The 230,686-nt window shown below is 52.4% G+C and carries 233 protein-coding genes, 1 tRNA gene and 6 pseudogenes (2 of these 240 cut by a window edge); 161 read left to right on the top strand and 79 right to left on the bottom strand.

What is annotated here, in order from left to right; all coding sequences use genetic code 11:
- The 10 genes from miaB to rihA form a co-directional block, all read left to right on the top strand.
- A protein-coding gene (miaB, locus tag HV261_RS19020; protein ID WP_202039144.1) for a tRNA (N6-isopentenyl adenosine(37)-C2)-methylthiotransferase MiaB crosses the window boundary here: on the top strand, positions 1-865 show its 3' portion. 566 nt of this gene lie to the left of the window's left edge; the window shows 865 of its 1,431 coding nt (coding positions 567-1,431); the start codon falls outside the window, past its left edge; its stop codon occupies positions 863-865.
- A 206-nt stretch (positions 866-1,071) separates the two neighbouring features.
- The gene (locus HV261_RS19025) at positions 1,072-2,118 is read left to right on the top strand and encodes a PhoH family protein (protein ID WP_019076268.1); all 1,047 of its coding nucleotides are present in this window, start codon (positions 1,072-1,074) and stop codon (positions 2,116-2,118) included.
- Complete coding sequence (gene ybeY, locus HV261_RS19030) at positions 2,115-2,582, top strand: rRNA maturation RNase YbeY (RefSeq protein WP_202039145.1); 468 nt, start codon at positions 2,115-2,117, stop codon at positions 2,580-2,582. Before HV261_RS19025 ends, ybeY begins: the two co-directional genes overlap by 4 nt.
- A 117-nt stretch (positions 2,583-2,699) precedes the next feature.
- Positions 2,700-3,578: a CNNM family magnesium/cobalt transport protein CorC gene (gene corC / locus HV261_RS19035; RefSeq protein WP_006685515.1), complete on the top strand. Its 879-nt coding sequence runs from the start codon at positions 2,700-2,702 to the stop codon at positions 3,576-3,578.
- Between the two features lie 24 nt (positions 3,579-3,602).
- Positions 3,603-5,141: an apolipoprotein N-acyltransferase gene (gene lnt, locus HV261_RS19040; RefSeq protein WP_202039146.1), complete on the top strand. Its 1,539-nt coding sequence runs from the start codon at positions 3,603-3,605 to the stop codon at positions 5,139-5,141.
- A gap of 389 nt (positions 5,142-5,530) precedes the next feature.
- Positions 5,531-6,439 (top strand): amino acid ABC transporter substrate-binding protein, encoded by a 909-nt coding sequence (locus HV261_RS19045; protein WP_202039147.1) that lies wholly within the window; start codon positions 5,531-5,533, stop codon positions 6,437-6,439.
- Between the two features lie 162 nt (positions 6,440-6,601).
- A complete protein-coding gene (gltJ, locus tag HV261_RS19050; RefSeq protein WP_137384502.1) occupies positions 6,602-7,342 on the top strand; it encodes a glutamate/aspartate ABC transporter permease GltJ in 741 nt (246 codons plus the stop codon).
- Complete coding sequence (gene gltK, locus HV261_RS19055; RefSeq protein WP_202039148.1) at positions 7,342-8,016, top strand: glutamate/aspartate ABC transporter permease GltK; 675 nt, start codon at positions 7,342-7,344, stop codon at positions 8,014-8,016. Before gltJ ends, gltK begins: the two co-directional genes overlap by 1 nt.
- On the top strand, positions 8,016-8,741 hold the full coding sequence (gene gltL, locus HV261_RS19060) for a glutamate/aspartate ABC transporter ATP-binding protein GltL (protein ID WP_042309800.1): 726 nt from the start codon (positions 8,016-8,018) through the stop codon (positions 8,739-8,741). The genes gltK and gltL overlap by 1 nt, the downstream gene beginning before the upstream one ends.
- 116 nt (positions 8,742-8,857) lie before the next feature.
- Positions 8,858-9,793: a pyrimidine-specific ribonucleoside hydrolase RihA gene (gene rihA, locus HV261_RS19065; protein ID WP_202039149.1), complete on the top strand. Its 936-nt coding sequence runs from the start codon at positions 8,858-8,860 to the stop codon at positions 9,791-9,793.
- A gap of 106 nt (positions 9,794-9,899) precedes the next feature.
- On the opposite strand, the gene HV261_RS19070 is transcribed toward rihA, so the two are convergent.
- A complete protein-coding gene (locus HV261_RS19070; protein WP_096757892.1) occupies positions 9,900-10,382 on the bottom strand; it encodes a zinc ribbon-containing protein in 483 nt (160 codons plus the stop codon).
- A 235-nt stretch (positions 10,383-10,617) separates the two neighbouring features.
- Between HV261_RS19070 and leuS the strand changes: the two genes are divergently transcribed.
- Genes leuS through nadD form a run of 4 tightly spaced genes read left to right on the top strand, consistent with a single transcriptional unit; the run spans position 10,618 to position 15,482 of the window.
- Complete coding sequence (gene leuS, locus HV261_RS19075; RefSeq protein WP_202039150.1) at positions 10,618-13,200, top strand: leucine--tRNA ligase; 2,583 nt, start codon at positions 10,618-10,620, stop codon at positions 13,198-13,200.
- Between the two features lie 14 nt (positions 13,201-13,214).
- Positions 13,215-13,808, top strand: a complete 594-nt coding sequence (gene lptE / locus HV261_RS19080) for an LPS assembly lipoprotein LptE (protein WP_202039151.1) — start codon at positions 13,215-13,217, stop codon at positions 13,806-13,808.
- Positions 13,808-14,839, top strand: coding sequence for a DNA polymerase III subunit delta (gene holA / locus HV261_RS19085; RefSeq protein WP_202039152.1), 1,032 nt, complete (start codon positions 13,808-13,810; stop codon positions 14,837-14,839). Before lptE ends, holA begins: the two co-directional genes overlap by 1 nt.
- Before the next feature lies 1 nt (position 14,840).
- On the top strand, positions 14,841-15,482 hold the full coding sequence (gene nadD / locus HV261_RS19090; RefSeq protein WP_086523834.1) for a nicotinate-nucleotide adenylyltransferase: 642 nt from the start codon (positions 14,841-14,843) through the stop codon (positions 15,480-15,482).
- On the opposite strand, the gene cobD is transcribed toward nadD, so the two are convergent.
- Positions 15,457-16,551, bottom strand: coding sequence for a threonine-phosphate decarboxylase CobD (cobD, locus tag HV261_RS19095; protein ID WP_202039153.1), 1,095 nt, complete (start codon positions 16,549-16,551; stop codon positions 15,457-15,459). The two genes, nadD and cobD, sit on opposite strands and share 26 nt — an antisense overlap.
- Before the next feature lie 97 nt (positions 16,552-16,648).
- Here cobD and HV261_RS19100 point away from each other — a divergent pair, with 97 nt between their 5' ends.
- The 10 genes from HV261_RS19100 to lipA all read left to right on the top strand — a co-directional run bounded on the left by HV261_RS19100 (position 16,649) and on the right by lipA (position 26,112).
- Positions 16,649-17,260 carry an adenosylcobalamin/alpha-ribazole phosphatase gene (locus tag HV261_RS19100; protein ID WP_202039154.1) on the top strand — a complete coding sequence of 204 codons (612 nt, stop codon included), beginning with the start codon at positions 16,649-16,651 and terminating at the stop codon, positions 17,258-17,260.
- A gap of 254 nt (positions 17,261-17,514) precedes the next feature.
- Positions 17,515-17,832 (top strand): ribosome silencing factor, encoded by a 318-nt coding sequence (gene rsfS / locus HV261_RS19105; protein ID WP_003022728.1) that lies wholly within the window; start codon positions 17,515-17,517, stop codon positions 17,830-17,832.
- A 3-nt stretch (positions 17,833-17,835) separates the two neighbouring features.
- Complete coding sequence (gene rlmH / locus HV261_RS19110) at positions 17,836-18,303, top strand: 23S rRNA (pseudouridine(1915)-N(3))-methyltransferase RlmH (protein WP_003022725.1); 468 nt, start codon at positions 17,836-17,838, stop codon at positions 18,301-18,303.
- 30 nt (positions 18,304-18,333) lie between these two features.
- Positions 18,334-20,235 (top strand): peptidoglycan DD-transpeptidase MrdA, encoded by a 1,902-nt coding sequence (gene mrdA, locus HV261_RS19115; protein ID WP_202039155.1) that lies wholly within the window; start codon positions 18,334-18,336, stop codon positions 20,233-20,235.
- 2 nt (positions 20,236-20,237) lie between these two features.
- Entirely contained in the window at positions 20,238-21,350 is a 1,113-nt protein-coding gene (gene mrdB / locus HV261_RS19120) for a peptidoglycan glycosyltransferase MrdB (protein WP_003022718.1), read from the top strand.
- 10 nt (positions 21,351-21,360) lie between these two features.
- Positions 21,361-22,461 (top strand): endolytic peptidoglycan transglycosylase RlpA, encoded by a 1,101-nt coding sequence (gene rlpA / locus HV261_RS19125; RefSeq protein ID WP_202039156.1) that lies wholly within the window; start codon positions 21,361-21,363, stop codon positions 22,459-22,461.
- A 142-nt stretch (positions 22,462-22,603) separates the two neighbouring features.
- Positions 22,604-23,815, top strand: a complete 1,212-nt coding sequence (dacA, locus tag HV261_RS19130; protein ID WP_137384513.1) for a D-alanyl-D-alanine carboxypeptidase DacA — start codon at positions 22,604-22,606, stop codon at positions 23,813-23,815.
- Positions 23,816-23,921: 106 nt separating this feature from the next.
- On the top strand, positions 23,922-24,185 hold the full coding sequence (gene ybeD, locus HV261_RS19135; RefSeq protein ID WP_000850547.1) for a DUF493 family protein YbeD: 264 nt from the start codon (positions 23,922-23,924) through the stop codon (positions 24,183-24,185).
- Between the two features lie 113 nt (positions 24,186-24,298).
- The gene (gene lipB / locus HV261_RS19140) at positions 24,299-24,940 is read left to right on the top strand and encodes a lipoyl(octanoyl) transferase LipB (protein ID WP_202039157.1); all 642 of its coding nucleotides are present in this window, start codon (positions 24,299-24,301) and stop codon (positions 24,938-24,940) included.
- 206 nt (positions 24,941-25,146) lie between these two features.
- Positions 25,147-26,112, top strand: a complete 966-nt coding sequence (gene lipA / locus HV261_RS19145) for a lipoyl synthase (RefSeq protein ID WP_003022702.1) — start codon at positions 25,147-25,149, stop codon at positions 26,110-26,112.
- A 97-nt stretch (positions 26,113-26,209) separates the two neighbouring features.
- Here the strand turns inward: lipA and tatE are convergent, their stop codons facing one another.
- Both tatE and HV261_RS19155 read right to left on the bottom strand, forming a co-directional pair.
- Complete coding sequence (gene tatE / locus HV261_RS19150) at positions 26,210-26,413, bottom strand: twin-arginine translocase subunit TatE (protein WP_048212302.1); 204 nt, start codon at positions 26,411-26,413, stop codon at positions 26,210-26,212.
- Positions 26,414-26,541: 128 nt separating this feature from the next.
- Complete coding sequence (locus HV261_RS19155) at positions 26,542-27,330, bottom strand: deaminated glutathione amidase (protein ID WP_202039158.1); 789 nt, start codon at positions 27,328-27,330, stop codon at positions 26,542-26,544.
- A gap of 90 nt (positions 27,331-27,420) precedes the next feature.
- Here HV261_RS19155 and crcB point away from each other — a divergent pair, with 90 nt between their 5' ends.
- Positions 27,421-27,804 carry a fluoride efflux transporter CrcB gene (gene crcB, locus HV261_RS19160; RefSeq protein WP_043015566.1) on the top strand — a complete coding sequence of 128 codons (384 nt, stop codon included), beginning with the start codon at positions 27,421-27,423 and terminating at the stop codon, positions 27,802-27,804.
- A 51-nt stretch (positions 27,805-27,855) separates the two neighbouring features.
- On the opposite strand, the gene cspE is transcribed toward crcB, so the two are convergent.
- The gene (cspE, locus tag HV261_RS19165; RefSeq protein ID WP_000034825.1) at positions 27,856-28,065 is read right to left on the bottom strand and encodes a transcription antiterminator/RNA stability regulator CspE; all 210 of its coding nucleotides are present in this window, start codon (positions 28,063-28,065) and stop codon (positions 27,856-27,858) included.
- A gap of 189 nt (positions 28,066-28,254) precedes the next feature.
- Positions 28,255-28,818, bottom strand: a complete 564-nt coding sequence (gene pagP / locus HV261_RS19170; RefSeq protein ID WP_442781057.1) for a lipid IV(A) palmitoyltransferase PagP — start codon at positions 28,816-28,818, stop codon at positions 28,255-28,257.
- 458 nt (positions 28,819-29,276) lie between these two features.
- On the opposite strand from pagP, the gene dcuC reads away from it, so the two are divergent.
- Positions 29,277-30,662: an anaerobic C4-dicarboxylate transporter DcuC gene (gene dcuC, locus HV261_RS19175; RefSeq protein ID WP_202039159.1), complete on the top strand. Its 1,386-nt coding sequence runs from the start codon at positions 29,277-29,279 to the stop codon at positions 30,660-30,662.
- A gap of 121 nt (positions 30,663-30,783) precedes the next feature.
- On the opposite strand, the gene dpiA is transcribed toward dcuC, so the two are convergent.
- Both dpiA and dpiB read right to left on the bottom strand, forming a co-directional pair.
- The gene (dpiA, locus tag HV261_RS19180; protein ID WP_005120841.1) at positions 30,784-31,464 is read right to left on the bottom strand and encodes a two-component response regulator DpiA; all 681 of its coding nucleotides are present in this window, start codon (positions 31,462-31,464) and stop codon (positions 30,784-30,786) included.
- Entirely contained in the window at positions 31,433-33,094 is a 1,662-nt protein-coding gene (gene dpiB, locus HV261_RS19185) for a sensor histidine kinase DpiB (protein WP_202039160.1), read from the bottom strand. Before dpiB ends, dpiA begins: the two co-directional genes overlap by 32 nt.
- Positions 33,095-33,483: 389 nt before the next feature.
- Between dpiB and citC the strand changes: the two genes are divergently transcribed.
- From citC to rna, 8 genes are all read left to right on the top strand, one after another.
- Positions 33,484-34,560 (top strand): [citrate (pro-3S)-lyase] ligase, encoded by a 1,077-nt coding sequence (gene citC / locus HV261_RS19190; RefSeq protein ID WP_048212308.1) that lies wholly within the window; start codon positions 33,484-33,486, stop codon positions 34,558-34,560.
- On the top strand, positions 34,557-34,853 hold the full coding sequence (gene citD / locus HV261_RS19195) for a citrate lyase acyl carrier protein (RefSeq protein ID WP_005120843.1): 297 nt from the start codon (positions 34,557-34,559) through the stop codon (positions 34,851-34,853). Before citC ends, citD begins: the two co-directional genes overlap by 4 nt.
- The gene (locus tag HV261_RS19200; protein ID WP_137384520.1) at positions 34,850-35,758 is read left to right on the top strand and encodes an aldolase/citrate lyase family protein; all 909 of its coding nucleotides are present in this window, start codon (positions 34,850-34,852) and stop codon (positions 35,756-35,758) included. Before citD ends, HV261_RS19200 begins: the two co-directional genes overlap by 4 nt.
- Before the next feature lie 9 nt (positions 35,759-35,767).
- Positions 35,768-37,300 carry a citrate lyase subunit alpha gene (gene citF / locus HV261_RS19205; protein ID WP_040232565.1) on the top strand — a complete coding sequence of 511 codons (1,533 nt, stop codon included), beginning with the start codon at positions 35,768-35,770 and terminating at the stop codon, positions 37,298-37,300.
- Positions 37,301-37,303: 3 nt separating this feature from the next.
- Positions 37,304-37,858, top strand: a complete 555-nt coding sequence (citX, locus tag HV261_RS19210; protein ID WP_061067505.1) for a citrate lyase holo-[acyl-carrier protein] synthase — start codon at positions 37,304-37,306, stop codon at positions 37,856-37,858.
- Entirely contained in the window at positions 37,827-38,732 is a 906-nt protein-coding gene (citG, locus tag HV261_RS19215; protein WP_137384521.1) for a triphosphoribosyl-dephospho-CoA synthase CitG, read from the top strand. The genes citX and citG overlap by 32 nt, the downstream gene beginning before the upstream one ends.
- Before the next feature lie 25 nt (positions 38,733-38,757).
- Positions 38,758-40,221, top strand: coding sequence for a citrate/succinate antiporter CitT (gene citT, locus HV261_RS19220; protein WP_115600779.1), 1,464 nt, complete (start codon positions 38,758-38,760; stop codon positions 40,219-40,221).
- A 123-nt stretch (positions 40,222-40,344) separates the two neighbouring features.
- Positions 40,345-41,151, top strand: coding sequence for a ribonuclease I (gene rna / locus HV261_RS19225; RefSeq protein ID WP_202039161.1), 807 nt, complete (start codon positions 40,345-40,347; stop codon positions 41,149-41,151).
- A gap of 41 nt (positions 41,152-41,192) precedes the next feature.
- Here rna and HV261_RS19230 read toward each other — a convergent pair whose 3' ends face one another.
- Both HV261_RS19230 and HV261_RS19235 read right to left on the bottom strand, forming a co-directional pair.
- Complete coding sequence (locus tag HV261_RS19230) at positions 41,193-41,816, bottom strand: flavin reductase family protein (protein ID WP_202039162.1); 624 nt, start codon at positions 41,814-41,816, stop codon at positions 41,193-41,195.
- Between the two features lie 96 nt (positions 41,817-41,912).
- Positions 41,913-42,743, bottom strand: a complete 831-nt coding sequence (locus HV261_RS19235) for an alpha/beta fold hydrolase (protein WP_202039163.1) — start codon at positions 42,741-42,743, stop codon at positions 41,913-41,915.
- Positions 42,744-43,016: 273 nt separating this feature from the next.
- Between HV261_RS19235 and rnk the strand changes: the two genes are divergently transcribed.
- The gene (rnk, locus tag HV261_RS19240) at positions 43,017-43,427 is read left to right on the top strand and encodes a nucleoside diphosphate kinase regulator (RefSeq protein ID WP_005120853.1); all 411 of its coding nucleotides are present in this window, start codon (positions 43,017-43,019) and stop codon (positions 43,425-43,427) included.
- Between the two features lie 194 nt (positions 43,428-43,621).
- Complete coding sequence (uspG, locus tag HV261_RS19245; protein WP_005120854.1) at positions 43,622-44,050, top strand: universal stress protein UspG; 429 nt, start codon at positions 43,622-43,624, stop codon at positions 44,048-44,050.
- A gap of 41 nt (positions 44,051-44,091) precedes the next feature.
- Here the strand turns inward: uspG and HV261_RS19250 are convergent, their stop codons facing one another.
- The 4 genes from HV261_RS19250 to HV261_RS19265 all read right to left on the bottom strand — a co-directional run bounded on the left by HV261_RS19250 (position 44,092) and on the right by HV261_RS19265 (position 48,956).
- Positions 44,092-45,042, bottom strand: coding sequence for a helix-turn-helix domain-containing protein (locus HV261_RS19250; protein ID WP_202039164.1), 951 nt, complete (start codon positions 45,040-45,042; stop codon positions 44,092-44,094).
- A gap of 62 nt (positions 45,043-45,104) precedes the next feature.
- Positions 45,105-46,319 carry a CaiB/BaiF CoA transferase family protein gene (locus HV261_RS19255; protein ID WP_202039165.1) on the bottom strand — a complete coding sequence of 405 codons (1,215 nt, stop codon included), beginning with the start codon at positions 46,317-46,319 and terminating at the stop codon, positions 45,105-45,107.
- A gap of 32 nt (positions 46,320-46,351) precedes the next feature.
- Positions 46,352-47,665, bottom strand: coding sequence for an MFS transporter (locus HV261_RS19260; protein WP_202039166.1), 1,314 nt, complete (start codon positions 47,663-47,665; stop codon positions 46,352-46,354).
- 124 nt (positions 47,666-47,789) lie between these two features.
- Positions 47,790-48,956, bottom strand: a complete 1,167-nt coding sequence (locus HV261_RS19265; RefSeq protein WP_202039167.1) for an acyl-CoA dehydrogenase family protein — start codon at positions 48,954-48,956, stop codon at positions 47,790-47,792.
- Positions 48,957-49,363: 407 nt separating this feature from the next.
- On the opposite strand from HV261_RS19265, the gene HV261_RS19270 reads away from it, so the two are divergent.
- From HV261_RS19270 to HV261_RS19305, 8 genes are all read left to right on the top strand, one after another.
- On the top strand, positions 49,364-50,509 hold the full coding sequence (locus HV261_RS19270) for an acyl-CoA dehydrogenase (protein WP_202039168.1): 1,146 nt from the start codon (positions 49,364-49,366) through the stop codon (positions 50,507-50,509).
- Between the two features lie 11 nt (positions 50,510-50,520).
- Positions 50,521-51,285, top strand: a complete 765-nt coding sequence (locus HV261_RS19275) for an electron transfer flavoprotein (RefSeq protein ID WP_202039169.1) — start codon at positions 50,521-50,523, stop codon at positions 51,283-51,285.
- A gap of 20 nt (positions 51,286-51,305) precedes the next feature.
- Complete coding sequence (locus HV261_RS19280; RefSeq protein ID WP_202039170.1) at positions 51,306-52,262, top strand: FAD-binding protein; 957 nt, start codon at positions 51,306-51,308, stop codon at positions 52,260-52,262.
- 45 nt (positions 52,263-52,307) lie between these two features.
- Positions 52,308-53,600: an FAD-dependent oxidoreductase gene (locus tag HV261_RS19285; protein WP_202039171.1), complete on the top strand. Its 1,293-nt coding sequence runs from the start codon at positions 52,308-52,310 to the stop codon at positions 53,598-53,600.
- Positions 53,597-53,881, top strand: coding sequence for a ferredoxin family protein (locus HV261_RS19290; protein WP_202039172.1), 285 nt, complete (start codon positions 53,597-53,599; stop codon positions 53,879-53,881). Before HV261_RS19285 ends, HV261_RS19290 begins: the two co-directional genes overlap by 4 nt.
- Positions 53,882-53,949: 68 nt before the next feature.
- Positions 53,950-55,272 (top strand): MFS transporter, encoded by a 1,323-nt coding sequence (locus HV261_RS19295; protein WP_202039173.1) that lies wholly within the window; start codon positions 53,950-53,952, stop codon positions 55,270-55,272.
- 3 nt (positions 55,273-55,275) lie between these two features.
- The gene (fadK, locus tag HV261_RS19300; RefSeq protein ID WP_202039174.1) at positions 55,276-56,937 is read left to right on the top strand and encodes a medium-chain fatty-acid--CoA ligase; all 1,662 of its coding nucleotides are present in this window, start codon (positions 55,276-55,278) and stop codon (positions 56,935-56,937) included.
- A gap of 13 nt (positions 56,938-56,950) precedes the next feature.
- Positions 56,951-57,511 carry a desulfoferrodoxin family protein gene (locus tag HV261_RS19305; protein ID WP_202039175.1) on the top strand — a complete coding sequence of 187 codons (561 nt, stop codon included), beginning with the start codon at positions 56,951-56,953 and terminating at the stop codon, positions 57,509-57,511.
- Between the two features lie 102 nt (positions 57,512-57,613).
- On the opposite strand, the gene ahpF is transcribed toward HV261_RS19305, so the two are convergent.
- Positions 57,614-59,179: an alkyl hydroperoxide reductase subunit F gene (gene ahpF / locus HV261_RS19310; protein WP_137384526.1), complete on the bottom strand. Its 1,566-nt coding sequence runs from the start codon at positions 59,177-59,179 to the stop codon at positions 57,614-57,616.
- 240 nt (positions 59,180-59,419) lie between these two features.
- Positions 59,420-59,983, bottom strand: coding sequence for an alkyl hydroperoxide reductase subunit C (gene ahpC, locus HV261_RS19315; RefSeq protein ID WP_002894394.1), 564 nt, complete (start codon positions 59,981-59,983; stop codon positions 59,420-59,422).
- A 373-nt stretch (positions 59,984-60,356) separates the two neighbouring features.
- On the opposite strand from ahpC, the gene dsbG reads away from it, so the two are divergent.
- The 4 genes from dsbG to HV261_RS19335 all read left to right on the top strand — a co-directional run bounded on the left by dsbG (position 60,357) and on the right by HV261_RS19335 (position 64,218).
- Entirely contained in the window at positions 60,357-61,103 is a 747-nt protein-coding gene (gene dsbG / locus HV261_RS19320) for a thiol:disulfide interchange protein DsbG (protein ID WP_202039176.1), read from the top strand.
- A gap of 225 nt (positions 61,104-61,328) precedes the next feature.
- Complete coding sequence (gene citR / locus HV261_RS19325) at positions 61,329-62,252, top strand: DNA-binding transcriptional repressor CitR (RefSeq protein ID WP_202039177.1); 924 nt, start codon at positions 61,329-61,331, stop codon at positions 62,250-62,252.
- A 140-nt stretch (positions 62,253-62,392) separates the two neighbouring features.
- Positions 62,393-63,616: a phosphoadenosine phosphosulfate reductase gene (locus tag HV261_RS19330; protein WP_202039178.1), complete on the top strand. Its 1,224-nt coding sequence runs from the start codon at positions 62,393-62,395 to the stop codon at positions 63,614-63,616.
- Positions 63,601-64,218 (top strand): IbrB-like domain-containing protein, encoded by a 618-nt coding sequence (locus HV261_RS19335; protein WP_202039179.1) that lies wholly within the window; start codon positions 63,601-63,603, stop codon positions 64,216-64,218. Before HV261_RS19330 ends, HV261_RS19335 begins: the two co-directional genes overlap by 16 nt.
- Here HV261_RS19335 and HV261_RS19340 read toward each other — a convergent pair whose 3' ends face one another.
- Positions 64,219-65,379 (bottom strand): pyridoxal phosphate-dependent aminotransferase, encoded by a 1,161-nt coding sequence (locus tag HV261_RS19340; RefSeq protein WP_202039180.1) that lies wholly within the window; start codon positions 65,377-65,379, stop codon positions 64,219-64,221. It abuts the gene before it with no gap.
- 132 nt (positions 65,380-65,511) lie between these two features.
- On the opposite strand from HV261_RS19340, the gene HV261_RS19345 reads away from it, so the two are divergent.
- Entirely contained in the window at positions 65,512-66,600 is a 1,089-nt protein-coding gene (locus tag HV261_RS19345; RefSeq protein WP_202039181.1) for an oxidoreductase, read from the top strand.
- A gap of 98 nt (positions 66,601-66,698) precedes the next feature.
- On the opposite strand, the gene HV261_RS19350 is transcribed toward HV261_RS19345, so the two are convergent.
- The 7 genes from HV261_RS19350 to entC all read right to left on the bottom strand — a co-directional run bounded on the left by HV261_RS19350 (position 66,699) and on the right by entC (position 74,131).
- Entirely contained in the window at positions 66,699-66,896 is a 198-nt protein-coding gene (locus HV261_RS19350) for a YbdD/YjiX family protein (RefSeq protein ID WP_202039182.1), read from the bottom strand.
- Positions 66,897-66,958: 62 nt separating this feature from the next.
- Positions 66,959-69,064: a pyruvate/proton symporter CstA gene (cstA, locus tag HV261_RS19355; protein WP_202039183.1), complete on the bottom strand. Its 2,106-nt coding sequence runs from the start codon at positions 69,062-69,064 to the stop codon at positions 66,959-66,961.
- 184 nt (positions 69,065-69,248) lie between these two features.
- Positions 69,249-69,662: a proofreading thioesterase EntH gene (gene entH, locus HV261_RS19360; protein ID WP_137384535.1), complete on the bottom strand. Its 414-nt coding sequence runs from the start codon at positions 69,660-69,662 to the stop codon at positions 69,249-69,251.
- A gap of 2 nt (positions 69,663-69,664) precedes the next feature.
- On the bottom strand, positions 69,665-70,420 hold the full coding sequence (gene entA, locus HV261_RS19365; protein WP_202039184.1) for a 2,3-dihydro-2,3-dihydroxybenzoate dehydrogenase EntA: 756 nt from the start codon (positions 70,418-70,420) through the stop codon (positions 69,665-69,667).
- On the bottom strand, positions 70,417-71,277 hold the full coding sequence (locus HV261_RS19370; protein WP_202039185.1) for an isochorismatase: 861 nt from the start codon (positions 71,275-71,277) through the stop codon (positions 70,417-70,419). Before HV261_RS19370 ends, entA begins: the two co-directional genes overlap by 4 nt.
- 13 nt (positions 71,278-71,290) lie before the next feature.
- Positions 71,291-72,901, bottom strand: coding sequence for a (2,3-dihydroxybenzoyl)adenylate synthase EntE (gene entE, locus HV261_RS19375; RefSeq protein ID WP_202039186.1), 1,611 nt, complete (start codon positions 72,899-72,901; stop codon positions 71,291-71,293).
- 54 nt (positions 72,902-72,955) lie between these two features.
- Entirely contained in the window at positions 72,956-74,131 is a 1,176-nt protein-coding gene (gene entC, locus HV261_RS19380; protein WP_202039187.1) for an isochorismate synthase EntC, read from the bottom strand.
- A 188-nt stretch (positions 74,132-74,319) separates the two neighbouring features.
- Between entC and fepB the strand changes: the two genes are divergently transcribed.
- Complete coding sequence (fepB, locus tag HV261_RS19385; protein WP_137384540.1) at positions 74,320-75,276, top strand: Fe2+-enterobactin ABC transporter substrate-binding protein; 957 nt, start codon at positions 74,320-74,322, stop codon at positions 75,274-75,276.
- 61 nt (positions 75,277-75,337) lie between these two features.
- Here fepB and entS read toward each other — a convergent pair whose 3' ends face one another.
- Positions 75,338-76,573 (bottom strand): enterobactin transporter EntS, encoded by a 1,236-nt coding sequence (entS, locus tag HV261_RS19390; protein WP_202039188.1) that lies wholly within the window; start codon positions 76,571-76,573, stop codon positions 75,338-75,340.
- Between the two features lie 108 nt (positions 76,574-76,681).
- Here entS and fepD point away from each other — a divergent pair, with 108 nt between their 5' ends.
- The 3 genes from fepD to fepC are packed head-to-tail and all read left to right on the top strand — an operon-like array spanning position 76,682 to position 79,478.
- Positions 76,682-77,689, top strand: coding sequence for a Fe(3+)-siderophore ABC transporter permease (gene fepD / locus HV261_RS19395; protein WP_202039189.1), 1,008 nt, complete (start codon positions 76,682-76,684; stop codon positions 77,687-77,689).
- Positions 77,686-78,678, top strand: a complete 993-nt coding sequence (fepG, locus tag HV261_RS19400) for an iron-enterobactin ABC transporter permease (protein WP_202039190.1) — start codon at positions 77,686-77,688, stop codon at positions 78,676-78,678. The genes fepD and fepG overlap by 4 nt, the downstream gene beginning before the upstream one ends.
- Positions 78,675-79,478 (top strand): iron-enterobactin ABC transporter ATP-binding protein, encoded by an 804-nt coding sequence (gene fepC, locus HV261_RS19405; RefSeq protein WP_202039191.1) that lies wholly within the window; start codon positions 78,675-78,677, stop codon positions 79,476-79,478. Before fepG ends, fepC begins: the two co-directional genes overlap by 4 nt.
- Positions 79,479-79,511: 33 nt before the next feature.
- Here fepC and entF read toward each other — a convergent pair whose 3' ends face one another.
- From entF to fes, 3 genes are read right to left on the bottom strand one after another with little or no spacing between them, the layout of a single operon-like run.
- Entirely contained in the window at positions 79,512-83,402 is a 3,891-nt protein-coding gene (entF, locus tag HV261_RS19410; protein WP_202039192.1) for an enterobactin non-ribosomal peptide synthetase EntF, read from the bottom strand.
- Positions 83,399-83,617 (bottom strand): MbtH family protein, encoded by a 219-nt coding sequence (locus HV261_RS19415; RefSeq protein WP_137379192.1) that lies wholly within the window; start codon positions 83,615-83,617, stop codon positions 83,399-83,401. Before HV261_RS19415 ends, entF begins: the two co-directional genes overlap by 4 nt.
- 30 nt (positions 83,618-83,647) lie before the next feature.
- Complete coding sequence (gene fes, locus HV261_RS19420) at positions 83,648-84,865, bottom strand: enterochelin esterase (RefSeq protein ID WP_202039193.1); 1,218 nt, start codon at positions 84,863-84,865, stop codon at positions 83,648-83,650.
- 251 nt (positions 84,866-85,116) lie between these two features.
- On the opposite strand from fes, the gene HV261_RS19425 reads away from it, so the two are divergent.
- Positions 85,117-87,411: a TonB-dependent siderophore receptor gene (locus tag HV261_RS19425; protein ID WP_202039194.1), complete on the top strand. Its 2,295-nt coding sequence runs from the start codon at positions 85,117-85,119 to the stop codon at positions 87,409-87,411.
- Between the two features lie 50 nt (positions 87,412-87,461).
- Positions 87,462-88,139 carry an enterobactin synthase subunit EntD gene (gene entD / locus HV261_RS19430; protein ID WP_202039195.1) on the top strand — a complete coding sequence of 226 codons (678 nt, stop codon included), beginning with the start codon at positions 87,462-87,464 and terminating at the stop codon, positions 88,137-88,139.
- Positions 88,140-88,157: 18 nt separating this feature from the next.
- Here entD and HV261_RS19435 read toward each other — a convergent pair whose 3' ends face one another.
- Positions 88,158-88,862 carry a GNAT family N-acetyltransferase gene (locus tag HV261_RS19435; protein WP_202039196.1) on the bottom strand — a complete coding sequence of 235 codons (705 nt, stop codon included), beginning with the start codon at positions 88,860-88,862 and terminating at the stop codon, positions 88,158-88,160.
- A 144-nt stretch (positions 88,863-89,006) separates the two neighbouring features.
- Between HV261_RS19435 and HV261_RS19440 the strand changes: the two genes are divergently transcribed.
- Together HV261_RS19440 and HV261_RS19445 are read left to right on the top strand one after the other, a co-directional pair.
- A complete protein-coding gene (locus HV261_RS19440; RefSeq protein ID WP_202039197.1) occupies positions 89,007-90,125 on the top strand; it encodes a YbdK family carboxylate-amine ligase in 1,119 nt (372 codons plus the stop codon).
- A 66-nt stretch (positions 90,126-90,191) separates the two neighbouring features.
- A complete protein-coding gene (locus HV261_RS19445) occupies positions 90,192-90,440 on the top strand; it encodes a DUF1158 family protein (RefSeq protein ID WP_005122002.1) in 249 nt (82 codons plus the stop codon).
- Between the two features lie 22 nt (positions 90,441-90,462).
- Here the strand turns inward: HV261_RS19445 and HV261_RS19450 are convergent, their stop codons facing one another.
- Both HV261_RS19450 and HV261_RS19455 read right to left on the bottom strand, forming a co-directional pair.
- Complete coding sequence (locus HV261_RS19450; RefSeq protein ID WP_005122005.1) at positions 90,463-90,804, bottom strand: RamA family antibiotic efflux transcriptional regulator; 342 nt, start codon at positions 90,802-90,804, stop codon at positions 90,463-90,465.
- A gap of 17 nt (positions 90,805-90,821) precedes the next feature.
- Positions 90,822-91,934: an MBL fold metallo-hydrolase gene (locus tag HV261_RS19455; RefSeq protein ID WP_202039198.1), complete on the bottom strand. Its 1,113-nt coding sequence runs from the start codon at positions 91,932-91,934 to the stop codon at positions 90,822-90,824.
- A gap of 191 nt (positions 91,935-92,125) precedes the next feature.
- Between HV261_RS19455 and HV261_RS19460 the strand changes: the two genes are divergently transcribed.
- From HV261_RS19460 to HV261_RS19475, 4 genes are all read left to right on the top strand, one after another.
- Complete coding sequence (locus tag HV261_RS19460) at positions 92,126-92,707, top strand: TetR/AcrR family transcriptional regulator (RefSeq protein ID WP_137384551.1); 582 nt, start codon at positions 92,126-92,128, stop codon at positions 92,705-92,707.
- The gene (locus HV261_RS19465) at positions 92,707-93,075 is read left to right on the top strand and encodes an MmcQ/YjbR family DNA-binding protein (protein ID WP_048212349.1); all 369 of its coding nucleotides are present in this window, start codon (positions 92,707-92,709) and stop codon (positions 93,073-93,075) included. The genes HV261_RS19460 and HV261_RS19465 overlap by 1 nt, the downstream gene beginning before the upstream one ends.
- A gap of 119 nt (positions 93,076-93,194) precedes the next feature.
- Positions 93,195-93,848 carry an oxygen-insensitive NAD(P)H nitroreductase gene (gene nfsB, locus HV261_RS19470; protein ID WP_137384552.1) on the top strand — a complete coding sequence of 218 codons (654 nt, stop codon included), beginning with the start codon at positions 93,195-93,197 and terminating at the stop codon, positions 93,846-93,848.
- A 64-nt stretch (positions 93,849-93,912) separates the two neighbouring features.
- A complete protein-coding gene (locus HV261_RS19475; RefSeq protein ID WP_202039199.1) occupies positions 93,913-95,157 on the top strand; it encodes a mechanosensitive ion channel family protein in 1,245 nt (414 codons plus the stop codon).
- A gap of 54 nt (positions 95,158-95,211) precedes the next feature.
- On the opposite strand, the gene pheP is transcribed toward HV261_RS19475, so the two are convergent.
- The 3 genes from pheP to HV261_RS19490 form a co-directional block, all read right to left on the bottom strand.
- Positions 95,212-96,606 carry a phenylalanine transporter gene (gene pheP, locus HV261_RS19480; RefSeq protein ID WP_202039200.1) on the bottom strand — a complete coding sequence of 465 codons (1,395 nt, stop codon included), beginning with the start codon at positions 96,604-96,606 and terminating at the stop codon, positions 95,212-95,214.
- 126 nt (positions 96,607-96,732) lie between these two features.
- Entirely contained in the window at positions 96,733-98,931 is a 2,199-nt protein-coding gene (locus HV261_RS19485) for a TonB-dependent receptor (RefSeq protein WP_202039201.1), read from the bottom strand.
- Between the two features lie 59 nt (positions 98,932-98,990).
- Positions 98,991-100,073 carry a YncE family protein gene (locus tag HV261_RS19490; protein WP_202039202.1) on the bottom strand — a complete coding sequence of 361 codons (1,083 nt, stop codon included), beginning with the start codon at positions 100,071-100,073 and terminating at the stop codon, positions 98,991-98,993.
- Between the two features lie 300 nt (positions 100,074-100,373).
- Between HV261_RS19490 and HV261_RS19495 the strand changes: the two genes are divergently transcribed.
- The 3 genes from HV261_RS19495 (at position 100,374) to HV261_RS19505 (ending at position 112,399) form a co-directional block, all read left to right on the top strand.
- On the top strand, positions 100,374-101,549 hold the full coding sequence (locus HV261_RS19495) for a coiled-coil domain-containing protein (protein ID WP_202039203.1): 1,176 nt from the start codon (positions 100,374-100,376) through the stop codon (positions 101,547-101,549).
- A gap of 737 nt (positions 101,550-102,286) precedes the next feature.
- Entirely contained in the window at positions 102,287-102,865 is a 579-nt protein-coding gene (locus HV261_RS19500) for a helix-turn-helix transcriptional regulator (RefSeq protein ID WP_202039204.1), read from the top strand.
- Between the two features lie 195 nt (positions 102,866-103,060).
- Positions 103,061-112,399 carry an autotransporter outer membrane beta-barrel domain-containing protein gene (locus HV261_RS19505; protein ID WP_202039205.1) on the top strand — a complete coding sequence of 3,113 codons (9,339 nt, stop codon included), beginning with the start codon at positions 103,061-103,063 and terminating at the stop codon, positions 112,397-112,399.
- A gap of 114 nt (positions 112,400-112,513) precedes the next feature.
- On the opposite strand, the gene HV261_RS19510 is transcribed toward HV261_RS19505, so the two are convergent.
- The 6 genes from HV261_RS19510 to rclA all read right to left on the bottom strand — a co-directional run bounded on the left by HV261_RS19510 (position 112,514) and on the right by rclA (position 117,568).
- On the bottom strand, positions 112,514-113,281 hold the full coding sequence (locus HV261_RS19510; protein WP_137384560.1) for an EAL domain-containing protein: 768 nt from the start codon (positions 113,279-113,281) through the stop codon (positions 112,514-112,516).
- 102 nt (positions 113,282-113,383) lie between these two features.
- On the bottom strand, positions 113,384-113,971 hold the full coding sequence (locus tag HV261_RS19515) for a helix-turn-helix transcriptional regulator (protein ID WP_326929179.1): 588 nt from the start codon (positions 113,969-113,971) through the stop codon (positions 113,384-113,386).
- A gap of 15 nt (positions 113,972-113,986) precedes the next feature.
- Positions 113,987-114,682: a PilZ domain-containing protein gene (locus HV261_RS19520; protein WP_202039206.1), complete on the bottom strand. Its 696-nt coding sequence runs from the start codon at positions 114,680-114,682 to the stop codon at positions 113,987-113,989.
- A gap of 583 nt (positions 114,683-115,265) precedes the next feature.
- The gene (gene rclC, locus HV261_RS19525) at positions 115,266-115,826 is read right to left on the bottom strand and encodes a reactive chlorine resistance membrane protein RclC (protein WP_202039207.1); all 561 of its coding nucleotides are present in this window, start codon (positions 115,824-115,826) and stop codon (positions 115,266-115,268) included.
- Between the two features lie 10 nt (positions 115,827-115,836).
- Complete coding sequence (rclB, locus tag HV261_RS19530) at positions 115,837-116,073, bottom strand: reactive chlorine resistance periplasmic protein RclB (protein ID WP_202039724.1); 237 nt, start codon at positions 116,071-116,073, stop codon at positions 115,837-115,839.
- A 169-nt stretch (positions 116,074-116,242) separates the two neighbouring features.
- Positions 116,243-117,568 carry a reactive chlorine resistance oxidoreductase RclA gene (rclA, locus tag HV261_RS19535; protein ID WP_202039208.1) on the bottom strand — a complete coding sequence of 442 codons (1,326 nt, stop codon included), beginning with the start codon at positions 117,566-117,568 and terminating at the stop codon, positions 116,243-116,245.
- Positions 117,569-117,804: 236 nt separating this feature from the next.
- Between rclA and rclR the strand changes: the two genes are divergently transcribed.
- Positions 117,805-118,659, top strand: coding sequence for a reactive chlorine-specific transcriptional regulator RclR (rclR, locus tag HV261_RS19540; RefSeq protein ID WP_202039209.1), 855 nt, complete (start codon positions 117,805-117,807; stop codon positions 118,657-118,659).
- Between the two features lie 40 nt (positions 118,660-118,699).
- On the opposite strand, the gene HV261_RS19545 is transcribed toward rclR, so the two are convergent.
- The 4 genes from HV261_RS19545 to HV261_RS19560 all read right to left on the bottom strand — a co-directional run bounded on the left by HV261_RS19545 (position 118,700) and on the right by HV261_RS19560 (position 124,985).
- A complete protein-coding gene (locus HV261_RS19545; protein WP_202039210.1) occupies positions 118,700-121,843 on the bottom strand; it encodes a CusA/CzcA family heavy metal efflux RND transporter in 3,144 nt (1,047 codons plus the stop codon).
- A gap of 11 nt (positions 121,844-121,854) precedes the next feature.
- The gene (locus tag HV261_RS19550) at positions 121,855-123,147 is read right to left on the bottom strand and encodes an efflux RND transporter periplasmic adaptor subunit (protein WP_202039211.1); all 1,293 of its coding nucleotides are present in this window, start codon (positions 123,145-123,147) and stop codon (positions 121,855-121,857) included.
- A 77-nt stretch (positions 123,148-123,224) separates the two neighbouring features.
- On the bottom strand, positions 123,225-123,572 hold the full coding sequence (locus HV261_RS19555) for a cation efflux system protein CusF (RefSeq protein WP_202039212.1): 348 nt from the start codon (positions 123,570-123,572) through the stop codon (positions 123,225-123,227).
- A 30-nt stretch (positions 123,573-123,602) separates the two neighbouring features.
- Positions 123,603-124,985 carry an efflux transporter outer membrane subunit gene (locus HV261_RS19560; RefSeq protein WP_202039213.1) on the bottom strand — a complete coding sequence of 461 codons (1,383 nt, stop codon included), beginning with the start codon at positions 124,983-124,985 and terminating at the stop codon, positions 123,603-123,605.
- 182 nt (positions 124,986-125,167) lie between these two features.
- Between HV261_RS19560 and cusR the strand changes: the two genes are divergently transcribed.
- The 15 genes from cusR (at position 125,168) to HV261_RS19635 (ending at position 136,874) form a co-directional block, all read left to right on the top strand.
- Positions 125,168-125,851: a copper response regulator transcription factor CusR gene (gene cusR, locus HV261_RS19565; protein ID WP_040232623.1), complete on the top strand. Its 684-nt coding sequence runs from the start codon at positions 125,168-125,170 to the stop codon at positions 125,849-125,851.
- A complete protein-coding gene (locus tag HV261_RS19570; protein WP_202039214.1) occupies positions 125,841-127,292 on the top strand; it encodes a Cu(+)/Ag(+) sensor histidine kinase in 1,452 nt (483 codons plus the stop codon). The genes cusR and HV261_RS19570 overlap by 11 nt, the downstream gene beginning before the upstream one ends.
- Positions 127,293-127,435: 143 nt before the next feature.
- Positions 127,436-127,762: a PcoE/SilE family metal-binding protein gene (locus tag HV261_RS19575; RefSeq protein ID WP_202039725.1), complete on the top strand. Its 327-nt coding sequence runs from the start codon at positions 127,436-127,438 to the stop codon at positions 127,760-127,762.
- A 311-nt stretch (positions 127,763-128,073) separates the two neighbouring features.
- Entirely contained in the window at positions 128,074-128,580 is a 507-nt protein-coding gene (locus HV261_RS19580; RefSeq protein WP_202039215.1) for a hypothetical protein, read from the top strand.
- Positions 128,581-128,594: 14 nt separating this feature from the next.
- Positions 128,595-128,846, top strand: coding sequence for a hypothetical protein (locus HV261_RS19585; protein WP_202039216.1), 252 nt, complete (start codon positions 128,595-128,597; stop codon positions 128,844-128,846).
- A gap of 80 nt (positions 128,847-128,926) precedes the next feature.
- On the top strand, positions 128,927-129,730 hold the full coding sequence (locus HV261_RS19590; protein ID WP_202039217.1) for an MBL fold metallo-hydrolase: 804 nt from the start codon (positions 128,927-128,929) through the stop codon (positions 129,728-129,730).
- A 145-nt stretch (positions 129,731-129,875) separates the two neighbouring features.
- Positions 129,876-130,304 (top strand): universal stress protein UspF, encoded by a 429-nt coding sequence (uspF, locus tag HV261_RS19595; protein WP_202039218.1) that lies wholly within the window; start codon positions 129,876-129,878, stop codon positions 130,302-130,304.
- Positions 130,305-130,809: 505 nt separating this feature from the next.
- Complete coding sequence (locus HV261_RS19600; RefSeq protein WP_202039219.1) at positions 130,810-131,355, top strand: hypothetical protein; 546 nt, start codon at positions 130,810-130,812, stop codon at positions 131,353-131,355.
- The gene (locus tag HV261_RS19605; RefSeq protein WP_202039220.1) at positions 131,352-132,020 is read left to right on the top strand and encodes a hypothetical protein; all 669 of its coding nucleotides are present in this window, start codon (positions 131,352-131,354) and stop codon (positions 132,018-132,020) included. The genes HV261_RS19600 and HV261_RS19605 overlap by 4 nt, the downstream gene beginning before the upstream one ends.
- 774 nt (positions 132,021-132,794) lie before the next feature.
- Positions 132,795-134,102 carry a tyrosine-type recombinase/integrase gene (locus HV261_RS19610; RefSeq protein WP_049099574.1) on the top strand — a complete coding sequence of 436 codons (1,308 nt, stop codon included), beginning with the start codon at positions 132,795-132,797 and terminating at the stop codon, positions 134,100-134,102.
- A 257-nt stretch (positions 134,103-134,359) separates the two neighbouring features.
- A complete protein-coding gene (locus HV261_RS19615) occupies positions 134,360-134,674 on the top strand; it encodes a hypothetical protein (RefSeq protein ID WP_032180900.1) in 315 nt (104 codons plus the stop codon).
- A complete protein-coding gene (locus HV261_RS19620) occupies positions 134,671-134,892 on the top strand; it encodes a helix-turn-helix domain-containing protein (RefSeq protein WP_072004856.1) in 222 nt (73 codons plus the stop codon). Before HV261_RS19615 ends, HV261_RS19620 begins: the two co-directional genes overlap by 4 nt.
- Before the next feature lie 135 nt (positions 134,893-135,027).
- Entirely contained in the window at positions 135,028-135,792 is a 765-nt protein-coding gene (locus HV261_RS19625; RefSeq protein WP_112150072.1) for a YagM family protein, read from the top strand.
- An 82-nt stretch (positions 135,793-135,874) separates the two neighbouring features.
- Positions 135,875-136,051: a DNA-binding protein gene (locus HV261_RS19630; RefSeq protein WP_049099572.1), complete on the top strand. Its 177-nt coding sequence runs from the start codon at positions 135,875-135,877 to the stop codon at positions 136,049-136,051.
- Positions 136,052-136,253: 202 nt separating this feature from the next.
- Positions 136,254-136,874, top strand: a complete 621-nt coding sequence (locus tag HV261_RS19635; RefSeq protein ID WP_049099571.1) for an inovirus Gp2 family protein — start codon at positions 136,254-136,256, stop codon at positions 136,872-136,874.
- Between the two features lie 72 nt (positions 136,875-136,946).
- Here HV261_RS19635 and HV261_RS19640 read toward each other — a convergent pair whose 3' ends face one another.
- The 7 genes from HV261_RS19640 to HV261_RS19670 form a co-directional block, all read right to left on the bottom strand.
- Positions 136,947-137,441 (bottom strand): helix-turn-helix transcriptional regulator, encoded by a 495-nt coding sequence (locus HV261_RS19640; protein WP_049099570.1) that lies wholly within the window; start codon positions 137,439-137,441, stop codon positions 136,947-136,949.
- A 34-nt stretch (positions 137,442-137,475) separates the two neighbouring features.
- Positions 137,476-140,607 carry a type I restriction endonuclease subunit R gene (locus HV261_RS19645; protein WP_049099569.1) on the bottom strand — a complete coding sequence of 1,044 codons (3,132 nt, stop codon included), beginning with the start codon at positions 140,605-140,607 and terminating at the stop codon, positions 137,476-137,478.
- A complete protein-coding gene (locus HV261_RS19650; protein WP_202039221.1) occupies positions 140,607-141,794 on the bottom strand; it encodes a DUF4268 domain-containing protein in 1,188 nt (395 codons plus the stop codon). Before HV261_RS19650 ends, HV261_RS19645 begins: the two co-directional genes overlap by 1 nt.
- On the bottom strand, positions 141,787-143,145 hold the full coding sequence (locus HV261_RS19655) for a restriction endonuclease subunit S (protein ID WP_048785445.1): 1,359 nt from the start codon (positions 143,143-143,145) through the stop codon (positions 141,787-141,789). The genes HV261_RS19650 and HV261_RS19655 overlap by 8 nt, the downstream gene beginning before the upstream one ends.
- The gene (locus tag HV261_RS19660) at positions 143,135-144,844 is read right to left on the bottom strand and encodes a class I SAM-dependent DNA methyltransferase (RefSeq protein WP_048785447.1); all 1,710 of its coding nucleotides are present in this window, start codon (positions 144,842-144,844) and stop codon (positions 143,135-143,137) included. Before HV261_RS19660 ends, HV261_RS19655 begins: the two co-directional genes overlap by 11 nt.
- Before the next feature lie 268 nt (positions 144,845-145,112).
- Positions 145,113-145,574 carry a GNAT family N-acetyltransferase gene (locus tag HV261_RS19665; protein ID WP_019077728.1) on the bottom strand — a complete coding sequence of 154 codons (462 nt, stop codon included), beginning with the start codon at positions 145,572-145,574 and terminating at the stop codon, positions 145,113-145,115.
- A 62-nt stretch (positions 145,575-145,636) separates the two neighbouring features.
- Entirely contained in the window at positions 145,637-146,239 is a 603-nt protein-coding gene (locus HV261_RS19670) for a helix-turn-helix domain-containing protein (RefSeq protein WP_202039222.1), read from the bottom strand.
- 43 nt (positions 146,240-146,282) lie between these two features.
- Between HV261_RS19670 and HV261_RS19675 the strand changes: the two genes are divergently transcribed.
- Positions 146,283-146,978, top strand: a complete 696-nt coding sequence (locus tag HV261_RS19675; protein ID WP_019077727.1) for a B3/B4 domain-containing protein — start codon at positions 146,283-146,285, stop codon at positions 146,976-146,978.
- 20 nt (positions 146,979-146,998) lie between these two features.
- Positions 146,999-147,244 (top strand): annotated as a pseudogene (locus HV261_RS19680) (dihydrodipicolinate synthase family protein); the annotation flags it as partial.
- A gap of 137 nt (positions 147,245-147,381) precedes the next feature.
- Here the strand turns inward: HV261_RS19680 and HV261_RS19685 are convergent.
- A pseudogene (locus tag HV261_RS19685) lies at positions 147,382-147,972 on the bottom strand (IS5-like element ISKpn26 family transposase); the annotation flags it as partial.
- Positions 147,973-148,043: 71 nt separating this feature from the next.
- On the opposite strand from HV261_RS19685, the pseudogene HV261_RS19690 reads away from it, so the two are divergent.
- Both HV261_RS19690 and HV261_RS19695 read left to right on the top strand, forming a co-directional pair.
- Positions 148,044-148,301, top strand: a pseudogene (locus HV261_RS19690) (transposase); the annotation flags it as partial.
- A gap of 67 nt (positions 148,302-148,368) precedes the next feature.
- Positions 148,369-149,520 (top strand): IS30-like element IS30 family transposase, encoded by a 1,152-nt coding sequence (locus HV261_RS19695; protein ID WP_001254932.1) that lies wholly within the window; start codon positions 148,369-148,371, stop codon positions 149,518-149,520.
- Here the strand turns inward: HV261_RS19695 and HV261_RS28020 are convergent.
- Positions 149,471-149,758 (bottom strand): transposase, encoded by a 288-nt coding sequence (locus tag HV261_RS28020; protein WP_023326114.1) that lies wholly within the window; start codon positions 149,756-149,758, stop codon positions 149,471-149,473. The genes HV261_RS19695 and HV261_RS28020 overlap by 50 nt on opposite strands.
- Before the next feature lie 14 nt (positions 149,759-149,772).
- On the opposite strand from HV261_RS28020, the gene HV261_RS19705 reads away from it, so the two are divergent.
- From HV261_RS19705 to HV261_RS19775, 15 genes and pseudogenes are all read left to right on the top strand, one after another.
- Positions 149,773-150,036 (top strand): hypothetical protein, encoded by a 264-nt coding sequence (locus HV261_RS19705; protein ID WP_001295708.1) that lies wholly within the window; start codon positions 149,773-149,775, stop codon positions 150,034-150,036.
- A 228-nt stretch (positions 150,037-150,264) separates the two neighbouring features.
- On the top strand, positions 150,265-150,546 hold the full coding sequence (locus HV261_RS19710) for a helix-turn-helix domain-containing protein (protein ID WP_000643630.1): 282 nt from the start codon (positions 150,265-150,267) through the stop codon (positions 150,544-150,546).
- 34 nt (positions 150,547-150,580) lie between these two features.
- Positions 150,581-151,150 (top strand): small heat shock protein sHSP20, encoded by a 570-nt coding sequence (gene hsp20 / locus HV261_RS19715; protein ID WP_000350435.1) that lies wholly within the window; start codon positions 150,581-150,583, stop codon positions 151,148-151,150.
- Positions 151,151-151,255: 105 nt separating this feature from the next.
- On the top strand, positions 151,256-154,105 hold the full coding sequence (gene clpK / locus HV261_RS19720; RefSeq protein ID WP_016154561.1) for a heat shock survival AAA family ATPase ClpK: 2,850 nt from the start codon (positions 151,256-151,258) through the stop codon (positions 154,103-154,105).
- A pseudogene (locus tag HV261_RS28025) lies at positions 154,021-154,245 on the top strand (hypothetical protein); the annotation flags it as partial. The gene clpK and the pseudogene HV261_RS28025, both read left to right, overlap by 85 nt.
- 87 nt (positions 154,246-154,332) lie before the next feature.
- Positions 154,333-154,791, top strand: coding sequence for a small heat shock protein sHSP20-GI (gene hsp20-GI, locus HV261_RS19730; RefSeq protein WP_001275372.1), 459 nt, complete (start codon positions 154,333-154,335; stop codon positions 154,789-154,791).
- A gap of 22 nt (positions 154,792-154,813) precedes the next feature.
- A complete protein-coding gene (yfdX1, locus tag HV261_RS19735; protein WP_016154559.1) occupies positions 154,814-155,728 on the top strand; it encodes a heat resistance protein YfdX1 in 915 nt (304 codons plus the stop codon).
- 102 nt (positions 155,729-155,830) lie between these two features.
- Positions 155,831-156,718 carry a heat resistance protein YfdX2 gene (gene yfdX2, locus HV261_RS19740; RefSeq protein WP_016154558.1) on the top strand — a complete coding sequence of 296 codons (888 nt, stop codon included), beginning with the start codon at positions 155,831-155,833 and terminating at the stop codon, positions 156,716-156,718.
- A gap of 89 nt (positions 156,719-156,807) precedes the next feature.
- On the top strand, positions 156,808-157,419 hold the full coding sequence (gene hdeD-GI / locus HV261_RS19745; RefSeq protein WP_001090779.1) for a heat resistance membrane protein HdeD-GI: 612 nt from the start codon (positions 156,808-156,810) through the stop codon (positions 157,417-157,419).
- A 79-nt stretch (positions 157,420-157,498) separates the two neighbouring features.
- On the top strand, positions 157,499-158,644 hold the full coding sequence (locus HV261_RS19750) for an RNA polymerase sigma factor (protein WP_049100056.1): 1,146 nt from the start codon (positions 157,499-157,501) through the stop codon (positions 158,642-158,644).
- Entirely contained in the window at positions 158,634-159,074 is a 441-nt protein-coding gene (gene trx-GI, locus HV261_RS19755) for a heat resistance system thioredoxin Trx-GI (protein WP_202039223.1), read from the top strand. The genes HV261_RS19750 and trx-GI overlap by 11 nt, the downstream gene beginning before the upstream one ends.
- 3 nt (positions 159,075-159,077) lie before the next feature.
- A complete protein-coding gene (gene kefB-GI, locus HV261_RS19760) occupies positions 159,078-160,793 on the top strand; it encodes a heat resistance system K+/H+ antiporter KefB-GI (RefSeq protein WP_019077719.1) in 1,716 nt (571 codons plus the stop codon).
- Positions 160,790-161,287 carry a heat resistance protein PsiE-GI gene (gene psiE-GI / locus HV261_RS19765; RefSeq protein ID WP_016154556.1) on the top strand — a complete coding sequence of 166 codons (498 nt, stop codon included), beginning with the start codon at positions 160,790-160,792 and terminating at the stop codon, positions 161,285-161,287. Before kefB-GI ends, psiE-GI begins: the two co-directional genes overlap by 4 nt.
- Positions 161,265-162,230, top strand: a complete 966-nt coding sequence (locus HV261_RS19770; protein WP_016154555.1) for a zinc metalloprotease HtpX — start codon at positions 161,265-161,267, stop codon at positions 162,228-162,230. Before psiE-GI ends, HV261_RS19770 begins: the two co-directional genes overlap by 23 nt.
- A gap of 24 nt (positions 162,231-162,254) precedes the next feature.
- Positions 162,255-163,406: a S1C family serine protease gene (locus HV261_RS19775; protein WP_023326108.1), complete on the top strand. Its 1,152-nt coding sequence runs from the start codon at positions 162,255-162,257 to the stop codon at positions 163,404-163,406.
- Positions 163,407-163,630: 224 nt separating this feature from the next.
- Here HV261_RS19775 and HV261_RS19780 read toward each other — a convergent pair.
- Positions 163,631-164,206, bottom strand: a pseudogene (locus HV261_RS19780) (IS5 family transposase); the annotation flags it as partial.
- Between the two features lie 237 nt (positions 164,207-164,443).
- Positions 164,444-164,890 (bottom strand): annotated as a pseudogene (locus HV261_RS28030) (BrxR family helix-turn-helix transcriptional regulator); the annotation flags it as partial.
- A 431-nt stretch (positions 164,891-165,321) separates the two neighbouring features.
- Between HV261_RS28030 and HV261_RS19790 the strand changes: the two are divergent.
- The 13 genes from HV261_RS19790 to HV261_RS19850 all read left to right on the top strand — a co-directional run bounded on the left by HV261_RS19790 (position 165,322) and on the right by HV261_RS19850 (position 172,470).
- Positions 165,322-166,185, top strand: a complete 864-nt coding sequence (locus HV261_RS19790; RefSeq protein ID WP_016154552.1) for a GTPase family protein — start codon at positions 165,322-165,324, stop codon at positions 166,183-166,185.
- A 91-nt stretch (positions 166,186-166,276) separates the two neighbouring features.
- The gene (locus tag HV261_RS19795) at positions 166,277-167,098 is read left to right on the top strand and encodes a DUF932 domain-containing protein (protein WP_023326105.1); all 822 of its coding nucleotides are present in this window, start codon (positions 166,277-166,279) and stop codon (positions 167,096-167,098) included.
- A gap of 216 nt (positions 167,099-167,314) precedes the next feature.
- On the top strand, positions 167,315-168,016 hold the full coding sequence (locus HV261_RS19800) for a DeoR family transcriptional regulator (RefSeq protein WP_023326104.1): 702 nt from the start codon (positions 167,315-167,317) through the stop codon (positions 168,014-168,016).
- A gap of 40 nt (positions 168,017-168,056) precedes the next feature.
- Positions 168,057-168,293 carry a protein YpjK gene (ypjK, locus tag HV261_RS19805; protein ID WP_001144031.1) on the top strand — a complete coding sequence of 79 codons (237 nt, stop codon included), beginning with the start codon at positions 168,057-168,059 and terminating at the stop codon, positions 168,291-168,293.
- Positions 168,293-168,736: a YfjS/YafY family lipoprotein gene (locus HV261_RS19810; RefSeq protein WP_000824223.1), complete on the top strand. Its 444-nt coding sequence runs from the start codon at positions 168,293-168,295 to the stop codon at positions 168,734-168,736. The genes ypjK and HV261_RS19810 overlap by 1 nt, the downstream gene beginning before the upstream one ends.
- A gap of 22 nt (positions 168,737-168,758) precedes the next feature.
- Complete coding sequence (locus tag HV261_RS19815) at positions 168,759-169,226, top strand: YfjT/YkfB family phage-associated protein (protein WP_001547765.1); 468 nt, start codon at positions 168,759-168,761, stop codon at positions 169,224-169,226.
- A 76-nt stretch (positions 169,227-169,302) separates the two neighbouring features.
- A complete protein-coding gene (locus HV261_RS19820; RefSeq protein ID WP_000194654.1) occupies positions 169,303-169,542 on the top strand; it encodes a DUF905 domain-containing protein in 240 nt (79 codons plus the stop codon).
- A gap of 97 nt (positions 169,543-169,639) precedes the next feature.
- Positions 169,640-170,098: an antirestriction protein gene (locus HV261_RS19825; RefSeq protein ID WP_000211838.1), complete on the top strand. Its 459-nt coding sequence runs from the start codon at positions 169,640-169,642 to the stop codon at positions 170,096-170,098.
- Between the two features lie 15 nt (positions 170,099-170,113).
- Complete coding sequence (locus HV261_RS19830; RefSeq protein ID WP_000811693.1) at positions 170,114-170,590, top strand: JAB domain-containing protein; 477 nt, start codon at positions 170,114-170,116, stop codon at positions 170,588-170,590.
- A gap of 8 nt (positions 170,591-170,598) precedes the next feature.
- Positions 170,599-170,820: a DUF987 domain-containing protein gene (locus tag HV261_RS19835; RefSeq protein WP_023326102.1), complete on the top strand. Its 222-nt coding sequence runs from the start codon at positions 170,599-170,601 to the stop codon at positions 170,818-170,820.
- A gap of 18 nt (positions 170,821-170,838) precedes the next feature.
- Entirely contained in the window at positions 170,839-171,156 is a 318-nt protein-coding gene (locus HV261_RS19840) for a type IV toxin-antitoxin system YeeU family antitoxin (protein ID WP_023326101.1), read from the top strand.
- 20 nt (positions 171,157-171,176) lie between these two features.
- Complete coding sequence (locus HV261_RS19845; RefSeq protein WP_049100280.1) at positions 171,177-171,518, top strand: TA system toxin CbtA family protein; 342 nt, start codon at positions 171,177-171,179, stop codon at positions 171,516-171,518.
- 115 nt (positions 171,519-171,633) lie between these two features.
- Positions 171,634-172,470, top strand: coding sequence for a DUF4942 domain-containing protein (locus tag HV261_RS19850; RefSeq protein ID WP_049100278.1), 837 nt, complete (start codon positions 171,634-171,636; stop codon positions 172,468-172,470).
- Between the two features lie 102 nt (positions 172,471-172,572).
- Here HV261_RS19850 and HV261_RS19855 read toward each other — a convergent pair.
- Together HV261_RS19855 and HV261_RS19860 are read right to left on the bottom strand one after the other, a co-directional pair.
- A tRNA-Arg gene (locus tag HV261_RS19855) sits at positions 172,573-172,649 on the bottom strand.
- A 39-nt stretch (positions 172,650-172,688) separates the two neighbouring features.
- Positions 172,689-172,868: a hypothetical protein gene (locus HV261_RS19860; protein ID WP_202039224.1), complete on the bottom strand. Its 180-nt coding sequence runs from the start codon at positions 172,866-172,868 to the stop codon at positions 172,689-172,691.
- Positions 172,869-172,904: 36 nt separating this feature from the next.
- On the opposite strand from HV261_RS19860, the gene fimW reads away from it, so the two are divergent.
- From fimW to fimZ, 4 genes are all read left to right on the top strand, one after another.
- Positions 172,905-173,498: a fimbria biosynthesis transcriptional regulator FimW gene (fimW, locus tag HV261_RS19865; protein WP_202039225.1), complete on the top strand. Its 594-nt coding sequence runs from the start codon at positions 172,905-172,907 to the stop codon at positions 173,496-173,498.
- 167 nt (positions 173,499-173,665) lie between these two features.
- A complete protein-coding gene (locus HV261_RS19870; RefSeq protein ID WP_202039226.1) occupies positions 173,666-174,394 on the top strand; it encodes an EAL domain-containing protein in 729 nt (242 codons plus the stop codon).
- A gap of 23 nt (positions 174,395-174,417) precedes the next feature.
- Positions 174,418-175,140 carry a fimbria biosynthesis regulator FimY gene (fimY, locus tag HV261_RS19875; RefSeq protein WP_202039726.1) on the top strand — a complete coding sequence of 241 codons (723 nt, stop codon included), beginning with the start codon at positions 174,418-174,420 and terminating at the stop codon, positions 175,138-175,140.
- Positions 175,141-175,729: 589 nt separating this feature from the next.
- Positions 175,730-176,362 carry a fimbria biosynthesis transcriptional regulator FimZ gene (gene fimZ / locus HV261_RS19880; RefSeq protein ID WP_005122050.1) on the top strand — a complete coding sequence of 211 codons (633 nt, stop codon included), beginning with the start codon at positions 175,730-175,732 and terminating at the stop codon, positions 176,360-176,362.
- Positions 176,363-176,412: 50 nt separating this feature from the next.
- On the opposite strand, the gene sfmF is transcribed toward fimZ, so the two are convergent.
- The 6 genes from sfmF to fimA all read right to left on the bottom strand — a co-directional run bounded on the left by sfmF (position 176,413) and on the right by fimA (position 182,481).
- Positions 176,413-176,931 (bottom strand): fimbria assembly protein, encoded by a 519-nt coding sequence (gene sfmF / locus HV261_RS19885; protein WP_202039227.1) that lies wholly within the window; start codon positions 176,929-176,931, stop codon positions 176,413-176,415.
- Between the two features lie 10 nt (positions 176,932-176,941).
- On the bottom strand, positions 176,942-177,949 hold the full coding sequence (gene fimH / locus HV261_RS19890) for a type 1 fimbria D-mannose specific adhesin FimH (protein WP_137384701.1): 1,008 nt from the start codon (positions 177,947-177,949) through the stop codon (positions 176,942-176,944).
- Between the two features lie 4 nt (positions 177,950-177,953).
- Positions 177,954-180,575 carry a fimbrial biogenesis usher protein gene (locus HV261_RS19895; protein WP_202039228.1) on the bottom strand — a complete coding sequence of 874 codons (2,622 nt, stop codon included), beginning with the start codon at positions 180,573-180,575 and terminating at the stop codon, positions 177,954-177,956.
- A gap of 7 nt (positions 180,576-180,582) precedes the next feature.
- Positions 180,583-181,275 (bottom strand): type 1 fimbria chaperone FimC, encoded by a 693-nt coding sequence (fimC, locus tag HV261_RS19900; RefSeq protein ID WP_202039229.1) that lies wholly within the window; start codon positions 181,273-181,275, stop codon positions 180,583-180,585.
- Positions 181,276-181,316: 41 nt separating this feature from the next.
- Entirely contained in the window at positions 181,317-181,850 is a 534-nt protein-coding gene (gene fimI / locus HV261_RS19905) for a type 1 fimbrial protein subunit FimI (RefSeq protein WP_202039727.1), read from the bottom strand.
- Between the two features lie 76 nt (positions 181,851-181,926).
- Positions 181,927-182,481 (bottom strand): type 1 fimbrial major subunit FimA, encoded by a 555-nt coding sequence (fimA, locus tag HV261_RS19910; protein ID WP_005122056.1) that lies wholly within the window; start codon positions 182,479-182,481, stop codon positions 181,927-181,929.
- A 574-nt stretch (positions 182,482-183,055) separates the two neighbouring features.
- Between fimA and folD the strand changes: the two genes are divergently transcribed.
- From folD to HV261_RS19925, 3 genes are all read left to right on the top strand, one after another.
- Positions 183,056-183,922 carry a bifunctional methylenetetrahydrofolate dehydrogenase/methenyltetrahydrofolate cyclohydrolase FolD gene (gene folD / locus HV261_RS19915; RefSeq protein WP_137384577.1) on the top strand — a complete coding sequence of 289 codons (867 nt, stop codon included), beginning with the start codon at positions 183,056-183,058 and terminating at the stop codon, positions 183,920-183,922.
- A gap of 1 nt (position 183,923) precedes the next feature.
- Entirely contained in the window at positions 183,924-184,136 is a 213-nt protein-coding gene (gene ybcJ / locus HV261_RS19920; RefSeq protein ID WP_137384578.1) for a ribosome-associated protein YbcJ, read from the top strand.
- Positions 184,137-184,258: 122 nt separating this feature from the next.
- Positions 184,259-184,783, top strand: coding sequence for a metal-dependent hydrolase (locus HV261_RS19925; protein ID WP_202039230.1), 525 nt, complete (start codon positions 184,259-184,261; stop codon positions 184,781-184,783).
- 90 nt (positions 184,784-184,873) lie between these two features.
- On the opposite strand, the gene cysS is transcribed toward HV261_RS19925, so the two are convergent.
- Positions 184,874-186,259, bottom strand: a complete 1,386-nt coding sequence (gene cysS, locus HV261_RS19930) for a cysteine--tRNA ligase (RefSeq protein ID WP_202039231.1) — start codon at positions 186,257-186,259, stop codon at positions 184,874-184,876.
- A gap of 173 nt (positions 186,260-186,432) precedes the next feature.
- Here cysS and ppiB point away from each other — a divergent pair, with 173 nt between their 5' ends.
- From ppiB to mnmH, 5 genes are all read left to right on the top strand, one after another.
- Positions 186,433-186,927 (top strand): peptidylprolyl isomerase B, encoded by a 495-nt coding sequence (gene ppiB, locus HV261_RS19935; protein ID WP_003021875.1) that lies wholly within the window; start codon positions 186,433-186,435, stop codon positions 186,925-186,927.
- Between the two features lie 2 nt (positions 186,928-186,929).
- Positions 186,930-187,652 (top strand): UDP-2,3-diacylglucosamine diphosphatase, encoded by a 723-nt coding sequence (lpxH, locus tag HV261_RS19940; protein ID WP_202039232.1) that lies wholly within the window; start codon positions 186,930-186,932, stop codon positions 187,650-187,652.
- A 140-nt stretch (positions 187,653-187,792) separates the two neighbouring features.
- Positions 187,793-188,302: a 5-(carboxyamino)imidazole ribonucleotide mutase gene (gene purE / locus HV261_RS19945; protein WP_202039233.1), complete on the top strand. Its 510-nt coding sequence runs from the start codon at positions 187,793-187,795 to the stop codon at positions 188,300-188,302.
- A complete protein-coding gene (purK, locus tag HV261_RS19950; RefSeq protein WP_202039234.1) occupies positions 188,299-189,366 on the top strand; it encodes a 5-(carboxyamino)imidazole ribonucleotide synthase in 1,068 nt (355 codons plus the stop codon). Before purE ends, purK begins: the two co-directional genes overlap by 4 nt.
- Positions 189,367-189,462: 96 nt before the next feature.
- Positions 189,463-190,548: a tRNA 2-selenouridine(34) synthase MnmH gene (gene mnmH, locus HV261_RS19955; RefSeq protein ID WP_202039235.1), complete on the top strand. Its 1,086-nt coding sequence runs from the start codon at positions 189,463-189,465 to the stop codon at positions 190,546-190,548.
- Here mnmH and HV261_RS19960 read toward each other — a convergent pair whose 3' ends face one another.
- From HV261_RS19960 to ybbA, 6 genes are all read right to left on the bottom strand, one after another.
- Entirely contained in the window at positions 190,549-191,208 is a 660-nt protein-coding gene (locus HV261_RS19960) for a methionine ABC transporter permease (protein WP_005125237.1), read from the bottom strand.
- Entirely contained in the window at positions 191,201-192,217 is a 1,017-nt protein-coding gene (gene sfbB / locus HV261_RS19965) for a virulence-associated ABC transporter ATP-binding protein SfbB (protein WP_202039236.1), read from the bottom strand. The genes HV261_RS19960 and sfbB overlap by 8 nt, the downstream gene beginning before the upstream one ends.
- Positions 192,218-192,279: 62 nt before the next feature.
- The gene (locus tag HV261_RS19970) at positions 192,280-193,110 is read right to left on the bottom strand and encodes a MetQ/NlpA family ABC transporter substrate-binding protein (RefSeq protein ID WP_202039237.1); all 831 of its coding nucleotides are present in this window, start codon (positions 193,108-193,110) and stop codon (positions 192,280-192,282) included.
- A 261-nt stretch (positions 193,111-193,371) separates the two neighbouring features.
- On the bottom strand, positions 193,372-194,505 hold the full coding sequence (locus HV261_RS19975) for a porin (RefSeq protein WP_202039238.1): 1,134 nt from the start codon (positions 194,503-194,505) through the stop codon (positions 193,372-193,374).
- A gap of 186 nt (positions 194,506-194,691) precedes the next feature.
- Positions 194,692-197,106 carry a putative ABC transporter permease subunit YbbP gene (gene ybbP, locus HV261_RS19980; protein ID WP_202039239.1) on the bottom strand — a complete coding sequence of 805 codons (2,415 nt, stop codon included), beginning with the start codon at positions 197,104-197,106 and terminating at the stop codon, positions 194,692-194,694.
- Positions 197,103-197,789 (bottom strand): putative ABC transporter ATP-binding protein YbbA, encoded by a 687-nt coding sequence (gene ybbA / locus HV261_RS19985; RefSeq protein WP_202039240.1) that lies wholly within the window; start codon positions 197,787-197,789, stop codon positions 197,103-197,105. The genes ybbP and ybbA overlap by 4 nt, the downstream gene beginning before the upstream one ends.
- On the opposite strand from ybbA, the gene tesA reads away from it, so the two are divergent.
- The 3 genes from tesA to HV261_RS20000 all read left to right on the top strand — a co-directional run bounded on the left by tesA (position 197,760) and on the right by HV261_RS20000 (position 200,222).
- Positions 197,760-198,374, top strand: coding sequence for a multifunctional acyl-CoA thioesterase I/protease I/lysophospholipase L1 (gene tesA, locus HV261_RS19990; protein WP_202039728.1), 615 nt, complete (start codon positions 197,760-197,762; stop codon positions 198,372-198,374). The genes ybbA and tesA overlap by 30 nt on opposite strands.
- Before the next feature lie 163 nt (positions 198,375-198,537).
- Positions 198,538-199,308, top strand: coding sequence for an SDR family oxidoreductase (locus HV261_RS19995; RefSeq protein ID WP_137384589.1), 771 nt, complete (start codon positions 198,538-198,540; stop codon positions 199,306-199,308).
- A gap of 59 nt (positions 199,309-199,367) precedes the next feature.
- Positions 199,368-200,222 carry a co-chaperone YbbN gene (locus HV261_RS20000; protein ID WP_202039241.1) on the top strand — a complete coding sequence of 285 codons (855 nt, stop codon included), beginning with the start codon at positions 199,368-199,370 and terminating at the stop codon, positions 200,220-200,222.
- Positions 200,223-200,316: 94 nt separating this feature from the next.
- Here HV261_RS20000 and fetB read toward each other — a convergent pair whose 3' ends face one another.
- Together fetB and fetA are read right to left on the bottom strand one after the other, a co-directional pair.
- On the bottom strand, positions 200,317-201,096 hold the full coding sequence (fetB, locus tag HV261_RS20005) for an iron efflux ABC transporter permease subunit FetB (protein WP_202039242.1): 780 nt from the start codon (positions 201,094-201,096) through the stop codon (positions 200,317-200,319).
- Positions 201,089-201,760: an iron efflux ABC transporter ATP-binding subunit FetA gene (fetA, locus tag HV261_RS20010; protein ID WP_202039243.1), complete on the bottom strand. Its 672-nt coding sequence runs from the start codon at positions 201,758-201,760 to the stop codon at positions 201,089-201,091. Before fetA ends, fetB begins: the two co-directional genes overlap by 8 nt.
- A gap of 134 nt (positions 201,761-201,894) precedes the next feature.
- On the opposite strand from fetA, the gene HV261_RS20015 reads away from it, so the two are divergent.
- Genes HV261_RS20015 through HV261_RS20030 form a run of 4 tightly spaced genes read left to right on the top strand, consistent with a single transcriptional unit; the run spans position 201,895 to position 206,118 of the window.
- Positions 201,895-202,812 (top strand): SPFH domain-containing protein, encoded by a 918-nt coding sequence (locus HV261_RS20015; protein ID WP_005125227.1) that lies wholly within the window; start codon positions 201,895-201,897, stop codon positions 202,810-202,812.
- Positions 202,809-203,267, top strand: coding sequence for an NfeD family protein (locus tag HV261_RS20020; protein WP_202039244.1), 459 nt, complete (start codon positions 202,809-202,811; stop codon positions 203,265-203,267). Before HV261_RS20015 ends, HV261_RS20020 begins: the two co-directional genes overlap by 4 nt.
- 20 nt (positions 203,268-203,287) lie before the next feature.
- A complete protein-coding gene (locus HV261_RS20025) occupies positions 203,288-205,432 on the top strand; it encodes a PA5441 family protein (protein WP_202039245.1) in 2,145 nt (714 codons plus the stop codon).
- Positions 205,402-206,118 carry a DUF3142 domain-containing protein gene (locus tag HV261_RS20030; protein WP_202039246.1) on the top strand — a complete coding sequence of 239 codons (717 nt, stop codon included), beginning with the start codon at positions 205,402-205,404 and terminating at the stop codon, positions 206,116-206,118. Before HV261_RS20025 ends, HV261_RS20030 begins: the two co-directional genes overlap by 31 nt.
- Here the strand turns inward: HV261_RS20030 and cueR are convergent.
- From cueR to HV261_RS20045, 3 genes are all read right to left on the bottom strand, one after another.
- Positions 206,115-206,525, bottom strand: coding sequence for a Cu(I)-responsive transcriptional regulator (gene cueR, locus HV261_RS20035; protein ID WP_126318972.1), 411 nt, complete (start codon positions 206,523-206,525; stop codon positions 206,115-206,117). The genes HV261_RS20030 and cueR overlap by 4 nt on opposite strands.
- 87 nt (positions 206,526-206,612) lie before the next feature.
- Entirely contained in the window at positions 206,613-207,635 is a 1,023-nt protein-coding gene (locus HV261_RS20040) for a phage integrase (protein ID WP_003835817.1), read from the bottom strand.
- A 69-nt stretch (positions 207,636-207,704) separates the two neighbouring features.
- Positions 207,705-208,004 (bottom strand): helix-turn-helix transcriptional regulator, encoded by a 300-nt coding sequence (locus HV261_RS20045; protein WP_124021247.1) that lies wholly within the window; start codon positions 208,002-208,004, stop codon positions 207,705-207,707.
- Positions 208,005-208,252: 248 nt separating this feature from the next.
- Here HV261_RS20045 and HV261_RS20050 point away from each other — a divergent pair, with 248 nt between their 5' ends.
- The 9 genes from HV261_RS20050 (at position 208,253) to HV261_RS20090 (ending at position 211,484) form a co-directional block, all read left to right on the top strand.
- Positions 208,253-208,588 (top strand): hypothetical protein, encoded by a 336-nt coding sequence (locus HV261_RS20050; protein WP_003835821.1) that lies wholly within the window; start codon positions 208,253-208,255, stop codon positions 208,586-208,588.
- A gap of 13 nt (positions 208,589-208,601) precedes the next feature.
- On the top strand, positions 208,602-208,859 hold the full coding sequence (locus HV261_RS20055; protein WP_124021246.1) for a DUF4761 family protein: 258 nt from the start codon (positions 208,602-208,604) through the stop codon (positions 208,857-208,859).
- Positions 208,860-208,871: 12 nt separating this feature from the next.
- The gene (locus HV261_RS20060; RefSeq protein ID WP_124021245.1) at positions 208,872-209,051 is read left to right on the top strand and encodes a hypothetical protein; all 180 of its coding nucleotides are present in this window, start codon (positions 208,872-208,874) and stop codon (positions 209,049-209,051) included.
- A gap of 12 nt (positions 209,052-209,063) precedes the next feature.
- Positions 209,064-209,291, top strand: a complete 228-nt coding sequence (locus HV261_RS20065; protein WP_202039247.1) for a phage filamentation protein Fil family protein — start codon at positions 209,064-209,066, stop codon at positions 209,289-209,291.
- 15 nt (positions 209,292-209,306) lie between these two features.
- Positions 209,307-209,579, top strand: a complete 273-nt coding sequence (locus HV261_RS20070) for a hypothetical protein (RefSeq protein WP_101743133.1) — start codon at positions 209,307-209,309, stop codon at positions 209,577-209,579.
- Positions 209,580-209,648: 69 nt separating this feature from the next.
- Positions 209,649-209,873, top strand: a complete 225-nt coding sequence (locus tag HV261_RS20075; RefSeq protein ID WP_124021243.1) for a hypothetical protein — start codon at positions 209,649-209,651, stop codon at positions 209,871-209,873.
- The gene (locus tag HV261_RS20080) at positions 209,870-210,418 is read left to right on the top strand and encodes a 3'-5' exonuclease (protein WP_124021242.1); all 549 of its coding nucleotides are present in this window, start codon (positions 209,870-209,872) and stop codon (positions 210,416-210,418) included. The genes HV261_RS20075 and HV261_RS20080 overlap by 4 nt, the downstream gene beginning before the upstream one ends.
- A gap of 8 nt (positions 210,419-210,426) precedes the next feature.
- Positions 210,427-211,287, top strand: a complete 861-nt coding sequence (locus HV261_RS20085; protein ID WP_202039729.1) for a DNA adenine methylase — start codon at positions 210,427-210,429, stop codon at positions 211,285-211,287.
- The gene (locus tag HV261_RS20090; protein WP_202039248.1) at positions 211,287-211,484 is read left to right on the top strand and encodes a hypothetical protein; all 198 of its coding nucleotides are present in this window, start codon (positions 211,287-211,289) and stop codon (positions 211,482-211,484) included. Before HV261_RS20085 ends, HV261_RS20090 begins: the two co-directional genes overlap by 1 nt.
- Positions 211,485-211,546: 62 nt before the next feature.
- Here the strand turns inward: HV261_RS20090 and HV261_RS20095 are convergent, their stop codons facing one another.
- The gene (locus HV261_RS20095) at positions 211,547-211,945 is read right to left on the bottom strand and encodes a hypothetical protein (RefSeq protein ID WP_202039249.1); all 399 of its coding nucleotides are present in this window, start codon (positions 211,943-211,945) and stop codon (positions 211,547-211,549) included.
- Positions 211,946-211,985: 40 nt separating this feature from the next.
- Between HV261_RS20095 and HV261_RS20100 the strand changes: the two genes are divergently transcribed.
- From HV261_RS20100 to HV261_RS20115, 4 genes are all read left to right on the top strand, one after another.
- The gene (locus HV261_RS20100; RefSeq protein ID WP_202039250.1) at positions 211,986-214,712 is read left to right on the top strand and encodes a replication endonuclease; all 2,727 of its coding nucleotides are present in this window, start codon (positions 211,986-211,988) and stop codon (positions 214,710-214,712) included.
- A 249-nt stretch (positions 214,713-214,961) separates the two neighbouring features.
- Positions 214,962-215,282: a hypothetical protein gene (locus HV261_RS20105; RefSeq protein WP_199953261.1), complete on the top strand. Its 321-nt coding sequence runs from the start codon at positions 214,962-214,964 to the stop codon at positions 215,280-215,282.
- Positions 215,283-215,486: 204 nt separating this feature from the next.
- Positions 215,487-215,708 (top strand): hypothetical protein, encoded by a 222-nt coding sequence (locus tag HV261_RS20110; RefSeq protein ID WP_199953262.1) that lies wholly within the window; start codon positions 215,487-215,489, stop codon positions 215,706-215,708.
- Positions 215,708-216,514, top strand: a complete 807-nt coding sequence (locus tag HV261_RS20115) for a hypothetical protein (RefSeq protein ID WP_199953263.1) — start codon at positions 215,708-215,710, stop codon at positions 216,512-216,514. Before HV261_RS20110 ends, HV261_RS20115 begins: the two co-directional genes overlap by 1 nt.
- 487 nt (positions 216,515-217,001) lie before the next feature.
- Here HV261_RS20115 and HV261_RS20120 read toward each other — a convergent pair whose 3' ends face one another.
- Together HV261_RS20120 and HV261_RS20125 are read right to left on the bottom strand one after the other, a co-directional pair.
- Complete coding sequence (locus HV261_RS20120; protein WP_202039251.1) at positions 217,002-218,045, bottom strand: phage portal protein; 1,044 nt, start codon at positions 218,043-218,045, stop codon at positions 217,002-217,004.
- Positions 218,045-219,778 carry a terminase large subunit domain-containing protein gene (locus tag HV261_RS20125; protein WP_202039252.1) on the bottom strand — a complete coding sequence of 578 codons (1,734 nt, stop codon included), beginning with the start codon at positions 219,776-219,778 and terminating at the stop codon, positions 218,045-218,047. The genes HV261_RS20120 and HV261_RS20125 overlap by 1 nt, the downstream gene beginning before the upstream one ends.
- 157 nt (positions 219,779-219,935) lie before the next feature.
- Here HV261_RS20125 and HV261_RS20130 point away from each other — a divergent pair, with 157 nt between their 5' ends.
- The 17 genes from HV261_RS20130 (at position 219,936) to HV261_RS20205 (ending at position 230,464) form a co-directional block, all read left to right on the top strand.
- Positions 219,936-220,772 carry a GPO family capsid scaffolding protein gene (locus tag HV261_RS20130; RefSeq protein WP_202039253.1) on the top strand — a complete coding sequence of 279 codons (837 nt, stop codon included), beginning with the start codon at positions 219,936-219,938 and terminating at the stop codon, positions 220,770-220,772.
- A 22-nt stretch (positions 220,773-220,794) separates the two neighbouring features.
- Entirely contained in the window at positions 220,795-221,868 is a 1,074-nt protein-coding gene (locus HV261_RS20135; protein ID WP_202039254.1) for a phage major capsid protein, P2 family, read from the top strand.
- Positions 221,869-221,919: 51 nt separating this feature from the next.
- Complete coding sequence (gpM, locus tag HV261_RS20140; RefSeq protein WP_202039255.1) at positions 221,920-222,738, top strand: phage terminase small subunit; 819 nt, start codon at positions 221,920-221,922, stop codon at positions 222,736-222,738.
- Positions 222,739-222,844: 106 nt separating this feature from the next.
- Positions 222,845-223,372: a head completion/stabilization protein gene (locus tag HV261_RS20145; RefSeq protein ID WP_202039256.1), complete on the top strand. Its 528-nt coding sequence runs from the start codon at positions 222,845-222,847 to the stop codon at positions 223,370-223,372.
- Complete coding sequence (locus HV261_RS20150; protein ID WP_137376705.1) at positions 223,372-223,572, top strand: tail protein X; 201 nt, start codon at positions 223,372-223,374, stop codon at positions 223,570-223,572. Before HV261_RS20145 ends, HV261_RS20150 begins: the two co-directional genes overlap by 1 nt.
- A complete protein-coding gene (locus tag HV261_RS20155) occupies positions 223,563-223,865 on the top strand; it encodes a phage tail protein (protein WP_137376706.1) in 303 nt (100 codons plus the stop codon). Before HV261_RS20150 ends, HV261_RS20155 begins: the two co-directional genes overlap by 10 nt.
- On the top strand, positions 223,849-224,394 hold the full coding sequence (locus tag HV261_RS20160) for a lysozyme (RefSeq protein ID WP_202039257.1): 546 nt from the start codon (positions 223,849-223,851) through the stop codon (positions 224,392-224,394). Before HV261_RS20155 ends, HV261_RS20160 begins: the two co-directional genes overlap by 17 nt.
- Positions 224,391-224,828 carry a DUF2570 domain-containing protein gene (locus tag HV261_RS20165; protein WP_202039258.1) on the top strand — a complete coding sequence of 146 codons (438 nt, stop codon included), beginning with the start codon at positions 224,391-224,393 and terminating at the stop codon, positions 224,826-224,828. Before HV261_RS20160 ends, HV261_RS20165 begins: the two co-directional genes overlap by 4 nt.
- A complete protein-coding gene (lysC, locus tag HV261_RS28035) occupies positions 224,746-224,937 on the top strand; it encodes an Rz1-like lysis system protein LysC (RefSeq protein WP_420921483.1) in 192 nt (63 codons plus the stop codon). Before HV261_RS20165 ends, lysC begins: the two co-directional genes overlap by 83 nt.
- Before the next feature lie 101 nt (positions 224,938-225,038).
- A complete protein-coding gene (locus HV261_RS20170; protein ID WP_137376709.1) occupies positions 225,039-225,503 on the top strand; it encodes a phage tail protein in 465 nt (154 codons plus the stop codon).
- Positions 225,500-226,138, top strand: coding sequence for a phage virion morphogenesis protein (locus HV261_RS20175; RefSeq protein WP_202039259.1), 639 nt, complete (start codon positions 225,500-225,502; stop codon positions 226,136-226,138). The genes HV261_RS20170 and HV261_RS20175 overlap by 4 nt, the downstream gene beginning before the upstream one ends.
- Entirely contained in the window at positions 226,135-226,716 is a 582-nt protein-coding gene (locus HV261_RS20180) for a phage baseplate assembly protein V (RefSeq protein WP_202039260.1), read from the top strand. Before HV261_RS20175 ends, HV261_RS20180 begins: the two co-directional genes overlap by 4 nt.
- Complete coding sequence (locus tag HV261_RS20185; RefSeq protein ID WP_202039261.1) at positions 226,713-227,081, top strand: GPW/gp25 family protein; 369 nt, start codon at positions 226,713-226,715, stop codon at positions 227,079-227,081. Before HV261_RS20180 ends, HV261_RS20185 begins: the two co-directional genes overlap by 4 nt.
- Positions 227,068-227,964 (top strand): baseplate assembly protein, encoded by an 897-nt coding sequence (locus tag HV261_RS20190; protein ID WP_202039262.1) that lies wholly within the window; start codon positions 227,068-227,070, stop codon positions 227,962-227,964. Before HV261_RS20185 ends, HV261_RS20190 begins: the two co-directional genes overlap by 14 nt.
- Positions 227,957-228,574, top strand: a complete 618-nt coding sequence (locus HV261_RS20195) for a phage tail protein I (protein ID WP_202039263.1) — start codon at positions 227,957-227,959, stop codon at positions 228,572-228,574. Before HV261_RS20190 ends, HV261_RS20195 begins: the two co-directional genes overlap by 8 nt.
- On the top strand, positions 228,564-229,871 hold the full coding sequence (locus HV261_RS20200) for a phage tail protein (protein ID WP_202039264.1): 1,308 nt from the start codon (positions 228,564-228,566) through the stop codon (positions 229,869-229,871). Before HV261_RS20195 ends, HV261_RS20200 begins: the two co-directional genes overlap by 11 nt.
- Positions 229,871-230,464: a tail fiber assembly protein gene (locus HV261_RS20205; RefSeq protein ID WP_163190293.1), complete on the top strand. Its 594-nt coding sequence runs from the start codon at positions 229,871-229,873 to the stop codon at positions 230,462-230,464. The genes HV261_RS20200 and HV261_RS20205 overlap by 1 nt, the downstream gene beginning before the upstream one ends.
- On the opposite strand, the gene HV261_RS20210 is transcribed toward HV261_RS20205, so the two are convergent.
- Positions 230,436-230,686, bottom strand: the 3' portion of a protein-coding gene (locus tag HV261_RS20210) for a tail fiber assembly protein (RefSeq protein ID WP_163190295.1). It continues 94 nt past the right edge of the window; only the last 251 of its 345 coding nucleotides appear in the window; its start codon lies off the right edge, out of view; its stop codon occupies positions 230,436-230,438. The two genes, HV261_RS20205 and HV261_RS20210, sit on opposite strands and share 29 nt — an antisense overlap.

Genomic DNA, 230,686 nt, shown 5'->3' on the forward strand with positions numbered 1-230,686 from the left:
GCTTGCGGCGCAAGGCGTACGTGAAGTTAACCTGCTGGGGCAAAACGTCAACGCCTGGCGCGGTGAAAACTACGACGGCACCATCGGTTCGTTCGCCGATCTACTCCGTCTGGTCGCGGCAATCGACGGCATTGACCGTATCCGTTTTACCACCAGCCATCCGATCGAGTTCACCGATGACATCGTTGAGGTCTACCGTGATACGCCAGAACTGGTGAGCTTCCTGCACCTGCCGGTACAGAGCGGTTCGGATCGCGTGCTGAACCTGATGGGCCGTACCCATACCGCGCTGGAATACAAAGCGATCATCCGTAAACTGCGCGCAGCACGTCCGGATATCCAGATTAGCTCCGACTTCATCGTCGGCTTCCCGGGTGAAACCACCCAGGACTTCGAGCAGACCATGAAGCTGATCGCTGATGTCAATTTCGACATGAGTTACAGCTTTATCTTCTCTGCGCGCCCAGGCACTCCGGCAGCCGATATGGTCGACGATGTGCCGGAAGAAGAGAAAAAACAGCGTCTGTACATCCTGCAGGAGCGTATTAACCAGCAAGCCATGGCCTGGAGCCGTCGTATGCTTGGCACGACTCAGCGTATTCTGGTAGAAGGTACATCGCGTAAGAGCATCATGGAGCTGTCAGGCCGTACCGAAAATAACCGCGTGGTGAACTTCGAAGGCACCCCGGAAATGGTCGGTAAGTTTGTGGATGTTGAAATTACCGATGTCTGGACGAACTCCCTGCGCGGTAAAGTCGTGCGTACTGAAGACGAAATGGGCCTGCGCATCGCAGAAACCCCAGAGTCAGTGATCGCACGAACCCGTAAAGAAAACGATCTGGGTGTCGGTATTTATCAGCCGTAATCCTGCTGAAATACGCAAATAATGCCCGATGGCGCTGCGCTTTTCGGGCCTACACTTCCAGGCTCGCTGCTCCGGCGGGCCTTGTAATCTGCCCTGTCATCCCCATATTTATCGCAATGCTTGCGCCTTTCCCCCATGGCGTGAATAATTTCCTTAGATGCCGGTAAATGTTCAACGTCCGGCGAGACATGCATAAGAGGAACAGTTTGAACATAGACACTCGCGAAATCACCCTTGAACCCGCAGACAATGCCCGCCTGTTGAGCCTTTGCGGGCCATTTGATGACAACATAAAACAACTGGAGCGTCGTCTCGGCATCGAAATTAACCGCCGCGATAACCACTTCAAACTGACCGGTCGTCCAATTTGTGTCACCGCTGCGGCAGATATTTTACGCAGCCTGTATGTCGATACGGCGCCAATGCGCGGTCAGACACAGGACATCGAGCCAGAACAAATTCATCTGGCGATTAAAGAAGCGCGTGTGCTTGAACAGAGCGCAGACAGCGTGCCGGAGTTTGGCAAAGCGGTGAATATCAAAACCAAGCGCGGCGTCATTAAACCGCGTACGCCGAACCAGGCCCAGTACATCGCCAATATTCTTGACCACGACATTACCTTCGGCGTTGGCCCGGCAGGTACCGGTAAAACGTACCTTGCGGTTGCTGCTGCCGTCGATGCGCTAGAGCGTCAGGAGATCCGCCGTATTCTGCTAACCCGTCCGGCGGTTGAAGCCGGTGAAAAACTGGGTTTCCTGCCAGGCGATCTGAGCCAGAAAGTCGATCCGTATTTGCGTCCACTGTATGACGCGCTGTTCGAAATGCTGGGTTTTGAAAAGGTCGAGAAGCTGATTGAGCGCAATGTCATTGAGGTCGCACCACTGGCTTATATGCGCGGGCGTACGTTAAACGATGCGTTCATCATTCTTGATGAGAGCCAGAACACCACCATCGAACAGATGAAAATGTTTCTGACCCGTATCGGCTTTAATTCCAAAGCCGTCATTACCGGGGACATCACGCAGATTGACCTGCCGCGTAGCACCAAATCTGGCCTGCGTCATGCCATTGAAGTGCTGGCCGAAGTCGATGAGATTAGCTTTAATTTCTTCCATAGCGAAGACGTGGTACGCCACCCGGTTGTTGCCCGTATCGTGACGGCATATGAAGCCTGGGAAGAAGCAGAACAGAAACGCAAAGCCGAGCTGGCGGCAGAACGCAAGCGCGAAGCTCAGGAGCAAGAACAAAAATGAGTCAAGTTATTCTCGATTTACAGCTGGCATGCGAAAACGAATCCGGCTTACCACCAGAAAGTCAGTTTCAGACATGGCTGGATGCCGTGATCCCGCAGTTTCAGGAAGAGTCAGAGGTCACGATTCGTTTGGTCGATGACGCTGAAAGCCACGAGCTGAACCTGACCTATCGCGGGAAAGATAAATCAACCAACGTGCTCTCTTTCCCGTTTGAAGCGCCTCCGGGCATTGAAATGCCGCTGCTGGGCGATCTGGTCATCTGCCGTCAGGTGGTTGAGCAAGAAGCTCAAGAACAAGGCAAACCGCTTGAAGCCCACTGGGCGCATATGGTGGTACACGGTAGCCTGCATTTATTGGGCTACGACCATATTGAAGATGACGAAGCAGAAGAGATGGAATCCCTCGAAACAGAGATTATGCTTGCTCTGGGCTATGAGGATCCGTACATTGCCGAGAAAGAATAAGCATTTCGAAGTCTTGTAGCCTGATAAGCGTAGCGCCATCAGGCAAAACATGCCGTCACAGCTGAGTATACGCATGACGAGCGCCCCATTAACTAACATGAGAACCCATACGACGCCATGAGCGACGACAATTCACACAGTAGTGACACGTTAACCAGCAAAAAGGGATTTTTTTCCCTGTTACTGAGCCAACTTTTCCACGGTGAACCGAAAAACCGTGACGAACTGTTGGAGCTGATCCGTGATTCCGGGCAGAACGACCTTATCGATGAAGATACGCGCGATATGCTCGAAGGGGTGATGGACATTGCGGACCAGCGCGTTCGCGACATCATGATCCCCCGCTCTCAGATGATTACCCTGAAACGCAACCAGACTCTGGACGAATGCCTTGATGTCATTATCGAGTCTGCCCACTCGCGTTTTCCGGTGATCAGCGAAGACAAAGATCACATTGAAGGGATTCTGATGGCCAAGGATCTGCTGCCCTTTATGCGCAGCGATGCCGAAGCGTTCAGCATGGAGAAAGTGTTACGCCAGGCGGTTGTTGTCCCTGAGAGCAAGCGTGTTGATCGCATGCTGAAAGAGTTCCGCTCCCAGCGTTACCATATGGCAATCGTCATCGACGAATTCGGCGGCGTGTCTGGTCTGGTGACCATCGAAGACATTCTTGAGCTGATCGTCGGTGAAATTGAAGATGAGTACGACGAAGAAGACGATATCGACTTCCGTCAGCTCAGCCGTCACACCTGGACTATTCGCGCGCTGGCGCCGATTGAAGACTTCAACGATGCCTTCGGTACCCACTTTAGCGACGAAGAAGTTGATACCATTGGCGGGCTGGTTATGCAGGCCTTTGGTCATTTACCCGCTCGCGGTGAGACTATCGACATTGATGGTTACCAGTTCAAAGTGGCGATGGCTGACAGCCGTCGTATTATTCAGGTTCATGTCAGAATTCCGGACGACTCACCCCAGCCCAAACTGGACGAATAAACCCGAAACTGGATCATAGACTACATGGCATTTGCCCCATTAATTGAACGCCAGCGCATGCGCCTGCTGCTGGCGTTATTATTCGGTGCCTGCGGGACGCTGGCGTTTTCTCCGTATGACATCTGGCCCGCCGCGATTATTTCGCTGATGGGTCTGCAGGCCCTCACCCTCAACCGCCGCCCTCTCCAGTCTGCTGCCATTGGCTATTTCTGGGGAATGGGGCTGTTTGGTTCAGGCATCAACTGGGTCTACGTCAGCATCGCGCAGTTTGGCGGCATGCCGGGGCCGGTAAACGTTTTTCTCGTGGTTCTGCTTGCCGCCTACCTGTCGCTCTATACCGGTCTGTTTGCTGGCATTCTGTCGCGTCTGTGGCCGAAAACCAGCTGGATTCGGGTAGCGATTGCCGCGCCGGTTATCTGGCAGATAACTGAATTCCTGCGCGGCTGGGTTCTGACCGGCTTCCCATGGTTGCAGTTTGGCTACAGCCAAATTGATGGCCCGCTAAAAGGGCTTGCACCGGTAATGGGCGTAGAAGCAATCAACTTCCTGTTGATGATAGTCAGCGGCCTGCTGGTACTGGCGATAGTCAGCCGTAACTGGCGTCCGCTGGTCGTGGCCGTGATACTTTTCGCACTGCCCTTCCCGCTACGTTATATCCAGTGGTATACGCTGGAACCTGAAAAAACCACGCAGGTATCGATGGTGCAAGGCGACATTCCACAGTCACTGAAGTGGGATGAGGGCCAGCTACTTAACACGCTGAAGATTTACCTTGATGCTACCGAGCAAGAGATGGGTAAATCGCAGCTGATTATCTGGCCGGAGTCTGCAATCCCGGATCTGGAAATTAATCAGCAGCGTTTCCTGGGCATGATGGATGACCTGCTGAAATCCAAAAACAGCACGCTGATCACCGGTATTGTCGACGCTCGCCTCAACAAGCAGAACCGTTACGATACCTACAACACCATCATTACGCTGGGTAAAGACAGTCCGTACAGTTATGACTCGACCAATCGCTATAACAAAAATCACCTCGTCCCATTTGGTGAGTTTGTTCCGCTGGAATCGATTCTGCGCCCGTTAGCACCGTTTTTTGATCTGCCGATGTCATCATTCAGCCGTGGACCATATGTCCAGCCGCAGCTCCATGCGCATGGTTTCAAACTGACAGCGGCAATCTGCTACGAAATTATTCTTGGCGAACAGGTACGCGATAACTTCCGCCCGGATACGGACTATCTGCTGACTATCTCAAACGATGCCTGGTTTGGTAAATCCATTGGTCCGTGGCAGCACTTCCAGATGGCACGCATGCGGTCACTGGAGCTGGCGCGTCCGCTGTTGCGTAGCACTAACAACGGCATTACCGCCGTGATCGGTCCACGCGGAGAGATTCAGGCGATGATCCCGCAGTTTACCCGTCAGGTATTGACCACCAGCGTTACCCCGACCACGGGCTTAACCCCTTATGCCCGTACCGGTAACTGGCCGCTGTGGCTGCTTACCGCACTGTTTGGTTTCGGTGCGGTGGTAATGAGCCTGCGCCAGCGCCGCCGTTAAATTCGCAGGCCGGATAAGGCGGTACGCCGCCACCCGGCCATCATGCCTCCTCCGCCGGATGGCGCTATGCTTATCCGGCCTACTCCCCTCTCCCATTCTGGCACGTCTATTGCTTTGTTATACAAGGCAAACACTGTTTTGGCTGAATGTGCAACCTGGTCGCACCAGCATTGAGCACAGGTAGCACCTGAAAAGTGCAACAAGATATTTTTGCCCCCAAATGGTGCGGCGCACTTCGCAAAAATAAACAATAACACAGCAAATTCTTTACATTCATCCAAACTAAATGTTAACAAACATATACAAGACTGCACGTTTAAGTAGCAAACAATGACAACATCACAATGGGTATCAATGCGTCACCGGCGCAGACGATAAAGGAGTTGGATATGCAATTACGTAAGCTCGCCACAGCCATGCTGGTTATGGGAATGTCCGCTGGTCTGGCGCACGCAGAAGACGCAGCACCAGCGGCAGGCAGCACGCTGGATAAGATCGCTAAAAATGGCGTAATCGTCGTCGGACACCGTGAATCCTCGGTACCGTTTTCTTACTACGATAATCAGCAAAAAGTGGTCGGCTATTCACAGGATTACTCCAATGCAATTGTTGAAGCTGTGAAGAAAAAGCTGAACAAGCCTGACCTGCAGGTGAAACTGATCCCAATTACCTCTCAGAACCGTATTCCGCTGTTGCAAAATGGCACCTTCGACTTTGAGTGTGGTTCCACCACCAACAACATTGAGCGCCAGAAGCAAGCGGCTTTCTCTGACACTATTTTCGTTGTCGGCACCCGTCTGCTGGCGAAAAAAGGTGGCGATATCAAAGATTTCCCTGACCTGAAAGGGAAAGCGGTCGTCGTCACTTCCGGTACCACCTCAGAAGTGCTGCTGCACAAACTGAACGAAGAACAAAAAATGGATATGCGCATCATCAGCGCGAAAGACCACGGTGACTCTTTCCGTACTCTGGAAAGTGGTCGCGCCGTTGCCTTTATGATGGATGACGCCCTGCTGGCCGGCGAGCGCGCGAAAGCGAAGAAACCGGACAACTGGGAGATCGTCGGCAAGCCGCAGTCTCAGGAAGCTTACGGCTGTATGCTGCGTAAAGACGATGCTGAATTCAAAAAGCTGATGGATGACACCATTGCCCAGGCTCAGACTTCAGGCGAGGCGGAAAAATGGTTTGATAAGTGGTTTAAAAACCCAATTCCGCCGAAGAACCTGAACATGAATTTCGAACTGTCAGACGAAATGAAGGCTCTGTTCAAGTCACCGAATGATAAAGCGCTTAACTAACTAAAATAAATGGGGCGAGTTCACCTTGCCCTCTCGATTGTTACTTGGCACGGACAGACTATAAGCCTGATGGTCGTTCCCCATCAGGCCTGAAAACCGCTAAACGCTGAATAACAATCTTCGAGGGTAGCGCTGCTACCCTTTTTTTTCTGGAGTAGATTTATGTCTATAGACTGGAACTGGGGTATTTTTTTACAACAGGCCCCGTTCGGCAACACCACCTATCTTGGCTGGCTCTGGAGCGGTTTCCAGGTCACTGTCGCATTATCCATCACCGCCTGGATTATCGCTTTCCTGGTGGGTTCGTTATTCGGCATCTTACGTACCGTTCCGAACCGTTTCCTTTCCGGAATTGGCACGCTGTATGTCGAGCTCTTTCGTAACGTACCGCTGATCGTTCAATTCTTTACCTGGTACCTGGTCGTGCCTGAACTGCTGCCGGAAAACATTGGCATGTGGTTTAAGTCAGAACTGGACCCTAACATCCAGTTCTTCCTTTCCTCCATGATCTGTCTGGGGCTGTTTACCGCCGCACGCGTTTGTGAGCAGGTTCGTGCCGCGATTCAATCACTGCCTCGCGGGCAGAAAAACGCCGCACTGGCGATGGGGCTAACGCTGCCACAGGCCTATCGCTATGTTTTGCTGCCAAACGCCTACCGCGTGATTGTGCCGCCAATGACCTCAGAGATGATGAACCTGGTGAAGAACTCAGCCATCGCCTCAACCATCGGTCTGGTCGATATGGCGGCACAGGCGGGGAAACTGCTGGATTACTCTGCCCACGCATGGGAATCGTTTACGGCTATCACCCTTGCCTACGTCTTGATTAACGCCTTTATTATGCTGGTGATGAATTTCGTCGAACGTAAAATCCGCCTGCCTGGCAATTTAGGAGGCAAATAATGTACGAATTTGACTGGAGTTCTATCGTCCCTTCCCTGCCATTTTTGTTGGATGGGCTGCTCATCACGCTGAAAATCACCGTTACCGCGGTTATCATTGGTATCGTGTGGGGAACCCTCCTGGCAGTCATGCGACTGTCGAGCTTTGCGCCGATTTCCTGGTTTGCAAAGATCTACGTCAACGTATTCCGCTCCATCCCTCTGGTCATGGTGCTGTTGTGGTTCTACCTGATTGTGCCCGGTTTTCTGCAAAACGTGCTGGGGCTGTCACCGAAAACCGATATTCGCCTGATCTCAGCAATGGTCGCGTTTTCGATGTTCGAAGCGGCCTACTACTCGGAAATTATCCGTGCCGGGATCCAGAGTATCTCTCGCGGGCAGTCCAGCGCTGCGCTGGCGCTAGGGATGACGCACTGGCAATCAATGAAACTCATCATATTGCCACAGGCATTCCGCGCCATGGTTCCGCTGCTACTGACCCAGGGCATCGTACTGTTCCAGGATACCTCACTGGTCTACGTATTGAGTCTGGCAGATTTCTTCCGCACCGCCTCCACTATTGGCGAGCGTGACGGTACACAGGTCGAAATGATCCTGTTCGCTGGCGCCGTTTATTTTGTATTCAGTCTGAGCGCATCGTTGTTGGTCAGCTATTTGAAGAAAAGGACAGTTTAATGATTACCCTGAAAAATGTTTCTAAATGGTATGGTCACTTTCAGGTGCTGACCGACTGCTCTACGGAAGTGAAAAAAGGAGAAGTGGTGGTGGTCTGCGGCCCGTCAGGCTCCGGTAAATCCACACTTATCAAGACGGTAAACGGCCTGGAACCCGTCCAGCAGGGCATCATCACGGTTGACGGCACCGTCGTAAATGACAAGAAAACCGATCTGGCCAAACTGCGCTCCCGCGTCGGCATGGTGTTCCAGCACTTTGAGCTGTTTCCCCATTTGTCGATTATCGAGAACCTGACGTTAGCCCAGGTCAAAGTGCTTAAACGCGATAAAGCGCCTGCACGGGCAAAAGCGCAAAAGCTGCTTGAACGCGTCGGTCTGGCGGCGCATGCCGAGAAGTTTCCGGCACAACTCTCAGGGGGTCAGCAACAACGTGTCGCTATCGCCCGGGCGCTGTGTATGGACCCTATCGCCATGCTGTTTGACGAGCCGACGTCCGCACTGGACCCAGAAATGATCAACGAAGTACTGGACGTTATGGTTGAGCTGGCTAATGAAGGGATGACCATGATGGTGGTTACCCACGAAATGGGCTTTGCGCGGAAAGTGGCGAACCGGGTGATCTTTATGGATGAAGGGAAAATTGTTGAAGACTCACCGAAAGAGGAGTTCTTCGCTAATCCAAAATCGGACCGCGCCAAAGACTTCCTCGCGAAAATATTGCACTGATCATACTGGCGCGTACCTTCAGGTGCGCGCCACCTCACGCTTTATACCTTCACTCCTCGAATCATGTACAGCCCAGCGTTAACCTTGTCACAAAGTCCCACTAACAAGGAGCAACAATGGCACTTCCCATTCTGTTTGATTGCGATCCGGGTCATGACGACGCTATCGCAATTGTTCTCGCCCTCGCCTCACCTGAGCTGGACGTGAAAGCGATAACCTCTTCTGCCGGTAACCAGACACCCGATAAAACGCTACGTAACGTGTTGCGCATGTTGACGCTGCTTAACCGTACCGATATTCCTGTAGCTGGCGGAGCGCTAAAACCATTGATGCGCAATCTGATTATCGCCGACAACGTGCACGGTGAAAGCGGTCTGGATGGTCCTGCGCTACCGGAGCCCGCTTTTGCTCCACAGGCCTGTACTGCCGTTGAATTGATGGCAAAAACCCTACGCGAGAGTCATGAGCCGGTAACGATTGTCTCCACCGGGCCGCAAACGAACGTGGCGTTGCTGCTGAACAGTCATCCTGAACTGCACGCAAAGATCGCCCGAATCGTTATCATGGGTGGCGCAATGGGTCTCGGGAACTGGACGCCCGCGGCAGAGTTCAATATTTATGTTGATCCTGAGGCGGCCGAAATCGTGTTCCAGTCGGGAATTCCGGTAGTGATGGCGGGACTTGACGTCACACATAAAGCACAAATTCACCGTGAAGATACGGAACGGTTCCGTGCGATTGGGAATCCCATTTCCACCATTGTCGCTGAGTTGCTGGACTTTTTCTTCGAGTATCACAAAGACGAGAAATGGGGATTTGTCGGCGCACCGCTGCACGATCCATGTACCATTGCCTGGCTGCTGAAACCTGAGCTGTTTACTACCGTTGAGCGCTGGGTCGGCGTGGAAACGCAGGGTAAATATACCCAGGGAATGACCGTGGTGGACTATTACTTCCTGAGCGGAAATAAGCCAAATGCCACCGTGATGGTGGACGTTGATCGCCAGGGGTTTGTCAATCTGCTGGCGGAGCGGTTAAGGTATTACGCGTAAAACTGTAGGCCGGATAAGGCGCTTGCGCCACCATCCGGCATATTGCCTGATGGCGATGCTGTCGCATCTTATCAGGCCTACAAATGACGTTTAACGCGCCTAATCATCACGGCTCAAATGGCCGACGCTGGAACTGATCGTGACCGCATTTCGGGCATAACGGCAGCACGTCCGGCGTGTAAACGGCTAAATGGAAGTGGCATTTCTCACAGACCAGGTTCCCCAGCCCGACGACCTCACCGCTGTGATAAACCCCGTGATGACTTAGATCCTGAAACACTTCGCGCCATTCAAGCTGGGTTTTATCGGTAATATCCGCCAGCTCCTGCCAGATACTCTCTTTGATGACCCGCATAAAGACGCTGTCAGTCTCCTCATCGAGACTCTCTTCATAGCTGAGCGCAAACTCTTCAAGATCGCGTCTGACGGCCCGGGTAAGTTCTTCGACTTCGGTTCGCGTTAACTCCCCGGTCTGCATAACTCGCTGACGTGCCTGGTCCACCAGCGCATCGATATCGCGTTCACCATTGCGCAGACGTTCACTCAGTGACGTCACCAGTTCACGGTAATATTGAGCAACCTTGTTCATCGCTTCGCCTCCTGGGTCGTTAACTGTCTATAATAATAGACGTTATTTACGCTACGCTTTGCAAGACTGTCCACAGAGTGTGTAAATTCGTGCAAGAATTATCCTTGCGGGAATTCAACGCTGAATGCGCGAAAGGCTGTTTTGACGCGGGCGTTTGGGCTATGCTATGCGGATCTGAAACACCACATCTAGAGCTACGTTTGTAGCTGTATTGAAAACAGGACCACTGGCTGCCATGCAAGAGCAATACCGCCCGGAAGAGATAGAATCCAAAGTACAGCTTCACTGGGATGAGAAGCGCACATTTGAAGTTACCGAAGACGAGAGCAAAGAGAAGTATTACTGCCTGTCTATGCTTCCCTATCCTTCTGGTCGACTACACATGGGCCACGTACGTAACTACACCATCGGTGACGTGATCGCCCGCTACCAGCGCATGCTGGGCAAAAACGTACTGCAGCCCATTGGCTGGGATGCGTTCGGTCTGCCTGCGGAAGGCGCAGCGGTTAAAAACAACACCGCGCCGGCACCGTGGACGTACGACAACATCGCTTACATGAAAAACCAGCTCAAAATGCTGGGCTTTGGTTACGACTGGAGCCGTGAGCTGGCGACCTGCACCCCGGAATACTACCGTTGGGAACAAAAGTTCTTCACCGAGCTGTACAAAAAAGGTCTGGTATACAAGAAAACCTCTGCGGTGAACTGGTGCCCGAACGACCAGACCGTACTGGCGAACGAACAGGTTATCGACGGCTGCTGCTGGCGTTGCGATACCAAAGTTGAGCGTAAAGAGATCCCACAGTGGTTCATCAAAATCACCGCTTACGCTGACGAACTGCTGCGTGACCTGGATAACCTGGATCACTGGCCTGACACCGTTAAAACAATGCAGCGTAACTGGATTGGCCGTTCTGAAGGCGTGGAAATCACCTTCGATGTGAACGGTTACGACAACACGCTGACCGTTTACACCACTCGTCCGGACACCTTTATGGGTGCGACCTATCTGGCCGTTGCCGCAGGTCACCCGCTGGCGCAGAAAGCCGCTGCAAATAACCCGGAACTGGCCGCCTTCATTGACGAATGCCGCAACACCAAGGTTGCTGAAGCCGAAATGGCAACCATGGAGAAGAAAGGCGTCGATACCGGCTTTAAAGCCGTTCACCCGCTGACGGGCGAAGAGATCCCGGTTTGGGCAGCAAACTTTGTCCTGATGGAATACGGTACGGGTGCAGTGATGGCCGTTCCGGGTCACGATCAGCGCGATTACGAGTTTGCGACCAAGTATGGCCTGGCCATCAAGCCGGTAATTCTGACCGCTGAAGGCACAGAACCGGATCTGTCTGAACAGGCACTGACCGAAAAAGGCGTGCTGTTTAACTCCGGCGAGTTTGACGGTCTGGCCTTCGAAGACGCGTTCAACGCCATTGCCGACAAGCTGGTAGCGAAAGGCGTGGGTGAGCGTAAAGTGAACTACCGTCTGCGTGACTGGGGCGTTTCCCGTCAGCGTTACTGGGGTGCGCCAATCCCGATGGTCACGCTGGAAGACGGTACCGTACTGCCAACGCCAGAAGACCAACTGCCGGTTATTCTGCCGGAAGATGTCGTCATGGACGGTATCACCAGCCCGATCAAAGCCGATCCAGAGTGGGCGAAAACCACCGTTAACGGTATGCCTGCGCTGCGCGAAACCGACACCTTCGATACCTTTATGGAGTCCTCCTGGTACTACGCGCGCTATACCTGTCCACAGTATCAGGAAGGTATGTTGGACTCTAAGGCCGCCAACTACTGGCTGCCGGTTGATATCTACATTGGTGGTATTGAACACGCCATCATGCACCTGCTCTACTTCCGCTTCTTCCACAAACTGATGCGCGACGCGGGCATGGTGAACTCCGACGAACCGGCTAAACAGCTGCTGTGCCAGGGTATGGTGCTGGCAGATGCGTTCTACTACGTTGGCGCAAACGGCGAGCGTAACTGGGTTTCTCCAGTTGATGCGATCGTTGAGCGTGACGAAAAAGGCCGTATCGTTAAGGCCCGGGACGCACAAGGTCATGAACTGGTGTATACCGGCATGAGCAAAATGTCCAAGTCGAAAAATAACGGTATCGACCCGCAGGTCATGGTTGAACGTTACGGTGCGGATACCGTGCGTCTGTTCATGATGTTCGCCTCTCCGGCTGACATGACTCTGGAATGGCAAGAATCCGGCGTAGAAGGGGCAAACCGCTTCCTGAAACGTGTCTGGAAACTGGTTTACGAACACACCACCCAAGGTGATGTGGCTGCACTGAACGTTGATGCGTTGAGCGAAGATCAAAAAGCGCTGCGTCGTGACGTACACAAAACCATCGCGAAAGTGACTGATGATATCGGTCGTCGTCAGACCTTTAACACCGCGATTGCGGCGATTATGGAACTGATGAACAAGCTGGCAAAAGCACCGCAGGAAGACGAACAGGACAGAGCCCTGATGCAGGAAGCGCTGCTGGCCGTTGTGCGTATGCTTAACCCGTTCACCCCACACGTTTGCTTCACCTTGTGGCAAGCGCTGAAAGGCGAAGGCGATATCGACAATGCGCCGTGGCCTGTTGCTGAAGAAAGCGCCATGGTCGAAGACTCCACGCTGATCGTGGTGCAGGTCAACGGCAAAGTCCGTGGTAAAATTACCGTTCCGGTAAACGCCACTGAAGAGCAGGTTCGTGAACGTGCTGGCCAGGAGCATCTGGTCGCAAAATATCTTGATGGCGTTACCGTACGTAAAGTGATTTATGTACCGGGTAAACTCCTCAATCTGGTCGTTGGCTAAGCGCGGGAGGAAGCGTGCGACATCTGACAACATTGTTGTTATCCCTGGTGGTGCTTGTCACCGCCGGGTGTGGCTGGCATCTGCGTAGTACTACGCAGGTTCCCCCCACGATGAAAACCATGATTCTGGTCACGGGTGATCCGAACGGCCCGTTAAGCCGTGCGGTGCGTAATCAGCTGCGTTTGAATGGCGTTACACTGCTCGAAGACAGCTCAACGCGCAAAGACGTTCCGTCCTTACGCCTTGGTGCAGTCAGCATTTCGCAGGATACCGCGTCCGTGTTCCAGAACGGTCAAACCGCTGAATACCAGATGGTGATGTCCGTTAGTGCTTCAGTCCTGATCCCGGGCCATGATATTTACCCGATCAGCGCTAAAGTCTATCGTTCATTCTTCGACAACCCGCAAGCGGCACTGGCGAAGGATAACGAGCAGGAGATGATCGTTAAAGAGATGTACGACAAGGCGGCCGAGCAGTTGATTCGTAAACTGCCAAGCGTACATATTGCTGATGTTCAGTCATCCAGTGATGACGTCGGGCCTGCAGTGAAAACTGCAGCGCCAGCGTCCTCCTCTCCGGCGCGTGTTTCCACCACGCTGGGTAACTGATGCTCAAGTTGTACCCTGAACAACTCCGCGCACAGCTCAATGAAGGGCTGCGCGCGGCGTATTTATTACTGGGCAATGACCCCCTGTTGTTGCAGGAAAGCCAGGACATCGTCCGTATGGCTGCCGCCGCGCAAGGGTTCGAAGAACACCATACATTCACCCTCGATACCAGCACCGACTGGGGCGCAATCTTTTCCCTTTGCCAGGCGATGAGCCTGTTTGCCAGCCGTCAAACGTTACTCCTGCAGCTGCCAGAAAATGGCCCCAATGCTGCCATTAATGAACAACTTGCCTCGCTCGTCACGCTGTTACATGACGATCTGCTGCTTATTGTTCGTGGTAACAAGCTGACCAAAGCCCAGGAAAACGCCGCATGGTATACCGGACTGGCGAATAACGCGGTGATGGTCAGTTGCCAGACACCTGAACAGGCACAGCTTCCGCGTTGGGTAGCCGCAAGGGCGAAGCACCATAATCTGCAGCTGGATGACGCCGCCAACCAGCTCTTATGCTATTGCTACGAAGGCAATCTGTTAGCGTTAGCGCAGGCGCTGGAGCGGTTGTCGCTACTTTGGCCTGACGGTAAATTAACGCTGCCTCGTGTAGAACAAGCCGTTAACGATGCCGCGCACTTTACCCCCTTCCACTGGGTGGATGCGCTGCTGATGGGCAAAAGCAAGCGCGCGCTGCATATTCTGCAACAGCTTCGTCTTGAAGGCAGTGAACCCGTTATTTTGTTACGTACTCTGCAGCGGGAATTATTACTGCTGGTGAACCTGAAACGGCAGTCGGCCCATACCCCATTACGGGCATTGTTTGACAAACATCGGGTATGGCAAAATCGCCGTGGCATGATGGGAGACGCGTTAAACCGACTGACCCCCACGCAGTTACGTCAGGCGGTCACGCTGTTAACACGTACGGAAATTACGCTTAAACAAGACTATGGTCAGTCAGTGTGGGCGGAGCTTGAGGGGCTTTCCCTGTTGCTTTGCCATAAATCACTGGCAGATGTTTTTATTGATGGTTGATATGAAATCATTGCAGGCTCTGTTCGGTGGCACCTTTGATCCGGTGCATTATGGTCATCTGAAACCCGTTGAAATTCTGGCGAATCTGATTGGCCTGTCTCGGGTCATTGTCATGCCCAATAACGTACCACCGCATCGTGCGCAACCGGAAGCCTCCAGCGCCCAGCGTAAACATATGCTTGAACTGGCCATTGCCGACAAACCTTTGTTTTCACTGGATGAACGCGAGCTAAAACGCGATACCGCCTCGTACACCGCACAAACGCTGCAAGAGTGGCGCGTGGAACAAGGCCCGGATGCACCGCTGGCATTCATTATTGGCCAGGATTCACTGCTGACCTTTCCTTCCTGGCATGATTACGACACGATTCTGGATAACACCCACCTTATCGTGTGTCGACGACCGGGTTATCCCCTCGAGATGGCGCAGGAACAGCACCAGCAGTGGCTGGAAAATCATCTGACCCATACGGCAGACGATCTGCATAACCTGCCGGCAGGCAAGATTTACCTTGCCGAAACGCCGTGGTTCAATATCTCCGCCACGCTTATTCGCGAACGCCTGGAAAAAGGCGAGCCGTGCGACGACTTACTACCACGCGCCGTGCTCGACTATATCAACCAGCAGGGTTTGTACCGCTAAGCGTGTTGGTTAATGCCGCCAGCAGGCGGTCATTTTCTTCCTGACTACGAACAGCAACCCGGTAATAACGCGCGTCCAACCCAGGGTAATTGGCACAACTGCGGATCAAAACATGTTGTTCCAGCAGTGATTTTTGCAAATCGATATCCGGTCGATCGCAGCGTAACAGCCGATAGTTAGCCCGACCGGGATAGGCTGTCAGGCCGGGCAGCGTTTGCAATTGTTGATCAAATCGCCGTCCTTCCTGTGCCAGCCATTGCCACGTCGCCTGCTGATAGGCACTATCGCTGAGAATCATCTCTCCCGCCAGCGCGGCAAATGCGTTAATTGACCACGGCATTTGTCGGCTGCGCATCCGTGCCACGGCCTGTTCGTCGCTATTGACCAGATAACCCAATCGCAACCCCGGTATCGCATAGAACTTGGTCAGCGAGCGAAGAACCCAAATGTGCGGATTCTCTTGTAGCCGCGGAATAAAACCCTCCTCCCCGGCAATAAAATCAATAAAGGCTTCATCCAGAATTAAGGTAATCCCCAATTCAGCGCAGCGCGTTGCTATCGCAGCAAGCAGACGCTCATCGGGCAATAGCCCTGTCGGGTTGTTGGGCGTACAGAGAAAAAGACAGTCCAGCTGCGGCGTTAACGCATCCAGGATCGTGGCGGTGAGCTGCCAGCCATCCTCCTCGCGCAGCGCAAACTCATGGATCGCACATTCGCCCCATTCCAGCGCCCGGCGGTATTCAGCAAATCCGGGGGCGACAATCAGCGCATGACGCGGCTTGAGCCCATTAACCAGGGTGAAGATAGATTCTGTTTCGCCATTCCCCGCGAGGATCCACGAAACAGGTACCTGATGATGCTGTGCCAGCGCCGCATGCAACTGGATGTAGTCAACGTCCGGGTAGCGTTCAGCCCTGTCCAGATTGTCGATAAGCGCGCATTTTAAGGTTGCGGGCATACCCAGCGGGTTAATATTCGCGCTAAAATCCAGCAATTGCTCAGGCGGGATGCCCAACAATGCGGCGGCTTCTCGGGTATTACCGCCGTGCGCGCTCTTCAATAAAGACATCGTGCCGCTCCAGTCAAAAAAGGGTATTTTATTGAAAAAATCTCTGCGCAATCAGGGCAAGCATCATATTTTGTGCGAATAGCCCCAAGAGGAAAAAATGAGACTCTGGTTAGTACGTCACGGAGAAACCGAAGCCAATGTCGCTGGATTATACAGCGGTCATGCCCCCACACCGCTAACGGAACGAGGGATTGCTCAGGCGCAATCACTGAGTGGGCTGCTACGCAATGTCCCTTTCGACAACGTCCTGTGCAGCGAACTCGAACGCGCCCGCCATACAACCCAACTGATTCTGGCGGAACGCGAGGTTCCTTTGCGTGTCATGCCTGAACTTAATGAGATGTTCTTTGGCGACTGGGAAATGCGCCATCATCGCGATCTTGCACGTGAAGACGCTGAAAATTATGCCGTATGGTGTAATGACTGGCAGAACGCAACCCCAACCAATGGCGAAGGATTCCAGGCATTTTCACAGCGTGTTGAACGTTTCATTGCGCGGCTTGCTGAATACAAAGACAGTCAAAATCTGTTGGTGGTAAGTCATCAGGGTGTGCTGAGCGTGCTGGTGGCCCGGCTGCTGTCCATGCCCGCGGCCGCCATGTGGCACTTTCGCATCGAACAGGGTTGCTGGAGTGCAATTGATTTTTGTGACGACTTTGCAGTTCTGAAAGTTCTCAATAGTCGCGCCGTGTGGCACGAGGGTGAGTGAATGCACTGTTTTTTCTGCCGATGGGCCTCTCTCCCATTGACACCCTATGACAGGCTGCTATTCTCCGCAACCTGACTTTTCCCGCCTTTCAGAGCTTTGCAGAAATTGTTTTACAAAAATGGCGATGCATTCTGTTGCGTGGGGTGGGATGATAGCGCACCTCAAAAGCGCTTTCGGAGACATTTGTCCCGATATCGCCTCTGGTTCAGGTATACTAACAGACGTTTTTAACTCTTTTCACCCAGGGGGAACACTTGCAGGGTAAAGCACTCCAGGATTTTGTAATCGACAAAATTGATGACCTGAAAGGTCAAGACATCATCGCCTTAGATGTTCAGGGCAAATCCAGTATCACCGATTGCATGATTATCTGCACTGGCACGTCCAGTCGCCATGTCATGTCTATCGCCGATCACGTTGTTCAGGAATCTCGCACCGCCGGTCTGCTGCCGCTTGGCGTAGAAGGTGAGAACGTAGCTGACTGGATCGTCGTCGATCTTGGCGATGTGATTGTCCACGTTATGCAGGAAGAGAGCCGTCGCCTGTATGAACTGGAAAAACTCTGGAGTTAATGCGTGAAGCTGCAACTTGTCGCCGTGGGTACGAAGATGCCTGACTGGGTGCAAACCGGTTTTACAGAGTACCTGCGCCGGTTTCCAAAAGACATGCCCTTTGAGCTGATTGAAATCCCGGCAGGAAAACGCGGCAAGAACGCGGACATTAAACGCATTCTCGACAAAGAGGGTGAACAGATGCTGGCCGCCGCAGGCAAAAACCGCATCGTCACCCTTGATATCCCAGGCAAACCCTGGGACACGCCACAGCTGGCGACCGAGCTGGAACGCTGGAAACTGGATGGTCGTGACGTCAGTCTGTTGATTGGCGGACCGGAAGGGCTGTCCCCCGCCTGCAAAGCGGCAGCGGAACAAAGCTGGTCACTCTCTGCATTAACCCTTCCCCACCCTCTTGTTCGGGTGCTGGTCGCAGAGAGTCTGTACAGGGCGTGGAGCATTACCACCAACCATCCTTATCACCGTGAGTGATCATTGATTCTTGAGTAGATTAAGCAGCGGATGAAACTACAGAATTCTTTTCGCGACTATACGGCTGAGTCCGCGCTGTTTGTGCGCCGGGCGCTGGTCGCTTTTTTGGGGATTTTGCTGCTCACTGGCGTGCTAATTGCCAATCTTTATAATCTGCAAATCGTTCGTTTTACTGACTATCAGACCCGTTCGAACGAGAACCGCATCAAACTGGTGCCTATCGCCCCCAGCCGCGGCATCATATACGACCGCAACGGAATTCCTCTCGCCCTTAACCGCACTATTTATCAAATAGAGATGATGCCGGAGAAGGTCGACAATATTCAGGATACCCTCGACGCGCTACGCAACGTCGTGGATCTGACCGATGACGACATCGCAGCCTTTAAAAAAGAGCGCGCCCGCTCGCACCGCTTCACCTCGATCCCGGTAAAAACCAACCTGACTGAAGTTCAGGTCGCACGCTTTGCCGTGAATCAGTACCGTTTCCCCGGCGTCGAGGTCAAAGGCTATAAACGCCGCTATTATCCGTACGGCTCCGCACTGACCCACGTGATTGGCTACGTATCGAAAATCAACGACAAAGATGTTGAACGTCTGGATAAAGACGGCAAGCTGGCCAACTACGCAGCCACGCATGACATCGGCAAGCTGGGTATCGAGCGCTATTACGAAGACGTACTTCATGGCCAAACCGGTTATGAAGAGGTTGAAGTCAATAACCGTGGCCGCGTCATTCGACAGCTCAAAGAGGTCGCCCCGCAGGCCGGGCACGATATCTATCTGACGCTTGATGTAAAACTCCAGCAATACATTGAAACGCTGCTGGCGGGTAGCCGTGCTGCCGTCGTGGTCACAGACCCACGTACCGGCGGTGTCCTGGCACTGGTCTCTATGCCGAGCTACGATCCGAACCTGTTCGTGGACGGCATCTCCAGCAAAGATTATTCCGGGTTGCTCAATGACCCCAACACCCCACTGGTTAACCGCGCCACGCAGGGCGTTTACCCTCCGGCGTCCACGGTTAAACCTTATGTTGCGGTCTCTGCGTTAAGCGCAGGCGTGATTACCCGCAATACCGGGCTATTCGATCCGGGCTGGTGGCAATTACCCGGTTCAGAGAAACGTTACCGTGACTGGAAAAAATGGGGTCACGGTCATCTGAACATCACCCGTTCTCTGGAAGAGTCCGCGGATACGTTTTTCTATCAAATCGCCTATGATATGGGGATTGACCGTCTTTCTGAGTGGATGAGCAAGTTTGGTTACGGCCATTATACCGGCATCGATCTCGCTGAAGAGCGCGCCGGAAACATGCCAACCCGCGAGTGGAAGCAAAAACGGTTTAAAAAGCCCTGGTACCAGGGTGATACAATCCCTGTCGGTATCGGTCAGGGCTACTGGACAGCAACACCTATCCAGATGAGTAAAGCGCTGATGATCCTCATCAACGACGGCATGGTGAAAGTCCCGCATCTGCTGATGAGCACAGCGGAAAACGGCAAGCAGGTGCCGTGGATACAGCCACATGAGCCTCCTGTCGGTGACATTCATTCTGGCTACTGGGAAATCGCCAAAGACGGTATGTACGGTGTAGCGAATCGCCCTAATGGGACTGCGCACAAGTATTTTGCTGGCGCACCCTACAAAATTGCGGCGAAATCCGGCACCGCGCAGGTATTTGGCCTGAAAGCCAATGAAACCTATAACGCACATAAGATCGCCGAACGTTTACGCGACCACAAACTGATGACTGCATTCGCGCCCTATGACAAACCTGAGGTCGCTGTCGCGATGATCCTCGAAAACGGTGGGGCCGGTCCGGCGGTAGGTACACTCATGCGCCAGATCCTTGACCACATTATGTTGGGCGACAACAACACCAATCTGCCTGCTGAAAACCCGGCGGTTGCAGCAGGTGAGGACCAATAATCGTGACGGATAATCCGAACAAAAAGACATTCTGGGACAAAATTCATATCGATCCCACAATGTTGCTTATCTTGCTGGCTCTGCTGGTATACAGCTCGCTGGTCATCTGGAGCGCCAGCGGCCAGGATATTGGCATGATGGAACGCAAGGTCGGCCAGATCGCTATGGGGCTGGTCATCATGGTCGTGATGGCGCAAATTCCCCCCAGAGTCTATGAAGGTTGGGCGCCGTACCTCTATATCTTCTGTATCATCTTGTTGGTTGCTGTTGATGCCTTCGGCGCCATTTCCAAAGGCGCACAACGTTGGCTGGATTTGGGCATCGTGCGTTTTCAGCCCTCGGAAATTGCCAAGATAGCCGTCCCGCTGATGGTGGCGCGCTTTATCAACCGCGATGTCTGCCCACCGTCGCTGAAGAATACGGCTATCGCGCTGGTGCTCATTTTTATGCCCACGCTGCTGGTTGCCGCGCAGCCTGACCTTGGAACCTCAATCCTGGTTGCACTTTCCGGCCTGTTTGTCCTGTTCCTCTCCGGGTTGAGCTGGCGTCTCATCGGCGTTGCTGTGGTTCTGGTGGCCGCATTTATTCCAATACTGTGGTTTTTCCTGATGCATGATTACCAGCGGCAACGCGTGATGATGCTTCTCGACCCGGAAACCGATCCGCTGGGCGCGGGCTATCACATTATTCAGTCTAAAATTGCTATTGGTTCAGGTGGGCTACGCGGTAAAGGCTGGTTGCATGGTACGCAGTCGCAGTTGGAGTTTTTGCCCGAACGTCATACTGACTTTATCTTTGCAGTACTGGCGGAAGAGCTGGGTCTGGTCGGGATTTTAATCCTGCTTGCTCTGTACATTTTGCTGATTATGCGTGGATTGTGGATCGCCGCCCACGCACAAACAACCTTTGGTCGCGTCATGGCCGGTGGTTTAATGTTGATATTATTCGTTTATGTCTTCGTAAATATTGGTATGGTGAGCGGTATTCTGCCTGTGGTTGGGGTTCCACTCCCACTGGTCAGTTACGGAGGCTCTGCACTGATCGTGCTGATGGCCGGGTTCGGGATTGTCATGTCGATCCACACCCATAGAAAAATGTTGTCGAAAAGCGTGTAAGGGGTACGCAATGCGTAAGCAGTGGATTGGAATCTGCATCGCAGCAGGAATGCTCGCGGCGTGTTCAAGTGATGATGGTCAGCAACAGGCTGCCGTCGCACCGCAGCCTGCGGTGTGTAATGGTCCGATTGTTGAAATCAGCGGAGCCGATCCGCGCTTTGAACCCCTGAACCCAACGGCGAATCAGGACTATCAGCGTGACGGTAAGAGCTACAAGATAGTCCAGGACCCCTCCCGCTTTAGCCAGGCTGGACTGGCCTCCATTTACGATGCGGAGCCGGGAAGTAATTTAACCGCCTCTGGTGAAGCGTTCGACCCGATGCAGCTGACCGCTGCGCACCCAACGCTGCCTATTCCAAGCTATGCCAGAATTACTAACCTGGCAAATGGTCGAATGATCGTCGTACGCATTAACGATCGTGGCCCCTATGGCAACGATCGCGTCGTTTCGCTGTCGCGAGCAGCAGCCGATCGTCTGAATACCTCTAACAACACGAAAGTGCGTATTGATCCTATCATTGTCGCACAGGATGGCTCTCTGTCCGGCCCAGGTATGGCCTGTACAACAGTGGCCAAACAAACCTATGCCCTGCCCTCACGCCCTGATTTAAGTGGCGGCAGCATGCCTGCTACACCGGATGCGGGTCAGCCGCAGGGTGATATTCGCCCGATCAGCAATTCCACACTGAAAAGCGATGACCCTACCGGAGCACCAGTAAACAGCGGTGGTTTCCTCGGGGCACCGACCACGCTCGCTTCCGGCGTGCTTGAAGGTAGCGAACCGACGCCAGCGCCACAACCGGCCGCCCCTGTGACTGCGCCAGCCACCACACCGACTGTCGCAGCAGCACCCGCCGCCGCCGTTGCCACTCCGGCAGCCGCAGCCAACGGCCGTTACGTCGTTCAGGTTGGTGCGGTAAGCGAGCAGGCGCGCGCGCAGCAGTATCAAAAGCGTTTAAGTCAGCAGTTTGGCGTTCCGGGCCGGGTTGTGCAAAACGGTGCCGTTTGGCGTATTCAGATGGGGCCATTCGCCAGCAAGGCTGAAGCCTCCACACTGCAACAGCGTCTGCAATCCGAGGCGCAATTACAGTCCTTCATCACCGGCGTGTAATAACGTAAACCAGGCATCTGAGTTGTCAATTTCTGTAAACGACATTAACAAAGTCACGCGGAAAGTCAGATGCCTGTGAGTTATGCATTTGCTATAGTAGGGCACTTTTTTTAATTTCACCACGGACGTCGTAGTTCAGACCATGAAGACCACTTTTTCCGCTCGTTTCGTGCAGCGCATGGCGCTCACCGCGGCTCTCTGCGCAGCCTCTCTTTCTGCTGCCCATGCAGATGACCTGAATATTAAAACCATGATCCCGGGTGTTCCGCAGATCGATGCGGAGTCGTATATCCTGATTGACTACAATTCAGGCAAAGTTCTGGCAGAACAGAATGCGGACTCTCGCCGCGATCCCGCCAGCCTGACCAAAATGATGACCAGCTACGTCATCGGACAGGCAATGAAAGCCGGGAAATTCAAAGAAACCGATTTGGTCACCGTCGGCAACGACGCCTGGGCTACGGGCAACCCTGTCTTTAAAGGTTCATCCCTGATGTTCCTCAAGCCGGGCATGCAGGTGCCAGTATCGCAGCTAATCCGTGGTATCAACCTGCAATCCGGTAACGATGCTTGCGTGGCAATGGCAGACTTTTCTGCCGGAAGTCAGGACGCTTTCGTCGGCCTGATGAACAGCTATGTTAATGCGCTGGGGCTGAAAAACACCCACTTCCAGACCGTACATGGCCTGGATGCAGAAGGCCAGTACAGCTCAGCTCGCGATATGGCGCTGATTGGTCAGGCGCTGATCCGCGATGTACCTAACGAGTACTCTATCTATAAAGAAAAAGAGTTCACCTTTAACGGTATCCGCCAGCTCAACCGTAACGGTCTGCTGTGGGATAACAGCCTGAATGTTGACGGTATCAAAACCGGCCATACTGACAAAGCGGGTTATAACCTTGTGGCTTCCGCGACCGAAGGTCAGATGCGTCTGATCTCCGCCGTGATGGGCGGTCGCACCTATAAAGGTCGTGAAACCGAAAGTAAAAAGCTGCTGACCTGGGGCTTCCGTTTCTTTGAAACCGTGAATCCGCTGAAAGTCGGCAAAGAGTTTGCCTCAGAGCCCGCCTGGTTTGGTAATACCGATCGTGCATCATTAGGTGTCGATAAAGATGTCTACCTGACGATTCCACGCGGCCGCATGAAAGATCTGAAAGCCAGCTATGTTCTGAACACCACGGAACTGCATGCTCCGCTGCAGAAAAACCAGGTTGTCGGCACCATCAACTTCCAGCTTGATGGCAAAACCATTGAGCAGCGTCCGCTGGTGGTTCTGCAGGAAATCCCGGAAGGCAACTTCTTTGGTAAAATCATTGATTACATTAAATTAATGTTCCATCACTGGTTTGGCTAAAAATCGAACACTTGAAAGTGTGATTTACGTCCCCATATACTAAGTATCCAGATAACTCCCACGCTCTGTGGGAGTTATTATTTTTTGATGTAACGCCGGAGCTGACATGAAAACCAAACTTAACGAACTGCTTGAATTCCCTACTCCATTTACTTACAAAGTAATGGGGCAGGCGTTGCCTGAGCTGGTTGATCAGGTGGTTGAAGTGGTACAGCGCCATGCGCCAGGTGATTACTCCCCAACGGTAAAACCGAGCAGCAAAGGCAACTACCACTCGGTCTCAATCACTATTAATGCGACACACATTGAGCAGGTTGAAACGCTGTACGAAGAATTAGGTAATATCGACATCGTACGTATGGTGCTGTAAAAACCTGTCGGTTACCCGCTGCATCCCCGCTCGGGTAACCCCACCCTCCTGTGATATACTTTTCCCCTCTTTAACATTCTCTACTCTGTGTGAGTATCTACGGAGATGCCGTTTTGTATCAGGATAAAATTCTGGTCCGCCAGCTCGGTCTTCAGCCCTACGAGCCAGTCTCTCAGGCCATGCACGAATTCACCGATACCCGTGATGAAAACAGTCATGATGAAATCTGGCTGGTAGAGCATTATCCTGTCTTTACCCAGGGTCAGGCCGGTAAAGCAGAGCACGTACTGATGCCCGGTGATATTCCCGTTATCCAGAGCGATCGGGGCGGTCAGGTGACATACCACGGACCCGGTCAGCAGGTTATGTATGTTCTGTTGAACCTCAAACGCCGCAAACTGGGCGTGCGTGAACTGGTCACACTGCTGGAACAAACCGTGGTGAATACGCTTGCGGAGATAGGTATTGATGCCCATCCGCGTGCTGATGCGCCGGGGGTCTATGTCGGCGAAAAGAAAATCTGCTCGTTAGGGTTACGTATCCGGAGAGGCTGCTCGTTTCACGGCTTAGCGCTCAACGTAGATATGGACCTGTCACCTTTCCTGCGCATCAACCCCTGTGGCTATGCCGGAATGGAAATGGCAAAAGTCTCGCAGTGGGACAGTACGGCAACAACCGAGAGCGTGCGTCCTCGTCTGCTGGCTAACATTTTAGCGCTGTTAGGCAATCCCCCCCACGAGTACATCGCAGACTGAAAAACAGGTTATCGTTTGCCGCAGCATATGTTGTGGCAAATGGCACAAAACAACAACTATTTTACATTTTGCCAGCCTGTCAGGCTGCTTTCTGGCCCGTTTCAATGATATACTGCGTATCACTAATTCAAAAATAGTTGATAAATGCAACATTCCCTTGAATTGAAACGCTTTCCTTCGTAATTCGCAACTGGAACACGCAAGCTATGAGTAAACCCATTGTGATGGAACGCGGTGTTAAATACCGCGATGCCGATAAGATGGCTCTTATCCCGGTAAAAAATGTAGCAACAGAGCGCGAAGCCCTGCTGCGTAAACCGGAATGGATGAAAATAAAACTGCCAGCGGACTCCACTCGCATCCAGGGTATCAAAGCAGCGATGCGCAAAAATGGCCTGCACTCTGTCTGCGAAGAAGCGTCCTGCCCTAACCTGGCTGAATGTTTCAATCACGGCACTGCAACCTTTATGATCCTCGGCGCAATCTGTACCCGCCGTTGCCCATTCTGCGACGTTGCCCATGGCCGTCCGGTTGCTCCTGATGCTAACGAGCCGTTAAAACTGGCTCAGACGATTGCAGACATGGCGCTGCGCTATGTGGTCATTACCTCCGTTGACCGCGACGATCTGCGCGATGGCGGCGCCCAGCACTTTGCTGACTGCATCACCGCTATTCGTGAGAAAAGCCCGTCGATTAAAATCGAAACGCTGGTACCTGACTTCCGTGGTCGTATGGATCGTGCGCTGGATATCCTCACGGCCACCCCGCCAGACGTGTTTAACCATAACCTCGAGAACGTTCCGCGTATATATCGCAACGTACGCCCTGGGGCTGATTACAACTGGTCACTGAAGCTTCTGGAACGTTTCAAGGAAGCGCACCCTGAGATCCCAACCAAATCCGGTCTGATGGTGGGTCTGGGTGAAACCAATGCTGAAATCATTGAGGTTATGCGCGATCTGCGCAGCCATGGCGTGACCATGCTGACGCTGGGTCAGTATCTACAGCCAAGCCGCCATCACCTGCCGGTTCAGCGCTATGTAAGCCCGGACGAGTTTGATGAGATGAAGGCTGAAGCCATGGCAATGGGCTTTACCCATGCAGCCTGCGGCCCATTTGTTCGTTCTTCTTACCATGCGGACATGCAGGCGAAAGGGCTGGAAGTGAAGTGATCGTGTAATACTCACTTACATTTCAGCAATAAAAAAACCGGCAATTGCCGGTTTTTTTTCATGCAGAGTATGCAGTATGAGCATCGTGCTCCTGACATTACTCTTTATGGGAAAGCTTCTCCGTCTGAACGCTACCGTCAGCATCTTTCTTAGCATCGGCATTATCATCGTTCATCGCTTTCTTGAAGCCTTTAATTGCCGTTCCCAGGTCTCCACCCAGCGTACGTAACTTCTTGGTACCAAACAGCAGAACGACCAGTGCGGCAACCACCAGCAGTTTGGTAATACTAATCTCACCCATAGATACCTTCTTAACTTAAACCAGGCTGCATAAAGCGCCATATTAACCTGAGAATATTAACGGCCTTTCGACGCGCGCACACAATAGCAATCTGTAACAAGGTGAATCAAGCCTTGTTTAAAAAAACGTCATAATAATTGCGGTGGCGCAAAGCGGCGGTTACGTAATACAGGAAGTTGCGCCCTGACCTGCCTCACCCGCTCAGCAGAAACCTCCGTCATTATCAGCGCGGGTGTTTCCGCCGCAGCGGCAATCGTCACGCCAAACGGATCGATAACCCGGCTCTGACCGATATTCTTGTTACCACACTCCCCCGCAGCAATCACATAACAGGTTGCATCCAGGGCTCTTGCCGCCAGCAGCGTTGTCCAATGATGCTCTTTTAGCGAACCACGAACCCAGGCAGCCGGTAAGACCAGGATTTCAGCCCCCTGTAACGCGAGCGCCAATGCCAGCTCAGGAAAGCGCAGATCATAGCAGGTCATTAACCCTACCTTTAATCCGTCAACGTCCAGCAATGGCGCTACAGCCTCACCTGCATCGACATTTCGCGACTCCTGAATCGAAAAGGCATCATAGAGATGTAATTTTGCGTAGTGGGCAACAACCCGGCCTCCCCGTAGCGCAATCAGCATGTTCAACGCCCGACCAGGTACAGAGGGAACATGAATCGTCAGGATCGTCGTCATCTCGTTTTTCGCGCTCTCTTGCTGTAGCCGGGTCAGAAAACCGCCCTCCAGTAGCTGAGCCGACTTCACCGACAGGTCGGGGTCGAGATCGTCACGGGCCAACAGCGCTTCCGGCAATACCAACAGCGATGCTCCCTCTCCTGCGGCCTGAGACATCAACTGGACACACGTTTCCGCATTTTTTTCCCACGAGGGGCCCACGGCAAATTGCCCTGCTGCAACAAACATATTCCCTCCAGAAAAATGGGTTAAGCTCGCCAACAACAATTATTCAGCGTTACACTCACGCTATATACAATCAAATAGCAGGATTACGCAGTGTTACAACTCCTTTTAGCAGTTTTTATCGGTGGCGGTACAGGAAGCGTAGCAAGATGGATGTTAAGCATGCGGTTCAATCCGCTGCATCAGGCCATCCCATTCGGTACGCTGGCAGCAAATCTGATTGGCGCGTTTATTATTGGCATGGGGCTGGCGTGGTTTAACCGCATGACAAACATTGATCCAATGTGGAAAGTGCTCATCACCACCGGTTTCTGCGGGGGATTGACGACGTTTTCAACCTTCTCGGCAGAAGTGGTGTTTTTGCTGCAGGAAGGACGCTTTGGTTGGGCAATGGTGAATGTGCTGGTTAACCTGTTGGGATCTTTTGCGATGACGGCTCTGGCATTCTGGCTGGTTTCAGCCTCTCCTGCACACTAGGCGAAAAAAAACCCGCAATTAAGCGGGTTTTGAGTTCTTGCTGTCGTATGCTTACAGAGCGATTACGTTTGCAGCAGAAGGGCCTTTGGCACCGTTAGTGATTTCGAACTCTACGCGCTGACCTTCAGCCAGAGTTTTAAAACCATTGGTCTGGATTGCAGAGAAGTGTACGAACACGTCTTTGCTGCCATCTTCCGGAGTAATGAAACCGAATCCTTTGGACTCATTAAACCACTTAACGTTACCTTTAATCTTAGACATCAAAATTACCTTTACATGAAAAATAGACACAAATGCTGTGTCGGGTATCAGTACAACAATTGTGGTGCACTTTGTCCAGTCGAACTTTGTCAAAAAGTGATAAATGTCGCGTTATTTTTCAGTCAAACAACATATCCACCTGTTTTTAAACAAGTTTATAATAATCCACCTGACAATACAGGTAGTCTGTCAAAACTGGAAACGCATCCAGGCAAAGTAGACATTTCCGTTGTTATACGTACCCGGAATGTAGGTCATCTGGAACGTTGCCGGGCCATAGCCTATCGAGGCCAACGGCAGGATCAATGGCACGGGAATATAGTTCCAGTTATCGCGCGCGGTGAAACCGGCTGTATAGCCCAGCCCAAGGCGGAAATTATCATCGGCCAGCGGTCGCCAGGTTTTTTCCCAGCCATAGCCGCCAATCGGCTCCCATTTATTGTAGGAATCCTTAAAGGCCATTATATAAAGCCCGTGCCAGTTACCTTTATCATCCCAACGGGATTGACCAAATCCAGCCCCCCAGGGACGTTCGTTGTAGCGATCGGTTTTCTCTTTATCGTAGGCAAAACGCGCATGCCAGGTAATGGCCGGCACATACAGATCATAATGTTCGGGCTGCTGCCAGGTTTCACTGACATTATCTTTAAAGGTATCAAACCACCCTTTATCCTCAGCAACCCCCTGGGGAATAAAGGCTAACTGAATAAAAAGAAATGAAAAAATGAGAAAATAACGTTTAGCGACAATCACGACTTAATTACCATCCTGGGAGTTAGTATTAATTGTAGCAAACAAAACCTTAATGTTAGCTTAACAAAGAGGCGCTAATAAAAAATCAGAATATTCTCCACTTATAAATTCCAGATTATTATCATTATATTTATTATGGTTTTTATATATAACACGCGCTCTTATTTCTATTATCCAGCTTCCTTTACGCACAAACACCAAAATAAATCACAATTAATTAACATCAATGCATCATCTCGAGGCAAAACAACACATAAAACCAGAGTGGTTCACAGTTTTTAATTGCGGTACGCCCTTCTCGTCCGCTATGTTGAAAAAACGCCTGCGCCATCGGTTGAATCCGTATTTTTATTGATTTTAATCAGCAAGGAGCCGGTGTTTATTAGGCACATTCTCACACCGCTTTATGCTTTTTTTAGTTTTTTTACTTTCTGGGCGTCAATATGACAGGGGAAACAATGTTGACATTTATAGAACTCCTTATTGGAGTCGTTGTTATTGTGGGTGTAGCTCGCTACATCATTAAAGGTTATTCCGCGACCGGTGTATTGTTTGTCGGGGGTCTGGTTTTATTGATTATCAGCGCCCTGATGGGACATAAAGTTCTGCCCGGCAGTGCCGAAAGTACCGGCTACACTGCGACAGACATTGTTGAATATATTAAAATTTTGCTGATGAGCCGCGGCGGCGACCTTGGCATGATGATTATGATGTTGTGTGGTTTTGCCGCCTACATGACGCATATCGGCGCGAACGATATGGTCGTTAAGCTGGCCTCCAAACCCCTGCAATATATCAACTCGCCTTACATGCTCATGATTGCCGCCTATTTTGTTGCCTGCCTGATGTCACTGGCCGTCTCTTCGGCAACCGGGCTGGGCGTGCTGTTGATGGCGACACTCTTTCCGGTCATGGTCAACGTTGGGATCAGTCGTGGTGCTGCAGCGGCCATTTGTGCCTCCCCTGCCGCCATCATTCTTTCTCCAACTTCCGGGGATGTCGTGCTGGCTGCAAAAGCAGCGGAAATGCCACTGATCGACTTCGCGTTTAAAACCACGCTACCGATTTCCATTGCTGCCATTATTGGTATGGCTGTTGCCCATTACTTCTGGCAGCGCTATCTGGATAAAAAAGAGAACATCTCTCACGAAATGTTAGATGTGGCAGAAATCACCACCACAGCCCCCTCGTTTTATGCCATTCTGCCGTTTACCCCGATCGTCGGCGTACTGATTTTTGATGGTAAATGGGGCCCGCAACTGCACATCATCACGATTCTGGTGCTGTGCATGCTTATTGCCGCAGTGCTGGAGTTCATCCGCGGATTCAACACCCAGAAGGTTTTCTCAGGTCTGGAAGTCGCTTACCGTGGAATGGCAGATGCCTTTGCTAACGTCGTCATGCTGTTAGTTGCAGCCGGTGTATTTGCTCAGGGTCTGAGCACCATTGGCTTTATTCAGAGTCTGATCTCTATCGCCACCTCATTTGGTTCTGCGAGCATTATTCTGATGCTGGTGCTGGTGATCCTGACTATGCTGGCGGCAATGACCACGGGCTCCGGTAACGCACCTTTCTACGCCTTCGTTGAGATGATCCCAAAACTGGCGCACTCTTCCGGGATCAACCCTGCCTACCTTTCGATCCCAATGCTGCAGGCGTCAAACCTCGGACGCACAATCTCCCCGGTATCCGGTGTGGTTGTGGCTGTCGCGGGGATGGCGAAGATTTCACCGTTTGAAGTCGTAAAACGGACGTCTGTTCCGGTGATGGTCGGACTGTTGATTGTGATTATCGCCACGGAAGTGATGGTACCGGGCTCTTCTTCAGCCGTCGTTGGCGGCTGATACTCAGTGAAATGTAGGCCGGATAAGGCATTTACGCCGCATCCGGCATTTCAACCGCACCGTTGCCGGATGTCGATGCTAAAGCATCTTATCCGGCCTACGTCTTAAAGGATGACGTGTATTAGCCGCCGTGGTAAATACGCTGCGGTCTACCTACCTTCCCGTGAATAATCTCCGCAATGATCAAATGGCGGCTGGCACAGTACTCCAGGTAGCGTCTGGATGTTGTACGGCTGATGGTTAGCGCCTGAGCGATCGTTTCCGCAGTATGATGTACCGTCGGGTCAGCAAACAACTTCAGCACCGCATTCAGCGTTAGCGCGTCGATCCCCGTCGGCAAATCCCCTTTCGGCTCACCGCGTGCATAGGCATTAAACATTTCATCGATCTGTTTTTGGCTGGCACTGTCATTACCGGCCAGCATTCTTCTGCGTTGCTGATATCGGGTAAGCGTCTGCCCCAGTCGCTCATAGGCTATGGGTTTAACCAGATAATCAAACGCCCCGCTGCGCACAGCTTCTGAGACCGTATCCATATCACTGGCTGCCGTGGTAAACACCACGCCGCCAGGGTAGCGTGCCTGAGTCAGCTCGTGTAACAGCGTTATGCCCTTGCCATCCGGCAAGTAGTTATCAAGAAGAATCAAACCGGGCTTAAAACGCTCAATCATCATTCTTGCCTGAGCAAGATTACCCGCCAGCCATATCTGGCTGAAACCGGGTATATGGCGGATATATTCAGCATGCATTTCCGCCAGTAGCGTTTCATCCTCAACGATCAACAGCGTTAATGGTTCCGTCATTGTTTTTTTTCACTTTCGGAAGAAATAAAGAAAATAAGGTACCGCAGGGGGAGTTATCTTCGAGCGTAATAACCCCATTACAGCGCCTCACATAACTTGCAATCAGATACAAACCGATGCCATGTTCGCCTGGTTCATCGGTACGAGTGCTCACACCCTGTTCAAATATTTTTTCGCGCAATGCTTCCGGTACGCCACAACCTTGATCGGCGACTTCGATGATCACCTCATCGCCCTCATCGCTCAGATAGAGTTCAACGACCTTGTTACCCTGCTGGGTACGCAAACTGGCTTCAAACGCATTATCAAGCAGATTGCCAACAATTGCTGCAAACTCTGTGCTATCCAACCCCTCAGGAAGTTGATGCAGTTGACTGCCAGGCACAATGGTCATTGTGAGACCCAGTTCCCGCGCACGCTGTACCTTGCCAAACAGCAGGCCTGCAACCTGACGATCGGCGAAAGCGCCGCGCAGACTATCAATGAGTTGCTGCTGCGCCTGCGACTCTCCCTGAACCATGGCCAGCACCCGGTCATACTCTTTCATTTGTAGCAGACCATTGATGGTGGACATCCAGTTCAGGTGTTCATGACGTAGTGTTCTCAGGCTTTCTACATACTGTTTGATTTGTGTTAGCTGGGCATTCAGTGTCGCAATTTCATCTTTGCTACGAAAGCTGATGATAGCCCCGAGCAGTTCATCGCCTGAGCGGATAGCCTCGCGGTTGGCAATCACACTCAACCCATTAAAGTTAACCATCGCATCCTGGCGCTTTTCCGCAATCTGCTGGGTAAAAAAGTCTGCTGGCTGAACGACGTCCGCAATCGGCTTACCTAACCACTTACGTCCAGGCGACGAGAGCCCCAGCATTTTTCTCGCACTGCGGTTTATCGCCGTAATGCACCCGTCAGGATCAACAGCAATTAAGCCTTCGTACACTGAGCTAAACAGCGCCTCCTGCTGACGTACCACCCGTGCGATTTGTTTGGGCTCCATACCCAACATCTGGCGTCGAATATGGGCGGCAAAAAACCAGGAAAGTAACATAAGCACCAGCAACAACAGAATGAACACCCCTGCCATCGGAAGTAAGAAATCCGAGCGCCAGCTGTCGATTTTACTGATCAGGTAGCCAATTGAGACAACACCGATGATTTTACCATCATCATCAAAGATAGGGGTTTTGGCGCGCATCGCCATCCCGATAGACCCCTTACCGGTAATGAAGTAGCTTTCCCCTTTCTCCAGTGCGCCGGGCTTGGTGAACTGCATGGGGTGGCCAATTTTATCCGGATTAGGGTGATAAAGACGGATCGAGTGGGTATCACCGATAACCACATAGTCAAAGTCAGTCCCGCTCTGCAACTTATCCGCTATCGTTGCCAGACGCTCGTAATCACGGTGCTTTACGGCAGCAATAATGCTGTCGTTCGAGGCGATAATTTTCGCCTGATTCATTGCCATATCACGAACATGCGTTGCCAGGTAATCTTCAAAGCTGGCGGTAAAGTATTGTGCTAACGCCGCGATGATAAAAACAGAAACGACCAGAATGAGTAGAAAGATACGCAACGGAAACGCCAGGCTGCGAAAAAAAGGAAACCGTGTTTTATTTTTCTTTTCCGACATGTTTTTTCCTCACCGACGTTAACCGAAACTTATTTTTCGTTGTATTTGTAATAAAAATGTTTTATTTACAAGTCACGGCCTAAAATAGGATCGTTACAGATTCCCCACCTTAAATCAATTAAACAAATAAAAACCACACGCTATTTCCGGGTTAAATTAATTAAAAAACTTAAAACCATAAAACACATTAAAACCATCTAACTTATTGTGAAATAAATCAAAATTTACCTCCAAAATACTCCTTACGATGTATGCAGCAGGGAAAAAAAGAAATACTCCGTAATAAAAAAACATTCCCTTCAATTGCAAACAAAACGTTATCAGGTTGCTAAACAGAGCAACAAAAACAGAAACCCAGTAACAAATATACCATCGGGGCTCTATTTACTATGTTCGGTAATAATATATTCACGCAAGTTAAACGCTCAGAAAATAAAAAGATGGCGGTTATCGCTCAATTTCTGAAAGAGAACGATTTGAGCGTTGATACCACCGTCGAAGTATTTATCACCGTCACCCGTAACGACCGCCTGATCGCTTGTGGTGGCATCGCCGGCAATATCATTAAATGCGTCGCGATCTGTGAATCCGTGCGCGGCGAAGGCTTAGCGCTGACGCTGGCAACTGAGTTAATCAACCTCGCCTACGAGCGGCATTGCACCCATCTCTTCATCTATACCAAAACCGAGTATGAGTCACTGTTTAAGCAGTGCGGTTTTTCGACGCTGACCAGCGTGCCCGGCATTATGGTGTTGATGGAAAACAGCACCACTCGCCTCAAACGTTACGCTGAATCACTGGCGAAACAGCGCCGTGAAGGGAAAAAAATTGGCTGTATCGTGATGAACGCCAACCCCTTCACCAACGGGCACCGTTTTCTGATCCAACAAGCCGCCGCACAGTGCGACTGGCTGCATCTGTTTTTGGTGAAAGAAGATACCTCACGTTTCCCGTATGAAGACCGACTGGACCTGGTACTCAAAGGGACAAAAGATATTCCACGTTTAACCGTACACCGCGGTTCGGAATACATCATCTCTCGCGCCACGTTCCCGTGCTACTTCATTAAAGAGCAGAGCGTTATTAACCACTGCTACACCGAAATAGACCTGAAAATTTTCCGTCAGTACCTGGCCCCGGCACTCGGCGTTACGCACCGTTTCGTCGGTACTGAGCCGTATTGCACCGTCACCTCCCAGTACAACAACGATATGCGCTACTGGCTGGAGACCCCAACACTTCCCGCCCCGCCGATTGAACTGGTGGAAATTGAGCGGCTGTGTTTCCAGGAGATGCCGATTTCCGCCTCCTGGGTGCGCAAGCTGCTGGTTAAAAAAGATCTCACGGCTATCGCATCCCTGGTTCCCGAAGCCACGCTGCACTACTTGCAAAGCATGGTTGAGCGAACCTCATCGGCTGCGGCAGTCCGCCAAAATACCCCCGCATTAGCAACAGGTGAAAAATGAAAATAAACCAGGCAGCCGTCGCAGGCACTCTCGAGTCCGGTGATGTGATGATCCGCATCGCCCCGCTCGATACGCAGGATATTGACCTGCAGGTTAACAGTAGCGTCGAAAAGCAGTTCGGTGATGCCATCAGGGCCACCATTCTGGACGTTCTGTCCCGCTATAACGTCCGCGGCGTGCAATTAAATGTTGATGATAAAGGCGCACTGGACTGCATTTTACGTGCGCGACTGGAAGCATTACTGGCCCGCGCCAGCGGCATTCCGGCACTGCCATGGGAGGATTGCCAATGATTTCCGATTCTTTACAACAACGTAAATCCCGCACACGCCGCAGCATGTTGTTCGTACCAGGCGCTAACGCCGCGATGGTCAGCAACTCATTCATCTACCCGGCAGATGCGCTGATGTTCGACCTGGAAGACTCCGTCGCACTGCGTGAGAAAGACACTGCGCGCCGCATGGTGTATCACGCGCTGCAGCATCCGCTGTATCACGACGTTGAAACTATCGTGCGCGTTAACGCCCTCGACTCCGAATGGGGCATCAATGACCTCGAAGCCGTCGTACGCGGTGGCGCTGACATCGTGCGTTTACCCAAAACGGATACCGCCCAGGATGTCACCGATATCGAAAGCGAAATCCTGCGTATTGAAAACGCCTGTGGTCGTGAACCCGGCAGCACCGGTTTGTTGGCCGCTATCGAATCACCATTAGGTATTACCCGCGCAGTAGAAATTGCCCACGCTTCCGAGCGTCTAATCGGTATTGCGCTCGGCGCAGAAGACTACGTACGTAACCTGCGTACCGAACGCTCCCCGGAAGGCACCGAACTGCTGTTTGCACGGTGCTCAATTCTGCAGGCTGCGCGTTCTGCCGGCATTCAGGCGTTCGATACCGTCTATTCCGATGCCAATAACGAAGCAGGTTTCCTGCACGAAGCCGCACACATCAAGCAACTGGGTTTTGATGGTAAGTCGCTCATCAACCCGCGTCAGATTGAACTCCTGCATAACCTGTATGCCCCGACGCGCAAAGAGCTGGCTCACGCACGTCTGGTGGTAGAAGCCGCTGAAGCCGCCGCCCGTGAAGGCCGTGGCGTAGTTTCCCTGAACGGCAAGATGGTCGACAGCCCGGTTATCGAGCGCGCCCTTCTGGTTATATCCCGTGCAGAACTTTCCGGCATTCGCGAAGAATAAGGCAAAAAAATGACGCAGAAAATCGAACAGTCTCAACGACAGGATCGCGTGGCGACCTGGAGCCGTCATGCAGAAAGCGAGCTTTCCGCTTATCAGAGCACCGCAAAAGTTGAATTGCAGGCGCAAAAACCGCGCAACAAAAAGCTGTGCGCTAACCTGGAAGAGGCCATTCGCCGTTCAGGCTTACAGGATGGCATGACCATCTCCTTCCACCACGCTTTTCGTGGTGGCGATCTGACGATCAACCTGGTGATGGATACCATCGCTGCAATGGGCTTTAAAAACCTGACGCTGGCTTCCAGCTCCCTGAGCGACTGCCATGCGCCGCTGGTTGAACACATTCGTCAGGGGGTCGTCAGCCGTATTTATACTTCTGGTCTGCGTGGCCCGCTGGCAGAAGAGATCTCTCGCGGTCTGCTGGCTGAACCTGTTCAGGTCCACTCTCACGGTGGTCGTGTACATCTGGTACAAAGCGGCGAACTCAACATTGATGTCGCCTTCCTCGGCGTGCCGTCCTGTGACCCGTTTGGTAACGCCAACGGTTACACAGGTAAAGCCTGCTGTGGCTCCCTGGGCTACGCTCGTGTCGATGCTGAAAACGCCAAACAGGTTGTCCTGCTGACCGAACAGCTGCTGACCTACCCGCATAACCCGGCCAGCATTACCCAGGATCAGGTGGATCTGATTGTACAAATCGACCAGGTCGGTGATGCTGACAAAATTGGTGCTGATGCCACTCGCATGACCACCAACCCGCGCGAATTGCTGATCGCCCGCAGCGCAGCAGACGTTATTGCTAACTCCGGCTACTTCAAAGAAGGTTTTTCATTGCAGACAGGAACCGGCGGCGCGTCTCTGGCCGTTACCCGTTTCCTGGAAGACAAAATGCGCAGCCGCGACATCCGTGCTGACTTTGCGCTGGGCGGCATCACTGCCACCATCGTTGACCTGCATGAGAAAGGCTTAATCCGCAAACTGCTGGATGTACAGAGCTTCGACCGTAATGCGGCAGAATCTCTGGCACGCAATCCAAATCACATTGAAATCAGTGCTAACCAGTATGCCAACTGGGGCTCAAAAGGCGCCTCTGTTGATCGTCTGGATGTCGTGGTACTGAGCGCGCTTGAAGTAGATACCAACTTCAACGTTAACGTACTGACCGGTTCTGACGGCGTACTGCGCGGCGCATCCGGTGGCCACTGTGATACTGCGGTTGCCGCAGCGCTTTCCATCATCGTCGCACCGCTGGTTCGCGGACGCATCCCGACGCTGGTTGATAACGTCCTGACCTGCGTAACCCCAGGTTCCAGCGTTGATATCCTGGTCACTGACCACGGTATCGCCGTCAACCCTGCACGCCCTGAGCTGGCAGAACGTCTGCAAGAAGCGGGCATGAAAGTCGTGTCCATTGAATGGTTGCGCGAACGCGCACAGCAACTTACCGGCCAGCCACGCGCAATCGAATTCACCGACCGCGTGATTGCCGTTGTGCGTTATCGCGATGGCTCAGTGATTGACGTTGTGCATCAGGTGAAGGAATAAGCCATGCACCTGCTCCCTGAACACGCCACCTGCCACGCGGTTTCCATTCCCGAGCTGCTCGCCAGCCGTGATGAGAGACAAGCGAGGCAACATGCCTGGCTCACGCGTCATCACGCGCCATTGGTCTCTTTTACCGTGGTAGCGCCAGGTCCGATTAAAGACAGCGAATTAACCCGTCGTATCTTTAATCACGGCGTCATCGCCCTGCTTGCGCTGGCGAAACAATCATCCTGGATTGTCAGGGAGCAAACTGCGCTGGTCTCCGCCAGCGGCCCGGAAGGTCTGTTGTCCATCGAGGCGCCAGCCCACGACCTCAAGCTCGCCACTATCGAGCTTGAGCATTCACATCCGCTGGGACGGTTATGGGACATCGATGTCCTGACCCCGGAAGGAGAAATCCTGTCCCGCCGTCATTTCGCGCTTCCTGCCCGTCGCTGTCTGTTGTGCGAGCAAAGCGCTGCCGAATGTGCGCGGGGTAAAACCCACGCGCTTTCCGACTTACTCATTCAAATGGAGGCACTGCTGCATGATGCCGATTCCCGCAACATCGACGAATAACGCAGTCCTTCCACTGGATCTGCCCGACGCCTACGCCACGCTTGCCTGGCGCGCCATGCTGACTGAAGTCAACTTATCGCCCAAACCGGGTCTGGTGGATCGCATTAATAACGGCGCACATAAAGATATGGCGCTGGAAGATTTTCATCGCAGCGCAGAGGCTATCCAGGCCTGGCTGCCACGTTTTATCGAATACGGCGCATTCAGCGCGCAGTTGTCACCTGAAGAGGTACTGAAAGGACTGCGTCCACTGGGTATGGCCTGCGAAGCCGATATGTTTCGCGCCACCGCTGGGGTGAATACCCATAAAGGCAGCATCTTTTCTCTGGGACTGCTGTGTGCCGCCATTGGCCGCCTGCACCAGCTCCAACTGACTGTTACCGCTGAAACCATTTGCTCTACGGCAGCAACATTTTGCCGTGGCCTGACCGAGCGCGAACTGCGCCAGAACAATCAACAACTCACGGCTGGCCAACGTCTTTATCAGCAACTGGGATTAACCGGCGCACGGGGCGAAGCCGAAGCGGGATATCCGCTCGTCATCCAGCATGCCCTGCCGCACTACCGCGCACTGCTGACTCAGGGCCGCGACCCTGAACTGGCATTACTCGACACATTATTGCTGCTGATGTCTATCAATGGCGACACCAACGTGGCTTCACGTGGCGGCGCGGAGGGTCTGCGGTGGATACAACGGCAGGCCACCACATTATTGCAGCAAGGGGGAATTCGTACCCCCGCCGATCTCCATTACCTACACCAGTTCGACCAACAGTGCATCGAACGCAACCTCAGTCCAGGAGGCTGTGCCGATCTGCTGATCGTTACCTGGTTCTTAGCTCAGATTTCGCAAGTTCATCATTATCACAATTAAAGATCCTTTCCGGAGAATCACACACATGTCTTTAGCAAAAGATAAAATATGGAAGTTATTGGCCCCATTGGTCGTAATGGGCGTCATGTTTCTTATCCCCGTTCCTGATGGAATGCCTCCACAGGCCTGGCACTACTTTGCCGTGTTTGTGGCGATGATCGTCGGTATGATCCTTGAGCCAATTCCGGCAACAGCGATCAGCTTTATCGCCGTCACGATCTGCGTTATCGGCAGCAACTATCTGCTGTTTGATGCTTCCGAACTGGCCGATCCGGCGTTTAAAGCGGGTAAGCAAGCGCTGAAGTGGGGTCTGGCAGGCTTCTCCAGCACCACCGTGTGGTTGGTGTTTGGTGCGTTTATCTTCGCACTGGGTTATGAAGTCACCGGTCTGGGTCGTCGTATCGCACTGTTCCTGGTGAAATTCATGGGTAAACGTACCCTGACGCTGGGCTATGCGATTGTTATTATCGACATCCTGCTGGCACCGTTTACACCGTCCAACACCGCACGTACCGGTGGTACCGTGTTCCCGGTTATCAAAAACCTGCCGCCGCTGTTCAAATCCTTCCCTAACGATCCTTCCGCACGCCGTATCGGCGGATATCTGATGTGGATGATGGTTATCAGTACCAGCCTGAGCTCCTCGATGTTCGTTACCGGCGCTGCGCCAAACGTACTGGGTCTGGAATTCGTTAACAAAATCGCCGGCATTCAAATCAGCTGGTTGCAGTGGTTCCTCAGCTTCCTGCCGGTCGGTATTATTTTGCTGATCGTTGCTCCGTGGCTGTCTTACGTGCTGTACAAACCGGAAGTCACCCACAGTGCTGAAGTTGCCGCATGGGCCGGCGATGAACTGAAAACTATGGGTAAACTGACCCGTAAAGAGATGACGCTGATCGGTCTGGTACTGCTCAGCCTGGGCCTGTGGGTATTTGGCGGCAAGCTGATTGACGCTACCGCAGTGGGTCTGCTGGCGGTCTCCCTGATGCTGGCTCTGCATGTTGTACCGTGGAAAGACATTACTCGCTATAACAGCGCATGGAACACCCTGGTCAACCTGGCCACGCTGGTGGTAATGGCCAACGGTTTAACCCGTTCCGGTTTCATCGACTGGTTTGCCAACACCATGAGCACGCACCTGGAAGGGTTCTCGCCTAACGCGACAGTAATCGTTCTGGTACTGGTGTTCTACTTTGCTCACTACCTGTTTGCCAGCCTTTCTGCGCACACCGCCACCATGCTGCCGGTTATTCTGGCGGTTGGTAAAGGTATCCCGGGCGTTCCGATGGAACATCTGTGTATCCTGCTGGTGCTGTCCATCGGTATCATGGGCTGTCTGACTCCGTATGCAACGGGCCCTGGCGTTATCATCTACGGCTGTGGTTATGTGAAATCCAAAGACTATTGGCGTTTGGGTGCTATCTTCGGTGTCATCTACATCTCAATGCTTCTGCTGGTCGGCTGGCCGATTCTGGCAATGTGGAGCTAATCCGCGCGCTTTACGCATAGTCAAAACGCATAGCTAAAATGATGCCAGTCAGCTAAACCTGACTGGCATTTTTTATGATTAAATAGATGATATTCAGAATTTATATGAGTGTCCGAATTCATCATGACATCAACATGGCGTTCTTTTTCTTTACTGGCAGCGCTTCTGCTGCCGGTTTCTGCGACTCAGGCCGATCAACTTCAGGCCAAACAGTACGGTGATTTTGACCGCTACGTGCTGGCCCTCTCCTGGCAAACCGGTTTTTGTCAGAGCCAACACGAGCGTAATCATCAGGAGCCTGACGAATGCCGTCTGCAAAAAGAGACCGACAATAAAGCCGATTTTCTGACGGTTCATGGCCTGTGGCCCAGCCTGCCAAAATCCATTGCCGCCCGCGGTGTCGATAATCGCCGTTGGATGCGTTTTGGCTGCGCGACGCGCCCTATTCCCAACCTGCCTGAAGCCCGCGCCAGCCGTAAATGCGCGGCCCCCGAAACCGGGCTGTCACTGGAAAGCGCGGCGAAGTTAAGCGCCGTCATGCCCGGTGCCGGCGGAACATCCTGTCTGGAACGTTATGAATATGCCAAACATGGCGCCTGTTTTGGTTTTGATCCCGACGCCTACTTCGGCACCATGGTGCGATTAAACAATGAGATTAAGAGTAGCGAGACGGGCAAGTTTCTGGCGGATAACTACGGCAAAACAGTTAGCCGTAACGCATTTGACGCCGCATTCGCTAAAAACTGGGGCAAAGAGAATATCAAAGCAGTGAAGCTAAGTTGTCACGGCAACCCCGCTTATCTGACGGAGATCCAGTTTTCATTAAAAGCCGATGCCATCAACCAACCTTTATCATCCCGTTCATTCCTGCCGCAACCGCATCCGGGTAACTGCGGTAAACAGTTTATTATCGACAAAGTGGGATACTGAAAATCGCGACCGACGCTGCAAGCTGGCGTCGGTCCGTAAGCTTAGCGTTTTGCTCGGGCGTCCGGGCGAACTAAATCAAAACGGTGTGTTTCACTGATCGAATAATACGCCGTTGGCCCACCTGCACGCAGTACCGGCTTCGCTTTCGCCGTCTGATAGATGCCGTCTTCCAGTAGCGTTTCATCTATGTGGATGCCCACCACCTCTCCCAGCACCAACCAGGTTTCAACAGGTGCGCCATCAGCAGTAGTCAGTTGCAGAGTTTGCGATAAACGACACTCAAAATTGACCGGGCTTTGTGCCACGCGCGGCACATTAACTATCCGACTCTCTGCTTTGCAAAGCCCTGCGGCAAAGAACTCATCCTCGCCGTGCGGCAGACTGGCCGACGTTTCGTTCATCGCGCTGGCCAACTCAAGGGTGGTCAGGTTCCAGACAAACTCACCGGTTTCGATAATATTCTGTACGCTGTCTTTCCAGCCGCTGCTGGCAAAACCGATAATCGGCGGATGATAGTTAAAGCAGTTAAAGAAACTGTACGGTGCCAGATTATGCCGACCGTTGCTGTCACTCGACGCAATCCACCCGATAGGGCGCGGCCCAATAATGGCATTGAGCGGGTCATGTGGCAGGCCGTGTCCCTGTGACGGTTGATAGAAATACATCGTTTTCTCTGGTGAAGTTAGCCTCTGCTAAGCATAAATTATGCTTCGCTCATCCCCCTGACGGAAGAGGATCAGCGTAGAACAATCCACGAGCGATTACGACTGAATAAAGTCGAGTAGATCGGCGTTGATCTGCTGTTTATGGGTGGTGCAAATACCGTGAGATCCATCGGCATACACTTTCAACTGCGCATCTGGTAGGATTTCTGCCGCGACCTTACCGCAGGTTTCAAACGGGACAATCTGATCGTCGTCACCATGGATCACCAACGTCGGGATGGTCATTTTTTTGAGATCTTCACGCAAGTCTGTTTCCGAGAAAGCATGGATACAGTCGTACAGTGCTTTAATTGATCCTTGTAAGCCCTGCTCGACAAAACTTTCACGGACCGCCTTCGACTCCTTTGCGCCCGGTCGATTGTAGCCATAGAATGCGGCCGTCAGCTCATAGAAAAAGGCGGCACGATCGTTCACAACGCCTTCACGAATGCCATCAAACACCTCCTTAGGTACACCATTCGGGTTAAAGTCGGTTTTGATCATGATGGGGGTTACCGCACCAATGAGTACCGCTTTTGCTACCCTCTGCGTCCCATGGCGGCCAATATAACGAGCAACTTCGCCACCGCCGGTAGAGTGCCCGACATGTACAGCATCTTTGAGATTAAGATACGCGGTAAGTTCGGCCAAATCATCAGCATACTGATCCATATTGTGGCCATCCCAGGACTGGGCCGAACGCCCGTGCCCCCGTCTGTCATGGGCTATCACACGAAATCCTTTCGACCCGAGAAACAGCATTTGATCTTCAAACGCATCTGCGGTCAGCGGCCAACCATGGCTGAACACAATGGGCTGGCCGCTTCCCCAGTCTTTGAAATACAAATAGCTGCCATCTTTTAAGGTAAGTTTGTCGTACTGGCTCATGAGATCTCCTGTCGAGGAACACTGAGTTGTCGTGGCGCGCCCGCAGCGAGCGCTTAAAAAGCATAATGCAAATTTGAGAACGCTCACGTTTTTTGCCTCCCCCTTCATCTGCAGCAATATTGATGATTTGCCTGAATGTGAACTAAATCACTTCAAACCAGGGGTAAGTCTCAGTATCATCATAAAAGCTAAACCCTTGCCGCCTGACGGTGAGGGTTTTCTTTTGGGATTATTTACCTGCGCATCCGCAGTATCGACGACATGGAGTAATAAATGTCCAGACCAACTATTATCATTAACGACCTCGATGCGGAACGCATTGACCGCCTGTTGGAGCAACCTGCGTTTGCTGGTTTACCGATAGCGGACGCATTAAACGCTGAACTGGATCGCGCCCAAATGTGTTCCCCGGAAACCATGCCGCACGACGTGGTGACCATGAACAGCCGCGTGAAATTCCGCAATCTGAGCGATGGCGAAGTGCGCGTACGTACCCTGGTATATCCGGCCAATATGACTGACAGTAGTACACAGCTTTCGGTAATGGCGCCAGTCGGTGCAGCGCTTCTGGGCCTGCGCGTTGGCGATACGATCCATTGGGAATTACCGGGCGGTACATCGACCCACCTCGAAGTCATCGAGCTTGAGTATCAGCCTGAAGCTGCAGGCGACTACCTGCGCTAACTCTGTCTTATCAAAGCGACTCGCTTTATCTTACAGGGGATGCATCCGCATCCTCTTTCCGCTTCACCCCTGCTGTCTTTCATTTGCTGCACTTCCTTTTTCCTGTTCGCAAAACATAAATCTGTGTCGTGACTGACAGAATCATTTTTAATACTATGCTGTTATGTGTTCATGTAATGACAAGGAGAATGTTTATGTACAACACAATCATAATGCCTGTTGATGTATTCGAAATGGAACTGAGCGACAAGGCAGTTCGCCATGCAGAATTTCTGGCACAAGATAAAGGGGTGATCCATCTGCTGCATGTGCTCCCGGGTTCTGCCAGTCTGAGTCTGCACCGTTTTGCCGCTGACGTTCGTCGTTTTGAAGAGCATCTGCAACACGAAGCGGAAACCCGTCTGCAAACCATGGTCGGCCACTTCAGTATCGATCCTTCCCGCATTAAGCAGCACGTTCGCTTTGGTAGCGTGCGTGATGTGGTAAACGAATTGGGTGAAGAGTTGAATGCAGATGTAGTAGTCATCGGATCACGCAACCCATCAATCAGCACCCATCTGCTCGGATCTAACGCCTCCAGCGTTGTCCGCCACGCGACTTTGCCGGTACTGGTTGTACGCTAGTCAGCACACAAAAACCCCACCCGCCTGACGGGTGGGGTCATCTATTGCGTGATGCCCTCTTTCTCATGGGCACCACCAATAACCAGGCACTCTTCCTCTGTGGATATTCTTTGCAAGGCCAGTTCGCGGTACTGTCCAGGGCTGACACCCGCATGTTTATGGAAAAAGCGCGTAAAGTAGGCTTCATCATTAAATCCTAAAAAAGCCGCAAGCTGCTTTATCGTCTTAGAGGTGTAAACCAACTCTTGTTGGGCTTCCTGCAGAACGCGCATATTAATCACGTCAAGGCTGGACATCCCTAATGTTACCCGACATAAACGCGACAGGTGTCCCGGGGACATGCCCATCACCTCAGAATAATCATTAACGGTCAGCCGTTGGCGAAAACGCTGATCCACCAGCAGGAGGAATTTGTTTATTTGCGAGGCCTTACGCGAGCAGACATCAAACTTCTGCTGTTCTTCCGTTAGGGTATTGATACGCGTGAGGTGAACCAGGATGGAGATAAAAATCGAAATGCACATTGCCGTATGATTAATCCTCGGATTCTGCATCTCTTTTTGTAAAGACTGATAGAAACCCTGAATAATTTTCCCGTCCTCAGGGGAATCATCCAGAGGGATTACGCAGGGTTTATGCATCAAAGTGAGGACATTGGGCGCCAATAATCCCATCACCGATTCCATTGGCCCTTGTGAGGCAGTGATTGTCATCCCTTCCGTACCGGGTCGGTAATCAAAACCATGAACGGTTTGCGCAGGCACCAGGATGAGCCCAGAGCCACTCACCCTCATCCGGGTATAATTCATTAAAACATCGACCTCTCCACTTTGGATAAAGAGGGTCTGAATCAATGAGTCATGAATATGCGGATTGGCTTTCCAGTTCAAGGGTTTTGAACGCAATGAGATCATTTCTATATTAAAGAAATTCTCCCAGCCAGGTTCCGACTGTTCACCATATAACGCATAAGTAGGAATGGTCGTTGCCATCAATGCCCCCAATCAAATGAGCCCACCAGGTAGCAACGGTGCCGACCACCTGGCGGCTATGGTTATGCGGGTATAATGACCGCGCCGTCCGCATTCAAACGATCTATCTCCTCAACAGAATATCCATATTCCAAAAGAATTTGCTGCGAATCATGCCCTAATCCGCGAGAAGGTCGAATTTGCGCTGGCCCCATACCACCAATGTTCACAGGAGGGGTCACCAGCACGCGTCGGTTACCGGTGATATATTCAACATTTCGCAGACAGTCGGTCGCCCACGCCTGCTCATCGTCAAGGATTTCATCAGGCGTAAAGCCTTTCTCATGAGCAAAGTCGTTTTGTTTTAACATCAGCATCATTTCATCAAGCGAGCGTTTAGCGACCTGCTCACTGATGATGCTGATAATATCCCGGTTGCGTCCATGTAGATTGACATCGGCAATACGACAAAACTCAGGGCTGTCGACCAAATCTTCGCGACCAAGTAGCGTCATGAACTTATTGAAAAAGCGATCGTACTCTGGGATACAAATCACCATCCAGCGGCCATCCCGGGTCTTATAGGTATTGTTGAACGGATTCGCGACTTCGCAGCGGGATTTAGGATAAACGTTGCCATATTGCGCCGATGTGACGGCAATACTCATCATAAACAACGCGGTATGATGCAGACTCACTGTCACTTTATCCCCCTGCCCGGAGAGCGTACGGCCATATAACGCCGCGCAAACCCCCGAAACCAGGCACATGGAAGCCTGGAAATCGCCAAACCCATTCACTGAGTTAATCGGCGTTTCCCCTCGTTCGTTTGTCGACCCCAGAATCCCTCCCCGACAAACATAGGCCGTCGCATCAAACCCTGCGGTATCTTTTTCTGGCCCTTGCTCACCGTACCCCAGAATCTGAGCAAAAATTAAACGAGGAAAACGCTGGTGCAATTCTTCCCATGAGAACCCCAGCCGCTCCAGCGCTTTCGTCCGATAGCTGGTCACTACCACATCCGCGGTGGAAAGAATGCGCCAGGCAATTTCTTTCGCCCGCTCCTGTTTCAAATTCAGACACAGAAAACGCTTATTAGCATTGGAAATATCAAATGCCGGATTCTCATCATCTTCATACGGCATATTAAAAACTGACGCCTGCGTACGGCCAGGATCGCCGATCGGCGGTTCGATTTTGATCACCTCCGCCCCCCAATCACCTAAAATACGCGCTACCGTTGGCGCCGCCAGAAATGATGTCAGATCGACGACCTTAACGCCCTCTAATGGTCTCATACGTCATATTCCCTCAAAAATGAGTGGCCTGTTTAACCGGCAAATCCTTTACGATCGCCCGCGCTTACGCGTGCTGATTTCTTTTCTATTGGCCGAATGCGTGCTATCAACATAAAGAATGCTCCGACAATCGCCACGCCTGCGCCCAAATACAGCGCGTACTCGTACTGACCACCGGACACATCAATCACCCAGCCAGCCAGTACAGGCGAGAGAATGCCCGCCAACGTCCCAAACACCCCGTTCAGTCCGACCAACATGCCGGTGTCTTTTTGCGAGAAAATAATAGGAATTGAAAAATGTGCAGCCATGGTGAAGCACAGGAAGAAGTTCGACGCCGAAATAAGCGTGGCGGCACTCCACAAGCTGTTTGCCTGTGTGCCGAGGATCAAAAATACCCCAGCTAATAATAACCCCAGTACCGGAGAAATCTTACGTCCGACGTTTTGCCCAAATCGACAGCATGCAGCATCAGTGACTACGCCCCCCAGTGGGTAAGCAAAAATCGCCACCAGATACGGCAGCATGGAGAAAATCGCGCTTTGTTTGAGATCGATTCCACGCCCCATGGCAAAGTAGGTTGGCAGCCAGGTCATGAAGAGAAAAAAGAGGTAATTGGTACAAAAGTAACACAGGGCGCACGCCCAGACGGAAGGAGTAGCCAGAATATCGCCTTTACTTAGCGAGTCATTCTGTGCAGCCGGAGAGGCCTCAGTAGAGACTTGCCCAGCCTGAATATAGTCTCGTTCACCCTGGGTGATAAAATTATCCTGTTGCGGACGGTTGCTGCCAAGCTTCCACCACAGCAGACACCACAGCACACCGGGTACTGATACAACGTAAAACACGGTCTGCCAGTCCCAGCGTTGGACTATCCATGCCGCCAGAACCATGGCAACGGCAATACCGGTAGGGCAACCTATTTGCAATAATCCTGTCGCCATTCCGGCTTCATGTTTAGGCACCCATTTTGCCGCCAGTGAAAAGTTAGCCGGGACAAGCAATCCCTGGCCAATCCCGACCAGAATACGCAGCAACATCATGATGCCCAGTGTCGATCCTAACGGCGTCAGAAACGTGAAAACAGCCCACCATAATGTCCCGGTAACTAAAACGACTCCGCCGCCAAACCTGTCCGCCAGCAAACCCGCGGGTAACATTGTGACGGCATAGCCAATGAAAAACGCCGTGGATACCCAGCCAAACTGCATAGCGCTCCAGCCATATTCCTGCATTAATGCAGGCCCACACATCGACATCCCACTTCGCGCCACAAACATGACGAAATAATCAATAATGAGCAGGACAATAATGCCCCAGCGTCTGTTCCCTGGTGATGTACTCATAGGTCACTCTCGCATAAAAGCAAAAATGGCCGTAGCCACAGGATAAACAGCGACGTACGGCCAAAACTAAGGTTAGTGCCCAGTAAAAACAGCTAACCTCTGACACGGTGCAAACGCTCCCGGACTAGCGAATCTCACCACCTGCGGCAATCAGTGGGCGTGCGATAGTCAGTCGCTGCACGGTACGAGGGCCTTCCTCAAACCACAGAGCGCGAGCATCGCGATACATTCTTTCTACCGGGCCATACGGGTTATCTTCGAAATAGCCAATACCGCCAAAGATTTCGAGACAGCTATCCGATACCGTACGAACGGTATCAATGCCGTGCAGTTTGCACATGGCTGAGACCATCTCAATGTCTTCGCCCCGATCAAATTTTTGCGCACAGTCGCGCAGCATGACACGCAGCGCATGCACCTGCGTGCCCATATCCGCCAGCGTTTGTTGAATAGCCTGGCGAGAAGTAAGAGCCTTACCGAAAGTCACACGATCTTTTGCTCTGGCTATCGCCAATTCCAGGAAGCGCTGCGACATTCCAAGACAGGTTACGGCAATCATGGCGCGTGAATGCGCCAGCGCATTCATGAAAATATCCAGGCCATCACCCTCTTTACCCATAATGTTATGGGCAGGGACTTCGCAGTTTTCAAAACGCAGATAAGCATGACCCGCGCCACGGCAACCCATCATGTGCGGCATGGGATCGATGTAATAACCGGGAGTATTCGTTTCGATAAAGAATGCTGTTAAGCCACCTTTTTTACGCTTATTCTCATCCGTAACCGCAATAACATAGCTCCCATCGGATATATCTGTATGGGATATCAACGTTTTGGTTCCGTTAAGAATATATTTATCCCCTTTTTTAACCGCAGTAGTACGAATATCCGCACCCGAACCACAATCCGCCTCAGTTAATGCAAAGTTAATATAAGCATCTTTATTTGCCAGCAGCGGTAACCATTTAGCACGCAAATCTTCCGCGCCATGGTCATACATAATTCGCCAGTTCAACCCGTTAGCGTGGTGCAGGTTCATACGCATCCCACCGGGCCCGCGGCAAAACTCTTCCATCACCGAAAAGAACTGTTCACAGTTGAGTCCCATACCGCCAAATTCTTCAGGCATCGCCAGACGAAACAGATCGTTTTTACGACAAACGTCATAATAAGAGTCAGGAAAGACATTCGTCCGCTCAACTTCCAGTTGAATTTCTTCCAGCTCAGTTTCGGTAACCTTTCTGACTTTTTTCTTCAATGCTTCCAGTTGCTGTTGAGATAAAATGGACATATACCAACCCCACTCCACGTTGAATACTCGGGTAAGAATGCAGGTAATAAGAATATGGATATATAAAAGATAAGATATTCTAACCAACCTGTTTCCATGAATTAACGCGATGGATTATAGGAATAAAACTCGTCCGCCTGACATTGACAGATTTAACCAAAAACAGGACAAATCGAACATCACTAACATCCGGTTTTTATTTCGGAACCCGCATCACAAAAGCATACCAAATGCCCGTTTTGTCCAGGACGTTGTTAAATATGTCTATGCATCATTGATGCCCACTGAATTTATGCTCCTCATACCAATTATTCTGCAAGTCGGCGTCCTGTCACGATCAGAATATAAAGAAATGAATATCGTCCGAAACATCAATTCTTATCAGCAGGCATCATTGAGGAGACATCATGGACTTTAGCCTGACCGAAGAGCAGGAGCTGCTTTTAGCCAGTATACGCGAACTGATAACACGAGATTTTCCCGAAGAATATTTCAAAACCTGTGATGAAAATGGCGCGTTCCCCAGCAAGTTCTTTCAGGCATTGGCCGAAAGCGGCGTGGGACTGTTAGGCATTCCAGAAGAACTCGGCGGCATCCCTGCTGATATGATGACGCAAGTGCTGGTTCTGGAGGAGATCGCCCGCATGGGGGCTCCCGCCTACATTATGACGGAAGGCCAATGCATCCATAACATGCAGCGCTTTGGCAATGCGGAGCAGTTGGCGAAAACGGCTGAAGTCGGGCTGACCGGTATCCCTGCCTATTCACTTGCCTTCACCGAGCCGCAGGCGGGATCGGACAATAACCGCGTCGCCACGACCTATACCCGAAAAAATGGCAAAGTTTATCTGAACGGGCAAAAAACGTTCATCACGGGCGCCAAAGACTACCCCTATATGTTGGTGCTGGCACGCAATCCCGAACCGGAAGATCCGAAGCGCTGCTTCACCCTGTGGTGGATTGATCCAAACATGCCGGGCGTTAAGCGCAATAGTCTGCACAAAATCGGCTGGCACATGGTCAGCAACTGTGAGGTTTTTCTCGATAACGTTGAACTGGAAGAAAGCGCCATGGTGGGCCGCGAAGGTTACGGCTTTATTCACATGATGGAAAACTTCGATATTGAACGTCTTGTCATCGCCGCACACTCACTGGGTGTGGCGGAATGCGCCTTTGAAGATGCCGCTCGCTATGCCAACCAACGTATTCAGTTCGATAAAAATATCGGCCAGTTCCAGATGATTCAGCTCAAGCTGACCCAAATGGCGATAAAGATCCAAAACATGAAAAACATGGTCTATCGCACGGCATGGGAATGTGACAACGATTTACCCATGCGCCTGTCCGCGCCGATGTGCAAGTTATATTGCGCACAGTCTGCCTGTGAAGTCATTGACGATGCGATGCAAATTTTAGGGGGCCTTGGTTACACCAATGACAGCCGGGTATCCCGTTTCTGGCGTGATACCCGCGTTAACCGCATCGGCGGCGGCACTGACGAGATTATGGTGTATATCTCAGCCCGCCAGATCCTGAAACAGTATGAAAAATAATAGGATACGTCATGAAATTACTCGCCTGTTATAAACTGGTCGCGGAAGAACAAGACATTACTATCGCCGCTGACAGAACGCTGGATACAACACGCGCTGGAGAAAAAATCAGCCCATTTGACCTTAATGCCATTGAAGAGGCCGTCCTGCTGGCCGGTGAAAGCGATGAAGTTATGGCTCTGTGCGTTGGCGGCCAGGCGCTGGATAACGCCAAACTGCGTAAAGATTTGCTCTCCCGAGGCCCTCATGGACTTTACCTGGTGCGCGACGAGCGGCTGGCGGCTTCGCTAGCGCACGAAACGGCCAGGGTCATTGCCGAAGCGGCGAAGAAAATCGGTTTTGATCTGCTGTTGTGTGGCGAAGGTTCTGGCGATCTTTATGCACAACAAACCGGGCTGCGGGTCGGGGAAATGCTTCATCTGCCCACCGTCAATGCCGTTAGCCACATTGAAATCCATAACGGTTACGTCACGGTCGAACGCACGCTGGAAAATGAAGTAGAGATCATTGATGTTCCGCTTCCTGCCGTATTGTGCGTCACCTCAGATATTAATGAGCCGCGAATTCCTTCCATGAAAGCGATTCTCGGCGCAGGGAAAAAGCCCGTCACCCAATGGACGGCTGATGACATCGGCTGGACACCGGTATCTCCCGATACCGAAATGGTCAATATTTATGCCCCGCAGCAGGCAGAACGTAAACACATCATCATTGAAGGCGACAGCGCAGAAGATGTCGCTCGCCTGGCAGAGCATCTCAATAAAGTGCTGAACTGAAGACAACGGAGAAGCTGGGAATGAGCAAGATTAATCAGGTATGGGTAGTGAGCGACAGCGCCGACCGTTACGCGGATCTCCTTGCAGGAGCAAAGCAGTTCGGTGAACGCGTGAGTGCCGTCATCTGGGATGAGAGCGAGGCTTTGCAGGTACAACATGCCGACGCGGTGTACGTTCTGAGCGGAAAGTCAGAACAGCAGCGGTTAGAAAATTACGCGGAAACCCTCGTAGCCCTGATACAAAACGCCGAAAAAGGCGCCAGCGCGCTCAGAACGGGAACATTAATCCTGTTGGCGGCAACCCGACGAGGAAAAAGCCTGGCGGCCAGGCTCAGCGTCCTGCTGCAATCAGCGCTGATTAATGATGCCACCAGCCTGGCGCTGGAGGATGGCGAGCTATATGCCGAACATCGAATGTACGGCGGTCTGGCGTTTGGCCGGGAAAAAATCAACACATCGACGGCTATCGTGACCGTTTCGAGTGGCGTATTCGAGCCGCTGGAAGAAAATGCGCCGCATCAGCCTGCTCCCATCCCCGTCAGTTATATCCCACCGCAACATGAGCTTTTATGCAAAGCGCGCAGGGCAAAATCGGTCAGTAGCATCGATCTCAGTAAAGCCCGGCGTGTCGTCGGGATTGGGCGTGGCTTAGCGGCCAAAGACGATCTGCACATGATCTGGGATTTAGCCGCTGCGCTAAATGCGGAAGTCGGCTGCTCTCGCCCCATTGCCGAAGGTGAGCACTGGATGGATCGCGAACGTTACATTGGCGTCTCTGGCGTACTGCTTAAAACCGATGTGTATCTGGCACTGGGCATCTCAGGGCAGATACAGCATATGGTCGGTGGTAATGGCGCTAAAACCATTGTTGCCATTAATAAAGATAAGAATGCGCCGATCTTTCAGTACGCCGACTACGGGCTGGTAGGCGATATTTATAAAGTCGTCCCGGCATTAACGGAACTGCTGCAGCGCTAACATTTAACGCCGTCATCCTGGATGGCGGCAACAGGAGCAAAAGCGATGTCGGATGAAAAATTTGACGCCATTATTGTCGGCGCAGGCATCTCAGGCTGCATCGCCGCTTATGTGATGGCAAAAGCAGGACTGGATGTGCTGGTCATTGAGCGTGGTGATACTGCGGGCAGTAAAAATATGACCGGAGGACGACTCTACACGCACAGCCTGGAAGAAATTATGCCCGGCTTTACCCACACGGCACCGGTTGAAAGAAAAGTGGTCAGGGAGCGAATTTCCTTTCTTACGACAGAAAGCGCCGTCACGCTGGACTATCTCACGGGCACACCCCACCAGGCCTCTGACGCAGAATCATGGACGGTGCTTCGCCACACCTTTGACAGCTGGCTCATGGCGCAAGCAGAAGCCGTTGGCGCACAGTTCATCACCGGCGTCAGGGTCGATTCGCTGATCCGCCAGGATGGGCGAGTGACAGGGGTTCAGGCAGGAGACGATACGCTGGAGGCTAATGTGGTTCTCCTCGCCGACGGTGTAAATTCTCTGCTGGGTCGCGCTATCGGTATGGTGCAAGAATCATCGCCGCATCATTATGCCGTGGGCGTGAAAGAGGTAATTTCGCTGCCATCCGCACAAATTCAGGAGCGCTTCGGGCTAACCGGTAACGAAGGCGCCGCCTGGCTGTTTGCCGGCTCACCGTCAGACGGATTAATGGGCGGCGGTTTCTTGTATACCAATCGCGATACGCTTTCACTGGGCCTGGTATGCGGGCTCGACGGTATCGAGCATGCCCGCAAGAGCGTGCCGCAAATGCTGGAAGACTTCAAACAGCATCCTGCTGTCCGTCCGCTGATAGAAGGCGGAACGCTGCTGGAATATTCCGCGCATCTGGTGCCGGAAGGCGGGATAGATATGGTTCCAACATTAGTTGAAGACGGGGTAATGATTGTCGGCGATGCAGCCGGAATGTGTCTCAATTTAGGCTATACCGTGCGGGGCATGGATCTCGCCATCACGGCAGCCAATGTGGCCGCGCAAACGGTCATTGCCGCGAAAGACGCAAATGATTTCAGTAAGGGAAAACTCCAGGCTTATCCCAACGCACTGGAGAAAAGCGCGGTGTTACGCGATATGCGCCACTACCGCCGCCTCCCCGCAATGATGGAGAACCCGCGAATTTTCCAACAATATCCGCAAATGGCAACCGATCTCATGGCATCCCTGTTTACCGTCAACGGCAAGGCTCCAGTTTCGCTGAGCAGGACAGTATTGGCGCATGGCAAAAAAATCGGATTACTTAATCTTTTAAAAGACGGCATTAAAGGAGTTCGCGCATTATGAACACCGTGAACGTCGATGTGAAATTGGGCACGAATAAATTCAGGGTCGATGAAAGCCATCCCCATATAATTCTGGTGGAAAATCCCGACCCAGAGCAGTTCCGTAAACTGATCCTCGCCTGCCCCGCTGGATTATACCGACAGGATGACGCTGGCAATATTCACTTTGATTATGCTGGCTGCCTCGAATGCGGCACATGCCGGGTGCTGTGTTCAGATTCCGTTCTACAGAAATGGGAATATCCACAAGGAACGTTCGGCGTTGAATTTCGCTTCGGCTGACTCCCTGCCAAACAGTCTATATCGCCGTATCCGGAGATACCTCGTGCTCGCGATTCAGGGAGGAGACCATGTCGGTACAGAATCAAATTGATATCAGTACGATTTTAGACAAACACCCAATCAGCAGACGGCAATGGTTTATTGTATTTCTCGGTTTTTTTGTTCTGGGTATTGATGGTTTCGACGTCACGGCAATTGGTTACATTGCTCCGGCACTAATAGATCACTGGCAACTATCCAAACAAGATCTGGGCCCGGTAATGATGAGTGGATTGTTGGGACTGGCGGCAGGCTCTTTAATTTCTGGCTCGTTAGCCGACCGCTATGGCCGCAAAAAGTTAATTATTGGGTCGGTTGTCTTTTTTGGCCTCAGCAGCCTGCTTTCTGCCGGGGCCTGGAATTTATCCAGCCTGACTTTTTTCCGTTTTATTACCGGGCTCGGATTAGGCGCAGCCATGCCCAACATCACCACGCTGGTTGCAGAGTACGCCCCCCATCGTTATCGATCTCGCCTGTCAACGGTGATCCATTGTGGCTTTAATTCTGGCGCCGCGCTGGGAGGCATACTCAGCCAGCAGTTGCTCGGGGCGTTTGGCTGGCGCGCTGTGCTTATCGCAGGCGGCATTTTACCGCTCTTGCTGGCGCTGATTTTACTGCGCTGTTTACCTGAATCGATGCTGTATCTGGTGCAGCGCACCGGTAACGATGCACACCTTGCTCGTCTGCTGAATCTGTTTATTCCCGGAATCGCTGACAAAAATACGCGTTTTTACACTACCGAGCCGCAAAAAGCCCGAGCCAATACGGCAAAATCACTGCTGCATACCCCCTACACAGTGGGAACGCTGGCGCTGTGGTTAACGCTTTTTGTCGGACTTTTCAGCGTTTACCTTTTATCCAGTTGGTTGCCGCTGATGATAAAAGATGCCGGACTAACGCTCTCACAGGCCGTCATTATGGGGTCGGTCTTTCAGATAGGCGGCATGATGGGGAATTTTTGCATTGGTATTGAAATGGATCGTTGGGGCAAACACCAGGCCATTATTCTGACACTTTCAGGCAGCATAGGTGGCGCATTAATTCTGGGGCTGTGTACCCCCTCGCTTTTTCTGCTCTATACCCTGGTCCTTATTCTTGGCTTCACTCTCAACGGGATCAACCCTGGTTGCTACGCGCTGGCTGCGCACTTTTACCCGACCTCAATACGGGCAACCGGGGTTGGCTGGGCGACGGGCATTGGTCGGCTGGGCGCCATTACCAGCGCAGGCATGGGTTCGCTCATGCTCGCGGCAGGCTGGACATTCAGCGACGTCTTTCTGTTTTTGCCTCTGCCGCTACTGGCTGGCGCACTGGCGATGTATTGCAAAAAAAGAACTCAGTCTGAGACATAACCAATGACAACAAACATAAAAATCAATACCGAGCGTAAGGCACAATACCGGCAACAGGGCCATTGGGGTGATGCGACATTAGCCGATTACTGGTGCCTGTCGGCCAAAGCGTATGCGGACAAAGTGGCTGTCACCGATAATCGGGGGGACAACTACACCTATAAAGCGTTGGATATTGCCGCAGGCCGGCTGGCATCCTGGCTCATCGACGCCGGAATCCGCCCGGGCGATCGCGTGGCGCTCCAGCTACCCGGCTGGTGTGAATTCACAATAATTTATCTGGCCTGCCTGAAAAGCGGGGCAGTAGTCGTCCCGCTCTTGCCCGCCTTCAGGGAATGCGAATTAACCTGGATACTTAATAAATGCCGGGCCCGGATACTGTTTACGCCAACAAGTTTTAAAAATAGCAGCCCTGTAGATATGATCGCCACACTCCGTTCGGCGCTCCCCTGGCTTGAACAGGTGGTGGCGGTTGATAAGCTGGCACCCGCGCAGGCTGGGCCCGCTCTGAGCCACATCCTCAATGACGCCTCGCCAATAACACAACATGTCAAAACGCATAGCGACGATTTGGCAGCCGTTCTTTTCACTTCCGGTACGGAAGGTCATCCAAAAGGCGTGATGCTGACGCACAATACGATCATCGCCAGTGAACGAACCTTCTGCGCGGCGCTCAACATAAACTGGACTGATTCGATTCTCATGCCAGCTCCGCTAGCCCACGCAACAGGATTTCTGCATGGCGTGACCGCCCCTTTTTTAACGGGTGCCAGCAGTGTATTGATGGACATATTTTCTCCTGAAGAGTGTCTGGCATTACTGGCACAAGAGCACTGCAGCTGCATCATGGGCGCAACACCGTTCGTGTGCGATCTACTGTATGCTTCAAAAGCACAGCGCAGCAGCCTGTCTTCTCTTCGCTTCTTTCTGTGCGGAGGAACCACAATCCCGGGAAAACTTTTGCAGGAATGCCATCAGGCAGGGATTCAACTTCTTGGTGTATACGGAAGCACAGAAAGTCCTCCCCATGTGATAGTGCACCCATATGACTCACTGGCTCATCAAATGAATACGGATGGTAGAGCCGCCGCTGGCATTGAAGTCAGAGTGGTCGATCAGAAGAAGATGACACTGACGGAAAATAATGAGGGCGAAGAAGCATCGCGCGGCCCCAATGTTTTTGTCGGCTATCTTGATGAACCAGAATTGACCGACCGAGTGCTTGACGACGACGGATGGTATTACAGCGGCGACTATTGCCGGATGGATAAAGCCGGCTATATCAAAATTACTGGCCGTAAAAAGGACATTATTGTTCGTGGCGGTGAAAATATCAGTAGCCGCGAAATTGAAGATATTCTGTTGCTTCATCCGGATATCCACGATGCTGGCGTGGTGGCCATGCCAGATAAACGCCTGGGTGAGCGCTCGTGCGCTTATGTCGTGCTGAGTCATCCACAAAAAACACTTCAGTTGGCGGATATCGTCGCGTTTTTCGCCCAACGGCGTATCGCAAAATATAAATACCCGGAATACCTGGTCGTTGTAGATAAATTACCGCGTACAGCCTCAGGAAAGATTCAAAAATACATTCTCCGGCAGGATATTCTTCAGCGTCTGGCATCCCTCTCGCAAGAAACGGCTGGTCAAACAACCTCGGCGTAAGAAGGATCGCGTTATGTCTCTAAGTCATACTGTTCCCGAACATTCCCACAACGTACACAGGACATCAAACCGGATTAAAAACAGTACCAAACCCACATTTATCCACCCTATCCCGACGTTCTACCGCTGTCCTCAATGCGGGGAATTCCTTGTCACCATGGGTAAACGTAACGCAACATCCCCGATAACCTGTTGTGGAAAAACACTCGCCGCGCTACGGGTTAATGATGCCACCACTAGCGATGCGCTCGCCCAGCAGCATCAACCATTGATGACCATTTCCGGGGGGTTTGAATCAAATACGCTTTCCGTCACGGTGGGTAATCCGGCGCATCCAATGACGGCAGATCACTCTCTGGAATGGATCTTTATTTACACCTTTCAGGGCGGACAATTTAAGTATCTGCCGCCTGGCGCGTCGCCTGAAGCCACTTTTGCACTCGCAGGTAATGATGCGTATGTTTATTGCGATCGCCCAATCTGCAAAGGAAAACAGTGTAAATTCAACTGTAAAAGAGGGTTTTCAGCCTATACCTGGTGCAATCAGCATGGTTTGTGGCGGTATACATTTTGACGGAGCACATTGCTGGTAAACATCTTGTACACGCTTAAGCGTAATGAAAAAACCGCCAGTGGTTAACTGGCGGTTTGGGAATTGCAGGTGTGTCTTACTTTCTTATACGGTTGTGGTGCGAATCAGATAATCAAATGAACTCAGTGAAGCTTTCGCGCCTTCGCCAGTGGCGATGATGATCTGCTTGTACGGTACGGTTGTACAATCCCCCGCTGCAAAAACACCCTTCACGCTGGTCTCGCACTTGGCATCAATGATGATTTCACCCATGCGGTTACGCTCAACGGCGCCTTCCAGCCAGTTCGTATTCGGCAACAGGCCAATCTGCACAAAGATACCCGCCAGTTCCACATTGTGGATATCACCGCTGACGCGGTCACGATACTCCAGACCAGTGACTTTACTGCCGTCGCCTTTCACTTCTGTGGTTTGTGCATTCAAAATGATATCGACGTTTTTCAGACTGCGGACTTTATTCTGTAGAACCTGATCGGCCTTCATTTCCGGGGCAAATTCCAGCAACGTCACGTGTTCGACGATACCCGCCAGGTCGATAGCCGCTTCAACGCCGGAGTTACCGCCACCAATCACCGCGACGCGCTTGCCTTTAAACAGCGGGCCATCACAGTGCGGACAGTAGGTTACGCCCTTGGTGCGGTACTGATCTTCACCCGGAACATTCATGTTGCGCCATTTTGCGCCGGTAGCAATGATGATGCTGCGTGCTTTCAACACCGCGCCGGATGCCGTTTCAATCTGATGCAAACCACCTTCCTGTGCTGCCGGAACCAGTTTGCTCGCACTCTGGCTATCAATGACATCAACATCGTAATCATCAACGTGTGCTTTCAGTGCGCCAGCCAGTTTCTGGCCTTCGGTTTTCGGTACAGAGATGTAGTTTTCGATATCAACGGTATCAAGAACCTGACCGCCAAAGCGTTCGCCCATCAGACCGGTGCGAATACCTTTACGTGCAGAGTACACCGCAGCCGCTGCCCCGGCAGGACCCGAACCGACGATCAGCACATCGTAAGCATCACGCTGATTCAACTCTTCCGCCGCACGTTTTTCTGCGCCCGTATCAACTTTCGCTACGATTTCAGTCAGCGTCATGCGGCCCTGACCAAACTCTTTACCGTTCATATAGACCGCCGGAACGCCCATGACGTTACGGTCGGTAATTTCGTTCTGGAATGTACCGCCATCAATCGCCGTATGCTTGATACGCGGATTCAGCACGGACATCAGGTTCAGCGCTTGCACCACATCCGGGCAGTTATGACAGGACAGTGAATAATAGGTTTCGAACTCAAAGTCCCCGTCGAGGTCGCGGATCTGCTCCAGCAGTGACTGTGCTTCTTTCGACGGATGACCGCCCGTCCACAACAGCGCCAGAACCAGAGAGGTAAACTCATGGCCCAATGGAGAGCCGGCAAAACGCGGCCCCTGGTGAGAACCCGGGTTGGTTATCAGGAACGATGGCTTACGTACGGCCAGAGTATTGTCTTCTTTAAAGGTGACTTTTTCTGACAGTTCAGCAATTTCAGTCAGCAGTTCCTTGATTTCTGCCGATTTAGCGCTGTCATCCAGCGTAGCAATCAGCTCAACAGGTTTGGTCAGTTTCTCAAGATAAGCCTTGAGCTGGGTTTTCATATTTGTGTCGAGCATTATTCTTCCCTCTCTGAAAACATCATCATGCAAGCCGAATTCGTTCAGGCAGTCTGAATACGTTTGCATCATGATGTTGGAATAAAACGGGCGCGACGCACCCGCTTAAGGATTAATTCGCAAGAATTTCGTGTTACAGGCAGGCGGCAAGCTTATGACTCCCCGGGAGCTTACATAAGTAAGTGACCGGGGTGATTAAGCGTAGCCAACGCACCTGTAGCGCGAAAGGCGTAGCGAATTTTAGATTTTACCAACCAGGTCCAGAGACGGAGCCAGAGTTGCTTCGCCTTCTTTCCACTTAGCCGGGCAAACTTCACCTGGGTGGGAAGCAACATACTGTGCAGCTTTAATTTTGCGCAGCAGGTCAGACGCATCACGGCCGATACCTTCAGCGGTAACTTCGATTGCCTGGATGATACCCTGCGGGTCAACAACAAATGTTGCACGGTCAGCCAGACCTTCATCTTCACGCATGTTGTCGAAGTTACGGGTCAGGGCGCCAGTCGGGTCGCCGATCATCGCATATTTGATTTTCGCGATGGTTTCAGAGCTGCTGTGCCATGCTTTGTGAGTAAAGTGAGTGTCAGTAGAAACAGAGTAAACGTCCACCCCCAGTTTCTGCAGTTCTTCGTAATGGTCAGCAACGTCACCCAGCTCGGTCGGACATACGAAAGTAAAATCAGCCGGGTAGAAGAAGAAGACACTCCAACGACCTTCGGTATCTTTCTCGGTTACTTCGATGAACTCACCGTTTTTGAACGCCTGGTTTTTGAAAGGTTTAATTTTGGTATTAATCAAAGACATCTGTACTTCCTCCGTGTTTTCGTTGAGGGATAAGTTAACCAAAATCATTGATAAGGGCTAATGCGTTTTCTTTATCAAATCAATAAGCGTTAACTAACAACCGACTCAACCGCATGTTGTAAACCCTATTCTAAAAGTAAAAAAGCTCCCTTTGCAGGGAGCCTCATTACCCGAGTTACCCGCAAGTAACTTCAGTGCCAGCAGAACTGGCTATGTGTTGCGCTCTACATTACCTTAACCAAGGTCGTAACAGCGATTGGGATTACATCACCCAACTACCGAAAGGGCAATCGACAGACTGTCGATCTTACCTATGGCTGCGATAGGTTTTGCAACTTAACTCCCTTTCCTTCTGGTTTTATAAGGAAAATCAATGTTTAAACGTTTATTACTCTTAGCTCTGCTCCCTGCAGCCGTCCACGCTGAAGAGCTTCCTGCCCCCGTTAAAGCGATTGAGAAACAGGGCATTACAATTCTGAAGTCGTTCGACGCGCCGGGTGGCATGAAAGGTTATCTGGGCAAATATCAGGACATGGGGGTCACTATCTATGTCACGCCTGATGGAAAACAGGCGATCTCCGGCTACATGTATAACGAGAAAGGTGAAAACCTGAGTAATGCGCTGATAGAAAAAGAAATCTATGCACCTGCAGGGCGCGAGATGTGGCAACGAATGGAAAAAGCGTCGTGGATTCTGGACGGCAAAAAAGATGCGCCTGTTATTGTGTATGTGTTTGCCGATCCCTTCTGCCCATACTGTAAACAATTCTGGCAACAGGCGCGTCCGTGGGTTGAGTCCGGCAATGTTCAATTACGCACGCTGTTGGTTGGCGTGATTAAGTCTGAAAGTCCGGCAACCGCTGCGGCCATTCTGGCAAGCAAGGACCCCGCTAAAACCTGGCACGACTATGAAGCCTCGGGCGGCAAAATGACGCTGACACTGCCAGCAACCCCGCCTGCCGAGCAAATGAAGACGCTGAATATCAACCAAAAACTAATGGACGATTTAGGCGCCAATGTCACGCCTGCCATTTATTACATGAGCAAAGATAATACCCTGCAACAGGCCGTCGGTTTGCCCGATAAAGAGAAGCTGGATATTATCATGGGAGCCAAATAGATATACGCAACGAATGATTGATATCATTTCTCATATCAATCATTCTTCTTTTTAATATCAATAAACTCGTTAGCACTTTTTACCGAAAAAATAACCCTGCCTGTGCTATTTTAGCATTTGTAAACTATTCATTAAGTTTTACATGTATATGCGATGATAATGCATTGTAATTTACTCATAACAAAGTGAAATACTTCACAACTAAACTAAAACAGGAATTAGCGTATGGCTAACCTTTACGACCTCAAAAAATTCGATCTCAACCTGCTGGTTATTTTTGAATGTATCTATCAAAATCTAAGCATAAGCAAAGCCGCCGAAACGCTGTTTATTACCCCCTCAGCTGTTAGCCAGTCGTTACAAAAGCTGCGTGCACAATTCAATGACCCACTATTTATTCGTGCCGGAAAAGGTATTACGCCTACCGTAACGGCGGTCAATCTGCACCATCATCTTAAGAACAATCTCAACAGTCTGGAAGAAACAATAAATATCATGCACAGCTCCAGTCTGAAGAAAAAATTTGTCATTTACAGCCCGCAAATTATCAATAATATCTACGTAAGTGAGTTAATTAATTTCATCAGGAAAGACCAATATATTGAAATTGAACATCATGATATTCTGATAACATCGGAAACCGCTGAAGACTTACTAGCCTACCGTAAAGCGGATGTTGTCATCACGACATCACCGATCGTTAACCGCTCGATTATATGCACCCCATTCTGGACAGTTGAGACCGTCCTGGTCTGTTGCAAAAACCACCCCAGAATAAATGAAAACACCACGTTAAATGAAATACTGGAAGAACAATTTTCGCGGCTTCTCTCTGACGATGCCGGTATAAAAGAGTACCAGTCGGAAACAAGTTTTTTTCTCGCCAATCGTAAAACCGGGTTCTCTAGTGATTCACTCATGTCAATTATCAACGTTATATCCCTTACAGACATCATTGGTTTTCTTCCCAAAATATCCTTTGAATTATATGCTTCACTATTCAATTTAAAGGAAATCAAAACAGATATTAAGTTTCCATCAATGGAGCTATTTTTAATGTACAACCGGGCATCACTTAACAACAAAAATTTTGAGGACTCCATAACAAAAATAAACAAAAAAAACCAGGAAAAGCGACATATCAAATAACTATTCACATTCTAAATGAAAAAAAATTTAGATGCGTTATATGAATGTATTTAAAGGTTGCACGCTGCGTAAATTGGCATATCTTATTCAGGTTATACATTAGAGATGTTACTCTTTTATTCTTTCAGTATGGACTTGCTATGTCTGTTTACAAAATCCCTCTGAGTCAGAGCGTGCTGGAAGCCGCTCAGGAACGCATTACCTGGACTTTGGAAACACTGCCTCGCGTGTGCGTTTCACTGTCCGGAGGGAAAGACTCCGGGCTCATGATGCACCTCACCGCCACTCTTGCGCGCCAGTTACATAAAAAAATCAGCGTATTGTTTATTGACTGGGAAGCCCAGTTCTCTTGCACTATCGACTATGTTGAAGAGTTACGAGAACGCTATTCTGACGTTATTGAACGCTTTTATTGGGTAGCAATACCGCTTACCACACAAAATTCTCTCTCACAATTTCAACCAGAATGGCAGTGCTGGGAACCCAATACACAATGGGTGCGGCAACCACCAGCAGATGCGATTACCGATCCCAGTTTATTTCATTTCTACCAACCCGGCATGACCTTTGAACAATTCGTTCGTGAGTTCGCTGACTGGTTTTCTGAAAAACGCCCTGCGGCAATGATGGTGGGCATCCGTGCCGACGAGTCATATAACCGTTTTGTCGCCATTGCCCATTCACGTAAGCAACGTTTTGCCGATGACAAACCGTGGACTACCGCCGCACCAGGAGGACACACCTGGTATATCTATCCGCTGTATGACTGGAAAACAGCCGATATCTGGACATGGTTTGCGAAAACAAAAATGCCATGCAATCCCCTGTATAACCTGATGTACCAGGCCGGCGTGCCAACACGATATATGCGCATTTGCGAACCCTTTGGCCCGGAACAACGCCAGGGATTGTGGCTGTATCATGTTATTGAGCCACAGCGATGGGCAGCCATGTGCGCCCGGGTTAGCGGCGTTAAAAGCGGCGGAATATACGCCGGTCATGACAACCATTTTTACGGCCACCGCAAAATATTAAAACCGGAGCATTTAAGCTGGCAAGCGTACGCCATGCTGCTATTAGACAGCATGCCGCAACAGACCGCAGAACACTACCGCAACAAAATCGCCGTCTATTTACAGTGGTACAAAAAAAAAGGGATCGATGATATTCCTCAAACCCAAGAAAGCGATATTGGCTCTAAAGACATCCCCTCATGGAGACGGATCTGCAAAGTACTGCTGAATAATGACTACTGGTGTCGGGCACTCTCATTCAGTCCCACAAAAACGAAAAACTATCAGCGTTATAACGAACGTATGAAAACCAAACGCCAGGAATGGGGGATCTTATGCAACGACGACTAACTCAGGAACTCACCGGTTTTCTTTCTGGTCTTTCAGAAGAGGAACGAATTGAAGCAATCAATGAATTCAGGATGGCAATCCATAGCGTCAGTCCTTTCCGTGAAGAACCGGTAGACTGCGTTCTGTGGATCAAAAACAACGCGATTTCGCCAAATGATTACAACCCAAATAACGTTGCGCCGCCGGAGAAAAAGCTGCTGCTGAAATCCATTGAAGCTGATGGCTTCACACAGCCGATCGTCGTGGTTCAATCAGCCCAGGAAGAATATGAAATCGTCGACGGATTCCATCGACATGAAATCGGCAAAAACAAATCATCGCTAAAATCACGCCTGAAAGGTTATCTGCCCGTTACCTGCCTACAACGCGGGCGTCATGAGCGCATGGCGGCGACAATCCGCCACAATCGTGCCCGTGGGCGGCATCAAATCCATGCCATGTCAGAAATCGTTCGTGAATTATCACAATTAGGCTGGAGCGAAGAGAAAATCGGTAAAGAGCTGGGAATGGATAGCGACGAAGTCTTACGTCTGAAGCAAATCAACGGTCTGCAAGAGTTATTTGCCGACCGTCGCTTCTCCAAAGCCTGGACGGTGAAATAGCTACAGCGCAACCAGCCGTTCCGCCGCTGCCAGCAGCGTCGATTCTTGCTTCGCAAAACACAGGCGAATCAGCTTATGTGGGAAAGGATCGGCGCAGAAAACGGACAGTGGGATCGCCGCCACGCCGACCTCTTTAGTCAGCCATTGGCAAAATTCCACATCGTTGAGATCAGAAACAGCACGGTAATCAATCAGCAAAAAGTACGTCCCTTCGCAGGGCAGTATCTCCAGTCGACTGTCACACAGCGCATTCACCAGCACATCACGTTTTCTCTGATAAAACGCGGGCAGCTCACGGTAGTGCGTCGGATCTTCGCGCAGCATATCCGCCAGCGCCAGTTGTGCCGGCGTGTTGACCGAGAAGGTTAAATACTGATGGACCTTACGTAACTCTGCGCTGATAGCCGGTGGCGCAATACAGTACCCCACTTTCCAGCCCGTCATATGATAGGTTTTGCCAAATGATGAAACGGCAACTGCGCGCTCCCTTAGTTGCGGATGCGCCAGCACGCTGGCATGCCCATGCGTGGCAAAACAGATATGCTCGTAGACTTCGTCACTGACAACATAAATCTCATGCCCTTTAATGGCCTGCCATAACGCCTCAAAGTCCGCCTTCTGCCATACCGTAGCCGAGGGGTTATGCGGCGTATTTAAGATCACCAGCCGGGTGTGGTCACTGATTAGCGCAGCAAATTCCTGCCAGTCGACACGAAAAGACGGCGGTTGCAGCGCAATGCGTTTAACCACGCCGCCGGATAATTCGATCGCGGGCGCATAGCTGTCGTAGCTCGGGTCAAAACATATCACCTCATCGCCAGGCCGTACCAGTGCCGTAATGGCGGCATACAGCGCTTCTGTCGCCCCTGCCGTGACCGTCACGTCACTGTTTGCATCCGGCTTGTAGCCATACAGTTCGGCGGTTTTATCGGCAATGGCGTCGCGCAGCGGCTGTACGCCCGTCATCGGCGCATACTGGTTGGCGCCATGCGCGACGTGATACGCCAGACGTTCTTGTAAAAAGAGTGGACCATCAAAATCAGGAAATCCCTGTGAGAGATTAATCGCCTGGTGCTGCTGCGCCAGCGCGCTCATTTGCGTGAAAATAGTGGTGCCCAGATCAGGCAGTTTGCTTTGCGGAATCAGCGGGTTATTACTCATTATTGTTATCCCAGCGTGTGATGTTGTGGTTGAAGCCACTATAGCACGATGCTAGTATTTGGCAATCAAGACGTTCAGACGTCTATATAAAAATAACCTGCCTGGACAGGACAGTCAAAAGGACAACACAACATGAGTAATACCGAGATTCGCGTCGTCACCGGCCCGGCCAACTATTTTTCCCACACAGGCAGCCTGTCGAGACTCAACGATTTTTTCACCAGGGATCAACTCTCACGCGCCGTCTGGGTATATGGTGAGCGCGCCATCGATGCAGCCCGGCCTTATCTGCCTGAGGCCTTTCAACTTGCCGAGGCTAAACGCCTGCTGTTTACGGGTCATTGCAGCGAAACCGATGTTGCTCAACTGGCAACAGAGTCAGGAGAGAATCGCAGCGTGGTGATTGGCGTGGGCGGCGGGACACTGCTCGACACCGCCAAGGCGCTGGCGCGCCGCCTTGGTTTACCCTTTGTGGCAATCCCAACCATTGCCGCCACCTGTGCGGCCTGGACGCCGCTCTCCGTGTGGTACAACGATGCAGGTCAGGCACTGCATTTCGAAATTTTCGATGATGCCAATTTTTTGGTGCTGGTAGAGCCGGAGATCGTGCTTAATGCGCCAGACGCGTATTTGTTGGCCGGTATCGGGGACACGTTGGCGAAATGGTACGAAGCGGTTGTGCTCGCCCCACAGCCTGAAACCTTGCCGCTGACCGTACGTCTGGGCATCAACGGCGCACTGGCTGTCCGCGATGTTCTCCTTCAGAGCAGCGAGCAGGCTCTGGCAGATAAACAACGTGGCGAACTGACCCGTGCATTTTGCGACGTGGTGGATGCGATCATTGCTGGCGGTGGTATGGTCGGCGGTCTGGGTGAGCGCTTCACCCGCGTAGCAGCGGCACACTCGGTGCATAATGGCCTGACCGTCCTGCCGCAAACGGAGAAGTTTCTACATGGCACCAAAGTGGCGTACGGCATCCTGGTGCAGAGCGCGCTGTTGGGACAAGATGATGTGCTGGCTCAACTCACCTCAGCCTACCAGCGCTTCAATTTGCCCACCCGGTTGGCTCAGTTGGAAGTGGACATCAATAACCACGCCGAAATCGATAAGGTGATCGCGCACACTCTGCGCCCGGTAGAGTCCATTCACGCGCTGCCGGTGAAGCTAACACCGGAAACACTGCGTGCGGCATTTGAGAAGGTAGAGACGTTTACGGTGTGACTATGGTGCAGGTTGCCTGATGGCGGCTTCGCCTTATCAGGCCTACGGCTAATGCAATGTTGTAGGCCGGATAAGCGTCAGCGCCATCCGGCAAAAATTCAACAGCACTTCGCGCCGCCTTTCCCCCCATAGCGCGCATCCTGGCGCTCGCGGAAAAATTCTTCATAAGTCATCGGCACCTGGTCCGGGTGCGTAACACGCATATGCTCAACATAGTTGTCATAATCCGGCACACCAATCATCAATCGGGCAGTTTGCCCTAAATACTTCCCAGCTTTAGCGAGTGTTTCAAACATAGTGAGTCCCTGTCGTACAAACGCCCTCCCCATTAAGGAGAGGGCTTTTCGTTAAGAGAATATTAGTGCGCGCCTTTCGCCTGCGCCACAATCTCTTCAACATTCTCGGGCATCGGTTCGTACGGTGTTTCTTTCGACGTTGGTTTGTCCTCTTTCAACGCGGCCAGCGCAGTTTTAATGGAGAACAGACCCAGTACTACCACGACCACCATGAAGAAGATGGTCAAGCCAGCATCAAGACGGTTGTTAAATACCAGTTGCGTCAGCTGCGACTGAGTGTACTGTGCCGGAATGTTACCGCTGTCGATCATCGCCTGGAACTTGTTAGCGATAGCCAGGAAGCCGATTTTCGCATCCGGACTAAACGCTTTCTGCCAGCCCGCGGTCAGCGTACAAATCAGCAGCCAGGCGGTTGGCACCAGCGCTACCCATGCGTAGCGCTGACGTTTCATCTTGAACAGGACGACCGCACACAACATCAACGCCATACCGGCCAGCATCTGGTTGGCGATACCAAACAGCGGCCACAGGGTGTTAATACCGCCTAACGGATCAACCACGCCCTGGTGCAGGAAGTAACCCCAGGCCAGTACGCACAACGCGGTTGCCAGCAGGTTTGCCGGAAGCGAGTCGGTCCGTTTCAGGCTCGGAGACACAACGCCCAGCAGATCCTGCAACATAAAGCGTGCGGCACGGGTACCCGCATCAACCGCCGTCAGGATGAACAGAGCTTCAAACAGAATGGCGAAGTGATACCAGAACGCCACATCCATCATGCCGCCCAGCGCACCGTGCAGAATGTAAGCCATCCCCACGGCCAGCGTCGGCGCTCCGCCTGCGCGGGAAATAATGGATTGCTCACCCACTTCATTGGCAATTTGGTGCAAGGTGTCCGGGGTAATCGCAAAGCCCCAACTGCTAACGACCTGCGCCGCAGAGGCGACCACATCCACCGTACCCGCAGGGGCCAGCACCGCCATCGGGCTGTTCATCGCAAAATACACGCCCGGATCGATGATACATGCGGAGACCAGCGCCATTATGGCGACAAAGGACTCCATCAGCATCCCGCCGTAGCCGATAAAACAGGCCTGCCCTTCATTCGCCAGCATCTTCGGCGTGGTACCGGAGGCAATCAGCGCGTGGAAGCCAGATACCGCACCACAGGCAATGGTAATAAACAGGAACGGGAACAGGTTACCCGTCCAAACCGGACCGGTACCGTCAACGAATTTGGTCAACGCAGGCATCGTCAGCGTGGGACGCATGATCAGAATACCCACCGCCAGACCGACAATGGTACCAATCTTCAGGAAGGTCGAGAGGTAGTCTCGCGGCGCCAGCAGCAGCCATACCGGCAACACGGCAGCCACGAAACCGTAGCCCACCAGCATCCACGTCAGCTGTACACCGGTAAAGTCAAAATACGGTGCCCAGGTCGGGCTTTCCGCAACCCAGCCGCCGGAAATAATGGCAAATACCAGGAACACCAGACCGATGACTGACACTTCGCCAATACGCCCCGGACGCAGATAGCGCAGGTAAATCCCCATAAAGATCGCCAGCGGGATGGTGAATGCGACGGTATAGGTTCCCCACGGGCTGTGCGTCAGCGCTTTCACGACGATCATTGCCAACACGGCAAGGATAATCACCATGATCATAAAACAGGCCACCAGCGCAATCACACCGGCTGTAGGGCCCATCTCTTCTTTCACCAGTTCGCCAAGGGAACGACCATCGCGACGGGTAGACACAAACAGCACCATAAAGTCCTGCACCGCGCCGGCCAGCACTACCCCGGCGAGCAGCCAGATCATCCCGGGCAGATAGCCCATTTGCGCTGCCAGCACCGGTCCAACTAACGGACCCGCTCCGGCAATTGCTGCAAAATGGTGGCCAAACAGTACTTTTTTATCGGTAGGAACGTAATCGAGCCCGTCGTTATGGCGCACGGCTGGCGTCATACGCGTCGGGTCCAGCGCCAGCACATTTTTCGCGATGTACAGGCCATAGAAACGGTAAGCGATAAGGTAGACACAGACCGACGCGACGACTATCCACAACGCGTTGATCTGCTCACCACGGTTTAACGCAATATAGCCGAGGGCAAATGCTCCTATCACGGAGAGCAATGTCCAGACGAGGTACTTCCCTGATTTGTTCATAGTTGTTATCCGTTGTCTGATCCAGAGAGATGTTACATTTTGTTTCTATAACACCTTTTCTGGATTTAACAACCTGACAACCATGCAAACCCGAAGTATCACTGAGTATTTACATTGCATTGTTAACTAGATCACTTCATTTACCTGTTAACCCTGCAATTTCATTTTACTTTGCCGGGTGACTTCACCCCATCACCGCCGTGCCTAAACGGCAGGTGCAGCAGCGCCGCCCCTGCTCATCAAAGATGACGATTTCCCAACTTTGATTCTGTCGCCCAAGATGCAACGGCTGGCACACGCCGCGCACTTTCCCCTGCGATACCGCGCGGTGATGCGTGGCGTTCAACTCGGTTCCCACCACGCACTGCCCGTCACGGGTCATCAGATAACCCGCCATTGACCCCAACGTTTCGGCCAGCGCCGCTGACGCCCCACCGTGTAACAGGCCAAACGGCTGATGCGTGCGGCTATCCACCGGCATTTCGGCTTCCAGCACATCGTCTCCCAGTCGGGTATAGACAATGTCTAAATGCGCCACCAGCGTGTTCTGGCTGGTGGCATTCAGTTCATCAAGCGTTAAATGTCGTTTCCAGATCACCGTCATGCTCCCAGTGTCGAACCGCCATCGACCACAATGTCCTGCAACGTAATATGGCTGGCCAGATCGGAGGCGAGGAATAAGACAGTGTTGGCGATTTCCTGGGGACGGGCGATTTTCCCCAGCGGTATACCAAGCTTATACTGCTCGCCAAACCCGCGAATACGCTGCTGTTCCGCGTCATCACTCACCCACAGCGTGCGCTGCATGTCAGTGTCGGTCGAGCCTGGCGAAACCACATTACAGCGTACTCCGCTACCCGCCAGCTCCAGCCCGACCGTCAGTGCAAGACTTTTCAGTGCGGCTTTTGATGCCCCATATGCACTCATACCGATTCGCGGCGTGTGCGCAGCATCGGATGCGACAGTGACAATCGCCCCCCCCTGCTGACGACGAAACTGCGCCATCGTCTGCTGAAACAGGTTGAACGCACCGCCCACGTTAACGGCGAAGGTCTGCTGCCAGTCCTCAACGCTCAGCGCATCGGTTGGCCCCATACGCAAAATCCCGGCGGCATTGACCAGCACGTCCAGCCGCTCGGTGTTCGCCAGCAAGCGCTCGCACACCTGCGCCACCTGCGGTGCATCCGCCACGTTCATTACCTCAGTGGCAAACGGATATTCTTCACCGTCAAACGCCAGATCGAAGCCGGTAACCCGCGCACCCGCGTCAACAAACGCCAGTGCCGTGGTGTAACCAATCCCTTTTCCCGCCCCGGTAACCCAGACCGTTTTACCGGTGAAATCAAAACCGGTCATGACGTCACCTCGCGGGAGAGCAGTTTCCACCAGGCGTCAATCGTTGGGTTTTTCGCCAGCATCACAAAGTCGATATCGCCATGCACTTTCCGCCAACGGGCCGCCAGCGCCATCATACGTACTGAGTCCAGACCGTAATCGATCAAGTTTTCGTCATCCATTGGCTCTTCAGACTCATCGAGCAGCGGCAGAATCACGCCGCGCAGCGCATCTTTGCTGTCCGGAACAGGTGTCGGCAGTAACTCCTGAGTCATCACCACGCGACCGGAACGCCCCGCCACGTATTTCAGCGACATCAGGTGTTCATCACGGCTAAAATCTGCCAACGCATCAGCGACCATAAACGGCTTAATATCACGCATGAAGGCATCAGTCGCGGTGGTCATGCAGCCAATATGCGCATACACGCCGGTGATGATAAGCTGGTTACGCCCGGTGTCTCTTAGCATCTGCTCCAGCGGTGAACGATGAAACGCGCTGTAACGCCATTTAACCAGAATGGTATCCGCTTCATCCGGCGCCAGCGCAGCGACGATTTTTTGCTGTTCCGGCGAGCGCGTCAGGCCCGGTCCCCACATGTCGTTCAACAACGCACGGTCTTCATCGCTTTGTTCTTTCGGCTGCGCAGTGTAATAGACCGGAATATTATGCGTTTTACAGTACTGACGTAGCGCGGCGATGTTGGCCACGACCTGTTCCATCATCGGGCAGTTCTCGCCCCAAAAGCCGATAAAATAGTCCTGCATGTCGTGGATTAGCAGCGCGGCGCGTTCTGGTTCAAATGCCCAGTCAACTTTATTTGCCGGAACATCAAGCGCCGTTGGCAGCGCATAAGCCTGCAGTTTAGGAATTGCCATTTCTTCTTCTCCTTCAGGCCGGTGAACGTGATGCCAGCCACTGACGTAATTGTTTTTTATCCACTTTGCCGACCGGGGTCAGCGGCAATGACTCAACGCACTCGACACGGTCCGGCAATTTGAATTCCGCCACGCCCTGTTCGCGCAGAAAACGACGGACCTGTACTGCACGCAGCGGCTCTTTAACCACCAGGCAGGCGCAGCTTTTCTCGCCCATCAGCTCATCGTCCATACTGACCAATGCGGCATGGATCACCATTGGGTGCCGCAACAACAGGTTTTCAATCTCTTCTGCAGCGATCTTCTCTCCGCCACGGTTGATCTGATCTTTCTCTCGTCCCTGCACCGTGATGTAACCATCCCGATCGATAGCGATCAGATCGCCAGAGCAATAGAATCCGTTAGCATCAAACGCGCTGGCGTTATGCTCAGGGCTATTGAAGTAACCGCGGAAGGTGTACGGACCGCGCGTCATCAGGCGTCCCGTCGCGCCCTGAGGTAAAGGATTCCCGTCAGCATCAGCCACCCAGACCTCATCGTCAGGGCACATCGGACGGCCCTGGGTATTGATAATGCGCTCCGGGCTGTCATCCAGACGGGTATAGTTCACCAGCCCTTCCGCCATACCGAAGACCTGCTGCAACTGGCAGCCAATCTCTGCCGGAATGCGAGCGGCAAGCGAAGCCGAAAGCCGTGCGCCTCCCACCTGCAACAGTTTCAGCGAAGCCAGTTGTGCGTTACTGCCCCACTCCTGAATTGCCTGCAGCCACAGACTCACCGCTGGCGGTACCAACGCCGTCACGTTTACCTGATGCTGTTCAATCAACGGAAAGCACAACGTCGCGCTCGGGTCTGCCGCCAGCACCACGGTTCCACCCGCGAGGAAAACGCCCAGCGCGCCAGGCGAACTCATGGCGTAGTTGTGTGCGGCCGGGATCGCGCATAAATAGCGGGTCTCAGTGGTAAAATGGCAAATCTCGTTACTACGGCGCACGCTGTAGTAGTAATCATTGTGGGTGCGTGGAATCAGCTTTGGCGTCCCGGTCGTGCCGCCGGAAAGCTGGAAGTAAGCCACTTCATCAGCCGGTGATGGTGTCGCGGTAAACGCCGTTGCGGGTTGGCTTATTGCCGCTTGCAGATTGTGTTCGCCGTCATCATTGAGCAACTGAACCACGCGCACTGAATTGTGTTCGGCAACAAAGGTATTCAGAAAATCGTCGCCACTGAATAACGCATGCTGGCGATCGGCAATCAGTAACACCGGTTTGATTTGCGCTGCGTAGGCGTTAAGTTCGTTACGCTGATGGCTAAACAGTGCCAATACGGGGGCTACGCCCAGTTTGAGCAGCGCAAAGAAAGTGATATACAGCTCAGCCACGTTACCTAACTGCACCAGTGCGGTCTCGCCGGGTCTGATCCCCTGGCGACGCAGACTACAGGCAAGATTGTCCGTCGCCTGGTTTAACTGGCGGTAGCTAAGATGGCGTTCCCCGTCAATCACCGCCGTATGGTCGCTATCGGCATGGCGGGTCAGAATGTCGGTCAGTGGCAAATCCTGCCAGTAGCCTTTTTCACGGTAGCGGCGGGCAAACTCTTCCGGCCAACGGGTGAAAGGAATACTCATTATTGCTCCTTAGAGCCTGTCGATAAGGCCTGAATAGCCTGGTAGACCAGGCGCTTAATGCAGTCCAAAAACATTCAACATGGTGGATAGCTTGGCACCCGTTTCACGCCACTCCGCAATCGGTGACGAGGCGGGCACAATGCCGGCTCCGGCGAAGAAACGTACCTGATTACGCAGCAGTTTCGCACAGCGGATCGTCACCACCCATTCGCCGTTGCCCTGCGAATCACACCAGCCAACAATGCCACCGAAAAGTTCGCGATCGAACGGCTCCAGTTCGGCAATCAGTTTCTGAGCAACCTGATGCGGGAAGCCACTTAGCGCCGGTGTTGGATGCAGCAGACATGCCAGCGTCAGCGCGTTTTCCTGGGCATTGGCTTTACCTTCAAACGGGGTACCGAGATGCCAGAGTGTGGGCGTGGTGACCAGTTGCGGAGACGAAGGAAGTTGCAGCTCACTGCTGCGATTGCGCAGAACCGCTTTCATCGCCTGGGTGACCAGCTCGTGTTCATGGCGATCCTTCTCGGAAGCTAACAGACGGATCCCCGCCTCCCGGTCCAGAACATCGTCCGGTTGGCGACGCGCAGATCCCGCCAGCGGCAGCGAACTGAAATGGTCGCCTTCTTTGCGTAACAGCAATTCCGGGCTGGCGCCGATCAGTACACCGCCATCGTCGATGGGCACATGGAAGTTGTAGCTTGCCGGGTTTTGCGCGATCAGCCGCTCCAGCAGCGCACCAGTGTCGATATTGGCGTCGGCGGTCACATCAATCAGGCGAGACAGCACCACTTTGTCGACTTCCGGGGTTGCCGTCAGCGCCGCTGCTCTGGCGACCATATCTTCGAAAAAGTCCTGCTCAGGAATCGACTTACGCTCAACGACATTCAGCGACTGATGGGCCGTAAAGTAACGTGCTGATTGCTGCTTTGCCGTGCGCGAGAAGCTTTGCCATGATTGGGGAATAAACAGTGACGAGGGCTGGCGGGTGTCAAAGGGAATGGCCCCGACCATAATGGGGTTTGCGATGCCCTGCGATTTGGCCTGCGCAAACAGTGCATGCATTTTCTGTTGGAAAGGGCTGTCTGGTGAATCACCATCAATTGCCGGTTCCGCATAGCGGGCGAAGCATCCTGACGTCGTAAAACTACGATACGGCGACATAAAGAAAAAACTGTCGGGAGCGAGAGTTGCCATAGTCTGCGTTTTTTCCTCGGCCAGTGACGTGTCCATATCATCCTCCATAAAATGATAAAGGCTCTAATAATGATTATCATTTATATTTTCGGTCGCTAACCTAAAAGCAAAGCGTCGGTATGTCAACTCTTGTGGTAACACAATGTGCGACTTAGGCTTGCATCCCTGACGCGTAACAATGAAAATGAGAAGCATTAACTACATTGATAACAGGAAGCTTATTTGTGAGATTTTCCGCGTTTTACCGCACTGCGCTGTTACTGGTTGGACTCGCTATTTCAGGAATTTCTTTAAGCCATGCCGCTGACTGGCCGCGCCAGGTTACCGACAGCCGCGGCACGCACACGCTGGAACATAAGCCACTGCGCATTGTGTCCACCAGCGTCACGCTCACCGGTTCTCTGCTCGCTATTGATGCGCCCATCATTGCCAGCGGTGCCACGACACCGAATAACCGTATCGGTGACGCTCAGGGCTTTTTACGCCAGTGGAGCGACGTCGCCAAAGCACGCAAACTAAGCCGCCTGTATATTGGCGAGCCGAGCGCCGAAGCCGTTGCAGCACAAATGCCGGACCTGATTCTGGTCAGCGCCACCGGGGGAGATTCCGCGCTTGCGCTGTACGATCAACTGTCCACCATAGCCCCGACGCTTATCATTAATTACGACGACAAAAGCTGGCAGTCACTGCTGACACAATTAGGCGAAATCACCGGGCAGGAGCAACAGGCAGCGGCGCGTATTGCTGAGTTTGATAAGCAACTGCTCGCGGTAAAGCAACGTATCACCCTGCCGCCACAGCCGGTCAGCGCGCTGGTGTATACCGCAGCCGCGCACAGCGCCAACCTGTGGACGCCGGAGTCCGCGCAAGGCAAGCTGATGGAACAGCTCGGTTTCACGCTGGCGCCGCTACCTGCCGGACTACATACCAGCCAGAGCCAGGGTAAACGTCACGACATTATCCAGCTTGGCGGTGAGAATCTGGCGGCTGGCCTGAACGGTGAAGCGCTGTTCCTGTTTGCAGGCGACAGCAAAGATGCCGAGGCGATTTACGCTAATCCACTGCTGGCACATCTGCCTGCTGTGCAAAACAAACGCGTTTATGCGCTGGGCACGGAAACCTTCCGCCTGGATTACTACAGCGCGACGCTATTGCTGCAACGCCTGTCGGCGCTCTTTTAATGGCTATCGCCGGATGCAGCTAACGCCTTATCCGGCTTACAAACCGTAGCGCACACCGCTATCAGGCATTCACAGGTATCTGTCGGAAACGACGAAGCTCGCTTAACAACAGCAGCAGCAACAGACCGACAATCACCAACCCAAACCCACTGACGCTTGCCGAGGCCGCAGGCGTCATCATCGCCCCCAGCCCCCCTAACAGCGCCGCGCCAATCGCATCACCGGTTACGTTCTGCGCGGTCCACAAACCGTTAATTCGCCCGAGCATCGCTTCCGGCGTCTGCGTCTGCAACAGGGTGTACTGCAACAAAGAACTGACCGCACTCAGCCAGCCGAACAGCGCCAGACAAACAACGCCCAGCTCCCAGACCGGCATCAAGCCGAACAGGCCGATAGCCAGGAAAGAGGCCACGGTTGATGCCAGCATAATCAGACCAGGACGCACGCTGTGTGCCAGTTGCCCGCTGGTTAAAGCCCCGATGGCCGCGCCCAGGGGAATAGCCGCATACAGTAACCCAATCTGAGCGCTCGACATCTGCCAGTTAATCGCCAGTGCCGGGTACAATACACGTACCGCGCTCGCCATGGTCAACAGACCACCAAGCAGCGCAATGCCGCCAATCAGCGGGCTGGCGAACAGAAAACGGAACGCCGCCACCAGCGATGTCAACGGATGTTCACGCGGTTGTGGCGGAGGCGGCAACGCGGGAAGGCTCAGCAATGGGAGCAAGGTAATGAATGTACCCGCCGCCGCCAGGCCGTAGTTCCAGACCACGCCTCCGGTCGCCAGCAGCACCCCACCAAGCATTGGCGAAATCACCGATCCCAGACGCACCGTCAGCATGGTAATCGCCCCGGCTTGCATCAGATTTTCACGCCCGACCAGCGCAGGTGTCGCCGCCAGCAGCGCAGTGACACCCAGCGAGGCAAAAAATCCATCCCATAAACCCAGAACATAGATAGCCAGCAACGACGGTTCGGGCAGCAGCGCGTTCAGGCACAGGCCAATAAAACCGATACCACAGGTTCCGCGGGCCAGCAGGATCACCTTTTTGCGCTCATAGCGATCGGCCAGTACGCCACCCACCATCAGACCAATAAACATGGCGCTCCCAGTCAGCGTAACCGACAAACCCACCTGCCAGGTCGACTGGGTCATCATCTGGATCTGTACCGGGACCGCAACCCCCAATAGCCCCAGAGAGACAATGGAAATAAAACGGGCGAGGAAAACAGCGCGAAATGCAGGATGGGTCTTTAACAGGCTGAGATTAAGCAGCCAGGATTGTCGATTCATTACAGAGCCTTACCAGGTACTTTTCAATATCCATTCAATGGCTGCACATGCTAACATATCCAAATAAGATCGATAACGATAATTACTATCATTATCAGGGAAGTTGATATGTCATGCTCTGTTTCCGCGACACGTGCCTTCGCCGTGCCCGGACTGTTGTTACTCCTTGTTCTCACCACGGCATTAAGTCTGGTTATTGGCGCAAAGTCGCTGCCCGCCTCCGTGGTATTTGATGCACTCACCGGCAGTTGTCAAAGCGCCGATTGCACCATCGTGCTGGACGCGCGACTCCCGCGTACGCTGGCAGGGCTCCTCGCAGGGGGTGCGCTGGGCCTGGCGGGTGCGCTGATGCAAACGCTCACCCGTAACCCGCTGGCCGATCCGGGTATTCTTGGCGTCAATTCCGGGGCCAGCTTCGCGATTGTTTTAGGCGCGTCGCTGTTTGGCTTTTCCTCCCCGCAAGAACAACTGCTAATGGCTTTTTCCGGGGCTCTCGCAGCCTCACTGATTGTGGCTTTTACCGGTAGTCAGGGCGGCGGACAGCTCAGCCCGGTACGCCTGACATTGGCCGGTGTTGCGCTGGGTGCTGTTCTGGAAGGATTATCCACCGGCATCGCCCTGCTCAACCCGGATGTCTACGACCAGTTGCGTTTCTGGCAAGCCGGTTCACTGGATATCCGCAGCCTGCAGACGCTGAAAGTCGTGCTGATCCCGGTCCTGATTGCCGGTGCTGTCGCGCTGTTTCTTAGCCGTGCTCTGAATAGCCTCAGTCTGGGAAGCGACACCGCAACGGCGTTGGGCAGCAAAGTTGCGCGTACCCAGTTTATCGGCCTGTTGGTGATTACCGTACTGTGCGGAAGTGCGACCGCCATCGTCGGTCCTATCGCCTTTATCGGCCTGATGATGCCGCATATGGCACGCTGGCTGGTGGGCGCAGATCATCGCTGGTCGCTGCCCGTCACTCTGCTGGCCACCCCTTCTCTGCTGCTGATTGCCGATATCATCGGTCGTCTGATTGTGCCTGGCGAACTGCGCGTCTCGGTCGTCAGCGCGTTTATCGGTGCGCCGGTTCTCATCTTCCTGGTACGCCGCAAACCGCGCGGAGGTGGCGCATGATGCATCTCTCCCGTCGCCTGATTATCAGTTGTCTGCTGCTGGTCGTCGGTTGCCTGGCCGTTGGATTGTGGAGCCTGCGCAGCGGTGCCGTTATGCTCGAGACCCAGCAAATTATTGCCGCCCTGCTCGGCGATGCACCGCGTAGCATTACGCTGGTGGTGACCGAGTGGCGATTACCACGCGTGTTGATGGCGCTGCTGATTGGCGCGGCGCTGGGCGTTAGCGGCGCGATATTCCAGTCATTGATGCGCAACCCGCTGGGTAGCCCGGACGTGATGGGTTTCAATACCGGTGCCTGGAGCGGCGTACTGGTCGCAATGGTGCTGTTTGGTCAGCATCTTACCGCCATCGCGCTGGCGGCCATGCTCGGCGGAGTCCTGACTTCGCTGGTGGTCTGGGCACTGGCCTGGCGCAACGGCATCGACACCTTCCGACTGATCATCATCGGGATCGGCATTCGCGCTATGCTGGTGGCCTTCAACACCTGGCTGCTGCTGAAGGCATCCTTAGAAACCGCGCTGACCGCCGGGCTGTGGAACGCCGGATCGCTCAACGGTCTGACCTGGGCGAAGACCTGGCCTTCTGCGCCGCTGATTATCGTGATGCTGGGGTGCGCCGCGCTGTTGGTTCGCCGCCTGCGTTTACTGGAAATGGGTGATGACAGCGCCTGTGCACTCGGCGTCAGCGTTGAACGCTCACGTCTGATGATGATGCTGGTCGCCGTGGTGTTGACCGCTGCGGCTACCGCGCTGGCAGGCCCTATCTCGTTTATTGCCCTGGTTGCCCCACATATCGCGCGTCGGCTTAGCGGCACGGCACGTTGGGGATTAACGCAGTCGGCGCTGTGCGGCGCCCTGTTACTGCTGATGGCCGATTTATGCGCTCAGCAGCTCTTTATGCCTTATCAGCTTCCGGTTGGCGTTGTCACCGTAAGCCTCGGCGGTATTTACCTTATCGTCTTGTTAATTCAGGAGTCCCGCAAAAAATGACCGAATCAGTAGCCCGTTTGCGTGGCGACCAGTTAACGCTGGGTTATGGCAAATTTACCGTGGCGGAAAACCTTAATGTCTCGATCCCCGATGGTCACTTCACGGCCATTATTGGACCCAACGGTTGTGGAAAGTCCACGCTGCTGCGTACATTGAGTCGTCTGATGACGCCCGCGCACGGCAACGTCTGGCTCGATGGTGAACATATTCAACATTACCCCAGCAAAGAGGTCGCTCGCAGAATTGGCCTGCTGGCGCAAAATGCCACCACGCCGGGCGATATTACCGTGCAGGAGTTGGTTGCTCGTGGGCGTTATCCACATCAACCTTTATTTACCCGCTGGCGTAAAGAAGATGAAACCGCGGTAACCCATGCGATGCAGGCCACGGGAATCACGCATCTGGCGGCGCAAAGTGTGGATACCCTCTCCGGCGGTCAACGCCAACGCGCGTGGATAGCGATGGTGCTGGCACAAGAAACGTCGATTATGCTGCTCGACGAACCGACCACCTGGCTGGATATCAGCCATCAGATTGATCTGCTGGAGCTGCTGAGTGAGTTAAACCGGGAGAAAGGTTACACGCTGGCCGCCGTTCTGCACGACCTGAATCAGGCATGTCGCTATGCCACCCATCTGATTGCACTTCGTGATGGAAAGATCGTTGCCGAGGGTGCGCCGAAAGAGATTGTCACGGCAGAGCTCATTGAAAAAATCTATGGGCTGCGGTGTATGATTATCGACGATCCGGTTGCCGGAACGCCGTTAGTGGTCCCGCTAGGACGTACAGCAAACAGGTAAATCGCGCCACCTCCGCAGAGGTGGCGAGTCCATTTATTGGATATCTTTGAGCACGTCACGCATGACTGGCCCAATCTTCTCGAAAGCCATCGGCGTAATGATATCGACGTGCGCGCAGTCCTGGCGATAAACATCCAGACTGGAAATCCACGGCGACCAACTGCGTTCCGGGCTGACTCCCGGCGGTAACGTGCGTTCAGCAACAAACAGCGTCGCGTGTCCCGCAAACGGTACGCTATGTGCCGTACTCAGCAGTCGAACCGCATCGGCGTAGTTACCTTCGATGGCGCTAAACAATGCGTCGGACGCATTGCCCTGCTGAGCCGTCAGAAACGCCTCCCGCTCACGATCAATTTCCGCCAACACTTCCGGGTCGAGTCCATTGGCCTCTTTTTCCGACCAATTTTGCGTTTCCGGCGGCCAGGTATCCAGCAGGCCAAGAAACGCGACCGTTTCTCCGCGCGCGTGTAATCGGGCAGCAATGCCCTGCGCCAGCGTACCGCCCAACGAGTACCCAATCAGATAATAAGGTCCATGAGGTTGCTGGCGAAGTAACGTTGCCAGGTGCTGTTCGCACACCGCATCCAGATTTTCTGCTGTCTGCATCGGGCCATCCGGTCGCGGTGACTGGATACCCATAATCGACCACTGTGGAGGAAGGTAGCGTGATAACACGCTAAACTGCCAGGCGAAACCCGATGCCGGATGAAAGCAGAACAGCACAGGGCCATCGCTTTCACGCAACGGCAGCAGCGTTTCAAATCCCAGCCGTTGTGACTGCTCGTCATCGTTGCTATCCAGCAATGCGCTGAGCTGTTCGACGGTCGAGGCCACCATAATCTGCCCAGGCGTTACCTGGCGCTCAAAAGTGCGGCTCAATTGTGCCGCCAGCTTCATCGCCAGCAGAGAATGCCCGCCAAGCGCAAAGAAATCCGCTTCAACATCATTGACCTCACAGCCCAGTAAGGCCGTGAACGCCTGAGCAATCGTGGTTTCAGTCCCTGCTCGCGGCGCCCGCCCTTCCTGGCGTGACGTCAGTTGTGGCATCGGTAACGCTTTACGATCCAGCTTGCCGTTGGCGCTGAGCGGGAGCTCCGCCAGTTGCAGCAGCACTGTCGGAACCATATGTGCAGGCAGGGTTGCGCGCAGACTCTCGCGCAATGCCGGAATATCCAGCGGTAAGCCCGATTGTGACACCAGATAGCCCACTAACTGGCGCGCATCGCCGCCTGTCGCTACCGCCTGATTGAATACGCAGGCATGGGCAACAGCATGCTCAACATCTGGCAACTGCTGCATCACCCGATCAATCTCGCCCAGTTCAATACGCTGCCCACGGATTTTTAGCTGGTCATCACTGCGCCCAAGATATTCCACCGCCCCATTTTCCAGCCAGCGCGCCACGTCTCCGGTACGGTACATACGTTCGCCAGGGTTAAAGGGATCGGCAATAAAACGGCTCGCCGTCAGATCTGGTCGGCCGAGATATCCCTGCGCCAGTTGGAGCCCCGTCAGGTACAGGTCACCGGCGACACCAATGGGCACTGGACGCATCATGGCATCGAGGATCCGCAAACCGGTATTCCAGACCGGATAGCCGATGGGTACGCTGTTGCCGGTCACGGCAGCGAGTTCCTCACCCCAGGCTGGATACCAGCTGACATCTACCGCCGCCTCGGTTGGCCCATACAAATTGTGCAGCGGCGCGTGGGTCAGTTGCTCCCATTCACGGCACAACGCTGCCGGCAGCGCTTCTCCGCTACAAAACACCTGTTTCAACGTGGAGCAGCTTTCCCGCGCCGTTTCGGGCGTCAGTGAGGTCACAAACGCCGCCAGCATCGACGGTACAAAGTGCGTTGTCGTCACCCCAAACGTCGCGAAGAACTGTTGCATCGCCAGCGGGTCACGATGTGCCTCTGGTTCAGCCATCACCAGTTTTGCACCGGCAATGAAGGGCCAGAAAAATTCCCAGACCGAAACATCAAAACTGCATGGCGTTTTTTGCGCCACCACATCGTCGGCCGTCAGCGGATAGTGATTCTGCATCCATAGCAGGCGGTTAACGATGGCGGTTTGCCCCACCATCACCCCTTTGGGTCTGCCTGTCGATCCTGAGGTGAAGATAATATAGGCCGTATGATTTGGTCGTGATAATGCTAATGGTGTGTCATCTTGTTCTGGCAATGGCGCGGTGTAGCACAGGCTTTCCAGCCCAGGGATGCCGCTAAAACGAACCCGTTGTTCATCAGTGGTGATAAGCAACGTAGGTTTAGCGTCTTCCAGCATCATCCGCAGGCGATCGTCCGGATATCCGGTATCCAGCGGTAACCAGGCGGCCCCCGCTTCGACGATACCGTGCAGCGCCAGCGTCAGGAAAACGGAGCGCGGTAAGGCAACCGCCACGCTGTCCCCCGGGCGCACACCGCGTTCGCGCAGCAGTTTTGCCAGTGCCACCACCTGCTGACGCATTTCGCGATAGCTAAACTGATAGCGGGCATCGGCCAGCGCCAGCGCATCCGGTGTTTTGCTGGCTTGCCCAGCCACCAGCGCACTCAATGTAGTGGAAGGGATCGTCACTGCCGTATTGTTAATCGTCGCCAGCTGTTCGTGCTCGGACGCCAGCAGCATCTCCGCATCCCCGCAGCGTAGCGCCGGATTTGCGGCAAATTGCGCGATAAGCGCCGTTAAACGCGAAGCATGCTGTGCCAACGTAGCGGCGTCATATCGCTGCTTATTCGCCAGAATTTCAATGCTCAGCCCACCGTTTTCATCCGGGAACAGCGCCAGTTCCAGATCGTTAACCGGCCCCGTCGCCAGCGTATGGGTTTGTGCCTGCACGCCAGGAATATTCAACTGATAGTCAAAGATCTTCACGTTCAGCACCGGGCCAAACAGCGGTTCAGCCCCGGCCGCACGCCCGCTGTCACGGACAATTTGTTCGGCATCATAGCGCTGGTGTCGGCGCATTTTCTTCATCTGGCCGGCCAGCCGTTGCGCAAGCGCAGGGAGACTTTCTGCTGCATCAAGTCTCACGCCAAAGGGCAGGACATTTAACACCGGTCCGGTAGCGGTAAGCGCCGCTGAGCCCATGCGGCGCATAAAGATAAACCCGGCGGCATAGTCCATTCGGCTGCATAAACGACCGAGCCACAATGCAACCAGCGCCAGCGCCAGATCCGCACGCTGAACCTCTGGCATACGCGACGCAAGCTGGCGGAATGAACCTTCAGGCGCCGTTAACTTCATGCGAATAATATCCGCGCTGGCTGAGCGTCCCGGCAGCGGTTTGTTCGATAATGAAGCCGGCGGCGGCAGTTGTTGGCGTTGCTCAGCCCAGAATGCGCTATCACGTTGCCAGGCATCGCTTTGACGATACTGTTGATACTCTTCCACGACCTCGGCAAACGGCGTAAATGGCGAGGCTGGCGTGGATTCACCGCGCAGCCACGCTGTGTAAATTGCAGCAATCTGGCGGGTAATAGCCGGGAAACTAAAGCCATCAACCAATAAGTGATGATAGCGCTGATACCAATACCAGCGTTTATCTCCCACCTGAATGAGCAGATGGAAGACCAGCGGCTTGCCGCCGTCAACGCGCAGATCCTGTTGCAGATCCGCCCGCATCAACGCACGTGCCGCTTCGTGCGGACTGGATTCATCGCGTAAATCGAGAATGTCAGGTTCAGCAAAGGTGAGCGTAGGATCAACCCATTGCCAGATTTCACCGTTATCCTCAGTGAACTGCATCCGCAGGGTATCCGCATGCTCCAGACCGGCCACGACCGCCTGTGCCAGCAGTGGCGCATTCAGTTCACCGGTTAATTCGACATAGTGTGCAACGCTCCATGCCGAGGGCAATGTGGAGAGTTTTTCTGCCATCCAGATCCCTGGCTGGGCCGCAACTAAGGGTAAGCGCTGAGTCATTGCGCCTCCTGTACATCGACGTAGTTCGCTGGCGTCAGCGTGGTCCAGTTCGCATCCAGCCATTGCTGGCAGACTTCCTGCGACTGCGGTTCGCACGCAACCGTCCAGCCAGCAGGAAGTGAGCACTGCTGAGGCCAGAGGCTGAATTGACGTTGTGGGTTTTGCAGAATGTAAAACTGTCCCTGCGGGTTATCGAAGGGGTTACTGAATTCCATACTCAACTCCTGTCGTGGAACATCGTCCGGTTAAAGCGTGTCGGTGAGCGGTTGCCAGAGCGTCATCAGCCCTTGCATTAAGCCGCCGCGCCAGCAAAGCGCATCATGTCCACCCTCAACCTGACGCCAGAAAATAGACTGTGGTGCAGAGGGAAATTGGGCGAATAGCGCCTGATTAGCACGAAAAATAATCGGCTCGCGGGTCCCGGCTTCCAGCACAATACGTAGACCCTGAACGCTTAGCGTTCCGGCCTTCAGTTGTTCAATAATCACGCCATCCTGATGACCACCGCGATGCGGCCACCAATAAGATCCGGACTGACTGAGTACGCAGCCAAACCGATCCGGCCAGTTCAGTCCGGCATACAGCGAAGCCAAGCCGCCAAAACTTTGCCCGGCAACCACCGTACGCTGCGGGTCGTCGCTAAATGGCGTCGTGGTCTTCACCCGCGGCAATAATTCCTGCTGAACTGCCAGCCAAAAATCAGGGTTACACGGCAATTCATGGCTGCGATGCGGCGTGTCAATGGCATCAATCAGGAGATATACCGCGGGAGGAAGCTGGCCACGATGAGTGAGTGAGGTCAGTGCCGGCCAGACCGGCATACTGAGTGCCCAAAACTGTCCGTCCAGCAGAATAGCCAGGGGACGTTCTTCCGGGTTGGCTTCACCGGTGGTGAAAACCCACACCCGGCGCGTATTACCCAACCGGTCACTGTGCCATTGCAGGCATACGGCGGGCGAGTCGGGATTTTCAGGGCGATCCCATCCCGGCTGTACGGGAGCATCTGGCATCTCCAGGGCGGACACCGCATGCCCCCGGCCCCCTTTCCAGCTTTGAGTATTGAGAGGGTCCGCAATAGCCTGTGGCAACAGTTGTCGCCAGCCTTCGCGTAGCACAGTGCGATCGGGCGTTTCACCCGCTGCCAGTGAGGCAAAAATATCGTTTCGATCGGAGGGGATAAAACAGTAACTGCCGCGCCAGTTAGCGCTCAGGGAAATACTCCAGCACCAAACATTCGTACCATCAATACGTCGCATCGACTGGGGTACGGCATTTTGATGATGATCGGTAACGCCCGTGATGTAGACCCACACCCGGCGAATGGCTGACTCTTTTTCGCTTCCCTGTGGGTCGCGCCACCAGAACGTTACACGGTAATCGCCGTTGTCTTCACGCTCCCATTCCGGGCCATTTTTAGACTGCCACCACGCCTCGCTTCCCATCATTAACGCCGTCACCGTCATAACCCCATGTTTATTGTGAAATTTTATATCTGAGCGTGAAATATATTGATAATATTATTGATAACTATTTGCATTTGCAATAGCGTATTGACGCGCTGTGGGAAGCGCGCACAGTTTTTCACCACTTATAAACCGACCTGGCGCTGCGTACTTTTTCTGGAACGGAGGGTTTACGCAGATGCGGGCGACATCAGGCCTGGTGCCCAAAACGGCACACGGGTACTCGTGGCTAAAAGAAAGCAGGACATACAATGAACAACAAGATTCATTCACTGGCCTTATTGGTCAATTTAGGGATTTACGGGGTAGCACTGCCCGCGATGGCAGAAGATAAAACCGATAGCGCCGCCGTCTCTCATGAAGACACCATCGTCGTCACCGCCGCTCAGCAGAACCTGCAGGCTCCGGGCGTTTCAACCATCACCGCAGATGAGATCCGTAAGAATCCTCCGGCTCGCGACGTCTCGGAAATCATCCGTACCATGCCTGGTGTGAACCTGACCGGTAACTCAACCAGCGGACAGCGCGGCAACAACCGTCAGATCGATATTCGCGGTATGGGCCCAGAAAACACCCTGATTCTGATCGACGGCAAGCCGGTAACCAGTCGCAACTCTGTGCGCCAGGGGTGGCGTGGTGAGCGTGATACCCGCGGTGATACCAGCTGGGTTGCTCCAGAAATGATTGAACGCATTGAAGTCCTGCGCGGCCCAGCAGCGGCACGCTACGGCAACGGCGCGGCAGGTGGTGTGGTGAATATCATCACCAAAAAAGGTGGCGATGAGTGGCATGGCTCCTGGAATACCTATTTCAACGCCCCAGAACACAAAGAAGAAGGCTCGACCAAACGCACCAACTTTAGCCTGAATGGCCCGCTGGGTGGGGATTTCAGCTTCCGCCTGAACGGTAACCTCGACAAAACTCAGGCCGATGCCTGGGACATTAACGACGGTCACCAGTCAGCACGTACAGGGTCATATGCCGATACGATGCCTGCGGGTCGTGAAGGTGTAAAAAACAAAGATATCAACGGCCTGCTGCGTTGGGATTTTGCCCCAATGCAATCGCTGGAGTTTGAAGCCGGCTACAGCCGCCAGGGCAACCTGTATGCGGGTGACACTCAAAATACCAACAACGATAACAAAACTAACGGGCTGGTAAAAAAATACTACGGTAAAGAAACCAACCGTATGTACCGCCAGAACTATGCGCTGACGTGGAACGGCGGCTGGGACAACGGCATTACCACCAGCAACTGGGCGCAATACGAACACACCCGTAACTCCCGTTTGGGTGAAGGTCTGGCAGGTGGCCTTGAAGGGTTATTTAACAGTAATCAATTTACCGACACTGACCTGGCGGATGTCACCCTGCACAGCGAAATTAGCATTCCATTCGACCTGTTGGTTAACCAGAACCTGACGCTCGGTACCGAATGGAACCAGCAGCGTATGAAAGACATGAGTTCCAATACCCAGACCTTTATGGGCGGGAACATACCTGGTGCCAGCAGCACCGATCGTAGCCCGTATTCACAGGCTGAAATTTTCTCCCTGTTTGCAGAAAATAACATGGAGCTGACCGACAGCACCATGTTGACGCCGGGTCTGCGCTTCGACCACCACAGCGTCGTTGGTGACAACTGGAGCCCATCCCTGAACCTGTCCCAAGGTCTGGGCGACGACTTTACGCTGAAAATGGGTATCGCACGGGCCTATAAAGCACCTAGCCTGTACCAGACTAACCCGAACTATATTCTGTACAGCAAAGGCCAGGGCTGCTATGCCACCGGTTCTGCGACGGGCATTGGTTGCTATATGATGGGCAATGATGACCTGAAGGCCGAAACCAGTATCAACAAAGAGATTGGTCTGGAGTTCAAACGTGACGGTTGGCTGGCCGGCGTCACCTGGTTCCGCAACGATTACCGTAACAAGATCGAAGCGGGGACTGTACCGCTAAGCAGAACGTCAATTACCCAGAAAAACCCGACTACGGGTAAAGAAACAACAACCTACACCGATATCTATCAGTGGGAAAACGTACCTAAAGCGGTGGTGGAAGGCCTGGAAGGGACGTTGAACGTACCGGTTAGCGAAACCGTTACCTGGACCAACAACATCACTTACATGCTGCAAAGTAAGAATAAAGAGACCGGCGAACGCTTGTCGATTATTCCTGAATACACGCTGAACTCAACGCTGAGCTGGCAGGCGCGTGAAGATTTGTCACTGCAATCCACCTTTACCTGGTACGGCAAACAACAGCCGAAGAAATATGATTACCAGGGTAAACCGGTGACCGGCAGTTCTGCCCAGGAAGTGAGCCCGTACAGCATCGTCGGCCTGAGCGCAACCTGGGATGTGACCAAAAACGTCAGCCTGACCGGCGGCGTGGATAACGTCTTCGACAAACGTCTGTGGCGTGAAGGCAATGCCCAAACAACCAGTGATATCAAAACTGGCGACTATATGGCGGGCGCTGGCGCGTACACCTATAACGAACCGGGTCGTACGTGGTTCATGAGCGTGAATACCCACTTCTGATAGCGTTGTTCCCTCTCCTCCCGGTGGGGAGAGGGAAACGATACAAAATCATGCGTACAACACACACATCATTCCCTTTCGCTGACCACACGCTGCATATTGTCGGGTTTGATCCCAACAGCTTTCACGAACACGATCTGCTCTGGCTCCCTCACCATGCCCAGCTAACCGCTGGTGCACGTAAACGTAAAGCAGAACATCTGGCAGGACGTATCGCCGCAATACATGCTTTGCGTGAATACGGTATCAAAACGGTGCCCGGCATCGGCGAGCAGCGACAACCGCTGTGGCCACATGGACTCTTTGGTAGTATCAGCCATAGCGCAACAACGGCACTGGCTGTCGTCTCACGCTACCCCGTCGGACTGGACATTGAAGCTATTTTTTCGCCGCAGGTCGCAGCTGAGCTTGCTGACAGCATAATAGACAACACTGAGCGACAGGTTTTGCTTCTCGCGTCACTCCCCTTTCCGCTTGCCTTAACCCTAGCCTTCAGCGCCAAAGAGAGTCTGTATAAGGCATTTTCAGCGCACTTGACGCACCTTCCGGGCTTCTCCAGCGCCAACGTTATCGCTCTCACCACGACGCAGATCACCTTGCAAATCACGCCGTCATTTTCGCAAAGCCTCGCCGGGCTGAGCGTTAACGTTAGCTGGTTTCGGCGTGAAGAAAACATCATTACCCTATGCCCGGCCCCGCCATCATGCTCGCCAGCCTTTTCTGTCTGAGTGGTCAGGGAAAACGCACTATGCCGGTTGAAACGCCGCCAGCGATCGGCGTTGTCGCCCGTTTTCATCAAAGTTGTCGACAGCCAGCCAACGCTGCAAAACAGCGTCACACTGTGGCCACTCATCGTCAATCATTGATAGCCAGTCGCTGTCGCGGTTGCGCCCCTTACGCACCATTTTCTGGCGAAAGCGCCCTTCATGGATAAACCCTAAACGCTCCGCCGCACGGCGGGATGCGACGTTCAGAGAATCGCATTTCCACTCCACGCGGCGATAGCCCAGCGCAAACGCCTGGCGTAGCAACAGCCAGACGGTTTCTGTACCCAGTACCGTATTCTTCATTCGTGGCGACCAGGTCACATGGCCTATCTCGACCGAGCCATTTACAAGGTCGATCGCCATAAATGAGACTAACCCCACGGCGCGCCCGGATTGTAAATCAATCACCGCATAGGGAACCAAAGTGGCATCCGTTGATTTGCCCGTGACCCAATGCACGGCCTCCTCTACGCTCGCAGGACGCGTGCTGGCAAGCCAGGTCCAGTCACGTTCGTCAGGTGCCTGCGCGTAGGCATCAAACAGATCGGCGGCATGGCGGTCAGCATCCAGGGGCTCCAGACGGCAATATTGTCCAATAAGCACACTCCGTGGCAGCGCGGCTGCGCCATTCCAGTCCGGCAGGGCATCACCCACCGTCTGCCCATACAGATTTATCTCTGGCACCGCTCACCCCTTGTTATGCAAGCAAAAACCACGTTATAGCACCCGCCATTTCACCTTCAAAGCGCTGGTCAGGGATTTTTCACGCAGAACAGAAAATCGCCGCCCCTTCTATACTGATTAGAAATCAACGCTCAGGAGAACACGATGTCACTACCCGATTTTCATGTCTCTGACCCCTTTACGTTAGGCATTGAACTGGAAATGCAGGTAATCAATCCTCCGGGATACGATCTGAGCCAGGACGCATCCAGGTTGATTGACGCCGTGAAGTCAGAACTCACTGTCGGCGAGGTGAAGCACGATATCACCGAAAGCATGCTGGAAATGGCGACCGGGGTGTGTCGCGATGTTGACCAGGCGGCCGCGCAGTTTTCCACCATGCAGCACCTTGTTTTGCGCGCAGCCCAAACGCTTCACCTCGAAATCTGCGGCGGTGGTACGCACCCGTTTCAAACATGGCAGCGTCAGGAAGTGTGTGATGACGAACGCTATCGGCGGAACCTGGAGAACTTCGGCTACCTTATTCAGCAGGCGACGGTTTTCGGTCAGCATGTCCATATCGGCTGCGCCAACGGTGACGATGCGATTTACCTGCTGCACGGCCTGTCGCGATTTGTCCCCCACTTTATTGCGCTCTCTGCAGCCTCACCCTATATGCAGGCTGCCGATACACGTTTTGCCTGTGCACGGCTGAACATTTTCTCCGGATTTCCCGATAATGGCCCGATGCCGTGGGTGAGCAACTGGCAGGAATTTACCGGGCTCTTTCGCCGACTGGCGTATACCAGCATGATTGACAGCATTAAAGATTTGCACTGGGATATTCGCCCCAGTCCGCATTTTGGCACGGTAGAGGTGCGGGTGATGGACACCCCGCTGACCCTTGAGCACGCACTCAACATGGCCGGGCTTATTCAGGCTACCGCCCACTGGTTACTCACCGAACGGCCATTCAGGCATCAGGAAAATGATTATCTGTTGTACACGTTCAACCGTTTTCAGGCCTGTCGTTTTGGCATGGAAGGAATACTCACCGACGTGAATACCGGGGATCGCCATCGCCTGGCGGACGACACGCTACGCTTACTGGACACTGTCGCCGCGTCGGCGGAAAAAGTGGGGGCAGCGAGTGCCATAAACACCTTACATCAGCAGGTGAAAAAGGGTCACAATGAGGTCCGGCACATGCGTGATTTTGTGGCAAACGGTGGCTCGCTGAGTGGACTGGTGAAAAAACACTGTGAGATCTGGGCGGGGCATTAAGCGCGACGTTTGCGTTAACCAACGATATCCCCGACAATGGCTTTTTAACTCAAGTTTAACAATGCCATGAAACACCCGCTTGAATCACTGATGACCGCCGCCGGGATACTGCTGCTGGCTCTGCTTTCCTGCCTGTTGCTGCCCGCCCCTTCGCTTGGCCTGGTGTTGGCGCAAAAGTTAGTCACAACCTTTCATTTAATGGATCTTAACCAGTTTTATACTTTGTTGTTTTGTCTGTGGTTCTTGCTTCTCGGGGTGATTGAGTATTTTGTACTACGCTTCATCTGGCGGCGTTGGTTCTCGCTGGCAGAATAGACCCGCGAGAACCCGTATACCGTTAATGTGTGCGGCTGTGATTTTCTTTACGGTACGCCCCAGGCGGTTGGCTAAACGTACGGGTAAAAATACGCGTGAAAGTCTGCTGCGAATCGAAGCCATACTTCAGGCAGATATCGTAAACTTTTTGGTCGGTATCGCGCAGATCGCGTGCCGCTAATAATAGCTTACGTTCACGGATATACCGCCCGAGGCTCTCGCCTTTGTACTGCAGAAAAAGGCGTTGCAGATGCCATTTTGAATACCCCGCATGGCGCGCAATATCATCAATGCGCAAGGGTTGATTCAAATTATCATCAATCCATTCAACAATCGTATCAATTACCTGAGCAGAAATCGTCATCATGCTCTCCCCTCTGTTCATTGCGTTGCCTGCTGCCACCAGGCCGTAAACTGTTGGTCCGGTTCGGACAGTGCTACCGGCTCACCCAGCATCGGCGTCAGCAATCGGTAATGTTGGCGGCGACTGGCAAGTGCCAGTCTTTTGTAGGGATCATCCCAGGTGTGTTTTGCCAGAACGAAGCGACCCGCATGTCCGGGCAATACCGCTTTCGCGTGGAGATCGGCTGCGGCCTGAGCGGTCTCTTCCGGCATCATATGAATGAACTTCCAGTCCTGGTCATACTGACCATTTTCCATGATTGCCAAATCGACCTTGCCAAACTGCTCGCCAATCGCTTTAAAATGCGGCCCGTAGCCGGAGTCGCCGCTGTAGTAAACATTCTGTTCCGGCGTTTCAAACATGAAACTGGCCCACAGCGTTTGGTTACGTTTAATCCCCCGGCCAGAAAAATGGCGGGCAGGCAGGACATGGACGATCAGTGAATCCGTCACTTTGACGGATTGATTCCAGTCGCGTTCCTCAATGATCTCGCTGTTCATTCCCCAGTAACGCAGGTGCGAACCTACGCCAAGCGGTGTAATCACGCGCTTAATCTTCGGCATCAGGGCCTTGATGGTGGCGAGATCCAGATGGTCATAGTGATCATGCGAGATAATAAGAAGATCGATCTCCGGCATCGTCTGCGCGGTCCACGGATACTCGCCGGCAAAGGCTTTATTCAGGAATGAAAACGGTGCGGCATAATTGCTCAACACCGGATCAATAAGAATACGCTGGCCCGCCAACTGCAAATACCACGAGGAATGCCCCAGCCAGACAAGGGTATCCTGCTGTGGCGATAAACTGGCGAGATCGGTCGCAACCAGGGGTAATGGCTGCGCGGGTCGCGCGTTTTCTCGCTTCGCGACCAGAAACTCCCACCAGGCCGCCAACATACCTTTGTTGCCGGTATAGCCCGGGGTCGGGACCTGATTATGAAACTGTCCATCACGATAGTGTGGCGACTGTTCAACCTGACTCAGTTGTGCTCCTTGCGGCGCCTGACCAAATCCGGCATTGAGTACAAACGGTAAACTTGCTGCTGCGGCAATGAGCATAATAACAACCACACAAACTGTGAGACGCTTCATATCCTGACCTTAAACGCGCTCCCTTTCCGCTGGGTTGCGCGACTGACTCTTGATTATGAGTGAGTAAGCACTCATTATAGAAATCGAAAGTTTGTCGTCAAGATGATTTTCAATCTTTGACATTCGCCGTTGCGGTGCTGCAAAGGCCGTGATTCAATCCTATTTTTTTACAGACTTAGGGGTAAAGTGTAGTGGCTCGTCCGAAGAGTGAAGACAAAAAACAGGCATTACTGGAAGCTGCAACCACAGCATTTGCACAATCAGGTATTGCGGCCTCTACCGCCGTTATTGCCCGAAATGCAGGTGTCGCAGAGGGAACGTTGTTTCGCTATTTCGCAACAAAAGATGATCTGATCAACGAGCTTTACCTCCATTTAAAGCAAGACCTCTGCCAGTCAATGATGGCAAATCTTGATCGCTCAGTGACCGATGCCAAAACCATGACTCACTACATCTGGAACAGCTACATCAGTTGGGGTCTGGACCATACTTGTGGACATCGCACTATCCGCCAACTGGCCGTCAGCGAGAAAATCAGCAAAGAAACCGAACAACAGGCTGACGATATGTTTCCGGAACTGCGCGATTTATGTCATCGTTCCGTTCGTCCTGAATTTATGTCTGATGAATATCGTGCCTTCGGTGATGGGCTTTTTCTTTCACTGGCAGAGACAACCATGGAATTCGCCGCCCGCGATCCTGCCCGCGCGAATGAATACATTTCGATGGGGTTTGAGGCCATGTGGCGCGCACTAACCCGCGAGGAAAAATAATGGACGGCCAAACGCTGCATGCTTGTGCTAAACGTATTGCGCTCGAACTCCCTTTTACCGAGCAATGCTGGCCGTTCGGCCCGGAATACGATGTCTTCAAAGTTGGCGGTAAGATTTTTATGATTGTCTCAGAGCAGCGCGGCCGTCCGTTGGTTAATTTGAAGTCAGACCCACAAAAATCACTACTGAATCAGCAGATTTACCGCAGTATCGAACCGGGCTATCACATGAATAAAAAGCACTGGATATCCGTCTACCCCGGCGATGATATTAGCGAGTCATTACTGACCGACCTGGTGAACGACTCATGGCATCGGGTGGTAGACGGCCTGCCTAAGCGGGATCAAAAACGCCTGCGGCCTGGCTGATTTATCGTTAGCGTCGATAAGTGTTTTTGCATTTTTCGGTCTTATCATTTTCCCGCTAACCCTGTACCCTGCTGAAACAAAACGCACCCGCAGGGTACGAAAAACCACCAGGAGTAGTTATGGATATTGTTTCTGTCGCCTTAAAACGTTACTCCACTAAGGCATTTGATCCGAATAAAAAACTGACCGCTGAGCAAGCAGAAAAATTAAAAACACTGCTGCAGTTTAGCCCGTCCAGTACCAACTCTCAGCCGTGGCACTTTATCGTTGCCAGCACTGACGAAGGAAAAGCGCGGGTGGCTAAATCCGCAGCCGGCGGCTTTGTGTTCAACGAACGTAAAATGCTGGATGCTTCCCACGTCGTGGTGTTCTGCGCCAAAACGGCGATGGACGATGCGTGGCTGGAACGCGTGGTGGATCAAGAAGAGCGCGATGGACGCTTTGCTACCCCGGAAGCCAAAGCTGCAAACCACAAAGGTCGTACATTCTTTGCCGACCTGCACCGCAAGGAACTGAAAGACGACAACCACTGGATGGCGAAACAGGTGTACCTGAACGTCGGTAACTTCCTGCTGGGTGTGGCGGCGATGGGTCTGGATGCTGTACCGATTGAAGGCTTTGATGCGGCCATCATGGATGCAGAATTTGGCCTGAAAGAAAAAGGTTACACCAGCGTTGTTGTGGTCCCGGTGGGTCATCACAGCGTTGAAGACTTCAACGCTGCCCTGCCAAAATCACGTCTGCCGCAAGAAACGACGCTGACAGAAGTCTGATCCCCACATTTGCATAAGCTCCACACAGCGGTCATCATAGACCGCTGTTTATTAAGGAGACATTATGCAGGAATTGATATCTCAGGTAGAAGAACTCGGCATTGAAATAAATCACACCACCTCGCTGGTGATGATTTTTGGCATTATTTTTATCACCGCCATTATTGTTCACGTTATTTTGCACTGGGTGGTATTACGCGCATTTGAAAAGCGCGCCAACGCCAGCTCCCGCCTGTGGCTACAAATCATCACGCAGAACAAATTATTTCACCGACTGGCATTCACCCTGCAGGGTATCATTGTCAATATACAGGCCGCACTCTGGCTACAGAAAGGCAGTGAAGCCGCAGAAATATTAGTCACCTGCGCACAGCTGTGGATCATGATGTACGCCCTGCTGTCTTTATTCTCCCTGCTGGACGTGATTCTCAATCTGTCGCAAAAACTCCCTGCCGCATCACAACTGCCGTTGAAAGGAATATTTCAGGGCATCAAGTTAATTGGCGCAATTATCGTCGGAATATTGATGATTTCCCTGCTGATTGGCCAGTCCCCGGCGATACTGATCAGCGGTCTGGGTGCGATGGCCGCCGTCTTAATGTTGGTATTTAAAGATCCGATCCTCGGACTGGTCGCCGGTATTCAGCTGTCAGCCAACGATATGCTCAAGCTGGGTGACTGGCTGGAAATGCCGAAATACGGTGCCGATGGCGCGGTTATTGATATTGGATTAACCACGGTAAAAGTACGCAACTGGGATAACACCATCACCACTATCCCTACCTGGTCGCTGGTATCAGACTCGTTTAAAAACTGGAGCGGGATGTCGGCTTCCGGTGGTCGACGCATTAAGCGCAGCATCAGCATCGATGCCACCAGCATTCATTTTCTCGATGAAGATGAACGCCAGCGATTACATAAAGCGCATCTGCTGAAACCCTATTTAACCACGCGCCACCAGGAAATCAGCGAGTGGAACCAGCAATTAGATGCGCCTGAGTCCGTATTGAATCATCGCCAGATGACCAATATCGGCACCTTCCGCGCTTATCTGAACGAATATTTACGCCACCATCCGCGCATTCGCAAAGATATGACGTTAATGGTGCGCCAGCTTGCACCCGATGACCACGGTTTACCGATTGAAATTTACGCGTTTACCAATACGGTGGTGTGGCTGGAATATGAAAGTATTCAGGCTGACATCTTCGACCATATTTTCGCCGTCGTCGAAGAGTTCGGTTTACGCATTCATCAATCCCCTACCGGAAATGATATTCGCGCACTGGCAGGCGTTTTTCAGCGTTAATCGGTAGCATGAAGAAAGAACCGATCTCATCACCAGGATGAGATCGGTTAGGTATTAGCGGGACTTGCGACGCAGCAGTTTGAATGCCGCGAACAGGAACAGGATCCACACCGGCAGCAGGATAGCGGACAGGCGCATATCATCCATGGTGCACATCAGCACCAGAATCATGCCGAGGAAGGCGATACACACGTAGTTACCCGCCGGATACAGCAACGCTTTAAACTGAGTATCACGCCCCTTACGACGCATTGCTGTCCGGAAACGCAGGTGCGCCAGACAGATCATAATCCAGTTCAATAGCAGCGTCGCAACCACCAGCGCCATCAACAGGCTGAAGGCTTTTTGCGGCAACACATAGTTGATCAGCACCACCAGCGACGTAATCGCGCCGGACAGAATCAATGAGTTCACCGGTACGCCACGACGGCTGACCCGGGTTAAGAATTTCGGTGCATTTCCCTGTACCGACAAGCCAAACAGCATACGACTGTTCGAATAAACACCGCTGTTGTAGACCGACAGTGAAGCCACCAGAATGACAAAATTCAGCGCAGATGCCACCACGTTACTGTCAAGATTGTGGAAAATCATTACGAACGGGCTGCTATTCGATTTTACTTCCACCCACGGATACAGCGCCAACAGCACCACCAGTGAGCCGATGTAAAACAGCAAAATACGATACACCACCTGGTTTACCGCTTTCGGAATGCTTTTTTGCGGGTCCTGCGCTTCGGCAGCGGTAATACCGATCAGTTCCAGACCACCAAACGAGAACATAATCACCGCCAACGACAGGATCAGTCCGTTCCAGCCAGTCGCGAAAAAGCCGTTATAACGCCACAGGTTATCGATGCTTGCATGTTCGCCACCGTTGCCGGAAAACAGCATCCAGATACCAAAGCCAATCATGCCGATAATTGCCAGGACTTTGATCAGCGCAAACCAAAATTCCGTTTCGCCATACAGACGCACGTTGACCAGGTTGACCGCATTGATAATCACGAAGAAAGCCGCGGCCCAAATCCAGGTTGGGACATCAGGCAGCCAGTACTGCATATAAATTCCGGCTGCGGTGAGTTCTGCCATGCCAACCAGCACAAACATCACCCAGTAGTTCCAGCCAGACAAAAAACCGGCGAACGGACCCCAGTATTTATAGGCAAAGTGGGCAAACGATCCTGAAACGGGTTCTTCAACCACCATTTCGCCCAGCTGACGCATGATCAGAAACGCGATGATCCCGGCAACACCGTAACCGAGTAATACAGCAGGTCCCGCCATCTGAATAGCCGGGCCGATTCCCAGAAACAAGCCAGTACCAATTGCGCCGCCCAGCGCAATTAACTGAATATGGCGGTTTTGCAACCCCCGCTGAAGCGTCGGTTCATTCGTCGACGCGGCATCAGACACGCTGGTGTCAGATGCAGTTGACGCGTTTTTCACGCCCTACCCCTGTGTGGTTTTTATTGAAGGGGCTTCTTTTAACATTTCAACCTGGTTGTCGCAAGGCGCAATCGTTTGGATACGCCGAGCATCCTTGCCCAACGCACCGAGGCCCAGGAAAAAAAATCAGAAGTCGTAACTGACGGAAACCTTCAGCGTGCGCGGCTCGCCCTGGAACAGATAAGTTCCGGTATCATCAATACCTGACCAGTAATTTTCGTTGGTGACGTTATCGACCCCAGCACGCAAAATCATCTGGTTCTGGTTTTGATTGAGTGACATACGGTAACGCACACCTAAATCCAGTGTGGTAAAACTGTCGAGTTTCTTGGTATTTTCCGCGTTGGCATACTGAGCGCCAGAATGGTTCAGCCGTGCCGTCGCGGTGAGTCCTTCAACCGGCTTAATATCATATTCAGCCCCCAGCACCGCATAGAAGTCCGGTACGCCGATTGCCGTGTTACCGTTGTTGACGCCGTTTTGATTTTTACTGAGCGTCGCATCCAGCCACGTTGCACTGGCGTTCAGCCGCAGTCCTAACACCGGCTCACCAAAAACATTCAGCTCCACGCCACGGTTACGCTGCTCACCGTTGATGGCGTAATACCGGGTCTGGCTATCCAGTTGCGCGACCGGCATTTTGATTTCAAACAGCGCCAGTGAGCCGCCGACACGCCCAAAGTCTGTTTTGACCCCAACCTCATTCTGTTTTGCATGGATGATTCCGGTGCTTTGACCGTAGTTCACCGCATTACTTGGCGCGGTGCTGCCTGGCTGTAGCGATTCGGTATGGTTCGCGTAAAAAGAGAGTTCCTGCCACGGCTTGTATACAACACCGTACGTCGGCATCCAGCGGCTGTCATCAAAACTGTTCTTAACGTTTTCAGCGCCAGTTTCTTTGTTGTAATCACGTACCACGACCTTTTGGTGGCGCGCGCCGGCGGTAAACAGAAGCTGATCATCAAGCACGCCCAACGTATCGCTGAGTAACCACCCCTGACTACGCGTACGTCCACTGGTTAACGGATCGCTATAGTTACCTCCCGTCGCCGTCACCGCGGGTTTTGCGACAGCTTGCGTATCGTAGATATTGACGTCCGGACGTGCGGCACGTGACCCCATGCGCCAGGCGATTTTGTCTTCTTTAGTGACGGCGGAATAACCTACGTTTACCTTATGCGACACAAAACCCGTATCAAAATTCCCGCGCAGCCCTGCCATCCCGCTGAACGCATCAATAATACGATTGGTATCAAGGCGTCCGGCTTTCGCGTCACCGGCCTGGTTGTATATTTCCGGGGCACTGTACAAGCCAATCTCATGCGCGTGTTGCGCGCCTAAACCGGCATAAGCGGTCCAGTTATCGGTCAGATCATATTCCGTGCGCGCCATTCCGAACTCATTTTCAATATCGCTATAACCCCATCTCTGGCTATAGTTGTGCGTATTTTTCGGCAGATCGGGGACAAATGGCACATAGTAGACATTGATCCCCATGTTGCCGCCGTGAAACGTCTTTTTCTGATACCCAACGTCTAATGAACTGCGGAAACGGTCGCCACGGTAATCCAGTCCCAGCGATGCAAGCGTAGTACGACGTTTATCGTCGTCTACCGCCCCCTCCCCTTCACGATGCAACAGATTCACACGGGCGCCGACCTGGTTATTGTCACCAAAACGGCGTCCGGCATCGAGCGACGTTCCCACCTGTGAGTCACTGGTGTAATCCATACCAAGGCGTGTGATCGGCGTATCGTCTGCATGCTTGGGTTCAAGATTAATCATCCCGCCAACGCCGCTACCGGCCGCGCCATTGAGCAATCCATTCGCGCCTTTAAAGATTTCAACGCGATCGATCATCTGCGTATCCACCACCTGACGCGGCAGCACACCGGATAATCCACCAAAAGTCATATCATCGCCGTCAAGTTTCAGACCGCGAATACGGTATGTCTCTGCGTAGTTACCGTAGCCTTGTACCGCCTGCACGCTCGCGTCATTGGCGACAACATCGGCTACGGTCTTAGCTTGCTGATCTTCGACCAGTTTTGAGGTGTAGCTTATAACGTTAAATGGCACATCCATGGCATTTTGCTGACCAAGCATCCCCAGCCTGCCGCCATTGGCAACCTGGCCGTCGAGAAAAGCAGGCAGTAACGTATCGCCACCGGGTTTAAAATCACGTCCCTCTGCAGCCTGTACCACAATGGTCTCTTCCGCTTCTGTCGGGGTCTCAGCAGCATTCACCGTGCCGGAAAACGCGCCAATAGTAGCGGCCAGCACCGTTTTTCTCATTAAGTGTGCGTATGTTTTAGTGTTGTCCATAGCCATGCCATTAAAAGTCTGACGACGTTGCCGGAGAGCGCCCCGGCAACATGGTGTTATTATTTATTCAGATCGATACGCACCACGTTATCTGGCGCGGAGGTGGAGTGGTCTTTATTGAATTTCTGTTTCACTGTGACAAACAAGGTTTGGCCATCAGCAGAAAGCAACAGGCTGTTTGGATTGGGGAGGAGATCCCAGCTTTTCTTCACGCTGTAATCCGTTGCATTCAGGCTAAGCAATTTTCCGGAATCACGCTGGGTAATATAGATTTCGTTGCGTTTTGCATTGAATTTCACCGCCAGCGAATCCCCGATATCCAGCTGTTTAAGCAGCTTGCCCGTATGAATATCCAACACCAATGTCGTTTTCGCTTTGGAATTGTCGGTGACAAACAGGCGACCGGTTTGCGGGTCTTCCGCCATATTCAACAGCAACGCGGGTTTATCGCCCAGCGGTTGCCAGCGTTTTTCAACGCGCTGAGTGCGTGGGTTGATAACGAGGATTTCACCGCCGCCATTTGCCGCATAAATACGCTGCGTCATTTCTGAGTAATGCAGTCCGGTCATCCATTTACCGGTATTTTTAATCCGGGTTTTCAGTTTCAGCGTTTCGGCATCAACCACCCAAATCACCGCCGGATCGGCAACGGCGCCAATATAGAGCAGACCATTATGCAACAGTACCTGACGTGCGCCGTACGGGAATCCTTCTGGGTTACGTTCCGGGAATAGCACGCGATTCTTCACTTTGCCGTCAGCGGTATTCAGCGCGCTTAGACCACCATCCAGAGAGTTGGTGACATACACCGTTTTACCGTCTGGAGAGATAGCCATACCAAAGTTTTTCAGATCGGTGTGGCTCAGACCGAGGGTCTTCAGCGTTTGCGGTTCCAGCTTGTAAACCACCCCACCCTGAACATCTTTGAACCCTTCCGCACTGGCGACGTACAGCGCATCACCCGCTGGACTCAGCGCCATTTCATACAAGCCATCAGCCAGTGCCCGCTGCTGAATATCCGTTGCTGCCGGTGCGATTGTTTTTTCCTGTGCCACCGGGTTACTGGCTGGCGTGGCGTTAGCTGTGCAGCCGCTTAATGCAACGGCAGCCAACAATGCCAGAGCGGATGTTGTTTTTTTCATTGTCGGGATCCTTACCAGAGTTCACGCAGATTGTTAATAACAAAAGAGAATGAGAACTATACGCATTATCTTTATCAGATCAAGAATAATTAGCTGGTGAATAAAAAAGATGAAACGAGGGTTTAAAGACGCGAAGAAGTGCGCAGTAGTACCGCTTTTTCATAATTACAGTGAATTATTCTGGACGAAAAGGCATCGCAGGCCACAGAATGCACTTTACTGTTTTTCCAACATTTTCAAACGGGTGAACCTGTCGTGGTTCAGTCACTCGTTTTTGAACCACGCCAGGCAACGACTGTCATGAATAAGATCATTAAACGACTTGAGATCGTCAAAAGCGCCATCGAACTGGAAGATGAAGAGATTATTTTCCAGCAGCTGGCGCATCTGAAAAATGAACCTTTGTCAGTCATTCCCGGCGTCATCGTGCAGGCGATTGAAGAACGGCGTTTCGGCGATGCCCTGCGTGAAATTACACACTGGCTACAATCCCAGCGCGCAGTATCAACGTGGCAGGACCCCGGCATTGCCGCCAGTAAGCTCGAACTGAAAGCGCTTGAAACCCAACTGCGCGATCTGATTGATAAGCGCAACGCGCGCATTCAAATTCTCGATGATTTTAATGACCTGTACCATCTTCGTCTTGGACCGTTGATGAGCCGAATTCTCGAACTGCGTAAGCAGCTGGCCGCCAGCGCGCAACGTAAGCAGGAAGCAGAACGAAAACGTCGGGAAAAAGATTATCAGTCCTGTCTGCACTATATTTCACAGGCCGTTGATCAACTGGCGAAACTCAAGCAGCACTGGGTAAATCTGAGTTCGGACTCCCGCGAATCCGTGGAAACTCGCCAGCGCATTCAGCAACAGACTGAGCTTATCACCGCCCTGCTGGCGGAAATTCGTGAACTGGAAAACGACTTTTCTCGCCAGGACGACAGCGCGACCCGTCAGGCACAGGAGGAAGCAAGCCATGAGTATGATGAATACCAGGAACAACAGCAGGATGCGCAGCACCGTTACACCCGCGACCAGCGGCTTTCAGCTGATGAACGTAATGAGTTAAAACGCCTGTGGCGTCAGGCCAGTCGGCTTTGCCACCCGGACGTGGTAGCAGATGACCTGAAAGAGAAAGCCCATCAGATGATGGTGCAGCTTAATCAGGCACGACAAAATGCCGATCTGGCCGCGGTTAGGGCATTACTGACCCAGTTACAAGCCGGGCTCGAACCGATGATGGCAAGTGACCGATTAAACGATCTGCAGCATTTACGCAGCAAGATTCAGCAGCTCAGGGAGCAAATTAATGCGCTGCTCAAAGAGATTAGCGATCTGGAGGCGGAAAACGCCTGGCGTCTTGCCACTTCAGTAACAGACAAAGAAGCCTACTTCTCCGATCAGCAACGAGCACTGACAGAAATCCGCACTACGCTGGAAATGCAGGTACAACAAGTGGAGCAAGAGCTATTGGCTGGCTAAGAAAATTCGCGTACAAAAAGCAGACAAAAAAGCGGCTGCAAGACTGATTTTTAGATTAAGCACGAAAAGCTTACTTTAGATCAAACACCTTAAAATCCATAAACCAAAAGAATATAAATCTAAATTATTTTCATTTACAGCCCATTAATTCAAATCAAACGCTATTTTCTTCTTCTGAACATTTATCTCCTTTCCGGCCCTGTCTTTGATTAAGAATTCTCCTGGTTGTTTCCTTCCCCGTTAAGAAAATCACATATCTGTTTGAAATTAATAATAATTAACAATATCCCCCTTCAAAACCTATAGGAATCCCCTGTCATTATCGAATCGACGGACACAAAACCCCGCCGATCAATAAGCGAAATCTATCAATCATCTTCACAGAGGTGATTTAAACGATTTATCTTAAATTTTAACAAAGTGTAATATCTACTTTAAGAATAGTTAATGATTTAAATAAAGACAGAAAATATCTGTTGATATCCGAATAAATAAGGATGCGTTCAAAGCAAAGAGCGAAATATACCCGTCATATTTCAAGTTGCCTATGCGTTGGCTGCGTTAGTTCACCTCAGCCACATCGTATCTGTGTGCCTGGGAATTCACTCCCCGGACTTCCTGCAACTGGAATTATTTAGGGCATACGAGAATTAATTAACATTTCATGCATCGCGAGAAACTCTTTTTTAACTAAAAAAAGAGGCGACTGCTTGCACCAAAATTTCAAGGAGATCGTTATGTCTAAAGCTATTTTTTTGGGTGACTCAATTTACCCCTGGCTAGGCATGCGAGAAATCCTACGTGGCTCATCATTATATATTGATATCGCGTACCATTCCTCCCAGACGCTTTCTGCCGTCCAAACGCAATCTCATGAAACGGATTGCATCATTATTAATCCTGACAAATCAGATTTCTTAAAATATGCCAGGATTATCCGCAACATGGCTATACGACCATCCACAACGATCATCGTGTTAGCCGATGAAGCCACTTTTTCTATTTTTCAAACAGTGTGCGGAATGGCCCTGCAGTTCCTCGATCAGGACACCAGCCTTGATCAGCTATTGCAAACAATCACGCGTATCACCGATAACAAAAATACACGCAATATCAAAGAGCTACAAACAAAAATAACGACCAACGAATTCAATGTGATGATGATGCTAGCCCGGGGGTGGTCACTGACACAAATCGCCGGCGTATCGCAAAAAAGTGAAAAAACAATCGGGGCGTACAAAAGCAACATTGCCAGAAAGCTGGGTAAAAGTAATACCCGGCTCAAGTACACCATTTCTCACTATAGCCAGCCGTAACTGACTTATTTAAGGATAGTAATCACGGTCAATTATTAACAGATTTTCTTTCGGCTCATTTTTAATTCCGCCTGGCCCGGAAGGGATCGCTATTTTCGAAAATAGACATACCGGGTAGCACATCCGCGTGCCAACCATAGCCAACAACTCAACGTATTAACACATACATAACAGGAATGTAGACGAGGGTTATATATGAATAAGGTTTACAGCATTATTTGGAACGCGGCACTCGGTATCTGGGTTGTCGTCTCTGAATTAACCAGAGGTAAGAAGAAAAGCAGTTCCCGTAAAACTGTTGCGGTACTGGCAGCCAGCGCATTAAGTGGCGCTACGATGATGGCTTCAGCGGCGCAGATTACCGCTACGGGCGAGCGAAATATTTCTGACGACTTCCAGAACGGTATTTCTGCGGACGTTTATCAGGCTCCCCACGACTACGGCTTCTTATATGAAAATAAAACCGCCAGTCAGGAACTCAATATCAGCGGCGCAATCCCGACGATTAATCCAGGTCAAAGCGGCGTTGTAGAATCAACCACCATCAGTGAGTTACTGCGAACAGGCAAAATCACGCTGCAGGCCACCAGCCCAGGCCAGGGTGCCAAAACAATCACCAAACCTGAAGAGCTGGCGGAATACCTGACGTATAACCAATCGGCTGAGCCTTCTCAAAGCGAAAACTTCACGGTGGTTGACCCCGCATTCCCGGACGGTTCAGAAACCATTAAGGTCTTTGATACCAATGTGTTAAGTAGCTTTCTCACCAAATCGCAAATCGGCGATTCCGTCTTAAATACTTATGATGCAACCAAGTCTGAAATCTATAAGCAGTTTGGTATCGCGCTGGCAACCCATGGCGCTACGGCCAACCTGAACATAGGTGATGACACGCTCCATGTACGCGACAAAGCCAATACCATTGAGTTACTGGCCAAAGACTCCTCCTTACTGGAAGCGCAAGGCGCCAACAGCCAGGTAAACTGGCAGTCTGACAACTATATAAAATTTAACGCAGCACCCGTGATCCCCACACAAACGTTCACCGGCTCAAAGCAAACCTCTGTCTTTGGCGAAGATGTGACGCTGATGACTTATGGCTATGACGCCGATGGCAAGGTTATCGAAACCGGGGAGCGCACATTTACCATTACCAGCACGCGGGAGTTGGCCGATTTTAACGACTTCCTGTTGGGCAGAAGTGACGACGCCGCAGAAAATGCCAATGGCGATAAGGTCAGCCAAATCCAATTGTGGCTGGATGCAAAAGAGGTCACAACCGTCACAGCAGCACAAGCAAAGTATGCCGGGTATATCGATAGCTTAATTCATTCCAGTCAGCCGTCTGACGAACTCACCTGGGACTACAAAGTCTGGACCGATGGCGACTCACATACCAACAACGCCACTGCCGCGCGCGGTGAGTTGCATGCCATTTATGCCAACGGCGCTGGCACTACCGGCACCCTGAACAAAGGGGCGATAATCGCCGTTGACGGCAGTATTAATGGCGTCATGAAAGCCATTGACGGTGGGGTTATCAACAACCTCGGCGAGCTGAACGCGCTACGCAGTTCTGGCGGGCAAAGCCTGGCGATTGGCATGTTGGCGCAAAACGCCGAAGCAACCAACCGCGGGACTATCAACTCAGGCCTGTTCATTGATAAAGATGGTAATCAAAACGTTAACAGCTACGGCGCATTCGGTATGCAGGGGCAAGGTACCAGCGTTATCACCAACGAAGGCACCATCAACCAGGCGATCACCACCGATAACTTCGGCACCGCATCTGCCGCCGATCCCTGGAGCAAAGATGTCCCTGATGCTTCACTGACGCTGGCCATTGGTATGCAGTTGTCCGGCGAGGCAAAAGGCGTCAATAACGGCAATATTAACGTCGTCGACGGACGGAAAAACGGTGCGTCTTACGGTGACGGCACCGCCTTTGGCGTGGAAGTTGCGGGAAATGCGACCTTTACCAACAGTGCCGATGCCGCTATTTACCTGGGGCGTGACGCAAGTAACCTGACCCAGGATGTCATCATGCCCGGTGGTGCCAGCCTGAGCGCCGGGATTATGACCAAAAGCACCCAAGAGGTTATTAACAACGGTCTCATCACCTTGGGCACCGGTGTCCGTAACGCGGCAGGAATTTTGATCGGCAACGCAACCGGCAACGTACTGAATACGGGCAACATCGTCATCAACGGTAATGGGGATGCGGGGAACAGCAAGAACTACGGTATCTCCGTGCGTGACAGCGGCGCGGAAAATAATCAGCAAATCAGAAACGACGGCAAGATTAACGTCAACGGTACGAATAACGTGGGGATCCACGTCAGCGCCAACAAAAAGAACGCCGCAGTGACCACCAGCGATACAGGTTCCATTATCGTAGATGGTACGGGTGGCATCAACGATCGTAACTATGCGGTCTGGGCTGAAGGTGGCACCAACGGACAGGCGACAGTCAACGTCTATTCCAACATCATATTGGACAAGGTTGGGAATATCGGCGTGCACGTACGTGATAACGCCATTGCTAACGTCGACAACCTGAGCAGCCCGGTGTTCAACAACACCGATCAGATTGGCTATTATCTGTATGGGGAAGGCGCTACCGCCAATATTGGTCAGGCGGTGATGAATGACAACGGTAAAGAACGTACCACCATTTTCCGTATTGCCAATGGTGCATTGTTGTCCGGCGACCCCAACGATCCACAGAGCCCGACCCAATCTAACCTTGATCTCACCTTAAGCGGCAAAAACTCTGTTGGCGTTCTCGCTACCGGAGCAGGCAGTAAAGTCGATACTGGTGAAGCCACATTTACCGTGCAGGGTAGCGATTCCGCAGCGCTGGTCATCGAAGGCGGCGCCAGCGGTAATATCAGCGACAAAACCACCATTAATTTAACCGGTGAACGTACCGTTGCCGGTGTGGTTGATGGCCAGGCGCATCAGCTCAATGGTCGTAATCAGGACAATGCCACCAGCACGACGCTTACCTCAAACGCGAAGATCACCTCTGAAGCCAGTGGCAATGAAGTGATCGCCTATATAGCGAGAAATCTGGGTAACCTGATCCTCGATAGCGAATCGAGTATCAATCTTGCCAGCGTCGACAGTATCGGCGTGGACGTTCAACAAGGCGGGAGTCTGACCAATAAATCCTCCTCCGCTCTGCATGTCAGCAACGGTATCGGCGTTCGCGCGTCGGGTGCCAGTGCGCAAATTAATCAACTGGGCCAGGTTAAGGTTGATGATGGCACCGCTGGCGTATTACTGACGGAAGGGGCCAGCCTGCAGATTAACGGCATTAGTGGCGACAGCATTACCACCAACGGCACCGCCGATGGCATTCGTCTGGCAGATAAAGCCGGCGACCTGTCAGCGCAGCATGTGAAGATCCGTGCTGATGGCACGGGCGCAGGCATTCAAAACGATGCTAACAACACCAATATCACTCTGCAAAATGTGACCATTGATGCCAACGACGGCGCGGGGATCCGCACCAGCGTTGCCCTGAACATGAAAGATGGGCTTAACAACATCCTTAACGTCAATGGTAAAGGTACCGGCTTCGCTTTTGAGCAGCACGACGGGAGCGCGACAACGGGTAACCTGGACATCGGCACTGGCTATACCATTGAGGTACTGAATAGCGAAGGCAGCGGTATTCGCGCCAACACAAACGGTAAAGTCACTACCAGTGCCGATATCAATGTGCGGAACGCCGCCGGTGGCTCTGCCATCATCGCGAAAAACGTCAGCGCGTTGACCAACAGCGGAAAAATTGTCTCAGCCAGCACCACGGCGCCGGTGATTGACGCCAGCGGCGACAGTAATAAAACCATTACCAACACCGGTACCCTTCAGGCCCTGACCGACACAGCGGTGGCTATCGAATCGGGCAAGGGCAATGACACGATTGATATCAGTAAAGGCACGACCAGTGGCGTGATCAACACGGGCGAAGGCACTGATACCTTTAACTGGCGTAGCGGCTCTTTTGCGGGCGAAGTGAATTTCGCGGGGGCCAGCGGCAACAATAAAGCCAATATTGGCGACGTTGAACTGAATGAGACACGCCACATCACTACGAAAGCCGGTAGCGGCAACGCCCTCACCTTCACCGATACACACGGCCTCAGTGCAAAAATTGGCAGCCTGAGCGGCGATAACCTGACCACCGGCACCAACATCGGCGCGGGGTGGGATTCACTGACGATTAGCGGCCAAAAGGCGGATATGCGTATTGTCGACCGTCTGGAACTGGCCAGCCAAACCATTGCCGTTACCGGCGGTGCAACGCTGCGTACAGGCGATCACGGTGAATCCACCAGCACCGCGGCAACGATTGCTGATTACGATGTGACGACTCAAGGCCCAGACAGCCGGGTCATCTTTGATACCCAGGGTGATAACACCGCAGCGCAAATCTATAACGGTACGATCAGCGGCGACGGGAAGTTTGAACGTGCGGCAGGCGGTACCACGGTATTTACCGCCAACAACAGCTACAAAGGCTCTACCACCATTGCGCAAACAGGTACGTTGCAGTTAGGTTCCGGCGGAAATACGGGTGAAGTCAGCACTGCTTCTGACATTATCGATAACGGCATACTGGTAATTAATCGCGCCAACGACGTCCTGCTGAACGGCGTTATTTCCGGTATCGGTGCACTGCAGCAAATAGGTGGCGGCATTACCCGTCTGGCCGGCAACAACATCTATACCGGCGACACAACGGTCACCCACGGCACGCTGTTGGTGAATGGCGATCAAAGCGCGGCACGTGGTGCAACCACCGTCAGCGGCACATCCACACTGGGTGGTAATGGCATTATCGGCGGCAACGTGTTGATGAACGATGCCACAACAATTAGCGCTGGTGACGGCGGTGCGGGTACGTTATCCATTAACGGTAATCTGCAGCTTGGCAGCAAAACGACGTCCGCCTTCGAGCTGGGCCAGGCCTACACACCGGGTGGTAGTCTGAATGACCTGATCAACGTCAAAGGCGATCTGCAACTGGACGGGACACTGGATGTCACCACGTCATCGGGCGGGAATTTCGGTCCTGGTGTGTACCGTATTTATAACTACGGCGGTACGCTGAATAACCAGACGCTGGAATTGGGTGCTGTACCGGACAGTCAGGATAAGAGCAACATCTTTGTCCAGACCTCTATCGACAAACAGGTCAACCTGGTGAATGCCAACGGCGTTACCCTGCAATTCTGGGATGGCGCAACCACCAGCCAGAGCCACGGTTTAACGGGCATTGAAGGCAACAGCAAGATTGACGGTGGCGATGGTAAATGGATGGCGATCGGTGCTCAGGGTGACAACAACTGGACGACAGCTACCGGCGAGGGCAACGCCCCGTGGGCGCAGAAATCCTTTGCCGTCTTCACCACCAAAGGCGGTACCGTTACCGTGGATAACGCTGCAGGTGATGTCAACTTCTCTGGCGCGCAGTTTGATGCCGATGGTTACGTCGTAAAAGGCGATGCACTTAACGCCTGGGCCACCACTGAAAATGCCACCCATGCGGGGCAGACGCCGGGAACCGGTGAACTGTTGCTGCGCGTAGGCGCCGGTGGTGCGGGACAAAACTTTACGGCAACCATTGAGTCAATCCTTCGTGAAGCCAGCACCAACGACAAACTGACACTGGTGAAAACCGACCTCGGTCGTCTGATCCTAAGCGGGGATAACGCGTATCGCGGCGGCACGCGTATTGATGGCGGTACGTTGCAGATCTCCTCTGACAGCAACCTCGGCCAGAGCGGAACCGATTTGGCGATTAACAACGCCTCGACGCTGCAATTAGGTGCGGATTTAACCAGCAATCGCACCATCGAACTGGGCGCCAATGCTAATGCGGCCGTATTCGATCTCAATTCGCACCACTTCACGCCGACCGGCGAGATTACCGGTGATGGCAAACTGAAAGTCACCAGTAGCTCAAGCGATGCGGGCAGTACTCTGACGCTCGACCGTGCCAACAGCTACAAAGGCGACACAGAAATTGCCGGTACCGGTAATAGCAACAATGTGACGGTCAATGCCAGCAAAACCGGAGTGTTCGGCAGCAACGAGAGCAGCACCATCACGGTTAATAATGGGGCAACGCTCAACGTCAGCGGCGCAGACACCCGTCTGCAATCACTGACCATGAACATTGCCGACAGCCTGTTAACGCTGGCGGATACCGTCACCGCCGCCAGTGCCAAACTGAATCTGACAGGTAAAGCCAAAGCCGTACTCTCAAACAACGCAACAGCCGGTGACGCGACGGTCAGCGTGGCGAAAGACAGCACACTGGCGCTGGAAGACAATGCCAGCGGTGGGAATGCCATTGTGACCAACAGTGGGCTGATGACCATGGCCGATGAGGCGATGGCAGAAAATACTCGCGTGGAAAACCTTGCAGGCGGTCTGGTAGATATCAGCGCAGTAAACAGCGGGACGTCCATCGGTTCGTTGTCCGGCGCAGGTAACGTCGAGTTGGGTAATAAGCAACTGTCGCTGGGAAATCTGCACCTTCCTGACACCATCAGCGGCATTATCAGCGGCAACGACGGCAGCCTGGTGAAAGTGGGTAACGGTACGTTGATCCTGACAGGCGACAACACCTACACCGGTATCACGGATGTCAATGAGGGTGTGTTGCTGGTCAACGGCAATCAGTCTGCTTCTAACGGTCAGGTCACAGTGAAATCGGGCGCCACCCTCGGCGGTAACGGTATTATCGGCGGGGCGGTCGATGTGCAGGATAACGGCCACATTACCGCCGGTGCCGCCATCAATAGCGTGGGTAAACTGACTACCGGTTCTCTGACGCTCAGCGATAACGCCCAACTGGATTATCAGTTTGGACAGGCTTATACCCCGGGTGGTGCTTTTAACGATTTGATTGACGTGAATGGCGATCTGACGCTCGACGGTAAGCTCAACATTGAAACCTCACCGGGCGGTAGCTTTGACGTTGGCGTCTATCGCGTCATCAACTACACCGGCACATTGACTAACAATGTGATGGATATTGCTAACGCGCCGGAAGCGGCTGACAGCCTGTACGTGCAGACGTCGGTGAAAAATCAGGTCAACCTGGTCAACCATGCCGGGCTGACGCTGCGCTTCTGGGACGGTACCGGCGGTGAAAATGGCGAGCTGAAAAATAACGGCGTCATCAACGGCGGTGATGGTATCTGGCAATCAAGCCAGGGGAACGACAACTGGACGACGGATGAGTCTACGCCAGAAGGCGCGCTGAACGCACCGTTTACCGATGCCGCATTTGCCGTCTTCCAGGGGGAAGCCGGTAATGTGACCGTCGATAACAGCAAAGGTGACGTGATCATCAGTGGCGCACAATTCGCCACCGACGGTTATCGTGTAGGCGGTGAAGCCATCACTACCGATACCGCCAATACCTTGATTCGCGTCGGCGATGGCACGGTCGATGGCGTCAACTACACCGCAACCATTGACAGTGTGATCCGCGGTACTGGTGGTCTGAATAAAGGCGACCTCGGTACCTTGATCCTGACGGGCAACAACACCTACAGCGGCAGTACGACTATCACCTCAGGGACGCTTCAGGTTGCAGGCGATACCAACCTCGGCGCAGCAGAGACCGGAATCACCTTTAACGGCGGTACGCTGAAATATGGTGAAGCGTTTGATACCGCACGTCAGGTTACGCTGGAATCTGGTGGTGGGACATTCGACACCAACGGACATGATGTATCCCTGCTGACGGAAGTCGAAGGTAACGGTCAACTGACCAAAACCGGTAAAGGTTCACTGACGCTGACGCTGGATAACACCTATACCGGCGGTACCACCATCGAACAAGGTGTATTGCAGCTCGGCACCGGCGGTACGATAGGTAGCATTGAAGGGGATATCGTTGATAACGGCGTGCTTAACGTTAATCGCGCCGATACGCTGGCGTTAAGCGGGAACATCAGTGGTGCAGGCCAACTGCATCAGACCGGTAGCGGTACGACGGAGCTGCAAGGCCAAAACAGCTACAGCGGTGCAACGCTCATCACCAGCGGGGTATTGCAAGCCGGTGATACCAACACCCTGAGCGCCGCCTCGCACCACTATGTTGTCGCGGGCACCACCCTGAATACTCAGGGTTATAACCAGACAGTCGCCGGGCTGAGCAACGGTGGTGATGTATCACTTATCGGCCAGCAACCTGGTACAACCTTAACGGTTAAAGGGGATTACAGCGGCGAACAAGGCACTATCAACATGGCTGCCCGCCAGAATGCCGGCGGCACAGGTATTGCTGACCGACTGATCATTGATGGCGGTAACGCCAGCGGAAGCACGCTGCTGGATGTCGACGGTTCCGGGCTCGGCGCACCGACCGTGGGTGACGGCATCGAAGTGGTCACGGCGCTTAATGGCGCAACGACGACGGCGCAAACGTCACGGGATGCCTTCCATCTTGTCGCTGAGCGTATGGCCGCAGGTGCCTTTGAGTATCAGCTCCACGCCGGGAATACTCAGGGTCAGGGCGAAAACTGGTATCTGCGGAGTGAATATCGTCCGGAAACCATGCTGTATTCCGGTCTCGCCAGCGTGGTTCGCCAGGGTGACATCAGTCTGTTGGGCAACATGCACCAACGTATGGGTGATGAAGTTAAACCGGGTATTGATGAGGACAATCGCGCCTGGGCGAGAATGATTGGTTATTCCGGTAAAACCAAACTGGATGATGCAGCCGGTACGCAAACCAGCTCCCATACCATGGGTATTCAGGTCGGCGTCGATATGTACGCCAATGAAAGCTGGAAAGCCGGTATGTACACCAGCATTCTGGATATCGACAGCAATGTGAAAGGCAGTAAAACGGGCAGCAACGGCAAAGGCGGCAACATCGACGACAACGCATTTTACGTTGGCGGTTATGCCACCTGGTTCTCTGGTGACGGTATGTATGTCGATAACGTGCTGCAATACGGGAACCATAAATCCCGCCTGTCGGCATCGGGTAACAACGGCTCTTACACCGTCAAAGGCAATACGCTGACGGCCTCAACTGAAGTGGGTAAAGCATTCCGTTTAGGTACCAGCGCCTGGAGCCTGGAACCACAGGCCCAGTTGATCTATCAGTACAGCGACTTTGATAACAGCACGCTGGATGGTGTAACCCAAACGAGGGTGAATATGGACACCGCCGATTCATTTACCGCGCGTCTGGGTGTACGTCTGGTCGCGGACTACGACACCAACCATGGCAAGTTCCAGCCGTACGGCCGGGTAAACGTCTGGCAGGGTCTGGGTTCCAAAGATAAAACGCACTTCAGCAATGCGGTCGCCACCACCACGCTGGAATCGTCACAACAGTACTCCAGCACCGAGGTTGCAGCGGGTCTGTCGTGGTCTATCGACCGTAATCTGCAGGTCTACGGCGAACTGGGGACACAGTTCAGCAACGGCAGCAATAAATCGCAGGTTGAAGCCCCGATCAATGCGTCTATTGGCTTTAAGAAATCGTTTTAAGCAGGCATAAACTTGCAAGCCCCCTGTTCACAGGGGGCTTTTTTTTACCGTTCAGGGCAGCCTGACCAGCAACGCGGAACAATCAAGGGATTGGGAAACGTAAATAAGGAGGGATTAACGATTATATTGCGCCAAGAGTGAAGGAATCTCTTCTGCCAATACCGGGGGAGAAATGAAGAAGCCTTGAATTTTGTCACAGCCAATCTGCGTCAGGCGGTCCAGTTGAGACTGGGTTTCGACCCCTTCGGCCAGGACTTCAATGCCAAAATTGTGCGCTAAAGAAATGATGCCCTCAATAATCCTTGTCGATTTAGTGTCGGGCTCTATTTCAGTGACAAATTCTTTATCAATTTTTAAGGTATCAAAAGGGTATTTCAACAGATAATTAAGATTAGCGTGCCCGGTACCAAAATCATCGAGCGCTAACTTGACCCCTATTGCCTTCAGTTCCGTCATATTTTTCGCCGCTATTTGGCTGTCACACAGCGGCGATGTTTCCGTTACTTCAATCTGGCATCGATGAACCGGAAGGCCGGAAGCGGCCAGGTTTTGTCTGATTCGTTGAGGTAAAAGAGGATCGCAGAATTCAAGCGCAGAAATATTTACTGATAATACAAGAGGTTCGGGCCAGGTACTCGCAACATTCCACGGTGGACTGGCAACCATATCTTCAATTGAAAATATATTGCCTCTGTCTTCCAGTAACGTAATAAATACATCAGGAGAAATCATACCCATCTGAGGGCTGTTCCACCGCATTAATGCTTCAAACCCGCTAATACATTCGGTATGTAAATTAAAAATAGGCTGATAAACCATATAAAGCTGACTGGTATTCAATGCCTTTTCAAGCGCGGTGAGCACCTCATCGGAATTAAACATTCCCCCTCTCCCTCTACAAATCATATAAATTAAAAACCAGTCAAAATCACTCCCGAGTTGTACCTGCTGTTAAGTGCGTTACATCAGAAAAGAATAGCCAGGTTAGGGTAAAAAAGACATGCTATGGGTAAATCTGACTATCAGTTTATTCAGATCAGACGTGTTGGTCAGTCCCAGCTTGGCGACAACTCTCATCTTATGCGCCTGAATAGTCTTATAGTTCAGACTAACCAACTCAGAGATTTCCTTGGCAGAATAACCACTTACCAATAGATTGAGGATTTGTTGTTCTCTTTCCGTCAATTTTTTCTGCGAACGATACAGTCGGGGATTCCATTTCCCGACCGACAACGTAGCCAACTGAGCGAAATCACGCAATGAGGATTTCTCAGTCAATACTATCGTTTTTTCAACGTATAATAATTCAACACATAATTTCGCCACCAAACTATCAGCGACGATGACAACGACGCTATTATAAAACTTGAACCGGTTTTTATTCAAAAACTGCACAATGGCGGAACACGGCTGTTCATTGTTAATGATATTAAAAACCATTGTCTGATGCTGGCATAATGACGACTGCTGCAACATATCCTCAAACTGGAATGTTTTTATCGGCACATGTTTGCTTGTCAGGTAGGCAAACATACCGTTGCCCACAAAATTATCACTGCCACACATCAACATCCTGTTCATCGCTCCTTATAAGCTTCTAATTTTATTACTCATTAAAAATTTAATAATAGTTTTCTCAACTTCAGCCTCTTCACGACGGTTCTTAAAATCGAACTCGCAAGAAACCTGATGACAGGAATACAATTGATTATCCTCATCAAATTCGTTGATCGCGACGACATCAATGACTTTTAAATCAAGCTGAAAACTGCCGAACGTATCAAAATCCAGAGCAGCATTTTTAATCACTGCATCCTTGTAAAGAAAACGGGCATTAACATCTTTAGCGATTAACGCACAGCCACCCTGAGAGATGTTTTTAATCTTAAGTGAGTAGTTCTCTCCGTTTTTGTAACGACCAAAACAGAAAAAATCGAACCCCTTCAGAAAAGAAAACCACTGATTCTGTCGCTGTTGGGCAAAGAAAATCATATCCGGGATGAGGTAGGATAATCCTGCCTCAGCACCTGTTGATGGGGTTGCTTCAAATCTGGCGCTAAATTTTATAATCCCGCTGTCACTGTGCAGGATAAAGTACTGGATCTTTTCAGGAATGATGTCTTCATGACCGGTGACCACAAAGCGTTCGAAATCGATCCTTTCTAACTGCGTGATGACGCTGGTGTTTTCACATAAAACTTCCAGCTTCGTCTTCTTATGCAGCTCTTCACGAAGGATAGCGATGATCTCAAACTTGTTGTCCTTTGCTAATCCAAAGTTCATTCTAAAACCCTTATTTCCATATTTAAGATATGTCTCGGCCCCGGTCTGATGACAGACAAAAACGCGAGATCAGCATCCACCCCTGGCGCCTAATTACCATAGTGGATTCCATGTCGAACAGTTGATTAAAACTTAAGTTTTTAACTATCTTTCGTCATTTATTGATACGTAAAAACATTTAATCAGAATTAATTTTAGCTTAAGCCATGCCTAAAACCATGCAAACCTACGCAATAGCTATAACAAAAGCGAATAACAAGACTTTTAAAAATGCGATTTTGAGATAATAAATAGCAATAATCGCATAGAAATAAAACAGAAAAAATGCTGTAAAACTAAGGGGTTGACAAGACAGAGCGTGGATAGGGGGCTGAACCTATAGGCACGATATCCAGCGGGGGGTCATTAGCCAACTGATACCAATACAATGACGTCTCCTTTCACAGGGAAGAATGCATTATTCAGGTATATTAATCATAATTTAACTTAAGTGATAAAAAAGGCCAGCATCATGCTGGCCCCGGTAAATACCGAATTTAATTAGAGTGGCAAACTATCTTACAGAGGGTACAGCGTTAAAAATTCAATACCGTTGTTTTACGATTGCTCGGGCAGAATCAGCAATTATCATCACTGCCCCAGCCAACATTAACGTGTCTTTTAGCACCAGACGTCCCGCCCCCGATAAATACGGAAAGCCGTGGTGTAAATCACCCAATGGCATAACCCATGCTTCTGGTGTGGTAATTAAAAACGACAAGGTGACAACCGGCGTTGCAAATGCCAGCGCTCCCCCCATCAATCCTAACCACCGGCTGATCGGGTTAGCAAGCACCAGCAACGCGATAATAATTTCAACTACGCCGAGCCCATTAGAGAAGCGATACGTATTATTCGCAGTTTGCCATTCACGCTCTTGCGGTTTTAACTCACCTTCGTGCGTCAAATGCTGTTGGTATTCATTCGGATGTTCATAAAAGAATGACATCAGCGGGCTGTTCGCCACAAACGGCGTAATACTGTCAGCTTCATAAGGTATAAATTTCAATAAACCAATCCAGATAAAGACAATCGCAATACTCAGGCGAATCAAGGTTAATCCAATTCGATCCCCCTGCCCCAGTAAACGAAGATATTTTTCCATGACGGCCATCCTACTTGTACAAAATGGCAGTGGCATAAGTACTGCTATCAATTCTCATCGAGGTAATTTTCCAGGATGATGCCTGCTTTTCTTGCGCCAGTTTAGCAATGGCCGCTTCGACAACAGAAGGTGCCGCTGAAACAGCGGAGACACTGACGTGGGCCAGTTCGGTTGGTGTCTGTGCCAGTACGGGAAAAGTCACTGGCGCCGTCAATAACGTTGTCAGCAGTAGCGTCGTTTTTACCATGTTCATTTCTATTTCCATTCATTCGTAATTTCAGTAGCAATATAATAAAACACGGCCACTAATTTCATTTATTCCACAACACCAGAATAGCTGTTCGATAGTATTGTTTTATAAAAAATGATAAAAAAATCCCCACACAGGTGGGGCAAAGATGCAGACGCTATATTTATTATTGAACGAGAGAAAAAAGATCGTTTAATGACTCACTCATACTTGGGTGAGTAAATATTTGGTCACGCAATACAGTATAAGGTAACCCGGCATCCATCACCGTTTTAATGATATTAATCATCTCATGCGAATCCACACACAGCAGTGAGACACCTAATATCCGCTGCGTATCCGTCTCCACCACCGCTTTAAGTACACCACGCGTATCATCCATGACTCGCGCCCGTGGAATCGCAGCGACGGGAAGCGTCACCACCTGTACCGCCGCACCGCTGGCACGAGCCTGCTCTTCAGTCATCCCCACGCGGGAAAGCGGCGGTGTCATAAACACGGAATACGGCACATTTTGCCGATCGCCGGTGTTTCGCAACCCTTCACCTAACAGGCCATCACGCACAATACGGAAGTCGTCCAGTGAGATATAGGTAAATTGCAGCCCCCCTGTTACATCTCCCATCGCCCAGATGTTATCCGCCGACGTCCGCAAATATTTATTCACAATAATGCCGCCACGATCTTTCACATCGACACCGGCTTTTTTCAGTTGCAGCTGTTCGGTCGCCGGCTTGCGGCCTGATGCGACCAGCAGTGCGTCAACAACCTGTTCCCCTTCCGGCATCTGTAGCTGCACCGCGCCATCATGAGACGAAACCGACTGCACCTTAGCATTGAGGATCAGCTCTACGCCTTTATCGCGTAAAATGTCAGCGATCGCATCGGCGATATCCCGGTCCTCACGGGGTAAAAACAGCGGTGCTGCCTCAAAAATAGTGACCTGACTGCCGAAGTTGGCAAACATCGACGCAAACTCAACGCCGATATAGCCCCCTCCCAGGATACCCAGGCGCTGTGGGCGTTGGGTCAAATTCAGCAACCCGGTGCTGTCAAAGACGCCAGGCGTACTGGATAATCCCTCAATATCCGGAATCGTCGACTGTGCACCGGTATTAATAAAAATCTTCTCACCGCTCAGCTCAAGCGTTCCTGTCGACTGCATTACCCGCACGGTATGGTTGTCGACAAATTCAGCACGCCCTGCAATCACATCCACATTTTCCAGATCGGCCAGATTATGGAAGTTTTTATCGCGCAGAAAACTGACCACGGAAGTCTTACGGTGCATCGCAGTCGCAAAGTCATGCTGAAGCTCGGCATCGTGTACCAGGGTTTTGGTTGGAATACAGCCGATATTAATGCATGTTCCGCCATACATGGTGTTGGACTGTTCAATAATCGCTACCCGCCAGCCCGTCTTTGCCAGCGTAGCCGCCAGCGTCTTACCTGCTTTACCAAATCCAATAATGATCGCCTGATACTGTTTCATACTGCCTCTCCGCAAAGTCATTGTTCATTTGTTACTCTGGATTATAGGCAGTGCCCTGTCAGGTCAGCATATCCATAACGCGCCACTTTCTGTTCAATCGTCTACGGCCATATAATAAAAACTAAAAATCTCCCAAACAAAATGCGAAGTAACCATTTGATGGTATTACTTTAATGTGAAAATATGATGATAATCACGGTTCTATTAACGACAATAAAAATTGTTCAGGAGTCTTTATGGATGCACTTAGCCGCTTGCTAATGCTTAACGATCCGCAGGGTTCTATTGATCAAAACTGCTTATTGAGCAGAGACTGGCAACTCCCTCATGCAGCAGGTGAGTTATCCGTGATCCGCTGGCATGCGGTAACCCAGGGGAGCGCTTTACTGGAGATGCCTGACGGTAACACTTATACACTGCGTCCTGGTGCGGTAGTCATCTTGCCGCAGAACTCCGCGCATCGGTTGTGCCAGTCAGGCGAAGAGCAAACGCATATTGTCTGCGGAAGTCTGCAACTACAGACATCCTCCCGCTATTTCTTAACCGCGCTGCCGGAAGTTTTGCTGCTGGCACCTGGCGAAAATAGCCCCGTTTACCACTGGCTTAAGGCGATGATTGGGCTGATGCAGCAGGAATCATTGAGCATGCTGCCCGGTTCCAACGTTGTGTGCAGCCAGCAATGCGCCACGCTGTTCACGTTTGCCGTTCGCGAATGGTTATCTCAGGCTCCCCCCGCCAAAAATGTGCTGAATCTGCTATTACATCCCCGACTGGGAGCGGTGGTGTTCCAGATGCTGGAATCACCCGCACATCCCTGGAGTGTTGAAGAACTGGCGCAGCGCGCGCATATGTCCCGGGCCAGTTTTGCCCAACTGTTTCGCGAGGTTTCAAACTCCACGCCGCTCGCCGTACTCACCACATTGCGTCTGCAATTCGCCGCCCAGATGCTGTCGCGCGGCGCCCAACCGTTGGTCGTGATTGCCGAGTCGGTGGGATATGCCAGCGAGTCATCTTTTCACAAAGTTTTTCTGCGTGAATTCGGCTGTACGCCTGGCGAGTACCGTAAACGGGTGAAAGCGCTGGAATCATAGCGCCCACCTTCAAAGGATTGAAGGCGAGCGCTATCAGGGGCTATTTCTGGATGCGATGCCGGTGTAGCCACATCAGCTTATACGCTGCCGGAATGATGAACAGTGACAGCAAAGGTGCCGTGATCATGCCGCCAATCATCGGTGCAGCGATACGGCTCATAACTTCAGAACCGGCTCCCGTTCCCCATAAAATCGGCAGCAGACCCGCAATGATGACCGCCACAGTCATTGCTTTAGGGCGCACACGCAGTACCGCTCCGTGGTACAACGCCTCATCCAGTTTATCCACGCTAAAGGTTTGCGGATTTTCCAGCGCAGGCTCTGCTTCAATGGCGTGGCGCAGGTACATCAACATCACCACGCCAAATTCGGCAGCCACGCCTGCCAGTGCGATGAATCCGGTTCCGGTCGCGACCGACATATGGAATCCCATCCAGTAGAGAAACCAAATTCCGCCTACCAGCGCAAAGGGCACACTGGTAATAATCAACAGTGCTTCGCCAAAACGACGGAATGCCAGATACAGCAGCACGAAGATAATCATCAGCGTCATCGGCACCATCAGTTTAAGCTTGTGGCTGGCGCGCTCAAGCAGCTCAAACTGCCCGGAGAATGCCACGCTGGTCCCCGGTTTTAGCTGGACGTTTTCAGCAATCGCTTTTTTCAGATCGTTCACCACCGACACCATGTCGCGATCGCGGGCATCAATATAGATCCAACTGGTTGGTCTCGCGTTCTCCGTTTTCAACATCGACGGCCCCGAAACCACCTGCACATCCGCCACATCCGCTAGCGTGATTTGCTGTTTCATTGGCGTCAGTATCGGCAGATGCCGTAGCGTTTCCGGGCTATCGCGATAGCTTTGTGGATAACGCAGATTGATCGGATAGCGGGCGATACCTTCAACCGTTTCACTTATCATCGCGCCGCCTACCGCTGAGGTGATAAACAGTTGCACATCGCCGACGGTCATCCCATAACGGGCGGCCTTTTCACGATGAATATCTACGCTAAGATAACGCCCGCCGACCAGACGTTCAGCCAATGCGGACGCCACGCCAGGTACCGTTCTTGCGACTTCTTCGATTTGCTCTGCCGTGGCGTCAATATCCGATAACACGGTACCCGAAACCTTAATGCCGATAGGACTTTTAATCCCCGTAGAGAGCATATCGATACGGTTACGAATTGGCGGGACCCACAGATTCGCCAGCCCCGGTAAACGAACGGTTTTGTCCAGCTCCTCAATGATTTTGTCCATCGTCATCCCTGGACGCCACTGATCCTGCGGCTTCAGTTGGATGGTGGTTTCCACCATTTCTAACGGTGCGGAGTCGGTCGCCGTTTCAGCTTTACCGGTTTTACCAAACACGCGCGCCACTTCAGGAACCGTCATGATGAGCTTGTCGGTTTTTTGCAGCATATCTGCCGCCTGTGCTGCGGAAATTCCCGGCAAGGTTGAAGGCATATACAACAGATCGCCTTCGTTAATCTGCGGTAGGAATTCGCCCCCAACCTTATTCAGCGGGAAGATGACGGTCAGGATCGACAGCACCGCCACCAGCAGGGTCGTTTTCGGCCAGTGCAGCACTTTCAACAATAACGGATGGTAAATACGAATCAGGAAACGGTTAAGCGGGTTGCTGCTTTCCGCCGGGATCTTGCCACGGATCCAAAACCCCATCAGGATCGGGATCACCACAATGGCCAGAAACGCAGCGCCTGCCATGGCGTAGGTTTTGGTAAACGCCAACGGACCAAACAACCGTCCTTCCTGCCCTTCGAGCGTGAAGATGGGGATAAACGACAGCGTGATAATCAGTAAGCTAATGAACAGCGCCGGGCCGACTTCCACCGAGGCGTTGGTGATGACTTTCCAGCGCGTGTCGTTATCCAGCTTTTCACCCGGATGCTGATGCCCCCACTCTTCCAGCCGCTTATGCGCGTTCTCAATCATAACGATTGCGGCATCAACCATCGCGCCGACCGCGATGGCTATCCCCCCAAGAGACATAATGTTGGCGTTCAGTCCCTGGAAATGCATCACGATAAACGCGATACACAGTCCCAGCGGCAGAGAAATAATGGCCACCAGCGCCGAGCGGATATGCCACAGGAACAGCGCGCACACCAGCGCCACAACGATAAATTCTTCCAGCAGCTTGTAGCTCAGGTTATCAATCGCGCGATCGATCAGTTGACTGCGATCGTATGTTGTAACTATTTCAACGCCTTCCGGCAGACTGCTCTTCAGCGTTTCAAGTTTAGCCTTAACCGCGGAGATCACCTCACGCGCATTTTTACCGGAGCGCAGGATGACTACGCCGCCTGCCACTTCGCCTTCGCCATTCAGTTCGGCGATCCCGCGGCGCATTTCCGGCCCAATTTGTACGCGGGCAACATCACGCAGATAGACTGGAACGCCATCCGCGCCGGTTTTCAGTACGATATTATTGAAGTCATCAAGGGACTGCAGATACCCACTGGCGCGGACCATGTATTCCGCTTCGGCCATTTCGACAGATGAACCTCCGGCTTCCTGGTTTGAGGCATCCAGCGCCGATTTCACCTCACCCAGGCTGATGCCATATTGCGTCAGCTTCATCGGATCGATGACAACCTGGTACTCTTTAACCACACCTCCCACCGAGGCAACTTCCGCCACGTTAGGGATAGTTTTCAATTCATATTTTAAGAACCAGTCCTGCAGCGAACGTAATTCAGCGAGATCATGTTTGCCGCTGCGATCCACCAGCGCATATTCAAATATCCAGCCAACCCCTGTCGCATCCGGTCCCATTTCAGCACTGACGCCTGCGGGTAATTTCCCCTGCACCTGGTTGAGATATTCCAGGACACGGGAGCGCGCCCAATAAGGATCGGTACCGTCTTCAAAAATGACATACACGTAAGAGTCGCCAAACTGCGAGAAACCCCGCACCGTTTTCGCTCCCGGCACCGACAGCATGGTGGTGGTCAGCGGATAGGTCACCTGATTTTCAACAATTTGCGGCGCTTGCCCCGGATAACTGGTTTTGATGATCACCTGCACATCAGAGAGATCGGGCAGCGCATCAACCGGCGTATTCACGATGGTCCAGGTGCCCCAGATGCTGAGAAACAGCGCCCCCATCATCACCAGGAAACGGTTTGCCACCGAGCGGCGAATAATCCATTCAATCATTTATCATGTCCTCAGTGTGAATGGCTCGCCTGGGCTGGCATCGCGGGTACAGCGTGTGTCCCATTTGTCTGGGCACGCATACGATCCAGAGCGCCAGAAATATTCGCTTCGGAATCAATCAGAAACAGACCGCTGGACACCACGTTTTCACCTTCGCTCAAACCAGAGCGGATGGCCGTTAAGCCCTGAGACTCATGGAATACGGCAACCTGCTTAGGTACAAATCGTCCTTCATTATCGACGGTGATAACCCGCTGTTCGGTACCGGTATCAATCAGCGCTTTAGACGGGATCAGCAGCATCGGTTCGCTTTGCGTTTTTAGTTGCAGATAGGCATTCATTCCCGGCTTCAGGGCCTCATCCGGGTTATCAACCTGCAGGCGAAGCTGGAGCGTACGCGTCGTGGCATCCACACTCGGCAAAATACTCCATTTGCTAATGGTGAAGGATTTACCCGGCCAGGCAGGTACGGTAATGGTGAATTGCGAGGCGTCTTTAATCAGCCAGGCGATAGATTCCGGGACTGAAGCACTGACCCATACCGGGTCCATTCCCTGAATTTTCGCGACCACATTATCTTTTGAAATGTTCATACCAGTACGTAAATCAAACGCGGTAATCACCCCATCAATAGGGGCCTTCAGGGTAAAGCGGGTCTGAATTTTACGCGTCGCTTTCAAGCGTTGAATGTCCGCCTCCGGCATTCCCGCCAGACGTAATCTCTCCAGAATGCCTTCAACCTGCGTCGCACTGCCGCCCGTTTCCCGCAGCAGTAAATATTCACTTTGCGCTTCAACCCAGTCAGGGATTGTCAGATCGATTAGCGGCGAGCCCTGCTTAATTTTGTCGCCCACGGTCAGCGGATAGACTTTCTCGATAAAACCTGCCGAACGCGCCTGAACAATAACAAATTGATATTCGTTATAACTGACGTTCGCCGGGAAAGTTTGTGCATATTGCAATGGTCCGCGGCGCACGGGTTCGGTTTTTAGCCCCAGATTCTGGGTCTGTGTCGGGTCAATACGCACACCCGGTGCGGATGTACTCGCTGTCTCTTCATCGGCATATTTCGGGATAAGATCCATATCCATAAACGGTGATTTACCCGGTTTATCAAACCGCGTGTTGGGATACATGGGGTCGTACCAGAATAAAACTTTACGCTCTTCTTTTTTTTGAGCAGCGCCGGTATCGGCCGATACTTTTGCGGATGAATAATAGGTATACACACCGACAGAAATAATTCCGCCAACAATCATGCTGCCGAGAATAAGCGCGGTATTTTTAATATTTAAAGACGCCATAGTGATTTCCATTGCGCGATAGTCTCGCCCGTGTTCAGGAAACCCCGGGCAAGAATAAAAGAGAGCAGCGAGATCCGTTATTTACTGATGTGAATATCGCGTAAGACAGAGAGATTTCCCTGCTGAACAAACGTAAATGCAACTTTATCACCAGGCTGAATATCGTCGGCCTTGGTATCAGGTACCAATGTGAAACGCATCGTCATTGCCGGCCAGTTCACTGCGGGAATCGGTTCATGCTTAATCGTGACTTTTTTGCTATCCATATCAACAGCTTCAATCACGCCTGTCGCGCTAATCACTTGCTCCTGCTGGGCCGCAGGCGCCATATTCATCATCTCGCCATGCTGATGTTCATTGGCCTGAGCGTTAAACATGACGACAGATAACACAGTAAACAAAGCGGCTTTAGCGGTAGTTTTCATAATATACTCCTGAGAATTTAAGATTAAAGATCATTCAACCCAGCCACCGCCTAAGGCAGCAAACAGCTTAATTTCATTAACCTGTTGGGCATAGTTAAGGTCGAGTAACGATTGCTGTGTAGTGAATAAAGAACGCTCGGCGTCCAGTACTTCGATATAACTAACCGCACCATTTTGATAGAGTGCACGAGCACGTTGCAGCGTGATGTGTAATGAGTCCAGATAACGCTGTTGACCGGTAATTTGATCGGCAAGGCTTTGACGCAGCACCAGCGCATCCGCAACTTCTTTAAATGCGTTCTGAATTTTCTGCTCGTAATTCACCACCGATTGCTGCTGGCGGATTTCTGCTAAATCGAGATTTGACTGATTACGTCCAGCGTTAAAGATCGGAATGTCTATTTTCGGGACAAAATTCCACATGCCGCTGGCCGCATTAAAGAGGCTGGAAAGATCGCCACTGCTGCTGGATACAGAGCTGGTCAGCGTAATCGATGGGAAAAATGCCGCTCGTGCAGCGCCAATATTGGCGTTCGCCGCCAGCAATCCATGTTCGGCTTCCATAATATCCGGACGCTGCAATAATATTTGCGATGGGAGTGCGGGGGGCAGTGCCACGGGTTTTATATCACCGCGACTGCGCACACGGTCGTCCGGTAATTTCCCGTACGTCCCCAGCAATAGTTGCAGTGCGTTGTTCGCCTGCGCCAGTTCGCCCTGGCGTTTGGCAATATCGCTGCGTGTGCTTTCAATCACGCCGCGAGCCTGTTCCAGTGCCAGCACGTTCGTACTGCCGGTCATCAACTGTTTCTCGACGAATGCATAAGAGCGCTGGTAGTTTTGCAACGTTTCTTCGGCAATTTGCAGTTGCGCATAAGCCAGACGCTGGTTGAAATAGCTTTGCGCCACGTTAGAAATTAATGAGATATGCACCATTCGACGCGCTTCTTCACTGGCGAAAAAATTCTGCCGATCGGCTTCACTCATATTTTTCAGTCGTCCAAAGAAATCCAGATCGAAACTGAGATTCAGTCCCGCTTCAAATTCCCGGTTAGTACTGCTATCACCTTTTAATTTCCCGCTATAGGTACCGCTGGAACCAGCGTTAAGCTGCGGGTAACGATCGGCATCCGTCACACCATATTGCGCTTTCGCTTCCTGAACCTTCAGTACCGCCATGCGTAAATCACGGTTATTGACCAGCGCCTCACCAATCAACGCCTTCACCTGGGAGTCAACAAAAAAGGTACGCCAGCCCGTATCCTGATATCCCATCGGGGCCGAAACCAGCGTGTTCTGACTTAAGGAGAATTGCTGCGGAACCGGCAATGCCGGACGCTGATAGTCCGGTGCCAACGAGCAGCCAGCCAGAACAAAAATAGCGCTGAGGGTAAGAAGCTTAAATTTGTACATAGTTCTTCTCGTCCAGACCGGACTGATAACCATAAAAGATGTGTGAATTTATACCTGAATGACTCTGTTTAACCGGTGACAGGAAAATGACAAAACTGTCATTTTCCCAATAACCGATTGCTATCCGATCCGCCTTCTCTAGAATTGAAAATCCGCACAGCCAGTGCGTGATGGAGAATGTCATGAAGATTTTGATTGTCGAAGATGAAAAAAAAACCGGCGAATACCTGACCAAAGGCCTGACGGAAGCGGGTTTTGTTGTGGATTTGGCGGACAACGGTCTGAACGGATATCACCTGGCAATGACCGGTGATTATGACCTGCTCATTCTCGACATCATGCTGCCCGATGTAAACGGCTGGGATATCGTGCGGATGCTGCGCACCGCCAACAAAGGCATGCCCATTCTGCTGCTCACCGCACTGGGTACCATTGAGCATCGGGTCAAAGGTCTGGAGCTGGGAGCTGATGATTATTTGGTTAAACCGTTTGCCTTTGCGGAATTGCTGGCGCGGGTCAGAACGCTGCTGCGACGGGGAGCCGCAGTCATTGTCGAAAGTCAGTTTCAGGTTGCGGATTTAATGGTCGATCTGGTCAGCAGAAAAGTCACCCGCAACGGCACACGCATCACCCTGACCAGTAAAGAGTTTACGCTGCTTGAATTTTTCTTGCGTCATCAGGGGGAGGTGTTGCCGCGTTCACTGATTGCCTCTCAGGTCTGGGATATGAATTTTGACAGCGACACCAATGCGATTGATGTCGCCGTGAAGCGTCTGCGGGCCAAAATCGATAATGACTTTGAGCCAAAACTGATTCAGACCGTGCGTGGTGTGGGGTACATGCTTGAGGTGCCGGATGGTCACTAAACGATTACAGCGCCCTTTTTCGCTGGCAACACGGTTAACCTTTTTTATCAGTCTGGCGACTATCGCCTCATTTTTCGCTTTTGCATGGATAATGATCCACTCGGTAAAAGTCCATTTCGCAGAGCAGGATATCAATGATTTAAAAGAGATCAGCGCGACGCTGGAGCGTATTATTAACCACCCGAACGAACCGGAATCGCGTCGGCTGGAAACACTAAAAAACGTAGTTTCGGGTTATTCTAACGTCATTATTTCTCTGGAAGATGCCAATCAGAGGGCTATTTTCCATTCACCTAATGCGCCGGATCTTCGTCAGTTTATCGCCACGGCAACGCCGGATAAAAATTCCCATACCCGGAATGTCTTTTTAATTTCCGGCCCAACGCTGCAAACATCAGAACATGCGCACGGGAAAAACGCATCCTCCAACTGGCGAATGATTCGTTTGCCCATTGGGCAGTTGCCAGACGGGAAACCGGCCTATACGTTGTTTATGGCATTATCGATCGATTTTCATCTGCACTACATTAACGATCTGAAAAACAAGCTGATCATGACAGCATCGTTAATTAGCATGATGATTGTTTTTATCGTGCTGTTCGCGGTCTATAAAGGTCATGAACCGATCCGTAATGTCAGTCGGCGCATCCAAAATATCACCTCTAAAGATCTCGATGTTCGCCTGGACCCGCAGGCCGTGCCGATTGAGCTTGAGCAACTGGTTGAGTCGTTTAATCACATGATCGAACGAATCGAAGATGTGTTTAAACGTCAGTCCAATTTTTCTGCAGATATTGCTCACGAGATCCGCACGCCAATCACCAACCTGGTCACGCAAACAGAAATTGCCCTCAGCCATCCCCGCAGCACGAAAGAGCTGGAAGATGTGCTCTACTCTAATCTCGAAGAGTTTGGCCGCATGTCGAAGATGGTGAGTGATATGTTGTTTTTGGCACAGGCAGACAATAATCAGCTGATCCCGGAAAAAACAGCGCTGAATCTTGCGGATGAGGTCAGTAAAGTGTTCGACTTTTTCGAAGCCTGGGCGGAAGAACGCGAAGTCAGCCTGCGCTTTGAAGGTCGGGCATGCTGGGTTTCTGGCGACCCGTTAATGTTACGCCGGGCAATGAGCAACCTGCTCTCTAACGCGATGCGCTATACGCCAAAAGGCGAGTCTGTCACCGTGCGAGTGAAAGAGGCCGATGATCTCGTGCATATTATTGTGGAAAATCCCGGTACGCCAATAGCCGGGGAACATCTGCCACGACTCTTTGACCGGTTTTATCGCGTCGATCCCTCACGACAGCGTAAAGGCGAAGGTAGCGGTATTGGCCTGGCGATAGTGAAATCGATTGTGATTGCCCACCAGGGCAAGGTCTCCGTGACATCCGACGCTCGCGCTACCCGCTTTATTCTGACATTACCCAAGTATGCCGCTTAATTATTATTGGTGGCGCTGATGCGCCATCGATTAAACCTGAGATTAAAATTATTTTTCTCTGACATCATCGTCATAATACTGTCACCTCACTGACAGCCCCTGCTGATTATAATTCTCCTGTAAACCGACACTGGAGAAATATGATGAATAAGATATCTTCCTTTTTAGCTATCGCTTTTTTTATCTCAGCTGGCGTTAATGCGGCAGAAACGTCTACAATGCATCAACAGGCAGCTATGGCTCACGAGATGATGAATAACAGCGATGCACCTGCGCATCAGCAAATGGCACAAACACATGAAGCGCAGGTGCAAAATAGCCAATCCACACGGACTAGTGCACCGTCTTTTTCGCAAATGAATGAACATGAAAAAGCGATGGTCGTTCATCAGTCAATGAATAACAGTCATTCATATTCACATGAACTGCAGGCGAAAAAACATCGCGAACAGGCAGCGATGCAAGGGTAGTCCATCGTCTCCACCAAACCACGCGCGCGGGCCTGCCTGCGCGCTTTCCCTTGGTTAATGTCAATATTAGTATTCCATTAAATTCCCAGACAAGACGTTAAATAATATAAACAGTGCAATAAAATTGTTTTAGACCCGTAAACAATGCTCGCATACCATCGAAAATATTAATATCAACATTCCTCCTCGATTAAAATTTAGGAATCTCCCTGGTATTCGTTATTACTATTTAATGGGAGACTGCTGTCGTCTACATGACAAATAGATTTGCATTCCTATATATAAATTTAATAATGATAGCGAGTAACAAAATGAATAAACATCTGCTGGCCATTTTTGTCCTCGGCCTGACAACTGCCACAACAGCATGTGCAATCACCCCTGCAATGCAGAAAAAATATGAACGTTCAGGTTGTACGCAGATAAGTGAAATCAACGGTTGCGATGTCAATAAATCTTATCAGTGGAACCGCGATCATGGTTTTATCGAGAACGATCAAAGCCAGCAAAATCGCCATCATCGTCATGCTGAAGATCAGCAAAATACCCGTAATCAAGATAATCATGATCATGCCGGTATTGATGGCAAATTCACCGGTAATTACGTTGCCAAATTTGAGAATGGCCAACGTAGTGTTGATATTCACGTAGAAGACTCTGGCGTCTACGTAAATGGTCATGAAGTGCGTGACGTGAATACCTATAAAGATACGATGACCTTCCGTGTGGGATATGCCACTTATACCCTTAAAACGGATGGTCACGGTAGCTGGAACAATCCTGATGCCGGGAATGCTGGCAAAATTGTGCGTGAATAATGGGTAACGTCACAATGAAAAAGCTGATATCCGCAGGGATTATTATGGCCAGCCTGTCGGGTTGTGCGGAACATCCTTATCTTTCGGCTGCAGCCGTAGGTGTAGGAGCGGCGGCGGTTGCCACGGCAATAGCCAACCACAAAAACCGTGAATCTAACCGCGATAAAGAGCATGAACGCCAGGAGCGCGAGCAAAGAGAAAATCAGCATGCATGGCGGCATAATCACCATCACCATAATGATGACGGCCACGACTATCATCGTTGAGCCGTCCCAAAGAGCGCTGAGATCACAGCGCTCTGACATTCCATGCGTTACAGTATGCCGCTTTAACGCTGGAGTCAGGCATGGCTTTAACCCTTACGGTGTTGCTTGAAAACAGGCGCGCCACCGGTGCAGAAAAAGCCCTACGGGCAAAACCTGGATTAAGTCTGTTAGTTCAGGATGAAACCACCACAATATTATTCGATACCGGGCCTGATGACAGTTTTAGGCACAATGCCGCACTGATGGGCATAGACCTGTCTCAGTTAACCGCTGTCGTACTCTCACATGGTCACTATGATCACTGTGGCGGCGTGCCGTGGCTTCCCGATAACAGCCGCATCATCTGTCATCCGCACATTGCCTGCGAACGTTACGCAGCATTCACGTTTGCAGGATATACCCGTAAAATCAAGAAACTATCACGCGAGAATGATTACTCTCGTCTGCAGATGGCGTACTCCCGTGAGCCTTTGCCCCTTAGCGAACGCTTTCTGTGGTCAGGAGAAATATCCGTATCCGCACCGCAGGCCTACGGTGTCATCAATGAAAATCCTCCCCAACAGGACTACATCACTGACGAAGGGGTATTGATCTACAAGTCAGACCGCGGATTAGTCATCATTACCGGCTGCGGACATCGGGGTATTGCCAATATCGTCGCTCACTGTCAGCGAATAACGGGCATCAGCAAAATTCATGCCCTGGTCGGTGGCTTCCATTTACGCTGCGCATCACCCTATACGTTATGGCAAACCCGACGATTTATTAAACAACAGCAGCCAGAAAAAATTCTCGGCTGTCACTGCACCGGCGCGTGGGGACGTTTGTGGTTGCCTGGACAAGAAGCACCCGCGACAGGAGATGTTATTGTGCTGGCCGAATAATAATCACCACTGTGGTTGTTGTATCTTCATCACATAACATTCATGAATATCAAAATGCGCGCACAACCTTGATCTGGTCACTTATTATACAGAAATAAAGTTCGCTACACTCAGGACAGAGGTAAACAAACAGGAGGTAGTGAATATGTATCGCTCTATTCTGGTGCCCATTGATATCTCTGAAGCCGATTTAACTCGCCATGTTATTCCGCAGGTTGAAGCGCATGCAAAAACCGCTAAGGTCCATTTCTTAGCGGTCATTCCTACCGTTCCGTTCTACGCATCACTCGGGCTTGCCTACTCCAACGAGTTCCCGGACAGAAGTGGTATACAGGCGAAAGCCACCGAAAAGCTCAACGACATTGTTAAGCAATTCAATATCCCCGCCGGCCGAACTCAGACCCATGTGGTTTATGGCCCACCGAAAGATCAGATCCTTAAACTGGCAGATGCCGTGGACGCCGAATTGATCGTCATTGCATCCCATAAACCGGGTTTCAGCACCTATCTGTTGGGGTCAACCGCCGCTGCCGTAGTACGTCATGCTAAATGCCCCGTGCTTGTTGTGCGGTGATATTGGTTAGAAAAACAGGAAAACGGGAGCGATCGGGCTCCCGTTATTTAGGGTTCAATACGAACTGATAACACGCTGTTTTACATTAAAAAATACTGCATTTAATTTTATGACTTGCCTCATTAATGCCCCCAAGTGTTTTTATCATCGCTTTTTCGATGAGTTTTTCATGCTGGTTTGTTCCGACTTATCGCAATTGATCGCTTCCCAATATCGACACCTGGTTACATCAGAGAATCGGGTCATTTAGCGAATCGCACGTTTAGGTAAGAAATCACTGATGAACATCAATGTGCGATGTAAGCAACATGCCGTTAAATGCAGTATCCCGGCATAAAACGGCTATATGCTCGCAGTAACACCCCATAAAGTTATTGATTCCCTGCCCTATCTTGAGCGCACGACTCAGAACTTACCGAAAAATGAGCGGTAGAAGCACCGTACCCTGACCAGCCGCCAGCCGCGGCTCGCCGAATACAATGAACAAACCGCATAGGGAACGAATATGCACAATTTGAATGGCGTTAACTTTCTGCCCTTTGTTGGCGAAAAATACTATAACAGCCGCTATGGCGTGCGAGTACTCGTGCTGGGTGAATCACATTACGGCAGCGAAGAAGATAATTGCGCCGACTTCACGCAAAGGGTTATTCGTGATTTTGCCTATCGGCCAGGCTTTGCGTTTTTCAGCAAGCTGACCAACGTTCTGCGCGGTCGGACTGACTGGCCTTCGGATGAAGAGCGTCGCGAGACCTGGCAGCATATCGCGTTTTACAACTTCGTTCAGGAATTCGTTGCAGCTGAGTCCCGCGTAGCACCTACAGAAGCGATGTGGAGGGCGGCACAAGCGCCGTTTCTGAATGTTGTCCGGGAGTTGAAACCTGATGTGATCCTGGTCCTGGGTTCCCGGCTATGGAACAACGTGGATGAATTGCCTCCGACGTTTCCGGTCGAATGGTGCGGAATCATCCACCCCAGTGGAGGTATGTCTTACGAATCATCAATTCATTCCCTGAGCGAATCGCTGGGTAAAGTCGGCGGTTTGTTATGACGCTCAGAGCCCTTACTGCGTCATTGAAATACCACCTTAGCGATCACTTAGAACGCTCGGGGAGCATTCTGTATAGCGCGGGCAGCACATTAAAACCGGGCGAAGTATATTTGATGGGGTTTAACCCAGGCGGCAATGATGATGACCCTGCATATAAATACCCGACCATCAGCGAAATGATCGATGCACTGACTGAAAGAACGACCAACGCATACCTCGATGAGGGGTGGACGAGCAAGGGTGACAAAGCACCGTTACAAAAGCGCGTAACGTGGTTGCTGGAGGCGCTGGGCTATCAGCCACGGGAAGTATGCAGCAGTAACCTGATTTTTCTGCGTAGCCGCGACGCCGCGGGCGTGGAGTACAGAATTGCAGATGACTGCTGGCCGATACACGAGAAGATACTCGGTATCGTACAGCCAAAGTTGATCCTTGCTTATAGCAATTCAGACCGGTCAGCGTATGGCTATCTGCGCAATAAATTTCACGCTGGTGGCCAGGATGAGAGCATTTCCTCAGGCCACGGCTCCTGGGTTGTCAGGAGTTTTGACGCGGTCATCAACGGCCAAAACACATGCGTTGTTGGCCTGCCGCACCTGAGCCGCTATAACCCGATAGGGAAAACGGAGGTGATCGCGTGGATTAAAAGCAGGGTGAAGGAGTAGAAGACGGCAAAAAAATTAACGGTAGATGTGATAAGAGACGCCTGACACCGCCTGTGTATAGCCAACCGGGAGAGTTGGTGAATACCCACCATAATGCGCGGTTCCGTTGCGTTACTGCTCACGAGTGGGAAGCATGGCATAACGCCGTATTGGCTGGCAATGGTTGTGCGGTTTGTTCCGGTAATACCCCGTTGACGGCTGAAATCGTTAATCAGCGTATTGCCGGGCAAGGCATCCAACTGATCGGGCCATATACGGCCATCAGCAAGGAGACCCGCCTTCAATGCCAGTATAATCGCGGATGGGGAAATACTCCCAAGTATAGTTATAGATGCCCATGACTGCCTGCTCCACCTTCCCGCCAATCAGATACTTTAAACGCCAGCTTTTCGTGGCATTGGGGAATGTTTCAAGATACATGCCCCCATTTTGGGGTAGATGTCTATAGACGAATGTAGACCGTGAGATAATGAAATTTATGGCTTTCGTGCGTATTGGCTGGATTTTGTAGACTTTGGAAGACATTAGAAGAATGTGAGAATGGTACGCCCTGTAGGATTCGAACCTACGACCTACGGCTTAGAAGTGCGAAGGTTATATGCTTTTAAGGCTCTAAATAATCACCTAAAAATAAATAAATTTCTTTATAAACATGATAATAACTGAAATGTCGTGTTGATGTAAATTGATCGATGTTGATGCTTATAGCTCTAATTTACTTACACCAGCCGTTACATTAGAATTCGGTGTAAGTATTCTTTCAGGAGGCAACAAATGGCGCTTGCCAGACAAAAACTCACCTTTGAACGGTTGCGTAAATTCGAGCTGACTGACGGAAAATCACAAGAGTTTCTTTGGGATTCAGACGTAACAATGCTGGCTTGCCGTGTAACTAAAGGGACAAAAGCATTTATCTTCCAGAGTGTGTTTCTTGGTAAAACTCTACGTATGACGATTGGCAAGATTAGTGACTGGAAAATTGATGATGCCCGTAGTGAAGCACGGCGACTTCAGACGCTTATAGATACAGGGATAGATCCCAGAATTGCTAAGGCCGAGAAAATTGCTGCCGTAGAATCACAGCAGGCTGAATCACGCAGAGGGAAAGTTATGTTCTCTGCCCCATGGGAAGAATACCTAAAGGAACTGAAAACGGGCATCAGTGCCAAAACTAAACGCCCTTATTCTCCGCGATACCTTGCGGACCATATCAGGCTTTCTGACCGTGGTGGGAATGTCAGAAAGGTGGGTGGTGGTTTAACTATTGCCGCGCCGTTAGCATTTTTCCTTGATTTACCGCTATCTGAAATCTCTCCAGTTCTCATTACAGAGTGGCTAACAAGGGAAAGGCAGACCCGCCCAACCGTTACGGCCAATGCTTACCGTATACTTCGTACATTCTTGAAATGGGTAAATGACCATAAGCTGTATCAAGGCATTATTCTTTCCGACATCACGCAAGATCGCAATGTCAGAAAAATGGTTCCGGTTTCAGCCAGCAAGGCCGATGACTGTCTTCAAAAGGAACAGCTGGAAGGTTGGTTCGCAGAAGTAAAGCGGCTAAGCAATCCGGTGATCTCAACTTATCTTCAAGTTCTTTTGCTGACAGGTGCAAGGCGTGAGGAAATCGCATCCCTTAGCTGGTCCGATATTGATTTCAAATGGTCCAGTATGCGTATTAAAGATAAGGTCGAAGGTGAACGAACGATTCCACTGACGCCATATGTCTCATCTATTTTGTGTGAACTTGCCAAGCTTTCGAATGTTGACACTAGTACTGACGGCTGGGTTTTCTGTAGTGATAGTAAGAGCGGTAGAATTGTTGAGCCGCGAAAGGCGCATAATCGAGCATTAAGTCAGGCAAGCTTGCCACATATCAGCCTTCATGGTTTACGTCGTAGCTTCGGTACTCTGGCCGAATGGGTCGAAGTGCCAACAGGAATTGTTGCTCAGATAATGGGGCATAAACCTAGTGCTTTAGCGGAGAAACACTATCGCCGCCGCCCATTAGATTTATTAAGGAAATGGCATGAAAAAATTGAGAGGTGGATCTTACAGCAAGCAAATTTTGCAAAAAAATAACCGTTGATATGTGTTGATTTCATTTAATATCAATAGATTACAGAGTCACACCTATTGTTGACATAAGTATATTTTAAGGTTTAAATTCCATCGTCCACTTTTAAATCAGGAGATATAGCATTATGTATAATTCTTTGATGAGTTCTGCGCAAACAAGCTCACAGGCTCGAATAGTACGAGCCGTGCGTAAGATCATAGTTGTTCGTTCGAGTAAGCAGCGACAAACCTGTGCTGAGTCCATATTTCAGGAAAGACAGATGAACATCAGGATTCGAGCTGCTCTTGGACACCTTAATGAAAAAAACTCTGTATACAAAAAAAACAATCGTGATAAAACTTTGGGAGTTTTTTTTGCACGTAACATCTCGCACAAAAATCAGGCCGAAAACTCGCAAGGTAATGCGTCTAAATCAACTAAAAGTACCTCATCCGGTTCAAGCGAAGGTAGTGACCCTGACCCTGAGGCTTATTCAAGCTTGAATTTTTCGTTTTCTTTTTGGTCCTTTCTTTCCCTTTTAATTTCATTACTCTTTGTATATGCCTGCATCTCAATCATTGAGGTGGTAGCATGAGCATATATGAGCAATCTAAAACACCTCTATCTGAGCTTGTTTCCACAGGTGAGTTAGCACATCTACTAAATCTTAAAGCCCAAACAATTAGAAAATGGCTTTGCCAAGACAAACTGCCTAATGGTTTACCGCGCCCCAAGAAAATTAACAGCCGACATTATTGGTTACGCAAAGACATTGATAGATTCCTATTAACCTTCTCAGCATTTTGTAACTAACATAGGCCTCAGGATAATAACTCACCAGCTATTCTAAAGAATAGCTGGCTTAATTAACATAAACAATCCATTAATAGCATAGAATAAATCATCACTGTTTATCACATTTTACATTAACGAAATTCAAGGATACATATGAAAAAACGCATCACTTTCAGCGCAAACAAAAAATCTACTATTGATGCAATTGATGACTATAGCCGTGCAAAAGGATACTCCAGATCAGAAGTGATATCATTTTTGTTAAACGCTACTGCCCCAGTATTAAATAAAATAACATCGCAATATCATATAGCTCAAACTTTAGAGTCAACATTAGGCTGTATTTTTGAAGAGAAGGAATCCTTAACAGCACGGAGTGAGCCGAAATTAACCTACGAAGAGTTTTTTTACTCTGTATGGAACACTCACATTCGACACAGGAACGAAGTTATCGATCAGGATTTTTATGCACACAAAATACCTCATGATAAGATGGGGAGGAGTGAAAAAAAATTAATTCATGAAAAGCTCTCATGCATTATAAAAAGTTTTCATGTGAAAAAAGCAATTTTCATTTACACAGATCGACGCGTGAATCACAAACATCTTATTGCAGGAGGGTTATCGAATATCATTCTGATAAAAGAAACAGTTTATGATGATTATTTTTTTGATTTTAGCAGTATTGTGATTATGCCAATCTTTGAACTTATTACATTTGGAGTTGAAGCAGTGTTGAAACGAAATAAAATCCACCCTGAACAATCATGCTATTGCTGGATACCAATTTATTACACAAATGATCTAGCGGTAATGGTTCCGGTCATTGCCGAAGGCGATGCACCTCAAAAGGCTATAAAAGGAAGAGACGCCATCATCATTAACCCCTTTAACGGTGAAGTTAACCATACATTCTGATACCAATGTTAAGCATAACCACTTAGTTTGCATACATCTCACCAGTATGGAGTTGGTGTCCAATAGCTAGAGGAGGACAAAGATGCCTACTAACAATACAAACTCAAAGAAAATACAGGGAAGACCTGAAGGAAGTAAATATTTCCCTCTAATTCAGAATGAGAAGGCTAAGCATTATTCTCAATCCAAGGTGGCAAAGATCTTAGGAATAAGCATTTCCACGGTAAAAAGATACTGGGATAATGGTATCTTTGGGTGATTATAATTGCAGAGTTACTTTTTAAGTTTTTTACTGCATGGATGTTGGCTTGATAACAAGTTCAATTGTTGGAAAGGTATTATATAGCAATCATTACTATCAACAGTTAATTAACATAGCTAATTACAGACATTCAACTATGTCTTATCATATTACTATATACGGCTATCGAAAGCCGTAGGACTAGCTACAGGATCGAAACATGGAATTATATCATGGTTCACATGGTGAGCATGTGCTCGCCTATAAAAAAAATATTGAACGAGTCGTCAATGATGCACTCAGTGAATTCCCCAGAACAATGGCATTACGTGTTGATGTACATTACCCCCCCATTCTAGACAGAGGTGATACTGTTTGCTGTTTTCCTAATCTAGAGCCTGGTGCCATATCCCGTTTCCGTAATGCATTAAATGCCATGTTGGAGGCCAATGAGAGAGCCAGAGCCGCCAACGGTAAAAGAATATATTCAAATCGTGTTCGTCATGTTTGGGTAAGGGAGTTTTCCGAAGAGGGGAAATGTCATTTTCATCTTGGTCTTTTTTTTAACAAAGATGCTTATTACCATTTAGGTGATTATGAGGCTGAAAGCAATTTACGGATGATGATTGTAAGGGCATGGTACAGTGCCCTGGGGTTGGAACTGGATGATTATCCGGGATTAGTTCACTACCCTGAAAATTGTCGTTATATATTAGACGTCAATGATTTTAACTTTGAAGGAGAATACAATAAATTACTGAATCGCTTCGACTACCTAGCTAAACTCGATACAAAAGCATATGGAGATGGCGACCGTAGCTTCGGCTGCAGTCGCGGTTAATTTATTTTTTACAGCAATGGCCTTTCTTATAGATGGAAAGGCCAAACCCATCAGTTAAAGATGGTTGTTTTACTATAATCCAACGACCTCATCCCCGATATTAGTCAAAATCATTAATTCTTTAATCTCTCGTTGTGCCAACTGTAATTCAAACTGCTCTTGAATTAACATCCACTTCGACCAACTTCCACCGACTACATGCGATAACCGGAGTGCCATAGCTTTCGTCAGTGAAACTGAACCGTTCAACAATTCAACTATCTCTTGCTCGCGACATCCCATGTAAACCGAAAATTTATTCAGTCCTATATTTGATACCGCTAGTATTTCGGCCAGTTTAATGCCGGGATGATCAGGAAGTAAGGTCATGCCGTATTCATCCTGATAAATTTCATAAATAGAACAGCCAGTTTCTCTCAGTTCTCGTAAATTCTTCCCTGCAAACTTCAGCTCGTGTGAAAGCCCGAGAAACTCACCAGTAAATTCATATTCTGCTTCAGGCCTATGGTGGCATTTGATCAATGCAAATGCCGCCCCTACTTTTTCAACTGTTACAGTAACCGACATTGAACCACCTCCGTCAAGATAATCGATGAACGTTTTAGACTGTCCAGCTGTTCGACACCACTTCTGCCTGCTTCAAAATCAGTTCCACGGCGCCCGGCGTTTTGTCCGGCGGATACTTATACTTACGCAGCGTCTGGCGCACCAGAATACGCAATCGGGCACGCACGCTTTCACGCACCTGCCAGTCCACGGTGGTGGACTGCCGCAATTTCAATGTCACTTCGATGGCCAGCTTTCTCAGCGTATCATCGCCCAGTTCACGCACTGCACTTTCATTTTCAGCCAGCGCATCATAGAAGGCGATTTCATCCGGGGTCAGCCCTAACGCATCATCACGCGCCATCGCCTCCTGGAACGCTTTCGCCATCTGGATCAGCTCTTCAATCACCTGCGCGGTCTCAATGGCGCGGTTATTGTATTTGAGTAGCACCGCTTTCAGTCGGTCGGAGTATTTCTTCTGCTGCACCACGTTATTGCCCGAACGGGCATGAATGCCGTCATTGAGCAGTTTTTCCAGCAGTTCCACTGCCAGATTACGCTGCGGCATTTCCCGCACTTCTTCCAAAAACTCATCGGACAGCAAACCTATGTTCGGTTTATCCAGCCCGGCGAGTGCGAAGACATCCTCAACCCCGGTCGCGACAACCGCGTTATCGAGGATCTTGCTCAGCAGCGAGTTTTTTTCGGACTGGCTAAACTTTGCCTTCGGATCGAGTTTGATAAGCCCCACCCTGACCGCCGAAAGAAACGCGAATTCCTCCTGTAAGGGTTTCGCCTCATCCAGCGTATTGCACAGTGACCAGGCTTTACTCATCGCCAGAGAGACATCGAGGTAACGTTTTTTACCGTCATCCAGCCCCAGAATGTAGTTCACCGCATCGCGCAAGAACGCTAACGGGTCGCAAGAAAAGCCCGCATAACTGAAGCCGGGTTTTCCTGCCGAGGGCGCAAACATGCCATGAATGATATCGATTTTTTCCAGCAGGATAGCGAAGGCTTCCCGGGCATCAACGGTGGTCTGCCCTTTGCCTTTTGAGTCGGTATAGGTTTTCAGCGCCTGCTTCAGCTCGTTGGCAATGCCGATGTAATCGACCACCAGCCCGCCGGGCTTATCGCGGAACACGCGGTTAACACGCGCAATGGCCTGCATCAGGTTGTGGCCACGCATCGGCTTGTCGATATACATGGTGTGGCAGCACGGCGCGTCAAACCCGGTCAGCCACATATCACGGACTATAACCAATTTGAGCGGATCGTTTAAATCTTTAAACCGAGTTTCAAGGCGCTTTTTAGTCTGCTTGTTGTAGATGTGTGGCTGGAGATGGTCTTTATCCGATGCCGAGCCGGTCATAATGACTTTAATAGCCCCTTGTTCGACATCCGTGCTGTGCCAGTCTGGGCGGATCTCGGTGATGGCATTGTAGAGCTTCACACAGATATCACGGCTCATGGCGACTATCATCGCCTTGCCATTCATCGCCGCATTGCGTGTTTCAAAGTGCTGAACCAGATCGGCCGCGACCTGTTTGATGCGTGGCTCAGAACCTACCAGCTTTTCCAGACGGCTCCAGTCACCTTTGGTTTTCTCCTGCTGTCCGGTCTCTTCATCTTCCACCAGCTCATCCACCTGATCGGAGAGCGTTTCCAGCTCCTCATGGTTCAGGTCGAGCTTTGCCAAGCGGGATTCGTAGTAAATCGGCACCGTCGCGCCGTCATCCACCGCATCCTGAATATCGTAGATCGAGACATAATCACCGAACACGGCACGGGTATCTTTATCTTCAGACGCAATCGGTGTACCGGTAAAGCCCATAAACGACGCATTCGGTAGCGCATCGCGCATATGCTTGGCGTAGCCGTATTTATAGGCCCCGGTTTGCCGGTCCAGCGTGGCGCTCAGGCCATATTGGCTGCGGTGCGCTTCATCGGAAATCACCACGATGTTGCTGCGGACGTTAAGTGCCGGATGGCTCTGTTCACTGTCCAGCGGCGCAAACTTCTGCACGGTGGTAAAGATAATGCCGCCGGATTCACGGGCGTTGAGCAGCTCGCGCAGTTCGTCGCGGTCGTTGGCCTGTAACGGCGTTTGCTTGAGTAAATCATGCGCCTGGCAAAACGTGGCGTAGAGCTGCCCGTCAAGATCGTTACGGTCGGTCACCACGACGATGGTCGGATTATTCATCTCTGTTTGTTGCAGCAGCTTTCCGGCGTAACAGCACATGGAGATACTTTTGCCGGAGCCCTGGGTATGCCACACCACGCCCGCTTTTTTACTGCCGGGGGTAATGTTGCTGCGCAGCGGAAGATGTTTACCGGTAGAGGCCACAATCGTTGCCGCAACCGCTTCACGCACCGCGTGGAACTGATGGTAAGCGGCAATCTTTTTGATAAGCCGTTTGCCATCGTTTTCAAACAGCACAAAGAAACGAATGTAATCGAGCAGCAGTTCGCTATTAAAGAAGCCCTGCACTACCGTTTTAAGCTGCCAGTGAAACTGCGGTTTATCATCTTCGTTCGCCACCGTTTTCCACGGCAGAAAACGCTCTTCATCAGCGGTCAGAGAGCCGATACGCGCATTTTGCCCGTCGCTCACCACCAGCGCTTCATTGCAGATAAACAGGTCGCTCAGTTCGTTTTTATAGGTCTGCAATTGGTTAAACGCCGCCCAGATATCGGCACTGGCATCAATCGGGCTTTTCAGCTCAAGCACCGCCACCGGCAGGCCGTTGATATAGCCAATCACATCCGGGCGACGTACCTGTTTTATGCCCTGAATCGCCACCTGATTGACCACCATAAAGCGGTTATTGGCGGTGCGGTTAAAATCCATCAGCAGCGCTTTATCGTGGATAACCTTGTCTTCCTGCTTGTACTCAACGGGTACACCGTCGAGCAGCAGATGATGGAAGGCTTTGTTGCTGACGACCAAGTCCGGGCTTTGAGCATGGACGATACGCAGTATCACCTCTTCCAGCACGACAACAGGGAGATGGGGGTTGATGGTTTGCAGCTGCTCCAGCATCACCGGGCGCAGAAACACATCATGAAAGGAGGCACGCAGCGGGTTGTCGCCATCCGGCGCTATATCTGGCCCATGCAGCACTTCCCACCCCTGTTCAGCAAACCATTGCAGGCACTGCTGTTCTAAATCGTCTTCGCTCAGCATCAGGCTTCCTCTGTCGCAGGCTCTTCCACTTCTTCCGGCGCGTTTGAAATCTCTTTCAGTGCCATATTCAGTGGGGCGATAAAAGGATCGAGCGTTTTTTCAAACGCCGTCAGGTTGACCAGCAGCCAGTCGATCATCGCTGGCCAGTTGCTTTCATCGAGGCTGGTAGCAGGTGTGGCAAAGGAGATTCGGCAGGATTTTTTGCCTGGCAGCGGTTCCCACTTCAGCGCATGACCAAATGTCTCTTCAATCGCCGCTTTACGCTCATACAGCCAGTTAAAGGCAAAGGTGTTGCTCTCCGCTGAGGATTTGGCAATCCAGAACTCAACGCGGGTTTCTTTCTTACTAAAAATCATATTGTAAGAAAGTGCGCTGATACCCGAACCGGCGCTAAGCCAGTGGTCTGTTGACGGGCTGATATTCTTGTACAGCGTGCAGGAACTGGCTTTCAGACGCTCCAGCATTTTAGTCCAGAAAGCTTTGCGCAGCAGATGGCGGGTTTTCAGCTCGCCGCTGGTGGACTGCTCTTCGGCTTCCTTCTGCGCCATGCCGATCATGAAAGATTCCGCTTCCGGCGTCGGGATCACCTGCCGGATATCAACGAACACATCGTCATTGAATTTGTATGGTTTCACCTTAAAGCACTGCACACGCAGGCCAAACTGCATCAACCATAGCGCGGTATTGGTGACCTCTTTGCGGAAGCTCGCCGCCACCATCATCACCCTCTGGGTGCGGCTCTGGTTAATTTGCACTTCATCCAGGCTTTCACACTCCAGAAACTCCGCCATCACGTCCGCCGCCGGTCGGGTCTCTTCCGGTTCGTATTTATCGAGATAGAGCTGGAAGATGTCGAGGATCTGCTCTTTACGCAGATTGGCGCAGTAACCTGCATATTTCAGCGCCTGCCATACCACATCGCGCCCGGAGTCATCGAGCTTGTTTTCGATGATCACCAGGTTGCGCTGTTTATCGATAGCCAGCAGGTCGAGCCGCTCTTTGGTGTCGTCAAAACCGGCGAATTCTTTCTGAATAATTAGCAGTTCGTCGTCATTATCGCGGGTCAGTGCTTGGGGGTTTTTTGCCAGCCACTCCTGCAGGTGATAGCGCTCGGTATAACCGAGGCTGCTAAACGACACCTCTTGCAAAGAGTGCAAGCTATTGGTCGGCTTATCGACTTTATACATTTGCCACCTCGCTTACCGCCTGCTCGGCGTCCGGCAGGGTGATTTCGCCCGAGAGGAGTTTTGGGAGCAGGGTGTCGCGGAGTTGGGTTAGAGTTTCTGTTGAACTCTTATTTCTCTGAATCATATTTCTCAACGCAGACACATGATTATTGAATTCATTCAAAATAGCTATTTCTGGATTTATGGTTTCCAACCGATAAACGTTATCCCGATTTAATCCAGGAACAGCAGCATCAGTGTTCATACTTGAAAGATTTAATGTCCCCATTAAATAATAGAGATAGGTTAGTGGAACACCTTCTTTATTTTCGACATAATAAACGGTATCAATTGGATGGAACTTTCCATCCTCCCAATACAGAGTGCCGATAGAACCTTTTCTGCCAACTATAATACCTGGACCTTCAACGAGATAACTGTTGTGTGAGCCAGTGATGCCACCTGAACCATAAACCGAATAAGGTCCTTCTATACGTTCTGTTTTTTTAAGTGCTTTTCCGTAATGAAGTGTCGCAATATTAGAAAATCGTTGTAAATACCACCCTTCAGGAATATCTCCCAACTCACTGTCCTGCATTGCAGACGGAAAAAGTTCTGCCGTGGCTTTTAGCTCGGCATATTGCTCAGGGTGTTCACGCTCAAAAACCTCCAGCGCATCAGTATCTTTCCCGGAAATCGCTGACATGGCCGCAAGCGTCGCGTCTGCCTGCGAACCGCCCGATTCCAGCACTGCCATTTTGGCTTTTACCGGTTCAAAATCGACAAACCAGCTTTTGAACAGGGCTTGTGCCATTTGTTCGAGGGTTTGGTTGATTACGCGGTTTATCTGAACCTTATCAACAATCGCCCCTATTATTTCCACGATCCTATTTTGTTTACTTAAAGGGACGACAGGTAATACAAATTTCTTAAGATCTCTCGCTGGTAACTGAGGAACGGCAGATCCAGAAGTTAGAGCCAAAATTTGCTGTATAACTAAATCTGAATTCAATAAAAAATAGAGAAACCTTGGATTCCACATCGTTGTGTTTGGGCGCAAAATAATCATGCCAGAATTAATTCGGACATTACTTATGCTGACAGACTCATCATAGAGAGCCAAGTTTCCTATCGTTCCTCTAGTAGTAAGAACAATATCATTCCGTTCTAATTTTCCAGCTCGCAGTTGATGATCTTTTTCCATTGAAATAAAAGAGCAATCTGTGAACTCAAAACCATTTTTAGTGACATTCTTTGCAGATAAAAAGAGGCAATCACTTCTATCAAAAAAGTCAGATTGCTTTGGATAGTTCTTACCTCTATCACCATCAATTAGTTTTATTGATAAATTCTCAAGAGTTTCAAAACTCATAACCCAGCCCCCCCAGGTTCGCCTTAATCTGCGCTTCCAGCTTCGCGCTCTCTGCCAGCTGTTCTTTAAGCTGAGCCGTCAGTCGCGCCATCTTCTCGGCAAAGGGTTCAGTATCTTCTTCCTGCTCGGCAGCACCCACATAGCGCCCAGGGGTCAGCACAAAGTCGTTTTTCTGAATATCGTCCAGCGTGGCCGAGAAGCAGAACCCGGCTTCGTCTTCATAGTCTTTATCCGCCTGCCAGGCGTGGAAGGTGTCGGCAATTTTGGCGATATTCTCACGCGTGAAATCACGCAGCACGCGATCTTTCATATAACCAATCTGGCGCGCGTCGATAAACAGCACTTCGCCTTTACGGTGTGCTTTGCCGTCGCCGCCGGATTTGTCTTTGGTCAGGAACCAGATACAGGCGGGGATTTGGGTGTTGGTAAACAGCTGACCCGGCAGCGCCACCATACACTCCACCAAATCGGCTTCGATCAGGTTGCGGCGGATCTCACCTTCGTTGTTAGTGTTAGAACTCATCGAACCGTTAGCCAGCAGCAATGCCATCGAACCTTTAGGGGCCAGGTGGTGGATCATGTGCTGCATCCATGCGAAGTTGGCGTTGCCCTGCGGCGGCGTGCCGTATTTCCAACGCACGTCGTTTTCCAGCTTCGCGCTCCACCACTCTTTCATGTTGAACGGTGGGTTAGCCATAACGAAGTCGGCGCGCAGATCCGGATGCTGGTCGTCCAGCAGGGTATCGGCATTTTTCGTACCAAAATTAAAGTCGATGCCACGGATTGCCATGTTCATCGCCGCCAGCTTCCAGGTGGTCGGGTTGGATTCCTGACCGTAAACGGAGATTTTCTGCTTCTGCTCAGCGGCGTTGTACTGCTTCTCGCCCGCGTGCTCTTCAATAAAACGGTCACTGGACACGAAGAACCCGCCGGAACCCATCGCCGGGTCATACACACGGCCGTTATACGGCTGTAGGCATTCAACAATCAGGGTCACGATGCTTTTTGGCGTGTAATACTGGCCGCCCTGTTTGCCTTCCGCCAGCGCGAACTGGCCGAGGAAATATTCGTACACGTGACCGAGAATATCTTTGCTCTTTAAGTTGAGCTTCTCGCCGTTATATTCCGGGTTGCTGAAGTTGGCGTCAGAGAAAGTATTAATCAGCCCGGTCAACACTTCGTTGCCCAATTGATACTGGCTGATACGGTTCAGAATACCTTTCAGCTTCGGGTTGGTTTTTTCGATTTCATCGAGCGCGTTATCCACCAGCCAGGACACAGAGCGCAGCGTCACATCCTTGCCGGTGGTTTCATCCACCCACAGCACGGTGCCGGTCGGCAACATGGCTTTGTTTTTCAGCGTGTCCCAGCGCGCGGCTTTCGGCACCCAGAAGATGTTCTTTTCGGTGTAGTAATCTTCCACCTCCAGTTCATCCACAATCGCCTGTGCGTACTCTTCATCAGAGTCGTAACCGTCGCGCGACATGGCATAGATGTTGTCCGGGTTGCCGACATCGCGGAACAAGGTGATTAGCTCCTGCTGACGCGCCTCGAAGGCATCGGACACATACTTGAGGAAGATAAGCCCCAGCACCACGTGCTTGTAGTTGGCGGCATCCATGTTGGCGCGTAGCTTGTCGGCGGCTTTCCAGAATTTGTTATCCAGCTCGTTCAGGAACTGTTGTTCGGCGTTGTTCATGAAAATCCTCAGGGGCGATCGCAGCGATAGTGCAAACATGCCTATCTTAAATTTGGTTTTGGAATGCTAATCGCAAAATGATACCCGGAATGACTAGGTTCATAAACGAGATAGCGCAAAGAAGTGGAAGATGGGCTATGGCTAAGTTGACATTAAGTTCCGGGCCTCAAGCAGACGTCTCAACGTTGTCTCGCGAATATGCCAAATTATTCCGCAGCAGATGCTCAGCCCTACGGATTGACAGTCTATATTACTCTCCAAACAGTCTTCATTTACCTTCGGTTTTACGATACATGTCTGGTCGGTTGATCTGCCAGACAAAGTCTGGTCGGTTCAACGGGAGATACCCCATTTTCTGGTATAGCCAAGGGGCGCTGTCAGTGACCAGCATTATCCGTCGCAGGCGTGACATCAATGGATGGGCGTGACAGCATTCAATCAACCAACGACCGAGGCCACTTTTCTGATAGTCGTTCAGCACGTAGACGTCGCACAAATAACCAAAAGTGGCAAAGTCTGTCACCAGACGGGCGAAACCGATCTGTCTTGTGCCATCCAGTAGGCCAAAACAAAGGCTGTTCTGGATAGATACACTGACCGTTTCTATATCAATACCAGGAGCCCAGGACGATTGCGAAAGGTAATCATGAATGGCTTCCAGCTCAAAAAAGGCGGGATCGGTTGTGACCGTAAACAGGTCTTTAGTAAAACTGAGATGCGGGTTATCCACTGATTAACTCCTTGTAAACGAATATGTGACGAGACAGGACCGAACGGTATGTTGGGTAACTCTCAGGATGATTTCTCATGTACCGTCATGATGAACACCAATGGGCTCGCTCCTCGGTTTTCATAGCAATGCGCAACGTCTGTTCTCGCGGTTGCCGAACAGTTGGTGTTCACTTGATACAGGTGATCTTGTACACCCAGTGTGAGTGTGCCTTCCTGGACGTAAAACAATTCAAGCGTTCCATCTGTGTGGCCGGGGGAAGCAAACTTTTCCCCCGGTTGCATTTCCCACATCCACATCTCGGTCATATCAGGGCCACCTGATCCTGCAAGCAGTCTGGCTCGTCCACCTTTTTCGCCTTGCCATAATTCGGGGATTTCCTCTTCAGCGATGAGATGCACCGTTGGTTTCGAACTGACATCCACAAAGTCTGCCACCGAAACCTCCATCGCGACGGCCAGGCGGCACAACAGAGCAATACTGGGATTTGCCCGGCACCCCTCAATTTCAACCAGTGCACCCTTGCTGACGCCCGCCCGGCGGGAGAGTTCATCAAGGGAGATTTTTTTTTGTTTGCGATACAGCTTAATCCGCTGAGATACAGCTTCATTTACTGTGCTGGCAATCGAACCAGCATCGGTCATTAAATTGACTTTTTTAGTCATTGGTCATTATCATGATTTAAATTGGTCATTACAGGATTATTCCGTGTTAACAGTATCTCCGTCAATTGCCCCTGAAATTTATCGTATTGCACCCGGTTTCCGGGCACTCAGTATCTATGTAAACGCTGCGCCGGTGCTGAACCCTGATATTGGTGAAACAGCGCTGAGAGAAGCTTGTGAAGCGGTTCTTGTCGGTGAGCCTGAGTGGGCAGAATCGCATTTAGCTGCATGGGCTGAGATTTTTCAGACGTTTGGCGCTAAGCCTAAACGCACCCCTTGTTCAGCTGATGCGTTACGTAAGCGTGTATTACGTGACGGCGCGATGCCAGCACTTGACCCCATCGTTGATCTCTATAATGCCGTTAGCCTTCGCTACGCCGTGCCGGTGGGGGGCGAGAACATTGCTGCCTATCAGGGGCTACCACGCCTCGTTGTGGCAACAGGCACTGAGCCGTTTGATACGGTAAAAGAGGGTGAAATCGCCGTTGAATATCCTTCGCAAGGTGAAGTTATCTGGCGTGATGATGCCGGTGTGACCTGCCGTCGCTGGAACTGGCGACAAGGAGTCAGAACCCGCTTAGATGTGGAAGCACAGTACATGTGGTTTATTCTGGAGAGTCTGCCGCAAATGCCACTGGAAAAACTTCACGAAGCCGGGAAGATGCTGACCGATGGCCTCGAAGCAATGATGCCAGGTCTGCGGGTTGACGTAACTCTCATTGAAGAGCAACAACCGTAATACCATTGAGGAGAAACACCATGTTCACCGGCTTGTCTGCTTTCCCAATGACCCCTGTTACCGCCAACGGCGTCGATGAAAAGGGATTCAATAATATTTTGGCCCGCCTTACGACGGCACGGGTGGATTCAATGGGTATTCTGGGGTCTACCGGTAGCTACGCCTATCTAACCCCGGAGCAGCGCAAACGTGTCGCGACTCTGGCAAAACAGGTTGCTGGGGATATCCCTGTTATGGTGTGTGTGGGGGCAGTCAGGGAAGGTGCGAATAAGCAGGTCATTTCTTCCCAAGCTGACTCGCTGATTAAAATTTCGCGGATCTGGGCCGATTTTTTTCCCGCAAACACATCGAATCAGCCTATTTAGGCTATTTTTTCCACCATTTCTGGCGTTATTTCCGGTTTTTACTGAGATCTCTCCCACTGACGTATCATTTGGTCCACCCGAAACAGGTTGGCCAGGGTGAATAACATCGCCAGTTGGTTATCGTTTTTCAGCAGCCCCTTGTATCTGGCTTTCACGAAGCCGAACTGCCGCTTGATGATGCGAAACGGGTGCTCCACCCTGGCACGGATGCTGGCTTTCATGTATTCGATGTTGATGGCCGTTTTGTTCTTGCGCGGATGCTGCTTCAAGGTTTTTACCCTGCCGGGACGCTCGGCGATCAGCCAGTCCACATCCACCTCGGCCAGCTCCTCGCGCTGTGGCGCTCCTTGGTAGCCGGCATCGGCTGAGACAAATTGCTCCTCTCCATGAAGCAGATTACCCAGCTGATTGAGGTCATGCTCGTTGGCCGCGGTGGTGACCAGGCTGTGGGTCAGGCCACTCTTGGCATCGACACCAATGTGGGCCTTCATGCCAAAGTGCCACTGATTGCCTTTCTTGGTCTGATGCATCTCCGGATCGCGTTGCTGCTCTTTGTTCTTGGTAGAGCTGGGTGCCTCAATGATGGTGGCATCCACCAAAGTGCCTTGGGTCATCATGACGCCTGCTTTGAAGTGGTTTACTGAATTTGGCCACCTGAACAGAGGTGATATGCTCACCTCAGAACAACACAGGTGCCATAATGAAAAAAAGAAATTTCAGCGCAGAGTTTAAACGCGAATCCGCTCAACTGGTCGTTGACCAGAATTACACCGTGGCAGATGCAGCCAGCGCTATGGATGTCGGCCTTTCCACAATGACGCGATGGGTGAAACAATTACGTGATGAGCGGCAGGGAAAAACACCAAAAGCCTCCCCCATTACCCCGGAACAAATTGAAATCCGTGAGCTCAGGAAAAAGCTACAACGTATTGAAATGGAAAATGAAATATTAAAAAAGGCTACTGTAGATTCAATTGGTCAACGCAACAGTTATGTGAAAACATGGGGTTGCGGAGGTTTTTTGAATGAGACGAACATTTACAGCAGAGGAAAAAGCCTCTGTTTTTGAACTATGGAAGAACGGAACAGGCTTCAGTGAAATAGCGAATATCCTGGGTTCAAAACCCGGAACGATCTTCACTATGTTAAGGGATACTGGCGGCATAAAACCCCATGAGCGTAAGCGGGCTGTAGCTCACCTGACACTGTCTGAGCGCGAGGAGATACGAGCTGGTTTGTCAGCCAAAATGAGCATTCGTGCGATAGCTACTGCGCTGAATCGCAGTCCTTCGACGATCTCACGTGAAGTTCAGCGTAATCGGGGCAGACGCTATTACAAAGCTGTTGATGCTAATAACCGAGCCAACAGAATGGCGAAAAGGCCAAAACCGTGCTTACTGGATCAAAATTTACCATTGCGAAAGCTTGTTCTGGAAAAGCTGGAGATGAAATGGTCTCCAGAGCAAATATCAGGATGGTTAAGGCGAACAAAACCACGTCAAAAAACGCTGCGAATATCACCTGAGACAATTTATAAAACGCTGTACTTTCGTAGCCGTGAAGCGCTACACCACCTGAATATACAGCATCTGCGACGGTCGCATAGCCTTCGCCATGGCAGGCGTCATACCCGCAAAGGCGAAAGAGGTACGATTAACATAGTGAACGGAACACCAATTCACGAACGTTCCCGAAATATCGATAACAGACGCTCTCTGGGGCATTGGGAGGGCGATTTAGTCTCAGGTACAAAAAACTCTCATATAGCCACACTTGTAGACCGAAAATCACGTTATACGATCATCCTTAGACTCAGGGGCAAAGATTCTGTCTCAGTAAATCAGGCTCTTACCGACAAATTCCTGAGTTTACCGTCAGAACTCAGAAAATCACTGACATGGGACAGAGGAATGGAACTGGCCAGACATCTAGAATTTACTGTCAGCACCGGCGTTAAAGTTTACTTCTGCGATCCTCAGAGTCCTTGGCAGCGGGGAACAAATGAGAACACAAATGGGCTAATTCGGCAGTACTTTCCTAAAAAGACATGTCTTGCCCAATATACTCAACATGAACTAGATCTGGTTGCTGCTCAGCTAAACAACAGACCGAGAAAGACACTGAAGTTCAAAACACCGAAAGAGATAATTGAAAGGGGTGTTGCATTGACAGATTGAATCTACAGCAGCGCGCTTGAGCATGCGAACCCGCGCCGATCATTTGAGAAGGCAACGGGATGAACGCTGGCTGGATAGCCGTGGTTTTCTGGGTAAGCAGGCGAATCCATTTGTGGACGAGGTTGGCATTGAGGCTGTAGCCCAAGGCGATGTTTGCGATGGAGGCACCGGGTTCAGAACACTCCTGAATGACCTGGGCCTTGAAAGATTTGCTGTAGGTACGGCGCTGAGGGCGCATGGAAAATCCGCTTGATGGGCCATGGCCTTCGGCGGCGGTGTCGGGAAGGTGTGTTGGCCGGACGGATACTGTTGAACTACGTTGTCTGGGGCAACGGAAGTGTTTCGGCCCGACTCTGGAACGCGATCCGCAGCGACGACTGGGCAATTCCGCACGTTGGCCTGAGCAGCCTCGGGGAAATCGTCGTCTGGGCGCGCCCAGACGAGTTTCCGCCAAGGAACATGCAGACAAGCAAGGGGCTGCGGGCACTCGGCTACAACGTGAGGATCGGTGTTTGATCGAGGCGCCTGTGGCACACGCAGGCTGAGGAGCCAGGCGCTGTCCATTGCCTGATCAGGCCGCCCCCCTGTGCCTTGCCTGAGCAGTTGACCTGCATCAATGGGGCGGGAGAACGCTGCACATTGACTCTTGACTCCTGAAGTTTTTCATAGTAGGTCTAGTATTACAAAGTATTGCAAGGATTTCCTTGGCCGGAACCGCAAAGCGACGCGATTGGAGAGGGTGAGATGAAAGCGCACCTACAGGTGATTTTCACGCTCGATGAATTGGCTGCGTACTTGAAAGTCGGCAAGCGGACGCTTTATCGGCTCGCCGCACACGGGGAAATTCCGGCTTTCAAGGTGGGCGGGACGTGGCGGCTTCGTCAAAGTGAAATCGATCAGTGCATCAATGATCAGACCCGAGCCGGAGCAAAGAAGGAGGTGATGCGCAAGCGTGAACAGCAGAAGTCATCCGAGCAGCCCGTGTCGCCTGGGCGCACTGCCCGTCGCAGCAGGCAAAGGGCTTGAGTAACTCGTTTTCCAATTTTTCTGGAGGTATGACATGGACATCGATTTCAAGAAGTTGGCTCCCTGGAACTGGTTCAAGAACGAGCAGCAAGAGCAGCAGACCGCCTCTTCCCTGCCGGTGCAGCGCAATGACCTGCCAGCGGCGAGCGGGCCAGTCAGCCCGATCCTGCAACTGCATCGGGAAATCGACCGGCTGTTCGATGACGCATTCCGGGGCTTCGGTTTTCCGGCGTTGAACATGCCGCAGTGGCCATCCGATTGGTCGGGCATGCTGAAGCCGGCCCTGGACATCCAGGAAACCGACAAGCAGTACAAGATTGCCCTGGAAGTGCCCGGTGTCGAGGAGAAGGACATCCAGATCACCCTCGACAACGACGTGCTGATGGTGCGTGGCGAGAAGCGCCAGGAACAGGAGAAGAAGGAAGGTGGCTTCCACCGTGTGGAGCGCTCCTACGGCAGCTTTCAGCGTGCCTTGAACCTGCCTGACGACGCCAACCAGGATTCGATCAAGGCATCGTTCAAGAACGGGGTGCTCACGGTCACGATCGACAAGCGCGAGGTCAGTGCGCCGAAGCAGGGACGCTCGATCCCGATCAACGGCTGACGTCGCCGGCTCGTTCGTCACAAGAAAAACCCGGCCCGAGACGAGGTGTCGCGGCTCGCGATGCCTCGTCGCCTCAACCTTTTCAACCTTCTAAGGAGCATCAGCATGGCCAGAAAACAATGCCAGGTCTGCGGCCAACCCGCCACCGTGCGGGTGGAAGCCAATCTCAACGGTCGTCACAGCACCATGCTGTTGTGCGACGACCATTACCGGCAATTAGTGCGCCAGCAAAAGCGCACCGTTTCGCCGCTGGAAGCCTTGTTCGGTTCGCGCAGCGGCCTGTTCGAGGACTTCCTCGGCAGTGACTTCTTCCGCATCGGCGACGACGCGACGCCAGTTGCCGCCGATACCGATGACGTGGTCGATGCCTCGTTTGGCGAGCCCGCCGCCGCAGGTTCGGGTGCACCGCGCCGTCGCGGCAGTGGGCTGGCCAGCCGCATCAGCGAACAGTCGGAAGCCTTGTTGCAGGAGGCCGCCAAACACGCTGCCGAATTTGGCCGCTCCGAGGTGGATACCGAACATCTGCTGCTGGCGCTGGCCGACAGCGACGTGGTCAAGACCATCCTGGGTCAGTTCAAGATCAAGGTCGATGACCTCAAGCGGCAGATCGAGTCTGAGGCCAAGCGCGGGGACAAGCCCTTCGAGGGCGAGATCGGCGTGTCGCCGCGCGTGAAGGATGCGCTCAGCCGCGCCTTCGTGGCCTCCAATGAACTCGGCCATTCTTATGTCGGTCCAGAGCATTTCCTGATCGGTCTGGCCGAGGAAGGCGAAGGGCTGGCCGCCAACCTGCTGCGCCGCTACGGCCTGACGCCGCAGGCGCTGCGCCAACAGGTCAGCAAGGTGGTCGGCAAGGGCGCCGAGGATGGACGCGCAGAGACGCCGACCAACACGCCAGAACTCGACAAGTACTCGCGCGACCTGACCAAGATGGCGCGCGACGGCAAGCTCGACCCGGTGATCGGCCGCGCGCAGGAGATCGAAACCACCATCGAGGTGCTGGCCCGGCGCAAGAAGAACAACCCGGTGCTGATCGGCGAGCCGGGTGTGGGCAAGACCGCCATCGTCGAAGGGCTGGCGCAGCGCATGGTGGCGGGTGAAGTGCCCGAGACCTTGCGCGACAAGCGCCTGGTGGAACTCAACATCAACGCCATGGTGGCCGGCGCCAAATATCGCGGCGAGTTCGAGGAGCGCGTGCAGAAGGTGCTGAAGGAGGTGACCGAGCACCAGGGCGAGCTGATTTTGTTCATCGACGAGGTGCACACCATCGTCGGTGCCGGCCAGGGCGGTGGCGAAGGCGGGCTGGACGTGGCCAACGTGTTCAAACCGATGATGGCGCGCGGTGAACTCAACCTAATCGGCGCCACGACGCTGAACGAGTACCAGAAATACATCGAGAAGGATGCCGCACTGGAGCGGCGCTTCCAGCCGGTGACGGTGCCCGAGCCGACGGTGGCCCAGGCCATCATGATTCTGCGCGGCCTGCGCGACACCTTCGAGGCGCACCACAAGGTCAGCATCTCCGAGGACGCGATCATCGCGGCGGCCGAGTTGTCCGACCGCTACATCACGGCGCGCTTCCTGCCGGACAAGGCGATCGACCTGCTCGACCAGGCGGCCGCGCGCGTCAAGCTGTCGGCCACGGCCCGGCCGGTGGCCGTGCAGGAGCTGGAGTCCGAACTGCACCAGCTGCGGCGTGAACAGGATTACGTGGCCGCGCGCAAGCAGTACGACCAGGCCGCCGAGCTCGGCAAGCGCATCGAAGCCAAGGAGGCCGAGCTCAAGAAGCTCGTCGAGAACTGGGAGCGGGAGCGGGCCTCCGGCAGTGCCGAGGTCAAGGCGGAACACGTGGCGCAGATCGTCTCGCGCCTGACCGGCATCCCGGTCAACGAGTTGACGGTGGAAGAGCGCGAAAAGCTGCTGCACTTGGAACAACGGCTGCACGAGCGCCTGGTGGGACAAGACGAGGCGGTCCGTGCCGTGGCCGATGCCGTGCGGCTGTCCCGCGCCGGCCTGCGCGAAGGCAGCAAACCGGTGGCTACCTTCCTGTTTCTGGGCCCGACCGGGGTGGGCAAGACCGAGCTCGCCAAGGCATTGGCCGAATCGATCTACGGCGATGAGCACGCCCTGTTGCGCATCGACATGTCGGAATATGGCGAACGCCATACCGTGGCGCGGCTGGTGGGCGCGCCTCCGGGCTATGTCGGTTACGACGAAGGCGGTCAGCTCACCGAGAAGGTGCGGCGCAAGCCCTACAGCGTGCTGCTGCTCGACGAGATCGAGAAGGCACACCCTGACGTCTACAACATCCTGCTGCAAGTGTTCGACGACGGTCGCCTCACCGACGGCAAGGGCCGGGTGGTGGATTTCACCAACACCATCATCATCGCCACGTCCAACCTGGGTTCGGACATCATCCAGCGACGGCTGAAGGCGCGTGGGGCGGCCGACGAGGAGTACGAAAAGACCAAGGCCGAGGTCATGGACGTGCTGCGCGGCCACTTCCGGCCCGAGTTCCTCAACCGCATCGACGAGATCATCGTCTTCCATGCGCTGGGCAAGGAGGAGATCCGCCACATCGTCGGCCTGCAGCTCGATCGCGTGGCGCGCAGCGCCGCCAGCCAGGGCGTGACGCTCACTTTCGATCAGACGCTGATCGACCATTTCGCGGAAGAAGGCTACAAACCCGAGTTCGGTGCGCGTGAACTCAAGCGCCTGATCCGCAGCGAGCTGGAAACTGCGCTGGCGCGCGAGATGCTCGGTGGCAGCATCGGCAAGGGCGATCACGCCAGCGCACGCTGGGACGACAAGGCCGAACGCGTGGTGTTCGAACGCAAAGAGCTACCGCAGACCCCGGCCGAGCCGGAGCAGCCGGATGTCGCGAAGGCGACCGAGACGCCGCACGGCGACGCTGGCAAAGGCTCGCGCAAGAAGAAGTCGGCGAGCGACGCATCGTGATGGGCGTGTTCGAGCACGCCTACCGGATTCTCGACATCAACCGCGCGGTGCTGGAGCGCTGTGCGCGCGAGCTGCTGGCGCGGGAAACGCTCGACGAAAGCGATATCCGTCAATTGACTCAAGGACTTGTTCGGTACTGAAAACAGTAGTAGGTGCCATTCAGAGTAAACCGACGGCTCTGTTCAGTGCGTCATCCAATTCGTCGGCATTGTTCAAGGAGAACCGATATGTCTGCATTGACTCCGTGGGACCCCTTCCGGGAACTGGATGAATTGCAAAACCGCCTGGCGACGATGTTCGGACGAATACCCCAGCGACAGGGCGCCCGTACCGGCAACGAAGCCATGACCACGGCGGACTGGGCACCAATGGCGGACATCAGCGAGGATGAGAACGCATTCCTCCTCAAGCTGGATCTGCCGGAGGTCCCCAAGGATGCCGTGCGCGTCAGCGCGGAAAACGGTGTGCTCACCATCAGCGGCGAGCGCAAACTGGAAAAAGAGGAGCAGGGCAAGAAGTTCCACCGCATCGAACGTGCGTATGGCCGCTTTGTGCGCAGCTTTGTCTTGCCTGACAACGTTGATCCGACCAAGGTGACGGCTTCCATGAAAGACGGCGTGCTGGAAGTGCGGCTTGTCAAGGCCGAGCAAGCCAAACCGAAACAGATTGAAATCTCAGTCAACTAACTTCAACCAAGAGCCCAAGATCATGAATATCAAACAGCCACAATACACCTTCTCCGCACTTGCCCTGGCGGTCGTCGTCGGACTGAGCGGACCGGCTCTGGCCCAATCGGCGGCAGGTTCTAGCCCAGGTGCTGCAGCACCCTCTGCCGCATCCAAGGCGGCACAGCCACAGGTAGATGACAAGGCCGCCCGGGAAGCCGATAAAAAGCGTGCCGAGCTCACTCAAGACGCCATCACGGCGCTCACCAAGACCCAGGAGGCTTTGACCCTCCTTGATGCAAAGAAGACCAAGGAGGCGCTTGCTGCGCTGGAACTGGCCAGCGGAAAGCTGGAACTGGTATTGGCACGCGACGCCAAACTTGCTTTAGCGCCGGTCGATGTACGCGTCATCACCCACGATATCCACGCCAACGTGGAATCGGTAAAGAAAGCGGTCAAGTTGTCTCGGGAGTTGTTGGGTGATGGCGAGGTGCAAAAGGCCCGGCCCATCGTTGCCAATCTGGCCAGCGAAATCGTAATCCAAACCGACAACCTTCCGATGGCAACGTACCCGGCAGCGATCAAGTCGGCCGCACGGCTCATCGACAGCGGCGAGATCGACAACGCCAAAGCGGAACTCGTCCGAGCACTGAACACGCTGGTGGTGACCTCGGTCGCCTTTCCTCTGCCCGTGCTACGGGCCGAAGCCGCGATGGCAAAAGCTGAAAAGCTGGCCGAGACCGACAGGCGCGATGCCAAGCAGAACGAGGAGCTCAGCACCTTGCTGTCGTCCGTGCGCACGGAGATCGAGATGGCGCAGATCCTGGGTTATGGCAAGAAGGCGGACTTCAAACCCATCTTCGATCAGGTGAAGTCCATTGAGCAAAAGTCGGCTGGTGGCAAAAGCGGCAAGGGATGGTTCGACGAGTTGAAGACGCGCATCCAAAAGCTGTTTTGAGGTGATGAAGGGGCTGACTGCTCTGCCGGTCAGTCTCGCGATGTTCGCATTCAGCCCCAATAGATTCGCCTATTTTCACTATCTCATACGAGGCATATCACCATGAATGAGCAAACACCGAATCCCAATGCGACGAACGAAGGAATAAACGAACAGGCCGCGGTAAGCAGCCTTCCTGTCAGTCCAGAGTCCAAGCCTGAAGTCGTCACGGAGGTACAGCCTGAGGTTCAGAAAGAAACGGACTCACAGGCGGCAGACAAACGTAAACAAGTCCTCGATGAGGCAGTCTCGGCCTTGTCGCTGACCAAATCAGCGCTGGCCGCACTTGACGGCAAGGACACTGCACGCGCATTGGCAACGCTGGCCGAAGTGACGGGAAAGCTGGAGCTGATCGTCGCGCGCGAACCCACGCTCGCCCTGGCCGGCGTTGATGTGCGCACCATCGTGCACGACTTGTTCGCCAACACGGAAACCATTGAGGCGATGACCGACGAGGCGCTGGATGCCCTCAAACATGGCGAGGTGCAACAGGCTCGCCACGTGCTGGCTTTGCTGGCCAGTGAAATCGTGATCACGGTCACCAACATCCCTTTGGCGTCCTATCCCGCAGCCGTGAAGGCAGTCGTGCCGCTGATCGATCAGGGCAAGATCGAAGAAGCCAAAGCCGCGCTGCAGTCAGCGCTCAGCACGCTGGTCGAGGAGCGCAGCGTGCTTCCGCTGCCCGTCCTGCGTGCGAAGCTGCTCCTGAAGCGCGCCGAGCCCCTGGTAGAAGATGGTCAGCGCAGCGAAGCATCCAATGAGCGCCTGGAGACATTGTTGAACGAAGCCCGGCAGCAGTTGGAAATGGCAGAACTGCTGGGCTATGGAAAAAGGAAGGACTTTGAGCCCCTGTACGCTGAACTCAAGAAAATCAAGGAAAAGACGGGAGGGGGAGGCTGCGGAAAAGGCTGGCTCGATGAAGTCAAGGCAAAACTGTCCAAGTTGTTCTGAAACCGCTGGAGAGGGGGCGCATAGCGCCCCCTCTCTTGTCCCATGAGTGTTTGATTTTTTATTTTGTATAGATCTTTAGGAGATATTGCATGAACACAGACACCATCGCCAATTCCAATGCGGATGACCCCACCAAAGCACTGTGTTCGCTGAGCCAAAATTGGTGGCTTTTTGTGCTGCGCGGTGTCTTGGCATTGATTTTTGCAGCCCTCGCGTTCTGGATGCCACAATCGGCTCTGTTGGCCATGACCATCATGTTCGGCGCATTTTCCTTGGTCAATGGCGCGTTCAACTTGTTTGCAGCGGTGCGCCATATCCAGAAAAAAGAGCGCTGGGGCTGGTTGCTGTTCAGCGGCATTGTCGGCATACTTACGGGCGTCGTCGTCCTGGTTGCTCCTTGGGTCGCCACGATAGTCTTGGCTTCTTTTTTATGGGCTAGCGTGGGCTTCTGGGCGATTTTCACCGGTGTGCTGGAGATATCCGCCGCCGTTCGGCTGCGTCGGGAAATCAAGGGTGAAATCTGGCTTGCCCTCAGTGGACTGCTCTCGATTATCCTTGGTGCTATCGTCTTGTGGATATTTTTTACCCGTCCGGTCGAGTCATTCGTGGCCGCAGGCTGGCTGTTGGGTTTCCATGCGGCAGTCTATGGCGTCACGCTTTTGTTCTTGAGTTGGAGTCTTCGCAAAACGCGCCTGGGGTAAGAGCGTGCCAAACCAAAATCTATGGATATGAGCATCCTCGATTCATGCCTCCGTAGAAATGACATCGAAGGAGTCATACATGCAGATACAATATAGCTATCGAGCTATCGACAAAGAGTTTCATGAACCTTGGCAGAGAGCTTTGGGAAATGTGATCGAGCACGCCCTCAAGCCATTGCTCGACAAACACACTAAAGATTCAGCGCGACTTCAAATCGTCCTTGATCGCGACAAGATCAAGCGGCAATTTCTGGCCAGTGGCTATATGCACCTGCCCGGCAAAAAGATTGTCAGCGTTACTGCATCACATAACGAGCTGACGCCCCTCGCGCAGATGCTCGCACAGTCGTTGTTCCGTCAGGCCAAGAAGCATTTTGACCGACTGCATGCTCAGGATCAAATCAAGCGCAAAGCACGACGCGAGCGCTTGCGCGAGCTCAAGGTGCGGATTGCCGCAAAACCCGCATCAGCCGCCCATGAGGCCGAGGTGACCCGAATGCCTCTACTGTCGAAACTTGAGGCTGTCGCAAGGCGTGAGCTGGCTTATCTGCGGGCCGTCGGCGATTTACCGCGCGATTATCCGACGCTGCGCGACGTGGTGGATGAAGCGATTGTCCGGGCTAAGGTGGAATGGCAATCCGTGCCGGGGGAAAAAGAGGCTTACACCGGTCTTTTGAAGCATCTGTTCGCCGTCCTGGATAACGAAGTGGCAAGCAGCCGGCAATTTGGCGAATCCGTTTCTCTGGACGCGCCGGTCGAACCGGATGCCCAAGACGTGGCCGAGGCCATGGTGGAAGAGGAAATCTTCGAATTTTATCAGCACGATGACACACTCAAGCTGGCCGATATTTTCGCTGGCAGTCAGCATCCCGATGTCGCAACGATCGCGGAACAGGAGGAGCTGATTGATCGGTCGAGCGAGTTCGCTTTTGCATTTGACCTGCTGAAGGACATGCCGCGTTTGTGGCGGCGCATTTTTCTGCTTATCCGTGTGGACGGGCTGAATGCCAGCAGCGTCTCTGAAATCCTGCTGATTCCTAGTAAGGAAGATGCTGTCCGAAGGTGGCTCATGCAGGCCGAAGCATTCATCGCTGCTCATCTGGAAGAGGCCGGAGTAAGCAAAAACGGGAACGATTGGCTCCAAAGCGTTGATTGGTCGGCATTGTCTGTGACCCGAAACGAGGCAGCCTCACTGTGGTCCAAGGAGGCGAACCATGAAGAATGATCTTCACCTTGTCTGCCCGCATTGCCAGTCCATCAACCGCGTACCGACTGCGACGCTATCGGAACATCCCAACTGTGGCCGCTGCCAGCAGCCCTTGTTCACGGGCGAGCCCATCGAGTTGACCACGGCGACGTTCTCGCGCCACGTGGAGCGCAGCGATCTGCCGCTGCTGGTCGATTTCTGGGCGCCATGGTGCGGGCCGTGCAAGATGATGGCGCCACAGTTCCAGCAAGCGGCGCACCAGCTCGAACCGAGGATCCGGCTGGCGAAGGTGAATACCGAGGCTGAGCCCCACCTGGCCACGCAGTTCGGTATCCGCAGCATCCCGACGCTCGCCCTGTTCCAGGGTGGGCGGGAGATCGCCCGTCAGGCCGGCGTGATGGGCGCGCAGGACATCGTGCGCTGGACGTCGACGCAAGTGGGACGCTGACCGATGCAGGGCTTGCTCGGCACTACACTAATCCTGCTGGCGGCTTGCAGCCTGGCGGCGATGGCGACGGCGGCGTTCAGAGTGCCCGCCTTGCTGGGGTATCTCTCTGTCGGCGTTGTACTGGGCCCCTCAGTCATCGGCGTGATCGCGCCGGGGGAGACGCTGAGCTTTCTGTCCGAGCTGGGCGTGGCGCTGCTGTTGTTCATGGTCGGACTGGAATTCTCCCTCGGAGACTTCTGGCTCGCCCGCAGGACGGTGCTGATGGCGGGCGCTCTGCAGATGATCGCCGTGGCCCCGCCGCTGATCCTGCTATTGATGTGGCTGGGGCAGCCCGGCCAGAGCGCCGCGCTGCTCGGCACTGCGGCGGCCATGTCGTCCACGGCGCTGGTCAGCCGACAACTGGCCGACCAAGGCGAGCTCACCACCCGCCACGGACGCAGTGCCATCGCCGTGCTGGTCTTTCAGGACCTGGCCAGCGTGCCCCTGCTGGCCTTGCTGGCGATCTGGGCGCGCGGCGAGTCGCCGAAGATCGAGCATGTGCTGCTCGAAGTATTCGGTGTGCTGCTGCTGTTCGCGGCAGCGGCCCTCGCCTCGCGCCGTCTGTTGCATGGCCTGCTGGGCTGGGTGGCGCGGCGGGGCCACGAGGAATCGTTCGTGCTCGTCTCCTTGTGCGTGGTGGTGGCCGCCGCCGCCGCTGCGCACGCGGTCGGCGTATCTGCCGCCCTGGGGGCCTTCCTCGCCGGGATGGTGCTGGGCGAGAGCGACTTCCGGCACCACATGGAAAGCCACCTCAGGCCGTTTCGCGATGTGTTGTCGGGCGTGTTCTTCGTGACCATCGGCCTGCAACTGGACGCAGCACAGATTCTTTCGGCACCGCTGGCGGTGCTGGCGTGGCTGGTGGTGCTGGTACCGGTCAAGATCCTGCTCAATACGCTGGCCTTGCGGGCGACGCGCCTGTCCGCCCTCGATGCCTGGCGCACGGGCATAGCGTTGGGGCACGGCGGCGAGTTCGCCCTGCTGTTGTTGGGCACGGTCTTGCAGCAGCATCTGATCCCCGCGACCGTCGTCCAACCCATGCTGGTCGCGCTGGTGCTCAGCATGGCCCTGGCACCGCTACTGATCCGCCATCACGATGTACTTGCCCGGTTCTTGAGCCGCACCGGCGGCGTCATTCAGCCACCCCAGGCTGAAGAAGTCGAGATCGCCGCGCAGACGACGCGATATCGAGACCATGTCATCATTTGCGGCGCGGGCGAGCTTGGCCTGACAGTCAGCGAGATTCTTCGCCACGCCGGCGTGGCGCATCTGCTGCTGGAGGCGGACGCGCAGAAGGTCGAGGCCGCGCGTGCCGCCGGCGCGCCGGTGTTCCATGCCGATGCCAGTCGGCCCGATACCTTGCTGGCTGCCGGCTTGACGCATGCGCACTTGGTGGTGCTGACGTTCGCCCATGCCCAGCAAGCGTTGCGCATCGCCCAGGCGATTGCCGAGCGCCGTCCGGCGCTGACCTTGTGGGTGTCATGCAGAAGTACGACCGCGGCCGATGCATTTCGCGCCATGCCCAACGTGCGCGTGTATCAGCAATCCTTTGCCGCAGCTATTGGGCTGGCGGAACAGGTGATGTCGACGCTTGGCATGTCGACCGAGCTGATTGAAGGACACATCAGCGCAATGCGCCGCCGTCTCGACAGCAGCCGTTTTCCAGGGAGTTCATCGTCATGAAATCAACACGCCTTAACCCATTTCAGGTCTTACGTGACCAATTGGCCATCATGAGTTTTTACGAGCGCTTCGAGCAGGTCGTCGCGCTCGTGCTGTCGGCGGTGATCGCCGTCATCATCGTGGTGTCGCTGTTCCAGCTCATCTCCATCGTCTTCACGCTGCTGGTTCTAGATGCCTTCAATCCCCTGGACCACGAGGTATTCCAGAGCGTGTTCGGCATGATCATGACGCTCTTGATCGCGATGGAGTTCAAGCATTCCATCGTGCGCGTGGCGCTGCGTCGGGACAGCATCATCCAGGTCAAGACGGTGGTCCTGATCGCGCTGATCGCACTCTCCCGCAAGTTCGTGATCCTCGACTCCGACGCGAGCCCCGCAAAGATAGCCGCGCTGGCAAGCGCCACGCTGGCTCTGGGTGCGACCTACTGGCTGCTGCGCAAGCGCGGCGACCGCGCCGCCGAGACCTCTGAGCATGACCCGTCATCATCCCAGTGATCCGCGCACGGCGCTCTTGCAACACCGCTGGCTCAACCGCCTGCAGACCGGGCTGTTGGTCCTGACCCTGGTCGGGATCGCAGCCGCAGCAGGGAGACTGCCGTTTGGGGAAGGCTGCCTGTGGCTCGCGCTGTTTGCCATTGCAGGTGCGTTGCTGCTGGAACCGGTAGCCGCGTCGGCGCTGAGCTTGCGCCTGTACCGCGTACGGGCCTTGCACCCGCAAGAAGCCCACAAGATGTGGGCCCTGTTGCGCGAGCTGCCCGCCCGTGCCGGTTTGCCCGCCACGCCGGTGCCGCACTATGTGCCCAGTGCCGTCGTCAACGCCTTCGCCACCGGATCAAAGCAGGAGGCATCGATCGCCCTCACCGATGGCCTGCTGCGCAGCCTGAGCCCACGCGAGCTGGCGGGTGTGCTCGTGCACGAGGTCGCGCACATCGCTAATGAGGATCTGCGTGTCATGGGGCTGGCGGATTCCGACAGTCGCCTCACGAGCCTACTGGCCCTTATGGGACAGATCGCGATCCTGCTCAGCCTGCCCGCGCAGCTGGTTGGCGCGGCGGAGGTCTATTGGCCTGGTCTATTGTTATTGGCCGCATCGCCCCAGCTGGCCCTGCTCGCACAGCTCGGCTTGTCTCGCGTGCGTGAGTTCGACGCTGACCGCCTTGCGGCGGAACTGACTGGCGACCCGCAGGGGCTGGCGTCCGCGCTGGCGAAAATCGAGCGGGTCAGCCGCTCCTGGCGTGCCTGGCCATGGTCGGGATGGGGCAATCCCGAGCCCTCCTGCTTGCGCACGCGTCCGGCAACGCAAGAGCGCATCGCACGCCTGCTGACGTTGGCGCCTGGGCCAGCATCAGCGTTGCCACTCCGCGCGCCCCATTTTTTGCCGGAATCCGCTTTGGCGACGCGCCCACCGCGCTGGCGCCCGAGCGGGCTGTGGCGCTGATTGCCCATCAACAGGAGACGTCTCATGGCCTATCTCGACCCGTACCAACGCCCCGCGCCGGACCGCTTCGTCCGGCGCGGGCTCTTCATCACCGCCTGCATTGCCGCGCTCATGCTGCTGTGGCAGTTTCTGCCCGCCATCGAGGCATGGTTCAGTCCGCGCGAGGCAGCAGAACGCACCGTGATGGCGCGTGGCGATCTGGCGGCGGACGAGAAAACCACCATCGAACTGTTCGAAAAATCGCGCGCCTCGGTGGTCTACATCACCACCGCGCAATTAGTACGCGATGTCTGGACGCGCAACGTGTTCTCCGTGCCGCGCGGCACTGGCTCGGGCTTCATCTGGGACGACGCCGGCCACGTCGTCACCAACTTCCACGTCATCCAGGGCGCGTCCGAAGCCACCGTCAAACTGGCCGACGGCCGCGACTACCAGGCCGCGCTGGTGGGGACGAGCCCCGCGCACGACATCGCCGTGCTCAAGATCGGCGTCGGTTTCAAGCGCCCGCCGGCCGTGCCGGTCGGCACCAGTGCCGACCTCAAGGTGGGTCAGAAGGTGTTCGCTATCGGCAACCCCTTCGGCCTGGACTGGACGCTCACCACTGGTATCGTCTCCGCGCTCGACCGCTCGTTGCCGGGAGAAGCGGGCGGCCCGGCCATCGATCACCTGATCCAGACCGACGCCGCCATCAACCCCGGCAATTCCGGTGGCCCGCTGCTCGATTCGGCTGGGCGGCTGATCGGAATCAATACCGCCATCTACAGTCCGTCTGGCGCCTCGGCCGGCATAGGCTTTGCGGTGCCGGTCGATACCGTCATGCGCGTGGTGCCGCAACTCATAAAGACCGGCAAGTACATCCGTCCGGCACTGGGCATCGAGGTGGATGAGCAGATCAACGCGCGTCTGCAGGCGCTGACCGGCAGTAAGGGCGTATTCGTATTGCGCGTGACGCCGGGCTCGGCGGCGCACAGGGCCGGGCTCGTCGGCGTCGAGGTCACCGCAGGCGGCATCGTGCCCGGCGATCGCGTTATCAGCATCGACGGTATCGCCGTCGACGACGTCACCACATTACAGGCCCGGCTAGACGACAAGAACGCTGGAGATGTTGTGGTCTTGTTAGTGGAGCGGGCCGGCAAGACTCGCGAGATGCTTGTGGAACTACAACCGGGAGTTTGATGGAAAGTGGGTCATGGATCTGCACAGCGAAGCAGCCAAGCGACTTCAGCCTTGCGCCGAACTACGAGCCCTAGCTAGGGATGGTCTGAAGTAGCCCTGTATTTCCGGCTGACTTCAGCCACTGCTGATTTTGAAAGCGGTGAACCGATCAAAAACGATCGGATCACCCGCTCATTTCGGTGCTTTCAGCCGTCGCGAGCACCTTGCGACGGCCATTTTCCGCATTACAGGCGCACCTCTCCTGCGCTTGCCAGCAAATGTCGGCGGGCCATCCATAGGTTCGACAGGGCAAACAGCGTCACCAGTTGCGCAGTGTTCCTCACCAGCCCTCGGAAACGTACCTTGGTGTAGCCGAACTGCCGCTTGATCACGCGAAACGGGGGCTCTACCTTCGCTCGCACTTGCGCCTTGGCCTTCTCGATCTTGCGCTTGGCTTTGTACAGGGCGCTGCGTTTATCGAGCATCTTGTAGGTGCTGCGGCGTGCTGCGACCTGCCAGATCACTTCTCGGTCGGCATGCTCGGAGCGCTTTTCGACGCCGGTGTAGCCGGCATCGGCGCAGACGACGTTCTCGTCGCCGTGCAGCAGCTTGTCGACCTGGGTGACATCCGCCACGGTGGCTGCCGTGCCCACCACGCTGTGTACCAGCCCCGATTCATCATCAACGCCGATGTGCGCCTTCATGCCAAAGTAATACTGGTTCCCCTTCTTGGTCTGGTGCATTTCCGGGTCGCGCTTGCCGTCCTGGTTCTTGGTTGAACTGGGCGCGTGGATCAGCGTAGCATCGACGATAGTCCATCTTGATAATATCGGGCCGCTCAACGCTCGGGTACGGCACGAAATCCAGCTCGACGATGCGCGTCCACTGGATGTCGTTATCCTGTCGTTCGTTGGCTTGTGGCTCCTCGTCGAGCAATGTTGGTGCTTCGATGCGGGTGACGACGAAATCCCGAAACTCTCTACTCTTGCGATCAAAGGGACGTGCCAGCGCATGCCGGTATCAACCAAAGCAAAGGGCACAATTACCCGCTCGGACTCGCCGCTGCTCATCGAGTAGTAGCGGATGGCGACGGGTCGCTTAGCGTGGATGCCTCGGCAAATCGTGGCTAACACATCCATCTTGGGAATGCTTAGGGCTGCGGGGGATTCGCATGGTAGCAGCGCCTGCATTGAGCCGTTCACGCCATCGCCAAAACCGAGAGACAGCGCCGACAGAACGCGCAGCGATGCGTGCTCGAACAACGGTGAGAACTCCTGCCCGATGCGATAAATCTTGTTGCTACCATCGAAGGTGATGTTATGCGGCGCAATTTCCCGGTACAAAGCCAAATCGCGTGTCGCCCCTGCCGGAGCCACACCGAAGCGCTCAATCAGATCAGGGCGTCCGATCTCACCGAAGAAATAGAGCCGAAAATCGATGTAGGCCAACCTCTCGCGCTGGACCAAACTCAAGTCCTCAAGCCGCTTAGAAAGGGAACCAAGCATGAATCATCACTATAGGGAAAAAATGAATATTTAATACGGTAATCCATAAAGTGCCATGATTATAATCAAATTGATGATAATCAGCATTAATACTTATGTAACAGCAAGAATTTATGTCTTAAACGTAGACAGTCATCGTATGGGCTGATGTTTCTATACCGTTAAATTGATGCCATCCAACTATAAAACCTTGCTGCCCAATGCCCTATAGCTCCCTCAGGCAATTTGCCCTTATCCACTGTTCTGGTCTGGGGATGAGGGATATCAGAATAACCTAACGACTCAGGGACTGGGATCACAGGCAACCGTGGCTCGTCGCTTACCTTAATTCAAATTATTTTCAGATAGATATCATTCTTCTGAACATACCCGATTAACGGCAGAATCTCACGATTCTGCCGTTTTTGTATAATTTTTCAGAGGAGTAGCTAATGAACAATTCTGAAGGTTTGAAGTCGTTTCAGCAATCGCTTGCTGGCCTGCCACAGTGGGTGTCTGAACGTATATTGCAGCAGATAAATCAGTTAACCCATTACGAGCCAGTAATCGGCATTATGGGTAAGAGCGGTGCCGGTAAATCCTCACTCTGCAATGCCCTGTTTGCCAGTGAGGTATCACCGGTCAGCGATGTGGCGGCCTGTACACGTGAGCCACTGCGCTTTCGCCTGCAGGTTGGCGACCGCTATATAACGCTGATGGATCTGCCCGGCGTGGGCGAAAGTGGCGCTCGCGATACCGAGTATGCTGCGCTGTACCGCGAACAGCTTCCTCGCCTCGACCTGGTACTGTGGCTGATTAAGGCCGATGACCGGGCGCTGACGGTGGATGAACATTTTTATCATCAGGTGATTGGAGAGGTATACCGGCATAAGGTGCTGTTTGTTATCAGCCAGTCGGATAAGGCCGAACCCACCAGCGGTGGGGGACAGTTGTCCACGGCGCAGAAGCAGAATATCAGCCGCAAAATCTGCCTGCTGCATGAGCTGTTCCAGCCCGTCCATCCGGTGTGTGCTGTGTCGGTCCGTCTACAATGGGGGCTTAAGGTGATGGCCGAGCGGATGATTAAGTGCCTGCCACGTGAGGCCACCAGCCCGGTGGTGTCGCAACTCCATCCTTCCTTTCGCACGACGGTAGTCCGGGAACAGGCTCGTAGCGATTTTGGTGAAACCGTCGGGGCCGTACTCGATAGCATCAGTGCCTTTCCCCTGATACCCGCCCCTGTGCGGGCCGTCATTCAGGCCGTGCGCACCACCGTGGTCTCTGTGGCCCGCGCCGTCTGGGATTTCTTCTTCTGAGTATTTAATCCATCCCTGTTATTTCCCTGACCCTGTCGCCGATGCGACGGGGATCCCCTTTATTTGTTTTCCCGTTATGAGGAGTCTGCTTATGACCCGTCTGGCTTCGCGCTTTGGCGCTGCAAACATTATTCGTCGTGACCGTCCGTTAACCCGCGAGGAGCTGTTTCGCGTGGTGCCCAGTGTGTTCAGCGAGGACAAACATGAATCCCGTAGTGAACGCTACACCTATATACCCACCATCTCCTTGCTGGACAGCCTGCAGCGAGAAGGCTTCCAGCCATTCTTTGCCTGTCAGACCCGTGTGCGTGATCCGGAGCGTCGCGAACACACCAAGCATATGCTGCGTCTACGGCGTGAGGGACAGATAACCGGTAAGCAGGTGCCGGAAATAATCCTGCTCAACTCTCACGATGGAACCAGTTCGTATCAGATGTTGCCGGGACTATTTCGTGCGGTTTGTCAGAACGGGCTCGTCTGCGGTGAGTCGTTTGGCGAGGTGCGGGTGCCACACAAGGGGGACGTGGTGAGTCAGGTGATTGAAGGCGCGTATGAGGTGCTGGGGATTTTTGACCGGGTGGAGGAGAAACGGGATGCCATGCAGTCGTTGCTGTTGCCACCCCCGGCACAGCAGGCACTGGCAAAAGCCGCCCTCACATACCGCTTTGGTGAAGACCACCAGCCGGTGACTGAATCGCAGATCCTCTCCCCTCGCCGCTGGCAGGATGAGAGCAATGACCTGTGGACCACGTACCAGCGTATTCAGGAGAACCTGATTAAGGGCGGGCTCAGTGGCCGTAATGCCAAAGGAGGACGGTCACATACCCGTGCCGTTCGCGGTATCGACGGGGACGTGAAACTTAACCGGGCACTGTGGGTGATGGCGGAAGCCCTGCTCACGCAACTGCAGTGACCGTTTAATGTTGCTGCTTTGTTAATATCGGACACCACCTGTCCGCATCGCACCGTGCTGACGGTCCTCACTCACCGAGGGAAGGCCTGTAACCCCCGCTGCCTCTGGCTTTTGCAGAAATGAAAAATAGTTTCTGTGGTGTCCATACCCTGTCCGACCCTCTCTTTAAAGTAATCACATCATTTTCAGTCAGTTAACTTTCACGGAGAACGTCTCATGACACAGGCAGAACGCCGCCATGACCGGCTGGCTGTCAGGCTGTCACTGATAATCAGCCGTCTGGTGGCAGGGGAAACGCTGAGTGTGCGTAAGCTTGCCGCTGAGTTTGGTGTGTCGGTGCGCACGCTGCGGCGTGATTTTCGTGAGCGGCTGATGTATCTGGACCTGGAGTATCAGTCCGGATATTGCCGCTTACGCACTGCGGGCAGTGAGACGCAGATGGTGCCCGACGTGCTTATCTTTGCCCACCGCAGCGGGATGGCCGGTCTTTTCCCTGGCTTTGACCGTCGTCTGGTAAACGCACTGCTGATGTGCGATGAGTCTCCCTGCGTAATCGCACCCGCCAGTCCGGTTCCTTCGCCATCAGGCGCATTGTCTTTCTGGCGACTGATTCAGGCCATTACCGGGCGCAGGCGGGTAACGCTGATTGCCGAGGGGCAGCGCTGTGAGCGGCTGGCTCCCTGCCGGTTACTTATCCACCAGCAGGCCTGGTATCTGGTGGCAGAGCACGACGGACATATCGCCGTATTCTCCCTGGATGAAATCCATCTGGTTCAGCCCCTGCAGGAGACTTTCCGGCGTAACGACAGTCTGTGTCGTCTTGTTGAAGACCCGGGCTTTATTCAGTCCTTACCCCATTTTCGCTTTATCCAGCAGTCACTGCTTACGTTTGTTCCGGCCAACAGCTCACCAGAATAGCGCAAGCGTTGTTATCAACCCGGCAACAGGGAGGAGCCCTATGCCCGTTATTGCCATTATCGCCATTGTTGTCATCGTCATCATTCTGAACAAAACCGGGGTGTCCGACAGTCTCGCGGCCCTGACCCTTGCCACTGTTGCCGCACTGCTGACGGGAGGTGGCGCAGCCGGTGCTGCCAGTGTCGCGCTGACACCGTTCGTCGGCGTGCCGGTGGGTATTTTCGTGGGCATTTATGTCTTTGCCAAAGTGGTTCGTCTGATTTCAGGAAAAAAATAATGAAACGTAAAACACTGCCTCTGCTGGCGCTGGTTGCCACCACTCTGTTTCTCATCGCATGCGATGACAGAAGTGATGACCTGAAGGCCATCAGTAAATTTAAGGACCTCACCCCACCGCGTTTCAGTGATGTGGTCAGCCACCAGGATGATGTCAGCGAAGAATGGTCACAGGTTGACTACTTATCCGGTCCCACCTTGCAGGTTTTACGTACCCGCCAGTCGCCCGATGGCTGCGAGGATGGCAGTTACTACTACCTCGTGGATATGCAGGAAAAAACCGTCCAGCCACTGATGAATGCGCTGTGTATTGCCGATAACATCAAACTGGAATACCAGGAGGTGACGGACCCGTATACCAAAGAAAAATACTTTGAGTACGCCCATGACGGCAAACTGATGGGGCAGCTACTGATACCCTCGAACCCTGACAATCAGGAATAAAACAACGACAAAGGAGACAAGAATGACAATACTTTCACTAAGTCGGTTTATGCTGGCGGGTGTACTGCTCGCGAGCTTTAATGCCTCTGCTATCCCGGGGTTCTGGCAGCAGGGTTACGGTCAGGGCAATACGGAATACAGCGTGACCGAAGCCAGCGGAAAGACGTTTACCATCAACTGCACAGGGAACCCGGACCAGAATGGTTTCTATCAGCATTCAGTCTTTCTTACCCTTGCCGATGACAAGATGGTCAGTTCGCACGATGACGACACTACTATCACCGTAGTGATGGATCACCAGCAGTACATTATTCCGTCCAGCCTGGGCTGGCGTAACGGCGATAACGCCTGGTTTGACTTCATCAGCAATATCTCTGAGGCCGGGCAGTTCGACGTCTACGTCAATGACCACAAAGCAGGGACCTTCACTGCGGACCGGAAGAACGCTGAGAAAGTTCTGTCCACTCTCGGAGACTGCAGCAACGACTGATAGTAGTATCTTCCCCAGCAAATCCACCCCGACAGCTAGCAGGCTGCCGGGGTTTTCTTTTATCAGGAGCCCGAAAATGACCCAATCCGTGTTGCTGCCACCGGGGCCTTTCACCCGGAGACAAGCGCAAGCGGTCACTACCACGTACAGCAATATCACACTCGAAGACGACCAGGGCAGTCACTTCCGTCTGGTGGTTCGTGATACTGAAGGCCGGATGGTCTGGCGGGCATGGAACTTTGAGCCGGATGCCGGTGAAGGTCTTAACCGCTATATCCGCACCTCAGGCATCCGTACAGACACGGCCACCCGCTGATCGCGAAGCATTTACCCGCATTCACCTCCCCGAACACACTTTATATCCCCATACGCCAGCCATCGCCGCTGGCGTTTTTATTGACGGAGACATACCCATGACAACACAGACGCAGCACGACCTCGCACCCGCTAACCAACCCGAATTTGAACTGACCGTCACGCCGGTCCCCGATGAACAGCGTATCGATTTCTGGCCACAGTACTTTGGCGCTATCCCGCAGTGGCTACTCCTGGAGCCGCATATCTTCGCCTGGATGGACCGCTTCTGTGAGGGCTACAGCGGTGGTATCTGGTCGTTCTACACCCTCAGCAATGGCGGCGCATTTATGTCCCCCGAGCCTGACAACGATGAGACATGGCGTCTGTTTAACTGCCTGAACGGTAACGATGCCCAAATGAGTGCAGAAGCAGCAGGTATTGCTGTCTGCCTGATTGCGTATAGCCACCATGCCTGCCGTACAGAATGTGACGCGATGACCGCACACTATTACCGCCTGCGGGAGTATGCCATGCAACATCCAGAGGCTCACGCCATTCTGCGTATTATCGACTGACCGAAGGAGCAACAGATGAAACAGCTTTCCTTTTTACCCGGCGAGATGACGCCACAGGACCGGCGTCTCATTCAGCGGGCGCTCAGGGCTCTGGACCGCCACCTGCATGAGCCCGGCGTAGCCTTCACCTCTACCCACGCCGTACGTGAATGGCTGCGACTGCATATGGCCGCGCTTGAGCGGGAAGAGTTCCGGGTGTTGTATCTGGACAACCAGAATCAGTTGATTGCCCATGAAACGCTCTTCACCGGCACGATTAACCGCACCGAGGTGCATCCCCGGGAGGTGGTCAAACGTGCTCTGCACTTCAACGCGGCGGCGGTGATACTCGCGCATAACCATCCTTCCGGCGAGACGACACCTAGCCAGGCCGACAAAACCCTCACGCAGCGACTGGTTCAGGTGCTTCAGCTGGTGGATATCCGTGTCCCTGACCATCTGATTGTCGGTGGCAGGCAAATCTATTCGTTCGCAGAACACGGTCTGCTGTGAGGTATGACATGAAAATTATCAGTAAACGCAGGGCAATGACGATATACCGCCAGCATCCTGAGTCCCGGATCTTTCGCTACTGCACCGGAAAATATCAGTGGCTTGGTAGCGTCTGTCATTACACCGGCAGGGACGTTCCGGATATCACAGGAGTCCTGGCTGTGTACGCCGAACGCCGCCAGGACCGCAACGGGCCTTACGCCTGCCTGATGAGTATCACCCTGAACTGACAGTAAAGGAGGTTATCAATGAGCAACATCACATGGGGCCTGCGGCGGGATATCACGCCACGTCTGGGAGCCCGTCTGGTGCAGGAGGGGAACCGGCTGCATTATTTAGCTGACCGGGCCAGCATGACCGGCAAGTTCAGTGACGCCGAATGCCAGAAGCTGGATGAAACATTCCCGCACTTTATCAGCCAGATGGAATCGATGCTGACCACCGGTGAACTGAATCCCCTACACGTTCATTGCGTCACCCTGTACCACACCGGTTTTACCTGCGAAGCCGACACCCTCGGCAGTTGCGGCTACGTATACATCGCCATTTACCCCACTAAGCGCTAATTACTTTCACGAGAGCAAACATGAAACCTCAATCTGCAGCAACTTCGCGGGCGGTAAAACCCTGCCTGACACCCGTGGCTATCTGGCAAATTCTACTGACACGCCTGCTGGAACAACACTACGGCCTGACCCTGAACGACACGCCGTTCAGGGATGAATCCGTTATACAGGAACATATCGATGCAGGTATCACGCTGGCCAATGCCGTTAACTTTCTGGTGGAAAAATACGAGCTTGTTCGTATCGATCGCAGAAGGTTTAGTTGGCAGGAACAATCACCTTATCTTCGGGCTGTAGATATTCTGCGAGCACGGCAGGCAACTGGCTTGTTGCGGAAAAACCGTAACAATGCAGTACGCTGAATATTGCGTACAACCTTCCCGATTTATATTTCTGATCTTTCCCCCTTGTTTACATATTGCATAATGCGCCTGCCATTACCCGGCGGGCGCGTTTGCTTTTTAAGGACAAAATGTCATGCAAACTAAAGCTAAAGTATTAACCGATCATAGCGAGCTGATTTGCTCGACCAGTATTGAACGCATAGTGACAGGCCGCAATGCAGCACTTAAACAGATAGAACAACTCATTGAGCAGCTTGATGCCATTTCACGGTTAACCTCAGAAATTGGCGGTGGTACAGCGCAAGACTGGGCGATGAAAGCCGGGCATCGTTACGATAGCTGGATGACCGAAAAGGTCGATAAAGCGCTGCCTGCCGTTACCCGCAATATTGACCGTAGTATCTGGCGCGATTTGATGTTGAAGTCTGGCATGATGGCTTTGATGGATGCTCAGGCCCGTGACCTGTGGCATAAGAACCTGGAGGAGGGGGATCTGCCTGCCATCAGCGAGGCGAATATCCTCAGTACATTTGAGCAATTGCATCTGAACAAAATGGATGTATTTGAGCGTGGCATTATCAATGTCTTCAAAGGCCTGTCGTGGAACTACAAAACCAATAGTCCCTGCAGCTTTGGTAAAAAGATCATCGTCAACAATCTGGTGAGTCACAATCGCTGGGGATTCAGTCTGAACTGGGGTTGGCGTAGGGATCAACTAGCAGACCTGGAACGAATGTTATTTCTGCTGGATGGTAAATCGATACCCGACAACCGTGGTGATGTTACTACTCGGTTGATGGAGCATATTCGAGATAACCCTTCGAAGGGTGTTTACGAAGATGATTTCTTCAGTATTCGTTACTTTCAGAAGGGAACCGCGCACATCACTTTTAAGCGCTACGATCTGACAGAAAAGATGAATGATATTGTGGCGAAGCACTATCCGGGGATGCTGGCTAGTCCACATTAACGTTGATGGGTGTTGAAAAAATTCACTTACACCAGCCGTTACATAAACTTTTTGGATGTGTGGTTTTTAGTGAAGGGTTTTGCGTAACTCATTGGTTTTAAATGGCACGCCCTGTAGGATTCGAACCTACGACCTACGGCTTAGAAGGCCGTTGCTCTATCCAACTGAGCTAAGGGCGCATAGAGAAGTGATGACTTCATGCAGATGAAACGCGTGAATTATACGGTCAGCGCCTGCTGAGTCAATGCCTTTTGTTCCGGTTGCTGACGAAGTGTACGAATGTTGTTTTTTTCTGGTCGTTCATGAGGTTCCAGGAAATCACCTGGTAACAACTCAGCCAGCATAATGTGGGATTTAAGGTTACAAGTATTTAGAAAATTAATGATTTTGCTTAACATTCCCCAACCACTTCCCTGCTGTTCAGGACCTCGTCAATGTTAAGTATCGCTATCAAGGAAGAAAATAGTCATTTCGAACATGGGCTGAAAATCATCATCTCCCGCCTGGCAAATCAGTGGCATCAGGACATCTGCTTTTTACCTACCGAAGATATCGATCGCGCAGACATCGCCTTTATTTCGCTGGATGACGATTGGCTCAGTGCAGGATGTTATCAGGTTCCCGTCCACACCAGACGCCAGCATCGGGTTATCATCTGCAACGGAGGCGATAAAGATAAGCTGATGTTTCGCCCTTGCCTGTATATGCTGCCGCTGATCTATCGGGAAGATAATGTTGAAGCGATAACCCAAAAATTGATCCTGATTCTGCAAAAACGCGCGCTCCGCCACAGTGTGCCTGCAACCATCTGCCATTACTGTACTACCCGCAACTTTTCGGTGGAGGAACGCCAGTTCTTAATACTACTTGCCAGCGGTAACACGCTCGCTGAAACAGCACATCTTCTCTCCATCAGCGATATCCAGGCCAGAGCAACTCGCCGCCATATTATGAAAAAGCTGGATGTGAAAAATGATCAGCAATTTTTAAGGTATATCAGGGCACACCTGAGTTTTCTGCAACAGTAGAGTGAATCTTGCTGTCGGGTATTTTATTGAGAAATGTCTCATCATCAATTAAGTATCGGCGCCTACTGTACCTAATCGCATGCTGCCAGAATACCCTATGTATATTATTTCCGGGGAAACAAATAGACACACTCGGTAATATTTGCTCTGACGTCAGGGGGGATATCGTGGCACCGAGCCTGTTATTATGGAATGATAAATCTGAGCACTCTGTCTTTACCGCCAAAAACAGCGATGCAGAACCCCTGCAATTCGCACTTAAATTCGAGCCCATTGTCGATTTGTCTACCGCGTTGAGATACGGTTGTGAGGTCCTCACGCATCTTCCCGCAAATATAAACAGTGAAAAATATTTTCACCAACTGTCGGTTCAGCATCGACTGCAGCTGTTTTATCAGCAAATTGACAAAATTAAGTGCGATCAACAGAGTCTGCGCTACTCATTGAATTTACCGATGCAAGCCTTCCTGAGTTGGCCGCTATTCCATTCCCTGATTACGCCCTCTCCGTCCAGCTTGATTATCGAAATACAAGATCCAAATACGTTTTATTCTTTAAGTACACCCCAGCGGGCGATCGTCTACGGCGTAATTCAACATCTTGAAGACCATGGTATCCCAATATGGCTGGATGATGTCAATGAGCAACTGCTGGGCACATTCACCGCAGCCAACTGGCATTTGTCAGGGGTGAAGTTAGATAAAAATACGTTCTGGACACTCAGCCATGTGCCAGAAAGACTCCGCCAGGTTATTCAGATGGGGCGCGCAATCGCCAGCTTGGTGGTAGTTGAAGGAATTGAAACGCAACAACAGCAGGAAATTGCCCTGCGCGCTGGCGCAAATTTGGGTCAGGGATATTTGTGGCCAGCCATTTATCCAGAGCAGGCGCTATAGATACGGACAGGGAAAAAGGAAGGATGCGCAGTGTAAAACGCCGGGAACGGCATCGCCGTTTACGAAACGCCCACTGTACCTGGCAATATGATCACTGTGCACCGCAGGAATTTGACAGAATTGAGTATCTGGCTCAAAAACTCGATTACACATTACCGGACGACACAATATCTCAAGCGATTATCACAACCGACAACTATCTCGGCTACACACTAAATCGCTATTTATTTTCTGGTACACATACGGCCATCTTCCAGACGATTGAATCGGCCCTGCCGCTGTTGAAAGAGTCTGAAGCTAGTCAGCTGGTGGTTGATATGGATGGTGCATCACGCTCATATTTCGATGTTCTGGAATATCTTCGCCGACTCATTAAAGAACAGGCTAACATTCAAATTTTCATATTACTTCCCAGTCGCCACGAAGCGCTCAGGCACTTTATTGCGATGGCTGGGCCATTCTATATCCTGCCGCGCCGTCAGCGCCTTCCGGAGATGCGCCATGCTTTATTATCGATGGAGCCGGATCATATTCACTCCGGGCACATAAATCAGACTGACTGGGAGATGATCTCATTACTGTCACAAGGTAAATCATTAAAGAAGATTGCTCTGCTGCAGGCTCAACCCTATCACCGCGTTATCTATCGCCTGAACCAGCTGATCACGCGGCTGGGGTTGCCACATCGCCAACGTTTTTTGCATCTGATACATCGCCTGAGCGTTACCTCTCCCCATTTAATTTAACACTCTAACCCTCTGTGATATAAGAATTTATAGGAAATTACTTATTTTCAACCGAGAAAACGAATGTGATTTTTACAAACATTTAATATTTACAACTATTCCTGGTATTATATGTCGCGCAGGTATCCTGCCTTAGCTGACAGATTCAGTACATTTCGACAAAAAAGAATTGCCTCGCCGCCTTAACAAAACCTAAACAATTAGCCCATTGTGTCGTTTTTACTATTTAAAAAATTTTTTCAATCTGCCATAATTCAAACAGCAGGAGATTAATATCAATAGTCATTACCATGCCCTGATCTTTCAGGATATCCTAACAGACATTATGAACTTACGTGCTATAAGCCTTTTCCGAAAGTGCAGAGCAGGTATAATCCTCACTGTTTTCTGATTAATTGTAAGTTTTCCCTGGTGTGAAATGGATATTCCACAAACTCATTGTTCTGACGTAGAACAGCCGAATAAACAAGGATGACATAATATTTATTCGGTTCTTCTTCCAGAGCAATCCTTGGCTATTTGACAATATTATAACGCCTGATGTTTTATCAAAATCGCAAGATACACAAACAGTTTGAGGCATACAACAATGAAACCAGCATCCGTTATCATTATGGACGAACACCCTATTGTCAGAATGTCGATAGAAGTACTGCTCGAAAAAAATAGTAATATTCAGGTTGTTCTGGAAACCGATGACAGTCGTGCAGCAATAGATCATCTACGGACCTATCCAGTCGATCTGGTCATTCTGGATATTGAACTACCTGGCTCCGATGGGTTTACATTACTCAAGAGAATAAAATCTCTGCAGGAAAAAACCCGGGTGTTGTTTCTATCCTCAAAGTCTGAATCGTTTTATGCCGGACGGGCAATCCGCGCCGGTGCCAATGGCTTCGTCAGCAAACGAAAGGATCTCAATGATATCTATAACGCGGTAAAAATGATTTTATCAGGATATTCATTTTTCCCTTCAGATACGCTTAATTTTATTAATAATATTAATATACGCAAAGGTGTGCTGAATGACATGCCGTTATCGAATCGCGAGGTTACAGTTTTACGTTATCTGGCAAATGGGTTATCTAATAAAGAGATTGCTGAGCAACTTTTATTGAGTAATAAAACAATCAGTGCTCACAAAGCTAACATCTATTCCAAGCTCGGGCTGCATACCATTGTTGAGCTAATCGATTATGCAAAGATGCATGAATTAATGTGATCGCCCTCCCGGCGCGGCGTCGTTCGGGAGGGCTTTATCAGCGCATGATGTCAATTGTAGTTAATCATAAACGTAGCATCTGCTTTCGCGATCCCCGGTTGAACGCCCTCTGCCAGCGCAATATAGTTGGCAAAAAAAGTCATCATCGCATTGCCATTCTCATCAATGTTTACTGCCTGGCTGGCTTGTTCAAGCGGTAATCGCGTACGGTCGCTATCGTGCAATTCAATCGCGACCTTTTGTGCCATCACGGCATCGTCCAGCGCCAACAACGTGGTACCCGCTGCCGGTGTGCCGGAAAAGGTTATCGAGGCCGACCCCGGCGGGCAGCCTTCAAGTTTCAACGTAAAGGGAACCGGTTGGGTCGTATCCCCGGTGGTCTTTAGTTGTTTTGTCGGCCAGGTGCCTAATTCAACCAACTTATTATTGTCACTGGCAATAACCGCACAGGTGAAGTCCACGATATTACCGTGCAGTTCGATATTAATCTCACCCAGCGAGGTATCCGCCTGACATAGCGAACTGGCTGACACTGCGGATATCAATACGAAAAGCGCACGACGTCTCATTGTTCTCGGCTTATTCATAATCAACTCGCAGATAGCCACGGGCGGTGAAAGGCCCTTCCGCTGGTTTATTGCCCGTCACGCTGACTGGCCATGCTCTAATGCCAACCCGTGCGGCAGCGTTATCATCTAACTGAAAGGGAATGGTGCTGGACAGATTGTTGGGGGTCAGCGGTTTACCGCTGCTGTCGGCCACGATAAAACCTAAATCGGGGTTGTCCGATATCATCATTTGCCCGGACGCTTTTTCGGCCTCGACCCGCATGGTCAGATAAGCTTGCGCGGCAACATTTGTACACTTTATGGCGACCGTTTTCGTTTGCGTATTGATACCTTCGGGCCGGTTACCGGCCCCCGCCTTGCTGAACAACGAGGCACCAATATCGCCAAAATCAAACTCCACGATTTGCCCGGCATTCACCTCACAGTTTTGTGGAACTTCCACCTTGCCGCTGTAGCTTATGGTGTAAACCGGCGTACTCAGCGCATCTCCCGTGCTGGTAGTGACATAGACACTGAACATCGTCTGTCGCGGGATCGGCACCATGTTGATAAATGAGCGAATCACTTTTAATTTAAACACCAGCTTCGAATCCATCACGCCAAAAGGCTGCTGCTTGGAAACGTTGGGGTGATTCCCCATGCGGATATAATTGCGTGGGGGATAAAACAACCCGGCGTAGCTGTCGGTGATACTCATGGCCCCCAACAGGTAATCATTGAGTTTCAGATACTGAAAGTTATTTTCCGTACTTTGCACGGGGAGTTCGGTCACATAACTTCGGTAGGTGTAATTCACCGTCGTCCCTGCCGGGCAGGTTGCATTCACCCCGACCCAGCCTGACTTTTCAGGCAATGTCACTACCTGGCCCGGTTGGTTATTGCTGCTGTTAAAAACATTCGACAGATCGTAATAAACGTCCGTTGGCGTTCCGTTCGAGTTATGGCAGACCTTCGCCCATGATGTATTAGCTATAAGCAGTAAAGCGCTTCCCAGTAGCAAACCGGTTTGTCGTTTCATCATATTATCCCTGTCGCGCCGACGGTCGTTGGCACGTCACGTTGGTGAGCGTTACGGCCTGTTTCAGGCTCTCTTCAGGCAAGATGTAGTGCGCTTCACAGCGTGCATTTGCGCCTTCACCCCATTGGATCAGCAAGTTGCCTTTGAGCGGTAGACCACTCAGATAAATTTGTCCATCTTCACCGACCATGCTGGTGACGCCGCTCGTGGTTTCGCGTACCACCGACCCAAATGGCACCGGTTTTCCATCCCGGTTAACCGTGATAAGCGCCCGCACGCCAATGCGTGTATCAAACGCCGCACGTACCAGTGCCCCCTGCGTTGGCACAACGCTGCTAACGTTATTTTCCACATCGGTGTTGTTATTCATTGAATTGGTATCCAGCGCGACGCGGTTGTAGCGATAAACGGTGGCATACGGCATGACCGCGTAGCCACGCCAGTCAGTGTGCACGCCGGTCTGGTTTTCTATCCGCACTCCCTGGGCACCTGGTGCTTTTATCAGTACGTTGGTATCGCCCAGTGGTTGGCTGAGCGTAATGCCGTCCGCATGTCCGATGACGCCACCGGAGAGTTGCCAGTTATAGTCATGCTGGTCACGGTCATAGTTGTAACCCACGCCCAGCGTGCCATAGGCCGCCTGCCAGTTCGCGTTGGCGCTCCCGCTGTACCCGTTGGAGCTGCTGTGTCCCTGATTAACGCTGTAGCTGAGATTGCGCCCATCTAACAGCGTGCCGCCAATACCGCTTTGCCAGCTGTTTTGTCCATTGCTGTTACGGTTCGCATTAAACGTGGCGTAGGTGCGATCGAGTGCGTTATCACGCGAGTAGCGCCGCCCGGTCAGCAGACTGAACGGTACGGACACATTGAAGGCCAGGATGCGGTCGGTATCGGCGATCCCGACCGATTCATTCCATGACCAGGAGAGTGAATAGCTAATCCCCTGCCAGCCGCTGGCATACCCCAACTGGTACCAGGTATTGGTATCTGAGGTATTCCAGTACGTTTGCTGGCTACCCGAAACATACAGTGAACCGTAATCGCCAAGGTTCTGCGAAATGTTGATCTGAAAACGGCCCTTTTTGCTGTAGCTCAGATTGTGATAGCTCTTCACTTGTGGAACATCGTGGCGATTCCCTTCGCTGTCATATTCGTACTCGTAACCTTCCATACTGCGATACGCCACATCATCGAGGGTATAAAACCCGCGCGTCGAATAGCGGTACCCCAACAGCTGGAAGTTGGTACCGAAGTTGTTCAGTGATTTTGCATACAGGAAACGCAGCGATTGCCCCTGATGCGTACTGTCATCCGCCAGTTGGCTACGGGCATGCGTTAAATCGACAGAGACGGCTCCCCAGTCACCCAGGTTGCGGCCGGTGCCTAACACCAGCGCGGTGTAGCGTGAGGCTAGCTGCGTGCCGCCATACGCGGTGTAACCTTCTGGTAGCCCGGTGATTAACGTTCCCTGGAAAAAGAATGGCGAAGACTGCTGGCTATTACCGCTACGAAAATCCCCGGCGACAACGTCATATTTGAAACGCCCTTCACGCTGCAGCAGAGGTACCGTGGAATACGGCACCGTATAGCGCTGTTGGCTGCCATCCTTCTCATCCACCGTTACGTCCAGGTCACCACTCGATGAGGTGGGGTTGAGATCGGTTATCGAAAAAGCGCCTGGCGAAACATAGCTTTGATAAATCACGTAGCCATTCTGGCGAATCGTCAGTTTCGCTGCGGTACGCGCAATCCCACGGACGGTTGGCGCGTAGCCCTGTAAACTGTCGGGATACATGCTGTCAGACGAATAGAGACGCGCACCACGAAAACCGATGCTGTCAAAAACGTCGTTGCCAGTGTTACTGTCACCCATCACCAGCTCACCCTTCAGCGGAATAATCGCGCGCTGAAGCCATGTGCCAATATTTTTCCAGCTTTGCGAATGGTAGCCGTCACCTTTCGAGTAGTTCCATGCACCGTTATTTCTCAGCCGCCATGGGCCATAATTCAGACCGCTTAACATGCTTAAGAAATAGCTGTCGGTATCGCTGCCGCGACTGCCGGTAAAGCTGTAGTTAACCAGCGCCGCCGGAATACCCTCATCCCACTCCTCTGGCGGAATATAACCACGCGCGCTGTTCAACATTGAGGCTTGCGGCAGACTGACATTTAAGCGCAGCGTAGAAAAATCGAAGGCAATTTCGCTACCAGGAATCGCCTCTGGCAAATTAATACAGCTATTGTTCGCGTCCTGACTGAGTGCCGGAAACGCAGTGATATTGACGCCAAGGCGTTTAACCCAGTCGAGATCAAAGCACGGCATCAGCCCGCCGGATTTTTCTCCGGCTTTCCCCGCGCTGGTGGCGAAACGAATATCCTGGGTGGCCACAAACTCGTCATTGCGCCAAATATCCACACGATAAACGCCTGCAGGCTGGTGATTTCCTTTTTCAAAACGAGACAAATCCGCCACGGTAGCGGTATCCGCAGATAAAAATGCCGGATTGAAATAGCTTTCACCGTGGCTAAAAGAGGGAAAGAGCGCGGCCAGCGTGGACAACGCCACCCCCGCCAGCGGTGGCGTAACCCCCGGTAACAGGCCAGGAAAATACGTTGTCTTATTCATCGTTTTCTCAACGCACGCTAACCGTTTTAGCGGTGGTTACTGCGCCATAATCGTTCACCGTCTGGAATGTAACGTTTCCCTGAACGCCCGTCGGCAACGGGACCTGCGTGTCATTTTTTGGCGCAACCATGACGTTATCAATCTTCGTATTTCCGACATTGAGATTGACCAGCGTGACGTAATAGGCCGACGGGTTGGTGATTTTCAGGCGGTTGCCGGTCCGGGAAAACTGCAGCATGCCTGGCGCATCTTCCGCGATTTGTGGCAGATTATTTGGGCGGACAAAGAGTTTGATGCGCGACAAAATCGCCAGTTGCAGAACGTTTTTCCCCTCAAGGCTGTTTTTATTGACCGACGGAATAGCCTTCACATTCATCCAGAACAGCGATTCACGGTCTTTGGGCAGCGGCTCGCCCGCGTAGATGATACGCAGCGTATTTTCGCTTTTAGGCTCACTGACAAACAGCGGCGGTGTGACCACAAACGATTTATCTTTGACGCCTGCGCTGTTCTCTATCCATGAATTAATCAGGAAACGTTCTTTGGTATCACTATTACTAATGGCGAGGGACGTTTGTTTAGCCTCGGCAGGATAAATAACGCGAGTTGCACCTAATGCAATTCCTCCAGAGGCCTGCGCACTGGTGGCAGAAAATAAGGCCAGTAAAATGATAAAGCCTGATTTTAGATAATTAAACATAGCTACAAATACCTTTGGCGTGATTATCGTCAGGAAATAAATCAGGGATACACCAATGTAAACCACACATCTGAACGAAGCGTTCCCGGCGTTATATATTCCGAGACTGCCCGATAGCGCGCAGTGAAATGAAACGTCATCTCTTGCGTTAAAATCGGGGCATAATGAAGCGGCTGCGCGTTCGGAATTATTTGTCGCTGTCGCTCATCAAATAACGCCAAACCAATACCCGAAGCCGCAGACGCATCGCCGCTGGCAAGAAAGACCTGTGGATCTTCGGCTGGCGTAACGCCCGCAAAGGCAATCCCCACGTGGTCATAAACATCAGCACTGCACGACGTCAGGCGCAGCGAAAACGGTACGCTGGTAGAGGCAAAGCTTCCCGTCCCGGAGAACGCGTTAGTGCGGTACGGCCCCATTTGCACCCGTAAACTCTGGCTGTCCGTGGCAACCGTACAGGCTCCATTAACCAACTGCCCACGTAAATGAAGACGGCCACTTTCCAGTATCACGGTGTGTGCAAACGCCGGCATTACGCAGACCATTCCCGCCAGCGCTACGCCTTTCCCTATCATCTGCCACATCCTTCATCATCCCCGGATAGTGCCTCATCCCATGAGGCGGTAGTCATCCCTGCGAGAATCAAACGGCTTATTCGTACTTCATGATGAAGGTCGCATCCGCGTTTGCCTGACCCGGCGTAGCGCTGGTTGCTGTGGCTTTATAACGCGCGGAGAAACGCAGGGTGTTGGTACCTTCCACCAGCGCCTGAGCGGTTGAGAAGGTCGCGCCATCTGGCTTCAGTGCGGTGGAGGTGTTGTCGAGGATTTCGATCCCTACGCCGCCCGCTGTGGTGCTGTTATCCGAGGAGGAGAGAGCCAACAGGCTGTTGTTGGTAAGATCCGTCTGGCCCGAGAAAGCAACAGCAGCAGTCGCAGCAACTTTCGGGTCACAGTCGTTCAGCACAATGGAGAACGGAATTTGCGCCGTGGTGTCACCGACGGCGGTGAAGCTGGCGGTACGATATTGGCCTAATGTAACAACCTGGTCGGCTGACTGAGTGCTCACTGCACAGGCTGCATTGACCAGTTCACCTTCAAAGTGAACCGTACCGCCGCTCACGCTTACCGGATCTGCCGCCACCGCTGCGCCCGCCATTAACATCATGCTGGCAAAAACAGAAGAGGTCATTAATTTACGTTTCATGGATTTCCCTTGAATTACACACATCCGGCGCCAGCGTCCTGCGGGCTCCGTTTGAATCATTATCGACATTAAATGTCAGGCAAATTATCTCTGCGTCCTGTAAAGATATATATCGAGAGAGAATTAGCGAAACGTGTACCCCCACTCTCCTGAGTATTTGATTCACTAATTAATCTTCACGAATATGACAATTCGTCACAGGGATAAATTAAACATTTCAATTAATGAAAAATACCTGTAATTCCTTTTAATGCCCCTGGCTTATTCTTATTGGACTCTAAGAAAATTCCGGGTGGAAATGAGGCAAAAACATCCATATCAAGACGTAACAGTCTGGTTTCTGAGATATTACCCATGAAAACTTCAGGGTGATGAGTTGTTTCATTTAGGTTAAGTTTCATTAGCATGCTTATGAATAACGCGCCAACGTCCAACACCTGCTGCCGCGCTCACGGGCTACGCGAAACACGCCACCGCACGTAAAAACGCAAACGAAAACTGACAGCACGCCCCGCTTCTGACAAAATAGTCACATCCCCTTCGACTTAACGTAACAGACGGAATCCTCTCTCTGATGGCAGCAAAGATTATTGACGGTAAAACGATTGCGCAGCAGGTGCGCTCTGAGGTTGCTCAAAAAGTTCAGGCGCGTTTAGCGGCTGGATTACGCGCCCCAGGACTGGCTGTTGTGCTGGTAGGTAGCAACCCGGCTTCGCAGATTTACGTGGCAAGTAAACGCAAAGCCTGCGACGAAGTGGGGTTTGTCTCCCGCTCCTATGACCTGCCTGAAACCACCAGCGAGGCGGAGCTTCTTGAGCTGATCGATACGCTCAATGCAGATGCCACCATCGATGGTATCCTGGTACAACTGCCGTTGCCGGCGGGCATCGACAACGTCAAAGTTCTGGAGCGTATTGCGCCGGACAAAGACGTCGACGGTTTCCATCCGTATAACGTCGGCCGTCTGTGCCAACGCGCACCGCGCCTGCGTCCATGTACTCCACGCGGTATCGTGACCCTGCTTGAACGCTACAACATCGACACTTATGGCCTGAACGCCGTGGTGATTGGCGCTTCCAATATTGTCGGTCGCCCGATGAGCATGGAGTTGCTGCTGGCGGGTTGCACCACCACGGTCACCCACCGATTCACAAAGGACCTGCGTCGCCACGTCGAGCACGCCGACTTGCTGATTGTTGCCGTTGGCAAACCTGGTTTTATTCCGGGTGAGTGGATCAAAGAAGGTGCAATTGTGATTGATGTCGGCATCAACCGTCTGGAGAATGGTAAGGTTGTTGGTGATGTGGTCTTTGAGGATGCTGCCGCACGTGCGTCGTATATTACGCCGGTGCCGGGTGGCGTTGGCCCAATGACGGTCGCCACGCTTATCGAAAACACGCTGCAGGCGTGTGTTGAATATCATGATGTAAAGGACGTTTAAGATGGCCACATTTTCACTGGGTAAACACCCTCACGTTGAACTCTGCGATTTGCTGAAGCTGGAAGGCTGGAGCGAAAGCGGCGCCCAGGCAAAAATTGCTATTGGCGAAGGGTTAGTGAAGGTCGACGGTGTTGTTGAAACGCGCAAGCGCTGCAAAATCGTTGCCGGACAGACCGTCAGCTTTGAAGGACACAGCATTAACGTCATCGCGTGATCCCAGATGCCGGATGACGGTTTGCACCTTATCCGGCCACATCCCCCATTTTCAGATAATGACTTCATCCCCACTTCACCGTGGCCTGTTAGCATGCTGTTTTTTCACCCGAAGCGATCATCATGCCAACTATTGTTACCCACGCTGCCGTTCCACTCTGTTTAGGGTTAGGTCTCGGACTTAAAGTCATCCCTGCGCGATTACTGTTTACCGGCATCGCTCTGGCGATGCTGCCAGACGCTGACGTCTTATCATTTAAGCTCGGCGTTGCTTACGGTAACGTCTTCGGCCATCGCGGATTTACCCACTCGTTGCTGTTCGCCTTTGTCGTGCCGCTACTTTGCGTATTGATTGGCCGACGATGGTTTAAGGCTGGACTAATACGCTGCTGGTTATTTTTGACGGTGTCGTTGCTGTCGCACAGCCTGCTGGATTCGGTAGCCACCGGAGGGAAAGGCGTTGGCTGGCTGTGGCCGTGGTCAGATGAACGCTTCTTTGCACCGTGGCAGGTGATTAAAGTCGCGCCGTTTGCGCTGCCGCGCTACGCCACGCCATACGGGCACCAGGTGATACTTTCGGAATTGATGTGGGTATGGCTACCGGGAGTTATGATGATGGGTGTGCTGTGGTGGTATCGAAAATATTAATCTGCCGGATGCGACGCGCTGCGTCTTATCCGGCCTACACTCGCTCTTTTGTGGGCCCGGTAAGCGTAGGCGCCACCGGGCATTACAGAGTTACTTACGGCGCCAGGTGGTGCCCTGCGGACCATCTTCCAGCACGATGCCCATCTCGTTCAGACGATCGCGTGCCGCATCCGCCGCTGCCCAGTCTTTCGCTTTACGGGCATCTAAACGCTGTTGAATCAGCGCTTCAATCTCCGCAACTTCACCGTCATCCGCCTGCGCACCGCTTTGCAGGAACGCTTCTGGTTCCTGTTCCAGCAGGCCCAGTACGCTGGAAAGCTTACGCAGATGCGCAGCCATGCCGTTCGCCGCCGCCATATCTTCACCCTTCAGACGGTTAACCTCACGCGCCATGTCAAACAGCACGGAGTAGGCTTCTGGCGTATTAAAATCATCGTTCATCGCTTCAATGAAACGCGCTTCAAAGGCTTCGCCCCCCGCAGGAGCAACGGACTTGTCGGTGCCGCGCAGCGCGGTATACAAGCGCTCCAGCGCTGAGCGAGCCTGCTTCAGGTTCTCTTCGCTGTAGTTCAGTTGGCTACGATAATGGCCAGACATCAGGAAATAGCGAATGGTTTCGGCGTCATAATATTTCAGCACGTCGCGAACGGTGAAGAAGTTGCCCAGTGATTTGGACATTTTCTCACGGTCAACCATCACCATCCCGGAGTGCATCCAGTAATTGACGTATTCACCGTCATGCGCACAGGTGGACTGCGCGATTTCGTTTTCATGGTGCGGGAACATCAGGTCAGAGCCGCCGCCGTGAATATCAAAATGGTTGCCCAGCTGTTTGCAGTTCATCGCCGAACACTCAATGTGCCAGCCCGGACGACCCGCGCCCCACGGTGACGGCCAGCTCGGCTCGCCCTCTTTGGACATCTTCCACAACACGAAGTCCATCGGGTTACGCTTCACATCCACTACATCCACGCGGGCACCCGCCTGCAGCTGATCCAGGTCCTGACGTGACAACTGACCGTAATGCGGATCGGTCGGCACGTCAAACATCACGTCGCCGTTATCGGCAACGTAAGCGTGGCCTTTGGCAATCAGCTGTTCGGTGATTTCAATAATCTCAGGGATATGATGCGTAGCACGCGGTTCAAGATCCGGACGCAGAATATTCAGCGCATCGAAATCGTTATGCATTTCCGCAATCATGCGATCAACCAGCGCCACAAAGCTCTCGCCATTTTCATTAGCGCGCTTAATGATTTTGTCGTCGATATCGGTAATGTTGCGCACATACTTCAGCTTGTAGCCGAGGAAGCGCAGATAACGGGCAACAACGTCGAAAGAAACAAAGGTACGCCCGTGTCCAATATGACAGAGATCGTAAACGGTGATGCCACACACGTACATGCCGACTTCCCCGGCATGAATGGGTTTGAATTCCTCTTTTTGGCGCGTCAGTGTATTAAAGATTTTTAACATCGAAGATTCCGTGTAGACGTGTGTGGATAACAAAGCCCTATAATACCTATAAATTGGCCCCGAAGCAGCACACTTTGCAAGGTGATCGAACCTTGCGGTTATGCTATAACAAGCCCCTATCATGTGACCCTGACCAGGGTCGAAGCACCACTCTATCGGAACAGGATGCAAAAATGGTTACTTTCCACACTAATCACGGCGATATCGTAATCAAAACGTTTGATGATAAAGCGCCTGAAACAGTTAAAAACTTCCTGGACTACTGCCGCGAAGGTTTTTACAACAACACCATTTTCCACCGTGTTATTAACGGTTTCATGATCCAGGGCGGCGGTTTTGAGCCGGGCATGAAGCAAAAAGCCACGAAAGAGGCGATCAAAAACGAAGCCAACAACGGTCTGAAAAACACCCGTGGAACGCTGGCAATGGCGCGTACTCAGGCTCCGCACTCAGCAACCGCACAGTTCTTCATCAACGTTGCTGACAACGACTTCCTGAACTTCTCCGGCGAAAGCATGCAGGGCTGGGGTTACTGTGTATTCGCTGAAGTTGTCGAAGGTATGGATGTCGTTGATAAAATCAAAGGCGTTTCCACCGGTCGCAGCGGTATGCATCAGGATGTACCAAAAGAAGACGTTATCATCGAAAACGTGACCGTCAGCGAGTAATCGTGACGACACTGTTTATTGCAGATCTCCATCTCTGCACGGAAGAACCGGCGATCACCGCCGGTTTTCTGCGTTTTTTAGCCGGCGATGCACGCAAGGTCGATGCGCTGTACATTCTTGGCGATCTGTTTGAAGCCTGGATAGGCGATGACGATCCCAATCCCCTACATCGTGAAATGGCCGCAGCGATAAAAGCGCTGACGGATTCCGGTGTTCCCTGCTTTTTCATTCATGGCAATCGCGATTTTCTGATCGGCAAGCGTTTTGCCCGTGAGAGCGGCATGACCCTGTTACCCGAAGAAAAAGTGCTCGACCTGTATGGCCGTAAGGTACTGATCATGCATGGCGACACCTTATGCACCGACGACGCAGGCTATCAGGCGTTTCGCGCCAAAGTGCATCAACCCTGGTTACAGAAGCTGTTCCTCGCCCTGCCGTTATTCATTCGCCAACGTATTGCCGCGAAGATGCGCGCCAACAGCAAAGCTGCCAATAGCAGTAAATCGCTGGAGATCATGGATGTGAATCCACAGGCCGTCATTGCCGAAATGGAGAAACATCAGGTCCAGTGGTTAATTCACGGTCATACCCATCGCCCGGCAGTCCACGAACTCACGGCCAATGCGCAACCCGCTTTCCGCGTGGTGTTAGGTGCCTGGCACACCGAAGGTTCGATGATTAAAGTCACACCTGACGACGTTGAACTGATCGCTTTTCCGTTTTAATTCTGCAGATACAGCCAACAAAGAGGCAGCTTGAAGAGTGAAGTGTAAAGCAACGCAATCGTTTTCCTTGTTTTTAAAACGTGCTATTCTCTCTCGCCTCTAAAGCAGTGTGAAGCACACCCACAGGAGTTTTTAGACGCATGTCTTCCCGCAATAATCCGGCGCGTGTCGCCATCGTGATGGGGTCCAAAAGCGACTGGGCTACCATGCAGTTCGCCGCCGAAATCTTCGAAATGCTGGACGTTCCACACCATGTTGAAGTCGTCTCAGCCCACCGTACCCCTGACAAACTGTTCAGCTTCGCCGAAAGTGCTGAAGAGAACGGTTATCAGGTCATTATTGCGGGTGCTGGCGGTGCAGCGCATCTGCCGGGCATGATTGCCGCGAAAACGCTGGTCCCCGTGTTAGGCGTTCCGGTACAAAGCGCAGCGTTGAGCGGCGTAGATAGCCTCTATTCGATCGTGCAGATGCCACGCGGCATCCCTGTGGGTACGCTGGCGATTGGTAAAGCGGGTGCGGCCAATGCGGCCCTGCTGGCAGCACAAATTCTGGCAACACACGATAAAGAACTGCATCTGCGTCTAAGCGACTGGCGCAAAGCACAAACCGATGAGGTACTGGAGAACCCAGACCCGCGAGGTGCGGCATGAAGCAGGTCTGCGTACTCGGTAACGGCCAGTTAGGGCGCATGCTGCGCCAGGCCGGCGAGCCGCTGGGCATTGCGGTCTGGCCAGTCGGGCTGGATGCCGAACCCACCGCCGTTCCCTTTCAGCAAAGCGTCATTACCGCTGAGATCGAGCGCTGGCCGGAAACCGCGTTAACCCGCGAGCTGGCACGCCATCCGGCGTTCGTGAATCGTGATGTCTTCCCGATTATTGCCGACCGCCTGACGCAAAAGCAGCTTTTTGACAAACTCAACCTGGCAACCGCGCCGTGGCAACTGCTGGCAGAGAAAAGCGAATGGTCTGCAGTATTCGACAAACTCGGCGAGCTGGCGATTGTGAAACGTCGCGTTGGCGGCTATGACGGTCGCGGACAGTGGCGTTTACGCGCAAATGAAACAGAACAATTGCCGGATGATTGCTACGGCGAGTGTATCGTCGAGCAGGGCATTAACTTCTCGGGTGAAGTGTCGCTGGTAGGCGCTCGCGCACATGACGGCAGCACGGTTTTCTATCCGCTGACCCACAACCTGCATCAGGACGGCATTCTGCGCACCAGCGTGGTGTTCCCGCAGGCTAACGCCAGACAGCAGGAGCAGGCCGAAGCGATGCTTTCCGCCATCATGCAGGCGCTGGGTTATGTCGGCGTGATGGCGATGGAATGTTTCATTACCCCGGAAGGTCTGCTGATTAACGAACTGGCGCCTCGCGTGCACAACAGCGGGCACTGGACGCAAAACGGCGCCAGCATCAGCCAGTTCGAGTTGCACCTGCGCGCCATTACCAACCTTCCGTTACCGACGCCGGTAGTGAACAATCCTTCGGTGATGGTGAACCTGATTGGTAGCGACCTGAACTACGACTGGCTGAAACTGCCGCTGGTCCATCTGCACTGGTACGACAAAGAAGTGCGCGAAGGGCGTAAAGTCGGCCACCTGAACCTGAGCGACAGCGATACTGCACGTCTAACTGCCACGCTCGAAGCATTAATTCCCCTACTGCCGCCGGAATATGCCAGCGGAATTATCTGGGCGCAATCAAAGCTGAAATAAGCCATTAATGCCGGGGAGTTGATTTTATCCTTCCCCGGCCCCTCTTCAGGCGCGTAAAATCCCCTCCATTGCTGTTTTGTATTTTCAGGACTGAACATGAACGATGGAACGGACTATCGCGCGATCCTGCTCGCCGGTACGCCTTTAATCGATGTACGCGCCCCCGTCGAATTTCAACAGGGTGCGATGCCGGGTGCGATCAATCTCCCCCTAATGAACGATGACGAACGCGCCGCGGTCGGGACCTGCTATAAACGTCAGGGACCGGAGGCGGCGCTCGCATTGGGCCACCAACTGGTCTCGGGTGAAACCCGTCAGCAGCGAATGAACGCCTGGCTGGACGCCTGTCGCCAGCATCCAGAGGGATACTTGTGCTGTGCCCGCGGCGGCCAGCGCTCGCACATCGTGCAACACTGGTTGCAGGAGTCTGGTATCAACTATCCGCTGATAAAAGGTGGTTATAAGGCGCTGCGCCAGGCGACGATACAGCTGACGGAAACGCTGGTGCAAAAACCTATCGTCCTGATTGGCGGCTGTACTGGAAGCGGAAAAACGCTGTTGGTACAACAGCAGCCAAACGGCGTGGATCTCGAAGGTCTGGCACATCATCGCGGTTCCTCTTTTGGCCGCACCGTTGAACCACAGCTGAGCCAGGCGAGCTTCGAAAACCTGCTGGCGGTCGAAATGCTGAAAACCGACAGCCGCCAGGATCTGCGTTTGTGGGTACTGGAAGATGAAGGCCGCATGATTGGTGCCAACCATTTGCCCGAATGTTTACGTGATCGTATGGCCCAGGCATCCATTGCGGTGGTGGAAGATCCCTTTGAGTTACGCCTGGAGCGACTGCGCGAAGAGTATTTTGTCCGTATGCACCACGATTTCACCCGCGTTTACGGGGAAACTCAGGGCTGGCAGGAGTACAGTGACTATCTGCATCACGGCCTGTTCGCCATCCGCCGTCGTCTGGGGTTACAACGCTTTGCGGAGCTAACCGCGCAGCTCGACGTTGCCCTGCGCGAACAGCAGACGACAGGCAGCACCGACGCTCATATGGGCTGGCTGGTGCCGTTACTCAACGAGTATTACGACCCGATGTATCGCTATCAACTGGAAAAGAAAGCCGCGAAAATCGTCTTTCGCGGCACATGGCATGATGTTGCCGAATGGCTTAACGCACAGTGATCAGTGTCTGTCGCGCTTATCCGCGCGTTTCGCCAACCAGTCGCCCAGCACCTGAACCACCTGCACCAGAATAATCAGCGCCACGACCGTAACAATCATGACCTGGGTTTCGTAGCGGTAATAACCAAAGCGAATGGCCAGGTCGCCTACCCCGCCACCACCCACGATCCCAGCCATCGCGGAGTAACCGATCAGACTCACCAGCGTTATCGTCAGCCCACGCAGTAATCCCGCGCTGGCTTCCGGTAACAGCACGGTGCAGATAATACGCATCGGGCTGGCGCCAAACGCTTCCGCGGCTTCGATAATGCCTTTATCAACCTCACGTAACGCGCTGTCCACCAGTCGGGCATAAAACGCAATCGCCGCTACAGAGAGCGGGACCGACGCCGCAATCGGTCCGATGGTGTTCCCGAGCAGAAACTGGGTTAACGGCAGCAACAGCACCAACAGGATCACAAACGGTACCGAACGGATAATGTTCACCAGCACAGAACTGAGCAGATACACGAAACGGTTCTGCCAGAATAAATGCCGGTCGGTGACAAAAATAAGAAACCCTAACGGCAGGCCGCCAACGATCGCCAGTACGGTTGAGATACTCAGCATCTGGAAGGTTTCATTAAACGCCAGCGTCAAATCCGGCAATAAATCATCCACGAATCACCTCCACCTGTGCGGTACGTTGACGAATATGTTCCACAGCGGTATCGACCGCAGAAGGATTATGCGGGGCGGTCAGTTGTACGACCAAAATACCCAGCGCACGCTCACCGATATACTCAATTTTGCCGTGCAGAATGTTCACCGCCACGCCAAATTTAACCGCCACTTCTGACAACACCGGCTGTTCCGCCGAATCGCCGATGAACAGAATTTTTAGCAACTGGCCAGGCAGATGCTGGCGCAGTCGCTCGGGCAGCGTCAAATTGAGGGTATGCGACACCAGTTGCTGCGTGAACGCGTGCTGCGGGTGGGCAAAGACATCAAACACCTCACCGGACTCCACCACCTTGCCACCGGACATCACCGCCACGCGATCGCAAATTGATTTGATCACATTCATCTCGTGAGTGATCAGCACGATCGTGATCCCCAGTTGTTGGTTGATCTGCTTAAGCAGAGCCAGAATGGTGGCCGATGTTTCCAGATCTAACGCGGAAGTGGGTTCATCGCAAAGCAGTACATCCGGGTGGTTGGCAATGGCGCGGGCAATACCCACGCGCTGTTTTTGTCCGCCGCTGAGCTGTACCGGAAAACGGTTTGCTTTATCCGCTAACCCGACCAGCGCTAAGATCTCCGCCACGCGTGGCGCGATTTTGCTGCGCTCCCATCCGGCAGCCTTCAGGCTAAAAGCAACGTTTTGCGCCACCGTGCGGGTGTGCATCAAATTAAAATGTTGAAAAATCATCCCGATACGCTGACGGGCCTTACGTAAGTGCGTTCCTTCCAGCGCTGAAATTTCAACACCGTTCACCTTCACGCTTCCCTGGCTTGGGCGCGTTAAGGCGTTCAGGGTACGCAGCAGCGTACTTTTCCCCGCCCCACTGGTTCCCACAATGCCAAATATCTCACCTGCGCCGATGCGCAGGCTGACCTCATCAACCGCCCGGGTTGACGGTCCACGGCCTGCGCTGAAATCCACGCAAACCTTATCTATCTCAATCATACCGACCTCAGAAATGCGAAAAGGGCAGTCGTTGCTGCCCTGTTAAACCTTAAGCGCAGCGATTATTGGGCTGCCGTCATCCATTCCGGCTTCTGGAAGGCGCTATAGATATTGTTCGGATCGTCTATCACCGCACGATAAGCCGGAGATTTCACCGCTTCAACAATGTCTTTGGCGAACGGTTTATCTGCATCTTCACTGCGTACCGCAATGATATTTTTCAGGTTTTCATCCAGGTGCTCTTGCTTGATCGCACTGGCGAGATCCAGTTTTGCCGCAACCGCAAAGTTACCGTTAACCAGTGCCCCGGTCACACCATCCAGCGTACGCGGCAACTGTGCCGCTTCCAGCGGTTTAAACACCAGTCCTTTCGGGTTACTGGCGATATCACGTTCAGAAGCTTTAGTGGGATCAATATTGTCTTTGATGGTGATAAGGTCGATAGATTGCAGGAAGCGCAAACCGCGAGCCAGGTTCGTCGGATCGTTAGAAAGTGTGATGACATCACCTTTCTTCAGTTCATCCAGGCTCTTGATTTTATGCGAGTAAAAACCCATTCCCGCCGTTGGAACAACGATGAGCTTACTCAATTTCAACCCTTTGTCGGCGGTGAATTTGTCAAAATAAAGCGAGTGCTGAAACAGGTTTGCGTCAATGCTGCCGTTGGAGAGCGCCATGTTTGGCTGCACGTAGTCACTAAATTCGCGCACCACCACCTTGTAGCCTTTCTCTTTCAGCGTAGGGGCAATGGCTTGTTTCACCATATCGCCATACGGACCCGGTGCGACGCCAAATACGATGGTGTGCGGATCACTGTTTGCATGAGCAAATTGTAATCCGCAGGCCAGTAACAGCGCCCCGGTCGCGACGCGTAAACTCTGACGCAATCCCATATTCTCTCCATTTTAACGTTGTGGTGTCATGTCTCACGCCGTTCTTGCGGCGTTGTTCTTGTTGGCCCGTTAACAGGCTGATTGTTAACATGACACAGATCACAACCTGCTGTCCTTGAAATTATTTCATGATGTTGCAGAGTATGTTTTTAAATGAGAGAAGGCATAAAAAAGCCGGATGTCGGCACACGTGCCTAATCCGGCCTACAACAACTCTCTTAGGCCCGATAAACGCAAGCGCATCGGGCGGCAGGGGTTCGATTAGAAGTCGTAACGCAGACGAACCAGGTTCATATCACCCAGATTGTCGGTGCTGGAAGTGAATACGTGTTCGTAATCAACACGGAAACCGTAATCCAGTTGGAAGCTGATACCCACGCCGTTGTCGGTACGCAGATAGTTACGGCCATTCACGTACTCAATACGGTCGCCCATAAAGTAAGGCTGAACGGATTTCAGCGCATACTGACCCACCGGGAAGGTGTAACCCGCGAAGTATTCCAGACCCCACGCATCACCGGCAAAGTAATCGTTAACAGACACTTTTTTGGTGGTCATGAAGTTTTGATACCAACCGCCGCCCAGCGAGAAGATCCAGTTGTCCGGTTTCCAGCTCAGCGCAGTACCGACGATGTTTTGATCGTAGGTTTTGCTGGTGTTGCCACGCATCTCCGCGCGGGTGTAGTTCCACGCCGTACCCCAGGTCAGGTCATCCGTAATATGATAATCCACACCCAGTGAACCGCCGCCTTTACGTTTGTAACGCAGGCCGTTATTCGGGTTGTAGTCATCGCTGAACAGATAAGAAGCGTAGAGATCAACATCTCCAACAGTGTTTTTATACTTCAGCGACTTACGTGTACGATATGAACCGTCATAGTCGCCGTTGATCCCGTTACCTGGTGCCTGACCGATCATGTCGTAGTCCCAGATATCCGTTTTCGCGCCAACCACATCATAGTAAATGCTGTTCTGTTGACCGAAGGTCAGCGTACCCCAGGTCGCGCTCTTCAGACCGGTGTACAGCATACGGCGCGTGGTATCGTTGGCGCCGTCAGCATAGTGATTATCCCAGTTGAACATCGCCGGGAAGTTAACGCCCAGCTCGTAGTAACTCACCCAACTGATGTCATCAAACAGATAGTAATCAGCAGCGAAGCGGAAACGAGTACCGCCGTCGAAACCATTACGTTTGTAACCATTCTTACCATCATCGCCAGCCATATTCTGGAACTGCGGACGAATACTCCCGCCGACGGTGAAGTTAAGACGGCTCAGCGGATTGCCCGCCTGCGGATCTTGTTTCAGGACCGTGATTTCCGCCTGGGAGGCGAAAGTCGTTAATGCCACTGCTGCGCCGATCGATACTGCCAGCGCTGTTTTTTTTATAGTCATTATTTGTACCTTGATAGATAGCCTGCCAATTATTCAGCGTACAAATATTAACGTTTATTAATACACTCGTGTTGTCGGGTTTTTATTGTTCTGTGCTGTTAAATATCAACGAGTTATCAATTTGTGCTACATAGATAAAAAACGCACCGATTTAAAAAACCGGTGCGTAATCATCACTAATATGAATTAACTACTGAACTGACGGAACAGCGCTTTGCCTTTTAACAGACGCGAGCCAAGCCATCCACCGCATAGGGAGAGTAGCAACGCCCCGCAGAAGGGTAATACGACCCACAGTCGCCAGTCAGGTTCCCAAGGGAAATCAAAGACTTTTGTTTGCAGAACCGCCAGCGCCGTTTCCGCACCGATGGCCGCCACCAGGCCGGAGACCATCCCCAACATGGCGAACTCGCACCACAGCGTAGTACGCAGCAATTTCTTACCCGCGCCCAGCGTTCGCCAGACCACCAGCTCCTGATGACGCTGACGCATCCCCACCTGAACCTGCGCCAGCAGCAATAACATGCCGCAAGCGGTGACCAGAACCACCATCACTTCCAGCGCGCGACTCACCTGCTCAAGTACCTGACTGACCTGTTTGAGGATCGCGCCAATATCCAGCAGGCTGATGGTCGGGAATTCGCGGTTAAGCTGCGTCAACATGCCGTTGCCGTTCTCCCAACGAAAGCTGGTTAACCAGCTCTGGGGCTGATCGTCGAGCGCACCGGAAGGGAAGATAAAGAAGAAATTCGGTCGCAGGCTTTCCCAATCCACTTTTCGCAGGCTGCTTACCGTGGCACTGAAATCCTGGGTATCGCCCATAAAGGTCACACGATCGCCAAGCTTCACGTTTAAGCGCTTCGCCAGCCCCTCTTCCATCGACACTTCACCCGCTTTTGGCGGCCAGCTTCCGGCGGTAATCGGGTTATGATCCGGCCGGGTATCCTGCCAGGTCAGATTCAGTTCACGATTAAGCGCCTCGTCCTGATTACCTTCGGTGGCTTTGTCATTGATCGCCGTCAGACGCGCCCGTACGATCGGATAGAACGACTCCGGGATCACCTGATGTTCAGACAGGAACGCTTTCAGCGGCACCACCTGCTCGCTGGCGATGTTAATCAGGAAGTAGTTGGGGCTTTCTGGCGGCATTTGCTGCTGCCAGCGATCGAGCAGATCGCCACGCAGTACCAGCAGCAGCGCCAGCAGCATAAAGGAAAGCGAAAAGGCCGATAGCTGGCTGAGCGTTGACCACGGCTGGCGCAACAGTCGACTGACCGCTAAACGTAGCGGTAGCGACGTTAACGTCAGGCCACGCAGTACGTTGAGCAGCATCCAGCCCAGCACGCCGCACAAGAGCGCCAGTACAACCGCGCCGGCCAGCACCGCCCACAGCAGCATGCTCCCCCCCATCAGTCCGGCAAGCAGCGCGACCACAACGATCAATACCACAGGCAAATAGAACTTCAGTGGCCAGACGTTGGCAACGACATCACGACGCAGTACCCGCAATGGCTGCGTCGCCAGCAGCAGCCGATAAGGACGTAGCCCCACCAATAGGGAAATGACAGTCATGGTGCCTAATGCCCATAGCCACGGCCAGGGGCTGGCAGGCGGCAACTCGCCGGGCAGAACCGGTTTGAGCAACACCACCAGCACGCGCTCAAATAACAGGCCAAACAGCCCCCCGGTTGCACCAGACAGCACCAGCACCATCAGCCACTGTCCAATAATCAGCTTACGCAGCTGCGCCCTGCCCGCGCCGAGCGTTTTCAGAATCGCCACCAGGTCGTAACGACTACGGCAATAGTGGCTCATCGCTACAGCAACTGCGGCCACCGCCAGCAGCAGCGTTAACAATGCAGAAAGCAGCAGGAATTGTTGCGAACGCTCAAGCGATTTCCCCAGTGCCCCTTCATCCTGTTCCAGCCCATACCAGCGCTGTTCTGGCTTCAGCTGTGGCAGCAACCACTTTTCATAGCCTTCTAATTGCTGCGGTGTCCCGCCAAATTTATAGCGCCAGGTCACCCGGCTTCCCGGCTGGACCGCTCCCGTTTTTTCAACATCCGCCATGTTCATCATCAGACGCGGCGCTATCTGGAACGGATTAAAGCCAGAGTCAGGTTCCTGCACCACTTCACCCGCAATGCGCAACGTGGCATCGCCAACGTCGATGGCGTCGCCGATTTTTAAGTTGAGCAGCGCCATCAAACGCGGCGCCAGCAGCACCGAGCCAGGCTGCGGTTTCAGCCCCGGCGGATGGGTCTGCAACGAGCCGTACATCGGATACACATCATCCACCGCTTTGACGTTCGCCAGTTGCGGCGTATCGCGGGCAAAAGTCATGGTGGCAAAGGTGAGCTGTTCCCCCACCTTCAGGCCACGCTGTCGCGCCTCGTCAATCCACGCTTTCGGCACGGTACGCGAACTTTGTAGCGACCGATCGCCCGCCATAAACTCACGGCTTTGCTGGCTCAGCCCTTTTTCCATACGATCGCTGATATTGCCCAGCGCCAGCACACAAGCTACCGCCAGGCTCAGCGCCAGCCAGACAATCAGTAATGAAGGCGAGCGCCATTCGCGCCAGAACCAGCGTGCAATCATGCCTCCTCCTGCAACTGTCCATTCACCAGGCGTAAACGCCGATCGCAACGCGCCGCCAGCTGCGGGTCATGGGTCACCAGAATCAGGGTGGTACCGTGTTCCCGGTTCAAAGAAAACAGCAGGTCGGCGATTTTGTCTCCGGTCTGGCGGTCCAGATTGCCCGTTGGTTCATCGGCAAACAGCACGTCAGGGCGACCGTTAAAGGCCCGCGCCAACGCCACGCGCTGCTGCTCACCGCCAGAAAGCTGAGCCGGAAGATGGTCGAGCCGTTTCCCCAACCCCAATTGTTCAAGCAGCGTTTTCGCACCATCGTGGCTTTTCCCACTGTGTTCTCCCCGCAACAGTGCAGGAAGCTCAACGTTCTCCAGTGCGTTCAGCGTTGGAATTAACATGAATGACTGGAAGACAAAGCCAACATGTCGCGCCCGTAACTGCGCCCGGGCCTCTTCGTCCATGGTATGCAGCGCCTGCCCCACCAGACTCACTTCACCACTGGAGCCATCGTCCAGCCCGGCAAGGATCGCCAGTAGCGTAGATTTCCCCGATCCTGATTCGCCAATCAGCGCAATGGTCTCGGCGCGTTTGACAACCAGTTCAACTCCGGTAAGGATGGATAGCTCGTGATCACCCTGACCGACGGATTTCTTAAGATGATGAACTTCAACAATGTTTTCCGCTGGCATTTGCCTTTCCTGTTCCTGGTTCTGTTAACTTTCCGCGTCGCCGCGGCGGACACGTTACTTATTCTGGGTGACAGCCTGAGCGCCGGATACCGTATGTCAGCCAGTGCGGCGTGGCCTGCACTGCTTAATGATAAATGGCACAGCAAAACACCGGTGGTAAATGCCAGTATTAGCGGCGATACCTCGCAGCAGGGTCTGGCCCGTCTGCCCGCATTACTGAAACAACATCAGCCGCGCTGGGTGCTGGTCGAACTGGGTGGCAACGACGGCCTGCGCGGGTTTGCACCTGCCCAAACTGAACAAACCCTGCGTACCATTTTGCAGGACGTAAAAGCGGCGAATGCCGAACCGCTGCTGATGCAAATTCGTCTGCCAGCAAACTACGGTCGCCGTTATAATGAAACCTTTAGCGCGATGTATCCCAAGCTTGCCAAAGAGTTTGATATTCCTCTGCTGCCCTTTTTTATGGAAGAGGTCTATCTGAAACCCCAATGGATGCAGGATGATGGTATCCATCCTAATCGTGACGCCCAGCCGTTTATTGCCGACTGGATGGCGAAACAATTGACTCCTTTTCTATCCTAAATAATTCGAGTTGTATGAAGGCGGCAAGTGAGAGAGTCCCCAGGAGCATAGATAACTATGTGACTGGGGTGAGCGAGCGTAGCCAACGCACAGACAACTTGAAGTATGACGGATATAGTAAATCACGACTCGTAAATCAACGGAGATCCTGACAGGTAAAGTTATGCAAAAATCGGTCTTAATAACAGGATGTTCCAGTGGTATTGGCCTGGAAAGTGCGCTTGAGCTTAAACGCCAGGGTTTTCGAATTCTGGCTGGCTGCCGCAAACCTGAGGATGTCGCGCGCATGAACGGCATGGGATTCACCGGCATATTGCTGGATCTCGACTCACCAGAAAGCGTGGATCGCGCCGCCGATGAGGCGATCGCCCTGACCGATAACCGTTTGTATGGGATCTTTAACAACGCCGGATTCGGCGTTTATGGCCCACTGTCCACCATCAGCCGCGAGCAAATGGAACAGCAGTTTTCCGCCAACTTTTTTGGCGCACATCAGCTCACCATGCGCCTGCTCCCCGCCATGTTACCTCATGGCGAAGGACGTATTGTGATGACCTCTTCAGTCATGGGATTAATTTCCACGCCAGGGCGCGGCGCGTATGCCGCCAGCAAATATGCGCTGGAAGCCTGGTCCGATGCGCTACGGATGGAACTTCGCCATAGCGGAATTAAGGTCAGCCTGATTGAACCCGGCCCCATTCGCACCCGCTTTACTGAAAACGTCAACCAGACCCAGAGTGATAAGCCCGTCGAGAACCCCGGTATTGCTGCACGGTTTACATTGGGTCCGGAGGCCGTTGTCGCCAAAGTGCGCCATGCTTTTGAGAGCGACAAACCCAAATTGCGTTATCCCGTTACGCTGGTGACCTGGGCTGTGACGTTGCTTAAACGTCTGCTGCCGGGCCGCGCAATGGACAAAATTTTACACGGCTGAGTTGAAGCCTGCTCGTCAGCCCCCATGTAGAAACAAATAGACGAATAGAGAGTGACTCCATGTCCGCACAAAATATTGTCAATATTAACGAATCAAATCTGCAGCAGACCCTTGAATTGTCGATGACCACCCCGGTCCTGTTCTATTTCTGGTCTGAACGTAGCCAACATTGTCTGCAATTAACGCCGGTACTGGAGAGTCTTGCTGCACAGTACAACGGCCAGTTTATTCTTGCCAAGCTGGACTGCGACGCCGAACAGATGATCGCGTCTCAGTTTGGTCTGCGTGCAATCCCAACGGTTTATCTGTTCCAGAACGGTCAGCCGGTCGATGGCTTCCAGGGACCGCAGCCGGAAGAGGTTATCCGTGCGCTGCTGGAAAAAGTATTGCCGAGTGAAGAAGAGCTAAAAGCACGTCAGGCGATTGAATTTATTGAAGCGGGTAACCACGCCGACGCCCTGCCGCTGTTGAAAGAAGCGTGGCAAATCTCCAACCAGAGCAGCGAAATTGGTCTGCTGCTGGCGGAAACGCAAATTGCGCTGAATCGTACTGAAGATGCTGAAGCTGTACTCAAAACCATCCCATTGCAGGATCAGGATACCCGTTATCAAGGGCTGGTCGCGCAAATTGAACTGCTGAAGCAGGCCGCAGATACGCCAGAAATTCAGCAGTTACAGCAACAAGTTACGAATAACCCGCAGGATGCGGCACTGGCAACGCAGCTGGCTATTCAATTGCACCAGGTTGGACGTAACGAAGAAGCGCTGGAACTCCTGTTCGGCCATTTGAAGAAAGATCTCGCGGCGGCTGATGGTCAGGCACGTAAGACCTTCCAGGAGATCCTCGCGGCGCTGGGTACCGGTGATGCGCTGGCGTCAAAATATCGTCGTCAGCTGTACGCACTGTTGTACTAATCCGTTTCATTTTGCCCGATGGCGCAGTGCTTATCGGGCCGACAAATACCACTCTCGTCGGCCGGATAAGCGGTAGCCGCTATCCGGCATCACATCACGGTTTCTTTAATGGCGTCACCACCAACTGGTGGCGTGAATTATAGAACTTCCGATAGGTTAAATAGCAGGCGATAATGGTCGACAGGCTGGCGGTAGAGAGCAGCATAAACGTCACCATAATCTGATACTTAATCGCTTTTACCGGATCGATACCGGCAAAGATCAATCCTGACATCATCCCCGGCAAACTCACCAGTCCGACGGTTTTCGCGGAGTCGATCGTTGGGATCAGCGATGCGCGAATACTGTCCCGAATAAGCGGTGCAGACGCTACTTTCGGCGTCGCGCCGAGGCTTAATTTCTCCTGAATTTGCTGCTGCTCACTGCTAAAGCGCTGCCCCAGGTTGTTGTAACATAACCCGACGGCCACCATCGCATTCCCGGCGATCATGCCGGAAATCGGGATCACCTGCATCGGTGCAAACTCGATGGAGCCTGACAGTACCAAAACGGCCAGCGTGACTCCCGCCCCCGAGGTAATGGCGATAAATGAGGAGATAAAAGCCTTATCAATATATTTACTGCGTTTTTGCGCGTTATATGCGGCGTTAAAGCAGATAAACAGCACCATCACTAAGGTCAGAATGCTGTGGTTGACGCCGAAAATATATTTCAGCACATAGCCTACGATAATAAGCTGGACAACCGCCCGGCAAACGCTCCAGATAATATCTTTTTCCAGTGCCAGTTTTTCTTTGTGGCTGATCAGCATCGCCACCACCACCAGCATCATCGCTAACGCCAGTGATTCGTTGGTAATATTATGCTCATTCATTGCTTACTTCCTGCATTTCTCCGGCATGCGGCTGAAGGATAATGACATTATCCGCATGATTAATTTCATCTTTGTCGTGCGTCACCCACAGTACAGCAATATTCTTATCGCGCACATAGCGGTGAATTAGCTCATTCACATTCCGTTTGTTGGCTTCATCCAGCGCGCTGGTGATTTCATCGAGCAGCAGGATTTTCGGCAGAAACTGCAAATTACGCATTAACGAGACGCGCTGCTTTTCGCCGCCGGACAGCTCATTGATGTTTTTTTTGAGGATTGCCTCGGGCAACTCAAATCGGGCCAGATCGGCCAGAAACACATCCGGTTCCGGACGTTTTTCGCGGATTTGCCAGGGGAAAATGAGGTTGTCGTAGACGGTATCACCAAACAAAGCGGGCGTTTGCGCGCAATAAGAGACCTGCTGACGATACGCTTCCGGCTTGAGGGTCGTTATCTCCTTCCCCTCAAAGATAATCTCACCCGCACTCGGGCTAATTAACGACGCAACAATTTTCAACAACGTGCTTTTACCGCAACCGGACTGGCCGGTAATCAGCTTAAATTCTCCGGCATTAAGATTAAAACTGATGTTATTAAGAATTTTCGTTGTTCCCGCCTGCCAGGCGACATTCTTTAACTGAAGCAGCATTCTGCTTTCTTCCATTACCAATCCCTTTTTTACCTCTTTCGTGCAGACAGTCTATCCCTGTAATTTATTATAGGGGAGCCCACCTTGATAAATCGGGTATAATTTGATTAATGAGGCAGTAAAGGACAGCACAACAGGAGGTTTCATCAATGCTCATTTTTATTCCTATTCTTATTTTTGTCGCGCTGGTCATCGTCGGCGCGGGCGTCAAAATCGTCCCGCAGGGATATCAGTGGACGGTAGAGCGTTTTGGCCGTTACACCAAAACCCTGCAACCGGGTTTAAGCCTTGTTGTACCGTTCATGGACCGTATTGGTCGTAAGATCAACATGATGGAACAGGTGCTTGATATCCCCTCTCAGGAAGTCATCTCCAAAGACAACGCCAATGTCGCGATTGATGCCGTGTGCTTTATTCAGGTCATCGACGCGCCGAAAGCGGCGTATGAAGTCAGCAACCTGGAACTGGCGATCATCAACCTGACCATGACCAACATCCGTACCGTTCTTGGCTCAATGGAACTCGATGAGATGCTCTCCCAGCGCGACAACATCAATACGCGCTTGCTGCATATCGTTGATGAAGCCACCAATCCCTGGGGCATCAAAATTACCCGTATCGAGATCCGCGATGTTCGTCCACCGGCAGAGCTTATCGATGCGATGAACGCGCAGATGAAAGCAGAGCGTACCAAGCGTGCCTACATTCTTGAAGCCGAGGGTATCCGTCAGGCGGAGATCGTCAAGGCCGAAGGTGAGAAACAGTCGAAAATCCTGAAAGCAGAAGGTGAACGCCAGTCCGCTTTCTTACAGGCCGAAGCACGTGAACGTTCAGCGGAAGCGGAAGCTCGTGCAACGCAGATGGTATCTGAAGCCATTGCCGCTGGGGACATCCAGGCTGTGAACTACTTTGTGGCACAGAAATACACCGAAGCGCTGCAACATATCGGTTCGTCGAATAACAGCAAAGTGGTGATGATGCCGCTGGATGCCAGCAGCCTGATGGGCTCCATCGCCGGGATCACTGAGCTGATTAAGGACAGCGCCAGCGAACGGAAAAAATCATGATAGCGATGATTCTGGTTCACCCACATATCTTCTGGCTTAGCCTCGGGGGTCTGCTATTGGCCGCCGAGATGCTGGGCGGTAACGGTTATCTGCTATGGAGCGGTGTAGCGGCGGTGATAACCGGGCTGGTTATCTGGCTCGTACCGCTCGACTGGGCGTGGCAGGGAGCAATGTTCGCCGTATTAACACTGCTGGCGGCCTGGTTGTGGTGGAAATGGCTGGCGAAGCGCGTGCAAGAGCAGAAACCGGCCGACAGTCCTCTTAATCAGCGCGGACAACAGTTGGTTGGCCGTCGGTTTACACTGGAAACCGCCCTGGTCAATGGTCGCGGACATATGCGCGTCGGCGACAGCTCGTGGCCCGTCAGCGCCAATGATGACTTAAGCGCCGGAACACACGTTGAAGTGGTTGCCGTTGAAGGCATAACTCTGGTAATCAAAGCCGTATCACCATAAAACAGACAGGAAATAAGACTATGGTCAGGAAGACACCCCTCGCCTTTGCCCTTTTCACCCTACTGGCAACTGCTCCTCAGGCGTTTGCCTCATCAGATATAGAAGATTGCAAATGGAGCGATGACCACTGTCTGCTGAAAGGCACGCCGACCTTCAGCCCCGGAAACGACAGCCGTGATAACCTGCTACGACTGCTGAGTCAGGAAAAATCGTTCGCCCTGCCGATACAGGCTATGCCTGAGGATATCACCCGCTCCCGTGATTTCTATTTCGCTTATCACCCGCAGTGGGATGACATCACGTCGCCCGCAGCCGCAGCCCCGGAGCAAAATGCTGATGACACGCTAACCCGGCAAATGGCCGAACTGCACATCAGCGCGGATGAGGTAATCCGCAATAATGATGATCTCGAAAACCGACATGTTTCGAATAATATGGGCAGCGCCAGTCAATTCTTTGCCGCACTGCTCGCCGATACGTCGTTGACGGTTGAACAACGCCAGGCTCTGGCGCAAGCGCGGATGGGGCTGTTGTCCGGCGCAACCCGCGAACAGATTGATGCCTCATTGACCACTCTGCCTGAGGATTCCGGTGCTCAACGCTATAAAACGTACCTGATTGCCGCCGCCAATTTCTATGCCGGTGATTATGTGAATGCCGAACAAGCGTTTGCTCAGCTAGCGAAAAGCGATCGCCCATGGCTGGCAGAAACGGCGCAGTACATGCTAATGCGCACAGCGCTGAATAAAAGTAGTCAGAACAGCGTCGGTGAATACGGTGATTTTGATATCACCAGGATTAACCACCAGGATGCCGCTCAGGCACAGACTCAGGCGCAAGCCTATCTGCAACGCTGGCCGCAAGGCCAGTACGCCGATTCGACACGCGGTATGCTGCGGCGTATCAACTGGTATTTACAAGCCTGGCCGCAGCTGGCCGGACTGTATGAGCAGGCCTTTGAGACGTCGGCCAATGCGCAGCAGTTGCGTGAGACCGTGACAGAATACGATAACGTCTACGGTATGCAATTCTATGAACAATCCGTGATTGAAGCCTTTCCTGATGCGCCCCGCGTAAGCTATATCGAACTGTTACGCGCACTGCGACTGAATAGCGATAAAAAACCCACGCTGACCCAGGCGCAACTTGATGCGAGCAAGCCGGTATTTGAACAAAGCCAACACATGCCACTGTGGCGCAATTTGCAGCTGAATTTATGGATGGCGGCGGGCAACTACGCGGCTATTGTTCAGGCAGTAACCCCGGCACAACAACTTCCCGCACACGATACGCTCGCGTTTAGCGAACAGGTGCTGTACGGCGAAGCGTTGATGGGCCAGAAGAATTGGACCGCGGCACGTGATTTCTGGCAGCAGCTGCTGAACGTGAGCAAAGATAACGAGCAGCAGCAATATGTACAGGCCAAGCTGGCGGCTACGCTGGTTTACAGTGGTGACAGCGCGGCGATATTCGCCCCGGACAGTGCGGTAACCAATCTGCGTTTCCGCTCTCAGGTGCTGAAAACACAGGCAACGCCAGAACTGTTGCGCCAGCAGGCTACCCATGGGCCTAACAATGAAGAGCGCACGATAGCTCTGCATACGTTGCTGGTTCGGGATCTTACCGAGAACCGTTTTGCGGACTGGCTGAATGACCGAAAACTGGCCCGTGCCATTAGCCAACCGGTTGTTGGCACCGCATTTGATGACGTCAATCTGAGCGTGTTTGACTGGAACGGAGATGCCGCTCAGGCCGGCTATACCTGCCGCAGCCTCAATGAAACGGTCACGGTATTAAGCCGCAAAGCCGATGATGCCCACGCGCTGAACTGTCTGGGTGAGTTCTTCCGTACCACACAAACCCATGTCGATCTGTGGAAGAACAGTAGCGGTAACGATGTGCTGGAAGTAGCCATTACGCGACAGGAGCCGTTCGGCCAGTTCGACAGGCAGCGCTATTATCAACAGGTTATCGCGTCCCCAACAGCGGAAGTCGAGGATAAAAGCTTTGCGCTGTATCGGGCCATCATGTGCTACTCCCCGTCAGGTTATAACGAATGCGGCGGCGAAGAGGTGGATAAATCACAGCGAAAAGACTGGTTCACGCAGTTAAAGACGCAGTATCCGGGAAGTCCGTGGGCGCAAAAACTCAAATACTACTGGTAATCGCGCTGCTGGCCGGTCAGGCACAGGCGGCAGATATCGTCGCCGCCCGTGACCATTCGGCCTTCTGGCTGTGGTCCGGGGTGAAAGCCAGTGCTGAACTGCAAAATGCGCAAACGGTCTATCTGCATCAGGGCGAGGTGCTGGTTCGATCGGGTAACGTGGTTTTCCAGCGTCTGGGACTGCCGGTCAGTCGTCTGACTTTTCCCTCAATCTGGCTGACGATCCGCTTTACCACGCTCGACGTACCGGAGGAGATTCCTGCCCGAATCATACGGCTGATGCAACGCTGGCAGAGCGCCGGCAACCACGTCGTCGGCCTGCAGGTCGATTTCGACGCGGCAACCCACCAGCTTACCGATTACGCCCGTTTTCTACAGCAGCTACGCCAACAGCTACCGGCCGAGTTTGCGCTTGGCGTGACTGGTCTGCTGGACTGGGCAAAAACCGGGGATGTCACCACGCTAAACGCACTGCCGGTCGATGAACTGGTGGTGCAGAGCTATCAGGGGCGTCAGACGGTGGCAAATTATCAGGCGTATCTGCCTGCACTCGCCCGTCTGCGCATTCCGTTTAAGCTGGGGCTGGTGCAAAACGGTAACCGGGATCTGCAGGCTGAGGCTCAGCTTGAAAAATCCCCGTGGTACCGTGGCACAGTGGTATTTATGCTCAATCCCCCTCGCCGTTAAGCCTTTGCTTTGTGATGGCAACAGCCGGAGAGGTTATCCATGATCGGGCATTCGGCGCTATCATCACCAGGGCAACTGTCCGCCAGCGCCAGCAAATGCAAGCGCATGGCCTGCAGCTCACTGATATGCCGCTCGATGTCCGCCACTTTTTCTAACGTGCGCTTTTTGACATCCGCGCTGTGACGCGCCGGATCGTTAAACAAATTGACCAGCTCACCGCACTCTTCCAGGTTAAAGCCAACCTGCCGCGCCTGACGCAGCAGCGTCAGTTCATTCAGATGCTGCTGGTTGTATGTGCGATAACCGTTTTCGCTACGTAGTGGCGGCGTCACTAAACCTTTTTCTTCATAAAAGCGTATCGCTTTACTGGTTAAACCGGTTTTTTTAGCAACATCGGATATATTCACATCTTCCCCCTTGACCTTCCCCTTGATGGGAGGTTTTCAAACTGCGCAGCACCGCAAGGCACTGCGCTAATTCAGTATATTACAGACTCAACTAACCCTCAAAACCCCTGCATTGCCTCCAGAGTGTGGACATAATGTGGACATTCCACTGAGGGGATTGTAGCTCACAGCGTCCAATAAATAGTCCGGCGCGAAGTGAGCGTAAGTCATTGTCTGTGATATGTCGGAATGACCAAGAATACGTTGTAACGCGATAATATTTCCGCCCTTGATCATGAAGTGCGTAGCGAACGTATGACGTAGCGCGTGCGCAGCTTGCCCATCTGGAAGATTGGGCTTTGCTTCCTTCATGCGCAGACGAAAGGTTTTATAGCTCACGCGGAACAACCTTCCTGACTCCCGATGTTTCACTATTTTTGCAATGTCGTCAGATATGGGAACCACTCTCCGATCTCCATTTTTAGTGATCGTAAACATCACCCTGTTACCGACAATGTTTTCAGCCTTAAGCTGGTAGGCTTCACCCCACCGAGCACCAGTGGCAAGTAGCAGAACGGCAATACGGTAGTAATCACCAGAGCACAGGGATAACAACCGGTTTACTTCCGACTCAGTGAAATACGACATTTCCGTTTTAGGCTCTTTCAGTGCTGAAATTGCTGTTACCGGATTCTCACCGTGAAACTCATCAATTTCAGCCATAGCTTTAAACACGCCACTAAGAGCAAACAGGTCATGATTTATCGTTGAAGCCTTAATCCCCTGCTCCAGTCTGTATGCGCGGTAGTCGATAAGGCATCGAGCATCAATCTGGTAAATCATGGGATCCCCCATATCCTGGCAAATGCAGTTAACAGCACTAAGCCTGCGGTTTGCATAGTTCTTATTCCGCCCTATTAACTGCCACCAAAGAGCAATGAACTCGCTTAGTTTTCGTTTATCAGCTGGTCTGTTCAGGTAATCATGATTTTGATACTTTGCAATGATGCTGCGCTCAAAAGCATGTGCGTCTGCTTTCCTATCAAACTTCCGCCGTATGCGCTTTCCGTCGCGCCCGCGCGGCCTTACATCCACTTCATAGCGACCATCTTCGAGTTTCTTAACGGACATAAGAAAACCCTCCAACAGTCAGATCACTATCCTGGTAACAAATAGTAAAAATGTAATGTTTATATAAAGTTAACCAATCTGTTTCCCGGAGGGGTCTGACTGAATTTCGTCTGGCCCATTGTGTGCGAGAGCCGGTGCTATTTGGCCTCGGCTCGGGTCCGTACGGTCGTACATGAACCACTCCTGGTACTTATGGAACCGTGGATGTCCAAAGAGCTTGATTGCTGACTCAAGAGTCATTTTGGTCGTGTCGCGCTCATACCCGCCATAAGTTGAATAACTCAACCCCGTTAAATCAGTAAGTTGGCGTTTAGTAAGGCGTTCAGATTCTCTGATAAGGCTTAATTTCTCACCTTGCGTCATTGACATAATGCTTTGATCTCGTCATATTACCCGATATCGGTCATTTGGTACTTAACTAAGCACAATGACCACCTTTAGGCAAAGAGGCTACATTAGCCTCAATATGCCTCAACGTTGGAGTCTAACAAATGACACAATCACGAGAAATCGAATTAAACGCGGGATCTCAACATTTACGGCAATTCCCATTAGATGTAGCCCGCGTTGCACGCACTTGCAAAATGACTACTTCGCAGGCTGACGGCATCAGGGACATGAACACTGAAGAACTTCAAAAGCAGATTTTCGTTACACCTGTTGAATTCGCCTACCTGACAGGCAGAACCCTCAAATCAGTTCGTAATCTGATGGATCGCGCACAACTGCCAGTCCACCGCGAGGGTATGCCAGGTTCAAAACGTCCAAAACGTTTCATCATGCTGCAAGAATACTGGGACGCTGTAGCACACTGCCGCGCACTAATTACCCCGGAAGAAAAACACTACATCGACCGCCTGATGCGAGATAAAGCAACTTATCGCCGCACCACTGGCAACAAACACAATGTGTTGAAACGTAATAGCCGTTCCACCCTACAAAACCGCGCATAAGGAGTAATTAGTAATGCGAAAACAGTATTCACAACACGGATCACATGCCGGAAGTATTCACGGCGCTGTACAGGTCAGTAAAAACACTTTCGCTTATCGCGGTTTCACCATTCGTAAAACGCCACGTAATATTTTTAACGCTCGTCAGACTTATTTGATAAACAAGCGTGACGATAAGGCAGAAACGGATAATTACTATGGCCGTGATTTCGCATTAGCAGAAGCCTGCGCCACGATTGACCGTATGTTAAAAAACAGCAGTTTCTTATAAATGAGGACTGCAATGATGATGGAAATGATGATCGGCGCAGTGCTCTTTATATTTGCAGTGCTGATTTTAAATCTGATTCAGTTTCTGATAAGACGGCATTGCAATAATGTCAAGCAACAGAAAGAGAAGCAGGTTTCTGAGTTCAAAGCCAGACGCGAAGAAGTAGAACGCAAGTCCCGCAGACAACTGTAGCAGGAACAAGATATGAACAATAACGCTCCATCACTTGCCAGCCTGTTAAGGCAGGGTTGCCAAGTCACGCACTGCCGCAATACTCGCGGTTGGATCGAGTGCCCAGACGGACGGTTCTTTAAACCAGAACCGAACAAGGTACGCTTTATTAAAGGTATGAGTAAGCCTTTTGTTTATACGAAAAAGATAAACAAAGGTTTGCTTATCACTCTGGTAAGAGCATTCAAAAAACTACTGTAGTGGTAGGAGGCTTACGTGTTTACTGAAGAGAAAACATCGTGGGAACGGGAAATGCTGATTCGCGAAGCGGTGGAGAACGCGGAGAAAGGTTTTACTGTTAATTTAAAAAATGGCGCACGCATTGTTGTAACTCCTGACAGTCCATCAATTGATTTAATTATTTATGGTCTGGAGAAAACAATTCGCGGAAATCATGAGCGGGCTCGAATGACCTTTATTGATTTTCTTTATTATTGGCATGAAAGGATATTTAAACAGGTTAAGCGGAAACCACGTCCTAATCACTAGCTAATCAGGTTTGAAAATTAAAGGCATTCATTATGTCGGGCTTCATTTTGCCTTTTTCAGGAGGTTGCCATGTCGGTTAAATCAATAAAACTGGAGAGCGGAATTAGTGATCCGGACTTTATGGAAATAAACACCAATGCACGGAAAAGCGAACGTGCTCACCTTCTTGGTCTGCTGCGTATTTTTATGAGCCAACTGAAAAAGGAAAGTGCCACTCAGGAAGAAATTCATTTATCAGTCGAGCGGTGGATCAGCAACCGCGAATTAATCATCAGTGAGGATAAAAGCTTATGAACAACATCATGTTAGATATTCGCGTATTGGGGAAATCCCCTGATTCTCCAGTGTTCGCTATTGAGTGCGTTTTTTTCGAACCATCAACGGGGAAGATTGGCCCGCAATATTACCGTGCAATTGATATCAGAACCGTGGGCGGTATTTACCCTGAAACGGTTTTACAGCTCATGAAGGGGGATGCCGAACAACGTGCTGAGGTTATCAATGCTACCTGTCGAGAGATTGATGCTGTCAGTGGCGTCTGTCGTTTTATCAAAGACAATGCCTCAAAACACGAAAAACTCATTTGCTGGTCAGCCGGAGACTCAGCAGACGTTGCTACGCTCGCGTATGCTCTTTCCCGCCATGGTCTTGGTCCATCATTACCGTCTTTCGACATTCGTTACCTATCAACATTGATCCATATCGCTGGCGTTACCGGGTATGTCCCGCATCCGCGCCGTTCTACAGCGACTTATATGCTGACAGATGCTGTTTATCGCGCCGAGCAGGTTTGCGAGATCTGGCAGCGCCTGACTTCCCCACACCTCGAATCGTTGTGAGGTTGAAAATGATTAAGTCACCTCTGAAATGGGCGGGTGGAAAAGCTCGCGTTATGCCGCAACTGCTGGAGCATTTGCCAAAAGCTGATTGTCTGATTGAGCCATTCGTTGGTAGCGGAACCGTATTTATGAATACGGAATACCGTCACTATGTGCTTTGCGATAGCAATCTGAATCTGATCAACTTCTTCCGTCAACTAACAGGCCGACCAGAGGACACAATTTCTGCCTGTCGCTGGATATTTAGCGGCGGGAATAATGCCGAGGAATTTTATAAGCGGCGAGCTGAATTCAATTCTCTGACCCAAAAAGCGGACTTAGATCCGGATGCTGCGTTGCTTCATGCTGCGTATTTTTTGTACCTGAATCGCCATACGTACAACGGTCTTTATCGCGAAAATCTGAAGGGGGAATTTAACTCGCCCTTTGGAAAATATGCCGCGCCTTACTTCCCTGAAAATGAAATGCGTTTGTTTGCTGAAAAGGCCAATGACACGAAAGCGCTTTTCCGTCATGGCGACTTTCGCGATTCAATCCTTGGCTCTATGCGGCTGGCTCATGAAGCAGTTATTTATTGCGACCCCCCATACATACCGGCCAGCAAAACAGCCAGTTTCACCACCTACGGCAAGCCGTTTACCCTGGATGATCATCGCGCCTTGGTTGCAGCCCTGCTCAATGTTAATCACCAGTATGGTCATCGCGCGGTGATATCCAACAGCGACACCCCGGAAACCCGCGAGATCTATTCCGCTTTCAATCTCCACTCCTTCAACGTTCGCCGCTCTGTTAGCGCTAAAAGCCGCGATATGGCTGGCGAGGTGATCGGTGTACTCCGCATATCTCACAAATTTAAAGAGGTGGCGTGATGGTAATTGACTCCATCCTGTGCCAGTTGGTCAGGCATGAAGAAGACGACATTCCGGGGCTGAATATGCTAGTCGAAACCATGGGCGAGATTGAAATCGTTTGGTTTTGCCCTGCGGAGAAGGTGGGCCTCAAAGGCTTGTGGGTGCATTGGCACCAGGTGGCTTTTTACGGGTTTGATGACGAGGTGCCATTCTGATGCCTTCTCATACTTTCTACAACGAAGTCGATGCCGGGTATGCTGCCCCCGGCACAACCAGACTACCGGGGAGAATCCTCAGGATCATCATCATTCCAAAAATAATCGTCATCATATTCAGGTTTGGGCGGTGGTGGGTTTCTCGGTATATCCGCCAGTTTCATTTTTCCTTTAGCGATATCCACTTTGACGGCAGGTGCTGCGAAAACGGCGTCATAGCCGCGAAACATTCCATCATCTGGAAGGAGGTTAACCAGGCCAAGCCTTTTCAGAAACTCGCAAATACTGACGTAATCCCCCAGACCAGAGCCAGTTATAGCTCGGTAGATAAAGCCATTGTGGTAGACAGCTACCGGATATTCCATGGAGCCCCAGGGATCCTCCGGCTGTTGCTCAAGCCACTGGCTGATTTTGTCATCGTAATCAGGTCGTTCGCATTCCCGCGTGTACCGATGTTCCATACTTCCCTCTTTTTCATGATTAGTTGTGCCTGGGTGAAATATGAGCACAACTAAATCATCCGTGCAAATAAACCCGGATTTATCAAAAGCCAATGGCCGTAATGAGAAGGTGAATTATGCCTATGTCTGGAATTCACCGGATTATGACATTGCGGCCGCCAACGGACTGACCTCAGCTCCAGCATCGTCACTCGCAGATGATACCGCTGTTACCGGAGGCATTACCTATCTCAATCCCGAGGGGGAACGCAAGACGCTGCCACCAGATGACATTATTGAGCTCTGCCCGACAACCGGACAGGGCGCGATAGAACGCGATCGACTCGCTCACGAACGTCGGGTAAAGCATATCCGACGCCGTCTTCAGGCTCTGCCTGCATTTATCCGTTACCGTTTCTCACGGCAACTGGAGGAACTGGGCGAGCAGGATCCATCCAGAGCGGTTAAATGGTTGTTTGGCACATTCGAACGCCATGTTTTACGCCGCGTTGATGCGGTGAATACGCAATACCTGCCACAAAGTACGCTTCCTGCAATTCTTTTACCGCTGCGTGATGACTTTCACCTGTTGCCGTGGGCGGACAAAAAACGCCTGAAAAGACTGGCGTATAAGCTTGCGAATCTGATGAAAAGCGAGTTTATGCGCGAGTTTGATTTTCAGTACGAACAGACAGCCGATCTGGAGTTTTCCTCGCTCTATGCCTACGGAGCCATAGCCAGCAAAGCAACGACGCTCAATCTCGCGATCCCTGGCTGGCAACGTTACTGCGATGAAGAACTGGATGCTGACGAAGCGTTGCGAGCAGCAGGAAGGCTTCACTCAGAAAAATGGTGGCTAGGCAAAATTCGCCGCATCCATGACCGCTGGCGCGAACATCTGATGATTGCAACGGGGTATGTCAGCAAACACGCCTCCCCGAAATGTTCAGAACCCTGCCTGAAAGAGTGGGCTGCGCAGAAGAAAGCAAACTTTGAATATCTCAGTGCTATGGAGCTTGAAGATCAGGATACCGGGGAGCGTTCGTCATTGTTTGACAAGGTCATGTCAAGCACAGCCAACCCAAAGATAGCGCGCCTTGAGCTGACCACCCGAGCAGCAGGATTTCAGGAAATAGCCGATGACATGGGGTTAGTCGGAATGTTCTACACCCTCACGGCCCCATCCAAATGCCATGCAATGCATATCGCCACGGGCAAACGCAACGATAAATATCGGAATACGGATCCCAGAACGACCCAGAAATATCTTTGCAAGGTATGGGCACGCACGCGGGCTGCATGGAAGCGCCGGGGTATCCGCACATTCGGTTTTCGTACTGCTGAACCTCATCACGATTCAACACCACACTGGCATCTCGTGCTGTGGTTCCGTCCTGAAGACGTGGAGGAAGCAACCGAGGTTTTCCGTATGCACGCCCTTAAAGAAGACGGCAACGAGCCGGGGGCGGACAAGCATCGCTTTAAGGTCGAACGGGAAGACAAGAGTCGTGGTCGCGCAATCGGCTATATCGTCAAATATATTTCGAAAAATATTGATGGTTACGGCATGGATGGTGAGGTGGATAAGGAAACCGGCAACCCCATCAAAGAAGAAGCCAGGCGCGTCAGGGCATGGGCTTCACGCTGGGGCATTCGTCAGTTCCAGCAGATTGGCGGCGCTCCCGTCACGACATGGCGCGAGCTTCGTCGCCTTGGAAGTCGCGAGCTGGTACTGCACCCGGAGATTGAACCCGTTCGCGCAGCTGCTGATGGCGCAAGCTGGAAGGACTACGTCCAGCTTCAGGGCGGAGCGTTTGTTGAGCGCGACCTGCTGAAGATCCGCCTGCACTACAGCACCACCGAAAACGGCAACGATTATGGTGATACGGTCTCAAAAATCGAAGGGATTTACTGCCCGCTGGCGGGCAGCGACGCCATCATCTACACCCGCACCGCTCAATACAAAATTGTACCGAAGCGCAAAAGCCAGGAAACAAAGGGTGTTGACCTTGATTTTCCAGGCGGCAACGCCGCCCCTTGGAGTTCTGTCAATAACTGTACGGGGCGCTCCGGAACGGACGAAAAACCACCGTTAAAAGTGGCGGTGCCAGCTGGTACCACACCGTCAAAACCGACGATGCATGCCGGTATTGATCACCCGGACAGTCAGATGACAGAACTTCCGCTGAATATCGAAGATTTGCGCCGATATTCACGCCAGCAACGGCAGGAAATCACCAGCAGACTGAAAAACTTTGGCCGCGAAAGCTCAGATCAAGCCTTCGAGCGTACCGCGCGCGGTCTGCGCACGTCTGTTGATGATGAAACTGCGTTGACGTGGGGGCCAAAAGTGGCAGCTGCGAAAGATATGAGCCTGACACCGGACGAGGCAGAACGGCGTTGGCGAGAACAGCTGCGGACCGAGGCGGAGCGGCGCGCGGATAACTATGCCGCTGCAGTTGCGGAATACCAGAAGAAAAAAGCCGAAGCGGCACTGCGGCAGGAACAGCAAAGAGAAGCTGCGAAACGAAACGGAGTCAGCCAGGAAACCATAGCCAGCATTGGCGCGCAGCTGCGTAGTTGCAGAATTTTCGTCAGTGATGACGTTGTGCGTTCGATTGCTGGCGGTGCCCGCGTTCGCCACGGTGGCGGACTGATTGCCATGAGTAATGGCCGGTTGCAGGAAGTGAAGGCATGGCGTGCCGGTGAGAAAGATAAACCGACGTCTGAATACGTGGCGGTATGTGACCTTGTCGTGCGCTGGAAGAAAGCAGTTAAGAAGAAATAACAAACTGAAATTAAAGGAGAAAATTAAACATTTGGAGTCGATTGGGAAAGAAAGCCAAATGAGATCCTGTCGTTAATGGGGTAATTTGCGGGATTTTCATCATGTTTTTAGTCGACCTTGCATTCCCGCCATTTTTCATCGCGGCGGCGTGATGTCAGTAACACCTACTTAAACTCGGTGATTGTAATTGTCTGATTATTGGTTTTTTATGTACAAAGGACTAGACAATACACAGCAAATGGAGGCGTTATGCCCGATATCACGAAAGACGATCTTTTATACGACGATTACAACTGGAAAGCTAAACAACAGGGTGATGACCCTAAAAAAAAGAAATCGGATGGCGAGCGCTTTAGCCGTTATGAAGGCTATGAAATGCTCTATCTCTTGAATGAAGGTTTTTCCGATAGCAGTACGATGTCAATCGAAACAAAACAGCGTATCGAATGGTCTATACGCGAACTCCTCCCATCTGGTACTCAATCGCGCAAAGATGTAGTGCATTGGGTAGCTAAAAATAAAGAGGAGCATGCGAAGGCATATAAAGAATATCAGGCAAGCAATAACTGATCCGGTTAAACAAAACCCGATCAAGAAGTGAGTTCTGCATGTTATAAAAACACCTCGTAAGAGGTGTTTTTTGTTGTGTAGAAGTGCTCTATGTTCCGATAGTGGATAAATGCGGATAATGTTGCACTTTTTCATCTATATGGTTGTCTATAGTATAGGTAACATGTGAAAAGAGTTAATCAGTAGCCATGAGAAGGAGGGGTTATGCGTAAAGGCATATTTGGAAAGGTACTTCGTCAGTATACAGACGCAGTGGCGGCTCATGTTGACACCCATCTTGAGCAAACAGACAGATACCGCCTTACTGTCGATGCGAATGGCAATGCTACGTTGAACACTGAGAACCCTGATGTTCAGGCTGATATCATCAGGAAAATGAAACATCTTCGCAAATTACATAATCGTGCAAACAAGGATGTTGCTTGATGGCTCCATTGATTATCACAGTGATTCTCGTGTGTGGTTTTTGGTACACCGAGAATCACTACCAATCGCGTATTCACCATGCCAGGACAAACGGTTGGTCTTCTTACTTTTATGTTGCAATGCATGGGTGTCGTTTTGTTGCCCAGGGGTTCCTTTTGGTTCTTGCGGTATACATGGTCGCCTGGCTGCTGGGTATCATTCCGTTTGTGATCAATCTATTCAGGGACAAGCCATTAGAATGGCATTTTCTTGAGTGGTTAGTTGATGCAAAGGTTATGGGGTTACCACTTTTTGCCGTCACCTCAATGCTTTTTGCCTGCCTTATTGCTTACTCGGAAGGAAAAGATGCACGTAAGGTGATGGAAAATGAAGATGCCAGGCAAAAAGCATACAGGGAAATGGCATCAAAGGATTCGCTGGAAAGTCTATTGGTGCAGGCAATTGATACCGAAATGCTGATCTTTGTGACACTTAAATCAAGAAAAGTGTACATCGGGTATGTAGCTGCCCCACGTGTTGAGTTTCACAGTAGCGCACACCTTGAAATCATTCCGTTCATTAGCGGTTACAGGGATAAGGATTCTTTGCGATATAGAGAACAGCATCGTTACTACGATCTCTATTTAGCAAAAGGCATTACCTTTGATTCCACTCCTTTGAACTTACAACATTTTCGACATGTGATTCCAATCGATCAAATTGAAGCTGTTTCGCTTTTTGATGAAGACACATATGGTGATTTTGAGCAGTTCTCTGAACCACTGCCAGATGTAAAAGAATCTCCTGTACCGCAGCCCACTGCTTAAGAATGAATACAAAATAAAAGCGCCTCTCATGGCGCTTTTTTGTTTGCACAATAGCGCACAATTTTGCACAATTTTTTTGAATCAATTTATGCCCTTTCCGGCCTGTGCTGGCGCGGTCTGAGCCGGGATCCGTGCCTGCACAAAAAAAGGGGCGTTTGTCGCGCGCAGGTGACGGGGGAACAGCCCCCGCAACAGGGGCAGGAGGGGGATCCCCTCCAGATACGCTGATCAGCGTCGTAATTGCTTCTTGGCGTGTCGTTTCGTCATGCGTTATTGTGTTTTGATGGTCAGGGAAAGCGCCTGCCAGCGTGGCGCTGAGGCGCTCTGATGTGATCGATGTTTTTAGAGGGTTTCCGGTGTCAGTGCGCTGAACCAGAAGGGAAGAAACACAGGGACATTGAAAGTATTTGATGATGTTTCAGGCAGTTCGCCATGCGCTGGCCGGAACAGTCAGCGCTGGCGGTGGTTTATGGTGGGGAATTGCGGGTTAGTTCTGATCCAGCAGTGCGTAAGGGTTAAACCGGATCACCTCTTCATCCAGCCAGTCGTTGACGTGCTTCATGGCTTCCATCACAGGCATAAGCTCGTTAATCGCATAGACACGTGCAGCTTTCTCCACGTCGCCAAACGATCCCTTTTCTCCCGGCATCGCTCCCATCAGCTGCGGTGGCACCCGATGAGCGGCAAGGATATCGTCGCGGGAAGATGCCTTGACGTTCATGAATTCATCTTTCGCGGTGATCTGCTGAAACGGCAGGATCTGCACACCATCTTTGCCGCCGCCAGGTGCATGCAGCAGGATATTCTTGAAAGCGCCCTTACCTCTGGACTCTGACAGCGTTTTCTTTACCACCTCAACACTCTTGTCGTTGGCCTGCGCCGAACTGATGTAGATGATACAGCCCGCATGAGAGCCGTTGTCATAGTACAGCTTGCGGAACGTATCCGCAGAATGCGCCAGGCTGGCAGACAACAGCCCGCCGATATACTCCGGCATGCCGTAGATTTCCTGATTGATATCAGGATTCATGATGTGACACACATCACCGCGCCGGAAGGTGTACTCTTCCTTCCCTTCCTGCACATACCAGTAAGTATCAAGGTCTGTACCCCTGCGCGTATATTTCGCCAGGGCGTGCCGTAGCTCCAGTGGTCCGCCGAGTCGGTTAGTGCGCAGCTCAAGATAGGTGTTACCGAAAACAAACCAGTCAAGGGCAAACCCGGAGAACGCCTGACGTGATAACAATTTGTGGGGGATAAAACAGCCGAGCAACACATTGCGCTTAAAGTACAACGCGGACTGATGCCATGACGTTTTGCGCGATGCGCGCGCAAGCCCGTACCAGTCAACCGGCGTTTCAAAGTACCGGCCATTATCGGCGCAGTACATGTTATCCAGCAGATCATAGCTCTCTGCCCGGTAAGGGCCGTCAAAGCTGAAGGCACTCAGCGACGGGGCACTTCTCAGTGCGTCAGACAGGTCGCGCGATGTGGCTGGCTGGCGGTTGTAACTCTTTTTACTCTTTTTCATCAGAACTCCATCGCGAATCCACCGCTGCCGTCTTTTTCCTGTCCCAGCGGTTCGTTGATAATGGCGAGCATCGTCGCCCAGGCAAGATCGCCATGGCTGATGCCGCGGGATCGGTCAGTGTCATAAGTGATAAACCCGCCTGGTGTCTTAACCTTTCGCACGGCATTGAACGCCGTCACAAGTGCCCGTTCACTGCGATCGTATTCCCAGCGACCGGCGCGAATAATATGGAGCATCTTCAACACCAGGGCGCGCTTCGAAGCCAGGTTAAAGGTGTATGGCACCGCCATGGGGAAGAACTTTCTCACTATCTGGTAGACGGCTTCACCGTTACCACCGGTCACGTCGATGCCAATGTGCTGAACGCTATATTTAAACGTCAGGTTTTCGATAACTTTCGCCTGCTCTTCGAACTCCAGCCCCTGTACCTGGATAGTTTCTATTGTGCGGAACTTACCACCGGGCACCAGAGGTGGCACTGTGACGGATACCCCGCCGCTGTCACCCTTACCACTGCTGCCGTTGGCGTCATAGCCAATCCAGACTGCGCGTTGTCCCATTGGTCTGCTGGCGAAAGGTTTCCAGTCGGGCCATTCGTCGTAACCGTCAGCCCCGCAGCCGATCAGCGCGTTAAGGTTGAACGCTGACTCACCATCCCGGACGAATTCGCACATGTACAGGTTCTGGAATTCATCGTCGCTGTTCTCATCCTGTATCTCTTCAAGGTCGGTATACTCCCAGCCATGTTCTATAACGTCTTTCAGGGTAACAATCTGACGCCAGGTTTTATCCGGACACAGCAGGCCGCTGTTGAGCGTCTTCCAGGTCACATCAAACGCCTGCCGCTTCGATTTGGCGCGCTTTTCGTTCCAGCGATCGCCCGTCCAGAACGGGTAAGCCTCGTGCGTTTCGCCTGATGGTGTGGAAAAGTAGGTTCGCGTCAGTCCTTTCAGTGTCGCCATCGCCCCCGCCACTTTGCGCAGGTTGGTGAAATTGCTGACCCAAAAGAATTCATCGAATTTCAGGTTGCCTGTGTATGACTGCGCGGTTGCTGCTGATGTACCGAGAAAGTGCAGCTCTGCGCCGTTGGACAACACAATCTTGTCGCCCCCCTTCAGCTCAACGTCCACTTCTTCAGCCACCTTCTGGATAAATCCCCTGAACTGGTGCGCCTGACGCCGGGACGCCGACAAAAATATCTGGTTGCGCTGATACGGGTATTTCACATCATCACGCAGCGCATCAAGCAGCGCTTCGCGGGCAAAATACCAGGTGGCACCAATCTGGCGCGACTTCAGGATCATACGGTTACGGTGGTGGCGCTGCTCATACCATCCGCGCTGATGCCAGGAGAGGGAGTCGAGGATTTTTTCCCGCAGTGCCGTGATCTGCTCATCGGTAAAATGGTTTTTCAGCTTGCGTTTGCGCGTTTTTTTACCAACAGCCGCTTCTGCTGGCTGGCCGTCATTCAGCTTTTTCAGTTGCCGGGTCAGCAGGTCAATCTCCTTGAAGTCGCCCCCGGTCTTCTCGTTCTTGTCCGTCAGCTGGATAAGACGAGCATCCATGGATTGCGTGACACGCTGGATAGCGGGCGTTTCGTCCCATTCGTCGCGTTTCTTCCACGAATAAATTGTGTTCTGGCTGATACCCATCAGGCGCGAGATCTCAGCTGGCGGGTAGCCCTGCCAGTAGAGTTGTTTTGCGCGTAGCCGTACAAAAGCGTCCTGAATCATCTCTTCTCCCCTTGTATGCCGGGAAGATTACCGCGCGCGCGATCCCGCTTTCGCCCTCTTTCAGTTCTGTGCCTTCAGCGACAACAAAAGCACGTTGAGACAGCAACTTACGCTCTGTCATCATGACCATAAACCAACCAGTAACAGGACAATCAGCATGGCGAGCACCGCAAAACCAGCCCGCAAAAAGTTTCGCGTCGCCGTTTCTGGCGCCACCGTTGACGGTCGCGAAATCAGCGGCGAACACCTGAAAGCGGCAGCAGAAAGTTATGACCCGAGCGTTTACGCTGCGCGTGTGAACGTGGAGCACTACCTGTCAATGCTTCCTAACAGCGACTTCAGCGCAATGGGGGACGTTACCGGACTCAGCGCCGAAGATATTACCGATGGCCCGTTGAAAGGCCGCACCGCACTTTATGCGGAGATCGAGCCTTCGGCACGTATGAAGCAGCTCACCGATGAAGGCAAAAAGGTGTATTCCAGCATTGAACTACACCCGCAGTTTGCGCTGAACGGCAACGCCTATGTTGTCGGGCTCGCCATGACGGACACCCCGGCCAGCCTTGGCACTGACCGTCTGAAATTTGCCGCTCAGCAACGCGCACAGGTCATGGCGTTCAATAACCAGCAAACCGAGCCACCGATGTTTACCGAAGCGATGGAGGCGGAGGTTATCGAACTGACGCAGCAGCGCACTGAAGAAGGCAAGCAGTGGCTCAGTCGCGTGATGGACCTCATCGGCAAAGGCCGCAAATCCGACAGCGAGCAGTTCAGCCAGGTGCGTGAGGCCGTTGAAAATGTGGCGCAGTCTCACTCTGACCTCCTCGATCGCTTCAATTCACTGGAGAAGAAGAACAGCGAAGCCAGCCAGAAGGTTGAAAAACTCACCAGTGAATTAACCACCCTGCGGGAACAGTTGCAGACCCAGGACAGTGACCAGGCGTCCCGCTTTGCTGCCACCGGTGGTAATGGCGCGCAGCTGGTTGATTACTGATTTAACGAAGAGAGACAGACTAATGACAATCGTACTTTCCGGGAATACCCGCACGCAGCTTGAGCTGTACATGCAGCGTCAGGCGCAACTGAGCGGCGTGACCGTCAGCAACCTGACTAAACGCTATTCGGTGGATCCGTCAGTGCAGCAGCGGCTGGAAAATGCCGCCAAAGAAAGCACCGAACTGACGCAAAAGATTAACGTCATCGGCGTTGACGATCAGGAAGGCGATAAAGTCCTGGTTGATACCACCGGGCCGATTGCCCGCACCAACTCCAGCAGCGACGGAGTGAAGCGCCGTAACCCGGTGAGTACTCACGAGCTGGCTGCACGTCGCTACCGCTGTGAGCAGGTCAACTACGATACTTTCATCAGCTATTCACAGCTTGATGCCTGGAGCGCTCACGCTGATTTTCAGGCCCGCGTCAGCCAGCAAATTGCCCGACAGATTGCGCTTGACCGCATCATGATCGGTTTTAACGGCACCTCGCATGCGTTGATCTCCGATTTCGCCACTAACCCGCTGCTTCAGGATGTGAACACCGGCTGGATGGAACAAATTCGTAAGCATGCAGCGGCCCGTGTCATGTCAGATGTGACCATTTCCACACGCGACATGGATAACAAAGTCACCGCAAAGGGACAGTATGGTAATCCGGATGCACTGGTGCAGGACGTCCGTTCTTCTCTGCTGGATGAATGGCACAAAGACGCGCCGGATCTGGTGGTGCTGATGGGGCGTGATTTGTTCAACACCCTGCGCCTGCCGCTGATTAACGCGATGAGCACCACCAACCCGAATACAGAACTGATGGCCGGGCAGTTGATTATCTCCTCGCGCTTTATCGGCGGTCTGCCAGTGTACCTTGCGCCATTCTTCCCGAAAGACGCCATGCTGATCACCTCCTTCAGCAACCTGTCGATCTACTTCCAGAAGGGGTCTCTGCGCCGCCTGATGAGGGAAGAGCCGGAATACAACCGTATCGCAACCTACCAGTCGATGAACGATGCCTACGTGGTGGAGGACTACGGCAAAAGTGCACTGATTCAGGGTATTAAGTTTGCCGACGCCCCTGCTGAAGGTGGCGGTGCGTAACTGACGGCACGGGCGCAGGCAATGCGCCCGTCATAACGGAGGACATAACTGATGCTGACACCGGCACAGAAACATTTTCAGAACGTCATGGCGCAGCGTACAGGGCTCAACAACGGTGAAGAAACCCTGGGCGAGCGTACTGCACACGAGCAGATCCTGTACCGCCTTCGCCTTGCGCAGTCACGGTTAAGCGGGATCCAGTCCAGGGCAGCAAAAGCGGACGTTAAAAAAGAACTTCTGCCCGATTTTGCCGGATGGATTGACGGCACGCTTGAAGGCGACAGCGGTCGCCAGGATGAAGTGATCACCACCCTGATGGTATGGGCGGTCGACTGTGGCGATCTGACGCTTGCCCTGCGTATCGGTGAGTACGTAATACGCCATAACCTCAGTCTGCCTGACAATTTCGGGCGTGATGCCGCGACGGTACTGACAGAAGAGATCAGCAATCCGATCCTGACGCTGGCAGGCACCGACCCGGACGCAGATTTATCCGGCTTCATCACCCCGCTGGATACGCTGTGGGAGATGGTCGCGAACCGTGATATGCCTGATGAGGTGCTTGCCAAACTTTGTAAAGCCTGCGCCTTCGCCCGTCGCACCTCCACTGACCCGGAGACGCAGGGCGCTGCGCTGAAGCTGCTTCGCCAGGCGATGCACCTCAACCCGAACGCCGGTGTTAAGCGCGAGATCGCCGCATTAACCCGCGCACTTAAAAAGGTTCAGGGTGCTGGTAGTGATGTGTCCACTACCACCGAAAGTGACGCTGCTGCAGAAAAGAAAGAGCCTGAAAAGACTAAAGCCAGCAGAGCGCCGCGCAAAACAACCACCGGGAAGGCCAGTGCCGCCCGCAAGAGCACGAAAAAATAATTAACGACTTCGACCCCCGTCGACAGGCGGCGCGACCGGCGATCTGAACCCTCTCCGTGTTCTTTTTACCGGTCGCCCACCGCCTGATTTTTCCGGAGAGCACCTTATGAGCATGGTGGCAAAACCCAGAGTAGAACCGGCAGAAAACGACACCACCGATATTGATGACGGTGAAGAGAAAGTCACTGCCGGAGCGTTCTGGCCTGACATTGTGCTTCGGGAGCTGCGTCTTGCCAGCCGCATTCCGGGCAGGACAACCACTTCACGGCTGATGTATGTCACCACCGAAGCCGTCGCGCATGTTACCGATGAGCTTCAGGAGTGGCAGCAGCAACAACTGGCAGAAGGCTACAGCACGCTGGCGGATGCCCCGACCATTAAACCGAATGGTGAACCTGAAATACCGCCGCGAAAAATAAACGGCGAGAGCATCAATATTCACCGCTACCGCCGTGCGGTCTACGCCGCCACGCGCGCACTTATTCTTGAGAACGCCCGCGACGTGGACACGACCAACAAGAGCGACCGGAAAGCCGATGCGCTGGACACGCAGGCGGAAGACCTCTGGCGCGACGTTCGCTGGGCTATTGCCGATATTCGCGGTGCTCAGCGTATCTGGGCGGAGCTTTGCTGATGAAAGTGAAGGCACTACAGGGCGATACCGTGGATTTACTGTGCTGGCGTCATTACGGCACCACGCAGGGGATGACGGAGAAAGTGATCGCAGCCAATCCTGGGCTGAGTGGACAGTTATTCCTTAATCCTGGTCAGGAGGTGGAACTACCGGATCAGGAGCAAAAGAAACAACGGGAGATGGTACAGCTATGGGGCTGAATATATTCCAGCGGATACATGACCACATCACTTTTTTCATGTCGGTGGTGGTCACCGGTATCGGCGTAATGACTATCAGCGAAAAGATCGCGATGGCGGGTCTGCTGTTAGGGGCACTTTCGCTGGCCCGCGCCTGGCTGCACCGTGGCAGGATGGAACGGGCGCAAAAGCGCCGTAACGATCTGATTGCACAGATCCTCAGCCAGTCTGAAGCCAGGAGCCTGTACGAAGAAGAACGCCGGGCGCTTGATCTGTTACAGCATGACGGGCATGCCGATGAATCTTCCCGTTAAGCGCTACGCCGTCGCCGTCATTGTTGCACTGGGGATCTCGCTGGCTCCGGAAGCCCTGCGTACATCCGAAGAAGCGCAGGTGAAAATTGCCACGTGGGAAGATTGCAGCGCCACCCCATACCGTGACATTGCGGGAGTGGCAACGGTCGGCTGTGGATCAACTGGCAATGTGCAGAACCGACTGTACAGCGAAAGCGAAGTGGCGAAGCGCTGGGTTAATGACCTGCGTCATGCAGAGAACTGCATTAACCAGAATTTTAACGGTGCGGATATGCCACAGTCTGCGTTTGAGTCCATGACGGACGCGGCCTACAACCTGGGCTGTTCTGGCCTGATGTGGTTCAAGGACAGAAATGGAATGCGCCAGCGCACCACTATCTGGAAACTGGCACAGGCGCACCAGTGGGCTCCTGTGTGCGACCGGCTGACCGATTTTGTTAACAGCAGCGGGAAGCGTGTGCCGGGATTATTCAACCGCCGCACCGATTTTAAGGCCTGGTGCCTGCGAGATGTTGAGGCACAGCGATGAATCAGACAATCACACTTTGCCTGCTGCTGGCGCTGGTCACGGGCGGCTTGCTCTGGCAGACAAACCAGCGTGGAAAAGATTCGGTACGCAATGATGAGTTGTCCCGTGAGCTGAAAAGTACCGGCGAAATCATGGGTGAACTGCGGGCAATAAAAGCAGACGTCACTGCTCTGCTGGCACAACGGCAGGCAGATGAACAGCGACGAAATGCACAGGGGGAAATCAGACGTGATCAGATGCGCGAAGCAACGAAAAACGATACGTGCGCTAACACTGTGGTGCCTGTTGCTGTCAGTAACAGCCTGCAAAAACGCCCAGCCAGTACCACGGGTACAGATAGTGCACGAGCCAGTGCCGGAAAGCCTGACAGCCGCGACGCCGCAGCCGGAACTGGCAAGCCCCGTTACCTGGGGCGGAATAGCCAACTGGAGTGATCGCCTTCGCGATGCGCTGGATAGCTGTAATGCCGATAAGGCTGCGATTAGTGAACTCGATATTCGCCGCCTTAAACGACTGACTGAGAACACAGGAGCCAGACAGTGACGTTATTTGATTTTATTGCTGAGCATCCATTCTGGACGCTTATTTATCTGCTGATCATTGCGGGCGTGATTGAGCGCTTCGCGCGTTAAAAAGGTGCCGCCATGCTGAAAATTAACTCACTGCGTGAAGCAATGGTCCGCGCCAGCCGCTGGTGTAAAGCCAACCCGGAGAAGTTCACAGTATTTGTCGAAAGCGGCGGTATTGAGACAACCGGCGAAACACCTTCTTTTGCCTATCGCTATAACCTGGTGTTTTTCGCTATGGATTTTCCGGGCGATATCGACGACTTCACCTTACCGCTGATGGCGTGGCTCTGGCGCAACCAGCCAGACCTGCTGCTTAATCCGGAGAATAACAAAGATGTTAAGTTTTCAGTCGCCATCAATGACGACGACAGCGCCGATATTCTCTATGAAATCCCGGTTCGGGAGCGCGTGAAAGTCAGCCGCGATGAAGACGGAACCGTCCACGCGGAACACCTGCCAGAACCCAAACCCCGTATTCCATCAGCTGGCGGGGACTGGCACGCCGTGTTTGAAGACGTGAACCGGGAGACAGCCGTATGAGCGACGATCGCTTTCGTGAACTGGATAAGGTATTCAGCGATATCCTTGCGGGTATCTCTGCGTCTGGGCGGACTCGCTCGGCCCGTCTCATCGGGCAGGAAATCCGCCGCAGCCAACAGCAGCGTATCCGCGCGCAAAAAGGCCCGGACGGAGCCGCTTACCCACAACGCAAGCGCCGGATCATTCGTTCCCAGCAGGGCATTAAGTTTGTCTGGAATAACGAAGTCCGGACGCTGAAAAACTGGCACGGTGGGCGGGGCAAATACGGGCGCACCATCACAGGATTTGACACTGACCGTAATGACATTCGGACGTTTTACCGCAGCGATATTGATCGTTATCTGGAGATTAACACGCGCTCGCTGCGCCGAGACACAGCCCGTAAAGCGCCAATGTTTGAGCGCCTGCGCACGCTGCGGTTTATGAAGATGCGCCCTGATGCGCAGGGTGTGACCATGGGTTATGACGGTGTGGCTGCGCGTATTGCCCGTGTGCACCAGTACGGACAGCGCGATCAAGTCGGGCCGGGTGTTGTGACTCAATACCCTGTTCGTGAACTGCTGGGCCTGTCTGCGGCGGATGAACGTCTGATTTACAACGCCACCATTAACAGCCTGGGAGGTGCCGTACGATGAACGCCGAACTGATACGCCTGCTGGAAAACATCATTCGCACCGGCGTAATTTTTGCCGTTGATGAAAAAAAATGGCGTGTCCGCGTGCGTAGCGGAAATCTGGAAACGGGCTGGCTGCGCTGGAACACACCACGGGCGGGGGCATTCAACATCTGGATCCCGCCTTCCGTTGGTGAGCAGGTCTCCATTGCCTGCATCGGAGGCAACCCGGAGACCGCCATTATTCTGGGGAGTCTGTACAGCAATGACCACCCGGCACCGGGCAGCAGCATGAAAGAAATCGTGATAACGGCACCGGACGGTGCAGTTGTCCGCTACGACGCCGATGCAAGCGAGCTGGAAGCCACTGGCATGAAAACCGCGAAGATTCAGGCGGCTGTTGGCGTCATGCTGGATACGCCCGTTGTGGAATGCACAAAGCATCTGAAAACCGCCACGTTTGAAGTCACCGAAGGCGGCGATATGCGCGGTGATATTACGCACTACGGCGGGAAAATGACCTCTAACGGCGTGCAGGTCGACGACCACGATCACGGTGGCGTGCAAAGAGGCGGTAGCTGGACGGAGGGCACAAGATGACGGCGACTTACACAGGGATGAATCCCAACGGCACCGGCACCCTGAACGATACCGATCAGCTGTGGAATTCAGTGAAGGACATACTGACCACGCCGCTTGCCAGCCGGGTGATGCGACGTGATTACGGCAGTCTGGTGCCTGATCTGATTGATGAGCCGCAGAATGATGCCACTCGTCTTCAGTGCATGAGTGCCGCCGTTATCGCGCTGGCACGCTGGGAAACCCGAATTGCGCTCAACACCATTGATATCCGCTGGTCAAATGACGGACGAGCCGTGGCAGAACTCTCCGGCATTATCACCCGGAGTATGCAACCGGCCAGCGTCACAATGACGCTACGGGAGAGCCGCCATGGCGAGCGTTGACTTATCGCAGCTTCCGAAGCCGCAGATCATTAAAGTGCTGGACTTCGAAGAGATCCTTGTTGAGGTCAAAGCGGACATGATTGCAGCATTTCCGCAGGAGCAGCAGGCCGCTGTTGCCGCTGCGCTTGAGCTGGAATCTGAACCGATGAACGCCATTGCCCAGGTATTCGCCTACCGTGAAATGATGCTGATGCAGCGCATCAATGACGGGGCAGCGGCGTGCATGCTGAGTCATTCCAACTTCAGCGACCTGGACAATCTGGGGGCCAACAATAACACCCAGCGTCTGGTCATACAGGAAGCTACGGATACTACTGAAGCCGTCTATGAAAGCGACGCTGCATACCGGCTGCGTATTCAAAGTGCGTTCGAAGGGCTGAGTGTAGCGGGACCAACCGGCGCATATGAGTATTTTGCCAAAAGCGCCAGCGGTAAGGTGGCTGACGCCAAAGCAACCAGTCCGTCACCTGCCGTGGTCGTGGTCTCAGTGCTTTCCACGGAGGGAGACGGAACGCCAGACCCGGCATTACTGGCAACTGTCAATAAAGCGCTGTCTGCTGATGACAAAAGGCCGGTCGCAGATCGCCTGACGGTTCAGGCGGCGGGAATCGTGAATTATCACATCAACGCCGTCCTGTATCTCTATCCGGGACCGGAGTCTGAACCCATCCGCACCGCCGCAGAGGATGCGTTACGGTCGTGGATAAGTCAGCAGGGCAAGATAGGTCGTGACGTTGCCCGCTCCGCCATTATGGCGGCACTGCATGTGCAGGGCGTTCAGCGCGTGGAGTTACCGGAGCCTGTCAGCGATATCGTTATTGACGACACGCAGGCTGCGCGGTGCGAGTCATTCACTATCACGGTAGGGGGAACAGATGAATAACAGCCTGCTCCCGCCTTCCGCCAGTCGCTTCATGCGGGATGTGGAGAAAGTCACTACACGGCTTGACCGTGTTCCGGTAGACCTTCGCAAACTGTGGAACCCGGACGAATGCCCCGTTGCCCTGCTTCCCTATCTTGCCTGGGCGCTGTCCGTTGACAGATGGGATAAACGCTGGTCAGAACAGACGAAACGACAGGTGATTAAAGCCGCCTGGCTCGTTCACCGCCACAAAGGCACGATTTCGGCGCTGAAGCGCGTCGTTGAGCCTTTCGGTTTTCTACTGCGAGTGATCGAGTGGTGGCAGAGCAACGAGGAGCCGGGCACCTTCAGGCTTGAAATCGGCATTCAGGAACAGGGGATCACAGAGGAAACCTACCGCGAACTTGAGCGCCTGATTGATGACGCAAAACCCAGAAGTCGACACCTGACAGGTCTCACCCTGTCATTGCAGACAACGGGCCTCATCACAGCAGGTGCTGGCTGCTACACGGGCGATACGCTGACCGTATACCCCTATTTTCCTGAAACCATATCCGTGAGCGGTGGCAACTACACCGGCGCGGCAGTCCATTTTATTGATACCGTGGAGATCGCAGCAAATGGCGACTAAATATTTTGCCCTGCTAACCAATATCGGGGCCGCAAAAATGGCAAAAGCCACGGCTTTGGGTACAAAGGTTGAGATCACCCAGATGGCCGTAGGCGATGGCAATGGCGTACTGCCTACTCCTGATCCGGCCCAGACCGCGCTGATACATGAAATTCGTCGCGCACCGCTGAATATGCTGACCGTCGACCCGGCAAATGCCAGTCAGATAATTGCGGAGCAGGTCATACCGGAAGACGTGGGCGGTTGGTGGATCCGTGAAATCGGTCTGTTTGATAAGGACGGCGATATGATTGCGGTTGCTAACTGTGCGGAGACCTACAAACCGCAGTTGCAGGAAGGCAGCGGACGCGTTCAGGCCATCCGTGTGATCCTGATCGTCAGTAGTACCGAGGTGGTAACACTGAAGATTGATCCGGCTGTCGTACTGGCAACGCGCCAGTATGTTGATAATAAAATTATTGAGGTGAAGAGTTACGCTGACGGACTCATGCGTACCCATGAACAGTCGCGTAACCATCCCGATGCAACCACAACTGCAAAAGGTTTTACGCAGCTTAACAGCAGCGTGACGGATGACAGCGAGACACAAGCAGCAACCCCGAAAGCCGTAAAAATTGCGATGGATAACGCGAATGCACGGCTGGCTAAAGAACGCAATCTCGCCGATTTACCTAATCAGGCACTGGCCCGCCAGAATCTGCAACTGGGTAACAGTTCGACGAAAAACACCGGTACAACTGCCGATACCGTTGCGGCGGGTGATGATGCACGTATCACCGGCGCGATGCAGAAAAGCCAAAACGGCGCGGATATTCCAGATGTGGCGAAGTTTCTCCAAAACCTTGGTTTGGGAGCAGGCGCTCCCCCTATTGGAATCCCGTTTTACTGGCCATTGGCTGCAATGCCAAATACGGTCATGCCGGAATGGTCGGATATGGTATTTCTGAAAACCAATAATACGTCGTTCTCTGCCGCCGAATATCCAAAACTGGCGCTGATGTGGCCGGGTCTGTTTATTCCTGATATGCGGGGGGAGTTTATTCGTATTTTTGACGATGGGCGCGGCGTGAACCCGATACAGCCACTACTGGGGTGGGCGGACTCACGCCTCAAGGAGCATACGCATGTGTTACCAACAGGCAGGATGGCCGTTGGCGTGGACGATGTGTCTTCAACCTGGGTCGCGGTAGAAAACGATGTGGCCACCCCAAAAATATCTACAAAAACGCAGAGCGGTGGCGCCGGTGAAACCGCACCACGCTCAATAGCATTTAACTGTCTGGTGAGGGCAAAATAATGAAACCTGTTTTTGATGAAAATGGACTGGCTATTGAGCCGGGAAATGTCGTCTGCTTTTACTATGATGCAGCCACGGGAGAATACTGCGGGTTCTCTGATGAATTTATTCATCCTGGTGTCAGCATGCCGGGGTATTCAACGGATATCGTTCCAGGAGAGAAACGGTCGGGATTTGTAGCTGTATTCAACGGCACTGGCTGGGAGTACCAGCCAGACCATCGCGGCATTACCGTCTATTCGACTATGGACAGAACCCCGGAATTCGTTGATTACATAGGTGAGATTCGTTCAGGCTATACAACCGTTGCGCCATCCACTCAGTATGATAAATGGGATGGTTCTAAGTGGGTTACAGATGAGGATGCGCAGCGAAATGCGGCGATAGCCGACGCTGAAAAACTGCGTAGTCAGTTGCTGGCCCATGCCGATAAAGTAATGCTCGACTGGCGAACAGAGCTGATGCTGGGTGAAATAAGCGACGCCAACAAAGCTAAACTGTCGGCGTGGCTGGCGTATAAGAATGAAGTTAAGGCGGTCGATGTGACAACCGACCCTGGGCATGTTAACTGGCCTGTTCCCCCGGAGGCGTAGGCCAGACAGGTTTTGACGTATCAACCCGCATCAAATCAAGCCGGTAGTCCTGCCAGTTTATCAGGTCGGCGGCTTCTTCAGCCGTCGCTTTGCCTCTGTCAACGGCGTACTGTCGCCAGGCTATTTCACTATCCGCCTCTGAACGTAGTCTGGATTTCTTTGCTTCAGCTGAAGCAATCAATTCCTCAGCAGTTGGAGCAAGAAGCCCCATCGCTTCCGGTT

The organism is Citrobacter sp. RHBSTW-00671 (assembly GCF_014103415.1).
GTDB lineage: Bacteria > Pseudomonadota > Gammaproteobacteria > Enterobacterales > Enterobacteriaceae > Citrobacter.

Coding starts and splice junctions, on each gene's coding strand:
- HV261_RS20050 (WP_003835821.1), top strand. CDS start 208,253: ATGAACACTGAAGAACTTCAAAAGCAGATTTTCGTTACACCTGTTGAA.
- HV261_RS20080 (WP_124021242.1), top strand. CDS start 209,870: ATGAACAACATCATGTTAGATATTCGCGTATTGGGGAAATCCCCTGAT.
- citG (WP_137384521.1), top strand. CDS start 37,827: ATGATGCCGATTCCCGCAACATCGACGAATAACGCAGTCCTTCCACTG.
- HV261_RS20195 (WP_202039263.1), top strand. CDS start 227,957: ATGAATAACAGCCTGCTCCCGCCTTCCGCCAGTCGCTTCATGCGGGAT.
- HV261_RS20110 (WP_199953262.1), top strand. CDS start 215,487: ATGCGTAAAGGCATATTTGGAAAGGTACTTCGTCAGTATACAGACGCA.
- rlpA (WP_202039156.1), top strand. CDS start 21,361: ATGCGTAAGCAGTGGATTGGAATCTGCATCGCAGCAGGAATGCTCGCG.
- rclR (WP_202039209.1), top strand. CDS start 117,805: ATGGATGCACTTAGCCGCTTGCTAATGCTTAACGATCCGCAGGGTTCT.
- cysS (WP_202039231.1), bottom strand. CDS start 186,259: ATGTTAAAAATCTTTAATACACTGACGCGCCAAAAAGAGGAATTCAAA.
- HV261_RS20185 (WP_202039261.1), top strand. CDS start 226,713: ATGACGGCGACTTACACAGGGATGAATCCCAACGGCACCGGCACCCTG.
- HV261_RS19820 (WP_000194654.1), top strand. CDS start 169,303: ATGACCCAATCCGTGTTGCTGCCACCGGGGCCTTTCACCCGGAGACAA.
- HV261_RS20020 (WP_202039244.1), top strand. CDS start 202,809: ATGATAGCGATGATTCTGGTTCACCCACATATCTTCTGGCTTAGCCTC.
- nfsB (WP_137384552.1), top strand. CDS start 93,195: ATGGATATTGTTTCTGTCGCCTTAAAACGTTACTCCACTAAGGCATTT.
- HV261_RS19795 (WP_023326105.1), top strand. CDS start 166,277: ATGACCCGTCTGGCTTCGCGCTTTGGCGCTGCAAACATTATTCGTCGT.
- HV261_RS20130 (WP_202039253.1), top strand. CDS start 219,936: ATGGCGAGCACCGCAAAACCAGCCCGCAAAAAGTTTCGCGTCGCCGTT.
- HV261_RS20100 (WP_202039250.1), top strand. CDS start 211,986: ATGAGCACAACTAAATCATCCGTGCAAATAAACCCGGATTTATCAAAA.
- HV261_RS19670 (WP_202039222.1), bottom strand. CDS start 146,239: ATGACTAAAAAAGTCAATTTAATGACCGATGCTGGTTCGATTGCCAGC.
- tesA (WP_202039728.1), top strand. CDS start 197,760: ATGAACTTCAACAATGTTTTCCGCTGGCATTTGCCTTTCCTGTTCCTG.
- HV261_RS19335 (WP_202039179.1), top strand. CDS start 63,601: ATGCAACGACGACTAACTCAGGAACTCACCGGTTTTCTTTCTGGTCTT.
- citD (WP_005120843.1), top strand. CDS start 34,557: ATGAAAATAAACCAGGCAGCCGTCGCAGGCACTCTCGAGTCCGGTGAT.
- HV261_RS19860 (WP_202039224.1), bottom strand. CDS start 172,868: ATGTTAAGCAAAATCATTAATTTTCTAAATACTTGTAACCTTAAATCC.
- HV261_RS19370 (WP_202039185.1), bottom strand. CDS start 71,277: ATGGCAATTCCTAAACTGCAGGCTTATGCGCTGCCAACGGCGCTTGAT.
- cspE (WP_000034825.1), bottom strand. CDS start 28,065: ATGTCTAAGATTAAAGGTAACGTTAAGTGGTTTAATGAGTCCAAAGGA.
- HV261_RS19610 (WP_049099574.1), top strand. CDS start 132,795: ATGGCGCTTGCCAGACAAAAACTCACCTTTGAACGGTTGCGTAAATTC.
- HV261_RS20205 (WP_163190293.1), top strand. CDS start 229,871: ATGAAACCTGTTTTTGATGAAAATGGACTGGCTATTGAGCCGGGAAAT.
- cobD (WP_202039153.1), bottom strand. CDS start 16,551: ATGTCTTTATTGAAGAGCGCGCACGGCGGTAATACCCGAGAAGCCGCC.
- fimI (WP_202039727.1), bottom strand. CDS start 181,850: ATGATAGGGAAAGGCGTAGCGCTGGCGGGAATGGTCTGCGTAATGCCG.
- HV261_RS20165 (WP_202039258.1), top strand. CDS start 224,391: ATGAATCAGACAATCACACTTTGCCTGCTGCTGGCGCTGGTCACGGGC.
- HV261_RS20200 (WP_202039264.1), top strand. CDS start 228,564: ATGGCGACTAAATATTTTGCCCTGCTAACCAATATCGGGGCCGCAAAA.
- folD (WP_137384577.1), top strand. CDS start 183,056: ATGGCAGCAAAGATTATTGACGGTAAAACGATTGCGCAGCAGGTGCGC.
- HV261_RS19330 (WP_202039178.1), top strand. CDS start 62,393: ATGTCTGTTTACAAAATCCCTCTGAGTCAGAGCGTGCTGGAAGCCGCT.
- HV261_RS20150 (WP_137376705.1), top strand. CDS start 223,372: ATGAAAGTGAAGGCACTACAGGGCGATACCGTGGATTTACTGTGCTGG.
- HV261_RS19580 (WP_202039215.1), top strand. CDS start 128,074: ATGAATAAACATCTGCTGGCCATTTTTGTCCTCGGCCTGACAACTGCC.
- HV261_RS19510 (WP_137384560.1), bottom strand. CDS start 113,281: ATGTTTAATTCCGATGAGGTGCTCACCGCGCTTGAAAAGGCATTGAAT.
- rna (WP_202039161.1), top strand. CDS start 40,345: ATGACATCAACATGGCGTTCTTTTTCTTTACTGGCAGCGCTTCTGCTG.
- purK (WP_202039234.1), top strand. CDS start 188,299: ATGAAGCAGGTCTGCGTACTCGGTAACGGCCAGTTAGGGCGCATGCTG.
- HV261_RS19260 (WP_202039166.1), bottom strand. CDS start 47,665: ATGAGTACATCACCAGGGAACAGACGCTGGGGCATTATTGTCCTGCTC.
- HV261_RS19490 (WP_202039202.1), bottom strand. CDS start 100,073: ATGAAAAAAACAACATCCGCTCTGGCATTGTTGGCTGCCGTTGCATTA.
- HV261_RS19475 (WP_202039199.1), top strand. CDS start 93,913: ATGCAGGAATTGATATCTCAGGTAGAAGAACTCGGCATTGAAATAAAT.
- fimW (WP_202039225.1), top strand. CDS start 172,905: ATGTTAAGTATCGCTATCAAGGAAGAAAATAGTCATTTCGAACATGGG.
- HV261_RS20085 (WP_202039729.1), top strand. CDS start 210,427: ATGATTAAGTCACCTCTGAAATGGGCGGGTGGAAAAGCTCGCGTTATG.
- HV261_RS19295 (WP_202039173.1), top strand. CDS start 53,950: ATGTCGGTACAGAATCAAATTGATATCAGTACGATTTTAGACAAACAC.
- HV261_RS19790 (WP_016154552.1), top strand. CDS start 165,322: ATGAACAATTCTGAAGGTTTGAAGTCGTTTCAGCAATCGCTTGCTGGC.
- fimA (WP_005122056.1), bottom strand. CDS start 182,481: ATGAAACGTAAATTAATGACCTCTTCTGTTTTTGCCAGCATGATGTTA.
- HV261_RS19825 (WP_000211838.1), top strand. CDS start 169,640: ATGACAACACAGACGCAGCACGACCTCGCACCCGCTAACCAACCCGAA.
- yfdX2 (WP_016154558.1), top strand. CDS start 155,831: ATGAATGAGCAAACACCGAATCCCAATGCGACGAACGAAGGAATAAAC.
- HV261_RS20095 (WP_202039249.1), bottom strand. CDS start 211,945: ATGGAACATCGGTACACGCGGGAATGCGAACGACCTGATTACGATGAC.
- HV261_RS20025 (WP_202039245.1), top strand. CDS start 203,288: ATGGTCAGGAAGACACCCCTCGCCTTTGCCCTTTTCACCCTACTGGCA.
- HV261_RS20180 (WP_202039260.1), top strand. CDS start 226,135: ATGAACGCCGAACTGATACGCCTGCTGGAAAACATCATTCGCACCGGC.
- HV261_RS20060 (WP_124021245.1), top strand. CDS start 208,872: ATGATGATGGAAATGATGATCGGCGCAGTGCTCTTTATATTTGCAGTG.
- sfbB (WP_202039236.1), bottom strand. CDS start 192,217: ATGATTGAGATAGATAAGGTTTGCGTGGATTTCAGCGCAGGCCGTGGA.
- HV261_RS19520 (WP_202039206.1), bottom strand. CDS start 114,682: ATGAACTTTGGATTAGCAAAGGACAACAAGTTTGAGATCATCGCTATC.
- HV261_RS19695 (WP_001254932.1), top strand. CDS start 148,369: ATGAGACGAACATTTACAGCAGAGGAAAAAGCCTCTGTTTTTGAACTA.
- citT (WP_115600779.1), top strand. CDS start 38,758: ATGTCTTTAGCAAAAGATAAAATATGGAAGTTATTGGCCCCATTGGTC.
- HV261_RS19710 (WP_000643630.1), top strand. CDS start 150,265: ATGAAAGCGCACCTACAGGTGATTTTCACGCTCGATGAATTGGCTGCG.
- cstA (WP_202039183.1), bottom strand. CDS start 69,064: ATGAACAAATCAGGGAAGTACCTCGTCTGGACATTGCTCTCCGTGATA.
- HV261_RS19615 (WP_032180900.1), top strand. CDS start 134,360: ATGAACATCAGGATTCGAGCTGCTCTTGGACACCTTAATGAAAAAAAC.
- HV261_RS19570 (WP_202039214.1), top strand. CDS start 125,841: ATGGTCACTAAACGATTACAGCGCCCTTTTTCGCTGGCAACACGGTTA.
- HV261_RS19815 (WP_001547765.1), top strand. CDS start 168,759: ATGACAATACTTTCACTAAGTCGGTTTATGCTGGCGGGTGTACTGCTC.
- HV261_RS28020 (WP_023326114.1), bottom strand. CDS start 149,758: ATGCGCCCTCAGCGCCGTACCTACAGCAAATCTTTCAAGGCCCAGGTC.
- HV261_RS19925 (WP_202039230.1), top strand. CDS start 184,259: ATGCCAACTATTGTTACCCACGCTGCCGTTCCACTCTGTTTAGGGTTA.
- ypjK (WP_001144031.1), top strand. CDS start 168,057: ATGCCCGTTATTGCCATTATCGCCATTGTTGTCATCGTCATCATTCTG.
- ppiB (WP_003021875.1), top strand. CDS start 186,433: ATGGTTACTTTCCACACTAATCACGGCGATATCGTAATCAAAACGTTT.
- HV261_RS19265 (WP_202039167.1), bottom strand. CDS start 48,956: ATGTCCATTTTATCTCAACAGCAACTGGAAGCATTGAAGAAAAAAGTC.
- HV261_RS19800 (WP_023326104.1), top strand. CDS start 167,315: ATGACACAGGCAGAACGCCGCCATGACCGGCTGGCTGTCAGGCTGTCA.
- HV261_RS20155 (WP_137376706.1), top strand. CDS start 223,563: ATGGGGCTGAATATATTCCAGCGGATACATGACCACATCACTTTTTTC.
- ybcJ (WP_137384578.1), top strand. CDS start 183,924: ATGGCCACATTTTCACTGGGTAAACACCCTCACGTTGAACTCTGCGAT.
- HV261_RS19600 (WP_202039219.1), top strand. CDS start 130,810: ATGCACAATTTGAATGGCGTTAACTTTCTGCCCTTTGTTGGCGAAAAA.
- HV261_RS19660 (WP_048785447.1), bottom strand. CDS start 144,844: ATGAACAACGCCGAACAACAGTTCCTGAACGAGCTGGATAACAAATTC.
- HV261_RS19340 (WP_202039180.1), bottom strand. CDS start 65,379: ATGAGTAATAACCCGCTGATTCCGCAAAGCAAACTGCCTGATCTGGGC.
- HV261_RS19555 (WP_202039212.1), bottom strand. CDS start 123,572: ATGAAAACTACCGCTAAAGCCGCTTTGTTTACTGTGTTATCTGTCGTC.
- HV261_RS19280 (WP_202039170.1), top strand. CDS start 51,306: ATGAGCAAGATTAATCAGGTATGGGTAGTGAGCGACAGCGCCGACCGT.
- entD (WP_202039195.1), top strand. CDS start 87,462: ATGCGTACAACACACACATCATTCCCTTTCGCTGACCACACGCTGCAT.
- HV261_RS19285 (WP_202039171.1), top strand. CDS start 52,308: ATGTCGGATGAAAAATTTGACGCCATTATTGTCGGCGCAGGCATCTCA.
- HV261_RS19455 (WP_202039198.1), bottom strand. CDS start 91,934: ATGAAGCGTCTCACAGTTTGTGTGGTTGTTATTATGCTCATTGCCGCA.
- cusR (WP_040232623.1), top strand. CDS start 125,168: ATGAAGATTTTGATTGTCGAAGATGAAAAAAAAACCGGCGAATACCTG.
- fetB (WP_202039242.1), bottom strand. CDS start 201,096: ATGAATGAGCATAATATTACCAACGAATCACTGGCGTTAGCGATGATG.
- fadK (WP_202039174.1), top strand. CDS start 55,276: ATGACAACAAACATAAAAATCAATACCGAGCGTAAGGCACAATACCGG.
- clpK (WP_016154561.1), top strand. CDS start 151,256: ATGGCCAGAAAACAATGCCAGGTCTGCGGCCAACCCGCCACCGTGCGG.
- rnk (WP_005120853.1), top strand. CDS start 43,017: ATGTCCAGACCAACTATTATCATTAACGACCTCGATGCGGAACGCATT.
- citC (WP_048212308.1), top strand. CDS start 33,484: ATGTTCGGTAATAATATATTCACGCAAGTTAAACGCTCAGAAAATAAA.
- HV261_RS19655 (WP_048785445.1), bottom strand. CDS start 143,145: ATGAGTTTTGAAACTCTTGAGAATTTATCAATAAAACTAATTGATGGT.
- HV261_RS19345 (WP_202039181.1), top strand. CDS start 65,512: ATGAGTAATACCGAGATTCGCGTCGTCACCGGCCCGGCCAACTATTTT.
- HV261_RS19415 (WP_137379192.1), bottom strand. CDS start 83,617: ATGGAATTCAGTAACCCCTTCGATAACCCGCAGGGACAGTTTTACATT.
- dacA (WP_137384513.1), top strand. CDS start 22,604: ATGAAGACCACTTTTTCCGCTCGTTTCGTGCAGCGCATGGCGCTCACC.
- ahpF (WP_137384526.1), bottom strand. CDS start 59,179: ATGCTCGACACAAATATGAAAACCCAGCTCAAGGCTTATCTTGAGAAA.
- HV261_RS19230 (WP_202039162.1), bottom strand. CDS start 41,816: ATGTATTTCTATCAACCGTCACAGGGACACGGCCTGCCACATGACCCG.
- HV261_RS19625 (WP_112150072.1), top strand. CDS start 135,028: ATGAAAAAACGCATCACTTTCAGCGCAAACAAAAAATCTACTATTGAT.
- HV261_RS20075 (WP_124021243.1), top strand. CDS start 209,649: ATGTCGGTTAAATCAATAAAACTGGAGAGCGGAATTAGTGATCCGGAC.
- rclC (WP_202039207.1), bottom strand. CDS start 115,826: ATGGAAAAATATCTTCGTTTACTGGGGCAGGGGGATCGAATTGGATTA.
- lipA (WP_003022702.1), top strand. CDS start 25,147: ATGAGTAAACCCATTGTGATGGAACGCGGTGTTAAATACCGCGATGCC.
- leuS (WP_202039150.1), top strand. CDS start 10,618: ATGCAAGAGCAATACCGCCCGGAAGAGATAGAATCCAAAGTACAGCTT.
- HV261_RS19445 (WP_005122002.1), top strand. CDS start 90,192: ATGAAACACCCGCTTGAATCACTGATGACCGCCGCCGGGATACTGCTG.
- ybbP (WP_202039239.1), bottom strand. CDS start 197,106: ATGATTGCACGCTGGTTCTGGCGCGAATGGCGCTCGCCTTCATTACTG.
- HV261_RS19100 (WP_202039154.1), top strand. CDS start 16,649: ATGAGACTCTGGTTAGTACGTCACGGAGAAACCGAAGCCAATGTCGCT.
- dsbG (WP_202039176.1), top strand. CDS start 60,357: ATGTTTAAACGTTTATTACTCTTAGCTCTGCTCCCTGCAGCCGTCCAC.
- hsp20-GI (WP_001275372.1), top strand. CDS start 154,333: ATGTCTGCATTGACTCCGTGGGACCCCTTCCGGGAACTGGATGAATTG.
- nadD (WP_086523834.1), top strand. CDS start 14,841: ATGAAATCATTGCAGGCTCTGTTCGGTGGCACCTTTGATCCGGTGCAT.
- ybeD (WP_000850547.1), top strand. CDS start 23,922: ATGAAAACCAAACTTAACGAACTGCTTGAATTCCCTACTCCATTTACT.
- HV261_RS19450 (WP_005122005.1), bottom strand. CDS start 90,804: ATGACGATTTCTGCTCAGGTAATTGATACGATTGTTGAATGGATTGAT.
- HV261_RS19155 (WP_202039158.1), bottom strand. CDS start 27,330: ATGTTTGTTGCAGCAGGGCAATTTGCCGTGGGCCCCTCGTGGGAAAAA.
- HV261_RS19750 (WP_049100056.1), top strand. CDS start 157,499: ATGCAGATACAATATAGCTATCGAGCTATCGACAAAGAGTTTCATGAA.
- HV261_RS19560 (WP_202039213.1), bottom strand. CDS start 124,985: ATGTACAAATTTAAGCTTCTTACCCTCAGCGCTATTTTTGTTCTGGCT.
- fepC (WP_202039191.1), top strand. CDS start 78,675: ATGACCGAATCAGTAGCCCGTTTGCGTGGCGACCAGTTAACGCTGGGT.
- HV261_RS20000 (WP_202039241.1), top strand. CDS start 199,368: ATGTCCGCACAAAATATTGTCAATATTAACGAATCAAATCTGCAGCAG.
- kefB-GI (WP_019077719.1), top strand. CDS start 159,078: ATGCAGGGCTTGCTCGGCACTACACTAATCCTGCTGGCGGCTTGCAGC.
- psiE-GI (WP_016154556.1), top strand. CDS start 160,790: ATGAAATCAACACGCCTTAACCCATTTCAGGTCTTACGTGACCAATTG.
- rclB (WP_202039724.1), bottom strand. CDS start 116,073: ATGGTAAAAACGACGCTACTGCTGACAACGTTATTGACGGCGCCAGTG.
- HV261_RS19270 (WP_202039168.1), top strand. CDS start 49,364: ATGGACTTTAGCCTGACCGAAGAGCAGGAGCTGCTTTTAGCCAGTATA.
- uspF (WP_202039218.1), top strand. CDS start 129,876: ATGTATCGCTCTATTCTGGTGCCCATTGATATCTCTGAAGCCGATTTA.
- HV261_RS19845 (WP_049100280.1), top strand. CDS start 171,177: ATGAAACCTCAATCTGCAGCAACTTCGCGGGCGGTAAAACCCTGCCTG.
- HV261_RS19550 (WP_202039211.1), bottom strand. CDS start 123,147: ATGGCGTCTTTAAATATTAAAAATACCGCGCTTATTCTCGGCAGCATG.
- HV261_RS20055 (WP_124021246.1), top strand. CDS start 208,602: ATGCGAAAACAGTATTCACAACACGGATCACATGCCGGAAGTATTCAC.
- HV261_RS19850 (WP_049100278.1), top strand. CDS start 171,634: ATGCAAACTAAAGCTAAAGTATTAACCGATCATAGCGAGCTGATTTGC.
- HV261_RS19275 (WP_202039169.1), top strand. CDS start 50,521: ATGAAATTACTCGCCTGTTATAAACTGGTCGCGGAAGAACAAGACATT.
- HV261_RS19810 (WP_000824223.1), top strand. CDS start 168,293: ATGAAACGTAAAACACTGCCTCTGCTGGCGCTGGTTGCCACCACTCTG.
- gltK (WP_202039148.1), top strand. CDS start 7,342: ATGTACGAATTTGACTGGAGTTCTATCGTCCCTTCCCTGCCATTTTTG.
- HV261_RS19770 (WP_016154555.1), top strand. CDS start 161,265: ATGACCCGTCATCATCCCAGTGATCCGCGCACGGCGCTCTTGCAACAC.
- HV261_RS20160 (WP_202039257.1), top strand. CDS start 223,849: ATGAATCTTCCCGTTAAGCGCTACGCCGTCGCCGTCATTGTTGCACTG.
- HV261_RS19495 (WP_202039203.1), top strand. CDS start 100,374: ATGAATAAGATCATTAAACGACTTGAGATCGTCAAAAGCGCCATCGAA.
- gpM (WP_202039255.1), top strand. CDS start 221,920: ATGCTGACACCGGCACAGAAACATTTTCAGAACGTCATGGCGCAGCGT.
- citX (WP_061067505.1), top strand. CDS start 37,304: ATGCACCTGCTCCCTGAACACGCCACCTGCCACGCGGTTTCCATTCCC.
- entA (WP_202039184.1), bottom strand. CDS start 70,420: ATGACCGGTTTTGATTTCACCGGTAAAACGGTCTGGGTTACCGGGGCG.
- entF (WP_202039192.1), bottom strand. CDS start 83,402: ATGACTCAGCGCTTACCCTTAGTTGCGGCCCAGCCAGGGATCTGGATG.
- HV261_RS19970 (WP_202039237.1), bottom strand. CDS start 193,110: ATGGGATTGCGTCAGAGTTTACGCGTCGCGACCGGGGCGCTGTTACTG.
- HV261_RS19640 (WP_049099570.1), bottom strand. CDS start 137,441: ATGTCGGTTACTGTAACAGTTGAAAAAGTAGGGGCGGCATTTGCATTG.
- citR (WP_202039177.1), top strand. CDS start 61,329: ATGGCTAACCTTTACGACCTCAAAAAATTCGATCTCAACCTGCTGGTT.
- HV261_RS19505 (WP_202039205.1), top strand. CDS start 103,061: ATGAATAAGGTTTACAGCATTATTTGGAACGCGGCACTCGGTATCTGG.
- uspG (WP_005120854.1), top strand. CDS start 43,622: ATGTACAACACAATCATAATGCCTGTTGATGTATTCGAAATGGAACTG.
- holA (WP_202039152.1), top strand. CDS start 13,808: ATGCTCAAGTTGTACCCTGAACAACTCCGCGCACAGCTCAATGAAGGG.
- HV261_RS20045 (WP_124021247.1), bottom strand. CDS start 208,004: ATGTCAATGACGCAAGGTGAGAAATTAAGCCTTATCAGAGAATCTGAA.
- fes (WP_202039193.1), bottom strand. CDS start 84,865: ATGACGGTGACGGCGTTAATGATGGGAAGCGAGGCGTGGTGGCAGTCT.
- fepG (WP_202039190.1), top strand. CDS start 77,686: ATGATGCATCTCTCCCGTCGCCTGATTATCAGTTGTCTGCTGCTGGTC.
- HV261_RS19650 (WP_202039221.1), bottom strand. CDS start 141,794: ATGTATAAAGTCGATAAGCCGACCAATAGCTTGCACTCTTTGCAAGAG.
- HV261_RS20115 (WP_199953263.1), top strand. CDS start 215,708: ATGGCTCCATTGATTATCACAGTGATTCTCGTGTGTGGTTTTTGGTAC.
- corC (WP_006685515.1), top strand. CDS start 2,700: ATGAGCGACGACAATTCACACAGTAGTGACACGTTAACCAGCAAAAAG.
- hsp20 (WP_000350435.1), top strand. CDS start 150,581: ATGGACATCGATTTCAAGAAGTTGGCTCCCTGGAACTGGTTCAAGAAC.
- rihA (WP_202039149.1), top strand. CDS start 8,858: ATGGCACTTCCCATTCTGTTTGATTGCGATCCGGGTCATGACGACGCT.
- mrdA (WP_202039155.1), top strand. CDS start 18,334: ATGAAACTACAGAATTCTTTTCGCGACTATACGGCTGAGTCCGCGCTG.
- mnmH (WP_202039235.1), top strand. CDS start 189,463: ATGAACGATGGAACGGACTATCGCGCGATCCTGCTCGCCGGTACGCCT.
- HV261_RS20065 (WP_202039247.1), top strand. CDS start 209,064: ATGAACAATAACGCTCCATCACTTGCCAGCCTGTTAAGGCAGGGTTGC.
- HV261_RS19975 (WP_202039238.1), bottom strand. CDS start 194,505: ATGACTATAAAAAAAACAGCGCTGGCAGTATCGATCGGCGCAGCAGTG.
- HV261_RS20040 (WP_003835817.1), bottom strand. CDS start 207,635: ATGTCCGTTAAGAAACTCGAAGATGGTCGCTATGAAGTGGATGTAAGG.
- HV261_RS19630 (WP_049099572.1), top strand. CDS start 135,875: ATGCCTACTAACAATACAAACTCAAAGAAAATACAGGGAAGACCTGAA.
- HV261_RS19200 (WP_137384520.1), top strand. CDS start 34,850: ATGATTTCCGATTCTTTACAACAACGTAAATCCCGCACACGCCGCAGC.
- gltJ (WP_137384502.1), top strand. CDS start 6,602: ATGTCTATAGACTGGAACTGGGGTATTTTTTTACAACAGGCCCCGTTC.
- HV261_RS20175 (WP_202039259.1), top strand. CDS start 225,500: ATGAGCGACGATCGCTTTCGTGAACTGGATAAGGTATTCAGCGATATC.
- lnt (WP_202039146.1), top strand. CDS start 3,603: ATGGCATTTGCCCCATTAATTGAACGCCAGCGCATGCGCCTGCTGCTG.
- citF (WP_040232565.1), top strand. CDS start 35,768: ATGACGCAGAAAATCGAACAGTCTCAACGACAGGATCGCGTGGCGACC.
- HV261_RS19255 (WP_202039165.1), bottom strand. CDS start 46,319: ATGAGACCATTAGAGGGCGTTAAGGTCGTCGATCTGACATCATTTCTG.
- ybbA (WP_202039240.1), bottom strand. CDS start 197,789: ATGCCAGCGGAAAACATTGTTGAAGTTCATCATCTTAAGAAATCCGTC.
- fepD (WP_202039189.1), top strand. CDS start 76,682: ATGTCATGCTCTGTTTCCGCGACACGTGCCTTCGCCGTGCCCGGACTG.
- HV261_RS19500 (WP_202039204.1), top strand. CDS start 102,287: ATGTCTAAAGCTATTTTTTTGGGTGACTCAATTTACCCCTGGCTAGGC.
- HV261_RS19575 (WP_202039725.1), top strand. CDS start 127,436: ATGAATAAGATATCTTCCTTTTTAGCTATCGCTTTTTTTATCTCAGCT.
- HV261_RS20120 (WP_202039251.1), bottom strand. CDS start 218,045: ATGAAAAAGAGTAAAAAGAGTTACAACCGCCAGCCAGCCACATCGCGC.
- HV261_RS19045 (WP_202039147.1), top strand. CDS start 5,531: ATGCAATTACGTAAGCTCGCCACAGCCATGCTGGTTATGGGAATGTCC.
- HV261_RS19350 (WP_202039182.1), bottom strand. CDS start 66,896: ATGTTTGAAACACTCGCTAAAGCTGGGAAGTATTTAGGGCAAACTGCC.
- HV261_RS20135 (WP_202039254.1), top strand. CDS start 220,795: ATGACAATCGTACTTTCCGGGAATACCCGCACGCAGCTTGAGCTGTAC.
- HV261_RS20145 (WP_202039256.1), top strand. CDS start 222,845: ATGAGCATGGTGGCAAAACCCAGAGTAGAACCGGCAGAAAACGACACC.
- HV261_RS19585 (WP_202039216.1), top strand. CDS start 128,595: ATGAAAAAGCTGATATCCGCAGGGATTATTATGGCCAGCCTGTCGGGT.
- trx-GI (WP_202039223.1), top strand. CDS start 158,634: ATGAAGAATGATCTTCACCTTGTCTGCCCGCATTGCCAGTCCATCAAC.
- HV261_RS19775 (WP_023326108.1), top strand. CDS start 162,255: ATGGCCTATCTCGACCCGTACCAACGCCCCGCGCCGGACCGCTTCGTC.
- fimH (WP_137384701.1), bottom strand. CDS start 177,949: ATGAAACGACAAACCGGTTTGCTACTGGGAAGCGCTTTACTGCTTATA.
- HV261_RS20015 (WP_005125227.1), top strand. CDS start 201,895: ATGCTCATTTTTATTCCTATTCTTATTTTTGTCGCGCTGGTCATCGTC.
- gltL (WP_042309800.1), top strand. CDS start 8,016: ATGATTACCCTGAAAAATGTTTCTAAATGGTATGGTCACTTTCAGGTG.
- HV261_RS19515 (WP_326929179.1), bottom strand. CDS start 113,971: ATGTTGATGTGTGGCAGTGATAATTTTGTGGGCAACGGTATGTTTGCC.
- HV261_RS19590 (WP_202039217.1), top strand. CDS start 128,927: ATGGCTTTAACCCTTACGGTGTTGCTTGAAAACAGGCGCGCCACCGGT.
- fetA (WP_202039243.1), bottom strand. CDS start 201,760: ATGGAAGAAAGCAGAATGCTGCTTCAGTTAAAGAATGTCGCCTGGCAG.
- HV261_RS19635 (WP_049099571.1), top strand. CDS start 136,254: ATGGAATTATATCATGGTTCACATGGTGAGCATGTGCTCGCCTATAAA.
- HV261_RS19895 (WP_202039228.1), bottom strand. CDS start 180,575: ATGAATAAGACAACGTATTTTCCTGGCCTGTTACCGGGGGTTACGCCA.
- HV261_RS19830 (WP_000811693.1), top strand. CDS start 170,114: ATGAAACAGCTTTCCTTTTTACCCGGCGAGATGACGCCACAGGACCGG.
- sfmF (WP_202039227.1), bottom strand. CDS start 176,931: ATGAGACGTCGTGCGCTTTTCGTATTGATATCCGCAGTGTCAGCCAGT.
- HV261_RS20105 (WP_199953261.1), top strand. CDS start 214,962: ATGCCCGATATCACGAAAGACGATCTTTTATACGACGATTACAACTGG.
- purE (WP_202039233.1), top strand. CDS start 187,793: ATGTCTTCCCGCAATAATCCGGCGCGTGTCGCCATCGTGATGGGGTCC.
- HV261_RS19070 (WP_096757892.1), bottom strand. CDS start 10,382: ATGAACAAGGTTGCTCAATATTACCGTGAACTGGTGACGTCACTGAGT.
- fimZ (WP_005122050.1), top strand. CDS start 175,730: ATGAAACCAGCATCCGTTATCATTATGGACGAACACCCTATTGTCAGA.
- HV261_RS19620 (WP_072004856.1), top strand. CDS start 134,671: ATGAGCATATATGAGCAATCTAAAACACCTCTATCTGAGCTTGTTTCC.
- rclA (WP_202039208.1), bottom strand. CDS start 117,568: ATGAAACAGTATCAGGCGATCATTATTGGATTTGGTAAAGCAGGTAAG.
- HV261_RS19290 (WP_202039172.1), top strand. CDS start 53,597: ATGAACACCGTGAACGTCGATGTGAAATTGGGCACGAATAAATTCAGG.
- HV261_RS19440 (WP_202039197.1), top strand. CDS start 89,007: ATGTCACTACCCGATTTTCATGTCTCTGACCCCTTTACGTTAGGCATT.
- HV261_RS20190 (WP_202039262.1), top strand. CDS start 227,068: ATGGCGAGCGTTGACTTATCGCAGCTTCCGAAGCCGCAGATCATTAAA.
- HV261_RS20090 (WP_202039248.1), top strand. CDS start 211,287: ATGGTAATTGACTCCATCCTGTGCCAGTTGGTCAGGCATGAAGAAGAC.
- ybeY (WP_202039145.1), top strand. CDS start 2,115: ATGAGTCAAGTTATTCTCGATTTACAGCTGGCATGCGAAAACGAATCC.
- HV261_RS19605 (WP_202039220.1), top strand. CDS start 131,352: ATGACGCTCAGAGCCCTTACTGCGTCATTGAAATACCACCTTAGCGAT.
- HV261_RS20170 (WP_137376709.1), top strand. CDS start 225,039: ATGCTGAAAATTAACTCACTGCGTGAAGCAATGGTCCGCGCCAGCCGC.
- fimC (WP_202039229.1), bottom strand. CDS start 181,275: ATGTTTAATTATCTAAAATCAGGCTTTATCATTTTACTGGCCTTATTT.
- HV261_RS19465 (WP_048212349.1), top strand. CDS start 92,707: ATGGACGGCCAAACGCTGCATGCTTGTGCTAAACGTATTGCGCTCGAA.
- HV261_RS19835 (WP_023326102.1), top strand. CDS start 170,599: ATGAAAATTATCAGTAAACGCAGGGCAATGACGATATACCGCCAGCAT.
- ahpC (WP_002894394.1), bottom strand. CDS start 59,983: ATGTCTTTGATTAATACCAAAATTAAACCTTTCAAAAACCAGGCGTTC.
- HV261_RS19840 (WP_023326101.1), top strand. CDS start 170,839: ATGAGCAACATCACATGGGGCCTGCGGCGGGATATCACGCCACGTCTG.
- entS (WP_202039188.1), bottom strand. CDS start 76,573: ATGAATCGACAATCCTGGCTGCTTAATCTCAGCCTGTTAAAGACCCAT.
- HV261_RS19545 (WP_202039210.1), bottom strand. CDS start 121,843: ATGATTGAATGGATTATTCGCCGCTCGGTGGCAAACCGTTTCCTGGTG.
- HV261_RS19425 (WP_202039194.1), top strand. CDS start 85,117: ATGAACAACAAGATTCATTCACTGGCCTTATTGGTCAATTTAGGGATT.
- HV261_RS19485 (WP_202039201.1), bottom strand. CDS start 98,931: ATGGACAACACTAAAACATACGCACACTTAATGAGAAAAACGGTGCTG.
- dpiA (WP_005120841.1), bottom strand. CDS start 31,464: ATGACGGAACCATTAACGCTGTTGATCGTTGAGGATGAAACGCTACTG.
- HV261_RS19645 (WP_049099569.1), bottom strand. CDS start 140,607: ATGCTGAGCGAAGACGATTTAGAACAGCAGTGCCTGCAATGGTTTGCT.
- HV261_RS19705 (WP_001295708.1), top strand. CDS start 149,773: ATGGGCCATGGCCTTCGGCGGCGGTGTCGGGAAGGTGTGTTGGCCGGA.
- entC (WP_202039187.1), bottom strand. CDS start 74,131: ATGGACACGTCACTGGCCGAGGAAAAAACGCAGACTATGGCAACTCTC.
- HV261_RS20125 (WP_202039252.1), bottom strand. CDS start 219,778: ATGATTCAGGACGCTTTTGTACGGCTACGCGCAAAACAACTCTACTGG.
- dpiB (WP_202039160.1), bottom strand. CDS start 33,094: ATGTCGGAAAAGAAAAATAAAACACGGTTTCCTTTTTTTCGCAGCCTG.
- HV261_RS19235 (WP_202039163.1), bottom strand. CDS start 42,743: ATGAGCCAGTACGACAAACTTACCTTAAAAGATGGCAGCTATTTGTAT.
- entE (WP_202039186.1), bottom strand. CDS start 72,901: ATGAGTATTCCTTTCACCCGTTGGCCGGAAGAGTTTGCCCGCCGCTAC.
- tatE (WP_048212302.1), bottom strand. CDS start 26,413: ATGGGTGAGATTAGTATTACCAAACTGCTGGTGGTTGCCGCACTGGTC.
- HV261_RS19305 (WP_202039175.1), top strand. CDS start 56,951: ATGTCTCTAAGTCATACTGTTCCCGAACATTCCCACAACGTACACAGG.
- yfdX1 (WP_016154559.1), top strand. CDS start 154,814: ATGAATATCAAACAGCCACAATACACCTTCTCCGCACTTGCCCTGGCG.
- HV261_RS19250 (WP_202039164.1), bottom strand. CDS start 45,042: ATGGCAACGACCATTCCTACTTATGCGTTATATGGTGAACAGTCGGAA.
- HV261_RS19995 (WP_137384589.1), top strand. CDS start 198,538: ATGCAAAAATCGGTCTTAATAACAGGATGTTCCAGTGGTATTGGCCTG.
- fimY (WP_202039726.1), top strand. CDS start 174,418: ATGCGCAGTGTAAAACGCCGGGAACGGCATCGCCGTTTACGAAACGCC.
- dcuC (WP_202039159.1), top strand. CDS start 29,277: ATGTTGACATTTATAGAACTCCTTATTGGAGTCGTTGTTATTGTGGGT.
- hdeD-GI (WP_001090779.1), top strand. CDS start 156,808: ATGAACACAGACACCATCGCCAATTCCAATGCGGATGACCCCACCAAA.